This is a genomic window from Gordonia aichiensis (assembly GCF_039946255.1).
Classification (GTDB): Bacteria; Actinomycetota; Actinomycetes; order Mycobacteriales; family Mycobacteriaceae; genus Gordonia; species Gordonia aichiensis_A.
In genome coordinates this window covers 55637-252037 of the sequence record NZ_JBCDWL010000004.1, presented here as the reverse complement: position 1 = coordinate 252037, position 196401 = coordinate 55637, and the positions used below count along the sequence as shown (strand labels likewise).

174 protein-coding genes, 5 tRNA genes, 1 other RNA gene and 2 pseudogenes (1 of these 182 running past the window's edge) are annotated in these 196401 nt (G+C 69.8%); 98 read left to right on the top strand and 84 right to left on the bottom strand.

Going from position 1 to position 196401, the window contains the following annotated elements; translation table 11 throughout:
- Positions 1 to 353: 353 nt before the first annotated feature.
- From AAFO60_RS07570 to AAFO60_RS07560, 3 genes are all read right to left on the bottom strand, one after another.
- Positions 354 to 3719: an arabinosyltransferase domain-containing protein gene (locus AAFO60_RS07570; protein ID WP_432211696.1), complete on the bottom strand. Its 3366-nt coding sequence runs from the start codon at positions 3717 to 3719 to the stop codon at positions 354 to 356.
- A 58-nt stretch (positions 3720 to 3777) separates the two neighbouring features.
- Positions 3778 to 7110, bottom strand: a complete 3333-nt coding sequence (locus AAFO60_RS07565) for an arabinosyltransferase domain-containing protein (RefSeq protein ID WP_347955552.1) — start codon at positions 7108 to 7110, stop codon at positions 3778 to 3780.
- A gap of 132 nt (positions 7111 to 7242) precedes the next feature.
- On the bottom strand, positions 7243 to 10569 hold the full coding sequence (locus AAFO60_RS07560) for an arabinosyltransferase domain-containing protein (protein ID WP_347955551.1): 3327 nt from the start codon (positions 10567 to 10569) through the stop codon (positions 7243 to 7245).
- 190 nt (positions 10570 to 10759) lie between these two features.
- Between AAFO60_RS07560 and AAFO60_RS07555 the strand changes: the two genes are divergently transcribed.
- From AAFO60_RS07555 to AAFO60_RS07545, 3 genes are all read left to right on the top strand, one after another.
- Positions 10760 to 11161, top strand: coding sequence for an acyl-CoA thioesterase (locus AAFO60_RS07555; RefSeq protein ID WP_347955550.1), 402 nt, complete (start codon positions 10760 to 10762; stop codon positions 11159 to 11161).
- A gap of 10 nt (positions 11162 to 11171) precedes the next feature.
- Positions 11172 to 11618: a type II 3-dehydroquinate dehydratase gene (gene aroQ / locus AAFO60_RS07550; RefSeq protein WP_347955549.1), complete on the top strand. Its 447-nt coding sequence runs from the start codon at positions 11172 to 11174 to the stop codon at positions 11616 to 11618.
- 302 nt (positions 11619 to 11920) lie between these two features.
- Complete coding sequence (locus tag AAFO60_RS07545) at positions 11921 to 13411, top strand: DEAD/DEAH box helicase (RefSeq protein ID WP_347955548.1); 1491 nt, start codon at positions 11921 to 11923, stop codon at positions 13409 to 13411.
- 124 nt (positions 13412 to 13535) lie between these two features.
- Here the strand turns inward: AAFO60_RS07545 and AAFO60_RS07540 are convergent, their stop codons facing one another.
- Genes AAFO60_RS07540 through AAFO60_RS07525 form a run of 4 tightly spaced genes read right to left on the bottom strand, consistent with a single transcriptional unit; the run spans position 13536 to position 18475 of the window.
- Positions 13536 to 14279: an MBL fold metallo-hydrolase gene (locus tag AAFO60_RS07540; protein ID WP_347955547.1), complete on the bottom strand. Its 744-nt coding sequence runs from the start codon at positions 14277 to 14279 to the stop codon at positions 13536 to 13538.
- 4 nt (positions 14280 to 14283) lie between these two features.
- Entirely contained in the window at positions 14284 to 16239 is a 1956-nt protein-coding gene (locus AAFO60_RS07535) for an arabinofuranosyltransferase (RefSeq protein ID WP_347955546.1), read from the bottom strand.
- 6 nt (positions 16240 to 16245) lie between these two features.
- Positions 16246 to 17007 (bottom strand): decaprenylphospho-beta-D-erythro-pentofuranosid-2-ulose 2-reductase, encoded by a 762-nt coding sequence (locus AAFO60_RS07530; protein WP_347955545.1) that lies wholly within the window; start codon positions 17005 to 17007, stop codon positions 16246 to 16248.
- Positions 17008 to 17056: 49 nt separating this feature from the next.
- Positions 17057 to 18475: an FAD-binding oxidoreductase gene (locus AAFO60_RS07525; RefSeq protein WP_347955544.1), complete on the bottom strand. Its 1419-nt coding sequence runs from the start codon at positions 18473 to 18475 to the stop codon at positions 17057 to 17059.
- A gap of 163 nt (positions 18476 to 18638) precedes the next feature.
- On the opposite strand from AAFO60_RS07525, the gene AAFO60_RS07520 reads away from it, so the two are divergent.
- Complete coding sequence (locus tag AAFO60_RS07520) at positions 18639 to 19070, top strand: universal stress protein (RefSeq protein ID WP_347955543.1); 432 nt, start codon at positions 18639 to 18641, stop codon at positions 19068 to 19070.
- Positions 19071 to 19169: 99 nt separating this feature from the next.
- On the opposite strand, the gene AAFO60_RS07515 is transcribed toward AAFO60_RS07520, so the two are convergent.
- The gene (locus tag AAFO60_RS07515; protein ID WP_347955542.1) at positions 19170 to 20390 is read right to left on the bottom strand and encodes an alpha/beta hydrolase family protein; all 1221 of its coding nucleotides are present in this window, start codon (positions 20388 to 20390) and stop codon (positions 19170 to 19172) included.
- A 116-nt stretch (positions 20391 to 20506) separates the two neighbouring features.
- On the opposite strand from AAFO60_RS07515, the gene AAFO60_RS07510 reads away from it, so the two are divergent.
- Positions 20507 to 21028 carry a GtrA family protein gene (locus tag AAFO60_RS07510; RefSeq protein WP_347955541.1) on the top strand — a complete coding sequence of 174 codons (522 nt, stop codon included), beginning with the start codon at positions 20507 to 20509 and terminating at the stop codon, positions 21026 to 21028.
- Positions 21029 to 21097: 69 nt separating this feature from the next.
- Here the strand turns inward: AAFO60_RS07510 and AAFO60_RS07505 are convergent, their stop codons facing one another.
- From AAFO60_RS07505 to AAFO60_RS07480, 6 genes are all read right to left on the bottom strand, one after another.
- The gene (locus AAFO60_RS07505) at positions 21098 to 22120 is read right to left on the bottom strand and encodes a fused (3R)-hydroxyacyl-ACP dehydratase subunits HadA/HadB (RefSeq protein WP_347955540.1); all 1023 of its coding nucleotides are present in this window, start codon (positions 22118 to 22120) and stop codon (positions 21098 to 21100) included.
- 63 nt (positions 22121 to 22183) lie between these two features.
- Positions 22184 to 23062: a TIGR03619 family F420-dependent LLM class oxidoreductase gene (locus AAFO60_RS07500; RefSeq protein ID WP_347955539.1), complete on the bottom strand. Its 879-nt coding sequence runs from the start codon at positions 23060 to 23062 to the stop codon at positions 22184 to 22186.
- A 63-nt stretch (positions 23063 to 23125) separates the two neighbouring features.
- Positions 23126 to 24049, bottom strand: coding sequence for a galactofuranosyltransferase GlfT1 (gene glfT1 / locus AAFO60_RS07495; protein WP_347955538.1), 924 nt, complete (start codon positions 24047 to 24049; stop codon positions 23126 to 23128).
- Positions 24046 to 24873, bottom strand: a complete 828-nt coding sequence (gene wzt, locus AAFO60_RS07490) for a galactan export ABC transporter ATP-binding subunit Wzt/RfbE (RefSeq protein ID WP_347955537.1) — start codon at positions 24871 to 24873, stop codon at positions 24046 to 24048. The genes glfT1 and wzt overlap by 4 nt, the downstream gene beginning before the upstream one ends.
- 14 nt (positions 24874 to 24887) lie before the next feature.
- Complete coding sequence (gene wzm / locus AAFO60_RS07485; protein ID WP_347955536.1) at positions 24888 to 25751, bottom strand: galactan export ABC transporter permease subunit Wzm/RfbD; 864 nt, start codon at positions 25749 to 25751, stop codon at positions 24888 to 24890.
- Positions 25752 to 25773: 22 nt separating this feature from the next.
- The gene (locus AAFO60_RS07480; RefSeq protein ID WP_424310611.1) at positions 25774 to 26337 is read right to left on the bottom strand and encodes a bacterial proteasome activator family protein; all 564 of its coding nucleotides are present in this window, start codon (positions 26335 to 26337) and stop codon (positions 25774 to 25776) included.
- A 32-nt stretch (positions 26338 to 26369) separates the two neighbouring features.
- Here AAFO60_RS07480 and AAFO60_RS07475 point away from each other — a divergent pair, with 32 nt between their 5' ends.
- A complete protein-coding gene (locus AAFO60_RS07475; RefSeq protein ID WP_347955534.1) occupies positions 26370 to 27566 on the top strand; it encodes an aminotransferase class V-fold PLP-dependent enzyme in 1197 nt (398 codons plus the stop codon).
- A 121-nt stretch (positions 27567 to 27687) separates the two neighbouring features.
- Entirely contained in the window at positions 27688 to 28191 is a 504-nt protein-coding gene (locus tag AAFO60_RS07470; RefSeq protein WP_347955533.1) for a MarR family winged helix-turn-helix transcriptional regulator, read from the top strand.
- A 32-nt stretch (positions 28192 to 28223) separates the two neighbouring features.
- Here AAFO60_RS07470 and AAFO60_RS07465 read toward each other — a convergent pair whose 3' ends face one another.
- Positions 28224 to 29192, bottom strand: a complete 969-nt coding sequence (locus tag AAFO60_RS07465) for an NAD(P)H-quinone oxidoreductase (RefSeq protein ID WP_347955532.1) — start codon at positions 29190 to 29192, stop codon at positions 28224 to 28226.
- An 82-nt stretch (positions 29193 to 29274) separates the two neighbouring features.
- Here AAFO60_RS07465 and AAFO60_RS07460 point away from each other — a divergent pair.
- Positions 29275 to 29360: transfer RNA gene (locus tag AAFO60_RS07460), tRNA-Ser, on the top strand.
- A gap of 111 nt (positions 29361 to 29471) precedes the next feature.
- A complete protein-coding gene (locus AAFO60_RS07455) occupies positions 29472 to 30107 on the top strand; it encodes a hypothetical protein (RefSeq protein WP_347955531.1) in 636 nt (211 codons plus the stop codon).
- A gap of 292 nt (positions 30108 to 30399) precedes the next feature.
- On the opposite strand, the gene AAFO60_RS07450 is transcribed toward AAFO60_RS07455, so the two are convergent.
- Both AAFO60_RS07450 and AAFO60_RS07445 read right to left on the bottom strand, forming a co-directional pair.
- The gene (locus tag AAFO60_RS07450; protein WP_347955530.1) at positions 30400 to 30861 is read right to left on the bottom strand and encodes a prevent-host-death protein; all 462 of its coding nucleotides are present in this window, start codon (positions 30859 to 30861) and stop codon (positions 30400 to 30402) included.
- Positions 30862 to 31071: 210 nt separating this feature from the next.
- Positions 31072 to 32082, bottom strand: a complete 1011-nt coding sequence (locus tag AAFO60_RS07445) for a bile acid:sodium symporter family protein (RefSeq protein WP_347955529.1) — start codon at positions 32080 to 32082, stop codon at positions 31072 to 31074.
- A 92-nt stretch (positions 32083 to 32174) separates the two neighbouring features.
- Between AAFO60_RS07445 and AAFO60_RS07440 the strand changes: the two genes are divergently transcribed.
- The 10 genes from AAFO60_RS07440 to AAFO60_RS07395 all read left to right on the top strand — a co-directional run bounded on the left by AAFO60_RS07440 (position 32175) and on the right by AAFO60_RS07395 (position 40718).
- On the top strand, positions 32175 to 33062 hold the full coding sequence (locus AAFO60_RS07440; RefSeq protein WP_347955528.1) for a LysR family transcriptional regulator: 888 nt from the start codon (positions 32175 to 32177) through the stop codon (positions 33060 to 33062).
- 45 nt (positions 33063 to 33107) lie between these two features.
- Positions 33108 to 33785 (top strand): hypothetical protein, encoded by a 678-nt coding sequence (locus AAFO60_RS07435; RefSeq protein ID WP_347955527.1) that lies wholly within the window; start codon positions 33108 to 33110, stop codon positions 33783 to 33785.
- Between the two features lie 66 nt (positions 33786 to 33851).
- Entirely contained in the window at positions 33852 to 34187 is a 336-nt protein-coding gene (locus tag AAFO60_RS07430; protein ID WP_347955526.1) for a hypothetical protein, read from the top strand.
- Between the two features lie 174 nt (positions 34188 to 34361).
- Positions 34362 to 35264, top strand: coding sequence for a polysaccharide deacetylase family protein (locus AAFO60_RS07425; protein ID WP_347955525.1), 903 nt, complete (start codon positions 34362 to 34364; stop codon positions 35262 to 35264).
- Positions 35265 to 35289: 25 nt separating this feature from the next.
- Positions 35290 to 35598 carry a hypothetical protein gene (locus AAFO60_RS07420; protein WP_347955524.1) on the top strand — a complete coding sequence of 103 codons (309 nt, stop codon included), beginning with the start codon at positions 35290 to 35292 and terminating at the stop codon, positions 35596 to 35598.
- Positions 35595 to 36530: a CobW family GTP-binding protein gene (locus tag AAFO60_RS07415; protein WP_347955523.1), complete on the top strand. Its 936-nt coding sequence runs from the start codon at positions 35595 to 35597 to the stop codon at positions 36528 to 36530. The genes AAFO60_RS07420 and AAFO60_RS07415 overlap by 4 nt, the downstream gene beginning before the upstream one ends.
- 85 nt (positions 36531 to 36615) lie before the next feature.
- Positions 36616 to 37641 (top strand): asparaginase, encoded by a 1026-nt coding sequence (locus AAFO60_RS07410; RefSeq protein WP_347955522.1) that lies wholly within the window; start codon positions 36616 to 36618, stop codon positions 37639 to 37641.
- A gap of 113 nt (positions 37642 to 37754) precedes the next feature.
- Entirely contained in the window at positions 37755 to 39116 is a 1362-nt protein-coding gene (locus AAFO60_RS07405) for an MFS transporter (RefSeq protein WP_347955521.1), read from the top strand.
- Positions 39117 to 39150: 34 nt separating this feature from the next.
- On the top strand, positions 39151 to 39948 hold the full coding sequence (locus AAFO60_RS07400) for an SDR family NAD(P)-dependent oxidoreductase (protein ID WP_347955520.1): 798 nt from the start codon (positions 39151 to 39153) through the stop codon (positions 39946 to 39948).
- Positions 39949 to 39971: 23 nt separating this feature from the next.
- The gene (locus AAFO60_RS07395) at positions 39972 to 40718 is read left to right on the top strand and encodes an SDR family NAD(P)-dependent oxidoreductase (protein WP_347955519.1); all 747 of its coding nucleotides are present in this window, start codon (positions 39972 to 39974) and stop codon (positions 40716 to 40718) included.
- 56 nt (positions 40719 to 40774) lie between these two features.
- On the opposite strand, the gene AAFO60_RS07390 is transcribed toward AAFO60_RS07395, so the two are convergent.
- Together AAFO60_RS07390 and AAFO60_RS07385 are read right to left on the bottom strand one after the other, a co-directional pair.
- Complete coding sequence (locus AAFO60_RS07390; RefSeq protein ID WP_347955518.1) at positions 40775 to 41779, bottom strand: LacI family DNA-binding transcriptional regulator; 1005 nt, start codon at positions 41777 to 41779, stop codon at positions 40775 to 40777.
- A 32-nt stretch (positions 41780 to 41811) separates the two neighbouring features.
- Positions 41812 to 42891 carry a LacI family DNA-binding transcriptional regulator gene (locus AAFO60_RS07385; RefSeq protein ID WP_347955517.1) on the bottom strand — a complete coding sequence of 360 codons (1080 nt, stop codon included), beginning with the start codon at positions 42889 to 42891 and terminating at the stop codon, positions 41812 to 41814.
- Between the two features lie 191 nt (positions 42892 to 43082).
- Between AAFO60_RS07385 and AAFO60_RS07380 the strand changes: the two genes are divergently transcribed.
- Both AAFO60_RS07380 and AAFO60_RS07375 read left to right on the top strand, forming a co-directional pair.
- Positions 43083 to 44270 (top strand): acyl-CoA dehydrogenase family protein, encoded by a 1188-nt coding sequence (locus AAFO60_RS07380; RefSeq protein WP_347955516.1) that lies wholly within the window; start codon positions 43083 to 43085, stop codon positions 44268 to 44270.
- Complete coding sequence (locus AAFO60_RS07375; protein ID WP_347955515.1) at positions 44267 to 45385, top strand: CaiB/BaiF CoA transferase family protein; 1119 nt, start codon at positions 44267 to 44269, stop codon at positions 45383 to 45385. The genes AAFO60_RS07380 and AAFO60_RS07375 overlap by 4 nt, the downstream gene beginning before the upstream one ends.
- An 18-nt stretch (positions 45386 to 45403) precedes the next feature.
- Here AAFO60_RS07375 and AAFO60_RS07370 read toward each other — a convergent pair whose 3' ends face one another.
- Positions 45404 to 45877, bottom strand: coding sequence for a winged helix-turn-helix transcriptional regulator (locus AAFO60_RS07370; protein ID WP_347955514.1), 474 nt, complete (start codon positions 45875 to 45877; stop codon positions 45404 to 45406).
- A gap of 106 nt (positions 45878 to 45983) precedes the next feature.
- Here AAFO60_RS07370 and AAFO60_RS07365 point away from each other — a divergent pair, with 106 nt between their 5' ends.
- The 5 genes and pseudogenes from AAFO60_RS07365 to AAFO60_RS07345 all read left to right on the top strand — a co-directional run bounded on the left by AAFO60_RS07365 (position 45984) and on the right by AAFO60_RS07345 (position 49363).
- Positions 45984 to 46400 (top strand): PaaI family thioesterase, encoded by a 417-nt coding sequence (locus AAFO60_RS07365; protein WP_347955513.1) that lies wholly within the window; start codon positions 45984 to 45986, stop codon positions 46398 to 46400.
- A gap of 34 nt (positions 46401 to 46434) precedes the next feature.
- Positions 46435 to 47064 (top strand): annotated as a pseudogene (locus tag AAFO60_RS07360) (cysteine hydrolase family protein); the annotation flags it as partial.
- A gap of 6 nt (positions 47065 to 47070) precedes the next feature.
- Positions 47071 to 47619: a TIGR03086 family metal-binding protein gene (locus AAFO60_RS07355; RefSeq protein WP_432211699.1), complete on the top strand. Its 549-nt coding sequence runs from the start codon at positions 47071 to 47073 to the stop codon at positions 47617 to 47619.
- 9 nt (positions 47620 to 47628) lie between these two features.
- Positions 47629 to 48384: a LysR family substrate-binding domain-containing protein gene (locus AAFO60_RS07350; RefSeq protein WP_347955512.1), complete on the top strand. Its 756-nt coding sequence runs from the start codon at positions 47629 to 47631 to the stop codon at positions 48382 to 48384.
- Positions 48385 to 48460: 76 nt separating this feature from the next.
- Positions 48461 to 49363: a D-isomer specific 2-hydroxyacid dehydrogenase family protein gene (locus tag AAFO60_RS07345; protein ID WP_347955511.1), complete on the top strand. Its 903-nt coding sequence runs from the start codon at positions 48461 to 48463 to the stop codon at positions 49361 to 49363.
- Between the two features lie 295 nt (positions 49364 to 49658).
- Here AAFO60_RS07345 and AAFO60_RS07340 read toward each other — a convergent pair whose 3' ends face one another.
- The 4 genes from AAFO60_RS07340 to AAFO60_RS07325 all read right to left on the bottom strand — a co-directional run bounded on the left by AAFO60_RS07340 (position 49659) and on the right by AAFO60_RS07325 (position 54342).
- On the bottom strand, positions 49659 to 50816 hold the full coding sequence (locus AAFO60_RS07340) for an IS30 family transposase (protein WP_432211698.1): 1158 nt from the start codon (positions 50814 to 50816) through the stop codon (positions 49659 to 49661).
- Between the two features lie 375 nt (positions 50817 to 51191).
- The gene (locus tag AAFO60_RS07335) at positions 51192 to 52793 is read right to left on the bottom strand and encodes an FUSC family protein (RefSeq protein ID WP_347955510.1); all 1602 of its coding nucleotides are present in this window, start codon (positions 52791 to 52793) and stop codon (positions 51192 to 51194) included.
- A complete protein-coding gene (locus AAFO60_RS07330) occupies positions 52790 to 53437 on the bottom strand; it encodes a class I SAM-dependent DNA methyltransferase (RefSeq protein WP_347955509.1) in 648 nt (215 codons plus the stop codon). The genes AAFO60_RS07335 and AAFO60_RS07330 overlap by 4 nt, the downstream gene beginning before the upstream one ends.
- The gene (locus tag AAFO60_RS07325; protein ID WP_347955508.1) at positions 53434 to 54342 is read right to left on the bottom strand and encodes a LysR substrate-binding domain-containing protein; all 909 of its coding nucleotides are present in this window, start codon (positions 54340 to 54342) and stop codon (positions 53434 to 53436) included. The genes AAFO60_RS07330 and AAFO60_RS07325 overlap by 4 nt, the downstream gene beginning before the upstream one ends.
- Before the next feature lie 105 nt (positions 54343 to 54447).
- On the opposite strand from AAFO60_RS07325, the gene AAFO60_RS07320 reads away from it, so the two are divergent.
- Entirely contained in the window at positions 54448 to 55488 is a 1041-nt protein-coding gene (locus tag AAFO60_RS07320) for a YeiH family protein (RefSeq protein WP_347955507.1), read from the top strand.
- Between the two features lie 130 nt (positions 55489 to 55618).
- Here the strand turns inward: AAFO60_RS07320 and AAFO60_RS07315 are convergent, their stop codons facing one another.
- The 6 genes from AAFO60_RS07315 to AAFO60_RS07290 form a co-directional block, all read right to left on the bottom strand.
- On the bottom strand, positions 55619 to 56041 hold the full coding sequence (locus AAFO60_RS07315) for a DUF779 domain-containing protein (RefSeq protein ID WP_347955506.1): 423 nt from the start codon (positions 56039 to 56041) through the stop codon (positions 55619 to 55621).
- Between the two features lie 11 nt (positions 56042 to 56052).
- Entirely contained in the window at positions 56053 to 57576 is a 1524-nt protein-coding gene (gene exaC / locus AAFO60_RS07310; protein WP_347955505.1) for an acetaldehyde dehydrogenase ExaC, read from the bottom strand.
- A 120-nt stretch (positions 57577 to 57696) separates the two neighbouring features.
- Positions 57697 to 59853 (bottom strand): MMPL family transporter, encoded by a 2157-nt coding sequence (locus tag AAFO60_RS07305; protein ID WP_347955504.1) that lies wholly within the window; start codon positions 59851 to 59853, stop codon positions 57697 to 57699.
- Positions 59854 to 60089: 236 nt separating this feature from the next.
- Positions 60090 to 60725 (bottom strand): response regulator transcription factor, encoded by a 636-nt coding sequence (locus AAFO60_RS07300; RefSeq protein WP_347955503.1) that lies wholly within the window; start codon positions 60723 to 60725, stop codon positions 60090 to 60092.
- A complete protein-coding gene (locus AAFO60_RS07295) occupies positions 60722 to 61894 on the bottom strand; it encodes a sensor histidine kinase (RefSeq protein WP_347955502.1) in 1173 nt (390 codons plus the stop codon). The genes AAFO60_RS07300 and AAFO60_RS07295 overlap by 4 nt, the downstream gene beginning before the upstream one ends.
- 44 nt (positions 61895 to 61938) lie before the next feature.
- Complete coding sequence (locus tag AAFO60_RS07290) at positions 61939 to 63210, bottom strand: transcriptional regulator (RefSeq protein ID WP_347955501.1); 1272 nt, start codon at positions 63208 to 63210, stop codon at positions 61939 to 61941.
- 184 nt (positions 63211 to 63394) lie between these two features.
- On the opposite strand from AAFO60_RS07290, the gene AAFO60_RS07285 reads away from it, so the two are divergent.
- The 4 genes from AAFO60_RS07285 to AAFO60_RS07270 all read left to right on the top strand — a co-directional run bounded on the left by AAFO60_RS07285 (position 63395) and on the right by AAFO60_RS07270 (position 67161).
- On the top strand, positions 63395 to 64108 hold the full coding sequence (locus tag AAFO60_RS07285) for an MgtC/SapB family protein (protein ID WP_347955500.1): 714 nt from the start codon (positions 63395 to 63397) through the stop codon (positions 64106 to 64108).
- Positions 64109 to 64254: 146 nt separating this feature from the next.
- On the top strand, positions 64255 to 65226 hold the full coding sequence (locus AAFO60_RS07280) for an ABC transporter ATP-binding protein (RefSeq protein ID WP_347955499.1): 972 nt from the start codon (positions 64255 to 64257) through the stop codon (positions 65224 to 65226).
- A 23-nt stretch (positions 65227 to 65249) separates the two neighbouring features.
- Complete coding sequence (locus AAFO60_RS07275) at positions 65250 to 66020, top strand: ABC transporter permease (protein WP_347955498.1); 771 nt, start codon at positions 65250 to 65252, stop codon at positions 66018 to 66020.
- Positions 66021 to 66045: 25 nt separating this feature from the next.
- Positions 66046 to 67161 carry a sensor histidine kinase gene (locus AAFO60_RS07270; RefSeq protein ID WP_347955497.1) on the top strand — a complete coding sequence of 372 codons (1116 nt, stop codon included), beginning with the start codon at positions 66046 to 66048 and terminating at the stop codon, positions 67159 to 67161.
- A 46-nt stretch (positions 67162 to 67207) separates the two neighbouring features.
- On the opposite strand, the gene AAFO60_RS07265 is transcribed toward AAFO60_RS07270, so the two are convergent.
- Positions 67208 to 68290 (bottom strand): alkene reductase, encoded by a 1083-nt coding sequence (locus AAFO60_RS07265; RefSeq protein WP_347955496.1) that lies wholly within the window; start codon positions 68288 to 68290, stop codon positions 67208 to 67210.
- Between the two features lie 193 nt (positions 68291 to 68483).
- Between AAFO60_RS07265 and AAFO60_RS07260 the strand changes: the two genes are divergently transcribed.
- From AAFO60_RS07260 to AAFO60_RS07245, 4 genes are all read left to right on the top strand, one after another.
- Entirely contained in the window at positions 68484 to 68843 is a 360-nt protein-coding gene (locus AAFO60_RS07260) for an ArsR/SmtB family transcription factor (protein ID WP_347955495.1), read from the top strand.
- A gap of 70 nt (positions 68844 to 68913) precedes the next feature.
- Entirely contained in the window at positions 68914 to 69525 is a 612-nt protein-coding gene (locus AAFO60_RS07255; protein ID WP_347955494.1) for a response regulator transcription factor, read from the top strand.
- A 47-nt stretch (positions 69526 to 69572) separates the two neighbouring features.
- Positions 69573 to 70715, top strand: coding sequence for an acyltransferase family protein (locus AAFO60_RS07250; RefSeq protein ID WP_347955493.1), 1143 nt, complete (start codon positions 69573 to 69575; stop codon positions 70713 to 70715).
- Between the two features lie 9 nt (positions 70716 to 70724).
- Positions 70725 to 71927, top strand: a complete 1203-nt coding sequence (locus AAFO60_RS07245) for a hypothetical protein (protein ID WP_347955492.1) — start codon at positions 70725 to 70727, stop codon at positions 71925 to 71927.
- 16 nt (positions 71928 to 71943) lie between these two features.
- Here AAFO60_RS07245 and AAFO60_RS07240 read toward each other — a convergent pair whose 3' ends face one another.
- The gene (locus tag AAFO60_RS07240; protein WP_347955491.1) at positions 71944 to 72390 is read right to left on the bottom strand and encodes an acyl-CoA thioesterase; all 447 of its coding nucleotides are present in this window, start codon (positions 72388 to 72390) and stop codon (positions 71944 to 71946) included.
- A gap of 85 nt (positions 72391 to 72475) precedes the next feature.
- On the opposite strand from AAFO60_RS07240, the gene AAFO60_RS07235 reads away from it, so the two are divergent.
- On the top strand, positions 72476 to 73471 hold the full coding sequence (locus AAFO60_RS07235; protein ID WP_347955490.1) for an alpha/beta hydrolase: 996 nt from the start codon (positions 72476 to 72478) through the stop codon (positions 73469 to 73471).
- A 19-nt stretch (positions 73472 to 73490) separates the two neighbouring features.
- On the opposite strand, the gene hisC is transcribed toward AAFO60_RS07235, so the two are convergent.
- Positions 73491 to 74552, bottom strand: a complete 1062-nt coding sequence (hisC, locus tag AAFO60_RS07230) for a histidinol-phosphate transaminase (protein ID WP_347955489.1) — start codon at positions 74550 to 74552, stop codon at positions 73491 to 73493.
- Between the two features lie 112 nt (positions 74553 to 74664).
- Between hisC and AAFO60_RS07225 the strand changes: the two genes are divergently transcribed.
- From AAFO60_RS07225 to AAFO60_RS07215, 3 genes are all read left to right on the top strand, one after another.
- Positions 74665 to 74753: transfer RNA gene (locus AAFO60_RS07225), tRNA-Ser, on the top strand.
- Positions 74754 to 74810: 57 nt separating this feature from the next.
- Positions 74811 to 74883, top strand: a tRNA-Arg gene (locus tag AAFO60_RS07220).
- 105 nt (positions 74884 to 74988) lie between these two features.
- Positions 74989 to 75573: a TetR/AcrR family transcriptional regulator gene (locus AAFO60_RS07215; RefSeq protein WP_347955488.1), complete on the top strand. Its 585-nt coding sequence runs from the start codon at positions 74989 to 74991 to the stop codon at positions 75571 to 75573.
- A gap of 73 nt (positions 75574 to 75646) precedes the next feature.
- On the opposite strand, the gene AAFO60_RS07210 is transcribed toward AAFO60_RS07215, so the two are convergent.
- Positions 75647 to 76144, bottom strand: coding sequence for a nuclear transport factor 2 family protein (locus AAFO60_RS07210; RefSeq protein ID WP_347955487.1), 498 nt, complete (start codon positions 76142 to 76144; stop codon positions 75647 to 75649).
- A 155-nt stretch (positions 76145 to 76299) separates the two neighbouring features.
- Between AAFO60_RS07210 and AAFO60_RS07205 the strand changes: the two genes are divergently transcribed.
- From AAFO60_RS07205 to AAFO60_RS07180, 6 genes are all read left to right on the top strand, one after another.
- Positions 76300 to 77484, top strand: coding sequence for an acyl-CoA dehydrogenase family protein (locus AAFO60_RS07205; protein WP_347955486.1), 1185 nt, complete (start codon positions 76300 to 76302; stop codon positions 77482 to 77484).
- Positions 77485 to 77531: 47 nt separating this feature from the next.
- Entirely contained in the window at positions 77532 to 78452 is a 921-nt protein-coding gene (locus AAFO60_RS07200) for a VOC family protein (RefSeq protein WP_347955485.1), read from the top strand.
- 84 nt (positions 78453 to 78536) lie between these two features.
- Complete coding sequence (locus AAFO60_RS07195; RefSeq protein WP_347955484.1) at positions 78537 to 79361, top strand: SDR family NAD(P)-dependent oxidoreductase; 825 nt, start codon at positions 78537 to 78539, stop codon at positions 79359 to 79361.
- Between the two features lie 130 nt (positions 79362 to 79491).
- Positions 79492 to 80286: an IclR family transcriptional regulator gene (locus AAFO60_RS07190; protein WP_347955483.1), complete on the top strand. Its 795-nt coding sequence runs from the start codon at positions 79492 to 79494 to the stop codon at positions 80284 to 80286.
- Positions 80287 to 80481: 195 nt separating this feature from the next.
- On the top strand, positions 80482 to 81771 hold the full coding sequence (locus tag AAFO60_RS07185) for an NADH:flavin oxidoreductase (protein WP_347955482.1): 1290 nt from the start codon (positions 80482 to 80484) through the stop codon (positions 81769 to 81771).
- Entirely contained in the window at positions 81764 to 82534 is a 771-nt protein-coding gene (locus tag AAFO60_RS07180; RefSeq protein WP_347955481.1) for an SDR family NAD(P)-dependent oxidoreductase, read from the top strand. The genes AAFO60_RS07185 and AAFO60_RS07180 overlap by 8 nt, the downstream gene beginning before the upstream one ends.
- Before the next feature lie 1073 nt (positions 82535 to 83607).
- Here AAFO60_RS07180 and AAFO60_RS07175 read toward each other — a convergent pair.
- Both AAFO60_RS07175 and AAFO60_RS07170 read right to left on the bottom strand, forming a co-directional pair.
- Complete coding sequence (locus AAFO60_RS07175; RefSeq protein WP_347955480.1) at positions 83608 to 83916, bottom strand: hypothetical protein; 309 nt, start codon at positions 83914 to 83916, stop codon at positions 83608 to 83610.
- A gap of 33 nt (positions 83917 to 83949) precedes the next feature.
- The gene (locus tag AAFO60_RS07170) at positions 83950 to 85650 is read right to left on the bottom strand and encodes a sodium:solute symporter family protein (RefSeq protein WP_347955479.1); all 1701 of its coding nucleotides are present in this window, start codon (positions 85648 to 85650) and stop codon (positions 83950 to 83952) included.
- A gap of 121 nt (positions 85651 to 85771) precedes the next feature.
- On the opposite strand from AAFO60_RS07170, the gene AAFO60_RS07165 reads away from it, so the two are divergent.
- Genes AAFO60_RS07165 through galK form a run of 3 tightly spaced genes read left to right on the top strand, consistent with a single transcriptional unit; the run spans position 85772 to position 88802 of the window.
- A complete protein-coding gene (locus AAFO60_RS07165; protein WP_347955478.1) occupies positions 85772 to 86566 on the top strand; it encodes a DeoR/GlpR family DNA-binding transcription regulator in 795 nt (264 codons plus the stop codon).
- Entirely contained in the window at positions 86563 to 87711 is a 1149-nt protein-coding gene (gene galT, locus AAFO60_RS07160; RefSeq protein ID WP_347955477.1) for a galactose-1-phosphate uridylyltransferase, read from the top strand. The genes AAFO60_RS07165 and galT overlap by 4 nt, the downstream gene beginning before the upstream one ends.
- Positions 87708 to 88802, top strand: a complete 1095-nt coding sequence (gene galK / locus AAFO60_RS07155) for a galactokinase (protein ID WP_347955476.1) — start codon at positions 87708 to 87710, stop codon at positions 88800 to 88802. Before galT ends, galK begins: the two co-directional genes overlap by 4 nt.
- 353 nt (positions 88803 to 89155) lie before the next feature.
- Here the strand turns inward: galK and AAFO60_RS07150 are convergent, their stop codons facing one another.
- The gene (locus AAFO60_RS07150; protein ID WP_347955475.1) at positions 89156 to 89947 is read right to left on the bottom strand and encodes an aldose 1-epimerase; all 792 of its coding nucleotides are present in this window, start codon (positions 89945 to 89947) and stop codon (positions 89156 to 89158) included.
- Between the two features lie 225 nt (positions 89948 to 90172).
- Here AAFO60_RS07150 and AAFO60_RS07145 point away from each other — a divergent pair, with 225 nt between their 5' ends.
- The 4 genes from AAFO60_RS07145 to AAFO60_RS07130 are packed head-to-tail and all read left to right on the top strand — an operon-like array spanning position 90173 to position 94841.
- A complete protein-coding gene (locus tag AAFO60_RS07145; protein WP_347955474.1) occupies positions 90173 to 91321 on the top strand; it encodes a Rieske 2Fe-2S domain-containing protein in 1149 nt (382 codons plus the stop codon).
- Between the two features lie 7 nt (positions 91322 to 91328).
- Positions 91329 to 91589, top strand: coding sequence for a hypothetical protein (locus AAFO60_RS07140; RefSeq protein WP_347955473.1), 261 nt, complete (start codon positions 91329 to 91331; stop codon positions 91587 to 91589).
- Complete coding sequence (locus AAFO60_RS07135) at positions 91586 to 93292, top strand: 3-ketosteroid-delta-1-dehydrogenase (RefSeq protein WP_347955472.1); 1707 nt, start codon at positions 91586 to 91588, stop codon at positions 93290 to 93292. The genes AAFO60_RS07140 and AAFO60_RS07135 overlap by 4 nt, the downstream gene beginning before the upstream one ends.
- Before the next feature lie 52 nt (positions 93293 to 93344).
- A complete protein-coding gene (locus tag AAFO60_RS07130) occupies positions 93345 to 94841 on the top strand; it encodes an MFS transporter (RefSeq protein WP_347955471.1) in 1497 nt (498 codons plus the stop codon).
- A 105-nt stretch (positions 94842 to 94946) separates the two neighbouring features.
- On the opposite strand, the gene AAFO60_RS07125 is transcribed toward AAFO60_RS07130, so the two are convergent.
- The 6 genes from AAFO60_RS07125 to AAFO60_RS07100 form a co-directional block, all read right to left on the bottom strand.
- Positions 94947 to 96197 (bottom strand): MFS transporter, encoded by a 1251-nt coding sequence (locus tag AAFO60_RS07125; protein ID WP_347955470.1) that lies wholly within the window; start codon positions 96195 to 96197, stop codon positions 94947 to 94949.
- A complete protein-coding gene (locus AAFO60_RS07120; protein WP_347955469.1) occupies positions 96194 to 96961 on the bottom strand; it encodes an ABC transporter ATP-binding protein in 768 nt (255 codons plus the stop codon). The genes AAFO60_RS07125 and AAFO60_RS07120 overlap by 4 nt, the downstream gene beginning before the upstream one ends.
- On the bottom strand, positions 96958 to 97953 hold the full coding sequence (locus AAFO60_RS07115) for a FecCD family ABC transporter permease (protein ID WP_432211697.1): 996 nt from the start codon (positions 97951 to 97953) through the stop codon (positions 96958 to 96960). Before AAFO60_RS07115 ends, AAFO60_RS07120 begins: the two co-directional genes overlap by 4 nt.
- A 56-nt stretch (positions 97954 to 98009) precedes the next feature.
- Positions 98010 to 99056, bottom strand: a complete 1047-nt coding sequence (locus tag AAFO60_RS07110; protein WP_347955468.1) for an ABC transporter substrate-binding protein — start codon at positions 99054 to 99056, stop codon at positions 98010 to 98012.
- 264 nt (positions 99057 to 99320) lie between these two features.
- On the bottom strand, positions 99321 to 100103 hold the full coding sequence (gene pcaD, locus AAFO60_RS07105; RefSeq protein ID WP_347955467.1) for a 3-oxoadipate enol-lactonase: 783 nt from the start codon (positions 100101 to 100103) through the stop codon (positions 99321 to 99323).
- Between the two features lies 1 nt (position 100104).
- Positions 100105 to 101364, bottom strand: a complete 1260-nt coding sequence (locus AAFO60_RS07100; RefSeq protein WP_347955466.1) for an acetyl-CoA C-acetyltransferase — start codon at positions 101362 to 101364, stop codon at positions 100105 to 100107.
- A 91-nt stretch (positions 101365 to 101455) separates the two neighbouring features.
- On the opposite strand from AAFO60_RS07100, the gene AAFO60_RS07095 reads away from it, so the two are divergent.
- Positions 101456 to 102337, top strand: a complete 882-nt coding sequence (locus AAFO60_RS07095; protein ID WP_347955465.1) for a LysR substrate-binding domain-containing protein — start codon at positions 101456 to 101458, stop codon at positions 102335 to 102337.
- A gap of 74 nt (positions 102338 to 102411) precedes the next feature.
- On the opposite strand, the gene AAFO60_RS07090 is transcribed toward AAFO60_RS07095, so the two are convergent.
- The 4 genes from AAFO60_RS07090 to benA all read right to left on the bottom strand — a co-directional run bounded on the left by AAFO60_RS07090 (position 102412) and on the right by benA (position 109921).
- Positions 102412 to 104997, bottom strand: a complete 2586-nt coding sequence (locus AAFO60_RS07090; protein ID WP_347955464.1) for a helix-turn-helix transcriptional regulator — start codon at positions 104995 to 104997, stop codon at positions 102412 to 102414.
- 104 nt (positions 104998 to 105101) lie between these two features.
- Positions 105102 to 107909 carry a benzoate 1,2-dioxygenase electron transfer component BenC gene (benC, locus tag AAFO60_RS07085; RefSeq protein ID WP_347955463.1) on the bottom strand — a complete coding sequence of 936 codons (2808 nt, stop codon included), beginning with the start codon at positions 107907 to 107909 and terminating at the stop codon, positions 105102 to 105104.
- A 10-nt stretch (positions 107910 to 107919) separates the two neighbouring features.
- Positions 107920 to 108447, bottom strand: a complete 528-nt coding sequence (gene benB, locus AAFO60_RS07080) for a benzoate 1,2-dioxygenase small subunit (protein WP_347955462.1) — start codon at positions 108445 to 108447, stop codon at positions 107920 to 107922.
- Positions 108448 to 108490: 43 nt separating this feature from the next.
- Positions 108491 to 109921 (bottom strand): benzoate 1,2-dioxygenase large subunit, encoded by a 1431-nt coding sequence (gene benA / locus AAFO60_RS07075; protein WP_347955461.1) that lies wholly within the window; start codon positions 109919 to 109921, stop codon positions 108491 to 108493.
- A gap of 258 nt (positions 109922 to 110179) precedes the next feature.
- On the opposite strand from benA, the gene AAFO60_RS07070 reads away from it, so the two are divergent.
- From AAFO60_RS07070 to AAFO60_RS07045, 6 genes are all read left to right on the top strand, one after another.
- On the top strand, positions 110180 to 111157 hold the full coding sequence (locus AAFO60_RS07070) for a LysR substrate-binding domain-containing protein (protein ID WP_347955460.1): 978 nt from the start codon (positions 110180 to 110182) through the stop codon (positions 111155 to 111157).
- A complete protein-coding gene (locus AAFO60_RS07065) occupies positions 111154 to 112257 on the top strand; it encodes a mandelate racemase/muconate lactonizing enzyme family protein (RefSeq protein ID WP_347955459.1) in 1104 nt (367 codons plus the stop codon). The genes AAFO60_RS07070 and AAFO60_RS07065 overlap by 4 nt, the downstream gene beginning before the upstream one ends.
- A gap of 63 nt (positions 112258 to 112320) precedes the next feature.
- The gene (gene catA, locus AAFO60_RS07060) at positions 112321 to 113181 is read left to right on the top strand and encodes a catechol 1,2-dioxygenase (RefSeq protein ID WP_347955458.1); all 861 of its coding nucleotides are present in this window, start codon (positions 112321 to 112323) and stop codon (positions 113179 to 113181) included.
- A 6-nt stretch (positions 113182 to 113187) separates the two neighbouring features.
- The gene (catC, locus tag AAFO60_RS07055) at positions 113188 to 113469 is read left to right on the top strand and encodes a muconolactone Delta-isomerase (RefSeq protein WP_347955457.1); all 282 of its coding nucleotides are present in this window, start codon (positions 113188 to 113190) and stop codon (positions 113467 to 113469) included.
- A 108-nt stretch (positions 113470 to 113577) separates the two neighbouring features.
- Positions 113578 to 114267, top strand: a complete 690-nt coding sequence (locus tag AAFO60_RS07050; protein ID WP_347955456.1) for a hypothetical protein — start codon at positions 113578 to 113580, stop codon at positions 114265 to 114267.
- A 628-nt stretch (positions 114268 to 114895) separates the two neighbouring features.
- A complete protein-coding gene (locus AAFO60_RS07045) occupies positions 114896 to 115498 on the top strand; it encodes a putative glycolipid-binding domain-containing protein (protein ID WP_347955455.1) in 603 nt (200 codons plus the stop codon).
- A 7-nt stretch (positions 115499 to 115505) separates the two neighbouring features.
- Here AAFO60_RS07045 and AAFO60_RS07040 read toward each other — a convergent pair whose 3' ends face one another.
- Positions 115506 to 116477 carry a prephenate dehydrogenase gene (locus tag AAFO60_RS07040; protein WP_347955454.1) on the bottom strand — a complete coding sequence of 324 codons (972 nt, stop codon included), beginning with the start codon at positions 116475 to 116477 and terminating at the stop codon, positions 115506 to 115508.
- A 51-nt stretch (positions 116478 to 116528) separates the two neighbouring features.
- Here AAFO60_RS07040 and AAFO60_RS07035 point away from each other — a divergent pair, with 51 nt between their 5' ends.
- The 4 genes from AAFO60_RS07035 (at position 116529) to AAFO60_RS07020 (ending at position 118151) form a co-directional block, all read left to right on the top strand.
- Positions 116529 to 117050 (top strand): tRNA adenosine deaminase-associated protein, encoded by a 522-nt coding sequence (locus AAFO60_RS07035; RefSeq protein ID WP_347955453.1) that lies wholly within the window; start codon positions 116529 to 116531, stop codon positions 117048 to 117050.
- A gap of 7 nt (positions 117051 to 117057) precedes the next feature.
- Positions 117058 to 117543 (top strand): nucleoside deaminase, encoded by a 486-nt coding sequence (locus AAFO60_RS07030; RefSeq protein WP_347955452.1) that lies wholly within the window; start codon positions 117058 to 117060, stop codon positions 117541 to 117543.
- 106 nt (positions 117544 to 117649) lie between these two features.
- Positions 117650 to 117979: a mannosyltransferase gene (locus AAFO60_RS07025; RefSeq protein ID WP_347955451.1), complete on the top strand. Its 330-nt coding sequence runs from the start codon at positions 117650 to 117652 to the stop codon at positions 117977 to 117979.
- Positions 117980 to 118063: 84 nt separating this feature from the next.
- A tRNA-Ser gene (locus AAFO60_RS07020) sits at positions 118064 to 118151 on the top strand.
- Positions 118152 to 118208: 57 nt separating this feature from the next.
- Here the strand turns inward: AAFO60_RS07020 and AAFO60_RS07015 are convergent.
- Positions 118209 to 119351 (bottom strand): tyrosine-type recombinase/integrase, encoded by a 1143-nt coding sequence (locus AAFO60_RS07015; RefSeq protein WP_347955450.1) that lies wholly within the window; start codon positions 119349 to 119351, stop codon positions 118209 to 118211.
- Complete coding sequence (locus AAFO60_RS07010) at positions 119338 to 119835, bottom strand: helix-turn-helix domain-containing protein (RefSeq protein WP_347955449.1); 498 nt, start codon at positions 119833 to 119835, stop codon at positions 119338 to 119340. Before AAFO60_RS07010 ends, AAFO60_RS07015 begins: the two co-directional genes overlap by 14 nt.
- 124 nt (positions 119836 to 119959) lie before the next feature.
- Between AAFO60_RS07010 and AAFO60_RS07005 the strand changes: the two genes are divergently transcribed.
- The 11 genes and pseudogenes from AAFO60_RS07005 (at position 119960) to AAFO60_RS06955 (ending at position 128626) form a co-directional block, all read left to right on the top strand.
- Positions 119960 to 120196, top strand: a complete 237-nt coding sequence (locus AAFO60_RS07005; protein WP_347955448.1) for a DNA-binding protein — start codon at positions 119960 to 119962, stop codon at positions 120194 to 120196.
- Positions 120193 to 120366, top strand: a complete 174-nt coding sequence (locus AAFO60_RS07000) for a hypothetical protein (RefSeq protein WP_347955447.1) — start codon at positions 120193 to 120195, stop codon at positions 120364 to 120366. The genes AAFO60_RS07005 and AAFO60_RS07000 overlap by 4 nt, the downstream gene beginning before the upstream one ends.
- Complete coding sequence (locus tag AAFO60_RS06995) at positions 120359 to 120991, top strand: hypothetical protein (protein WP_347955446.1); 633 nt, start codon at positions 120359 to 120361, stop codon at positions 120989 to 120991. The genes AAFO60_RS07000 and AAFO60_RS06995 overlap by 8 nt, the downstream gene beginning before the upstream one ends.
- Positions 120992 to 121882: 891 nt before the next feature.
- The gene (locus tag AAFO60_RS06990; RefSeq protein WP_347955445.1) at positions 121883 to 122317 is read left to right on the top strand and encodes a hypothetical protein; all 435 of its coding nucleotides are present in this window, start codon (positions 121883 to 121885) and stop codon (positions 122315 to 122317) included.
- Positions 122314 to 123793, top strand: a pseudogene (locus AAFO60_RS06985) (terminase large subunit domain-containing protein). The gene AAFO60_RS06990 and the pseudogene AAFO60_RS06985 overlap by 4 nt, the downstream one beginning before the upstream one ends.
- 19 nt (positions 123794 to 123812) lie before the next feature.
- Positions 123813 to 125159, top strand: a complete 1347-nt coding sequence (locus AAFO60_RS06980; RefSeq protein ID WP_347955444.1) for a phage portal protein — start codon at positions 123813 to 123815, stop codon at positions 125157 to 125159.
- Positions 125156 to 125575 carry a hypothetical protein gene (locus tag AAFO60_RS06975; RefSeq protein ID WP_347955443.1) on the top strand — a complete coding sequence of 140 codons (420 nt, stop codon included), beginning with the start codon at positions 125156 to 125158 and terminating at the stop codon, positions 125573 to 125575. The genes AAFO60_RS06980 and AAFO60_RS06975 overlap by 4 nt, the downstream gene beginning before the upstream one ends.
- 182 nt (positions 125576 to 125757) lie before the next feature.
- Positions 125758 to 126591: a phage major capsid protein gene (locus tag AAFO60_RS06970; protein WP_347955442.1), complete on the top strand. Its 834-nt coding sequence runs from the start codon at positions 125758 to 125760 to the stop codon at positions 126589 to 126591.
- A gap of 2 nt (positions 126592 to 126593) precedes the next feature.
- Positions 126594 to 127172 (top strand): hypothetical protein, encoded by a 579-nt coding sequence (locus AAFO60_RS06965; RefSeq protein WP_347955441.1) that lies wholly within the window; start codon positions 126594 to 126596, stop codon positions 127170 to 127172.
- Positions 127172 to 127471, top strand: a complete 300-nt coding sequence (locus AAFO60_RS06960) for a hypothetical protein (protein ID WP_347955440.1) — start codon at positions 127172 to 127174, stop codon at positions 127469 to 127471. The genes AAFO60_RS06965 and AAFO60_RS06960 overlap by 1 nt, the downstream gene beginning before the upstream one ends.
- Positions 127472 to 127990: 519 nt before the next feature.
- Entirely contained in the window at positions 127991 to 128626 is a 636-nt protein-coding gene (locus tag AAFO60_RS06955) for a PepSY domain-containing protein (protein WP_347955439.1), read from the top strand.
- 88 nt (positions 128627 to 128714) lie between these two features.
- On the opposite strand, the gene AAFO60_RS06950 is transcribed toward AAFO60_RS06955, so the two are convergent.
- Positions 128715 to 129788 (bottom strand): D-alanine--D-alanine ligase family protein, encoded by a 1074-nt coding sequence (locus tag AAFO60_RS06950; protein WP_347955438.1) that lies wholly within the window; start codon positions 129786 to 129788, stop codon positions 128715 to 128717.
- Between the two features lie 39 nt (positions 129789 to 129827).
- Here AAFO60_RS06950 and AAFO60_RS06945 point away from each other — a divergent pair, with 39 nt between their 5' ends.
- Positions 129828 to 131144, top strand: coding sequence for a UDP-N-acetylmuramoyl-tripeptide--D-alanyl-D-alanine ligase (locus AAFO60_RS06945; RefSeq protein WP_347955437.1), 1317 nt, complete (start codon positions 129828 to 129830; stop codon positions 131142 to 131144).
- 7 nt (positions 131145 to 131151) lie between these two features.
- Here the strand turns inward: AAFO60_RS06945 and AAFO60_RS06940 are convergent, their stop codons facing one another.
- Complete coding sequence (locus tag AAFO60_RS06940; protein WP_347955436.1) at positions 131152 to 131604, bottom strand: hypothetical protein; 453 nt, start codon at positions 131602 to 131604, stop codon at positions 131152 to 131154.
- A 44-nt stretch (positions 131605 to 131648) separates the two neighbouring features.
- Here AAFO60_RS06940 and tgt point away from each other — a divergent pair, with 44 nt between their 5' ends.
- Positions 131649 to 132899 (top strand): tRNA guanosine(34) transglycosylase Tgt, encoded by a 1251-nt coding sequence (tgt, locus tag AAFO60_RS06935; RefSeq protein ID WP_432211695.1) that lies wholly within the window; start codon positions 131649 to 131651, stop codon positions 132897 to 132899.
- 821 nt (positions 132900 to 133720) lie between these two features.
- Here tgt and gluQRS read toward each other — a convergent pair.
- The 6 genes from gluQRS to AAFO60_RS06905 all read right to left on the bottom strand — a co-directional run bounded on the left by gluQRS (position 133721) and on the right by AAFO60_RS06905 (position 143041).
- Positions 133721 to 134710: a tRNA glutamyl-Q(34) synthetase GluQRS gene (gene gluQRS / locus AAFO60_RS06930; RefSeq protein WP_347955434.1), complete on the bottom strand. Its 990-nt coding sequence runs from the start codon at positions 134708 to 134710 to the stop codon at positions 133721 to 133723.
- Between the two features lie 20 nt (positions 134711 to 134730).
- Positions 134731 to 136278 (bottom strand): DHA2 family efflux MFS transporter permease subunit, encoded by a 1548-nt coding sequence (locus AAFO60_RS06925; RefSeq protein WP_347955433.1) that lies wholly within the window; start codon positions 136276 to 136278, stop codon positions 134731 to 134733.
- On the bottom strand, positions 136275 to 136937 hold the full coding sequence (locus AAFO60_RS06920; RefSeq protein WP_347955432.1) for a PadR family transcriptional regulator: 663 nt from the start codon (positions 136935 to 136937) through the stop codon (positions 136275 to 136277). The genes AAFO60_RS06925 and AAFO60_RS06920 overlap by 4 nt, the downstream gene beginning before the upstream one ends.
- Before the next feature lie 146 nt (positions 136938 to 137083).
- Positions 137084 to 137236: a hypothetical protein gene (locus AAFO60_RS06915; protein WP_347955431.1), complete on the bottom strand. Its 153-nt coding sequence runs from the start codon at positions 137234 to 137236 to the stop codon at positions 137084 to 137086.
- Entirely contained in the window at positions 137237 to 138061 is an 825-nt protein-coding gene (locus AAFO60_RS06910; protein WP_347955430.1) for a class E sortase, read from the bottom strand. It lies immediately after the preceding gene.
- A gap of 129 nt (positions 138062 to 138190) precedes the next feature.
- Positions 138191 to 143041, bottom strand: a complete 4851-nt coding sequence (locus tag AAFO60_RS06905; protein WP_347955429.1) for a DUF5979 domain-containing protein — start codon at positions 143039 to 143041, stop codon at positions 138191 to 138193.
- 404 nt (positions 143042 to 143445) lie between these two features.
- Between AAFO60_RS06905 and AAFO60_RS06900 the strand changes: the two genes are divergently transcribed.
- Positions 143446 to 144168, top strand: coding sequence for an LGFP repeat-containing protein (locus tag AAFO60_RS06900; RefSeq protein WP_347955428.1), 723 nt, complete (start codon positions 143446 to 143448; stop codon positions 144166 to 144168).
- A gap of 121 nt (positions 144169 to 144289) precedes the next feature.
- Here the strand turns inward: AAFO60_RS06900 and AAFO60_RS06895 are convergent, their stop codons facing one another.
- Together AAFO60_RS06895 and AAFO60_RS06890 are read right to left on the bottom strand one after the other, a co-directional pair.
- Positions 144290 to 145381 carry a Glu/Leu/Phe/Val family dehydrogenase gene (locus AAFO60_RS06895; RefSeq protein WP_424307096.1) on the bottom strand — a complete coding sequence of 364 codons (1092 nt, stop codon included), beginning with the start codon at positions 145379 to 145381 and terminating at the stop codon, positions 144290 to 144292.
- Positions 145382 to 145416: 35 nt separating this feature from the next.
- On the bottom strand, positions 145417 to 148905 hold the full coding sequence (locus AAFO60_RS06890) for an indolepyruvate ferredoxin oxidoreductase family protein (protein ID WP_347955427.1): 3489 nt from the start codon (positions 148903 to 148905) through the stop codon (positions 145417 to 145419).
- A gap of 157 nt (positions 148906 to 149062) precedes the next feature.
- Here AAFO60_RS06890 and AAFO60_RS06885 point away from each other — a divergent pair, with 157 nt between their 5' ends.
- From AAFO60_RS06885 to AAFO60_RS06870, 4 genes are all read left to right on the top strand, one after another.
- Positions 149063 to 149578, top strand: a complete 516-nt coding sequence (locus AAFO60_RS06885) for an Lrp/AsnC family transcriptional regulator (RefSeq protein WP_347955560.1) — start codon at positions 149063 to 149065, stop codon at positions 149576 to 149578.
- A 4-nt stretch (positions 149579 to 149582) separates the two neighbouring features.
- On the top strand, positions 149583 to 150548 hold the full coding sequence (locus AAFO60_RS06880; RefSeq protein WP_347955426.1) for an alpha/beta hydrolase: 966 nt from the start codon (positions 149583 to 149585) through the stop codon (positions 150546 to 150548).
- A 191-nt stretch (positions 150549 to 150739) separates the two neighbouring features.
- Positions 150740 to 151792 carry an ATP-dependent DNA ligase gene (locus AAFO60_RS06875; RefSeq protein WP_347955425.1) on the top strand — a complete coding sequence of 351 codons (1053 nt, stop codon included), beginning with the start codon at positions 150740 to 150742 and terminating at the stop codon, positions 151790 to 151792.
- On the top strand, positions 151792 to 152928 hold the full coding sequence (locus AAFO60_RS06870; protein ID WP_347955424.1) for a DNA polymerase domain-containing protein: 1137 nt from the start codon (positions 151792 to 151794) through the stop codon (positions 152926 to 152928). The genes AAFO60_RS06875 and AAFO60_RS06870 overlap by 1 nt, the downstream gene beginning before the upstream one ends.
- A gap of 48 nt (positions 152929 to 152976) precedes the next feature.
- On the opposite strand, the gene AAFO60_RS06865 is transcribed toward AAFO60_RS06870, so the two are convergent.
- From AAFO60_RS06865 to AAFO60_RS06855, 3 genes are all read right to left on the bottom strand, one after another.
- Entirely contained in the window at positions 152977 to 154401 is a 1425-nt protein-coding gene (locus tag AAFO60_RS06865; RefSeq protein WP_347955423.1) for a lipase family protein, read from the bottom strand.
- Between the two features lie 172 nt (positions 154402 to 154573).
- On the bottom strand, positions 154574 to 155365 hold the full coding sequence (locus AAFO60_RS06860; protein WP_347955422.1) for a helix-turn-helix domain-containing protein: 792 nt from the start codon (positions 155363 to 155365) through the stop codon (positions 154574 to 154576).
- Entirely contained in the window at positions 155338 to 155730 is a 393-nt protein-coding gene (locus tag AAFO60_RS06855; protein ID WP_347955421.1) for a VOC family protein, read from the bottom strand. The genes AAFO60_RS06860 and AAFO60_RS06855 overlap by 28 nt, the downstream gene beginning before the upstream one ends.
- Positions 155731 to 155846: 116 nt before the next feature.
- On the opposite strand from AAFO60_RS06855, the gene AAFO60_RS06850 reads away from it, so the two are divergent.
- Positions 155847 to 156935 (top strand): HtaA domain-containing protein, encoded by a 1089-nt coding sequence (locus AAFO60_RS06850; protein ID WP_347955420.1) that lies wholly within the window; start codon positions 155847 to 155849, stop codon positions 156933 to 156935.
- Positions 156936 to 156995: 60 nt separating this feature from the next.
- The gene (locus AAFO60_RS06845) at positions 156996 to 158129 is read left to right on the top strand and encodes an AI-2E family transporter (RefSeq protein ID WP_347955419.1); all 1134 of its coding nucleotides are present in this window, start codon (positions 156996 to 156998) and stop codon (positions 158127 to 158129) included.
- A gap of 376 nt (positions 158130 to 158505) precedes the next feature.
- Here AAFO60_RS06845 and AAFO60_RS06840 read toward each other — a convergent pair.
- Positions 158506 to 158594: transfer RNA gene (locus AAFO60_RS06840), tRNA-Ser, on the bottom strand.
- Between the two features lie 60 nt (positions 158595 to 158654).
- Here AAFO60_RS06840 and ffs point away from each other — a divergent pair.
- The 4 genes from ffs to AAFO60_RS06820 all read left to right on the top strand — a co-directional run bounded on the left by ffs (position 158655) and on the right by AAFO60_RS06820 (position 164029).
- An RNA gene (ffs, locus tag AAFO60_RS06835) (signal recognition particle sRNA small type) lies at positions 158655 to 158751 on the top strand.
- Positions 158752 to 158808: 57 nt separating this feature from the next.
- Positions 158809 to 160080 (top strand): aminotransferase class I/II-fold pyridoxal phosphate-dependent enzyme, encoded by a 1272-nt coding sequence (locus AAFO60_RS06830; RefSeq protein ID WP_347955418.1) that lies wholly within the window; start codon positions 158809 to 158811, stop codon positions 160078 to 160080.
- 9 nt (positions 160081 to 160089) lie between these two features.
- Positions 160090 to 161364 (top strand): glycosyltransferase 87 family protein, encoded by a 1275-nt coding sequence (locus AAFO60_RS06825; RefSeq protein WP_347955417.1) that lies wholly within the window; start codon positions 160090 to 160092, stop codon positions 161362 to 161364.
- A gap of 10 nt (positions 161365 to 161374) precedes the next feature.
- The gene (locus tag AAFO60_RS06820; protein WP_347955416.1) at positions 161375 to 164029 is read left to right on the top strand and encodes a DNA polymerase III subunit gamma and tau; all 2655 of its coding nucleotides are present in this window, start codon (positions 161375 to 161377) and stop codon (positions 164027 to 164029) included.
- 48 nt (positions 164030 to 164077) lie between these two features.
- Here the strand turns inward: AAFO60_RS06820 and AAFO60_RS06815 are convergent, their stop codons facing one another.
- Positions 164078 to 165346 (bottom strand): class I SAM-dependent methyltransferase, encoded by a 1269-nt coding sequence (locus AAFO60_RS06815; protein ID WP_347955415.1) that lies wholly within the window; start codon positions 165344 to 165346, stop codon positions 164078 to 164080.
- A complete protein-coding gene (locus tag AAFO60_RS06810; protein WP_347955559.1) occupies positions 165343 to 166767 on the bottom strand; it encodes an FAD-binding oxidoreductase in 1425 nt (474 codons plus the stop codon). Before AAFO60_RS06810 ends, AAFO60_RS06815 begins: the two co-directional genes overlap by 4 nt.
- Before the next feature lie 117 nt (positions 166768 to 166884).
- Here AAFO60_RS06810 and AAFO60_RS06805 point away from each other — a divergent pair, with 117 nt between their 5' ends.
- Positions 166885 to 167322, top strand: coding sequence for an SRPBCC family protein (locus AAFO60_RS06805; RefSeq protein ID WP_347955414.1), 438 nt, complete (start codon positions 166885 to 166887; stop codon positions 167320 to 167322).
- A 62-nt stretch (positions 167323 to 167384) separates the two neighbouring features.
- Positions 167385 to 168251: a pseudouridine synthase gene (locus AAFO60_RS06800; protein ID WP_347955413.1), complete on the top strand. Its 867-nt coding sequence runs from the start codon at positions 167385 to 167387 to the stop codon at positions 168249 to 168251.
- A 24-nt stretch (positions 168252 to 168275) separates the two neighbouring features.
- Here AAFO60_RS06800 and AAFO60_RS06795 read toward each other — a convergent pair whose 3' ends face one another.
- The gene (locus AAFO60_RS06795; protein ID WP_347955412.1) at positions 168276 to 169091 is read right to left on the bottom strand and encodes a mycofactocin-coupled SDR family oxidoreductase; all 816 of its coding nucleotides are present in this window, start codon (positions 169089 to 169091) and stop codon (positions 168276 to 168278) included.
- Positions 169092 to 169229: 138 nt separating this feature from the next.
- Between AAFO60_RS06795 and AAFO60_RS06790 the strand changes: the two genes are divergently transcribed.
- The 4 genes from AAFO60_RS06790 (at position 169230) to AAFO60_RS06775 (ending at position 171203) form a co-directional block, all read left to right on the top strand.
- Positions 169230 to 169559, top strand: a complete 330-nt coding sequence (locus AAFO60_RS06790; RefSeq protein ID WP_347955411.1) for a hypothetical protein — start codon at positions 169230 to 169232, stop codon at positions 169557 to 169559.
- Positions 169560 to 169595: 36 nt separating this feature from the next.
- Positions 169596 to 169952 (top strand): YbaB/EbfC family nucleoid-associated protein, encoded by a 357-nt coding sequence (locus AAFO60_RS06785; RefSeq protein ID WP_347955410.1) that lies wholly within the window; start codon positions 169596 to 169598, stop codon positions 169950 to 169952.
- An 11-nt stretch (positions 169953 to 169963) separates the two neighbouring features.
- Positions 169964 to 170575 (top strand): recombination mediator RecR, encoded by a 612-nt coding sequence (gene recR, locus AAFO60_RS06780; protein WP_347955409.1) that lies wholly within the window; start codon positions 169964 to 169966, stop codon positions 170573 to 170575.
- A 130-nt stretch (positions 170576 to 170705) separates the two neighbouring features.
- Positions 170706 to 171203, top strand: coding sequence for a uridine kinase family protein (locus AAFO60_RS06775; RefSeq protein ID WP_347955558.1), 498 nt, complete (start codon positions 170706 to 170708; stop codon positions 171201 to 171203).
- Positions 171204 to 171281: 78 nt separating this feature from the next.
- Here the strand turns inward: AAFO60_RS06775 and AAFO60_RS06770 are convergent, their stop codons facing one another.
- Both AAFO60_RS06770 and AAFO60_RS06765 read right to left on the bottom strand, forming a co-directional pair.
- On the bottom strand, positions 171282 to 171995 hold the full coding sequence (locus tag AAFO60_RS06770) for a type 1 glutamine amidotransferase (protein ID WP_347955408.1): 714 nt from the start codon (positions 171993 to 171995) through the stop codon (positions 171282 to 171284).
- Complete coding sequence (locus AAFO60_RS06765; RefSeq protein WP_347955407.1) at positions 171992 to 173272, bottom strand: Mur ligase family protein; 1281 nt, start codon at positions 173270 to 173272, stop codon at positions 171992 to 171994. Before AAFO60_RS06765 ends, AAFO60_RS06770 begins: the two co-directional genes overlap by 4 nt.
- 110 nt (positions 173273 to 173382) lie before the next feature.
- Here AAFO60_RS06765 and AAFO60_RS06760 point away from each other — a divergent pair, with 110 nt between their 5' ends.
- Positions 173383 to 174450 carry an alpha/beta hydrolase gene (locus AAFO60_RS06760; protein ID WP_347955406.1) on the top strand — a complete coding sequence of 356 codons (1068 nt, stop codon included), beginning with the start codon at positions 173383 to 173385 and terminating at the stop codon, positions 174448 to 174450.
- A 23-nt stretch (positions 174451 to 174473) separates the two neighbouring features.
- Here AAFO60_RS06760 and AAFO60_RS06755 read toward each other — a convergent pair whose 3' ends face one another.
- The 7 genes from AAFO60_RS06755 to AAFO60_RS06725 form a co-directional block, all read right to left on the bottom strand.
- A complete protein-coding gene (locus AAFO60_RS06755; RefSeq protein WP_347955405.1) occupies positions 174474 to 175349 on the bottom strand; it encodes a universal stress protein in 876 nt (291 codons plus the stop codon).
- A 129-nt stretch (positions 175350 to 175478) separates the two neighbouring features.
- Positions 175479 to 177116 (bottom strand): ATP-dependent acyl-CoA ligase, encoded by a 1638-nt coding sequence (locus AAFO60_RS06750; RefSeq protein ID WP_347955404.1) that lies wholly within the window; start codon positions 177114 to 177116, stop codon positions 175479 to 175481.
- Positions 177117 to 177121: 5 nt separating this feature from the next.
- On the bottom strand, positions 177122 to 177436 hold the full coding sequence (locus AAFO60_RS06745) for a zinc ribbon domain-containing protein (protein ID WP_347955403.1): 315 nt from the start codon (positions 177434 to 177436) through the stop codon (positions 177122 to 177124).
- A gap of 1 nt (position 177437) precedes the next feature.
- Positions 177438 to 178616: a thiolase family protein gene (locus AAFO60_RS06740; RefSeq protein WP_347955402.1), complete on the bottom strand. Its 1179-nt coding sequence runs from the start codon at positions 178614 to 178616 to the stop codon at positions 177438 to 177440.
- 11 nt (positions 178617 to 178627) lie between these two features.
- Entirely contained in the window at positions 178628 to 179968 is a 1341-nt protein-coding gene (locus tag AAFO60_RS06735) for an MFS transporter (protein ID WP_347955401.1), read from the bottom strand.
- A gap of 196 nt (positions 179969 to 180164) precedes the next feature.
- Entirely contained in the window at positions 180165 to 181799 is a 1635-nt protein-coding gene (locus AAFO60_RS06730) for a thiamine pyrophosphate-binding protein (protein WP_347955400.1), read from the bottom strand.
- 2 nt (positions 181800 to 181801) lie between these two features.
- Entirely contained in the window at positions 181802 to 182611 is an 810-nt protein-coding gene (locus AAFO60_RS06725) for a cyclase family protein (protein WP_347955399.1), read from the bottom strand.
- A gap of 264 nt (positions 182612 to 182875) precedes the next feature.
- Between AAFO60_RS06725 and AAFO60_RS06720 the strand changes: the two genes are divergently transcribed.
- From AAFO60_RS06720 to AAFO60_RS06710, 3 genes are all read left to right on the top strand, one after another.
- The gene (locus AAFO60_RS06720) at positions 182876 to 183829 is read left to right on the top strand and encodes a LysR family transcriptional regulator (RefSeq protein ID WP_347955398.1); all 954 of its coding nucleotides are present in this window, start codon (positions 182876 to 182878) and stop codon (positions 183827 to 183829) included.
- Between the two features lie 98 nt (positions 183830 to 183927).
- Complete coding sequence (locus tag AAFO60_RS06715; protein ID WP_347955397.1) at positions 183928 to 184926, top strand: FUSC family protein; 999 nt, start codon at positions 183928 to 183930, stop codon at positions 184924 to 184926.
- Positions 184927 to 185019: 93 nt separating this feature from the next.
- Entirely contained in the window at positions 185020 to 185991 is a 972-nt protein-coding gene (locus AAFO60_RS06710) for a helix-turn-helix transcriptional regulator (RefSeq protein WP_347955396.1), read from the top strand.
- Positions 185992 to 186066: 75 nt separating this feature from the next.
- On the opposite strand, the gene AAFO60_RS06705 is transcribed toward AAFO60_RS06710, so the two are convergent.
- A complete protein-coding gene (locus AAFO60_RS06705; RefSeq protein WP_347955395.1) occupies positions 186067 to 186381 on the bottom strand; it encodes a hypothetical protein in 315 nt (104 codons plus the stop codon).
- On the opposite strand from AAFO60_RS06705, the gene AAFO60_RS06700 reads away from it, so the two are divergent.
- Positions 186371 to 187750, top strand: coding sequence for an Ig-like domain-containing protein (locus AAFO60_RS06700; protein ID WP_347955394.1), 1380 nt, complete (start codon positions 186371 to 186373; stop codon positions 187748 to 187750). The genes AAFO60_RS06705 and AAFO60_RS06700 overlap by 11 nt on opposite strands.
- Positions 187751 to 187854: 104 nt before the next feature.
- Here the strand turns inward: AAFO60_RS06700 and AAFO60_RS06695 are convergent, their stop codons facing one another.
- From AAFO60_RS06695 to AAFO60_RS06665, 7 genes are all read right to left on the bottom strand, one after another.
- Positions 187855 to 189036, bottom strand: coding sequence for a serine hydrolase domain-containing protein (locus AAFO60_RS06695; protein WP_347955393.1), 1182 nt, complete (start codon positions 189034 to 189036; stop codon positions 187855 to 187857).
- 149 nt (positions 189037 to 189185) lie between these two features.
- The gene (locus tag AAFO60_RS06690) at positions 189186 to 190172 is read right to left on the bottom strand and encodes an AraC family transcriptional regulator (RefSeq protein WP_347955392.1); all 987 of its coding nucleotides are present in this window, start codon (positions 190170 to 190172) and stop codon (positions 189186 to 189188) included.
- Between the two features lie 96 nt (positions 190173 to 190268).
- Positions 190269 to 192116, bottom strand: coding sequence for a 2-isopropylmalate synthase (leuA, locus tag AAFO60_RS06685; RefSeq protein WP_347955391.1), 1848 nt, complete (start codon positions 192114 to 192116; stop codon positions 190269 to 190271).
- Positions 192117 to 192329: 213 nt separating this feature from the next.
- On the bottom strand, positions 192330 to 193832 hold the full coding sequence (locus AAFO60_RS06680; protein WP_347955390.1) for an MFS transporter: 1503 nt from the start codon (positions 193830 to 193832) through the stop codon (positions 192330 to 192332).
- A gap of 191 nt (positions 193833 to 194023) precedes the next feature.
- A complete protein-coding gene (locus tag AAFO60_RS06675; RefSeq protein WP_347955389.1) occupies positions 194024 to 194689 on the bottom strand; it encodes a cache domain-containing protein in 666 nt (221 codons plus the stop codon).
- A gap of 46 nt (positions 194690 to 194735) precedes the next feature.
- Positions 194736 to 195467: a FadR/GntR family transcriptional regulator gene (locus AAFO60_RS06670; protein WP_347955388.1), complete on the bottom strand. Its 732-nt coding sequence runs from the start codon at positions 195465 to 195467 to the stop codon at positions 194736 to 194738.
- 90 nt (positions 195468 to 195557) lie between these two features.
- Positions 195558 to 196401, bottom strand: partial view of a hypothetical protein gene (locus tag AAFO60_RS06665; protein WP_347955387.1) — the 3' portion only. Its footprint extends 344 nt past the window's final position; 844 of the gene's 1188 nt are visible here — the last part of the coding sequence; its start codon lies beyond the right edge, outside the window; the stop codon is at positions 195558 to 195560.

The window sequence follows — 196401 nt, the reverse complement described above, 5'->3', positions numbered from 1 at the left end:
CTGGCGCCTCGGCCTACTCGACCAGCCTGTGGGGGCTGCTCTGCAGGGTGGTCGAGTAGCGGCCGGAGCGAAGCGGAGGGTGCGTATCGAGGCCTTGTGCGGGGGTCTCGATACGTCCTCGGCTAGCGCCTCGGACTACTCGACCAACCTATGGGCCCGGCTGGCGCCTCGGCCTACTCGACCAGCCTATGGGCCCGGCTGGCGCCTCGGTCTACTCGACCAGCCTGTGGGCCCGGCTGGCGCCTCGGTCTACTCGACCAGCCTGTGGGCCCGGCTGGCGCCTCGGTCTACTCGACCAGCCTGTGGGCCCGGCTGGCGCCTCGGTCTACTCGACCAGCCTGGGGCCGGCCGACTCAGTAGCCCTTCGAGCGCATCGGCGCCGGGTTGTAGAGGCCGCTGACCCGGTGCGTGCCGTGCACCATCTCCGCGGGCTCGGCGTCGACGACCATCGTGTACCGCTCCAGGCCTCCCCAGTCCCGGCCCCAGTTGTTCCGCAGGTAGGTCGGGACCAGAGTGCCGTGCAGCAGGCCGTCGGTGATGCCGAGCGGACCGCCGTTCACACCCGCCGACCACGTCTGGCTGTTGCGCTTGGTGGCGTCGGCGTCGGGCATGATGCGCCAGTCGGGCACCTCGAGGATGCCGTAGCTGACGGCGATCGGCCGCTGGCATGGGAACACCAGGCCCGGCATCCAGTCGATGAGCACCGGCGCGGTGCGTCCGACCACGTCGTTCAGCGTCCGTAGAGACGGGACGCGCGGCGGAGTGAACGCCACCCACTCGTTGACGGCGGCGGCGTCGTCGACCACCCTGAGCCGCACGACGTCGGCGCGCGGCGGGGCGTCCTTCAACGCGAAGCGCAGGTTGCGCCAGTACTGCTGCTCCATCGCATCGACCGGCGTCAGGGCGTGGCCGAGCGGCCTCACGCGCCCATCGGCCTCGCGCCGACCGAACTCGGCGGTCAGCTTGCGGCCCGGCGTCACGGCGCCGAGACCGTTGATCGCCTCGATCGATCCGGCCGCGGCGACCGACACCAGCGGCTTGTCGGCGGGTGCGCGCCCGGCCTCGAAGCCGAGGTCGTACCAGTCGGTCGTCACCGAATTGACGCCCGCCGCACCGTAACTGCCCAGCATCGGAGTGGTGGCCGGCTTGAGGCCGAAGGGCAGCCGCACCGTGGTCGCCGGGGCGGTCAGGGCCTGGCCCGCACCGTTCGGGTTCTCGGCGGTGCCGCTGTCTGAAGTGCCGTTGTTGTCGGGCGTCGTGGCAGTGGCCGCGCCGCCGCCGGCGGTCGGCGGAGCGAGCGTCGGATCGGTGTCCTCATCGGCGCCCGACTTCTCCTCCAGCGGATCGATGTACGTGCCCGCCGGGATCCCGTCGGCGGTGAAGCCGACGTTCTGCCCGGCCAGCGCGGTGCGCGCCGACGGTGCGGGTCGGCCGTCCACCGCCGCCGGACGCAGGATCGAAGCATTGGGATCGGCCTCGACGAGGACGTCGTTGGCCAGACCGCATTCGTCGCCGAGCAGTGCCCGGACGTTCGACTTGGTCCACGACCAACTGTCGCGCTGCACCCAGGCGCCCTTCACGAACGAGCCGAGCATGAAGACCACCAGCAGGCCGGCGATCACCGGCAGCGGCGACACCTTGAGCCGCGACAGCCCGGTCCGGTGCATCTCGGTGCGGGTCGCCTCGTCGACGTAGTCGTCGCGGAAGTGGTACCAGAGGCCCAGCGCCGCCGCGAGCAGCGCGCCGAGCAGCACGATCCAGCTCAGCTTGATCCCGGCGAGGGAGACCGGACGGTCCCACCACGGCACGCCGTAGCTGCCGACGTACCACCACATGTTGGTGCCCGCCGCCGACACGGCCGTCACTAGCAGCACCGCGGAGGCGAAGAACGCCCGGTTGCGTCGCGACCGCAGCAGTGCGGGCGACATCATCGCGACGACGGCCGCGCACAGGGCGGCGCCGATGCCCGCGTAGATGCCGAAGTGGTGGGTCCACTTGGTGGGGGTGAACGAGGTGAAGAACATGGTGCCGATCGTCACCGCGATGAGGCGCCACATCGGGCCGCGGGCGATGCCGTTCGGCGAATGACGCGAGGCCAGCCGGAAGATGCCGATCACCAACGCGAGGATCATCATCAGGATGCCGAAGCGGCGCGGGAAGGTGCCGTCGCCGGTCTGCAGGATCAGGTAGTAGTAGCGCACCGGCTCCTGCCACCACTGCTCGGTCGGCCCGACCTCGGTCGCGACGCGGTTGCCCTCCAACAGCGGCCCCAGCGCCTGCGCGTAGAAGATCATGTAGAGCACGGCGGTGCCCGCGGCCAGCAGCGGCGCGATCATCGGGACCAGCCCGTCGCGTCCGCGACGGTCGACGATGCCCTTGACGACGCCGCGCAGACCGGCGACGAGGGCGGCGGCGGCCATCAGACCGCCCGGCGCCAACGCCAGGGTGAGGGCGGCCGCGATGGCGGCGATCGCATACGGCAGCAGGCGGCGGGTGGCGATGGCGCGCTCGACGCAGCACCACGTCAGCAGGGCGCCGACGGCCTCGGCGGGCTCCGGCCGGATGCCGTTGTTGTACGGCATCCAGATGGCCAGGAAGACCATCGCGCCGGTCCAGACGGCGGCCGGACTGTTGCGGACCGCCCGGCCCAGACGAGGCAGCACTTCACGGCTGATCAACCACCAGCCGAGCAGGCCGAGCAGCAGGCTCGGCAACCGCAGCCACGGTGTCGCCACTGAGAGCTGCGTCATCCACGACAGCACCTGGAAGTGCCAGCCGAACGGATCCTGCGGAACGCCGAAGTAGCGGAAGTAATTGTCTGCGTATCCGGCTTCCTCGGTGATGCGGGCGACGGTGATGTTGTAGCCGTCGTCGGAGGTGTTGCCGCCGATCAGCCACCAGACCAGGAGTACGCCGATGACGGCCACGTCCGGGCCGCGGATGGTGAACCAGCCCGCGGGCAGGAAACGCTTGTGGCCGCGGCCGTCGCGCGCGTCGAGCAGCCCCAGTGCGAGCAGCGACAGCAGCGTCGCGATGAGGCCGACGATGATCGCGGCCAGCTTCAGCGGGGTGGGGGAGTTGATGAATCGCGTGTCGACGGTGGCGTTCAGCGACAGTCCCTCGCGCGGGACGTCGGCGGCCAGATCGGTGAAGACACCGATGATCTGCGGCCGCATGTCGGGGTCGGCGGTGCGGTACGAGGTGGTCTCGCCGGCGGGCACGCCCTCGATGGAGGCGGTGACGCCGTCACCGTCGCCGCTCATCACGAACCGGCAGCTCGGGTTGTTCTGCGCCGACGCGCGGTCGGTCGAGACCAGCACCACGTCGCGGACGATCATGGCCAGGGTGGTGTCGGTGGCCCGGACGAACAGCCCGCGCGCGGTGGCCTGTCTGCCCTGCCGGGGCACCGTGGACAGCAGCACGCCGCCGGTTTCGGGCAGGTCGCGGGCCAGCGAACACGGCACCGAGGCGTTCATCGACGTCGGCACGAACGACACCATCGGCGCGGTGACGTTCGCGACCGCGTCGTTCTGCGGCCAGTGCAGCTCCGAGGTCTTCTGGTTGATCGGCAGGATCGGCGTCAGCGCCGCCAGCACGAAACCGAGCAGACCGGCGATCGCCGCGACGAGCTTCGCGTTGCGGTAGTCGTTCCTCGTCAACAGCCGCAGGCGGCCGGTGGACGACGCGTCCTCGGGGCGAGGGGATGGGTTCACGGTCACCGTCTCTTCGTTCACGTCGCGTCTTCGATCAATGCGCCGGTGCGGCGGCTCGGAGTGCTCATCTGCTCGGCTCCACCCGGATCGCGCCTGGCCGCGACCAGCCCCAGGTCCGCACCGGCTCGGTGCGGACGGTGGCCGCCGTGGCGCCCGGGCTCAGCTGGGTCAGCTTCTCCAGCGAACCCCAGTCCTGGTGCCAGTCGTCGCGCAGATAGGTCGGCACCGTCACCTGCGAGGTGGTGGCCTCGCTGACGGCGAGCAGACCGCCCGAGCTCGCGGCCATCCACGTCTTGGACTGCGAGTTCGCGGTCACGAAGTCGGGCAGGATCCGCCAGTCGGGGACCTCGGCGACGCCGTGCCGGATCGCCAGCGGACGCTGGCATGGGAAGTGCGCCGCCACCGGGAAGTCGATCAGCACCGGATCGGTCGATCCGACCAGCTCCTGCAGGGTCTGCAGCTTGGGTGCGCGCGGCGGGGTGATCGCGATGAACTGCATGGGGCCGAGGTTGGTGTCGGCGAGCACCAGGCGCATCACATCGGCCTTCGTCGGCACCGCCGTCATCGGCACCCGCAGGTTGCGCCACGGACGGTTCGGGATCACCGGTCCGGGATCGATCGGGATCACCTCCGGCCCGACCCGGGTGAACGCACCGTCGGCGCCGCGGGTGCCGAACTGGACCACGAGCTTCTGGCCGAAGGTCGGGATTCCGTCGGCGTCGATCGTCGACACCGCACCCGCCGTGGCGAACGCCAACAGCGGCGACGACTCGCGGGCGGGAAGTCGGTACCACCCCGTCGTGAGGTAGGCGTTGGCGTTGTAGCCGTAGCTGCCCAGCACCGGTGTGGTCTTCGGGTTCAGGCCGAAGGGCAGCAGCGCGGTGGAGCCGTTGACGGTCTCCGGACCCGTGCCGCCGGTGGTCCCGGCGCCGAGTCCGCCGATGATCGCGAACGGCTTGGAAGTGGAGCCTCCCACGTGCATCTGCCCGGCCCGGGCACTGCGGGCGTCGGGCGTCAGGTCGTCGGGGACGCCGTTCGGGGTGAAACCGACCGACCCGGTTCCGGCCAGCGCGGCGGAGGCGGATTCGCCGCCGGCGGGCACCAGCAGGTTCGCATTGGGGTCGGCTTCGGCCAGCACCTGGTCGGCCATCGCGCACGGGTGGCCGGTCAGCGCGTCGACGTTGTTGCTCGCGACGGTCATCGCCGGCTGGCGGATCACCGCGGCGCGACCGAAGGCGAGGAGGGTCGCGAGCACCATGAGGGCGGCGATCACCATCAGCGGGGTCGACGCGAACGCGATCCGACGGCGGTCGGCGGCCGAGTCCGGCGCGCCCTCGGGATGGTGGGCCAGGCCCTTGTTGACGACGTAATCGGTGCGCAGGTGCAGCCACAGGGTGATCGCGACCGCGACGACGGCGAGCGCCAGCAGGATCGTCGAGACCTCGACGCCCGCGACCACCGGCGCGATGTTGAACCACGGAATGCCCAGGTTGTAGGCGTACGGCCAGGCATTGGTGCCCGCCGACGCCGCGGCGAGCGCGAACAGCAGCCCCGCGGTCAGGGCCGACAGGTTGCGCAGCGACCGCGCGCTGCTCTGCGCGATGGTGATCGCCGCCAGTGCGGCGAGGGCGGCGCCCAACCCGGTGAGGACGCCGAACTGGATGGTCCATTTGGTCGGCGTGGCGAACAGCATCAGCAGGGTGACGCCGAAGGCGCCGATCAGACGCCACGCGGGGGCGGTCGCGACACCCTTGATGGCTCCGCGTCGGAGCAGGACCGCGGCCACCACGAAGGCGGCGACGAAGGTCAGCAGCACCGGGATGCGACGAGCCAGCGCGCCGTCCGGGGTGCCGACCGACAGGAAGTAGTACCGCAGGAACTCCTGGTGCCACGGCACGATGGGACCGGTCTGGTAGCGGACCTTCATCGACTCCAGGACCGTCATGACGGTCTGGTCGCGGAAGACCACGACGGCCACGACGGTCGTGGCGGCGAGGATCGGCGCCAGCAGCGCCGTCAACGAGGCCTCCCGGCGACGGTCGACGAGCACGTGCAGCATCGGCCGCGCGGCCACCAGCAGGATCGCCACGGCGACCACGCCCTGCGGTGCGAGGGCCAGCGTCATCCCGGCGGTGGTCGCGGCCAGCGCGGCGGGCAGCATGCGTCTGCCGGTGATGGCCAGTTCGGTGGCCCACCAGGTCAGCAGCGACCCGAGGACGATGATCGGCTCACCGCGCAGACCGGAGTCCAGCGGCAGCCAGAACGCCAGGAACACGGCCGCCGCGGTCCACGTCGCCCACGGGTTGGCGGCGACGGCCCGGCCCAGGTGGGGCAGCACGACGCGCGAGAGCAGCAGCCACGACGCGATGCCCGCCACCAGCTGCGGCACGTGCATCCACACGATGGTGGGGGAGACCTTGGCCCACAGGGCTAGGAAGCTGTAATACCAGTCGAAGGGCGCCTCGGCGATGCCGTAGAAGCGGTAGTAGTTCGACATGTAGCCGGCCTCGCCCGCGGTCCGGCCCATGTTGAGGATGTAGCCGTCGTCCGGAGCGCCGGCCCCGAGGACGGTCCAGCCGAGCAGCACCGCGGCGACCACCGCGTCACTGACGCGCAACCGCAGGCGAGCAGACCACGCGCCGGTCCGAGCTGCGAGCGTGCCGCTGTACCCGCCGAGACGGTCCAGACACCACAGGGCGAACAGGGCAGCCAGCGTCGCCAGCACCGCGATCACCATCGCGATCACCTTGATGATCGACGCGTGGCTCTCGAACCGGTTGTCGACGGTGATCTGCGCGCGGATGCCGTCGCCGGCCGCAGCGACCTGCTCGGCGGTCAGCGACGTGAACAGGCCGTCGACCTGCGGGCGCTTATCCGGTTCGAGGAGACCGGCCGGGGCCAGTCCGACGAACTCGGCGCCGGTGGCGGCGGGCGAGGAGAAGATGTGCAGCGAGGTGCACTTGCCCGCGGCCAGGTCGGCGCGCGAGGCGGTCGCCGCCAGATTGCTGCGGAACAGGACCGACACCGCGCTGTCGGTGGCCGAGACCACCAGCGCCTTGCCTGCGGCGCGCTGGGCGCCCGGCGGCATCGTCGACAGGATCGTGCCCCTGGCCGGCGACTGCGCGAGCACCCGGCAGTCGACGGTGATGTCGATGCCCTGCGCCGTCTGCGCGATCAGCGGGGCCATCACCGACGGATTGTCGGGGTTCAGCTTCTGCCCCTGCGGCCACGAGATCGTCGCCGCGGTGGTCGTGACCGGCAGCAGCGGAGTCGCCACCGCGGCCAAGACCGCGAGCAACCCGGCGACCGCGGCGACCAGCTTCGCGGTTCGAGCCGTCAGCGGGCTCGATCGACGGTCGGGTACGGCCTCGGCGGAAGTGGGTGTCGGGTCTGGCACGCCCTCTGACGTTAGTCGACTCGGCGTGGCTGGACCCAACCGTCACGCGTGCGACCGTCACGTTTCCAGGCCGCCGCCGGTGCGCAGGCGCTGCCGGATCGTCGCCGGTGCCGAAACCGCGTCAGCACCGAGTCAGTACCGAATCGGCGCCGGGGTCCACAGCCCGCTGCGGGTCTGCCGGCTGTAGTCGATCTTCGCCGGGACGGCCGCGTCGTACGGGGTGTAGCGCTCCAGTGCGCCCCAGTCGCGGCCGATGTCGCCGCTGAGATAGGTGGCGACGGTGTCGGCGCGCTGGGAGACCTCCAGCCAACCGAGCGGACCGCCGCCGAGGGCGCCCTGCCAGGCGCTCACGGCCGCGAGGTCGGCGCCGGGACGGACTCGCCACTTCGGGATCTCGGCGACTCCGGCGTGGAAGTTGAACGGCCGCTGGCACGGGACCACCAGCCCCGAGGTCCAGTCCACATGGGTCGGGTCGGTGCTGCCGACCGTCTCCTGCAGGGTGGTCAGCTTCGGCAGCCGCGGCGGGGTGACGACGATGAAGTGATCGACCGCCAGGTCGTAGTCGGTGGCCGCGATCCGGACGGCGGTCAGGTGGTCGGGCAGCGAAGCGGTGTCGATGCGGACATTGCGCCACGATGGTCGCGGCCCCGGATCGATCAACCGGATCGACCCGGTCGAGGTGATCGCGTCGTCCTTGATCCCCGGTGTCAATGCCTGATCGGTGTACTCCAACTGCAGGTTCTGCTGCGGGAAGATGCCTGCCGCCGACAGCGTGATGAGCGGGTACCGCTTGTAGTCCGTCGGCAGTCGGTACCAGCCGGAGGTCAGCGTGGACGGCATCTGTTCGTCGGCGTTGTAGCTGCCCAGGACGGGGGTGCGGGCCGGGTCGAGGTCGAAGGGCAGTTTGGCGTGGCTGCCGTTGCGGCCGGGCTGGGCGATCGTTCCGCCACCGGTGCCGCCGCTGTTGGCGATCAGCAGGTCGGGGTCGAAGGCGGCGTCGCGGGCCAGCACTCCGAGGGAACCGGAGGACGCCTTGGTCGGCACTTCGTCGGGGATCCCGTTCGGGGTGAAACCGGTGGTCGGACCGCGGTCGGAGTCCGAGCGCGGACGGGTCGGGGAGCCGGCCAGCGGGTCGTCGAGCGTGCCGTCGACGGGCGTGAGCAGGAAGCGGCTCGGATCGGTTTCGACGAGCACCTTGTCGGCCATGGCGCACGGCTTGCCTGCGAGCGCGGCGAGGTTCGATCGCGGGACCGAGAAGGAGTCGCTCTGGTGGACGCCGGCCATCGCCGCCGTCCCGACCAGGAAGATCACCAGCGCCCCGGCCACCAGTCCGAGCGGTGCCGCGGAGACGAACCGAGCCGTGCCGACCACGCCCCGCCGCAGGCGCGACGGACGCGCCGACGGCGTCGGATGCGGGTCGGCCCCGGTGAACGGTTCGCGGAAGTGATACCAGAGCGCCAGCGCCAGCAGGGCCAGCGAGGCGTACAGGAGGATGTCGCCGACCGGCGTCGAACCGATCGACACCTGGTACACGCCCCACGGCATGCCCCAGGCGGACGCGTAGTAGTACGAGTTCGGCGCGGTCATGGCGAGCGCGGCGACGAACAGGACCAGCGCACCGAAGATCGTGCGGTTGCGCCGCGAATGCGTCGACTGCGCGCTCGCGGCGATGGTCGCCAGCGCGGCCAGGGCGGCCGCGAGTCCGGCGAAGACGCCGAAGTGGTGGGTCCACTTGGTCGGTGTGAACATCAGGAACAACAGCGAACCGAAGGTGATCCCGACGATCCGCCGCGCCGGACCCAGCGCCGTGCCGGGGATGCGGGACTTGCGGATCAGGACGGCCCCGGCGATCGTCATGCCGAGCATCATCGCCAGCACCGCGAACCGGCGGGCGATGGAGCCGTCGGCGGAGAATGCGAACAGCGACGAGTAGCGGTCGATCTCGTTGTACCAGTTCAGCGACGGTCCGAGCGCGGCCTTCATGGCCGAGGCGTCCATGAAGGCGCGCAGCGTCAGCTTGGAGAAGACGACGAAGATCACGAAGGTGCCCGCCGCCGCGATCGGCGCCAGCAGTGCCAGGTAGGCGAGCGTCCGGCCGCGCCCGGTGAGGCGGTCGACCTCGATCGCGCGCCGGCGCAGCGCCAGGAACATCGGCCGCGCTCCGGCGACCAGCGCGGCCACGGCCAGCACCCCGGTGGGGCCGGCGGCGATGCTGAAGGCGCCTGCGGTGCAGGCGACCGCCGCCGGCAGCAATCGGCCGGTCGCGATCGCCCGTTCCACCGAGCACCAGGTCAGCAGGGCGCCCAGGCAGATGATCGGCTCGGGTCGCAGCCCGTTGTTGAACGGGAACCAGGCGACCAGGAAGACGGCTGCGGCCGTCCAGGGCACGGCGGCGCGGGTGCGGGCGGCGCGCCCGATCCGGGGCAGCACCTCGTGGCTGATGATCAGCCAGCTGATGATCCCGCACGCCAGCGCGGGCAGCCGCATCCACGGGCTGGCGACACTGACGTGACTGAGCAGCCCGAAGACCTCGTAGTACCAGCCGAACGGCGACTCCGGCGCACCGAACCACCGGAAGTAGTTGGCGGTGTAGTCGCTGTTCTGCGCCACCCGCGACATTGTCATCAGGTAGCCGTCGTCGGAGGTGTTGGGGCCGATCATGTGCCAGATCAGCAGCAGTCCGATGACGGTGTAGTCGCGCGGATTCAGCCGCCACCAGCGGGCCGGGAAGATCCGGCGGTGGCCGCGTCGGTCGGTCGCGTCGAGCCGGGCCAGCGCGAGCAGCGCGATCAGCGTGCACAGGATGCCGACGACGATCGCCAGCCACTTCGTGACGGTCGGCGCGGTGGTGTACCGCGAATCGATCATCAGGTGGGCGTTGATGCCCGGCAACGCCGACGCCGGGCCGCTGAGCTGGGTGAACAGTCCGGTGACCTGCGGTCGCTGGTCGCCGCCGGGGACGTTGGCCGCGCCGGTGGCAGCGGTCAGCGGGTCGCCCGAGGAGTCGGTGAGACCGACGAACTCGGCGCGGACCTCGTCCGCGGTGGCCTGGACCCGGATCTGCCGGCAGTCGGCCGACCGCACCTGTGCCAGCGGCGCCGACAGGATCGGGATGTTGCGGGTGACGACCTCCACGCTGGGCTGCTGGGAGCCGGTCACCCGGATGAACAGTCCGCGGTCGGGGGCCTTCGGCGCGGACGGCGAGGTCGTCGACAACAGCACCGACTTGCCCGCGGGCAGCGCGTCGACCGCCTGGCACGGGAGGTCGACGGACAGGTCGACCGGAACGTAGGAGAACAGGGGGACCGACACCGACTCGACGACGCCGTTCTGCGGCCATTCGACCTGCGCGACGGTCTGCTTCACCGGCAGCAACGGAGTCGCCAGCGCAAGCACGACGCCCAGGATGCCGGTGACGATCGCGATCAGCTGGGCGCGTCGGACGGTGAATGCTGGCACAGCAGGTCATCCTAAGCCATGTCGGGTATCTCCCTTTGTGGCGGCGAGGGTGTGCTCGCGGCCCGGCGCCCGGACGGCAGGGTGAGGGGTGTGCCACGAGTCGGACTGAAGGTGTCGTCGGGCACAATCTCTTCTCGGAGGCGAGAAACCCATCGCCGACGACCCGATCGCTGACTGTGAGGAGGCCGGGGTGAAGGTCTACCAGCACCGCATCCGCTACCACGAGACCGATACGCAGGCGTATCTGTTCAATGCCCGCTACCTGGAGCTCGCCGACGTGGCGATGACCGAGTACTTCCGGGCCATCGGGCATCCGTATCCGACGCTCCTGACCGACGGCCTCGACCCGTCGGTGGTCAAGGCAGAGATCACCTTCTCTCGGCCGGCCAAGTTCGACGACCTCGTCGACGTCGACGTCACCTGCGTCGAGGTGGGCCGCACCAGCTTCCGGCTGCGGTTCGCGATGAGCCGCGAGGGCGAGCCCGTCGCCGAGGTGATCCTGGTGTACGTGAACGTCGATGCGATCGCCGAGAAGTCGCGGCCGCTGCCGGAGTCGATCGCGCAGGTCCTGCGCGGACTGGTCGGGAAGTAGGATTGCCGGCATGTCTGTCGCCCTCCCGATCCTGCTCCTCAACGGTCCCAACCTGAACACGCTCGGGATCCGGCAGCCGGAGGTCTACGGCGCAGACACCCTCGACGACGTGGTGGTGCTGGCCGAGCGGACCGCGGCCGAGGCCGGGCTGACGGTGCGATCGCTGCAGACCAACCACGAGGGCGTGATGATCGACGCGATCCATGCCGCTCGCGGGGAGGTGAGCGGCATCGTCATCAATCCCGGCGGCTGGACGCACACGTCGGTGGCGCTCCGCGACGCCCTGGTGATTCCGGAGGTGCCGATCATCGAGGTGCACATCAGCAACGTGCACGCCCGCGAGGAGTTCCGGCACCACTCCTTCATCTCGCCGATCGCGGCCGCGGTGATCGCCGGCTGCGGGATCGCGGGATACGAGTTCGCGGTGCGCAGGCTGGCCGCCCTCCTCGACCGCTGATCGGCCGGCGGCGGGCGCCGTCACCGTCGCAGGCGAACGTGACGGTCGTCTCTGGATCTGGTTTTACGCGGTCGATGCCGTAGACTGGCCTAGTCGGAGCGCGCCGTGAGGCGTGTTCGTCCATTCGGCGCAACCGCGCCGTGCGTCGTAGAACGCCTCCACGCAGACCCCGGAACGATCGCGGGTGCGTCGAACTTTCATACGGCGAACCGGCACGCGAAACCGCGCGTGTTCGCCATCTGGTCCGCCCCGCGGCATGTTTTGCCGTGCGCGGACACCTGCACGTAAGGCTGCATCTCATCATGACCTCCTTCGCCGATCTCGGCGTGCCCGCACCCATCGCCGACGCCCTCGCCGCCGACGGCAAGGCCGCCCCCTTCCCCATCCAGGAGCGCACGCTCCCCGACACCCTCGCCGGCCGCGACGTCCTCGGCCGCGGTAAGACCGGTTCGGGCAAGACCCTCGCCTTCTCGGTGCCGCTGGTCACGCGGTTGGCCGAGGCCGGCGTGCGCCGCAAGCCGGGCCGTCCCACCGGACTGGTCCTGTCGCCGACGCGTGAGCTCGCCACCCAGATCGCCACCGCGATGGAACCCCTGGCCGCCGCCGTCGGACTGCGCGTGACCACCGTCTTCGGCGGCGTCAAGCAGAGCCGTCAGGAATCGGCGATGCGCGCGGGCGCCGACATCGTCGTCGCCTGCCCGGGCCGTCTGGAGGACCTGATGCGGCAGCGCATCGTCAGCCTCGACGACGTCCAGATCACCGTCCTCGACGAGGCCGATCACATGGCCGACCTGGGCTTCCTCCCGGTCGTCACCCGCATCCTGGCCGCCACCCCGACCGGCGGCCAGCGGATGCTGTTCTCGGCCACCCTCGACAACGGGGTCGACAAGCTGGTCAAGCGCTTCCTGACCACGCCCGTCACCCATTCGCTCGAGGACGCCACCTCGCCGGTCGCGCAGATGACCCACCACGTCTTCCGGGTGCCGTCGACCACCGAGAAGACCGCGCTGGTCCACGAGCTGGCGTCGGGCACCGGCCGTCGCATCCTGTTCACCCGCACCAAGCATCAGGCCAAGAAGCTCGCCAAGAAGCTGACCGCCGACGGCGTCCCCGCCGTCGACCTGCACGGCAACCTGTCGCAGGCGCAGCGTGACCGCAACCTGGCCGCGTTCGCCGCCCCCGACGGCGCCAAGGTCCTCGTCGCGACCGACGTCGCGGCACGCGGCGTCCACGTCGACGGCGTGGAGCTGGTCGTTCACGTGGATCCGCCGGCCGAGCACAAGGCCTACCTGCACCGGTCGGGCCGCACTGCGCGCGCCGGCTCGGCGGGCGACGTCGTCACCATCTGCCTGCCCGAGCAGTGGGGCGATCTGCGCAAGCTGCTGCAGAAGGCCGCCATCAAGGCGCCGGGCCAGCAGGTGACCGCAAAGTCCGACGTCGTCGACGAGCTCGTCGGAGAACGTGCCCCGTACCGCGAGGCGCCGGTGGTCGCGGCGCCGCAGCAGCAGCCCAAGAAGCAGGGCGGCCAGGGCCAGGGACGTCGTCGTTCCGGCCAGGGCGGTGCCCGCTCGGGTGCACCGCGGGCCGGCGGCAGTGGCCGTCGCGGCGGTTCCGCCGCGGGGCGCGGCCGTTCCGGCGGCGGTGCCGCGTCGGGCCAGAGCGAGCACGCCAAGGGTTCGCGTCCGGCCGCCAAGCCGGTCTACTCGTCCTCCAGCTCGGCGTCGGACGCCGGCTCGGGTGCTCCGCGCCGCCGTCGTCGGGCCGCCCGCCCGGCGGGCGCACCGCGCAGCTGACCGCATCGCATCACGACAGACCCCGCACCCTCGGTGCGGGGTCTGTCGTCGTCAGGGGATGTCGGCCACTCGGAAGGCAGGGGAGGGCACGGAACTGCCTGGAGGGCAGGATTTGCGAACTGAGTCAGGTGAGCGCTTGATCGACGAAGGTCGACAGGCGCCCGCAGAGCATCGGGCCGTGCCCGGGCATCAGGATCACCGCGTCCAGGTCCCGCAGCGCCGCGACCGACTCGGCGTTCGCGGCCTCGTCGTGGGTGAAGACGTGTCCCAGACACTGCGGGCCGCGACGCTTGACGGTCGGATGCCCGCTGATCAGGGCGTCGCCGGAGATCAGGGCCTCGCCGTCGCCGACGAGGAAGGCGCTGTGCCCGCGGGTGTGGCCGGGGGTCGGGACCGCGACCGGCCGGCCGGGCAGCACCGACGGATCGACCAGCGGTTGGGCGTCGCCGATGCCGGTCTTGTCCAGGGCACCGAGCCGGACCACCCCGGCCAGCCACCGCATCACCCGGGGACGATGGGCGATCGGGGCGATGGTCGACGCGTCGGCCTGCTCCAGATACTCGCGGCGTGCATGCGCGACCTCCGCCGGGTCGGCGTAGATCGGAAACGAGCGCGTCCGGCCGATGCGGGCCAGCCCGCCCAGATGGTCGACGTGCGCGTGCGTCAGCAGCGCCGCCTGCACCTCCGACAGGTCGCTGACCACCCGGCGCAACGACTCGGCGACCGCGTCGGCCTGCCCCGGGTAGCCGCCGTCGATCAGGGTGACGCCGTCGTCGTCCTGCAGGATCACCCAGTTGACGTAGTCGGTGTGCACCAGGTGCGTCCTGGCCGAACCGTGGTCGATCGTGGTGATGTCCAGTCGTGCCATCAGCTCATCCCTTCTTCACAACGAGGACGAACGGCCCGACCTCGGTCACGGTGAACGCCGGATCGTCGAAGGCCGCGGGATTGAAGGTGACGGTGTACCGCTTCACGTTGGGGTCGTTCGGGTAGACGTCCTCGGCGAGCCGCAGCGTGTAGCCGTCGGGGCTGTAGCGGAACAGGAAGACGTCGGGGGCCCGCCAGGGCGAGTCCTGCAGATTCTGCTTCATCTGCGCGGGCGTCGTCGCCTCCGCCCAGCGGGCGATGGTGGCGGCGCGCTCGTCGAACTCGGCGAGCGGATTCGCATAGTGCGAGGTCAGGCCCTGGAAACCCCAGTAAGGGTACAGCGAGAGGAAGCCGAAGTCGGCGGTCAGGACCACATGGTCGGTGGCCGGGCGCCCGGTCTGCTCGGCGATCAGCCGGTGGATCTGTGGATAGTACGACTCGGCGCCGGGCGCGTGCTGGTCGGCACGCACGCCCCGACCGTCGGTGTCGGTGTAGGCGGTGGTGATCTCCGCCGACAGCGCGGCGGGCACGTGCTGAGCGACGGCCAGCGCGGCCGCCGCGGCGGCGACGCCGACCAGCAGCCGGATGTCGCCGAAGCGGTCGACGGCCACCCGCGCGAGGGCGATGACGCCGAAGGCGCCCGCGGCCGCCAGCACCGCGGTGGAGACCGCCTCGAGCCGGAACGAGAGCAGGGTGGTGCCGGTGGCGGTCAAGGCCAGCGACAGCAGGGTGAGTGCGACGACGACGACCAGCGCGCACGCCAACGACATGGCGACGGTCCGCTGCCGCAGCCGCACCAGGATCCAGCCGAAGCCGATGAGACACACCAGCCCGATCAAGCTGAGCTGGAACATCGGCAGCGCCAACAGCGCCCCCGCCTCGGGGAGATAGTGTTCGGCGCTGCCGCTGACCGCCGCGTCGGTGGTCAGCCGCTTCGCCAGGTAGGGACCCCACGCCACCAGCGCGAGCGCGCCCGCCACGGCGCCCATCACGACCAGCCGCACCGCGACGGCCAGCATCCGCGGCCGTCGGTCGGCGGACACGGCGTCGTCCGGGACCGCGGCGTTACGCGGCAGCCACCACGCCTGCACCAGATAGACCAGCGCCATCAGCACCGCGGTGCCGGCGAAGACGGCGGTGTACAGGGTGTAGACGGTGGCCGAGACGCCGAGGAAGACGCCGCCGGCGACGACGGCGGGCCAACTGGTCCGGTTCAGCGGGGTGGGGCCGTCGGCCAGTCGCGACCGGCCGCGCAGCGCATACGCGCACACCACGAGCATCGGGACGCCGACGGCGATCAGCGTCGCCGAGTACGGCTCTGGCCCGGCGTACTGCACGGTCACCAGCGTGACGGCGATCGACGCCGCAGTGCCCGCGGTGACGCCGACCATCCGATTCCACAGGGCCGCGCCGAGGGCGGCGGCGACCGCGATCGAGATGATCGCCCACGGCTTGTACGCCTCCCAGCCGGGCAGGCCCAGTGCATTCGCGTATCGGCCGCCCAACCAGAACCAGGTCGCCGGATAGTACGGCGGCAGGTCGGGGTAGGTCATGTCGGCCAGGTGCGGGCTCGAGGTGAGACGGGTGAGGTACTCGGTCCGGAACTGCTGGTCCACCGACAGCCCGAACAGGTACAGCTTGGTGGCGCCCAGGGGCATGCCGAGCGTCACCGTGACCAGCCCCGCCGAGACCAGCGACGACAGCAGCGACGGCAGGGTGCGGGCCGGGCGATGGCGGGACCAGAGCACCGCGATCACCGCGACCACCACCAGGCCGGTCTGGCCGAGCGTGGTCAGGGCCCGCGTCACATTGGAGGTGTTGAACGCCGGCCAGCCGACCGCCCCGATGATCGCGAGTCCGACGAAGGCGAGGACCGCCGCACCGACCACCGCGCCGCCGAGTTCGACGACGTCGCGGGTACGGCCGGACAGGCGGCGCGGCGCGGCTGCGGAGGCTTGCAACGTGGATCAGATGGGGAGCTTGCGGAACACCGGCCGCGGGATGTGGCGCAGCACCATCATGATGTAGCGGAACGGGCCCGGGACCCAGACGATCTCCTTGCCCTTGGCGACGGCGGCGACGGCCATCCGCGCCACGTCCTCCTTGTTCACCGTCAGCGGTGCCTCGGCGACGTGCGCCGACAGGCGGGTGCGGACCTGCCCGGGGCGGATCACCAGCACGCGGACGCCTTCGGGGCGCAGGGCGTCGCCCAGGCCCAGGTAGAAGCCGTCGAGACCGGCCTTGGTGGAGCCGTAGACGAAGTTGGAGCGGCGCACGCGCTCACCGGCGACCGAACTCATCGCGATGATCTGGCCGTGGCCCTGCGCGCGCATCCTCTCGCCCAGCAGCACACCCACCGAGACGGCGGCGGTGTAGTTGATGTTTGCCTCCAGGACGGCGAGCTTCTGGTCCTGCCAGGCCTGCTCGTCGTCGCCCTGGATGCCGAAGGCGACGATCGCCACGTCGATGTCGCCGGCGGCGAAGGCCTGGTCGATCACCGCGCGGTGGGTGTCGGTGGCGAGCGCGTCGAAGTCGATCTGCTCGACCGACGACGCGCCGGCCGCCTCCATCTGTGCGACGGCGGCCGCGGCGGCCGGATCGTTCGGGACGGTGGCGAGCACCACGCGCATGGCGCCCTTGGTGAGGTACTCCGAGGCGATGGCCAGGCCGATCTCAGAGCTGCCGCCGAGGATCAGGATGGACTGCGGAACGCCGACGGCGTTGAACATGGGTGAGTCTCTTTCGTCGTGAGGCTTGAAGTCGAGGCCGGGGCTCGGGCTAGACGAGCTCGAGGCGGCGGCCCATGTCGGACATGAAGACCTGGTTCGGGTCGACCCGGCGGCGGACGGCGATCCACTCGTCGATCCGCGGGTACATGGTGTGGAAGGTCTCGGCGCTGGTCCGCGAGTCCTTCGCGGTGTACAGCCGCCCGCCGATCGACATGACCCGCTGGTCGAGCTCGCGGACGAACTCGTGCAGGCCACGCTTGATCGGGAAGTCGACGCAGATGTTCCAGCCCGGCATCGGGAAGCTCAGCGGCGCCTGATTGCCCTCGCCGAACAGTTTGAAGACGTTCAGGAAGCTGACGTGGCCGGATGCCTGGATGTCGTAGATGATGCCCTTGAAGTCCTCGACGGCCTCCGGCGGCACGATGAACTGGTACTGCAGGAAGCCCTTCGAGCCGTAGGCGCGGTTCCAGTTCCCGAACAGGTCGAGCGGGTGATAGAACTGCGTCAGATTCTGGATCTTGCCGGTGTAGTTCCCGCCCATCCGGTAATAGGCCTCGCCGACCATCGAGAAGTTCAGCTTGTTGGCCAGGCCGTTCGGGAAGATGTCCGGGAAGTTGACCAGGGTGGGGGCGTCGAACTTCAGCGGGTCCTTCGCCAGCTTGTCGGGCAGCTGGTCGAGGGTGGCGAGGCTGCCGCGCGAGAAGGTGCCGCGGCCCAGGCGCGGCGGCTTGCTGATGGCGTCGAACCAGCCCGAGGAGTAGGTGTAGTTCTCCTCCGAGCCGTCCATGTGCAGCGCGATCGTCTCGTCGAGGCTGCGGGTGACGGCGCCGTCGGCGATGAAGTAGGCGGTCTCGGTCCGCGTCATCTGGATCTTGGCGCGCAGAATGATGCCGGTCAGGCCGATGCCGCCGACGGTCGCCCAGAAGATCGAGGCGTCGGGGTCGTCGGAGCTGCCCTCCGGGGTCAGGATCAGGATCTCGCCGGAGGCGACGAGCAGTTGGATCTCGACGACGTGGTTGCCGAAGCTGCCCGCACTGTGATGGTTCTTGCCGTGGATGTCGCAGCCGATGGCGCCGCCGACGGTCACCTGGCGGGTGCCCGGCAGCACCGGGACCCACAGGCCGTGCGGCAGCGCGATGCGCATCAGGGTGTCGAGGTCGACGCCGGCGTCCAGGTCGATGGTGCCGGTCTCGTCGTCGATCTCGTGGATGCGCGTCAGCGGGGTCATGTCGACGGTGAGGCCGCCGGAGTTCTGCGCGTTCTCGCCGTACGAGCGGCCCAGTCCGCGCGCGATGACTCCGCGGCGCAGGTAGCTGGGCTTGTCGGCGTTGTCGTCGGCCACGCGGGCCACCGCTTCGGCGATCAGCTCCGGGTACGGGGTCGACAGGACGTGGCCTTCGATCGGCATGGTCCGGCCCCAGCCCATGAGCTTGCGGGTCTCGATCGGGAGTACGGCGTTGTTCGTCATCGGTGTAGAGACTACTCGGCGGTCACCTGGTTCCGGAGCCTGACGATCGCGCTGTGTCTGTCCGCACCGTGCCGACCGGGCAGTGCCGCGCGTCGCACAGTGGGTCGATCGGATGAGGGTCGACTACATTTCATGGCGGGGAGATCGGGGAGAGGAGCGGGTCGTGATCGTCGTCGGATACTCGAGCGGATCGTTCGGTAGGGCGTGCCTGGAACAGGGCATCGTCGAGGCCGAGTTGCGGGAGACCGACCTGCTGGTCATCAACGCGATCTCCGAGACGCGCGGGCAGCGGTACGCCGACGCCGACGAGATGCTCGACGCCGAGCGGCGCCTGACCGAGGCCGGAGTCAGGTTTCGCATCTGGCAGCCGATCGGTGTGACGCCCGCCGAGGAATTGCTGACGGCGATGGACGATCCGGCCGCCGAACTGCTGATCATCGGGATGCGGCGCCGCACCCAGGTCGGCAAGCTGCTGCTCGGCAGCACCTCGCAGTACCTGCTGATCGAATGCCGCAAGCCGGTGCTGGTGGTGAAGCCGACCGACGAGCACCGCCGACTCGAACCGGACCTCGCGCCGGCACCGGCGGCCGACTGATCGCCTCACCGACGCGCGACCGGGTCCAGACAGGGCCGAGGGCCCGCGAGCGTCTCGCTCGCGGGCCCTCGGACTGTCTGCCGCTGAGGCGGCCGATGGTCAGCGCATGATGCGCGCGAGGAAGGGCGTGGAGTCCTTCATCGACGCGAGCACCGTCCCCGAGTGGTCCTCGGTGGGGTACACGTGCAGTTCCACCGGCTGCCCGGCGGCCTTCATCTGCGCGTACAGCGACAGCGCCGACGGCGCGGGCACGTCCATGTCCTTGAGCCCCTGGCCCAGGAAGATCGGTCGGTCGTAGCCCTGGTACGGGGTGCTCATGTACTGGACCAGCGCGGCCTGCACGCCCGGGATCGAGGTCACCGGCTTGGCGAACCAGTCGCTGATCTTGGCGCCCTGGACCACGGTTCGCATCTCCGCGTAGCACTTGACGCGCGCCTGCGCGACGATCCGCCTGCCCTCGGCGGTCAGGATCGACATCGGCTTCAAGTCGGGCCGCGCGTCGGCGAAGCCCGCCCAGATGTACGAGGCGTACACGTTGAGCCCGGTCGGCAGGGCGACCGGCGGGAAGTTCGGTCCGGCCTGCCACACGATGTGCTCGATGTTGGCCGGGGTGCCGGTGGCGACCACGCCGCGGTAGTCCAGGCCGCTGCCCTTCGAGTAGGCAGTGGCCCAGCGCGCGCCGCTCAGTGCGGCGCTGGCGCCCTGCGACTGTCCGACGATCGCCCACGTCTTCGACAGGGGCAGGCCCATGTGCGAGGCCGCCTTCACCGAGTCGACGATCGAGTGCGACTGCACCTTGCCGCTCAGATAGTTCATCAGCCCCGGTGTGCCGAGCCCGGCGTAGTCGGTGGCGACGATCGCGTACCCCTGGTCGAGCCAGTGATCCAGGTACTGCGCGTCGCGGTCGCTGCGCGGGAGCGCCGACGGCGTGCAGTCGTCGCCCAGTCCGGTGGTCCCGTGCGCCCAGGCGACGACCTTGTAGCCGCCCTTCGGCGCCGGCGTCTTCGGCAGGAAGACCGCGGCGGTGCTGACCGCCGGACGGTCGTGGACGTCGGTGGTCGCGTAGAGGATGCGGTAGGCGCTGCCCGCCGACGGCAGGCTGAGCGAGGGCGCCAGCGAGGTCTTCGCCAGCAGGGTGCCCGGCGCGCCGATGGGGCCGCCGTAGTCGCGGGCGTCCAGGCCCGACCACACCGGCGCGGGGGTGGCGGGTTCGTCGGCGTGGACGGTCGGCGCGCCGACGACCAACCCGGCCGCGGTGGTCGCCGCGACGACGACCGCCATCAGCGAGCGCTTGACGTTCAGGAGGGAGATGCTGGTCATAACCGTCGACGTTAGGCCAAACGGGCCACAGTCCGACAGTCGGCCGGGGAATTGGGCACACGATGTTCTCAGTCTTCGGCAGCGGTCGCTCAGCGGCCAGCGGTTAGGCTGACGGGGTGCCAGATCCCAGTTCCGACGAAGAAGTGCGCGGCTCGTTCCCGGTGACCCACCCGTCGCACGACGACTTCAAGACCCGTCATGCGCCGCTGCCGATCGAACTGCCGCTCGACGACGACGAGGGCTCGACCAGCGTCGACGTCAAGACGCAGATCGTCCGCTTCATCGCGACCGGCGCCCTCTCGGCCGTCTTCGACTTCGGGCTCACCCTGCTGCTGCAGACGGTGGTCGGGGCGCCCTTCTGGCTCGCGAAGGCCGCGGGCTTCATCCTCGGCACCACCATCGCGTACCTGATCAACCGGCGCTGGACCTTCCGGGCCGAGCCGTCGAAGGCGCGCTTCCTGGCGGTCGTCGCGCTGTACGCGGTGACCTTCTTCGTCAACGTCGGCCTGTACAACTGGCTGATGCACGAGTGGGGAACCGCGTTCGGTTACGTCGCGCTGGCCTTCTGCATCGCCCAGGGCGTCGCGACGGTGATCAACTTCGTCGTCCAGCGCGCGGTGATCTTCAAGATCCGGTAGTCGGACGCTGACTGCCGCCGCCGGCGACCGCGGCGCGGTTTCACCAGTGACGGCAGTGAGCCGTCCGAGCTAAGCGAACTGGACCGTCGCCGTGCAGCGGCCGAAGACGCGCTTGCCGTTGAGGGTGGCGCCGAAGACGATCAGGCCGCGCCGGGTCTCGGGATCGAGCGACTTGATCTTGGCGGTGTATTCGACGACCGCCGGCTCGTGCGCCGGCACGTACACCGGGCTGGTGAAGCGGGCGCTCATGTCACGGAACGCTGCCGGGTCGCCGATGATCGAGGTCAGGTAACCGGCGGCGGTGCCGAGGGTCAGCATCGCCTGCGCGACGACGGTGTCGAGCCCGGCGGCCTCGGCCACGCGCGCACTGTGGTGGATCGGGTTCGGGTCGCCGGAGACGCCGATGTAGTTGATGACGTCGCCGCGGGTGAACTGCTGCGACCGCGACGGCAGGTCCATCCCCTCGGTGAGCGAGTCGAAGTCGATGGTCGACCACCGCACGTCGGAGTCGCCGGGAATCTGCTCGGGTTCGGTGGGGGACAGCGGCTGCACATGCGAATCGCCGCCGCTGAACATGACCCCGTTGACGATGTCCTCGAAATCGTCGGGCAGCCGGTCGGCGTCTTCGCCGGGTCCGGCCAGCGACGTCCACGACTCCTGCAGGACGCCCTTGGCGACGTCGCGCACCAGGGTCTTGACCGTGAACAGGTCCGCGCCCGCCACGCAGCGGTAGGCCTCGAGCGAGACGTCGCAGTACAGGCGGTCGCCGGCCTCGATCGGGCGGTGGAAGGCGAACCGCTGATCGACCTGCAGCACGCCCGACTTGAGCAGGTCGCCGGGGACGGCCTTCGCGAGCAGCTGGGCCTGCGCCTTCGCGCCCATGATCGCGACGACCGTCAGCGGCGCGACGAGCGTCGCATGCCCGGCCGCCTGCGCCTGCGCGTCATCCCAGTGCAGCGGGTTGTCGTCGTGCAGGGCGCGGGCGAACTCGCGAATCTTCTCGCGACCCACCTCGTAATAATCGGCTGTCGTGTAGACCTTTCCGATCGCCTGATCGATGGCCTCAGCACGCGTCAGTTCACCGCTGGTCATTCAGTAAACGTACCTGACATGCGGTGAAGCCGAAAAATGGGCGTCATCCGCGCGCGAAGGTCTTCATCGGTTGACCTTGGCGATGACGGACTCGCCGAATCGGTTGATGTTGGCGATCTTGGTCTCCAGCGGCTCGGTGTCGTCGCCGAGGATGTACGGCACGCGGAAGCCGACGATGACGTCGGTGACGCCCTTGTCCTCGAGCCGCTTGCAGCCGTCGACGGTGTAGGCGTCCAGTGAGATCACGTGGATCTCGAACGGATCGTTCTCCTTGCCCTCGGCCTTGCGGATCGCGGTCAGCTTGTCGAGCAGGGCGTCGAGCTCCTCGCCGGGACCGCCGCCGTGCATCCAGCCGTCGCCGCGGCGGACGGCGCGTTTGAGGGCGATGTCGGCGTGGCCGCCCACCAGCAGCGGGATGGGCTCGGACGGCACCGGGCTCATCTTGACCTTGGGGATGTCGTAGAACTCGCCGTGGAACTCGAAGTAGCCGCCTGCGGTGAGGCCGCGGATGATGTCCATGCACTCGTCCATCCGCTTGCCGCGGCGCGCGTAGTCGACGCCCATCACCTCGTAGTCCTCGCGCCACGGGCTGGTGCCGACGCCCAGTGACAGCCGGTTGCCGGTCAGGCACGCCACCGACGCCGCCTGCTTGGCGACCAGCACGGGCGGTCGGACCGGCAGCTTCAACACGAAGGGCAGGAAGCGGATGGTGCTCGTCGCGGCGCCCATCGCCGTGGCCTGGATGAACGGCTCGATGAAGTCCTTGTCCTCCAGGAATTCGCGGCGGCCGTCGGGGGTGTACGGGTACACCGAGTCGGACGTCTCCGGGTAGGCCAGGGAGTCCGCGATCGTGATGCCGGAGAACCCGGCGTCCTCGGCGGCCTTGGCCAGCGGCGCGTAGTAGGTGTAGTCGGTCATCGCCTCGGCGAACGTGAAACGCATGCGCCCCAGATTAGAACACGTTCTAGGTCGATGGGGCGGGACGGCCTACTGGGTGGGACGTTCTCAGTCCGGCCGGGTGAACCGTTCGTCGCGACCCAGCCCCCGCAGCCGCATCCACTCCCGGAATCCGGCGACGTCGCGCTGCTGCACCAGGAAGTACCAGCCGAATCGGGCGTACTCCTGGGGCAGCAGCTTGCGCATCCCGGGTTGGCTCATCAGGTAGCCGCGATTGCGGTAGGTGAAGAAGCGCTTCACCTCGTTGTCCGGGTACTGCGTGTGCATGCGGCCGCCCAGAATGGGACGGAACTCGTCGCTGCCGTCCGGATGCAGGTACGCCGTGGTGAGGCAGGTGCCGAAGGCGATGCCCGATCGGGCCAGCCGGCGATGCATCTCCACCTCGTCGCCGCGGAAGAACAGCCGCAGGTCGGGCACGCCGACCGCGTCGAGGGTGTCGGCCGAGAACAGCGCGCCGTTCATCAGCGATGCGATGCCGGGCAGCAGGTCGTCGTCGGGGCCCGCGGTCTCACCGTCGGCGAACAGCTCCGACCGCTTCCGCCGCCACACCAGGCCGCGGCGCAGCGGGAAGGCCAGCGCGTCGGGGTCGTCGATGTTCACCACCACCGGGGAGACCTGGCCCAACCGGTGCCGGTCGGCGCAGTCGAGCAGCGTCGAGAGCACCCGCGGCCCCTCCGGCCGACCGTCGTCGTCGGCGCACCAGACCCAGTCCGCGCCCAGGGCCAAGGCGTGCAGCATGCCGAGTGCGAAACCGCCCGCCCCGCCCAGATTGTGCCGGGAGGGCAGATAGGTGGTGGGGATCGGTTGGCTCGCGACCAGCTCGCCGACCTCGGGTTCGGCGGCGTTGTCGACCACGATCAGATGATCGAGCGGTCGGTCCTGCGCCGACAGCACCTTGAGCGACTCGGCGAGCAGGTCGCGCCGGCGATGGGTGACGACCACGCCGACGATCGTGCCGGTAGTCGCGGTCACGAGGCGTCCTCGACGCCGGTCGCGTTCTCTTCCAGGCCGGCGAGGACCTTGCGGACGCTCTTGGCCGCCTCGGGACCCTCGTAGGCGTGGACGACCTCCTCGATGCCGCCGTCCATGCGGATCTGCCCGTGGTCGATCCACAGCGCGCGGTCGCACAGCTGGGCCAGGAACTCGTTGGAGTGGCTGGCGAAGACGAGGATGCCGGAGCGTTCCACCAGCGCCTGCAGGCGGACCCGGGCCTTCTTCATGAACTCGGCGTCCACCGCGCCGATGCCCTCGTCGAGGATCAGGATCTCCGGGTCGATCGAGGTCACCACGCCCAACGCCAGGCGCACCCGCATGCCGGTGGAGTAGGTGCGCAGCGGCATGTTCAGGTAGTCGCCCAGCTCGGAGAACTCCGCGATCTCGTCGGTCTTCTTCAGCATCTCCTTGCGGCTCATGCCCAGGAACATGCCGCGGATCAGGATGTTCTCGTACCCGGAGATCTCCGGATCCATCCCGACGCCGAGGTCGAAGACCGGCGCCACCCGGCCCCGGACCCGGCAGGAACCGCGGGTCGGCTCGTAGATGCCCGACAGCAGTCGCAGCAGCGTGGACTTGCCTGCACCGTTGTGCCCGACCAGGCCCACACGGGCGCCGTGCTCCAGGTGCAGGTTGATGTCGCGCAGGGCTTCGACGACGACGGTCTTGGAGTTGTTGGCGCCGATGACGCCGCCGGCCGCGCCGATCACGGCCTTCTTCAGCGAGCGGGTCTTCGCGTCGAAGATCGGGAAGTCGACGCCGGCGTCCCACGTGTCGACGCGGATGTCGGTTGATTTAGCCATGTCTGTGTTTCCCCTCAGACCCAGTACGGCACGCGCGAGCGGAAGTTGCGCATCACGAGCATCGCGGCGATCCAGCCCAGCAGTGTGCAGGCGATGACGATGATCCAGTGGTGCAGCGCCACCGGCTGGCCGAGTAATGGTGCGCGCGCGATCTCCAGGTAGTGGTACATCGGGTTCAGCTGCGCGAGCTTGGCGCGTTCGGACAGACCCGCGGAGGCGTCGTCGAGCGACTTGGCCGACCAGATGATCGGCGTCATGAAGAAGACCAGCCGGATCATGGTGCTGAGCAGCTGGCCGATGTCGCGGAAGCGGGTCGACAGGATGCCGAAGACGATCGTCACCCACACCGCGTTGAGGATGTACAGAGCCATCGCCGGGACGACGAGCAGGGCCGTCCAGTTCAGCGGCTGCGGGAAGACGAACAGCAGGATCAGGTAGATGACCACGTTGTGGGCGAAGATGATCAGGCTGCGCCACACGATCCGGTACACGTGAATGCTCACCGGTGCGGGCAACTGCTTGATCAGGCCCTCGTTGGTCGAGAACACGACCGAGCCGTCGAGGATCGTCGTCTCGATGAAGCCCCAGAAGATGAACCCGAGGGTCACGTACGGCAGGAAGTACTTGATGTCCTGGTGGAACAGGGCGCCGTACAGGATTCCCATCGCGACCGCGGTGACGCCGGTGGCGATGGTGATCCACAGCGGCCCGAGCACCGATCGCTTGTAGCGCTGCTTGATGTCGGTCCACCCGAGGTGCAACCACAGCTCGCGATTGCCGAACCCGTCGGCGAGGTCTTTGAAGCCGCGGGCGAAGGTCTTCGAGTCCGAGGCTGGAGGTGCGGGCGGGATTCCGCCGTCACTGACTACGGCTGACACAACGCCACAGCATACAAGTGCCTCAGAGGTATTGGCCCGTGCTGTGCCCGTCGTGCGACGCCGCGCCGGGCGGCAGGACGCCCTGGCGCATCTGCTCCAATTGGCTGCGAGCGGCCATCTGCTGCGCGAACAGCGCCGTCTGAATCCCGTGGAACAGGCCCTCGAGCCACCCCACCAGCTGGGCTTGGGCAATCCGGAGTTCGGCGTCCGACGGGGTCGCGTCGTCGGAGAAGGGCAGGGCCAGCCGGTCGAGCTCCTCGCGCAGTTCCGGCGCCAGTCCGTCCTCGAGCTCGGCGATCGACGTGCGATGGATGTCGGCGAGGCGGTTGCGGCTCGCGTCGTCGAGGGGCGCGGCCCGCACCTCTTCGAGCAGCTGCTTGATCATGGTGCCGATGCGCATCACCTTGGCGGGCTGCTCCACCATGCCCGCGACGCCGTTCGCGTGGTCCTCGTCGCCCTCCGGCGCCGGGATCGCTCCCGGAACGATGACCGTGCCGTCGCCCGGCTGCGGGTAGTCGGAGTCGGACGGGCTGCCTGGGCCGCCCGGTGTCGCTGAGCCGAACATAGCGGGGTGCATGGGGACCATTGTGCCCTTTCGGTGCCAGTATCGTAATGCGCATGCCGTTCGACATCGCCTCCGTCCGGGGACTGTTCCCCACCCTGGGGGACGGTTGGATCTACCTCGATCCGCAGGCAGGCATGCAGATTCCCGACTCGGTGGCCGCCGCGATCGGGGCCGGTTTCCGTACGCTCCCCGGGCGCGCCGGGACCCGCAGTCCGCAGGCGCGCGCCGCCGCCGAGACCACGGCGCGGGCGCGCGAAGCGGTCGCCGATCTGCTCGGCGCCGACCCCGCCGGCGTCGTGCTGGGGCCCTCGCGCGCGGCGCTGGTGGCGGCGCTGGCCGACGCGCTGCCCCTGCGCGCCTGGATGGGCTGCAACATCGTGCTCTCCCGGTCCGACGACGAGGAGGTGCTGGTGCCGGCGCTCGCCGGGGCCGCCCGACACGGGACGCAGGTGCGGTGGGCAGAGATCAACGTCGAGGACGGGACGCTGCCGGCCTGGCAGTTCGCCGACATCGTCGACGATCGGACGTCGTTGGTCGCGGTGACCCTGGCGTCATCGGTCACCGGCGCCATCACCGACATCGGCCCCATCGCCGGGCATGCGCGCGCCGCCGGCGCCCACCTGCTGGTGGACGCGTCCACCGCGGCGCCCTACGTCCCGCTGTCGATCGGCGAACTCGGCGCCGACGCGGTTCTGGTGAGCGCCGAGCGGTGGGGCGGACCGCCCATGGCGGCCCTCGTCTTCGCCGAGCCCCGGCGGTTCGACTCGCTGACGCGGGTCGCGCTGGACCCGAAGGCGGTCGGCGCGGCGCGGTTGGAGTCCGAGCCGATGCCGGGCGCGCTCCTGGCGGGGCTGGCGGCGTCGGTGGAGTATCTCGCGGGGCTCGACGCCGCGGCCGGCGGGTCGCGGCGCGAGCGGCTCGTCGTCTCGATGGACGCCACCTACGAATATGTGCACCGACTGCTGTTCTATCTGGTCAACTCGCTGTCGCATCTGTCGAACATCAGGATCGTCGGCCCCGAGGCGCACCGGGTGCCGGTGGTCAGCTTCGTGGTCGACGGTGTGGCCGCATCGGAGGTCTGCGTTCGATTGAGCGACAACGGGATCGCCGCGATCAGCGGCTTGCCGAGCCGGGCCCTCGCCGCGATCGGCGTCGACGACATCGGTGGCGCCGTGACGGTCGGGCTGGCGCCGTATTCGACGCCGTACGAGGTGGACCAGCTGGTCCGCGTGCTCGGTTCGTTCGGCTGACCTCGAGCGGTGCCGGTCGCCCATTCGGTGGACACTGAGTTTCCGATGCAAGTACTCCTCGGTAGGGTCAGGGGAATTCTGCAGTTTCCGAGCGTGGATTCTCGACTCGGTGAGGGGGAGCGTGGCAGCGGTGGAGCGAGAGCGCGAGGGCGGTTCCGAGCGCGACGGTGACGGGGCGGCTCTGACGCCGGAACAGCAGGAGCTGTGGCGGCAGTTCGTCGGCGGCGGTTGGGTGCTGTATCGAGCGTTCTTCCGCGAGATCGATCGGTCCTCGGCGCTCTCGTCTGCGGACTGGCGGCTGCTCGAGGTGCTGGCCGCGGTTCCGCAGCTGCGGATCAGTGATCTCGCCGAGGCCACCCAGATCGGACTGAGCACCGTCTCCCGACAGGTCACGCGCTTCCTGCGCGACGGATATGTGATCCGGGTCGAGGGCGATGGCTTCGATCAGCGCCAGAAGTGGGTGCAGATCACCGAGGACGGCCTGGCCGCGGTGGCGCCGATTCTTCAGGCCCGGGATCGAGCGGTTCGCAGTCTGATCATCGATCGTCTCACCGCCGAGCAGTTCGAGCAGTTGTGCACCATGTTCGGCGACATCGGGGCCCGCATCGCCGCCGACGAGGCCTGACGCGGCTGTCGGTGCGGCGGTCGGGCTGTCGGTCAGTCGAGGGTCAGGAGCACCTTGCCGACCGCGTCCCCCGAATTCAGTCGGGCGTGCGCGGCGTCGGCCTCGGCGAGGGGGAAGACCGAGTCGACCACCGGGCTGACGTCGCCCGAGGCGATCAGCGGCCAGGTCCGCGCGACGGTCTCGGTCACCACCGCGGCCTTCGAATCGGGGCCGCCGGTGCTGGGCCGCGACCGCAGCGTCGTCCCGGTCACCGAGGCACGTTTGGCCATCAGTGCGCCGATGTTCAGTTCGGCCTTCGCCCCGCCCTGCATGCCGATGATCACCAGGCGGCCATTGGTGGCCAGCGCCGCGATGTTCCGGTCCAAGTACTTGGCGCCGATGATGTCGAGGATGACGTCGGCTCCGCCCTCGGCCGCGAGCCGTTCGGCGAAGTCGTCGGTCGCGTAGTTGATCAAGATGTCGGCGCCGAGGTCGCGGGCCCGGGCGAGCTTGTCCTCGGTTCGGGCGGTGGTGGCGACCCGCGCACCGAGCGCGTGCGCGAGTTGGATGGCATGCGTGCCGATTCCGCTGCTCCCGCCGTGCACCAGCAGCAGTTCGCCCGGTGCCAGGCGCCCGGTCATCACGACGTTCGACATCACCGTGCACGCCACCTCCGGCAGGGCGGCGGCCGACACCAGATCCACCCCGCGCGGCACCGGCATCACCTGCACCGACGGCACCGCGACCCGTTCGGCGTAACCGCCGCCGGCCAGCAGCGCGCAGACCTCCTCGCCGATGCTCCACCCGGTGACGCCCGCGCCCAGTGCGCTGATCCGCCCCGACACCTCCAGGCCGAGGACGTCCGACGCGCCGGGTGGCGGCGGATAGTGCCCGGCCCGCTGCAGCAGGTCGGCACGGTTGACGCCGGCGGCGACCACGTCGATGACGACCTCGCCCGCGCCGGGCTCGGGCTGGGGGACATCGCTGACGACGATCGGCTCGGATCCCACAATGGCGCGCATGTCGTCCAGTCTTCCAGGATTCCGGAGGCGCCGGGGCGCGGGCGTGGGGGGATCCACCGGATGCGCTAATCTGGGTCGCCAGGGAGACGTGGCAGAGCGGCCGAATGCACTCGCCTTGAAAGCGAGCGTGGGTAAATACCACCGGGGGTTCAAATCCCTCCGTCTCCGCAGCGGGTCAGGGGTAGTTGTCTGATCGGACTACCCCTGGCTGAAGGGGTTGGCCCGAGCGCGTACGTGACTGTCCGGCCACGACGCGCGCTCAATCGAGACCGAGCCCCAATGCTGCTGAATCTCGGGAAGTCCGACGACCTGCGCCGGGTAATTCTGCAGCGTCTGGCGATCGCCGCGGTGCTCGAGGAGGCCGGGTTCGTCGCCGATCCGGCAGCCGCTACGGCGGCGCGGCTCGACCGCCAGTTCCGCATGCAGAGCTTGGTTCAGCGCTCCCTCTCGGTCACCGACGCCGCCGGGCGGCTCGGAGTCAGCACCGCTCGGATCCGTCAGCGACTGGGCGACGGCACCCTGTGGGCTTTCGATTCCGGCCGGAGCCGGCTACTGCCGCCCGCCCAGTTCACCGAGTCCGGCGGCGTGCCTCACCTCGAGAAGGTGCTGCCGCTGATCGCGAAGGACCTGCACCCGCTGACTGTGCAAGCACTGCTCACGGTGCCGCAGCCGTCGCTGACTGTGGAGGGGCGCCCGGTGTCGATCGTGGCGTGGCTGATCGGCAGTGCCGGCAGTACCCAGGACATCGAGCAGGCCGCCGACGTGATTCCACCGCGCACCCCGAAGAACCCGCACTCTGCCGTCATAGCAGGTGCTGGTTCTTGCTTTTCGCTGCCGGTGTCGAGGGCTCGGGCCAGGAACTACTTGGTCTCGTTCGGATGGTTGGTGTGCACCTGCTCCAGGAACACCGTGTGATCCTGCACGTAGAATCCAGATGCGGGCATCGCCCTTGGACGTCGGCTTGTGCTGCCAGCGGTCGTGAGTCTGTCCGTTCCTCGTGACTCGTGCGAGATCGCCGCGGAGCGGGTAATTCGTCGGAGTTTCTCGAGTCGGTGTGCGGGTGAGGAAGTCCCAGGCGTCGGCAAGTGGGCCGCGAATCGTCGCCGCAAGGTCCCGCCATCCCTTCTTGGCGCCAGCCGATGCGAATTTGATCGTGTACTCAGACTTCTTCGTTGGCCGAGGACGGTCTCGTCTTGCTTCCCCACGACTACGGACGCCCGACCGTGGCAGCGTCGTCGTCATCGAGCCATTCGACATCGGCCTGGCCGAGGCCGGCGGCGAGTGCGGTCGCCGTCTCGCGCCAAGATGTCAGCTCGGCGAGTACGCGATGTGGCTGGTCGGTGAAGAACGAGGCCCGCGCGGCGTCGACGAGATCCTGTGCGCAGGTCTCCCGATCCTTCACCGATAGCGCGAGCATCCAGGGGAATGCATTCGCCATCCGGTCGGCGAGGGGGCCGTTGTCGTCGACTGCCACGCCAATCAGCTGTGCTGCGAACTCCAGCATGCGGTTCCGGCTCTCGACGTGACGCCGGGACATCAGCACGAGGTCCTCGCCGTCGCGCCGAGTCACCGTCACCGGGTGATCCTCCGCCTCGGCGAACACCTCGGCGGAGTGCTTGCTCAAGTCCGAGGATCGACGCGTGGTGGTGCGGAACGGTGCGGTGGCCATGCGTGAATCGTATTCGGAACGTGTTCGGAAGTCCATGGTGAAGTCAGATGCCGAGGGCCTGGATCGGCCGGTGATGTGGAACCCGGACGTGCCGCCGCTCGGCAGCCTTGTCATACCCGACAGGCACAATCAGCCGCGCAGCCATCAATCCGAAACCGCACAGAGCAGGACATCGGTCGTCTTGAAACACCGTGCGCTCCCGCGCGCACGTCACGCCTTCGCGGGCACCGCGCGCACGTCCTCGGCCGCGACATCGTCGTCGGGCACCTGCTGAGCGAATCGGTTCGCCAACACCGCACACACCATCAGCTGGATGATGTGGAAGATCATCAGCGGCAGCACGTACATGCCGACCTGGGCGGCGGGGAACAGCAGGGTGGCCATCGGCAGCCCCGAAACCTGGCTCTTCTTGGAGCCGCAGAACAGCAGCACGATCGCGTCCTCGCGGGCCAGTCGCATGACGCGGCCGAGGCCGAAGAACAGGTCGAGGACCACCGCGAGCAAGACGATCGACACGGCGATCACGACCAGCAGCTCGGTCGGCGGGACCGCGGTCCACAGCCCCTGGGTGACGCCGATGCTGAACGCCGCGTACACCACCAGCAGCACCGAGCCCTGATCGACGAACGACACCAGCCGCCGGTGCCGGGACAGGAAACCGCGCAGCCGCCGGTGCAACAGTTGGCCGGCCACGAACGGGACCACCAGCTCGCCGACGATTCCCAGCAGCGATCGCGGGGTGATCTGCACCGACGATCCCAGCAGCATCCCGGCCAGCAGCGGGGTCAGGACCACGCCGAGGACGTTCGAGATCGACGCCGAACTGACGGCGAGCGCCACGTTGCCGCGGGCGATGGAGGTGAACGCGATCGACGACTGCACCGTCGACGGCAGCACCGCCAGAAACAGGAAGCCGGTCGCCATCATCGGGCTCAGGACCGACGTCGGCAACAGTGTGATCGCGATGCCGAGCAACGGGAAGACGACGAAGGTGCACGCCAGCACGACCAGTTGGAACTGCCAGCGGGTGAAGCCCGCGCGGGCGTCCGACGGCGTCAGCTTGGCGCCGTGCAGGAAGAACAGCAGGCACACCGCCACGATGGTGAGGTGGTCGAGGGCGTCGGCGGCGCCGCCGCGTGCCGGCAGGACGGTCGCCACCAGCGGCAGCGCGATCAACAACAGCAGGAAGGGACTCAGGAAGCTCGGCAGTCGAAAGCGCATGGATCGATGCTCACAGGGTCACGGTGATTCGGAAACAGTGATTCAGTAGTCACTGAATGCACGATTCGGCATAACCGGTCTATCGTCGGGGCATGGCGGATCTGGACGCGGTGCACCTGCGGACCTTCGTCGCCGTGGCCGGGCAACTGGGGTTCTCGACGGCGGCGCGTCGTCTGGGACTGAGCCAGTCGGCGGTCAGCAGGCATGTGCGGGCGCTGGAGGCGCAGGTCGGCCGGCCGCTGCTGGAGCGCGATACGCACACGGTCCGGCTCACGGCGGCGGGCGAGGTCTTCGTCGGCTACGCCCGGCGGATCCTCGATCTGGCCGACGAGGCCGTCGAGGTGCTCGGCGAGACCGGACCGCGCGGTCGCGTCCGCTTCGGCGTCTCGGAGGACTTCGCGATGACCCGGCTACCCGACTTCCTGCGCCGATTCACCGCCGTGCATCCGCACATCGACCTCGAGTTCACCGTCGAGCTGAGCGTCGTCCTTCATCGACTGCTGCGCACCGGGGAGCTCGACGCCGTCCTCGCCATGCGCATCGACGACACCAGCGGCGGCGACCCCTTCCGGTCCTGGCCGCTGTTCCGCGACCGCCAGGTGTGGATCGGGGAACCGGACTTCGCGCTGACCGCCGGCGCCCCGGTGCCGCTGGTGCTGTACCCGCGGCCGAGTCTGACGCGCGACGCGGCGCTCGACGCGCTGACCTCGGTGGGGCGGGCGCATCGGACGGTCGCGACCTCCGGCAGTCTCAGCGGACTGCGGGCCGCGGCGCTCGGCGGCCTCGGCATCCTGCCCTTCGCCGCGTCGTTGATCCCCGACGGACTGGCCGAACTCGACACGGATCTGCCGGCCCTGCCGCCCATCACCTTCGTGCTGATGACGCGGAGCAATCACGTCCCGGCTGCCACCGGCGCGCTGATCGACGCGCTGCGCGCCGACCATCCACCCTTCGCCGGCTCTCCAGGAGCGAGTCTGTGACCTGAGGAATTCGACTATCTGCGCGCGGGGTCGTAGCGTTTTCGGGTGCAGTCTGATGAGAAGAGCATCCCCGCGTGGCGGGAAGCCGACGAACTCCCGGTCCCTTTCGATGAAGCCCTCGAAGCGTGGGCGGCCGCCGCCCGCACGATTCTGATCCAGACGGCACGCTCGTACGGAGCGTTCCTCACCCAGGCCGAACTCGCCTTCCAGGTGCAGCGCGACACCGGGATCACCGCGGGCAGTCCGGTCCGACTGTGGATCGACGAGCTGCTGACGGCCGTCACCCGCGCTCGCGCCGTCGACGAACCGCTGCTGGCCGCACTGTGCGTCCGACTCGACCAGAGCGTCGGCGATGCGTACCTGCGGGTGCTCGAGTCGGTGGGTCGAGCAGAACCCGACGACGTCGAGATGGACGCGGCCACGGCGCGCTTCCAGTGCTACCAGTTCTTCGGCGCCGCGGTCCCCGCCGGTGCCCGTCCGACGCTGGCTCCCCGCGTCGCCGAGAAGCGCTCCACGCGTCGCCCGGCTCCCCGCAAGACGGCGAAGACGCCCGCGTCGACCAAGTCGAAGGCCGCGTCGCCGGCCAAGGCCGACGGACCGGCGAAGCCGAAGGCGGCCGCCAAGCCGAAGTCGAAGCCCAAGGCCGAGGAGCCCAAGCCCAAGCTGTGCCCGAACTGTTTCACGGTGCTGTCGACGTCGGGGGAATGCGGGTTCTGCTACTGAGTCGTGGCGGCGGTCGTTGGAACCTGAGCTCGGTCAGCCTGCGGTATGCCGATCATCGGTGAACGCATGCGCAACCTTCCCGCACCGCCGCCCGCGGTGTTCGACGATCTCGTGGATCCTGGACGCCAACCCGTTCGGCCTTGGCTGGACTTGCTCGCTGACGAGGTGCCGCCGACGGTGCTCGTCGCGGTTCCGCCTGCCCGCGTGATGTGGGCGACGCTGTGGCCGCGTCGCCCGGACGCGCGGATCGAGTTCTTCCTGACCCCGGCCAGGGGTGGGACCGACCTGCGCTGGCGGCTGACCGCTGATGAACCATTGCCTGACGACTCGTTGACCGGGCATCTCCGCAGGCGCGTCAACGAGCTGATCTTCGCTCGGCTCCGGTACACGTACGGGCAGTGACTGCTGCCCGGAGAGGGCATCGCCGCTTCGACGCGGCGATCGAGTGATCTGCAAATCGCCACTTGACCGATGTAACTGCCATCACATACAGTCGAGAAAGAACGTTTGCACAAACGTTCTTTCTCACTCGTAGTCGCACCCTTTCGGTGGGCTCCAGATCTGTGCGAGGTAAACATGGCCAAGGAAATCATCGTCAGCTTCGGCGTCGACATCGATGCCGTCGCCGGGTGGATCGGCTCATACGGCGGCGGCGACTCCCCGTCGGACATCCAACGCGGCGTCTGGGCCGGCCAGGTCGGGGTTCCGCGCCTCCTGAAGATGTTCAAGCGCCACGGGATCGACGCCAGCTGGTTCATTCCCGGGCACAGCATCGAGACCTTCCCCGACGAGTGCGCGATGATCGTGGCCGACGGTCATGAGATCGGCGCCCACGGCTACCTCCACGAGAACCCCGTCGCGATGACCGCGGCGCAGGAGGAGGACGTGCTCGCGCGGTCGGTCGAGCTGGTCACCGAGCTGAGCGGCAAGGCTCCGCGCGGCTACGTCGCGCCGTGGTGGGAACTGTCGGCGAACACCCCCGACCTGCTGCTCAAGTACGGCTTCCAGTACGACCACAGCCAGAGCTACAAGGACTTCGTCCCGTGCTATGCCCGCTCGGGTGACTCGTGGACGACCATCGACTACTCCAAGAGCGCCGCGGAATGGATGAAGCCGATGGTGCACGGAAACGAGATCGACCTCGTCGAGATCAGCGCCAACTGGTACGTCGACGACCTGCCGCCCATGATGTTCATGAAGGCCTCGCCCAATTCGCATGGGTTCGTGAGCCCGCGCGACATCGAAGTCCTCTGGCGCGACCAGTTCGACTGGGTCTACCGCGAGCTCGACTACGCAGTCTTCCCGATCACCATCCACCCGGACGTCTCGGGTCGTCCGCAGGTCCTTCTCATGCTCGAACGCCTCATCGAGCACATCAACAGCCACGAGGGCGTTCGCTGGGCGACGATGGAGGAGATGGCGACGGACTTCCGAAACCGCTTCCCGTTCGCCGGTGCCGAGCGCCCGATCGACTACTGAGCGACCCGGAGACGACATGTGCGGGATGTGCGGGACACCGGTGCCGCCGCCGGAATGGTGCGCCGCCGGAATCGTGGACGATCCCGGCGCTCGGCGGCGTGCGCGGGCCGCATCGGTCCGAGTCCTGTCGGAGCAGTTGGCAGGCACGGGCGTCCGCGTCGACGCCGACCTGGCGGGAACCGGATACACGGTGCGGGCCGCGGACGGTCGCAGCAGGGTCGTCGCCGACCTCGCGGCCGTCTGGCCCGCCGTCGCCCTGTTGCGGGGCCGTCCGTTCGATCCGTTGGACGAGGCCCTGCTCGCACGGCTTCTCGGTGAGGCGGCGCCGTCGTGACCTCGGTGCCCGACCGCGGCGACTCCCGGCTTCCGTTGACGATTCTCGGCGGCTTCCTCGGCTCCGGAAAGACGACGCTGCTGGAACGGACGTACCTCGATCCGAATGCGGCGATCATCGTCAACGACACCGGAGACAGATCTCCGGACCTGGTCGCCGGTGTGCACGCACTGTTGGGCGGATGCGCCTGTTGCGATCGACTCGACGCGCTGGTCGGCCTCCTCCGGAGACTCTGCGAGGACCGACACCTGGGAACGGGGCCGCATCGCGTTGTGCTCGAGACCAGCGGCCTGGCCGACCCGGCCCGCATTCTGGAAGCCGTCGAACATGACCCGATCCTGGTATCGAACGTGGTGATCGGCGACGTCGTGATCACCGTCGACGCCGAACGCGGCGTGTCCGACCTGGTTCACGAGCCGCTCGCGCGAGCTCAGGTGGAGCAGGCCGACACCGTCGTCGTGACGAAGGCCGACCTCGCCGGACCCGAAGCTCTCGGAACCGCGCTGGCGACCGTCGCCTCGGTGAACCCAGGAGCTCGCTTCCAGGTCACGGCGTTCGGCGAGGCTCGGACGGTGCCGCCGATCGACCTCGACTCGGCGGTGGAGCTGCCCGCCGTGACGACCCTGGCGCCGCCGAGGTTGGGGTGGATCCCGGTGCCGGGAACCGTCGACTGGACCGTGCTCTCGCTGTGGCTCGGAGCGCTGACTGTGGCCTACCCGCAGCAGATCCTGCGAGTGAAGGGCCTCCTACAGACCGCGCGCGGGGCACTGATCCTGCACGCTGCGCGCGGCACCGTCGGAGTGCCGACACGACTGGCCGGCCGCGTGGACGAGGGGGAGCTCGGGCTGCTCTTCGTCACCCGTGGGCTCGACCCCGACACGGTGGCGAGGTCCTGGGACGCGCACCGGCGGGCGCTTTCGGCCGACCTCTGAAACATCTCGCCGGCACGTGTCGGCGCCACCGTTCTCCAACCACTACCCCGAGGGCTCAGCCCCGGGCGTCAACAGAAAGATCATCGTGACTGCACAGCGGCCCACCGCGCCCCGTATCGACTACTTCGCGCTCGGCGGCACCATCGCGAGTGTCCGCGGCGACGGCGCCGGTGCGATACCAACGCTGACGGCAGCCGACATCGCCGACTCGGTCGACGGGCTCGACGCCGTCGCCGATGTGCGGGCACATCAGTTCCTGCTCAAACCCTCACCCGAGATCACGGTGGGCGACGTGCTGCGTCTGCGCGAGGCGATCGCCGACGTGGTGGCGGCGGGCACGACCGGCGTGGTCGTCACCCAGGGCACGGACACGATCGAAGAGACCGCCTTCGTCATGGATCTGCTTTGGGAGGGCGATCGACCGATCGTGTTCACCGGCGCCATGCGCAATCCGTCACTGCCCGGTTCGGACGGACCCGCGAACCTCCTGGCGGCGGTGCAACTGGCGGCTTCGGAGCAGGCGGTGGGCGTCGGCGTCACCGTCTGCCTGGGCGATGAGATCCATGCCGCCCGCTACGTCCACAAATCGCACACCTCCAGCCCCGCGACCTTCGTGTCGCCGGGACTCGGGCCGATCGGCTGGATCGCCGAGGGCCGCCCCGTCGTCGCCCTGCGTCCGACCTTTCGGCATCTGATCCGACATCCGGAATCGGCTGAACAGCCGCCCGTCGCCCTCGTCCGGATGGGACTGGGCGACGACGGGCGCATCCTCGGTGCGCTCGCCGGTCTCGGTTACCGCGGCGTGGTGATCGAAGCCTTCGGCGGCGGTCACCTCCCGGAGTCCGCATTGCCTGCGATCGCATCGCTGGCAGCCGACATGCCCGTCATCCTGGCATCACGAACCGGGGCGGGCGAGGTGCTCAGCGACACTTACCGCTTCCGCGGATCGGAGATCGAACTCCTCGACATGGGCTTGATCAGGGCAGGCGCACTCGACGGACTCAAATCCCGGCTGCTGCTGTCGCTCTGCCTCGCCACCGAACAGGACCGCGATGCGATAGCCGCGAGCTTTGCCGTCGTCGGCTCCACCACAGGTCCCGTCCGCGGCTGACCTGACGCTCTCCGAACCACCGAACCTCAGAACCTCCCCGTCCGGTCGATCCTCCCGATCGACCGCACGCCCGCCACGCCCGAACAACCGGGCCCGCCCAGAAGGAACCCCCGATGCCCGCTGCTGAACCACTCACCCCGACACCCCCCGACATCGACCGCGTCTGGTCGCGTCACGGGCGCCCGTCCGACGAGCTCCTGTTCCAGGGGCCGCCGAACATCAGCCCCCGGGTCATCCGCACCACGTCGATCGTCTGCTTCCTGGCCTGGGTCTTCTCGGTGTACGACTTCGTCCTCTTCGGCACCCTGCTGCCGAAGATCGCCGACGAGTTCGGCTGGTCGGCGTCGTACTCGACGGCCATCGCGACCTGGGTCACGGCGGGCACCTTCGTCGTCTCCCTGGCCGTGGGCCCCTTGCTCGACAGGTACGGGCGCAAGCCGGCCCTGATCGTCACCACCGCGGGCGCCGCGTTGGCCTCCGGCCTCACCGCAGGCGTGGTCGGTGCGCTCTCCCTGATCGGTGTTCGGTCGCTGTCGGGTCTGGGCTACTCGGAAGAGGTGGTCAACGGCGTCTACCTCAATGAGATGTACGGCAAGGGCAAGCAGCGCGGCTTCAAGTACAGCCTCGTGCAGAGCGGTTGGCCGGTGGGCGCATTGCTGGCCTCGGCCTTCGCCGCGGTCCTCCTCCCGATCGTCAGTTGGCGATTCGTGTTCCTGATCGCCACCTTCCCGGCCATCGCCATCGTGTTCCTGGGGCGTCGCCTGTTCGAGTCGCCGTCGTTCACCGCACTGCGTCGCAGTCGGGAACTGCGCGCCGACGGACGGAACGAGGAAGCCAATGAGCTCGCCGACCTCTACGACCTCGACGTCAGTCGCGACCACGAGTCCGGATTCCGCCAGCTGTTCGAGCCGGACCTGCGTCGCCACACCTTCTGCCTGTCGGGCGCCTGGCTCCTGAACTGGATGGGCATCCAGGTGTTCTCGGTGCTGGGCACCACCATCCTCACCGACGGCAAGGGCGTCTCCTTCTCCAACGCCCTCGTCATCCTGATCCTGGCGAACGTGGCCGGCTTCCTCGGCTACCTGTTCCACGGCTGGCTCGGCGACCGGATCGGGCGCCGCAACACCATCGTCATCGGCTGGACCCTGGGCGGACTCGCAATGACCGCCATGCTGTTCGGTCCGTCGTCGGCCGGCTACGTGATCACCATGTACGCGATCGGCCTGTTCTTCCTGCTGGGACCCTACGCGGCGATGGTCTTCTACATGGGCGAGTCGTTCCCCGCCCGCGTTCGCGGCGTGGGCTCCAACACCGCCCACGTCATGGGGCCGTTGGGCGCCATCGCAGGCAGCGCCGTTCTGACCGCCGTGATGAGCGCAGGCCTGCATGCCACCGCCGCCGCATTCGTCGCCGGCGCATTGGGCATCTTCATCTCCGGACTGCTCATGCTGGGCGCCCGGACCACAGCGCAGTGACCGCTCGGCAACGACCATCGATAGGAGCCTTCAGATGACCGACCTGCACCAACCGACCCGAGACGACGGACTCGTCGGGAGAGTCGCCGTGATCACCGGTGGCGCCAGCGGCATCGGTCGTGCCCTGGCCGTCGCCTACGCCAGGGCGGGCGCCGACACCGTGGTCGGTTACTACCCGGGCGATCCGCACGATGTCACCGAGACCGTCGACGCGGTCGCCGAACAGGGACGCCGGTGCGTTCCGGTGGCCGTCGACGTCCGCAGCACCGAGCAGGTCGATGCGTTGGCCCAGACGGCGCTCGAGGAGTTCGGTCGACTCGACATCGCGGTCGCCGCGGCCGGAATCCTGCGGCGCAATCCGTTGCCGGAGATGAACGACGAGGCATGGGCCGACATGCTCGACGTCGATCTGACCGGCGTCGTGCGCTTGTTCCGCGCCGCAGCGGCCCGGATGGCCGACGGCGGCGCCATGGTCGCGATCTCCTCGATCGCCGGCGGCGTCTACGGCTGGGACGAGCACGCGCACTACGCAGCAGCCAAATCGGGTCAGGCCGGCCTGTGCAGGTCGCTTGCGACCGAGCTCGCGCCGCGCGGCATCCGCGTCAACGCCGTCATCCCGGGACTGATCGAGACTCCGCAGTCGCTCGACGCGGTGAACTCACTCGGCCCGGACGGGCTCGCGGCCGCCGCCGCCGGGATTCCCGCCGGTCGCGTCGGTCGGGCCGACGATGTGGCCCGGGTGATCCGATTCCTCACCTCAGACGATTCGGTGTACCTCACCGGGCAGCAGGTGATCGTCGATGGCGGGCTCACCGTCCGCTGGCCCGACTAGACGGCAGTTGTGAAGGAGTAGAGATGGTATTGAAAGGCAAGGTCGCACTCGTCACCGGCGCGGGCGGCGGGATCGGCGCAGGTATTGCCGAGGCCTACGCGGAGGCCGGAGCCGACCTGGTGCTGGCCGACCTCAACGGCGATTCGATGGAGCCGGTCCGGGAGCGTTGCGAGGCGCACGGCGTGCGTGTCAAGACCGTCGCCGTCGACGTCACCGACCCGCACGGCACCAAGGAGATGATCGACGGTTGCGTCGCGGACTTCGGGCGCATCGACGTCCTGGTCAACGGCGCAGGTCTGCTGACCGAGGCTCCGCTGGTGGAGATGGATCCGGCACTCTGGGATCAGATGATCTCGGTGGATCTGACCAGTGTCTTCCTGTGCTGCCGCTGGGCGGCCCCGTACATGGTGGCGCAGAACTCGGGTCGGATCATCAACATCGCGAGCCAATTGGGGATCAAGGGCGGGGAGGGCCTGGTCCACTACAGCGCCGCGAAGGCGGGCGTCATCGGCCTCACGAAGGCACTGGCGCGCGAACTCGCGCCGAACGGCGTCCTCGTCAACGCCATCGCACCCGGTCCGATCGAGACCCCGCTTCTCGCCGGCATCACCGAGCAGTGGCGTGATGCCAAGCAGGCCGAGCTGCCGCTCGGCCGGTTCGGCACGGTGCGGGAGGTCGCACCCACGGCGGTGCTGCTCGCCTCCGATCCGGGCGGCAACCTCTATGTCGGGCAGGTGCTGGGGCCCAACTCCGGCGATGTGATGCCGTGAGTCGTCTCGCGATCGTCGACCGGCCCGGGACAGCGGGACCGGTCGACGATCTGCGCTCACCCGGCGGCTGAGCGGGCGGTGGTCGAGCCGCGGGCCCGGAGCTCGACCGGCAGCACGATGTCGTCCGGGATCGCGTCGGGCTTCTCGATGCGGCGGAGCAGGAGTCTGACGCCGGCGGCGCCGATCGCGTGGGCCGGCGTCACCACGGTCGTCAGCGGCACCGGCAGTTGGGACGCGAAGGGGATGTCGTTGTAGCCGACCACGCCCAGCTCCTCGGGAATCGACAGCCCGAGATCGCGGGCGACGCCGAGCACCCCGATGGCGATGGAGTCGCTGACCGCAAAGATCGCGTCGGGCCGGTCGGGGCCGTCCAGGAGAAGGCGGGCCGCAGCAACTCCGCCGGGGACGTCGAAGGCTGCGTGCGTCACATGGTGAGCGGGCAGGGTCACGCCCGCTTCGGTCATCGCCTCGAGGAATCCCGCCAGTCGATCGTGTCCGGTGGTGGCATGCCGCGGTCCACCGATGACGGCTGGTCGACGATAGCCGCATGCGAGCAGATGCCGCCCGGCCAGCAGTCCGCCGCGATGGTCGTCCCCGGCCGCGAAGGGCAGACCGGAGTCGGCGTGCCTGTTGACCGCGACCATGGGAACCGACAGTCCGAGGTCCGAGACGAAGTCGGCGGCAGGACTGTGCAGGCTGCTGAGCAGGATGCCGTCCACCTGTCGACCGGCCAGCAGTTCGATTGCGGCACGCTGTTCATCGGGTTCGTCCGGCGGGCTGCTGAGCAGCAGCGAGTAGCCGGATTCGCGGGCCTCCTGCTCGACCCCCTGATAGATGGTCGCAACCACCCCGTCGGTCAGGCGCGGCATCACCGCGCCGAGCGTGGTGGTGCGCCGGGTCCGCAGGCTCGCAGCCCACAGGTTGGGGCGATAACCGAGTTCGTCGGCCACTGCGCGAACCCGCAGGGCGGTCTGTGACCACCCGTCGACCGGTTCGCTCTGACGCAGCACCCTCGAGACCGTCGACATGTGCACGCCGGCACGCTCGGCGATCTCCTTCATCGTCGGCGGTCGATGGTTTCGCCGGGCCTCTGTCACGGCCGGTGCTCCACTGCAGGTGAGGCGTGCGCGGCGGATCTCGGCGCGGCGGTCGAGTCCCGAACTACCAGCTCGACGGGCAACTTCTCGGACACGACGGCCTTGCCGTCGATGAGCTCGATCAGGCGGCGCACCGCGGTGCTCCCGACCTCTCGCGAGGGGCTGCGGACCGTCGTCAGGGCGACGGGCAGCTGAGCGACGACGGGGATGTCATTGTACCCGACCAGCGAGACGTCGTCGGGGACTCGAAGCCCCAGATCGCGAGCGACGCCGAGCACCCCGATGGCGGCCGTGTCGTTCACGGAGAAGATCGCCGTGACACGGTTCGGACCGTCGAGCAGCGCATGCGCTGCGGTCAGCCCCCCGTCCACTTCGAAACCGGATTCTACGATCCGCTCGCTCGGAATCGGCACGCCCGCCTCTTCGAGGACTTCCATGAACCCGGCCACCCGATCCGCGCCGGTGGTGGCGTGGGCGGGGCCGGCGATGACGCCGATCCGGCGGTGTCCGAGGCCCACCAGATGCTCGGCCGCCAGTCGTCCACCCGAGTGGTCGTCACCGGTGATCGCGGGGATCCGGCTGTCAGCGTGGCGGTTCAGAAGCAGGACGTGCGTGTTCTGCAGCCGCAACGGGTCGAGGAACTCGTCGGCGTCTCGGTGCAGACTGGTCAACAACAGGCCGTCGACCTGCCTGCTGCGCAAGAACTCGATGGACCGTTTCTGAGCTTCCAACGTGTCCGGCGGACTCGCCAGCAGAACCGAGTACCCCGCTTGCGTGGCTGCGTCCTCGATGCCCTCGAACATCGTGGCGATGACGGTGTCGGTCAGTCGGGGCATCACCACCCCGATCGTGTCGGTGCGTCGAGTACGCAGGCTCGCCGCCCAGGGGTTGGGGGCGTAACCGAGCTCGTCGGCCACCTCCCGCACGCGCAACGCCGTCGGCGACCAGCCATCGGGGGGTTCGGCTTCGCGGAGGACCCGGGAGACGGTGGAGATGTGCACGCCGGCACGATCGGCGACCTCGCGCAGGGTGGGGGCGCGACGACGTGAAGTGCGGCGCGGATCTGCTCCGGGCACGGTCGAACTCCTTCTGCGGTCGGATATGGGTGTCTTCGATGCCACCTTATCGTCGCGATCACGAGGATCAGGCAGGGGATTGACTCGCTCCGGTGATCGTGTCTACTCTCACTTCATCACGATGCAATCGATTGCGCAATGCATTGCATGCATCGGTGAGAACGTGACCCCCGAGACAGACAAGGACTCCCATGGCCGACACCCGCACCGTCACCGAACTCTTCGCCCTCGACTCGCTCCTGTCCGACGAGGAGCGACAGATCCGCGACACCGTCCGCAAGTTCGGTGAGGACAAGATCCGCCCCCACGTCGCCGGCTGGTTCGAGGAGGCCCGCATCCCGGCGCGCGAGCTGGCCAAGGAGCTGGGCGGACTCGGCGTCCTCGGCATGCACCTGGACGGCTACGGCTGTGCCGGGATGAGCGCCGTGACCTACGGTCTGGCCTGCCTGGAACTGGAGGCGATCGACTCGGGCATCCGCTCGCTGGTGTCGGTCCAGGGGTCGCTGGCGATGTTCGCCATCCACCACTGGGGCAGCGAGGAGCAGAAGCAGGAGTGGCTGCCGCGGATGGCCGCGGGCGATGCGATCGGCTGCTTCGGCCTCACCGAGCCCGACTTCGGCTCCGACCCGGGCGGCATGCGCACCCGCGCCGTCCGCGACGGCGGCGACTGGGTCCTCAACGGCGCCAAGATGTGGATCACCAACGGCTCGGTGGCCGACGTCGCCGTCGTCTGGGCCAACACCGATCTGGAAGAGGGCTCGCGCGGCATCCGCGGCTTCGTCGTCCCCACCGACACCCCCGGATTCTCGGCGCCGGAGATCAAGAACAAGATGTCGCTGCGCGCCTCGGTCACCTCCGAGCTGGTCCTGCAGGACGTGCGTCTGCCCGAATCGGCGATGCTGCCGAAGGCCGCCGGGCTGCGCGGCCCGCTGAGCTGCCTCAACGAGGCCCGCTTCGGCATCATCTTCGGTGCCATCGGCGCCGCCCGCGACTGCTTGGAGACCGCTGTCGACTACGCGTCGAGCCGCCTGGTCTTCGACAAGCCGCTGGCCGCCTACCAGCTCACCCAGGCCAAGCTCGCCGACATGGCGCTCGAGGTCGGCAAGGGACATCTGCTGGCCTACCAGCTCGGCCGACTCAAGGACGCCGGCGAGGTGGAGCCCGCGCAGGTGAGCCTGGGCAAGCTCAACAACTGCCGCGAGGCCATCAAGATCGCGCGCGAATGCCGCACCATCCTGGCCGCGAACGGCATCACCCTGGAGTACCCGGTCATCCGGCACGCCAACAACCTCGAATCGGTCCTCACTTACGAGGGCACCTCCGAGGTCCACCAGCTGCAGATCGGACGTGCCCTGACCGGCGCGTCGGCTTTCCGGTGACCGACGCTCCCGGTGCGCTCGACGGCCTCGTGATCGCCGACTTCGGTCGAGTGCTCGCGGGGCCGTACGCCACCATGCTGCTGGCCGATCTGGGTGCCGAGGTCGTCAAGATCGAACGGCCCGGCGCCGGCGACGACACCCGTTCGTGGGGCCCGCCGTACGCCGACGGTCAGGCCACGTATTTCCAGTCCGCCAACCGAAACAAGAAGTCGGTGGCGTTGGACCTGCGCGACGCCGACGATCTGGCGGCCGCGCGCGATCTCGCCGCCCGCGCCGACGTGGTGGTCGAGAACTTCCTGCCCGGCGCGATGGACCGCCTGGGTCTGGGCTACGACGCCGTCGCCGCGACCAACCCCGGCGTCGTCTACTGCTCGATCACCGGCTTCGGCGGCCACAACGACCTGCCCGGTTACGACCTCCTCGTGCAGGCCGTCGGCGGCCTGATGAGCATCACCGGGTCGTCGCCGCAGGAGCCGACGAAGGTCGGCGTCGCGCTGGTCGACGTCATCACCGGCCTGCACGCGGCGGTCGGGATCCTGTCGGCGCTGCGGCACCGCGACCGGACCGGACAGGGGCAGCGCGTCGAGGTGAACCTGCTGTCGTCGCTGCTGTCGGCGCTGGTCAACCAGGCCTCGGGGTACGTGGGCGCCGGCGTGGTGCCGCACGCCATGGGCAACGCCCACCCGAGCATTGCGCCGTATCAGCCGTTCCCGACCGCCGACCGGCCGATGATCCTCGCCGTCGGCAACGACCGCCAGTTCGGTTCGCTGGCCCGCGCGCTCGGTGCGGCGCAGCTGGCCGACGACGCGCGCTTCGCCACCAACGCCGACCGCGTCGCGCACCGCGGCGAGCTGATCGACGAACTGACCGCCCTGCTGGCCGCCGACACCGCCGACGGCTGGTTCAAGCGGCTCACCGCCGTCGGCGTCCCGTGCGGGCCGATCAACGACATCGGCGAGGCCTTCGCCCTGGCCGACCGGCTGGGACTGGCACCGATCGCCGAGATCGACGATCCGCGCCGCGAGCAGGCGGTGCGCACGGTCGCGAACCCGATCCGGCTCTCGGCCACGCCGGCCGCCTACCGGACCGCGCCGCCGGAGCTGGGGGAGGAGTAGCCGCGGGGCCGTCCAGCCTTATCCGGTTGGGGGCCGCTTCACCGCGCCGACTCCCGGTACGGCGCGGACGTCGCGCTGAGGCACCTCGTGGCCTTCCGCGCAGACGACGGCGGCCCGCACCGGGGCGCCGCAGCCGCGGTGGACGACGTCGACGAGCGGCCCGGAGCCGTCGTCGCCGTGCTTGTCGCCCCAGCGGAGCATCGCGATGAAGACGGGCTGCAGGTCGAGTCCGGCTGCGGTCAGTCGGTACTCCTTTCGCCGACGTCGACCGGGCTCTTGATATTCGCGGGCCTCGATCACGCCCTTGTCGACGAGCCTGCGCAGTCGGTCGGACAGCACGGAGTCGGAGACGCCGGTGTGGTCCTTGATCTGGTCGAACCGGCGGACGCCGTTGAAGACCTCGCGGAGCACCAGGGCGCTCCACCGGTCGCCGATGACGTCGAGGGTGCGCTGCACCGAGCAGTTGTCGGTGTCGTAGGCGAGCCAGTCCATGCCTCGATCCTATCTGGCTTCGGTATTGACAGTCAGCATCGATTCGATCTAGCTTTCTTATTAGAAGTCAGCGTCCGGCCGGGCGCTGCGGAACCAGGAGGCCGTCATGACCGAAACCGCCGCAATCCCCGACACCACCAGTGAGTTCATGCAGGCCTCCGGCCTGGTCGTGACGGAGGCCTCGGGCAGTCGCGTCGAGGGATACGTCGATCTCGACCAGCGCCATCACACCCCGTTCGGTGTGGTGCACGGCGGCGTCTACGCGACGCTGGTGGAGAGCGCGGGCAGCATCGGCGGGAGCCTGGCCGTCGCCGACCGCGGCCAGTTCGCCGTCGGCCTCAACAACTCCACCGACTTCCTGCGCGCGTCCACCGGATGTCGGGCCGCGGTGACCGCCGAACCGATCATCCAGGGTCGCACCCAACAGCTCTGGCTCATCCAGATCACCGACGAGGCCACCGGAAAGGACCTCGCCCGCGGCCAACTGCGGCTGCAGAACCTTCCGCTGCCGTCGCGGGACTGACCCGCCGGGCCCTCCCTGTGCGACCATCGATGGCGTGGTCGACTACCTGGTGCCCGACTGGGCCAACGCCGCGTTGGTGATCATCGACGTCCAGCACGACTTCGTCGGCGGGCCGACGGCCGTCCCCGGCACCCGGGAGGTGCTGCCCTCGATCGCCGCGGTCGCCGCGGAGTTCCGCAGGCTCGGTCGTCCCATCGTGCACGTGGTCCGCTCGTACAAGCCCGGCGAGAGCGACGTCGATCTGGTCCGCCGCGGCGCCGTCGAGGCGGGCGACGCCGCCGTCGCGCCCGGAACGCCGGGTGCCCGGATCCCCGACGAGCTGCTGCCCGGGCCGGTCGAGCTGGACTGGGAATCGCTGCGTTTCGGCGCCGTTCAGCAGGTCGGCGACGCCGAGTTCGTCCTCTACAAGCCGCGCTGGTCGGCGTTCTTCCGCACCCCGCTCGACTCGCTGCTCGGCGACCACGACGTGACCACGGTGATCGTGGCGGGGACCAATCTGCCGAACTGTCCGCGAGCGACCCTGTTCGACGCGACCGAGCTCGACTACCGCACCGTCGTGATCACCGACGGCACCTCGCAGACCACTCCCGAACGTCTGGCCGATCTGGAGTTGATCGGGGTCCGGCTCCGCACCGCGGGAGAGGTCGTCGAGGCGCTCGCCGGCGAGGAACTGCTCGGCGCCGCCGAGACGCTGTGGGCCGATGCGCTCGACGAGGTGTCCGACGACGACTTGGAGCGCCCCAGCGGATGCGGCGACTGGACCGTGCGCCAGCTCGTCGACCACGTCGCCGGCGGCGCCGCGCGGTACACGATCCTGCTCGAGGGCGGCTCCGCGGCCGAAACGGCCGCCACCCGCGACCTCGACTACATCGGCGCCGACCCGACCCGCAGCTTCTGGGATCGGGAGCATCGACTGCGCGAGGTCGCCGAACGGTCCGACCTCACCGTCCTCGTCGATCACCGGGCAGGCAAGCGCACCGGCGAAGCGCTGATGCAACTGCGCCTGCTGGAGCTGACGCTGCACAGCAAGGACCTCGCCGACGCTCTCGGGCTGCCGTGGGATCCGCCTGTCGAACTCCTCGATCACCTGTTGGCCGTCGGTACCCCGATCATCGAGGACCTGCGCCGACTCGGGTTCTTCGGGCCCGCGCTGCCGACCGGCCCCGAGTCCGACGCCGCCGCTCGGCTGCTCGCGCTCGCGGGCCGCCCGGCCGGATAACCTGAACCGGTGACCACACCGCCGGCCGAGCCGATCGTCGATCAACGCCGCTTCCGGCTCGCCTACGTGCCCGGTGCGACCCCCGGCAAGTGGGTCCGCAGATGGCGGCAGCGGTTTCCGGACGTGCCGCTCGACCCCGTCCCGTGCGAGGTCGCCGACAGTGCCCGGCTGCTGGCTGAGGGGACCGTCGACGCCGCCGTCACCCGGATCCCGCGTGCCCTGGACCTGGCCGATCCCGGCCCGCACCACGTGATCGACCTGTACGAGGAGACCACGGTCGTCGTCGTGCCGAAGGACCACTACCTCACCGCCGCCGAGGAACTGCACCCCGACGACGTCGCCGAGGAGAACTTCCTGGTCCCGCTCGACGATGCGCTGAACTGGGCCTGTCCGCCCGGGATCGTCCTGCAGCACCGGCCGGAGACGACGTCGGATGCGATCGAACTCGTCGCCGCAGGCATGGGCCTGCTGGCGGTCCCGCAGTCGCTGGCGCGGCTGCATCACCGCCGAGACCTGGTCTATCGGCCGCTGGTCGGCGCCCCGACCAGCCGCGTGGGACTCGTGTGGCGCGCTCCGACCTCAGATCTGGCCGACGAGTTCGCCGGTCTGGTCCGAGGCCGCAGCGCCAACTCCTCGCGCGGGCAGGAGCCGCAACCCAAACGGACTGCCAAGGAGAAGGCCGCGGCCAAGCGCGCCAACCGGGAGGCCGCGGGCAAGGTCCCCGGGCGGAACTACGGGAAGTCGGCGCGGCGCGGTCGGCGGTAGGGGGCGTCCGCGGGTCCGCAATCCGCTGTCGCAGGCTCGGTCTACGGTGGAGTGCGGTGACCCGAAGGAGGCAGTGGTGAAGATCGCGATCGAACCGATCCAAGACGAGCATCTGGCCGACGCGGTGCGTCGTGCGGGCAGTGAAGTGGTGGCGCTCGACGATGCCGACACCCTGGTCTGGATCGGTGGCCCGGACGGGTTTCCCGAGCTCACCGACACGATCCGCTGGGTCGCGCTCGCGACGGCCGGCATCGAGAAGTTCGTCGCCGCCGACGTGATCGACGATCGCCGGCTCTGGACCAATGCGTCCGGCTTCTACGCCGCGGGGGTCGCCGAACACGCACTGGCACTGCTGCTGGCCGGCCTGCGGCAGATCAACACCGCGGTCCTCGACCACTGGGCCAAGGACCGGATCGATCCGGCGGTGCGAACCCTGCGCGGATCCACCGTGGCGATCATCGGTGCGGGCGGGATCGGGGTGGAGCTGACCCCGCTGCTCGTCGCGTGCGGTGCCCGGGTGATCGCCGTCAACCGCAGCGGCCGCGAGGTGCCCGGCGCCGAGGTGACGCTGCCGTCGAGCCGAATCGATGAGGTGTGGGCGCAGACCGACCACGTCGTGCTCGCGGCGCCCGACACCCCGCAGACCCGGCACCTGATCAACGACGACACGTTGAGCCGACTGCATCGGCACACCTGGATCGTCAACATCGCGCGCGGACCGCTGATCGACCAGGCCGCACTGCATCGGGCACTCTCCGACGGTGTGATCGCCGGCGCGGCGCTCGACGTGACCGACCCGGAACCGCCCAGCCTCGACGATCCGTTGTGGTCGCTGCCGAACGTGATCATCACCCCGCACGTGGCGAACCCGGCGTCCGGCCTCACCCGCGAGATGGCGCCCTTCCTCGCCGAGAACATCCGCCGGTTCGAAGCCGGCGAGGAGTTGCTGGCCGCGGTGACGCCCGGCGTCGGATACTGACGCGTCGGGGGTTCGTCTCGATACGCTCGCTCACTTCGTTCGCGGGTTACTCGACAAGCCTGGGGCGGTTATCAGGGTGGTCGAGTAGCGGGACCTGGGGGTGGTTCCCAGGGTGGTCGAGTAGCGGGACCTGGGGGTGGTTCCCAGGGTGGTCGAGTAGCGGGACCTGGGGCGGTTATCAGGGTGGTCGAGTAGCGACCGGAGCGTAGCGGAGGGCGCGTATCGAGACCTGGGCGGTGTCTCGATACGCTTGCGCACTCGGCGTTCTCAAGTGGTGGTTGCAACACGTGCTGTGTTAGCTGGCTGATTTCGATAGTAGTTCGTTGAACATTTCTGCAGGTGTTGCGAAGTCGAGTGTCGCGCGGGGGCGTCGGTTGAGTAGGTCCGCGACGCGGGCGAGTTCGTTGACGTCGTGGACATTGAGGTCGGTGCCTTTGGGGAAGAACTGACGCAGCAGGCCGTTGGTGTTCTCGTTGCTTCCTCGTTGCCAGGGGCTGGCGGGATCGCAGAAGTAGACCTGCACGGTTTCGGAGATCTCCGCGTGCCGTGCCATCTCCGAGCCTTGGTCCCAGGTCAGAGATCGTGCCAGATGCTCGGGCAGGTGCCCGAGAGCGGCGATGATCGCATCGCGGACCCTGTCGGCGGTGTGCCCGTCGGGCAAGTGCAGCAGCATCACGAAACGAGTACTACGTTCGACGAGGGTCCCGATGGCTGATCGGTTGCCGGTCCCACAGATCAGGTCACCTTCCCAGTGCCCCGGGATCGCCCGATCAGCGACCTCGGCCGGGCGATCAGCGATCATCACCATCGGGTTGGTGAAACGGTCCTGCTTGTGCCGCTGGCCCGGGATCTGGCGATGCGCACGCCCGGTCCGTAGTGCCTGCTTGACCTCGACTTTCAGGTTCCCGCGGCCCTGGATGAACAGGGACTGATAGATCGCCTCGTGACTGATGTGCATGCTCTCATCATCGGGGAACTCCCGCAGCAGCCGCCCGGCGATCTGCTGCGGCGAGAACCGATCCGCGAGCATCGCGGTCACGAAATCATGCAACCGCTGATTGACCTGCGAATGCAGCTTCCCCAGCCGAGGGCGACGACGTTTGCGAGCTGCCAACTCATCGGCCACGTGCGGCAGGTACTCCCCGTCGACGCAGTTGTTGCTGAGCTCGCGGCTCACGGTCGACTTGTTCTTCCCGATCGCCGTGGCGATATCAGCCATCGACCAGCCACGACCGCGGAGATCGCTGATTCGGAGACGATCAGACAAGGTCAGGAACCGGCTTCCCGCCGGCAGAGTGCATGAGCTCACCTGCTTACTCATAGTCGCCTTGATCGCCGAAATCTGCTGTGACACAGCACTATCTACCGCCGGGACCCCGGCCTGGTTCCGGCCCCACGGTGCCCGGACCAACCGCCGAGCCCGCCGATACCGGCGCGGCGCCGCCGACACCAGACCAGCCGCAACGAGGATCTTGCGAGCCTTCTCCTGCGAGATCCCGACCGCGGCCGCGGCCTGCTTGATCGTGCCGTGCGCCCCGAACGCTGCGATCACCACCGCATCATCGACCCTCGGCCGCGGCCCGTACCGCACGCCCGCGGCATGCCCAGCCTCACCGAGAATCTCGTACACCCGCACCGCACTCACGAGCCCGACCATCTCCGCGATCTCCGGCACCGGGACCCCCACCCCATACAACCGAACGACCTCACACCGCCGATCTTCTCGACCCATCTCGATACACCTTCCCTGGTGAAGGTGTTGCAACGACCGATTGAGACCGCCTCTTCGTTCGCGGGCTACTCGACCAGCCTGGGGCGGTGCCTCGGGCTACTCGACGAGCCTGGCGGCGCGCGCGGCCAACTCCTCGCGCACCGAGGCCGGGATCAGTTCCTCGGCCGGAGTCTGCCAGCACGCCGACAGCGTGGCGTAGCCGACCGCGCGGACCGCGGCGTGCGATGGCCAGTACTCGCGCGACCAGGACGGTTCGTCGTTGGCGCTGTCGGTGGCGGCCATCTCCGACTCGAGCAGCTGCCACTGCAGGTCGCGGCGGGCGATCCGCATGAGTGGGGACATCGGCGGATTCGCGGCCGCCAGGTTCAGCAGGCCGGAGCAGGCGGATCGGGCGGCCTCGTCGGCCGACCGCAGGGTGCGGCGATGCACATGCGGAAACAGCAGCCATGCCGCGGCGATCGCCAGGCCGACGCCCAGCAGGGTCTCCAGCGTCCGCGACAGCATCTGATCGGCCAAGGGCTGCGACGGCGCCCCCATCAGCAGCGCGAGCGGCGTGATGAAGGTGACGGCGAGCGCATAGTTGGTGGTCACCGTCAGCTCGATCATCACGTTCAACACGGCGAGGCAGACGATCAGCGCGGCCGTGTGCAGGTCCAGGGTGTGGAGGACGGCGAAGATCGCCAACCCGATCAGGGTGCCGAGCACCCGGTGGAGGCCGCGGACCGAACCCCGCACCCGGTCGGGCCCCAGCTGCAGGATCAGCACCGCGCCCATGATCGCCCAATCCGGCCGACCCAACCCCGCGAACACCGAGATCGCTCCGGCGATCAGCGCTGTGGTGGCCGCGCGCGCGGCGGTCACGGTGGCGTGCGAGTCCGGTCGCGCCGCCGACCGCAGGCGGTAGGCGACGGCCGGCCGGGGCAGCGGTGCGGTCATCGTCGGCCCGGTCTCCACCCCGTGGACGCGATGGTGCGTCTGCCACAGCCTGTGCGCCAGTTCGCCGTCGGTCTGCGCGGCGTCGTGCAGCACCGACCACGCGTTGAGCGTCGACGACGCGACGCCGTGCCTGCGCGAGGGTTCCCGGTTGGCTGCCAGGAACCGTTCGCTCTCGGCCAGGGCGGCCTCGGTGGCCGCCATCTCCGGGCCGTGCGGGCGCCAGAGCGCCGGAGCCATGCTGACCAGCAGCGACGACACCGCACCCGCCGCGGTGGCCAGAACCAGCAGGCCGATCGACGTGCCGTGCCGGGCGGCGATCACCGCGACCCCGCCCACCATGATCAGGAAGAACGGTCCCGGCGGGCCCAGCCGCAGCGCGTTGACGCCGAAGACTGAGACCGCGGTCAGCGCGGCGAGCGCGAGCACGGTCACCGACTCGCGGGGGATCGAGTCGGCCGGTCCGGCCCAGGCGCCGAGCGCGCCGAACGACGCCGAGGTGGCGACGAGAAGGAGCCCGGCCGTCACGATCGCCTTCCAGCGGATCCGGTACGGCCTGCGCTCGCCGAACAGGACGGCGAACGAACCCAACGCCACCAGGATGGCGTTCCGTTCCAGGCCGCAGCCGAGCAGGATCATCGCGGGAAGCATGAACGCCAGGCCGGCTCGAGTCGCCGGCGCCCACCGTCCGCGGACCGACGGTCGCGTCCACAGCAGGGCGCGCACGGACGGACGTCCCGGCGGCACGAGCGGATCCGAGTTCATGCGCGCCGGGCCGCGAGGTGGACGTCGGGGAACCGATGATCGGCGTCCGGGCGGCTGACCGTCCGCCACAGCTCGATGAAACCGGCGGCCGCGGCCGCGTCGGCGAGGGCGTCGGGATGCCAGCGCCACGCCCGGGCGACGGCGTGGTCGAACTCGTGAACGCCGCTCTCGTCGGACGACTGCGCCGAAACGAGCAGCACCGCGCCGACCGGCAGCCGACGTGCCCAGTCGTCCAGGACCTCGCGCACCCGCGTCGGTGCCAGATGAATGAGACTGTGTCGGGCGACGACGCCGTCGACGCTCGCGAGATCGACTCCGTCCAGACGGGCGTCGCCGACCGTCAGGTTGAGATCGGGGTGGGCGGTCTGCGCGATCGCCAGCATGCGGGCACTGGGGTCCACGCCCCGCACGGTGAGCCCGCGTTCGGCCAGATGGGCGGCGACGCCACCGGTTCCGCAGCCCACGTCCACCACCGTCGGCGCGAGCGTCGAACCACGCACGAGATCGATGAAGGCGTCGATCGCTCGGCGTTCCAAGCCGGTCAGGAAGGGGGAGGGGAACCGCCGCGCGTACTCGTCGGCGAGTGCGTCGTAGCCGGGCTGTTCGGGGACAGCGGTCGGTCCGGTCACGGTTTCTCCTGTCATCCCATCGATTGTGTCGACCGGCGCGCGATCCGCACCAGTTCTGCGGCGGGTCCGTGGAGGGTTCGTGGGGGACGCCACACCGCGCGCAGTTCCCGCGACAGGTCGAGGCCGTCGACCTCGACCACGCGGACCTCGCCCCGCCGCGTGGACTCGTGCACGGCCAGGGTGCTCAGCACGGCCGGTCCGACGCCGCCGGCCACCGCGGTCCGGATGGCGGCGCTGCTGCCCAGCTCCAGGATCGGCGCGGCCACCCGGTACTCCGACAGCGCCAACTCCAGTGTGGTGCGGGTGCCGGAGCCGGGTTCGCGGACCAACAGCGGCGTCGCCGCGAGATCGCCGCTGGTGAGGGGGCTGCGGCGCCGGGCCCACTTGTGGTCCGGCGGGACGATCACCACCAGCCGGTCGCGGGCGACGACGGTGCTGTGCAGGCCCCGCGGGACCGCAGGCGTCTCGACGAAGCCGACGTCGCAGGCCCCCGACGACACCGCGTCGAACACGGCGGTCGAGTTGCGGACCCGCAGATGCACGGTCGTCTCGGGGTGTGCGGCGCGGAAGGCTCCCAGCCACAGCGGCATCAGGTGTTCGGCGACGGTCATCGAGGCGTCGACGGTCACCTCGGCCGCCGTCTCGCCGTGCAGTCCGGCGGCGACGTCGAGCAGGGCGCGAGCGTCCTCGAGGGTGCGGCGCGCCCAGTGCACGAGGACGGTGCCGTCGGTGGTCAGACGCGAGCCGGTGACCACGCGGTCGAGCAGCCGCACGCCGAGTTGGCGTTCGAGTCTGCTGATGGACCGCGAGGCGTTCGGCTGAGCGATGCCGAGCGCGCGCGCCGCCGCGCTGAGGCTGCCGTGGTCGTCGACGCCGACGAGCAGTTCCAACGCTCCCAGGTCGAGTGATCGCAGGTCCACGGCTGAACGGTACCGCACCCCGACGCATCGGCATATCGATTTGATATGCATCCATGTCGAGACTCCGGGTTCCGGTGGCATCCGAAGTCGCCGAGGGTGGATGACATGACACAGACGCTGAATCGAGAGTCCCACAAGACCGAGAAGACCCTCGCCTCCCGTCTCGGTGCCTCGCGGGTCGTGGCGCTGCTGCCCGGGTTGGCGATCTGCGGCGCAGTGGCGCTGGCCGCCACCGGAGTCACCATGCTCGTGCCCGCGGTCAGTCCGCTGCTGCTCGCGATCGTGATCGGTGCCGTCGTGGCCAACACGGTCCCCTTGCCCGCGGCCGGCGCGCCGGGGCTGGCGTTCGCGGCCAAGACGTTGCTGCGGATCGGCGTTGCGCTCCTGGGCCTGCAACTGGTCCTGGGCGACGTCCTCGGGCTCGGCGCCGGGATGATCCTGGTGGTCGTCGCGATCGTCGGCGGCGGCATCGCCGGGGGACTGCTCATCGGCGCCGCACTCGGGATCCCGGTGGCGCGACGACTGCTCATCGCCTGCGGCATGTCGATCTGCGGCGCGGCCGCGGTGGCCGCCGTCGACGGGGTCATCGATGCCGACGACGAGGACACCGCCACCGCGGTCGGCACCGTCGTCATCTTCGGGACCCTGATGATCCCGGTGATCCCCCTCGCGGCGCACGGGATGGGACTGTCCGACGAGGTCGCGGGCCTGTGGGCGGGCGGCTCCATTCACGAGGTCGCGCAGGTGGTCGCGGCCGGCGGCATGATCGGCGGCGGTGCGCTCACGCTCGCGGTGATCGTCAAGCTCGCCCGCGTGATGATGCTGGCCCCGGTGGTGACCGTGCTGAGCATCCGGCAGCGGCGACTGACCGGCGACGCGGGCAAGCGCCCGCCCATCGTCCCGCTGTTCGTCGTCGGGTTCATCGGCTGCGCCGTGCTCCGCTCGACGGGCGTGCTTCCGGAGGTCGCGGTGTCGATCGGCCACGAGGCCCAAGTGGTGCTGCTGACCGTCGCGATGGCCGCCCTCGGGCTGGGAGTGCGGATGAGCGTGATGCGCAAGGTTGGGTGGCGCCCGTTCGTGCAGGCCGCCGCGACGACGGTCCTGGTCGCGGGCATCGCGCTGGGCGGCGTCCTGCTGGTGCGATGACGCGGGCCGGACACTGCCCGGCGGCGTCTCGAGCCGACAGGGCGACGCCCACCGCCGCAGACTCGCCAGAACCGGGCTGTCGGGGGGATAAAGCCCGGGCGAGATGCGGTGGTGGGCGCCGCGGTATGGGTCAGACGTCGAGGTCGGCGCCGGTCAGCGGGGGGAAGCCGGCCAGCTGCTCGTTCTCCTCATCGGTGAAGACCCGGGATCGGGAGAGAAAACGGAGTCCTTCGGGTGCCTCGAGCGAGAAGCCCGCTCCGCGCCCGGGGACGACATCGAGGATCAACTGCGTGTGCTTCCACACTTCGAACTGGTCGCCGTTGATCCAGACGCGCACCGTCGGCAGGGGTTCGGGCAGCGATACCTCGCCGACGAGGACGTCGCGCTGCCCGATCCGGTATTCGCCGACCGGGTAGCACATGGGGGCGGAGCCGTCGCAGCATCCGCCGGACTGATGGATCATGAGCCCGCCGTGAAGCTCCGACAGCTTGGTCAGGAGCTCCACGGCGGAGTCGGTGGCAACCACGCGAGCGACGGTTGCGGAGTCAGTCATCTCACGCCGGCTTAGAAGAAGCCCTTGGCGCTCTGGGCGTAGCCCACGAGCAGGTTCTTGGTCTGCTGGTAGTGACTGAGCATCATCAGGTGGTTCTCGCGGCCGACGCCCGACTGCTTGTAGCCGCCGAAGGCCGCGTGCGCCGGGTAGTCGTGGTAGGTGTTGGTCCACACGCGGCCGGCCTGGATGTCGCGCCCGGCGCGGTAGGCGACGGCGCCGTTACGGCTCCACACGCCGGCGCCGAGGCCGTACAGGGTGTCGTTGGCGATCTGCAGGGCGTCGTCGTAGTCGGTGAACGAGGTGACCGCCAGCACCGGACCGAAGATCTCCTCCTGGAAGATCCGCATGTCGTTCTTGCCGCCGAAGACGGTGGGCTGGATGTAGAAGCCGCCCGACAGGTCGCCGCCCAGGTCGGCGGGCTCGCCGCCGGTGAGGACCTTGGCGCCCTCCTGCTTGCCGATCTCCAGGTACGACTTGATCTTCTCCCACTGGTCGTTGGAGGCCTGGGCGCCCATCATGGTCTCGGTGTCGAGCGGGTTGCCCTGCTTGATCGCGGCGACACGGGCGACGGCGCGCTCGAGGAACTCGTCGTAGATGCTGCCCTGGACCAGTGCGCGGGACGGGCAGGTGCACACCTCGCCCTGGTTGAGGGCGAACATCGAGAAGCCCTCCAGCGCGCGGTCGAGGAAGCCGTCGTCGGCCGACATGACGTCCTCGAAGAAGACGTTGGGGCTCTTGCCGCCCAGCTCCAGGGTGACCGGGATCAGGTTCTCGGAGGCGTACTGCATGATCAGTCGGCCGGTGGTGGTCTCACCGGTGAAGGCGATCTTGCGGATGCGGTTGCTCGAGGCCAGCGGCTTGCCCGCCTCGACGCCGAAGCCGTTGACGATGTTGAGGACGCCGTCGGGCAGCAGGTCGCCGATCAGGCTCATCAGGTACAGGATCGACGCGGGCGTCTGCTCGGCGGGCTTCATCACGATCGCGTTGCCCGCGGCTAGTGCCGGCGCCAGCTTCCAGGTGGCCATCAGGATCGGGAAGTTCCACGGGATGATCTGGCCGACGACGCCGAGCGGCTCATGGAAGTGGTAGGCGACGGTGTCCTTGTCGATCTCCGAGATCCCGCCCTCCTGGGCGCGGATGGCGCCGGCGAAGTAGCGGAAGTGGTCGATCGCGAGGGGGATGTCGGCGGCGAGGGTCTCGCGGACGGCCTTGCCGTTCTCCCAACATTCGGCGACGGCGATCTTCTCGAGGTTGGCCTCCATGCGGTCGGCGATCTTGTTGAGGATCGCGGCGCGCTCGGCGACCGAGGTCTTGCCCCACGCCGGAGCGGCGGCGTGTGCGGCGTCCAGGGCCAGGTCGATGTCCTCGGCGGTCGAGCGGGCGACCTCGCAGAAGGTCTTGCCGTCGACAGGCGACGGGTTCTCGAAGTACTGTCCCTTCACAGGCGGGACCCACTTGCCGCCGATCCAGTTGTCGTAGCGGGACTCGTAGCTCATGATCGAGCCGTCGGTACCGGGCTTTGCGTAGACGGTCATGGTGGGAACTCCTTCGAGAAGAATCACAGTCGTCGGTGAGGTAGATCTCACAGTACGGCCGATGTGGTTGCAGTCACGTTGCATGACGATGCAACGACGTTGCAGCGGGTGAGAGAGGCCTCAGCGGTTCGCCGGTTCCCGGGTCTGCTCGGGCTCGGGCTCGACCGACCACCGGGGCGCGGCCGGCCACAGCGCCCTGTCGCCGAGCAGCCGCATGATGGCCGGGACCAGCAGCGGGCGCACGACGAAGGTGTCGAGCAGGATGCCGATCGCCATCGCCAGCCCGAACTGGAACAGTTCGCGGATCGGCTGGGTGGTGAGCACCGAGAAGGTCGCCGCGAGGATCAGACCCGCGGACGAGATCACCCCGCCCGACCTGGTCAGGGCCACTCGCAGCGCGGCCGGCGGAGCGTGCGTGGCCAGCTCCTGCCGGTATCTGCTCATCAGGAAGATCGTGTAGTCGACGCCTAGCGCCACCAGGAAGACGAACACGTACACCGCGACCCGGTTGCCGATGCCGTCGTCGCCGAGCAGCGTCACCGTCAGGAAGGTGGTCGCCCCCAGGGTCGCGGTGACCGAGAGCACCAGCGTCGCGATCAGGTACAGCGGCGCCAGCACTGACCGCAGCAGCAACGCCAGCACCGCGGCGACGATCAGCAGCACCAGGACCATCACCACCCGGGCGTCGCGATCGAGGGCGCCTCGGATGTCGGCGGCGCGCGCCGTCTCACCGCCGACCAGCACTCGCGGTCCGACGATTCCGGCGGCCGACGCGGCCCGCTGGGCCGTCGCGGTCAGCGGACCCACCCGATCCAGCGCCGCGGCGCCGTACGGATTGTCGGTGAACACGACGTCGAAGGCGGCGGTGGACCCGTCGACGCTGATCGTCGGGCGGTCGACGACTCGTGCCACTCCGGCGGCGGTCGACAACTGATCGGCCACCGCGGTCCACTCGGCCGGCGAGATCGGATCGTCGCCGGTGATGTACACCGTCGACGGGGCGATCTCGCCGGGACCGAAGGAGTCGGCGATCAGGTCGCGGCCGACCTCGGACTGGGTGTCGACGCGGAAGCCGCTGATGAAATCGAAGCTCTCTCGGTAGCCGGCCATCCCCGCGCTCATCACCAGCAGGGCGGCGAGCGCCGAGACCAGCACCGTCTTGGGAGAGCGTTCGACGAGGTCGGCGACTCGCCCCCAGATCCTGCTGTCGGTGCGCGTGGTCGCCGAGTCGATGGTCATCGGCCAGAACACCTTGCCGCCGAAGACCAGCATCAGCGCGGGGGTGAAGGTGAAGGCGACGAGCCCCATCGATGCGACACCCAGCGCCAGGTACGGGCCGAAACCGCGTAGCGCCGGCGAGACAGCGGCGAGCAGCGCCAGCATCGCGAGCACGATCGTGGACACACTCGACAGGATCGACTCGGCCACCCCGCGCATGGCGATGATCATGGCGGCGGGCCGGTCGGCGGCGGTGGCGAGCGCCTCCCGGTACCGGGAGGTGACTATCAGTGCGTAGTCGGTGCCCACGCCGAACAGCAGGACGGTCATGATCGACGCGGTCTGCGAGCTGATGTCGAACCATCCGGCGTCGGCCATCAGGGCCCCGACGGTCTCGGCCAACCGCATCGCCACGCCCACGCCGGCCAGCGCGACGACGACCAGGATCAGCGACCGGTAGATCGCCAGCAGCACGAGCACGACGAGCGCGATCGTGCCCAGCAGGAGAACGACGCTGCCGCTGCGGAACACCTCGACGGTGTCGGTGATGATCCCCGCCGGGCCGGTCACCGCGACGGTGGTGTCGCCTGCCGCTGCACTCACGGTGTCGCGCAGTGCACCGACGGTGTCCTGGAACGATTCGTCGGTCGGGTCGCCGATGACCGGCACGATCATCAGCTCGGTGGCGCCGTTCTCGGTGCGCAGTGTCGGGTCGTGCGAACTGTCAGCGGTCACGACCGCGCCGATCGCCGGGTCGTCTCCGGCGTGGATGCGCGCGGCGATCCGTTCGACCGCCGCGCGGGTCTGCGCGCGGTCGTCGCTGTGGACCACGACGATCGCGGGAGTGCCGGTGCTCTGCGGGAACTCACGTGCCGCCAGCTCTGCGGCCTGCATCGACGCCGCGCTGATCGGCGGATCGTTGGCCGCGGCGTTGTTCTCGACCTCGGCGGTCTTCGGTGCGATGCCGGCCAGGGCCCCGACGAGCAGCAGCCACATGACCACGACGATGGCGGCGCGTTTGCGGGAGCCGAAGAGCGCCTTCATGATTCGCGTGCTCACTGGACGTCGCCCGTTCGTCGGGCGAGTCGGCGGTCGGCGACGGTCGACGACAATGTCGACCGCGGCGCGGCGTCGCTGGGCGCGGTTGATCGAGTGGAGTGCGAGTCGGGAAGGGGATGGTGAGAAGAGCACATGCCTCTATCCGACCAATTCGATCGAGCGCCGACATCGGACGAAGATCCGGGCCGACCTGTCACTTTCGTTGGAGGTGCGCGCCTTCGTCGTCGCCTACGCGGTCAGGCGTCGTCGCGCAGGACGCCCCGGGCGCGCGCCGCAGCGACGGCTGCGGTCCGCGATCGCACCCCGAGCTTGCCGAAGACGTTCGTCAGGTGGGTCTTCACCGTCCCCTCACTCAAGAACAGCAGCCGGGCGATGTCTCGGTTGGAGCGGCCGTCGGCCACCGCCTCCAGAATCTGCTGCTCGCGCGGGGTCAACGACACCGTCGGATGTCGCATCCGGCTCATCAGCTTCGACGCCACCGCCGGCGACAGGGCACTCGCGCCGCGCGCGGCTGCCAGCACCGCGGCCAACAGTTCTGCCGGATTGCTGTCCTTGAGCAGATAGCCGCTGGCACCGGCCTCGATGGCGTTGAGGATGTCGGCGTCGGTGTCGTAGTTCGTCACGACCAGCACGGACGGAGCGGCGGGCAACGATCGGATCCGCCGGGTGGCCTCGACCCCGGACAGCCCGTCGCCGAACCGCAGGTCCATGAGCACCAGGTCGATGCCGGAGCCGTCGCCGCAGACCGCCAGGGCCTCCTCGCCGGACGCGGCTTCGGCGACGATCTCGACCTGGTCGGGATGGCGTTCGAGCAGCGCGCGCAGCCCCGCGCGCACGATCGGGTGATCGTCGGCCAACATCAGCCGGATCACCGGTCGGCCGCCATCGCGGACAACGGGAACCGCACCGACATCGCGGTGCGGCCGGCTGCCGACTCGATCGACCAGTCGCCGCCCAGTTGCCCGACGCGCGCCCGCATGGTGTTCAGGCCGAAACCGTGAGCGGCGGGATCGTCGAGGACAGCGACGTCGAATCCGCGGCCGTCGTCGACGACGTCGAGGCACACGACGTCGTCCGCATAGGTCAAGGTGACCACGGTCTGGTTCGCCGCGGCGTGTCGGACGACGTTCGACGTGGCTCCCTGCACCAGCCGGACCAGTGCCGATTCGACGGCCATCGGCAGCGGGTACGACGTCCCGTCGACGATCAGCCGGATGTCGTCGCCCGCCGAGCCCGCCCGCCCGCATACGCGGCGCAGCGCCTCGGCGAGGGAACGGCCGGTGAGGTCGGCCGGGGCCAGCGCGGCGATGAGCCTGCGGGTGTCGGCCAGTCCGGCGGCGGCGGTACGACGAGCCATCGCAACATTCGTTGCGGCGCTCGGCGGCAAGGGCTCGGCCTCGGCCGCATGCAGCAGCATCTGGATGCTGCTCAGCCCCTGTGCGACGGTGTCGTGGATCTCCTGCGCCAGCCGTTGGCGTTCGGCGAGTTCGCCGGCCGTCCGCTCCTGCACGGCGAGCTCGGCGCGGGTGCGTCGCAGGTCTTCGATCAACAGCTGGCGGCGTTCGGTCTCGTCGAACAGCACCCGGAAGCCGAGACCGATGACGATCCCGACCACCGCGCCCAGCAGCGAACCGATGACGGTGCCGCCCCACTCCGGCACCCGAGTCACGCCGATGCCGATGTTGACCGCGGTCACCGCCGTCACGGCGACGAGGGCCGTGGCCGGCGGCAGCTCCGTCATGAACAGCAGGATCAGGCCGAAGGAGATGTATGCGGCGTCGGCGCCGAGCACGGCCAGGACCAGCCAGATCGCCGACAGCGAGGCCAACGACGACCACCGCGCGGTCCGCGTGCGGGCGGCCGCGACACCGATAACCTGGACGCCGATGAACAGGACGGTCAGTGTGCTGATCCACCCGGCGTGCGGCTCCGACAGCAACGCGGCCCGCAGCAGCACGATCAGCGCCAGCACCGCGACCAGGACATGCAGCCCGAGCCGGAGTCTGGCCACGCCCTGGAACACGGACCGATCGATCTTCACCGCGCCCATTATCCCGGCTGCGGTCCCGAGACGGCGCCGCAGATCTACCGGCGCACCCCGAACCGGCGGTCGAGCAGCCGGACGCGACCTTCGGCGACCGCGCGCTGCGGGTGGCTGGCGGGCAGACGCTGGGCGAGCGCGTTCCACGCGGTGATGTCGTCGCGGCCGTGCGGGGAGGCCACCCAGGCGTTCAGGGCGGTCACATCGCCGGTGCCGAACATGCGTGAGCGGAGGTCCTCGCGGACCTCGTCGAAGATCTCGATCACGCCGGGTGCCATCGACTCGGCCAGCAGGCCGCCACGGCCGAGCGTGCGGATGGCGGCGATGAGTTCGCCGGTCGCGATGTGCCGACGCAGCTCGTCGATGTCGGATTCGAGGTCGACGATCAGTCGGTAGGGGCGCGAGGTGAGCACATCGCCCAGATCGCGGCGCAGGCGCGAGATCTCGGCGCGGACCGTCACCGCACCCAGCCCCGCGTCCGACAGCAGGGTCGCGAGCTGTTCGGTGCCCAGCCCCTCCGAATAGGTCTGCAGGAGGAGCAGGATCTCGGCGTGGCGCGGCGACAGCGATCGGGCGGCGGCGCCGTCGTGCCACTGGGCGGGACCGTCGGCCAGGACCGTGAGCCTGCGGGTGGCAGGGGCCGGCGCGAAGGTCTCGGGCGCACCCAGGTCGACGGCGCGCGACTGCAGTTCGCGTTCGACGGCGGCCACCACCGACCGCACCGCGGCCAGCGCGAACGGGGCCGCGGCGGCGGGGCCGCCGGTCACGTCGATGACGCCGAGCAACTCGCCCGAGACGGGATCGTGCACGGGCGCGGCCGCGCAGTTCCACTTCTGGATGGGGCCGGAGAAGTGCTCGGGTCCGATGATCTGGACGCCGCGGTTGACGGTGAGCGCCAGCCCGGGCGCATTGGTGCCGACGGTCTCCTCGCTCCACACCGAGTTCTCGACGAAGTTGATGCGTGCGGCGGCGTCCCGGGCGCTGCTGTCGCCCTCCACCCACAGCAGTCGGCCCTGCTTGTCGGTGAGGGCCACGACGACCCCCGACCCGGCGATGTCGTCGAGCATCAGCGACTGGACCAGCGGTCGGACCGCGGCCAGACGGTGGGTGGCGCGGTAGGCCTCGAAGTCGGCGTCCGACAGCGGTCCCGAGTCGTGTCCGGGGTCGGCCTCGTCCGGGTCGATGCCGCTGTTGCGGGACCGTTCCCACGACTCGCGGACCAGCGACCGGACAGTGTCGTCGGCGGGCGTCTGGCCGGCGAGGAACTGTTCGTAGGCACGCCGAACATGAGTCGACACGGATGTGCCTTCTCTCATCGCGCGCCTCTCCAGACCGTTGTCGTAGGGACTTAGTACTCCGATTGTGCCTGGCCGCTGTGACCTGGGCAACGTCGAGTCGCAGATGGTGTCCGACTCACGCCTTTCCCGCCAGCGGTTGCGAGGTCCCCGCGCGCGTGGGACCTTCCGGCGGAAGATCCCTCGACCAGAAGGCGACCGACGAATGCACCTCACGCTCGACATGGCCCTCCGCGTTCTCGCCGGCGCGGGCTTCGGCACGCTCATCGGGCTCGAACGCCAGTACCGGGCGCGGATGGCGGGCCTGCGGACCAACGCGCTGGTCGCGGTGGGTTCGGCGTTGTTCGTGGTGCTGTCGGCCGAGGGATTCGGGGGCGGCGATCCGACGCGCGTCGCGGCGCAGATCGTCTCCGGGATCGGCTTCCTGGGCGCGGGCGTGATCCTGCGCGACGGCCTCACCGTCCGCGGCCTCAACACGGCCGCCACCCTGTGGTGTTCGGCGGCGGTCGGTGCGCTCGCCGGCTCCGGGCTTTATCTGATCGCCGGCTTCGGCACCGTCGTGGTGATCGCGGTCAACACCGTGCTCCGCTCGGTCGGGCACGTGGTCGACCGCGTCCCCGACGCGGGGACCGGCGAGAGCCCGAGCAAGTACGAGTTCGTGGCGGTCACCAGCGACGAGATGGAGCCGACCGTCCGGGTGATGCTGGTCGACGCGCTGACCCGCTCGCACCTTCACCTGCAGTCGGTCGGGAGCCGCAATGCGGCCGACTGCGCCGTCGAGGTGCGGGCCACGATGGTCTCCGACGAGGGCCGCGACGACAAGGCGATGGAAGCGGCCGTCAGCAGGCTGTCGTTGGAGCCCGCGGTCACCTCGGTGAGCTGGCGGTCGGTGCCGGAGGAGCCGCGTCGCGCCGACTGACGCGGTCGGCGGGGGGAGCGGGGCGGGGGAGCGCTGCGCCGTCGGGAAGGGTGCCACCGCCAGCGGCGCAGCCATGACAAACGTCATGGACAGAAGGTGACATCTGCTCCGGGTACGCGCACCGGATCGAGACGACAGTGAATGTCATGACCCAGCGACACCTCACCCCCGCGCACCTCACCCCGACACCTCCGAGCCCGGAGCGAATCCCGTTGGAGCACGCTCCGGCGATCGTGCTGACCGGCCTCCGCAAACAGTTCCGCGGCGCGCACGGCGAGCCCGTCCGGGCCGTCGACGGCCTCGACCTGACCGTCGAGCCCGGCGAAGTCGTGGCCTTCCTCGGTCCCAACGGGGCGGGCAAGACCACCACCATCGACATGATCCTCGGCCTCACCGCACCCGACGCGGGCACCGCCCGGGTGTTCGGCCGCGATCCGCGGCGGGCCGCGCGCGACGGGCGCATCGCCGCGGTCATGCAGACCGGCGGACTGCTCGACGACTTCACCGTCGCCGAGACCGTCTCCACCGTCGCCGCCTTGCACGGCCGCACCGCCGACATCGACGCGGTGATGGCGCGTGCGGAGATCGCCGACCTCGGCGGCCGCAAGGTGTCGCGCTGCTCGGGCGGCGAACAGCAGCGGCTCAAGTTCGCTCTCGCGCTGCTGCCCGATCCGGACCTGATCGTGCTCGACGAGCCGACCGCCGGCATGGACGTCGAGTCGCGCCGGGCCTTCTGGGCCGCCATGCGCGCCGACGCCCGCCGTGGCCGGACCGTCCTGTTCGCCACCCACTACCTCGAGGAGGCCGACTCGTTCGCCGACCGGATTGTGATGATCGCTCACGGCCGCGTGGTCGCCGACGGCTCCACCGCCGACATCCGCGCCCGCTCCAGCCGCCGCGTCGTCTCCGCGGTGCTCGACGACGACGCCCTCCCCGGACTGCAGCGCGTCTTCCCGTCCCTGCAGGTGATCGAGCGGCGCGGCGGACGCCTCCATCTGTCCTTGGCGGATTCGGACACGCTGGCCCGGCACCTTCTCACCAGCACCCGGGCCAAGGACGTCGAGATCGCCGCCCACAACCTCGAAGACGCGTTCGTCGCCCTCACCGCCGACGCCTGACCCGCACTCCCGAAAGGCACGCCATGACCACCGCACTCGTCGCCCACCGCCCCTCCGCCGTCTATCTCCGCAACGACATCCGGCGCGTGCTGCGCAACCGCCGCGCGCTGATCTTCACCGTCGCCATGCCCGCCCTGCTGTACCTGGTCTTCGGGGCCGCCCAGTCCGGGTCGACGAAGGTCGGCGACGGCGACGTCGCGTTCTACGTCCTGATCGGGATGGCGCTGTACGGCGCGGTGCTCGCCGCCGCGTCGAACTCGGCGGCGGTCTCCCTCGAACAGCAGGCCGGCTGGACCCGGACGCTGATGATGACGCCGCTGAGTCCGGCCGGGTACGTCGCCACCAAGGTCGCGCTGGCGCTCGCCATGAGCGCCCTGCCGGTGGCGGTGCTGACCGCGGTCGGGGCGGCGTCGGGCGCACACGCCCCGGTCGGGACCTGGGTGGCGTGTCTGCTACTCGCCTGGCTCGGCTCCGGCGTGTTCGCCGCCCTGGGGTTGGCGCTGGGCAGCGTCTTGAAGTCCGACGGCGCCATGCAGGTCCTCGGCGGTGTCCTCGCGCTGCTGGCCTTCGCCGGGAACGTCTTCGTCCCGCTCAACGGCGCCCTGCTGCGGGTCGCCGAGTTCACCCCGATGTTTGGCATCGTCTCGCTGGCGCGCTATCCGCTCGACCACGGCGTCACCGCGTACGGTGTGCACGTGTCCCTCGCGGTGATCATCGCCAACACCGTCTTCTGGGCCGTGGCGTTCGCGGTTGCGGCAAGCTACTTCTACACGCGCAGCACGCGCCGACAGTGATCGATCCACACTTCAGGGAGACACCGTGACCGCACCGCCCGCTCCGCCCGCGTCGCCGTGGCGGAGCGGGCGGTGGATGTTCGGCGCCGTCTGGCTGCTGTTCACCGGCTACCCGATCGTCGGCGTGCTGACCTCCGACGCGGGGTGGGTGGTCAAGACGGTCGTCCTGGCGATGCTCGCCGCGTTCATCGTGGTCTACCTGCTGCTGTGCGTGTACGCGATGTTCGACGACGACGCCTCACCGGTCTGGCGCACCGTCGCGATCGCGACACTCGTCGCGTTGATGATCGCGATGATGCCGTTCATCGACACCTCGGCGTTCTCGGTGGCGCCCTTCGTGATGGCGGCCTTCGCCTTCGCCGCGCCGTGGAAGGCGTGGCAGTCGTTGCTCGGGGTCGGCATCGTGCTCGCGTCCGCGATCATCGTGCCCGAGGTCTTCGGGTGGGCCCTCGACACCGGCTTCCTGGTGGTGATGGTGGTCGTCGGCATCACGATGGGTTTCACGCGCATCCTGCGCGACGGCCAGCGTGCCGAGGAGTGCGCCGCGCAGCGTCAGCGTGAACTGAACGCGCAGTTGGCCGTGGTCGCCGAACGCGAACGCGTCGCCCGCGACGTGCACGACGTCCTCGGCCATTCACTGACGGTGATCAGCGTGAAGTCGGAGCTGGCGGGGCGGCTGCTCGACGTCGATCCCGCGCGGGCCAGGGCCGAGCTGACCGAGGTGAACGCGCTGGCCCGCAACGCGCTGGCCGAAGTCCGCGCGACCGTCGGCAACCTGCGTGCTCCCGAACTGCGGAGCGTCGTCGCCGGCGCCGAGAGTGCGCTGCGTGCCGCCGGGATCGCCGCGACGCTGCCCGACGTCGCCGAGTGCGACGGTCCGCACGCTCCGCTGTTCGCCTGGGTGCTGCGCGAGGCCGTCACCAACGTGGTCCGGCACAGCGGCGCCGCTCGCTGCGAGGTCACGCTCAGCGATGACTCCATCACGATCACTGACGACGGCCGGGGCTCGCCGCTGCTGCAGTACGGCAACGGTCTGCGCGGGCTGGCCGAGCGAGTGGAGGCCGCCGGCGGCCGGCTGACCGTCGATTCGGACGAGGCGGGGACGACGGTGTCGGCGGCCGTCGGGGGAGCGACGCAGTGAGGGACGCGGCGGTGGTGTGGAACGCGCCGCGGCCCTCACCGGAGGTTCAGCCGTGTGCTCCCGACAGCGTCGGGTAGTCGAGGTAGCCCTCGGTTCCGCCGCCGTAGAAGGTCGCGGGGTCGGGCGCCTGCAGTTCGGCCCCGTGTCGAATGCGTTCGGGCAGATCGGGGTTGGCGATGAAGGGGCGCCCGAACGAGACCAGATCCGCTGCGCCGGTCGTCAGTGCCGTCTCGGCCGACTCCGGGGTGTGGCCGCCGTTGGTGATGATCGAACCGAGGTAGTGGCGGCGGACCAGGGCGGTGGCGCCGCCGGCCAGGTCGAGGGCGTCCGGAGTGGGCGCCGGCTGCCTCTCGACGACGTGCACGTACGCCAGGTCGAGGGCGTTGAGGGATTCGGCGGCGTAGCCGAAGGTCTCGACGGGGTCGTCGTCGCCGATGCCGTTGAGCGTGCCGCCGGGGGAGAGGCGGATGCCGACCCGGCCGGGTCCCCATTGCGCCACCACCGCCGCGCCGACTTCCAGAAGCAGTCGCGCGCGGGCGGCCGCGGAGCCGCCGTATCGATCCGTGCGCCGGTTGCTGCCGCTCTGCAGGAACTGGTCGATCAGGTAGCCGTTGGCGCCGTGGATCTCCACGCCGTCGAAGCCGGCCTCGCGAGCCAGTCGGGCCGCTCTGGCGAAGTCCTCGACCGTCTCGGCGATCTCGTGGTCGGTCAGCTGGTGCGGCGTGGGCACCGGCTGCGCTCCGGCGGGGGTGAAGATGTCCACGCCGGGCCGCAGTGCCGACGGCGCGACCGGGGTGCGGCCGTGGATGTCGGGGTGGCCCATCCGTCCGACGTGCCACAATTGCAGGACGATTCGGCCGCCCGCGTCGTGCACGGCGTCGGTCACCTGCCGCCAGCCGTCGCGCTGGGCCGGCGTGTGGATGCCGGGGGTGAACGGATACCCCTGGCCGACTGTGCTGACCTGCGATCCCTCGGTGACGATCAGGCCCGCACCCGCGCGTTGGCGGTAGTACTCGGCCTGCTGCGGGGTGGCGTCGGTCTGCGGCGAGCGGCTGCGCGTCATCGGTGCCATCACGATGCGGTTCGGGAGTTCGAGGGCGCCGAGTCGGGTGGGGCTGAGCAGTTCCATCGGGGAGTCCAATCGTGGGAGACTTTGTTAGTACGACAGGTGCCGTACTAACAAGCTAGACCTTAGTACGACGTTTGTCGAACTAACGAGACGGGTGGTCTCACGGTCCGCCCGTCGCCGGGCTAGTACGATTGCTTACGTACTAGTCGAGGTGAGTCGGTCACGTCGACGTCTCCGGAAGAGAGCGATGGGCGTGGCAACGGCGAGTCGGACGATCGAGCACCCGGCGATCGAGGATGTCACGCTCGAATCGGTGCTTCACGCCCTCTCGGATCCGGTGCGACTGCAGGTCGTGACCACGCTCGCCGACAACTCGACGGCGATGGCGTGCAGTGCCATCCCGCTGACCGTCTCCAAGTCGACGTCGACGCACCACTTCAAGGTGCTCCGTGAAGCCGGCATCGTGCGGCAGACGTACGTCGGCACCGCGCGCATGAGCGAACTGCGTCGCGCCGATCTCGCCCGGCGTTTCCCCGGCCTCCTCGACACCGTCCTGGCGCTCGCCGACGAGACGAGCCAGGACGCCGGCGTGCCGGCACCGACTGCGCGGTAGGTTTGGTTCACGAGCCGGGAGCGCACGGACGGCGACGGTTCGATCGGTCGACGAGAAGGGGCGGGGATCGGTGCAGACCATCAGACTGCTGATCGCCGACGACCAAGCCCTGGTCCGAGGCGCCCTCGCCGCACTCCTGGACCTGGAGCCCGATCTCGAAGTGGTCGCGCAGGTGGGGCGGGGCGACGAGGTGGTCGACGCGGCTCGCCGCAGCGGAGCGCAGGTGTGCCTGCTCGACATCGAGATGCCCGGCGCCGACGGGATCGCCGCGGCCGCCGCGCTCGCCCGGACGCTGCCCGGCGTCCGATCGCTGATCGTCACCACCTTCGGCCGTCCCGGCTACCTGCGCCGCGCGATCGACGCCGGCGCGTCCGGATTCGTCGTCAAGGACACCCCGGCCGCCGAACTGGCCGACGCCGTCCGGCGCGTGCACGCCGGTCTGCGCGTGATCGACCCGACGCTGGCCACCGAGAGCCTGACCAGCGGCGACAATCCGCTGACCCCGCGCGAGTGCGAGGTCCTCGCGACCGCCCTGTCGGGTGCGACCGTCGCGACCATCGCCGGCCAGGTGCACCTGTCGGCCGGCACGGTGCGCAACCACCTGTCGTCGGCGATCGGGAAGACGGGGGCGTCGACCCGCGCCGAAGCGGCGCGCATCGCCCGGGACAGGGGCTGGATCTGAACCCCGCACGCACCGGCGCCGCCGTCGTCGACCCCACGCGGCGCCGGGTGCCCGCCCTCACCGGAATCCGGACCGTCGCCGCGCTCGCCGTCTGCCTGACCCACGCCGCCTACTGGACCGGCCACTACGCCGACGACTACCTCGGGCGACTGCTGTCGCGTTTCGAGATCGGCGTGGCGCTCTTCTTCGTCCTCTCCGGCTACCTGCTGTTCTCGCCGTGGGTGCGCGCGCTGCACGACGCCCGCCCCGACCGCGCGCCGCGCTACCCGGCGCCCGGCCGGTACGCGTGGCATCGGGCGCGGCGCATCCTTCCCGCGTATTGGCTCACCGTCGTCGCCGTCTACCTCGTCTACCTGGTCCGCGACGACCCCTCCGACTTCGGGCAGGGATGGTCGGGCCTGTGGCGGAACCTGACATTCACGCAGGTCTACGGGCTGGGGCATCTGCACACCGGTCTCACCCAGATGTGGAGCATGACCGCGGAAGTGGCGTACTACGTCGTGCTGCCGCTGGTGGCGTGGCCCCTCGCCCGGCTGGTCTGCCGCGATCGTTGGCGTCCCGACCTGCTGTTGGTGTGCCTGGGCGGACTGCTGCTGATCTCACCGCTGTGGACGGTGATCGTGCACGGGTCCGACGGCGCCGACCCGACCGCGCGCATGTGGCCGCCGGCGTTCGCGAGCTGGTTCGTCGGCGGCATGATGCTGGCCGTCGCGGGGCGGCTGCTGAGCCGGTGGCCCGCGCTGCCGAGCGTGGCCGTCGCGGCGGCCGCCTTCCTGGTGACCGGTTCCGCGGTGGCCGGGGAGCCGACCATCGTCCCGTCCGACGCCGGTGCGGCGCTGGTCAAGCACACCCTGTACCTGGTGGTCGCGCTGGCGCTGATCGGCCCGCTCGCCGTCGGCGGGGGCGAGGACCGGTGGTCACGGCTGTGCGGTAGCCGGCCGATGGTGTGGTTCGGTGAGATCTCGTACGAGTTCTTCCTGGTGCACGTAATGGTCCTGGAGCTCGTCATGGACCTGCTGGGTTACTCGGTGTTCACCGGATCGACCGCGGCGGCGTTCGCGGTCACCACGGTGATCGCGCTGCCGGTCGCGTGGGCACTGCATCGGGTCACCTCGCCGCTGTGGCGCGACCGGGGCGTCGAGGCCGCGCGCGGCGCTTCTCACCCCGACGTTGTCACCGGCCGCGGGTAGCATCGAGCCATGACTTCACCGCAGCGACCAGTGTCGACTGCCGATCTCCGGCAGTGGACGACGGACGCGCGCGTGCCGGGGCAGCCGGCCGAACTGTCCGACACAGCGTGCATCCTGATCGCGGCCGGCTACCTCGCGCCCACGGCGCGGGCCACCGTCGTCCGCCGGATCTCGCAGGGCCTGCCGATGCCGGTACCGTCCACCGGGTTCAGCGAACTGCGGCGCGTGCAGCGCGGCATCCTGCACGCCGAGCGCAAACTCACCTCCACCATGCTTCCCGGGTTCGTGGTGCCGATCATCCGGTCGCGACTGACCGGCCTGACCCGGCGCCGCGACGAGGCTCACCGCGCGGTGGTGACGGGCAAGGGCGTCTTCGCGTCCGGCATGCGCGCCATCCGCCGGGAGCGGCGCGAGAACGTGTACCTGGAGATCGAGGAGCGCGAGCAGCTCTTCGCCGGTCTGCTGTGCACACCGGTGGCGAACCTGTCCTCGTCCGGCGCGCGCTGGGCCGGGACCGATGCGCTCGACAAGGTCGCGGGCGTCGTCGACAAGCTCGCCGGCCGGGCGGGCCGCCGCCAGGTGGAGCAGTGGGCCGACGAGGTCTTCGGCACCGCGCCCACCACACAGGACTCCTCGCGCGGCTGCGCGTTCGCCGACGGCTACGAGGCCCTGCTCTTCATCGCCGGGCACTACTTCGACCGGATTCGCGTCAACCCCGCGTGGTTGTCCGACCACTTCGAGATGCAGCGGGTGCAGGTGAACCTGAACGCCGAACTCGCCGAGATCGCCTCCGACGTCGTGGCCCTGCGCGCTCTGCGCGTCGACCTCGACCGGGCCCGCGCGAACGGCGGCTTCGACGACGGCTTCGCCCATCACATCGCCGAGCGCGAGGCCGCGCTGCGGCCGGTGTGGAGCGAGTTGATCGACCGCGTTCACGCCCTCATCGAAGTCTGCGCGACCGTCGAGTCGGCGGCCGTCGAACTGCGACTGCTCAACGAGTTCGACCGCGCCACCACCATCGACGCCCGGATCGACCATCTGCTTTCGCGGTCGGGCGATCGCGAACTGTCGGCCGACCACACGCGCCGACTGTCGCAGCAGGTGCGCAGCGGCGAGGAGCAGTTGCGGATCTACCGCGACGTGCTGCAGGGCAACATCGCCCAGCTGGGGTCGGCTGCGCCGATCGAGTTGCCGGAGCGGTACGAGCCCTGACCGATCGGTCCGACCGTCAGGACCGGCTCCACGCCTTCAGGTAGCCCTTCTCCTGGTCGGTGAATCGGCGCAGCCGGTGCTCGACGACGTCGACCACCGCCATCTGCGTGCTCGCCACGCAGGCCGGCCGGGATCCCGGCGGCGCGGCGGCCCCCGCGATCTCGTAGCCGATGGTGAAGTCGACCGACCGGAACCTCTTGATCCACATGCCCACCCGCAGCGGCGAGTCCTCGTGCCGCAACTGCGCCTGATATCGGATGTCGACGTGAACGATCATCGCGCTCTTGATCAGCGGCGCGTACTCCTCGCCCGCGCTGAGGAGCCACTCGATCCGCGCCTCCTCCATCAGGGTGACCATCCGCGCGTGGTTCACGTGCCCGAAGGCGTCCATGTCGGACCATCGGACCGGCACTGTCGCGACGAAGGCGTGATCGGCGGCCGGTTCTCCGGTGACTGCGGGCATGGCGCGATCCTATCGCCGGGCACGAAATCGGCGCTTGTCGCAGCGTTCACCCGAGCCTCAGGTCGGGGCGGTACCCTGGGCGACCATGTGGACTGAACGACTGTCGCTGAAACTGGTGTCCGCGCTGTCCGTGGCCTGTGCGGCGGGCATGGTGGCGACGGCGGTCGCGGCGCCCGTTCAGGCGGCGCCGAAGGAGCCGAGGATCGTCGCGGAGCAGGTGCGCAGCATCCACCGCGTCGACCTCACGGTCCGGTCCGAGGCGATGCACGCGTCGATGCCGGTGACCGTGCTGTCGCCGGGCGGCACGAGTCCGCGTCCGACGGTGTATCTGCTCGACGGCGCCGACGCCGGCGCGGAGGTCAGCGACTGGATCACCAAGGGCGGAGCCGAGCAGTTCTTCGCGGGCCGCGACGTCAACGTGGTCCTGCCCGCGGGCGGCGCCGGCAGCTTCTACACGAACTGGGTGCGCAACGACCCGAAGCTGGGCAAGCCGCAGTGGGAGACCTTCCTGACCGAGGAACTGCCCGGTCTGATCGACAGTCGATTCCACGGCTCGGGCAACAACGCCGTGATGGGGCTGTCGATGGGCGGGCAGGCGGCCTTCGCGCTCGCGGTCCGGCACCCCGAACTGTACCGAGGCGTCGCCTCGATGAGCGGGTGCCCGCGCGTCTCGGGTCAGGCCAACGAGGCGTATGTGCGCGCCACCGTCGCCAAGAGCGGAGCCAATCCCGACAACATGTGGGGCGCGCCGGGATCGAAGAACTGGCTCGCGCACGATCCGTCGCGCGACGTGCAGGCGCTGCGCGGCAAGGCCCTGTTCCTGTCCTCGGGGACCGGCGCGATCGGTCCGATGGACCTGACGGCCAAGCGTGATCCGAAGGACGGTCCGGTCGACGCGCAGATCGCGGCGGGGTCGGCGCTGGAGATGGGCGCCAACCGCTGTTCGCTGGAGTTCGCGACCCTGCTGCGCGCCAAGGACATCCCGTTCACGGCCGGTTTCCGGCTCATCGGCACCCACGGCTGGGACTACTGGAAGCAGGATCTGCCGCGCGCCTGGGAGGCCATCGGCCCCGCGCTGTAGCGCGGGGCGGGTGTGCCGCTCAGCGGCGCGCCCACTCCTGTGCGAACGACAGGAAGACCTCGGTCTCGGCCGGGTGGGTGATCGTCACGCGAACGCCGTCGCCGGCGAAGGGGCGCAGGATGACCCCGGCGTCGGCCGCGGCGACGGCGAACGGCACCGACTGCTCGCCCAGTGTCAGCCACACGAAGTTGGCCTGCGAGTCCGGGACGCGATAGCCGAGTTCGCGCAGCCGAGCGGTGACCCGTTTGCGCTCGGCGACGACCGCGTCGGTCCGCGCCAGCAGTTCGTCCTGCGCCCGCAGGGACGCGACCGCGGCCGCCTGCGCGACGCTGCTGACAGTGAACGGCACGTGCACCTTGTTCAGTGCGGTGATGATCTCCGGGTCGCCCACCGCGTAGCCCACGCGCAGCCCGGCCAGGCCGTAGGCCTTCGAGAAGGTGCGCAGCAGGACCAGGTTCGGGAACTCCCGGCGCAGCTCGAGGGAGTCGTAGTCGGCGTCCTGCGGCGCGCGGACGTACTCGATGTACGCCTCGTCGAGGGCGACGATGATGTCGGACGGCACGGCCTGCAGGAAGGCGCGCAGGGCCTGTTCCGACACGACGGTGCCGGTCGGGTTGTTCGGGTTGCAGACGAAGATCAAGCGTGTGCGGTCGGTGACGGCCGCGGCCATCGCCGCCAGGTCGTGGACCGAGTCGTCGGTCAGCGGCACCTGCACCGGCGTCGCGCCGACGATGCGGGTGGCGACCGGATACATCTCGAATGAGCGCCAGGCGAAGACCACCTCGTCGCCCGGTCGCGCGGTGATGGTGATCAGGTTCTGGCACAGGATCACCGAGCCGCAGCCCACCTGGACTTCGGCCGGGGTCACGCCGAGGTTCTTGGCGAGTTCTTCGGTGAGCTCCACCATGCCGTTGTCGGGATAGCGGTTGGTGGTGGCCGCGGCGGCGGCGATGGCCGTCGCCACGCTCGGCAGCGGCGGGTCGGTCACCTCGTTGCTCGCCAGCTTGATCGCACCCGGGAAGGTCTTGCCGGGGACGTACACGGGCAGGGTGTCCAGGTCGGGCCGGATTCGCATGCTCACCCCTCGAATATACGTCTGACCTGCACCTCTGTCGCCATCGGACAGGCGATTTGCATCCTGGCGGCACCTCTGTGTAATGTTTTGCCCCGGCGGTCGAAAAGGACTCCACCAGGGAGACGTGCCAGAGCGGCCGAATGGGACTCACTGCTAATGAGTTGTTCTACGAAAGTGGAACCGGAGGTTCAAATCCTCTCGTCTCCGCCGACTGGGACACGTGCCCGGTATAATTGAAGAAGTGCGGATCGTAAGATCCACCACGCGCCCGTAGCTCAACGGATAGAGCATCTGACTACGGATCAGAAGGTTTGGGGTTCGAATCCCTACGGGCGCACTCAGACAAGAGGCCCAGGACATCGTCCTGGGCCTCTTGTCGTTGGGTGTTTTGGCCTTACCCACGAAGTAGTACCAGAGGACCCTGCCGAGTACCATCACTGTCATGGAGAAGCCTCAGCCGACCGAGTTCGCGACGCGTCGTCGGCTCGAGCTCTTCGACGAGATCGTCGCGCTCTTCCTCGCCGAAGGATTCGGGCGACTGACCCTCGATGAGCTGGCGGCGCGCCTGCACTGCTCCAAGTCGACCCTGTACACGCTCGCGGGCAGCAAGGACCAGCTGGTGCGTGCGGCGACCGTCCACTTCTTCCGGCGGGCCGCCGACGAGGTGGAGGCCCAGATCGCCGACATCGCGGGCGCGCGCGAACGGATCGTCGGCTACCTCTCCGCGGTGGGCACAGCCCTGGCGCCCGCCTCCGACCGCTTCATGGCCGACCTCGACGACTTCGGTCCGGCCCGCGAGGTCTACGAGCAGAACACCGCGATCGCGGCCGGCCGCGTCCGCGAACTGATCGACGAGGGCGTCGCGGCGGGGGAGTTCCGCGCGGTGCACGCGGCCTTCGCGGCCGACCTCGCGGCCACCATGATGGTGCGGATCCAGCAGCGCGGAGTGCGCGAGAGCACCGGCCTCGACGACGCGCACGCGTACGCGGAACTGGCGACGATCCTCACGGCGGGAATCAGCAAGTAGCCGCCGGTTCACTCCCGTCGAGCCCGGCAGCGCGGGCGGCGCGGCTCGACGGAAGCGGGGGTCGGCGCTCGATCTACTCCGCGGCCAATGCGAGCAGCTCGCGGGCCTCGGGCCGACTGTCGAGCACGCGGCCGACGCGACGGGTGCACTTCCAGCCCTCGTCGGTGCGGATCAGCTCCCAGCGGTTGGCGGTCGCCCGGGCGACGGTGAAGCCGTCGTCGTCGTGCAGGATCAGCATCGACTTGCCGGTCGCGACGGCGGTGTCGCCGTCGATGCGGACCTGGCCGGGCTCCAGGATGTGCGCGCAGCCCTGAGCGATGAAGCCCTGGTGCATGCGGCCGCGGACCATCGCGGTGATCTGCTCGTGCCCGCGCATGACGCCGGTGTCGACGTCGTAGACGCCGTCGGCGGTCCAGACGCGGGCGTCGGCGTCGGCGCAGCCGGCGTCGATGGCCGGGCCGTACGAGGTCATCAGGTCGACGATGGCCTGCTTGTCTTCGAGATAGGCCACTCGGGCGGCGAGGTCGGCGATCAGTCGAGCGGTGTCGGGGACGGCGTTTTCGGTGTTCATGGCTCCAGGTTGGCGGTCGGGCACGTCGTCGACCGGTGAGTTTCCCGGTGACCGGGATTCGGTGGAACACGTTCTCGCAACGATGTGAGCATGGCCTCAAGCAATACAGGCAATCAACCGCACGGCGCATCGACGCCGGGACGATCGGAGCAGGGATGCCGAACACGGTTCTCGACTACATCAACGACCACGCTGACGAGTTCTTCGCACAGGGTGCGGAGGCCGAGCGCATCGGCAAGCTCACCGACAAGACGGTGCAGCTGCTGAAGGAGGCCGGCGCGATGCGGATGCTGCAGCCGGCCGACTACGGCGGCTACGAGTTCCATCCCCGGGACTTCGCCGAGACCGTGATGCGCCTGGCCTCGCTCGACCCGGCCGCCGGATGGGTGCTGGGCGTCTGCGGCGTGCACCCGTGGCAGCTGGCCTACAACGACCGCCGCGTCCAGGACGAGGTCTGGGGCGAGGACAGCAGCATCTGGATGGCCTCCCCCTACATGCCCGGCGGCATCCTGGTCCCGCAGCCCGACGGCGGCTACCAGTTCAGCGGCAAGTGGCAGTTCTCCTCGGGCACCGACCACTGCGACTGGGTCTTCCTCGGCGCCATGATGGGCAACCCCGACGGCAGCATGGCGCAGCCGCCGCAGATGGTCCACGTGATCATTCCGCGCAAGGACTACACCATCGTCGAAGACTCGTGGAACGTCGTCGGCCTGCGCGGCACCGGCAGCAAGGACCTCATCATCGAGAGCTGCTTCGTCCCCGACTACCGGGCCATGACCTGGGAAGACGTCTCCAGCGGCGACGGCCAGCGCGCGTCGGGCCGCGAGCAGACCCTGTACCAGATGCCGTGGTCGAACATGTTCCCGCTCGGCATCACCTCGGCCACCATCGGCATCTGCGAAGGCCTGCTGCGGCTGGCCTCCGAGTACCAGGCGGGCCGGATCGACGCCAACGGCGCCAGCGTCAAGGACGATCCGTACACGATGTTCGAGTTCGGCGAGTACATGGCCGACCTGCGCGCCGCGCGGACCGAGCTCATCGCCAACGCCGAGTACTTCTGGGACCTCACCGAACGCGGCGAGACCGCGACCTTCGCCGAGCGTGCCGCCGGCCGCGCGACCCAGGTGCGGGCCGCCTGGCGGGCAGCGCGCGCCGCCAACGAGATCTACGCGCGTTGCGGCGGCAACGCACTGCGCATGGATCAGCCGATGCAGCGCTTCTGGCGCGACAGCCAGGCCTGCATCCATCACGCGATCCACGCCGCCAACACCGTCTACCACGCGGCGACGCTGTCCTCGCTGGGCGCCGAGCCCGCCGGCCCGCTGCGCAAGCTGATCTGACCCGCCGAGCCCCTGACGAACCCGCACGCACAGCAAAGGACCCCTTGATGAGTGACAACCCCTACGGCGACATCAAAGCGCTCGGCTACGTGGAGGTGGTGACCAACGACATGCCCCGCTGGCGCAAGCTGGCGCTGGAGATCCTCGGCTTCGCCGAAGGCTCGGGCCCCGACACCGAGGCGCTCTACCTGCGGGTCGACGAGCGCGCCGCCCGCATCATCGTCCGGCCCGGCGACACCGACAAGGTGAGCGTGGTGGGCTGGGAGGTCCGTGACCGGCAGGGACTGGAGCGGGTGCGCGCCACCGTCGAGGCCGCCGGCATCACCGTCCGGGACCTGACCGACGCCGAGGCCGACGCCCGCCGGGTCGAGGCCGCCATCGCCTTCGAGGACCCCGCGGGCATTCCCCTGGAGGTCTTCTGCGGGGCCGTGCTCGACCACAGTCCGGTCGTCACCCCGTTCGGCGCGCGTTTCGTCACCGGCGCCCAGGGACTCGGCCACGTCGTGATCCCCGTGCCCGACGACCTCGCCGCCTCCGACTTCTACGTCAAGACCCTCGGCTTCCTGCCGCGCGGGGCCTTCCGGCTCGACACCCCGCCCGAGGTCGGTCCCATGCGGATCCGGTTCTTCGGCGTCAACCAGCGTCATCACAGCCTGGCGATGATGCCCGCACCCAAGCAGGGGCCGGGCCTGATCCACATCATGGTGGAGGTCGACGACCTCGACACCGTCGGTCGGGCGCAGGACCGCGTCGTCGCCGAGGGCGCCTCGCTGTCGTCGACGCTGGGCCGTCACACCAACGACAAGATGCTCTCGTTCTACGTCCGCGCCCCCGGCGGCTGGGACCTCGAGTTCGGCACCGACGGCATGCTCGTCGACGAGACCCACTACACCGCCGAAGAGATCACTGCCGACAGCTACTGGGGCCACGACTGGTCCGGCGGCGAGCCGCTGGCCGTCGTCTCCTGACACCTTCGACCTCCTCTGCGACCCCGCTCGCCACACCCGGACGCGGCACCGCCCGCGTCCTCGACACACACGACAGGGAATCTCATGACTGATACATCGACCACCGAACTCGACCAGGTCGCGATCGACCCGGCCAAATACGGCCCCTGGGCCGTCATCGCCGGCGGCTCCGAGGGCGTCGGCGCCGAGTTCGCCGTCCAACTGGCCCAGTCCGGACTGAACCTGGTGCTGATCGCCCGCAAGCCCGAGGCACTGGAGGAGACCGCTGAGCGCGTCCGCGCCCACGGCGTGGAGGTCCGCACGCTGGCCCAGGATCTGCTCGCCGCCGACGCCGTCGCGAACATCACCGCGGCCACCGCAGACGTCGAGGTCGGTCTGCTGATCTTCAACGCCGGCGCCAACACCTACGGCAACGAGTTCGTCTTCGGCGACATGGACCGCTTCCGCGACGTGATGACCCTGAACATCGACCGCCAGCTGGAGCTGGTGCAGGTGTTCGGCAAGCCGATGGCCGAGCGCGGTCACGGCGGCATCATCCTGCTGGGGTCGGTCACCGGCTTCGTCGGCTCGGGCCACCAGAGCATCTACGCCGCCGCCAAGTCGTTCACCCGGATCTTCGCCGAAGGCCTGTGGTGGGAGATGCGCGAGCGAGGCGTCGAGGTCCTCGAGCTGATCCTCGGCGTCACCCGTACCCCGGCGATGGCGCGCGCCGGCCTGGACTTCGATCTGCCGGGACTGCGCGTCTCCGAGCCGGTCGACGTCGTTCGCGAAGGGCTCGCGCACCTCGCGGACGGCCCCGTGTGGGTGGTCGAGGCCGAACAGTCCGGTGCCGAGGCTCGCTCGCAGTTCCCGCGCCGCGACCGCGTCCTCAAGGAGGCCGCCGCCGTCGCCGCCATGATGGGGCGCTGACCGTCGCCGACCGATGACCACGCGCCGCCGACCGTTCGCTGCAATCGCCCGACCACTTACCGGAAGGGCGTGCGGGGGACGGTCGGCGGCCGCTATTTTCACCTGAAGACGCGACCGACGGGAGGGTGTCATGGATGACGACGCCGAACCCAATACGCCACCGTCGATGCTCGACCGCATCGACCTCATCCTCGACGCCGTCGAAGAGGCGGGCTTCCTCACCCTGTCCGGGGTGATGGAGCGGACCGGGCTGGCGCGCTCGACCGCGCACCGGCTCCTGACCCAGATGGAACGACGCAAGTGGCTCTTCCGCGTCGGCACCAACTATGAGCTGGGGGTGCGGCTGTTCGGATTGGGGACCACCGGGTTGCGGACGCACTGGTTCTATCAGCGCGCCATGCCGACGCTGAGCTGGCTCCAGCTGCAGACCGGCTACATCGTGCACCTGACCTACCTCGACGGAGCCGACGCGGTGTGCTGGGAGAAGCTCGGCTCGGGCCGATTCCAGTGGGAGGTGCCCACCCGGATCGGCACGCACCGGCCCGCACACACCACCGCGGGCGGCAAGGCGCTGCTGGCGCTGCAGCCCGACGACTATCTGCGCGGCCTCGAGCCGCTCGAGTCGCTGACCCCCGACACCGTCACGTCCACGACCGCGCTGCGCGCCGAACTCGACGAGGTCCGCAAGCGGGGCTACGCCGTCGACCGCGGCGAGAGTCTGCCCGGCGTCGGCTGCTTCGGCACCACCGTCAGCGCGGCCAGCGACGACTCGTCGACCGCGCGCCGCACGTCGGCGGCCATCTCGGTGTGCGTTCCGCTGCCCGAACTCGACACCCGGCTCATCCCGATCCTGCTGGCGGCCAAGAAGCGGATCGCGCAGCACATGCGGGTGAATCCGATGATCGAGACTGCAGACGACGCCTAGCGTCCTTCCGTTCGCGGCGCGTCGATGTGAGCGAACTTCCCACCAGCCGGGAAATCGGCCCCTATCGCGCGCTGCGACTGGGATTGTGAGGGAAACCACTTCAGTTGATCGCTGTGAGGAGCTTGTTGTGAGAAGCGTTTGGATGAAGGACCGGGCCGCCCGGTCGGGCGCGACGATGCGATCGGCGGTCGTGCGATGACCGAGAAGACCGCCGATCCGTTCGCCCCCGGCCGGCTGGGGCCGGTGAAGCTGTCGAACCGCATCATCAAGTCGGCGACCTCCGAGGGTCGCTCGCCGAAGGGCAAGGTCACCGACAGTCTCATCGACTTCCACCTCGACTACATCCGCGGCGGCGTCGGCCTGACCACCGTCGCCTACTGCTGTGTGAGCCGCGAGGGCACCACCGCGCCCGGCCAGATCCTCATGTCGGAGAAGTCCGCGCCCGGGCTGTCGAAGCTGACCTCCGCGATCCACGCCGAGGGCGGCGCCGTGTCGGCCCAGCTCGGACACGGCGGGCCGGTGTCGTCGAAGAAGATCACCGGCGTCAACGCGATGGCGCCCAGCCGGATGCTGAACCCGACCTCGCTGGAGTACTGCCGCGAGATCACCCGGCTCGAGATCTCGGGCATCATCGAGAACTTCGCCAAGTCGGCGCGGCTGGCCGCCGACTGCGGATTCGACGCCGTCGAACTGCACTTCGGGCACAACTACCTGCCGAGCTCGTTCCTGAGCCCGCTGTTCAACCGGCGCAAGGACGAGTACGGCGGCAACATCGACAACCGGAGCCGGCTGGTCCGGGAGATCGCCCGCGAGGTGCGCTCGGCGGTCGGCGACTCGATCGCCGTGACCGCCAAGATCAGCATGGAGGACGGGATCCCCGGCGGCATCAACCTCGCCGAGTCGATCCGGACCGCCGAACTGCTCGACATCGACGGCAACCTCGATGCGCTCGAGCTGACGCAGGGCTCGTCGGTGATGCGTCAGATGTACCTGTTCCGCGGCGACGTGCCGGTGCGCGACTTCGCCTCGGTGATGCCGCAGCCCTTCAAGACCGGCGTCTACGCGTTCGGCCGCAAGATGCTCGGCGAGTTCCCCTACTACGACCTGTACATGCTGGAGTCGGCCCGCCAGTTCGTGCGTGCGGTCAAGAACACCCAGCTCATCCTGCTCGGCGGCATCACCAACTACGACCACATGGTCACCGGCCTGTCCGAGGGATTCGACTTCGTCGCGATGGGGCGTGCCCTGCTGCGCGAACCCGATCTGGTGAACTCGATCCGCGCCGACCGAGCCAAGCAGACCCTCTGCACGCACTGCAACCGCTGCATGTACACCGTGTACGGCCGCACGCACTGCGTGCTCGACCCCGACTCGGCATTCGGGCGGCCCGACGAGGCCGAGTCCGCCAAGTTCCTCGGGGTGCCGCGCTCGGTGCGCCGGGCCGTCGCCGCGGAGTCGTCGAACGGAGTGGCCGGCGGTGTCTGAGGTGACCGGACGCGAACTGGCCGGCGCCACCGCGCTGGTCACCGGGGCGGGCCAGGGCGTCGGCCGCGGCATAGCGGGCGCGCTGGCGGCGCGGGGCGCGAGCGTCGCGGTGGTCGGACGGACGCTGTCGAAGGTCGAGGACGTGGCGCAGGAACTGCGAGCGCGAGGCGGCCGGGTGCAGGCGTTCAGCTGCGATGTGACCGACCTCGACGATTCGGCGCGGATGGTCGACGAGGTGGTCGGCGTGCTGGGCGGACTGTCGATCCTGGTCAACAACGCGCAGACCACCTACAACCGGACGCTGCTCGAACACACCGAGGACGAGTACCGGCAGATCATGGACTCCGGACCCCTCGCCACCTGGCGGATGATGCGCCTGTGCCATCCGCATCTGAAGGGCGACGGCGCCATCGTCAACCTCGGGTCGGCGGCGGGCGTGCGCTGGGATCCCTCCGGCTACGGGCTCTACGCCGCGGCGAAGGAGGCGATCCGGTCGTTGACGCGCGCGGCCGCATGCGAGTGGGCCGACGACGGGATCCGCGTCAACGCGATCCTGCCGCTGGCCGACTCACCGGCCCTGCAGGAGTGGTCGAAGGCCCGCCCCGACGAGGCCGAACAGTACCTGCAGACCGTCCCGCTGCACCGCTTCGGCGATCCCGAGGACGACATCGGCTCCGCCGTCGCCTTCCTGTGCAGCAGCCAGTCCCGCTACATCACCGGCCATTCGATGCCGGTCGACGGCGGCCAGGTCCTGATGCGCTGATCAGGTGGGGCGACGGGCTGGTCCCAGGTTGATCGAGTAAGCCTCCGGACGGGCTCGTCCCAGGTTGATCGAGTAAGCCTCCGGAGCGTAGCGGAGGAAGCGCATCGAGATCGCGCGCGTGTGCGGGGGTCTCGATACGCTCGCTCACTTCGTTCGCGGGCTACTCGACCAGCCTCGGTTGGGCTGCTTTTCGACGTGCCTGGGGCTGCTGCCCCGTCTGACGGCTCCTCGACCAGCCTGGGGCCGCTTCCCCACCTGACGGCCCCTCGACCAACTCGGCGGCGGAGCTTCCCCAGGCTGGTCGAGTAGGCCGAGGCGCTAGCCGAGGCCGTATCGAGACCCGGAGCGAAGTTTGCGTCGGCAGTTGTCTTCCTGGAGTAAAAGATCCGACGCAGATCCGCGGCGACGGGGTCTCGATACGCTCGCTCACTTCGTTCGCGGGCTACTCGACCAGCCTGGGTTGGGCTGCTTTTCGACCAGCCTGGGGTCGCTGCCCCGTCTCACGGCCCCTCGGCCGGCCTGGGTTGGGCTGTTTTCTAGGTTGATCGAGTAAGCCTCCGGAGCGTAGCGGAGGAAGCGCATCGAGATCGCGCGCGTGTGCGGGGGTCTCGATACGCTCGCTCACTTCGTTCGCGGGCTACTCGACCAGCCTCGGTTGGGCTGCTTTTCGACGTGCCTGGGGCTGCTGCCCCGTCTGACGGCTCCTCGACCAGCCTGGGGCCGCTTCCCCACCTGACGGCCCCTCGACCAACTCGGCGGCGGAGCTTCCCCAGGCTGGTCGAGTAGGCCGAGGCGCTAGCCGAGGCCGCATCGAGACCCGGAGCGAAGTTTGCGTCGGCAGTTGTCTTCCTGGAGTAAAGATCCGACGCAGATCCGCGGCGACGGGGTCTCGATACGCTCGCTCACTTCGTTCGCGGGCTACTCGACCAGCCTGGGTTGGGCTGCTTTTCGACCAGCCTGGGGTCGCTGCCCCGTCTCACGGCCCCTCGGCCGGCCTGGGTTGGGCTGTTTTCTAGGTTGATCGAGTAAGCCTCCGGAGCGCAGCGGAGGAAGCGCATCGAGATCCGGCGCACCTACTTGTTCGTCGGGCGCATCGCGGCCCAACCCAGGAAGAGCACGCCGAAGAGGGCCAGGATCAAGCCCACCCAGATGTTGGCGCTCGTGCCGACCGACATGTCGATCGGGTTGCTCGACGGCGCGCGATCGGCGGCGCCTGCCTCGGCGGTGGCGGGCAGCAGTCCGCCGATCAGCAGGATGACCCCGTAGACGACCAGCAGGGCGCCGACGATGTTGCGGATGTCGAACATCCGCTGCAGGATTCGCGCCTTGCGGTCGTCGAGCGGGGCGTCGGTCGACGCTTCGTTCTTCGTCGGTTCACTCATGACGGTTGCTCCTCGATGAGGGGGACGGGCGGGTCAGTGGAAGATCACGTTCAGGACGACCACGAGGGTCATCACCACGATGGCCAGCGGCACCGGGCGGGCGTACCAGGCGGCGCCGCTGTCGTCGCCGAGCAGCTTGGTCTTGTCGGTCAGCGACCAGACGAAGCCGTCGAGCTCGGCGACCGGCTTCGGTGAGGTGACGAGCGAGACGATCACCGAGACCACGATGTCGACGACGAAGGCCGCGATGGCCGCGACGAACGCCATGCCCTGACCGGGCAGGTTGGTGACGCCGGTCTCCTGCAGGACGAACACAGTGACGGCGGACGCGGTGCCGGCGACGAGACCGACCCAACCGGCGGTCGCCGTCATCCGCTTCCAGAACATGCCGAGGATGAACGTGGCGAACAGCGGCGCATTGAAGAAGCCGAACAGGGTCTGCAGGTAGTCCATCAGGTTCGAGTACCCGGCGGCGATGGTCGCCGTGCCGATCGCCAGGAGCACCGCGCCGACCGTCGCCACGCGGCCGACGGTGATGTAGTACTTGTCGGGCCGATCCTTGACCACGTACTGCTGCCACAGGTCGTAGCTGAAGACGGTGTTGAACGCCGAGACATTGGCGGCCATGCCTGCCATGAACGAGGCGAGCAGGCCGGCGACCGCGACACCCAGCAGGCCGTTGGGCAGGATGTCGCGCATCATCAGCAGCATCGCGTCGTTGTAGGTGACCTCGCCTGCGCCGGTGTTCTTCAGGTGGATCATGTCGCCGATCGCCGCCGCGCAGATCATGCCGGGGACGACGACGACGAACGGGATGAACATCTTCGGGATGGCGCCGATGATCGGCGCCCGCCGGGCCGCCGACGTCGAATCGGACGCCATCGCGCGCTGGACCTCGACGAAGTTGGTGGTCCAGTAGCCGAACGAGAGCACGAAGCCCAAGCCGAAGACGATGCCGACGACCGACCAGACGGGGGAGGAGAATCCGCTGAGAGCCTGACCGGGCCAGGAGTTGAGCTGGTCGCTCACCGTGGCACTGACGGCGCCGGAGGAGTTGTGCGTGTCGATCATCTTGTCGCGCAGACCGCTCCAGCCGCCGATCTTGATCAGGCCGATGACGGTCAGCGGGACCAGCGCCGCGAGGATGACGAAGAACTGCAGGACCTCGTTGTAGATGGCCGCCGACAGGCCGCCGAGCGCGGTATAGGTCAGGACCACCGCGGCGGCGACGATCAGCGACACCCACTGGGGCCACCCCAGGACCGCGTTGACGACCGTGGCCAGCAGGAACAGGTTGACGCCCGCGATCAGGACCTGGGCGATCGCGAAGCTCAGCGCGTTCACCAGGTGGGCACCGGTGCCGAACCGTCGTCGCATGAACTCGGGGACCGACCGCACCCTGGAGCCGTAGTAGAAGGGCATCATCACGATGCCGAGGAAGACCATCGCCGGGACGGCGCCGATCCAGTAGTAGTGCATCGTCGAGAGTCCGAGCTGCGCGCCGTTGGCCGACATGCCCATGATCTCGACGGCGCCGAGATTCGCCGAGACGAAGGCGATGCCGGTGACCCAGGCGGGCAGGCTGCGGCCGGACAGGAAGAAGTCGATGCTGCTCGCGACCTTGCCTCGCGCGAGGTAGCCGATCCCCAGCACGAACACGAAGTACACGGCCACGAGGATGTAGTCCATGACTCCGGTGTTCAGCCGGAGGACCGTGTCGGATGCCAGGTTCATGGCGGCTCCTTGGTTGGCTCAACCGATCAATGTGTGTCAAAAACTAACAGATACCTACATGAAGGTGTGAGTTATCTGAAGATTTGTGTGCGTTTTCGTGTGTTATTGATACAGTCTGCACATGTTGGTGGCGGAACGACGAGCGTTGATACTCGCGGCGGTGATCGATCGCGGGGCCGTCCGGGCCGCCGATCTCGCCGAGGAGCTCGGAGTTTCGGTGATGACCATTCGCCGGGACCTCGACCAGTTGGAGATCGCGGGCGAGCTGAGCAAGGTTCACGGCGGTGCGATCAGCACCGCGCACCTGGACAGCGTGCGCGGCCTCGAGCCGCTGCCGTCGTTGAAGGCCGAGCGGCAGCCCGAGGCCAAGCGGGCGATCGCGGCCGCCGCCGTCGAGTTCATCGAGGACGGCATGACGGTGGCGATCGGGGCGGGCACCACCACGCTCGAACTGGCGAAGCTGCTCCGGGGCCGTCAGGTCTCCGTGGTGACCAATTCGATGGCGATCTTCGCGCTGCTCACCGACCCCGGTGAGACGATCCTCAACCCGGCCGCGGTGCAGCTCACCGGCGGTCAGCGGACGCCGTCCGACGCCCTCGTCGGACCGCTCGCCAACGCCGCCCTCGAGCGGTACCGCACCGACCTCGCCTTTCTCGGCGTCCACGGCATCGATCCGGCCGCGGGCATGACGACCCCGAATCTGGGTGAAGCCGAGACCAACCGGAAGCTCCTGGACACCGCGCGCACCACGGTCGTCCTGGCCGATCACACCAAGTACGCCGAGATCGGCGCCCACCTGTACGCGACCTTCGCCCGTGTCGATCGAGTCGTCACCGACGCGGCGATCCGGCCCGACCACCGTCGCGCCCTGGCCGCCGTCGTAGACCTGACCGTCGCTGAAGGAATGAATCGATGACCCAGCCCCTCGCCCGGCGCCTGCCCGAACCGCAGCGCAGTGAGCTCGCGGACGGCCGCGAGATCCTGTTCTTCTCGAATTCGGCGACCCCGCCCGCGCCGCTCGCCGACCATCGGGATCTGCCGCCGCGGCCGACGTCGACCCCCACCGAACTGCGCCGCGATCCGCGCACCGGGGACTGGGTGATCATCGCGCCGGCCAGACAGGAACGCACGTACAAGCCGCCGCGCCAGATGTGCCCGCTGTGCCCGGATCCGAGCGGGCAGTCCAGCGAAGTGCCCGCGGAGGACTACGACGTGGTGGTCTTCGAGAACCGCTTCCCGTCGCTGTCGACGGCCCACGCGGGATCGTCGTTCGCCCTCCCGGAGGCGTCCACCGAGCTCGAGGTCGTCGCGCCGGGGTACGGCCGCTGCGAGGTCGTCTGCTTCACCAGCGAGCACGACGGGTCGTTCGCGCAGTTGTCGCCCGCGCAGGCCCGCCTGGTCATCGACACCTGGGCGCACCGGGCGGCGGACCTGCTGGCTCGCGACGGTGTGGAGGAGGTCTTCTGCTTCGAGAACCGCGGCGAGGAGATCGGGGTGACGCTCGCGCATCCGCACGGGCAGATCTACGCCTACCCGTTCCGCACCGACCGCACCTCGGCGCTGCTGGCCGAGGCCGGCCGATATCGCGCGGAGGCGGGCGCCGACCTGTTCGAGGCGATTCTGGCCGCCGAGGTGTCCGACGGTCGTCGTATCCTCGTCCGTACCGAGCACACGACGGCGTTCGTTCCGTTCGCCGCTCGCTGGCCGGCCGAGGTGCACATCTATCCGAACCGACACGTCCGACAGCTCGGTGACCTGACCGACGCGGAAGCCGACGACCTGGCCCGCGTCTACCTGACCGTGCTGCGTGCCTTCGACGCCCTGTACGACGCGCCGCTGCCGTACATCGCCTCCTGGCACCAGTACTCCGGCCGGGAGACTGCGGTGGCGGGTTCCGGCGCCGGGTATCTGCACGCCGAGCTGTTCTCGATCCGACGCAGCCGCGACAAGCTCAAGTATCTGGCCGGTTCGGAGTCCGGGCGCGGCGCCTTCGTCACCGACAAGACGCCGGAGGCGATCGCCGCCGAACTGCGCGCGGTGCTGACCGAGGTCCCGGCATGACCGGCCGACCCGCGTTCCGCGCGTTCGCGCCCGGCCGCGTCAACCTGATCGGCGAACACACCGACTACAACCTCGGCTACTCGCTGCCCATCGCCCTGCGACTGGGAACCACTGCCGTGTTCACCCCGGACGAGTCGGCGACCGTGATCGGTGCCGTCTCGGCCACCGAGCCCGACGAGTGCGAAATCGCGTTGTCGACGGTGCCGGGCGAGGTGACCGGCTGGGGCGCGTACGTCGCCGGGTGCGTGTGGGCGTTGCGGGAGGCCGGGGTGCCGGTGCCCGGCGGCCGGTTGCAGATCTCGTCCGACGTGCCCGTCGGGGCGGGACTGTCGTCGTCGGCGGCCCTCGAGTGCGCCGTACTGCTCGCGCTCGCAGAGGCTTCGGGGGCGCCGGTCGGCGATCGGACCGCGGTGGCGAAGCTGGCGCAGAAGGCCGAGAACCATTACGTCGGCGCACCGACCGGCCTGCTCGACCAACTCGCCAGCCTCTACGGGGAGCCGGACCGCGCGCTCCTCATCGACTTCCGATCGGTGCAGGTCGAGACGGTCCCGGCCGCGCTCGGCGAGGCCTATCGGCTGCTGGTGATCGACTCGCACGCGCCCCACCGGCATTCGGCCGGTGAATACCGGGAACGACGCGACTCCTGCGCCGCAGCCGCCGCGAGTCTGGGCGTGGCGTCGCTGCGCGAGGCGGGGCCCGACGACTGGGGCCGGCTCACCGACCCGGTGCACGCGCGCCGCGCCCGTCACGTGCTCACCGAGAACGCCCGCGTGCTCGCGGCCGCCGACGCTCTGCGCGACGGTGACTACCCGGTGTTCGGGGAGTTGATGAACGCCTCGCACGAGTCCATGCGCGACGACTTCGAGATCACCACCGACCACATCGACCACCTCGCAGCCCTCGCTCGCCGGATGGGTGCGCTCGGCGCCCGCATGACCGGCGGCGGCTTCGGCGGATCGGTGATCGCCCTGGCCGACGTCGACGCGGCCGACCGCATCATCGCGGAGCTGCCCGACGCAGCGGTCGCCGCAGGGCACCCGGCCCCGACCGTCCGCGCGGTGCGCCCGGGACCGGGCGCGCACCTGCGGTAGGCGGCGGGGTTGTGGTGCGGGGTCTCGATACGCGTCCTGCGCTTCGCTTCGGTCGCTACTCGACCGGCCTGGGGGCGGGTCTTTGGGTCGTTACTCGGGGTGGGTTGCAGGGTGGTCGAGTAGCCACCGACCGCAGCGAGGCGGAGTATCGAGGCCTGGTGCGGGGGTCTCGATACGCGTCCTGCGCTTCGCTTCGGTCGCTACTCGACCAGCCTGGGGATGGTCCTGCGCTTCGCTCCGGTCGCTACTCGACCGGCCTGAGGGGTGCGTCGGGGTGGTTATTGACTTGTTTGCTCGTCCTCAGGGTGGTCGAGTAGCCACCGAGCGCAGCGAGGCGGCGTATCGAGACCCGCTCACCACGTCCACGTCGTCGTCGCGACCAGATCGTGGCCCGGGGACACCAGGTGCGGGGTCGTGTTCAAGCCGTTGGGCGGACCGGTCTGCGGCTCCACGCAGATGGAGTCTTCGGGGTGGTCGAAGACCACCACCCAGCGGGCGTCGCTGCGCATTCGCATCCGCAGGCGGTCGGGCCAGTCCAGCAGGACGTCGACGCCGTCGGGCATCCCGAAACAGTCGTCCCACGGGGGCGACGTCGGCGCGATCCGCTCGCCGGTGGGCAGATAGTCCTCGCCGCGCTTCTCCTGCCAGGCGGGGGAGAAGTCGACCCGGAGCGCACGGTCGGCGCCGTCGTCCCCGAGCCGCCGGCGGAACCACGGATGCCAGCCCACCTGCGCGGGGAACGCGGGACCGTCGGACCGCACCCTCATCTGCAGGGTGAGCTCCCCGGGCCGCACCGACACCTCCTGCATCACCTCGCCGGGGAACGGCCAGCGCGGCTCGAGCCGCTGCGTCAGCCGCGCCCGGTCCGGCGCGCACTGGTCGACGAACCACGGGTGATCGCGTACGGTGCCGTGCAGTGCATGGGGCGGATCGTTGCGTTCGAACCGATGCACCTGCCCGTCGACGGTCAGCTCGCCGTCGCCGAGCCGCCCGCACCACGGCGCCATCGGGAACGACCCGAACCGCGCCCCGCCGGTCAGCAGTTCGTGACCGGCGACGACCAGCGAGGTCAGCCGCCCGGTGGCCGGACTCAGCCACACGGTCACGTCGTCGGAGATCAGGCGGATGTCGTCGGAGCGGGTCATGCGCTTCACCTTAGGCCGGATCGCCCGGCCGGTGGGCGCCCCGAGCGATCGTCGCCGCCGTTGCGGCAGCGTCGGCGATCCGCGGGTCTGCGACGCCCGGAACGCGCCGTTCGCGCAGGCCGCCGCAGGTTTGATCCCATTGGATGGGAACGAATTATCTCCGCTCACAAAACGCTGCGAATGTGATCGTCAGCACGTTGAACACCGAGTGAGGGAGTCGCGGAGATGACGATCGCAGAGCAGGCAGTGGACACCGACGAGGTCCGGGAGATCGAGAACGGCACCAACCCCGAGCGTTTCGCTCGCGGCTGGCACTGCCTGGGATTGGCCGATTCGTTCCGGGACGGCAAGCCGCACGGCATCCACGTGTTCGGCGGCAAGCTGGTGATCTGGGCCGACTCGGCCGGAAAGCTGAACGTTCTGGACTCGTACTGCCGCCACATGGGCGGCGACCTGTCGCAGGGCTCGGTCGAAGGCGACGAGGTGGCCTGCCCGTTCCACGACTGGCGCTGGGGCGGCAACGGTCGCTGCAAGGCGGTTCCGTACGCCAAGCGCGTCCCGCCGCTGGCCAAGACGCAGTCGTGGAAGACGATGGAGCGCAACGGGCAGCTCTTCGTCTGGAACGACCCCGAAGGCGGCGCCCCCGAGGACTACATCCCCGCCATCGAAGGCTTCGAAGAGGGCGAGTGGACCGCGTGGAACTGGAACTCGGTCAAGATCGAGAACACCCACTGCCGCGAACTGGTCGACAACGTGGTCGACATGGCGCACTTCTTCTACGTGCACCTGAACCAGCCGCTGCACTTCCGCAACATCTTCGAAGACCAGGTCGCCACCCAGGAGATGTCGTTCAAGCCGCGTGCCGACATGGCGGGCAAGGACTTCGTCAACTTCGGTGAGGACAGCGTCACCCAGTCGTACGCCTCGTACTACGGTCCGGCGTACATGATCAACCGGCTCGAAGGACAGGACGGCCTCGACGTCGTGCTGATCAACTGCCACTACCCGGTCAGCTCCGACTCCTTCGTCCTGCTGTACGGCGTCATGGTCAAGCGCACGCCCGGCATGAGCCTGGAGGAGGCCGACGCGCTGGCGGCCCAGTTCGGCGAGGGCACCCTGAAGACCTTCGAGCAGGACATCGAGATCTGGAAGACCAAGGCCCGCATCGACAACCCCCTGCTGTGCGAGGACGACGGCCCCGTCTACCAGCTGCGCCGCTGGTACGAGCAGTTCTACGTCGACCGCGCCGACATCCGCGACGACATGATCCGCCGCTTCGAGTTCGACGTCGACGTCACCAAGGCAAACGAGTACTGGGACGCCGAAGTGGCCCGAAACGTGGAACTGGCCGCCGCGGCGGCCGCACAGAGCTGAGGCTCCGGTGTTTCAGATCTCGTGTGAACGGTGCGGCACCGCCGTGCTGGTGGAGAAGTACAGCCAGCGGCACACCAGCGTGCAGTGGCTCGACGACGCCGCCGCCCAGTGCCCGTACGCGGCGGCCGAGACCGGCCACACGGCCGGCCACGGCGTGAGCCGCAAGCAGCTGTGCCCGGCCCTGCACGCCACGATCGACACCGCGGCCCGCGACGGGCTGCTGCCGCTGACCACTCGTAGCGAACCGACCCCGGGAGTCCTGGCATGAGCGAACAGTCCGCCCAACAGATCACCGTCGACCTGCTGGTCGTCGGCTCCGGCACCGGCATGGCCGCCGCGCTGGCCGGCCACGAGGCCGGTCTGAACGTGCTGATCGTGGAGAAGACCGACAAGGTCGGCGGCTCCACCGCGCTCTCGGGCGGCGCCTTCTGGATCCCGGGCAACCCGGTGATCGACGCCGACGGCGGCAGCGACTCCGTCGAGCGGGCAGGGGAGTACCTGGCCGACATCGTCGGCGACACCGCCGCCGCCGAGCGCAGCCAGAACTACCTGCGTTTCGGCCCGGCGACGGTCCGACTGCTGCAGCGCCTCACCCGCCTCGACTTCATGTGGTCCAAGGGCTACTCCGACTACCACGCGGAACGTCCCGGCGGGTCGGCGGTCGGCCGCACCTGCGAATCGAAGCCCTTCGACATCGGGCTCCTGGGCGAGCACCGCGACGACCTGCGGTCGGGCAGCATGGCCGCCCCGATCCCGATGCCGATCACCGGCGTCGACTATCGCCTGATCAACCTGATGGTGACCCTGCCGCGGCGCGGTCTGGGGCGGGCGGTCCGCCGCCTGTCGCAGGGCCTGGGCGGCAAGGCGCTGGGACGCGAATACGTGGCGGGCGGGCAGGCGCTGGCCGCAGGCCTCTACGAAGGCGTGCTCCGCGCGGGCATCCCGGTCTGGCGCAGCACTGCGCTCGAGCGCCTGATCGTCGACGACGGCCGGGTCACCGGTGCCGTCGTCGACCGCGACGGCACCCCGGTCACCATCGTCGCCGAACGGGGCGTCGTCCTGGCGGCCGGCGGCTTCGATCACAATGCCGAACTGCGCAGGGAGCATCAGCTCGGCGACCTGCCCGAACTCTCGCTCGGCTCGCCCGGCAACACCGGTGACGGCCTCGCCGCGGGCACCGATGCCGGGGCCGGCCTCGATCTGCTGGATCAGGCCTGGTGGTTCCCGGCCGTCGCACCGCTGCCGGGCGGCAGCCCCAAGGTGATGCTCGCCGAGCGCTCGCTGCCCGGTTCGCTGATGGTCGACGAGGCGGGCGAGCGGTTCATCGACGAGGCGACCGACTACATGAGCTTCGGTCAGGAGGTGCTGGCACGTCGGCGCTCCGCCGATCCGATCGGGCAGATGTGGATCGTGTTCGACCAGAAGTACCGCAACAGCTATGTCTTCGCCGGCGAGCTGTTCCCCCGCGCCCCGATCCCGCAGAGTTGGTACGACGCCGGAACCGCGTTCACCGCCGACAGCATCGACGAGCTCGCCGACGCGACCGGGCTGGCGAAGCTGCCGGGCACCGTCGCCCGGTTCAACGAGTTCGCCGAGGCCGGCGTCGACGACGACTTCCGTCGCGGCTCCGGCGCCTACGACCGCTACTACGGCGACCCCAGCCACGGGCCCAACCCGTGCCTGCGGCCGCTGCAGCGCGGCCCCTTCCATGCCGTCAAGGTGGTCCTGTCCGATCTGGGCACCTGTGGCGGACTGCGCACGGACGGATACGGCCGCGTGACCTCCGATTCCGGTGAGGTCATCGACGGATTGTACGCCGTCGGCAACAATGCCGCCAACGCATTCGGGAACCGCTATCCCGGCGCCGGCGCGACCATCGGCCAAGGCCTGGTCTATGGCTACATTGCCGCCCGACACGCCGCCGGTCTCCTGGCCGCCGACACCCCCGCAGCAAGGGCTCAGCACTCCTGACCCCGCTGCACTCCTGATCAGCCCCCGGGGAATCCCCGAAAGGAAACCGAACATGACCGAGTTCTCCGACCTCGGCGCCACTACGACGGCGAAAGACGACGCCGGCTGGACACCGCGCCTGGCCCTATCCCTGCTGTCGCTGGTGCTCGTCCTCGAGTTGCTGAGCGTCAGCTACGTGATGGTCTCAATGGCCATCCTGCCCATCTCCGCGGAGTACCAGACCGGTCAGGGGGCGTGGCTCATCACGGCGTTCCTGCTGGTCGGTGCCGTGTTGTCGCCGCTGCTGGGTAAGCTTGCCGACATCATCGGCAAACGCAAGGTGATCATCGCCTGCGTCGTGGTCGGCGCCGTCGGATCGGTGATCTCGGCCGTCGCGACCAGCTACGCGGTGATGATCTTCGGACGCGCGCTGTCGGGCATCCTGGTGCCGACGCTGTTCCTGAGCTACTCGCTGATTCGCGACGTCTTCCCCCGCAAGACCGTCCCGATGGCCGTGAGCATCTGCACCGCAGGCTGCGGTCTGATCACCGTCGCCGCACCCTTCCTGACCGGCTGGCTCATCGACGGCTTCGGCTGGCGCAGCCTGTTCTGGTTCTTCGCCGCCGTGCTGGTGGTGTGCCTGGTGATGATCCTGCTGACGACCCCGGAGTCGACCGTCCGTCTGCGCGCCTCGCTCGACGTCCTCGGTGCGGTCCTGCTCGGTGCAGGCCTGGCCGGCCTGCTGGTCGCGGTCAGCTTCGGTCCGCAGTGGGGCTGGACCGACACCACCACGCTGGCCTTCCTGGTCGGCGGCCTGGTCCTGACCGCCGCCTGGTACGCCAGCGCCAAGCGGGTGTCCGATCCGCTGATCCGCCTCGATCTGCTGCGTCGTCCGAGCATCGCCTGGACGGTCACCGCCGCCGGCGGCATCTACGGCCTGGGCGCGGTCTTCACCATGCTGCTGCCGATCATGGCGATGACGCCGGAGACCTTCGGCCTGGGCTACGGGTGGGGTCTGAGCGCCGAGCAGTACGCGGTGTTCCAGGTTCCGCTGGGCGGCATGACGATGGTCGGCGGCCTCGTCGTCGGCGCGCTGTGCGGCCGCGGCCTGCATCCGCGCGTGCTGCTGATGGCCTCGGGCGTCCTGACCGGTCTCGCCGGTGCGGCCACCGCCTTCATGCACGACAGCAAGCCGCTGCTGTTCCTGCTGGCCGCGCTGTTCGGCGCCGGTCTCGGCATGGGCTACGCGTCGATCCCGAACATGCTGATCAAGGCGGCGCCGCCGGAGTTGCAGGCGTCCACCGCCAGCATCGCCGGAGTGGTGCAGAGCCTGTGCTCGGCGGTCCTGCCGGTGATCGCCTTCGCGATCATGAACAACTCGTTCGTCGCGCAGCTGCCCGCCGATCAGACCGGCGGCGCGGTATTCTACACCGACGGCGGTTTCACCGCGGCCTTCCTGCTGGTCGCAGCCGCGGCGGTGATCGCCCTGGTCGCGGCGCTCGCGCTGCCGAAGGTCACCCAGCAGTTCCGGACCGAACAGTCGGAGGTGCCGGAGGCAGCGACCGTCTGATCGCTCAGGCATCGGTCGGGTCAGTCGGAATCGGCGGCCGTCGAGGGCAACTGTGCCCCCGACGGCCGCCGATTCCTGTTGCGAGACGGCGTCGACGCGGGCCGGTCACCGGCCGCCGACGCGCCCCGACCGCGCGGTCGCCATCGTCGCCGCGGCCACGCCCATCGCCGCGGCCAGGGCCAGCCACGGGGCGGCCCGCCCCAGCGGTCCGTCGCCTGCGAGGTCGACCAGCACGCCCAGCAGCGACGATGCGGGCAGCACCAGCAGCCCGCCGACCGAGGCGTACACCCCGTAGTACGAGCCCAGATACTGTTCGCCGGCCAGCGTCGGGATCACCGCGCGGGCGGTGGGGGAGACGATCATCTGTCCCAGCGCCAGAAGCATGACGAAGCAGGCGGTGCCGCCGATCACCGCGGCCGCGCCGCCGATCGCGGCGCCGACGGCCGCCCCGGACAGGCCCACCGCGGTGAGCGCCAGACCGATCGCCAGGGTGGTTCGCGAGGGGTGACGCGCGGCCCAGGCGGCCACCCGCAGCTGGCCCAGCACCACCGCCAACGACGACGCGGCCAGCAGCACCCCGAGCGGCGCCTGACTGCCCCATCCCCGTTCCAGCTCCAAGGGCAGCAGCAGATACAGCTGGTTGTAGGCCACCAACTGCATCCCCATCACCCCGGCGAAGCCGAGGAAGACGCGGTTGCGCAGGATCTGCGCCAGCCCGGCCACCAGCGGGCCGCCGGAATGCGGGGCCGCCTCCGCGGGCAGCCAGCGCGCGTGCGCCAGCCCGATGATCACGAAGATCACCGCGCCGGTCACCGACACCACCGCGAAGTCGGTGCGCAGCAGGACCGCGCCGATCAGCGGGCCGGTGAACGCGCCGATTTGCCCGAAGGCGTTGAACAGTGCGAACGCGTCGAGTCGACTCGTCGTCGACGAGCCGTCGGCGGAGCCCGTCGAGCGGGCCAGTGCGGCCTCGACGGCGGGTGAGAAGAGGGCGCCGGCGAACCCGGTCGCCACCGCGCCGGCGCCGACACCGAGCAGCGACGGACTCAACCCCAGCAACAGCAGGCCGACCACTCGCACCGCGCATCCGGCCAGGACGGTCGGCTTGGTGCCGATCCGGTCGGCCACCGCGCCGCCGACGAAGAACAACCCCTGCTGGGACACGGTGCGCAGGCCCAGCACCGCCCCGACGACGGCCGTCGCCTGCCCGAGATCGGTGCTCAGATGCACCGACAGATAGGGCAGGACCATGAAGAAGCCGACGTTGAACGCCAACTGCGTCACCACGAGCAGCCGCACCACGGGCGACGCCGCGGTGAAACCGGCGATCAGGCCGCTTCGCGCGCGGGCCCTCACTCCGGGCGACCGGGCAGGAACCGGATGTGCAGCCCCGACTCGGTGTCGGACACATCGGCGCGCACCCGGTACACGTCGGCGATCAACGGTGCGGTGAGGACCTCGCGCGGGGTGCCCGCCGCGACCACCCGCCCCTGCCGCAGCACCATCACCTGATCGCAGAAGGTGGCCGCCAGGTTGAGGTCGTGGATGGCGATGATCGATGTCACCGGCAGCGCGGTGACCAGCGTCATCAGCTCCAACTGATGGTGGATGTCGAGGTGATTGGTCGGCTCGTCGAGCAGCAGTTCGCGTGGCTGCTGGGCCAGGGCCCGAGCGATCTGGACCCGCTGCTTCTCGCCGCCGGACAGCTGATGCCACAGCCGGTGCGCCTTGTCGGTGAGCCCGGTGTGCGCCAGGGCGTCGGCGACCGCCCGATCGTCGGCGGTGCGATCGGCGCCGAAGGTGCCGCGGTGCGGGATCCGGCCCAGGCGCACCACCTCGCCGACGCTGACGTCCACATCGGTGTCGGCGTGCTGAGCGACCACCGCCACCGCGCGAGCCACCTCCCGACGGCGCATCGACGACAGCTCCCGACCGTCCAGACCCACCGTGCCCGACGTCGGCCGGGCGAACCCGGCCAGCAGCTTCAGCAGCGACGACTTCCCGGATCCGTTCGGGCCCAGGAGTCCGACGGTCTGACCGGGTTCGGGGTGAACGCTCACCTCGTCGACGGCGAGGCGACCGCCCCGGTCCCAGCTGACCTTCTCGGCGTGCAGGGTCATGCCCGCCCCCTTCGGGAGAACATGATCGCCACGAACGCCGGGACGCCGACCAGCGCGGTCCCCACGCCCAGCGGCAGCGGCGTGGGATGGAAGGCCACGCGCGAGAGCGCGTCGACCCAGACCAGGAAGATCGCACCCAGCAGGGCCGCCACCGGCACCAGCCGGGTGTGTCCGGGGCCGACGAGGAAGCGCGCGGCGTGGGGGAGCACCAGCCCGACGAAGCCGACCGCACCGGCCACGCTCACCAGTGCGGCGGTGATCAGCGCGGTGAGCACCAGCAGGGCGCCGCGCACCCGAGCCACCGGGATGCCCAGCGAGGCGGCGACCTCGTCGCCGAAGGTGAAGGCGTCGAGCGCTCGGGCTGCGGCCCAGCAGCAGGCCAGCCCGGCGATCGCGACCACCGCGGCCAGCCGGGCGTCGTTCCACCGGACGCCCTCGAGCGAGCCGAGCAGCCAGAACATGATGCCGCGGGTCTCGTCGGAGTCGGCGAAGGCGAAGATGACGAACGAGGTGAGCGCCGAGAACAGCTGGGTCATCGCGACCCCGGCCAGGATCACCCGGTCGGTGCTGCCGCCGGCGAACCGAGCCAGCAGGAGCACGGCCCCGAAGGCGACCAGGGCGCCGAGGAAGGCGCCGCCGGAGAGACCGAGGACGGCGTTCCCGAGCCCGAGCACGCCGATGATCACCGCGCCGGTCGAGGCGCCGGAGGAGATGCCGAGCAGGTACGGGTCGGCGAGCGGGTTGCGCAGCAGCGACTGCAGCAGCACGCCGCAGACCGCGAGCCCGGCGCCGACCGCGGCTGCGACCACCGACCGCGGCATCCGGTCCTGCCAGACGATGACGTCCTTGTAGGCGAAGACGTCGACGTCGGTCAGGTGCAGGTGGTTGGTGAGGATGTCGCGGACGTTGACCAGCGAGATCGATTCGCCGCCGAGCGCGGTCGCGGCGAGGATCGAGGCGAACAGCGCGATCACCCCGGCGCCCAGGAGCAACGCAGTCCGGCCCCGCGACGTGGTCGCGGGGCCGGAGACGGCGTCGAGCGTGACGGTCACGCCGGATTCTGGTCGAGCCAGTCGGCGAGCTTCTCGATGCCGTCGACGGTCCGGATGGACGGGTTCATCTCGGCGCCGTGCAGCGCCACGTACTTCTGTCCGGCGACGGCGGGCATCACCTTGGTGACCGGGTCGGCCGCCAGGAACTCCTTCTTGTCGGCGAGCTTGTCGCCGGGGAATCGGTTGCGCGCCAGGTCGCCCAGGACCAGGACCTGCGGATTGCGTTCGACGACGGCGGTCCAGGTGGTGGCCGGCCAGTCGTCGGCGACGTCGGCGAAGACGTTGCGGGTTCCGACGGTGGAGGCGATCAGCTGCGCCGAGCTGAATCCGCCGGCGAAGTACGGGGTCTTGGTGTCGGCGAACCAGAAGGCGATGCTGCGGCCGTCATGCTTGATCTTCTCGGTGGCCGCCGCGGTGCGGGAGGTGAGCTCGTCGACCAGCGCGGCACCGCGATCGGGCACGTCGAAGACCGCGGCGAGCTCGGTGATCTCCTGATAGAGCGAGTCGATGGTCAGCGGGCGGGTGCGGGTGCCGCCGCCGTTGATGCTGCGACCGTCCTCGCAGTCGGTGGGCGAGAGGTAGGTCGGGATGCCGGTCTCGGCGAAGCGGTCGCGCGTGGCGACGCCGCCCTCCTTCTTGAAGTGCCGACCGAACGACGCGGTGACGAAGTCGGGGTTCGTGCCCATCACCGATTCGTAGCTGGGGGCGTTGTCGGACAGGCGCGGGACCTTCGCATTGGCGTCGGCGAGGTTGTCGCGGATCGGGTCGGTCCAGGACGCGGTTCCGACGATCCGGTCGCCCAGGCCGAGCGACAGCAGGATCTCGGTGGATCCCTGATCCAGGGAGACGACGCGCGCGGGCGCCTTCTCGAAGGTCTGCGTGGTGCCGCAGTTCTCGACGGTCAGCGGGTAGGCGGTCTTGCCCTCCCCGGCCGCCGAGACGGCGGCGTCGTCGACCTTCTCTGACTCGCCGCAGCCGGCCAGGAGTCCGACGGAGACGGCGGCGACGGCCAAGGAGCCGGCCAGGCGGGTGCGCAGCGACATGAAGGTCCTTCTGTGTCCAAGGAGAAGCGGACGCCGACGGCGTCCGCTATTAGTGGAGGCTTACCTGGGTAATGAAAGCACCTCGCCGCCGACAATCCAAGCTGATCCTCTGGTTCTGAGGGATTTGTTTCAGACGTCCGTTTCCCGGTCGATCCAAGCGGCTCGTCGCCGTCGTTCGCTCGGGCGTGCCGGGTCGGTCGGGTCGGTTCTGTCGGGTCGGGCCGACTGGCGCGGCACGACCCGACAGGACCGGTGGCAGGCGGCTCAGCGCGAGGCCGTCAGATGCTCCACGAGCGCCGGATTCACGATCTCCGGGTGCTGCGCGCTGGCCAGATGCGCGGCGTCGGGGACCACCACCAGCCGACCGTCCTGGACACCGTCGGCGATGGCACGCAGGACGTCCGGGCCGGTCGAGGGGTCGTCGGCGCCGGCGATCGCCAGGGTCGGCGCGCTGATCGAGGCCAGGTCGGCGCGCTGGTCCATCGGAGCGATCGCCTCGCAGCATGCCGCGTACCCCTCGGCGGAACTGGAGGCGACCATCGTCTCGTAGTACGTCTTCTCGTGCGGGTGCGTCGCCAGGAACTCCGGGGTGAACCAGCGTCCGACGACGGCTTCGGCGATGGCGGCGACGCCGTCGGCCCGCACGGCGGCGGCGCGGTCGTGCCAACCCTGCTCAGGCCCCAGAACGGCGGCGGTGCACAGGACCGCCAGGCGGTCGACGCGCTCCGGATCGCGCACGGCCACGCGCATGGCCGTCATGCCGCCCAACGACAGGCCGACCAGGTGGGCGCGGTCGACGCCGCGGCGATCGAGCAGACCGATCAGATCATCGGCCAGATCGTCGATCGAGTAGGGGCCGGTCGGGGCCGGGCTGAGGCCGTGGCCGCGGGCGTCGTAACGGATCACCCGGAAGTGCTCCTCCAGCGCCGCCATCTGCGGATCCCACATGCGGTGCGTCGATCCCAGCGAGCCGGCCAGCACGACGACCGGCCCGTCGCTGCGGCCGCTCTCCACGGCGTGTACGGCAACGGCTTCCACGGTGCTCATGTCAGACCGCCTCGAAGATTCCGGCGAGGCCCTGACCACCGCCGATGCACATGGTGACCAGGACGTTCTTCGCCCGGCGGCGTCGTGCCTCGTGGGCGGCGGTCACCACCAGGCGGGCGCCCGTGGCGCCGATCGGATGGCCCAGCGAGATGCCCGAGCCGTTCGGGTTGAGCCGCTCGTCGTCGGCGGCGACGCCCCACTCGGCGAGCACCGCCAGGACCTGCGCGGCGAACGCCTCGTTGAGCTCGATCAGGTCGAGGTCGTCGAGGGTCAGGCCGGCGCGGCGCAGGGCGGCGGCGGTCGCGCCGACCGGACCGATGCCCATCTGCGAGGGCTCGCAACCGGCCACCGCCCACGAGCGCAGCGCCAGCATCGGCTCCAGGCCGCGGCGCTCCGCCTCGCCGAGCGTGGTCACCACGACCATCGCGGCACCGTCGTTCTGGCCCGACGCATTGCCCGCGGTGACCGTCGACTCGGGATCGAGCTTGAGCCGCACCGGCCGCAGCTTCCCGAGCGATTCGACGGTCGTGCCGGGCCGCGGATGCTCGTCGCGGTCGACGACGACGTCGGGGCTGCGGCGCCCGCCCGGCACGGTCACCGGGACGATCTCGGCGGCGAAGCGGCCGGTCTCGGCGGCCTCGATCGCGCGGTGATGCGACCGCGCCGACAGCTCGTCCTGCGCCAGGCGGGTGAGGCCGTAGCGGGCGCGCAGGTTCTCGGCGGTCTCGATCATGCCGCCGTCGACCGGGTGCGAGACGCCGCCGGCCGTCAGCCGGGCGCGGTCGAGGCGGTCGCGCAGTTCCACGCCGCCCTGCCGGACGCCGGTCCGCAGGCCCAGCGCATAGTGCTCGACGTTCGACATCGACTCCGCGCCGCCGGCGATCACCAGCTCGGCTCCGCCGCTGGCGATCTGTGCTGCGCCGGACAGGATGGCCTGCAGGCCCGAGCCGCACCGGCGGTCGAGCTGCATTCCGGGCACCCCGACACCCAGCCCGGCGTCGAGTGCGGCGATGCGGCCGAGCGCAGGCGATTCGCCGCTCGGGTACCCGTGTCCGAGGATGACGTCGTCGACGCTGTTCTCGCCCAGACCCGCCCGCGTGGCGAGTTCGCCGAGCAGGGTCGTCGCGAGCTCGTTGACACTCAGTGCTGCCAGGGCTCCGCCCATCCGCCCCACAGCGGTGCGCAGCGGGTTGCAGATCACCACGTCGTCACTGGTCAGGCCGCGTCGAGGCGCCGCCGAAGTCGATTCACCGTTTGTCATGCATCCAGGCTAGGTTCAGATATAGATACTGTGAAGTACAGGTCTGACCTCGACTGAAACTGCACGAATATCAATCGCGGAGGCATCGCTCATGGAACTGCGTCACCTCCGGTACTTCCGCGTCGTCGCAGAGGAACTCCACTTCCGCCGTGCGGCCCAGCGTCTGCACATCGCGCAGCCGCCGCTGTCGGCGCAGATCCGGCAGCTCGAGGACGAACTCGGCGTGCAACTGTTCATCCGCTCCACCCGCCGCGTGGAGCTGACCCCGGCCGGCCGGGTGTACCTGGAGCGCGTCCGCGAGATCCTCGACGCCGTCGACGCGGCGGGCGATCAGGCGCAGCGGGTCGCCGAGGGGCTGCAGGGCAGTCTGGCGATCGGCTGCGTCGGCTCGGCCACCTACTCCTTGTTCCCGCGACTGGTGCGGGCTCTGCGCGATGAACTGCCCGGCGTCGACGTGAGCGTGCGGGGTGAGATGCTCGCACCCGATCAGGTGTCTGCGCTCGAGGCCGGGCAGATCGACCTGGCGTTGCTGCGGCCGCCGGTCGCCGGCTCTCGGATCGTGGTGGAGCCGGTTCGGCGTGACCGCCTGATCGCCGTGCTCCCCGACAGTCACCCGCTGGCCGCGGAGACCGAGCTCGACGTCGCGGAGCTGCGCCACGACGACTTCATCGTCCACGCCGGCCACGGGCGATCGGTGATGAGCGGGCTGGTCACCGCGATGTGCACCGATGCCGGGTTCGTGCCGCGGGTGCGGCACGAGGTGGCGGAGACCTCGACGCTGGTGACCCTGGTCGCCGCCGGGCTCGGGGTGGCGGTGGTCCCGGAGCCGACCTCGGCCCTCGACCTGGCTGGAGTCTGCTACCGGCCGCTGCGGCCCGAGACCGGCATCGACCTGGCCGCCGCCTGGATTCCCGGCGTCTCACCCCTCGTCGATCGTGCGGTCGCGGTGGTCCGGCGGATCGCCGCGGACTGATTCGACTGCGTGAATCGTCCCCCTCAGCTCGGCTGTCGGACCATGTGTCCGTGAGCGGTGGTGAGGGGGACGTTTCAGTCGGGGCCGCCGGCCCGCAGCGCCGCCAGCTCCGACCGCGACCGGACGCCGAGCTTGGCGAAGACGCGGGTCAGGTGGTACTGCACGGTCTTCGGCGAGATGTAGAGCTGTGCGGCGACCTCGCGGTTGGTGAGGCCGGATGCGACCAGGGCGGTCACCGACTCCTCCTGCGGCGTCAACTGCACCGAGCCGCGCTCGGTGCGCGGCGTGTGGAGTCCGCCCGCCTTGAGCTCGCGGTCGCATCGCTGCACGTAGGTGGTGGCGCCGAGCGACTGATAGATGTCGCGGGCGGTGCTGATGACGGTGTCGGCGGCGCGGCGCTTCCCGGCCCGGCGCAGGGTCTGACCGTAGGCGAAGTTGACCCGCGCCTCATCGTGACGCAACGACAACCCGTCGAGGAGTTCCAGGGCCTCCTCGAAGTGCCTGCGGGCCGCGGGGATGTCGCCGATCGCGCCCAGGTACCTGCCGCGCGCGTACCGCACCCGGGCCCCGGACGACCGGTGTCCGCGAGCGGCCACCCGTTCCTCGTACGGGGTCAGGAGTGTGTCGGCGGCCTCCAACTGGCCGTCGAGCACGAGGGCGTTGGCGAGCACGTCGATCCACGGCCACCAGCCCGGTTCGGTGAGCGCGGGCGTGGTGCGGGCCAGCAGCCGCAGCGGCGACAGGATGCGCGTCACCTTGTTGTAGTCGGCAGCCGCCTCGGCGATCTGCGCACGGGCCAGCAGCAACGGGATCTGCATGATCTCGTAATCGCCCGCCAGCCGCGCCGAATGCGTGACGGCCGCTTCGGCTGCCGCGTGATCGCCGCGCAGGCAGTGGATCTGGGTGGCGGTCCAATCGGCCAGCGGGGTGGCCAGGGCGATGCCGCTCGACTCGGCGAGTCGCCGCGACTGCCCGATGGTGGTCAGGGCGGCGTCCCATTCGCCGGTCACGAACTGCAGCCGCGCCAGCCAGCCCAGCCCCCACAGGGTGATCCGCTTGGACCCGCCGAGGTCGGCCAGCGCGACCGCCGTCTCCAGACTGGTGCGGGCGGTGTCGACGTCGTCGAGCCCCAGGTGCAGCCACCCGTGTCCGACGGCGACGCGCTGGGCGTAGGTGCCGAACTGGACGTCGCTGCGGAGCTGCTCGTACGCGGCGACGGCCTCGTCGGGACGACCCGACCACGCCAGCCCGAGGCCGCGGATCGCGGCCGCCTCCACCCCGGCGGGGGATGCGGGACCGGCCATGGCGCCGGCGCGGTCGGCCCATTCGACCAGCCCGTCGCCTTGGCATCGGACGAGACAGTGCAGCACATAGCGCTGCGCGATGAGGGCGGCGGTGTTCGGTTCGCGCTCGAAGTTGACGATGTCCCAGGCCCGGTCGAGTCGCACGCGGGCCTCGGCCGAGCGCCCGTGGAGGATCGCGAGGTAGGCCAGCGTCGCGTTGCGCAGCGGCGTCTCACGCAGGCTCTCGACCGCCGAGACCATCGACGAGGCGGTGTGGCAGTCGCCGTCGGCCAGCAGCGCGTCGACCGACAGCGTGACCCGCTCGGCGTGCCGCAGCGGGTCGTCGGTGAGCCGACCGGCCTCCCGGTAGAGGGAGGCGGCCTGCGCCCACTCGCCGGCGGCGCCGTAGTCGGCGGCGAGGGCGGCCACCTCGTCGGCCAGGGCCGGGTCGGCGACCGGCGACGCCGCGAGCCGGAAGCGGATCCGCTGCACCGGGTCCGAGACCAGGTCGGCGGCCCGCAGATTCAGCAGGCCGGTGCGGTGCAGACCCGTCGCTTGCAGGATCGCGGCGCGCACCGCCGGGCTCGCGATCCGGGGCCGGATCGACGCCGGATCGACCGCGGCCGGTGCCGCCACCAGACCGGTGCCGACGGCGTCGTCCAGGGCCCGCAGCACGTCGTCGATCTCGGCGACCTGCGCCGCGACGTCGAGCGAGCCCGGGTCGTCGACGACGGCGAGCGCCTCGATGAGCCTGCGGGTCTCCGGTCGGCACCGGTCGAGCAGATCGTGAACGCGGGCGCTCTCGGCGGCGGGGGCGGGCAGTCGCGCGTCGGCCCGGAGCCAGAAGTCGTCGGGAAGCTCCTCGAGCAGCGCGACCACCTCGCGCGGCGAGCCCGCGGTGTGTCGGGTCAGCTCGTCGAGCAGCGACGGATGCACCGACCGCCGCCGCGCGACGGCGAGTTCGGCGACGGCCGCCCGGTCGAGTCCGGCCAGCCTCAGCGTGTCGGGCAGCAGCGAGGCGATCGCCGGGGTGAGATGTTCGGCGGCCAGCACGACGGTCGTCGGCGCCTCGGGGTGCGCGGCGGCGGCCGCCCGCAGGGTGGCCAGCATTTCGGCGGCGACCGTGTCCGCGTCGTCGACGAGCACGACGGCGGTCCGGTCGCCGAACGCCGCGCTCGGGTCGGGGAGCGACGCGGGCGCCGACACCCGGGCGCCGCGCGCCGCCAGCGTCTGCCGCAATTCGCGCAGCAGCGTGGACTTCCCGATGCCTGCGGGCCCGGTGACGAGCACGAAGGAGGGGCCGGCGGCGCCGAATGCGCGGGCGGTGAGCTCGCCGAGCTCTCGCTCCCGACCGACGCATCCGGCCTCGATGATCATGGTCCGACCCTACGTCCGCGTCGGAGCCGGCGACCTGTCGATCAGCCCATCGGTGCTGCGGCGTCCGGCCGGTCGGTGACCGGCCGGACGCGGGGGTCCCGAGCTCATCCCTGATCGCCGCCGGCCACGGGCAGCACCGTTCCGGTGATGTACGAGGCCTCGTCGGAGGCGAGGAAGCAGATCGCCGCGGCCTGCTCGTCGAGGGTGCCGTAGCGGTCCATCAGGCTCGAGTCGACGGTCTGGTCGATGTGCGCCTGGAACCAGGCGCGCTCGACGTCGCTGGTCGGTGTCGGTGTTCCCCGTGAAACACGGCGCGGGGGAGCCTCGGTGCCGCCGGGCGCGGTCGCGACCACCCGGACCCCGTGCGGGGCGTACTCCATCGCGAGCGACGCGGTGATCGCGTTGACCCCGCCCTTGGCCGCCGAATACGGGATCCGGTTGATCCCGCGGGTCGCCGCCGACGAGACGTTCACGATCACGCCCCGGCCGGCCTCGACCATCGACGGCAGCACTGCCCGGCAGGCGTACAGCGTGGTCATCAGCGAGCGGTCGATCTCGGCCCGGATCTGCTCATCGGTGAACTCGGTGAACGGTTTGAAGTTGATCGCGCCGCCCACGTTGTTGATCAGCACGTCCACCCGACCGTAGGCGGCGACCGCGCGCGTCACCACCTCCGTGGCCCCCGCGTAGGTCTCCAGGTCGGCGGCGACCGCGATGGCGCCCGGACCGTCGGCCGACATCTCGGCGGCCACCGTCTGCGCGTGCTCGGCCCGGTCGGCGATCACCACCCGGCCGCCCTCGGCGCCGATCCGCCGCGCGGCGGCCTCCCCGATGCCCTGCCCGGCGCCGGTCACCACGACCACCTTGCCCGCGAACCGGCCCGGTGTGACGAACCGGGGACGACGGCCCGCCAGCCGGTCGGCCATCGCCCGGCGCATGGTCTGCTTGGACCGCTCGGCGTGCGCGGTGATCAGGGCGCGGGCCGTCTCCCGCTCGCCGGCCTCGAAGGCGGCGACGATGTCGAGATGATCCTGGGAGCACAGCGGATGGCACCAGGTCGCTCCGCGCAAGACCTCGCTCATCCGGCCCTTCACCCCGAGCGCGTTGTACGCCTCGAGCAGGTGGGTGTTGCCGGTGACGTGGAACAGGTAGTCGTGGAAGGCCGCATTGGTGGTGGTGTACTCGTCCGGGTCGACGAACCGGTCGCCGTCCACGTACGGCAGGGTGGCCTCGGCGAGCAGCCGATAGCCCGCGATCTGCTGCGAGCTCATCCGGCCGATCATCAGCTCGAGCGCACCCAGTTCGAGCGCCGCGCGGGCCTCGAACAGCGCGTCGGACTCGTGGATCTCCGGGTGCTCCTCGCCGATCTGGTACCCCTGCGATCCGACGGTCGGCTCGCCGGCGGTCGGCGCCGCGGCGACCACGGTGTCGGCCGGCTGCTCCACCTCGGTCACGGGTGCCGGGTACATCTCCTGCCCGCCGATGCGGCGGCCGCCCGACGGCTGCAGGACGCCCGAGTCGGGATCGAGCAGAGGGCCGGAGCCGATCGCCGACGGCCACAGCCGCTGGCCGCCGATGCGGGTCAGCGAGTCGTCGTCGGCGTCGACGGCCACCGGGCCCGACCACGCGGTGAGGTCGTGCTCGGGCAGCAGCTGCTGTCCGCCGATGCTGCGACCCTCGCCGGTCGGTGCCGCGGGCACCTCGTCGACGGTCGTCTCCGGCGCTCGCGGCTGCTCGACCGGAGCGGCGGCGGGGTCGGCGGTCGACGGCGCCGCCGCCAGCGCGAACTTCTCGTAGTAGAAGCCGGTCGGCTCGATGCCGGTGTCGGTGAAGTGCTTGCGGACGGCCTCGACCATCGGCGGCGGACCGCACAGGTAGGTCGCGACGTCGCCGCCGTACAGGTGCGTCGGCTCGATCAGGGTGGTGACGTATCCCTTGTTGACGGCCGCGCTGTTCGGGTCCGACACGCAGTGGTCCCAGGTGAAGCCGGCGACCGAGGACTGCAGCTCGTCGAGGACGGCCAGTTCCACCAGATCCTCGTCGGTGGAGACGCCGTAGATCAGGTGGATGCGGCGCGAGCTGCCGTCGTTGCGGAGCTTGCGCAGGATGGCGAGGATCGGTGCGAGCCCGGTGCCGCCGGCCAGCAGCAGCACGGGTCGGATCGATTCGCGCAGGAAGAACGAGCCGTGCGGGCCGGTGAACGCGATCGGGTCGCCCACCTGCGCACGGTCGGTCAGGTAGGTCGTCATCGCGCCGCCGGGCGTCAGCTTGATGAGGAACTCCAGCTGGTCTTCGTGTGGACCGTTGGCGAACGAGTACGACCGGTGCACCGGCGTCCCGTCGCCGCTGTCGGTGTCGGGGACGTCGATGTTGACGTACTGGCCGGGCAGGAAGGCGAGGTCGGCGCGGTTCGGGATCTGCACCTGCAGTCGGACCGTCGTCTTCGACAGTCGGTCGAGTGCGACGACGGTGCCGCTGAACTCGCCCGCCTGCGTCTTGGCGATGTCGGAGGTGGCCGGGATCTGCAGCACCAGGTCCGACCGCGGCTTCATGCAGCAGGGCAGGGCATAACCGTCGGCCGCCTCCGATTCCGACAGCGCGTCGTCGATGTACGTGCCGCCGTCGTAGTCGCCGGACTCGCACAGTGACTTGCAGGTGCCGCAGGCGCCGTCGCGGCAGTCGAGCGGAATGTTGATCCGCTGCCGGTACGACGCGTCGGCGACCGTCTGGTCCTCCCGGCAGGTGATGAACCGGGTGACGCCGTCCTCGAAGGCCAGGGCGACGCGGTGCGACGGGGCCTCGCCGGCCGCGCTCGGAGCCGCGGATGTGCCCGCGGTTCCGCGTTCGGGAGCTGTGCCCGCGGTTCCGCGTTCTGATGTGCCCGCGGTTCCGCGTTCTGATGTGACAGTCATGCCCGCCTCCTCAGATGTGGTAGATGTCCACCACGTGGTGGATGTAGTCGTTCTTGAGCACCACGGTCTTGCGGCGGATCAGCGGGGCGTCGCCGGAGAAGTCGATCGTGTAGAACGACGTGCCGTAATACGGGTCGACGGTGTTGTACCGGAAGTACATGGTGTGCCAGTTGAACCGCACGTCCACCAGGTCGCCGCGACGGTCGATGACCTCGACGTTGGTGATGTTGTGGCTGGTGCGCGGCTCGGGCAGCGACGTGGCCGACGACCGCTCGGTCCGGATGCGGAACACCCGGTCCTCCAGGCCGCCCTTGTTGCCGTAGTAGATCAGCGAGATCTCCCGGCGCGGATTCTCGGTGAGGCGATCGTCGTCGCCCCACGACGGCATCCAGTAGACGACGTCGTCGGCGTAGCACTCGAGCCAGCGTTCGAACTCGCGGTCGTCGAGGTAGCGGGCTTCGCGGTACAGGAACTGCTCGATCGCGTTCTGGGTGATGAGCTTGTGGCCGGCGTCGGCGGGGGCTTGCTGTGTGGTCATGGTCGGGGGTCCTTGTCTGCGAGGTGGTCGGGAGGCGCGGCCGTCAGTGAGCGGTCTCGGCCTCTTCGGCGGCGACGGCGCTGCGCATCGTCTCCAGCCAGTAGCCGTGCTGCGCGGGGTAGAGCCCCTCGTCCTCGTTCTTGACGCCGGCCGAGATCACGTTCGGCATGCCGAGGGTCGTGGCGACCTCGTCGGGGCCGGTGATCCAGTGCTCGGAGCCGCGGCTCATGTCGTTCCACGGCGCGGCGGTCGCGCGGAAGGTGAGCTGGCACGACCGGAACTCCTCCAGGTCGTCGGGGGTGGCCATGCCGGAGGCGTTGAAGAAGTCCTCGTACTGGCGGATCCGCTGGGCGCGGGCCTCGTCGCTCTCGCCCTTGGGCGCGATGCAGTAGATGGTGACCTCGGTCTTGTCCGGGGCGATGGGACGGAAGTGCCGGATCTGCGTGGAGAACTGGTCCATCAGGTAGACGTTCGGGTACAGGCACAGGTTGCGCGAGCCCTTGACCATGAAGTCGGCCTTGGCCTCGCCGTGCTCGGCCTTGAGGTCGTCGAGGCGGTCCCACAGCGGTCGGTCCTGCGGGTTGGCGGCCCAGGTCCACAGGCACAGGTGACCGTGCGGGAACGACCAGTAGCCGCCGCCGGACTTGCCCCAGCCGCCGGCGTCGAGGACCTTGGCCTCGTTCTTCGACTCGCCGGTGGTGCGGCGGGAGGTGGTGGCCGCGTAGTTCCAGTGGGTCGCGGTCACGTGGTAGCCGTCGGCGCCGTTCTCGGCCTGCACCTTCCAGTTGCCGTCGTAGGTGTAGGTGGACGAGCCGCGCAGCACCTCCAGTCCCTCGGGCGACTGGTCGACGAGCATGTCGATGACCTTGCGCGTGTCGCCCAGGTGCTCCTCGAGCGGGAGGACGTCGGCGTTGACGCTGCCGAACAGGAAGCCGCGGTAGCTGTCGAAGCGGGCCACCTTGGTGAGGTTGTGGGAGCCTTCGCAGTCGAAGCTGTCGGGGTAGCCCGCGCCCTCGGGGTCCTTGACCTTGAGGAGGGTGCCGTCGTTGCGGAAGGTCCAGCCGTGGAACGGGCAGGTCAGGGTCATCCGATTGTCGGTCTTGCGGCGGCACAGCATGGCGCCGCGGTGCGCGCACGCGTTGATCAGGCAGTGCAGCTGGCCGTCCTTGCCGCGGGTGATGACGACGGGCTGGCGGCCGATGTAGGTGGTGAAGTAGTCGCCGGGGTTCTCCACCTGGCTCTCGTGGGCGAGGTAGATCCAGTTGCCCTCGAAGATGTGCCGCATCTCCAGTTCGAAGATGTCCTCGTCGGTGAAGATCCGACGGTTGGCGCGGTAGACGCCGGCTTCGCGGTCGTCGATGACGGCGTCGTCGAGCACCGACCGCACGTGTTCGTCGGTGTCGGCGATGACCGCCGATCCGGGGACCGATGAGCCCGTGTGAGTGTTGGACCGGGCGGAGCTGATGGCCGTCATTGGGATACCTCCTGTTTGTGCGACGTTCTACCGACGGTCCCATTGCGTGGTGACAATCACACCGGGTGAAGCCCTAGTGCTGACCCGGGGGTCGATTGATAAAGAGCATGTATGAACCGATGGAAAACAAGTCCTGGTCTTGTATGTATCCGGCTCCTACCGTTGAGGCAGATGATCCCGGTCACAGTCGGTCGCCCAGCCGCCTCGGGTCGCATCCGCCAGTCGCGCCGCCGAGCCACGAAGGGAGCGTGAACGAACATGGAACTGCGTCATCTCCGGTACTTCGCCGCAGTCGCCGACACCTGCCACTTCGGGCAGGCCGCCGCGCGACTGCACATCGCGCAGCCCGCGCTCTCGTACGCGATCCGGCAGCTCGAAGCCGAACTCGGCGTCTCCCTGTTCGCCCGCACCACGCGGCAGGTGTCGCTGACCGCGGCGGGGGAGTATCTCAAAGGCGACGTCGACCGAATCCTCACCGCCCTCGACGTCGCCGTCGACGGCGTGCAGCGAGTCGCCGCCGGCCGCAGCGGAGTGGTCCGGCTGGGGCTGACCGGCATCGCGGTCTTCTCGCACCTGCCCCGCATCGTCCGCGCGGTGCGCAATGAGCTGCCGCACGTGGAACTGCGGATCGTCTCCGACCTGCTGACCCCCGACCAGTGCGACCGCCTGCGCGACGGCGTCATCGACCTCGGCGTGCTCCGGCCGCCGGTGGTCGGGGAGGGCATCGACGCGCAGACCATCGACATCGAACCGCTGGTGCTGGCGGTCGCCGCCGATCACCGGCTGGCCGCCGAACCGGTGATCGCCGTCGACGACCTCCGCAGTGAGTCCTTCATCATGTACGACAGCCGCGACTCCGCGGTCAACGAGGCCGTCGTCCGCACCTGCCGGACCGCGGGCTTCGTCCCGCACCGCGCGCACGAGGCGTCCGGCACCCCGGTGCTGCTGGCGCTGGTCGCGGCCGGTCTGGGCGTCGCACTCCTGCCGGCCTCGGTCCGGGCCCTGCCCCTGCCGAACCTCGTCATCCGCGACCTGCCCGACACCGTCACCATGCCCGTCGCACTGGCCCGCCGGGCCGACGGCGACAACCCGGTGGTCGACGCCGTCGCGGCCGTCGCCGCGGCCGCCTTCGCCGCGGCCTCGGCGCAGGCCCTGCGCGGTCCGCACCACGTTCCAGAACTCGACGGCCCGGACTCGACCGGCCACACCGAACCCATGAGGGGAGACAGACGTTGAAGATCACCCGGGTGGAGTCGATTCCGTTCTCGATTCCGTACCGCAAACCACTGCACTTCGCCTCGGGCGAGGTCCACGCCGCCGAGCACGTGCTCGTGCGCGTGCACACCGACGACGGTGTGGTCGGGGTCGCCGAGGCCCCGCCGCGCCCCTACACGTACGGCGAGACCCAGCGCGGCATCGTCGCCGTCATCGACGACGTCTTCGCCGACCAGCTGCAGGGCCTCACCCTGCTCGAGCGTGAGCAGATCGGCGACCGACTGGCCCGCACCATCGGCAATCCGACGGCGAAGTCGGCCATCGACATGGCGGTCTGGGACGCCCTCGGCAAGACCCTCGATCTGCCCGTCACCGATCTGCTCGGCGGCTACACCGACCGGATGCGCGTGAGCCACATGCTGGGCTTCGACGATCCGGCGACGATGGTCGCCGAGGCCGAGCGGATGCGCGAGCAGTACGGCATCACCACCTTCAAGGTGAAGGTCGGACGCCGTCCCGCCTCGCTCGACGTGGCCGTCGTCCGGGCCCTGCGCGAGCACTTCGGCGAGACCGTCGACCTCTACATCGACGGCAACCGCGGTTGGACCGCCGCCGAGTCGGCGCGCGCGATGGCCCAGATGGCCGATCTGGGTCTGCTGTTCGCCGAAGAGCTCTGCCCGGCCGACGACGTCCTCGGGCGCCGCTGGCTGGTCGGACAGACGACCATCCCGTTCATCGCCGACGAATCGGTGCCGACCCCGGCCGACGTGACCCGCGAGATCCTCGCCGGCTCGGCGACCGCGATCAACATCAAGACCGCGCGCACCGGCTTCACCCAGTCGCGGCGCGTCCACCACCTCGCCGAGGGACTCGGCGTCGAGATGGTGATGGGCAATCAGATCGACGGGCAGATCGGCACCGCCTGCGCACTGGCCTTCGGCACCGCCTTCCGGGCGACGTCGCAGAACGCGGGCGAGATGTCGAACTTCCTCGACATGAGCGACGACCTGCTCGTCGAACCACTGCAGATCCGGGACGGAATCCTCCAGCGGTCGTCGCGCCCCGGCATCGGGATCGACCTCGATCCGGACAAGCTCGAGCACTACCGCACCGACAACTGAAAACCACCCGTTCACCCGGCAGCCCCCGGGGAGCGTCGAAATCTCACCGCAAGGAGTAAGAAGATGAGCATCACCACTGAGCACAGCCCGTCGGCCGCCGCCTCCGGCGCCTCGGCCACCGAGCGCTTCCAGCAGGACAAGTCCCCGTACGCGGCCGTCAAGGACGTCTCGCCCGAGCGGGTGAACAAGCTGGCCCGGCAGGTCCTCGAAGGCGTCTACCAGACCATCCGCGACAACCAGGTCACCTACGACGAGTACAACGCCCTCAAGGCATGGCTGATCCAGGTCGGCCAGGACGGCGAATGGCCGCTGTTCCTCGACGTGTGGGTCGAGCACGTCGTCGAGGACGTCGCGACCTCGCACCGCCACGGCAACAAGGGGTCCATCGAGGGCCCGTACTACGTGCCGAACGCTCCGGAGCTCGGCGCCGAGGCGACCATCCCGATGCGCGACGGCGAGGCCGGCGACCCGCTGGTGTGGGAGGCGCAGATCACCTCGACCGACGGCACCCCGCTGCAGGGCAAGGTGGAACTCTGGCACGCCGACAACGACGGCTACTACTCCCAGTTCGCCCCCGACATCCCCGAGTGGAATCTGCGCGGCAGCTTCTCGACCGGCGCCGACGGCAAGTTCAAGATCACCACGATCCGGCCGGCCCCCTACCAGATCCCGACCGACGGCTCCTGCGGCAAGCTGATCGCCGCCGCGGGCTGGCACGCCTGGCGCCCCGCTCACCTGCACGTCAAGGTCTCCGCACCGGGCCACGAACTGCTCACCGCGCAGCTCTACTTCCCGGGCGACCCGCACAACAACGACGACATCGCGACCGCGGTGAAGCCGGAGCTGATGCTCGACCCGCAGTCCGACGGCAAGGGCGGCTACACCATCGACTACGGCTTCGTGCTCGATCCGGTCGCGAGCTGACCGGACATGCTGTTCCACGTCCGGATGGACGTCCGCATCCCCCAGGACCTCGACCCCGCCGTCCGCGACGAGACCGTCGCGCGGGAGAAGGCGTACTCGCAGGAACTGCAGAGGTCGGGCAAGTGGCCTCAGATCTGGCGGATCGTCGGTGAGTACTCCAACTTCTCGATCTTCGACGTCGAGTCGAACGACGAACTGCATCAGATCCTGTCGGGACTGCCGCTGTTCCCGTACATGGACATCAAGGTGACGCCGCTGGCCACGCACCCGTCCGACGTCAAGGCCTGATCGAGAGCGGACCGCCCGGCCCGGCTCCCCGCGAGGGAGCCGGGCCGTCGGCGTGCGCCGGGATTCTGGCACCATCGGAAGGCGAGAAGTCGTTCGGGAGGAGCCGTCGTGGACCGGTCATCGCAGCCGTCGCCGGGATACCGGCCGCCGCTGGCACCGGGGCAGTCGTACCCGCCGCTCGGCTACAGCGACCGCGGAGCGCCGCTGTTCACCTACGACGACCGCGAACGGGAACTGGCCGGGCCGGCGCCGGTGGTCGCGCCCGAGCCGCCGATGGTCGAACCCGCGCCGCCCGAGCCGTCTCCGAACCCGCCGCGCCACCTCGCGCTCGGCCTGGCAGCGGTGGTGATCGGCGTGCTGTGCCTGGCGCTCGGATTCAAGGTGCTCGGCACGAGCGGCGACGAGCCGAGCACGCGCGCCGATCCGCCGGCCGTCCAGCCCACCGATGATCCGTACCTGCAGGGGCTCCCGGAGGAGCCCCAGCCGACGGTCCCGCGCGACCCGGGCGCCGGACCGCCCGTCCGGTCCGGCGGGGCCACCGTCGTGTACGAGGTGGAGTCGGGGCCGGCGACGATCCTGTACGTCGACGACACCTCGGTGAAGATCGGTCGGACCGCCGGCGGGGCCTGGAAGCAGACCGTGCAGGGCAGTCAGAATGCGCTGCTGCGGGTCAGCGTCATCCTGTCCAGCGCCGAACCCGCCTCGTGTTCGATCAGCGTCGACGGCAAGGTCGTCGACCAGAAGTCATCGGCCGATTCGCACACCTCCGGAATGCTCACCTGCCGGTACGAGGGATAGCGCCGCGCCCTAGGCCGGTCGAGTAGTGAAGCGCAGGACTCACCCCAGGCCGCACGGGGAGCGGCCGCAGGACTCGCCCCCCACAGGCTGGTCGAGTAGCGACCGGAGCGAAGCGCAGGACGCGTATCGAGACCCCGTGCGCCGGGTCTCGATACGCCGCCTCGCTGCGCTCGGTGGCTACTCGACCACCCTGTTTCCCGCTCCGAGGGCCACCCGAGTGGCGGCCGCAGGACTCACCCCCAGGCCGCCCGAGTATTGACGGCAGGCCTCCCCTCAGGCTGGTCGAGTAGCGACCGGAGCGAAGCGTAGGACGCGTATCGAGACCCCGTGCGCCGGGTCTCGATACGCCGCCTCGCTGCGCTCGGTGGCTACTCGACCACCCTGTTTCCCGCTCCGAGGGCCACCCGAGTGGCGGCCGCAGGACTCACCCCCAGGCCACCCGAGTATGGACCGCAGGCCGTCCCCCAGGCTGGTCGAGTAGCGACCGGAGCGAAGCGTAGGACGCGTATCGAGACCCTGTGCGCGAGGTCTCGATACGCCGCCTCGCTGCGCTCGGTCGCTACTCGACCACCCCGCTGCTCCCGGCAGCCTGCCCGCGCGGGCGCGGCCCGGGGGCTACCGTGAGGGGGTGACTTCCTTTGATGCCTCGCCGTCTGAGTCCGGCGTGAAAGCGATGCTCACCTGGCGCGGCGCGCACGGCGACCGGTTGGAGCAGGTGCGGCTCAATCTCAGCGGCTCGCGCGTGCGGGCCTACGGGCGGATCGTCGCGGCGGCGACCGACAGCTGCGAGGCGTATTCGGCGTCGTATGAACTGGTGACCAACGACTCGGGTGTCACCCGACGGCTGTCGGTGCGACTGCTGCGCGCCGGCGGCGACAGCTCCCTCGACATCAGCCGCGACATGGACGGACGGTGGATGGTGCAGACCGCAGCCAGCACCGTCCGCAGCGATTTCGACGGGGCCGAGGTGATCGACCTCGAACTGTCGCCGTTCTTCAAGGGGCTGCCGGTCCGTCGGTTCGGCATCGCACCCGGCGTACGGCGCGACGACGTCCCCGTCGTCACACTTCGCCTGCCGAACTGCGAGATCGATTCGGTCCCGATGAGCTATGCCGGACTGCCGGACGGCCGCGTGCAGGTCACCGGCCCGTCGGGCGCGGCCGAGCTGAGCGTGAACGACTCCGGCATCGTCGTCGACTATCCGGGGATCGCGTCGCTGATCGGCGCATAGGGCCGCGTCAGCCGACCCACACCTTCGCCTGGTGCGCCTGCTTGCGCAGCTGCTCCTGCCACCCGTCAGAACCGATCTGCACCTCGGTGATCGCCTGGGGCGCCGCCCCGGCGATCTGCTCGTACTTGCGGCGCGCACGGTGTCCGTCCTCGACCAGCACCGACACGCTGCCGTGGTCGCGCAGCGCGTCGCGGGCGGCGGTCAATCGGTCGATGGTCTCGCTGAGGGTGTTGAGCAGGGCGATGGAGTTCGCTTCGAGCATGGCCCGCTGCAGGTCGGGGGCGGTGCCCGCTACGCGGGTGCCGTCGCGGAAGCTGCCGGCCGCCAGGCGGAGCGCGAGGTCGCTCTCCCCGGCGCCGACGGTCGCGGTGACCGCGGCGGTCAGATGGGGATTGTGCGAGATGGCCGCGGCCGCGCGGTCGTGGGCGTCGTTGGCGGCGGGCACCACGTAGGCGCCTGCCGCGCGAGCCAGGTGCGCGACGGTGAGCCAGTCGGCCGCGTCGGTGTCGTCGTGCGTGGTGACCATCCACATCGCGCCGTCGAAGAGGGCGGGGTCGGTGGCCGCCCACCCGGACTGCGCGGTGCCCGCCATCGGATGCCCGCCGACGTAGCGGCCCGCCGGATGGCGTTCGGCGATCAAGTCGGCCACCTGTTCCTTGACGCTCACCACGTCGGTCAGCAGACAACCGGCAGCCTCGGCCCGTACGGCGTCGACGATCGCTGCCAGCGCGGTGAACGGGGTGGCCAGGACGATGAGGGCGTCGTCGTCGGCAGCCCGGCCCAGGACCGTCGCGAGGTCGCCGGACGCGTCGTATCCGTCGGCGACGGCGGCGTCGACGGTCGCGGCCGATCGGTTGTAGCCGAACGCCGGGATCGCGGCGTCGGCGAGGCGGCGGAGCAGGGATCCGCCGATCAGCCCGAGGCCGAGGATGCAGACGGGACGAGACAGTGCAGCAGACACGAATCCAGCGTGGCACATGCGCGCGGATTCGACTTGGGAGAGTCCCGAAAAGCGGCTACCGTGGCGGACATGGCGAAGCCTGGTGCGCAGAGCGACTACGACGACATCGACGGTTTCGCGGTGGCGGTGATCCGCGAGGAGACCGGGTGGAAGGTGACCCCGCTCGCGCCGTCCGCCCTCGACAGCATCGACGATGCCGAACTCCAACTCCGTGAACTGCGCGCGACCGGCGCGTTGTTCGGCCTGCTGAACGTCGACGACGAGTTCTTCATCGTGGTCCGGCCCGCGCCTGCGGGCGCCCAACTGCTGCTGTCGGATGCGACGGCGGCCGTCGACTACGACGTCGCCGCCGACGTCCTGGACGCGCTGCACATCGACATCCCCGACATCGACCCCGACGACCTCGACGACGTCGATCCGTGGGAGGAGGGCGACCTCGCCATCCTCACCGACCTCGGGCTGCCCGACGACATGCTGAGCATCATCGTCGGCGACACCGACCTGTACGTCGACGAGCAGATCGGCATGATCGCCGCCCGACTCGGCTTCGCCGACGAACTGTCGAAGGTGCTCGACAAGCTCGGTCGCTGACCGGCCCATGCGACCCGACCGGGGCGCGGTCGACCGGGCCGCCGAGACGATGATGTCGGTGGCGCTGGCCGCGGCCCGCGACGCCGACCCCGCCGACGTCCCGATCGGCGCGGTGGTCTTCGGGCCCGACGGCGCGGAGTTGGCGCGCGCCGCCAATCGCCGCGAGGCCGACGCCGATCCCACCGCCCACGCGGAGATCCTCGCACTGCGTGCCGCGGCGGCCGTCCACGGTGACGGCTGGCGGCTGTCCGGGTGCACGCTCGTCGTCACCGTGGAGCCCTGCACGATGTGCGCCGGGGCGATCGGCCTGGCGCGCGTGGCGAAGCTCGTCTTCGGCGCCTGGGAGCCGAAGACGGGGGCGGTCGGCTCGCTGTGGGACGTGCTGCGCGACGAACGTCAGCTCCACCGCCCCGAGGTCCTCGCCGGCGTCCGCGAGCACGAATGCGGGGCCCTGGTCCGCGACTTCTTCGCCGGCCGTCGGGGACAACCCTGAACTACCCCTGAATCCTGCCCTTCGGCCCTCGCCGGGACCGTGCTGCTGTGGCAGATTGGGGAGTGCGGGCATCGTCGCGCGCAGACTTCGCCGGAAGGGAATCGAAATGTCGGATCCGATGGACAAGATCAGCGAGGTCATCCAGACCGCCGCGGGCAAGATCGACGAGTTCGCCAACAGCGAGCAGGTGACCCACGCGGTCGAGACCGCCAAGGGCAAGCTGACGGAGATCGCGAACAACGAGCAGGTCGCCGGGGCCGTGGAGACGGCCAAGGAGAAGTTCAGCGAGTTGTCGCACAACGAACACGTCACCGGCGCCGTCGAGACGGCGAAGGACAAGCTCACCGAGATCGCGAGCAACGAGCAGGTCGCCGGCGCGGTGGAGACCGCCAAGAGCAAGCTCGGTGAGATCGCGAACAAGCTGTCCGGGCACTGACCGTCGATCCTCGGGCAATCGCGGGGAAATAGCCGCTGACCTGCCGATTTCGTGCTGGTGACGCACTGCGGTACAGTTTTCCGCGGTGGCGTGTCCGAGCGGCCGAAGGTGCAGCACTCGAAATGCTGTGTACGGTGACCCCGTACCGAGGGTTCAAATCCCTCCGCCACCGCCGAAGGCCCCTGACTTGCATTGCAGGTCAGGGGCCTTTTCCATGCGATCGTTCTCGTCAGCTCGACTTGTTTGCCCACATTTTGCCCACACCTGCCGATGATCGGGCGTGATCTAGAGCGATGCCGACGGCATCGAGATCGTCGTCGAACAGATCCGCGTAGGTGTCCAGCGTCATCGCCGCAGACGCATGTCCGAGCATCCGCTGTAGGGCCTTCACGTTGACGCCGGCACTGATAGCCAACGACGCCGCGGTATGGCGAAGATCGTGGATCGTCACCCTCGGAACACCTGCCCGATCAACCGCGCGCTCGAACCACCCCCGAGCGTGGCGCGATCGTTTCAGGTATCGGCCGTGCTCGTCTGCGAATACGAGATCGTCCGGCTGCTTTCCGGCGATCTGTCCGCGCAGCTCGAACACCAGGAACTCGGCGATCGCGATCTGCCGCGAGTCGTCGCTCTTCGGCGTCCCGACGATCACCGCCTGATCGACCTGGACCGCGTTCTCAACGACCGTGATGCGCTTACGTGGCAGATCGAGATCCTTCACTCGAAGCGCGATCGCCTCACCCCACCGCAGGCCGGTGTAGGCGAGCAGTCGGACCAGCGTCGGGTATTTCGCCTCAGCGGCCAGTAGCTCGACCTGATCGTGTGTCAGGTACGTTCTCGGCTTCGGCTTCTTCCTCGGCAGATTCTCCGGCGTGCGAGCCGGATTCACCCGCAGGCGCCGCGCCTTCACCGCGTCGTCGAGGATGCCGGCCAGGACGCCGTATGCACGCAGGACGACCGTGGCGCCCGAGCCCTTCTTCGTCACCTTGCCGTCGGCCTCGGTGACTGTTCGACCCATCTCGGCGATCCACTGCTCGACGCTGTACAGGTCGACGTCGACAACCTGCTTGCGGCCCCAGACCGGTTGGACGTGGTTGTGCCACGCACGCTCGACCGGCTTGTACGACGACGGCTTCAGATCGGACTCCTTACGCGCCAACCAATCTGACGCGATCTCGTCGACGGTGATCCTGCCGAGTGCCGGCGGAATGTAGTCACCGGTGAGTTTCTGCACCTCGACCGTCGCCGCGAACGCCTCCGCGTCCCGCTTCGTCCTGAACCCGCGCTTGTCGGTCTGCCGGTGGTCGGGTGTCCGATACCTCACCCGGTACCGACGGCCCGACTTCGTCGAGTACGCGTCAATCGTCGCCATCTTGGCCCCGTTGGAGTATCTCGTTGATTCTGTGACTGCCATCTGAGATGTCGTCGAGGATGCCTCTCTCGACCGCTGATACCGCGAACTGCGGCCTCGCCGAGAGCCAGGCGATCGTTTCTCGCGAGGATTCACCAGTCTTCATCGGCCTTTGATCCGCGCGCAGCCAGGCCCAAGCCTCGCGTGCCTGAACTCGGCCGAGGCCGGTGGTGTCGACGTCGGCGTCGCTGGTGCCCGCGTCAGGCATGAGGAGTGCGATAGGCGGGATGTTCAGCACGACCGCGAGGGCGAGGAGGTCGTCGGCGTCAACCTTCCGTGCGCCCTCTTCGATGCGTCTCAGCCCAAGTGTCGGAATTGGTCGATCTAGCGCAGCGAGTCGCCTCGATACCTCTGCGTATGTCAGATTCTGCCGTTCTCGATGCGATCGGACGTTCACCCGGACGGCTTCGCCGGTTGGTCCGAGCTCGGTTCTCTTACCTGCCATTCCACCATCCTGCCATATCAAACATGAAGTAGATCGTATCCACTTGACAGGAAAGACGAACAATGATTACTTTGATGCCACTACCGATCAAAGATGAAGGTAATCAGATCAAAAGGGGGTATCTATGTCCACGAAAACGACCTCGGCACCGCTGCCCGAAGCGAAGTCGCATCCTGGCGAGTTCGCTACACCGAAGTCCCTCTCTGAGTTCCTGCACACGACACCCCAGGCACTCAGTCAAGACCGCTACCTCGGCCGTGGGATCCCCTACGTGAAGTTTGGTCGCAAGGTGCTCTACCGCTGGTCAGACGTCTACGCCTACCTCGACGCCCACACCGTTCGGCCCGGTGGCGCCGCATGAACACCCGCTACAGCCGGTTCGACGGTTACGCAGACCTGGGCGAAGGCGCCGACGAGTTCGAGGGCCCGCGCCGCTTCACCCGACTGACCGAGAAGGCCGCGGTGCATCCCACCAAGAACGCCACCGCGACCAACCACCCGAACACCCACAAGGAGAACGAGCATGTCTGAGAATAACGTCCGACTCGCTGGCGCACTGCTCACCGAAGTCGTAGAGATCCAACGGCTGCATGGCCTCGCCGCCGAACGCCTTCACCAGGCCGTCCAGGACACCGTGACCGGCGACGCGCTCACCGCGTACAGCGACGACATGCGGACCGTCAAGGCACGCGAGGACCGGATCCGCGACCGCTACTTCCCCGCCGCGACCTCAGTCATGGTCGACACCCTCGCCGACACCCCCGGTCTCACCGTGTGGTTCGTCGACCGCGACCCGGTCCACCTCGAAGCAGACGCTCACCTCGTCGAAGCGCTCGCCGAGACCCGCGTCCTGCTCGCCGCCGAGGACGCCGCCGAAGCCGCACTGTTCGGCCCACCACCTGCCGAGTTGTGCGGCCTGTCGCCGCTGCTCGAAGGCAACGAACGCTGGTGGAGCATCTACGCTGGCCTCGCCGTCGAGGCGTTCATCGTCGAGCAGCGCGACGGCAGTCTCACCGTCGCAGTCTCCCCGGACCTCGAAGCGCTGGACAGCTGCACGACGGCGCACGCCGCCCGCGCCGCTGCCCGCGAGTTCGCCGAAGCGTCCGACGCCGTCGACCACTGGACCGCCCGCCTCGGCCTCGAAGGCCGTCCCTGAGCAGATGGCAACCGATCCGCTGCCTGCCGGGCATACGAGGGTGCCGAACTGGCTCTACGAGCCAGACAAGGCAGATCTCGACCTGTACGAGCTCGCGGTGATCCAAGTGCTGCTCCGGCACGTCGACGACCGAGGTGAGTGCTGGCCCAGTTACGTCCGCGTCGCCCGGTGCGCGCGGATCTCGCGCCGCAAGGCTGTCGACGTCATCGGACGCCTCGACGATCGCGGCATCGTAAGTGTGAGACGTGGCGGGCCGAATCGTCCGAACGTGTACCGGCTCCACCTCGACGCCGCGCGGGTTACCGCCGCTGAAGGTGGTGCACCAGATGCACCACCTAGTGCACACCGTGCACCACCACCTAGTGCACCAGATGCACCACCTAGTGCACACCATGCACCGCAGGTAGTGCACACCATGCACCCCGGTGGTGCACGCGGTGCACCCGAACAAGACCCAAGAACAAGACCCATTGAAAAAGAGGGGAGTACCAGCGCAAGTCACGGTGCGCGCGAGGACGTCATCGCCCCCACCCCAAACGCCGCCGACGACACCCGAAGCAACATAGCGCCGCTCCGACGCTGCCCCGCACACGAACACGTCCCGAACCCACCGCGGTGCGGACCCTGCGCCGACGCCAGACGAGCACACGAAGCATGGGAACGCGCCAACGCCGAGCAAGCCGCAGAACACGCAGCCGAAGCCCGCGAACGAGCCGAAGCGGCCCGCGCCGACGCCGCCTTCGCCCGACAGGCCGAGATCGACGACTGCCACCTGTGCGACGACCGCGGCTACGCCGGACACACCGTCTGCAACCACGACCCCACCACCGCCGAACGCGCCGCCCGCGGCATCGCAGCCGCACGCGCAGCCATCGCCAGAAAGGCCTCAGCGTGATCCCCAAGCCCTGCCTCACCTGTGGCGAACCCACCAACGCCGGCCGCTGCCCCGACTGCCACCTCAACGACCGCCGCACCCGCGACAACCAACGCACCCGCGACAACACCACCACCCGCGGATACGACACCACCTGGCGCAAACTCTCCGAACGAGCACGACGCCTCCAACCCTGGTGCACCGACTGCGGCGCCGTCGACGACCTCACCGCCGACCACAGCCCCGAAGCCTGGCACCGCAAACACAACGGCAAACCCATCCGCCTCCAAGACATCGACGTCGTCTGCCGACGCTGCAACGCCCGCCGAGGCCGCGCCAAACCCGCAGCCGACCAGCCAGACACCCAGGGGAGGCACCCCAAGCGACACCCATCCCGACTCCGGCCGATAGGCGTGGAGGCGAATGAAGATGAACGAGAGGCGATCCCGTGAGATCCGGCGTCAAGGCGAAGCTGGCGAACGCCGACGAGCCGCTGCCGTTCCGTCCTCGCTCGAAGGTGGAGTCTGAACGGTTCGCCGCGTTCTGCCGCAAGTTCGTTCTGGTGCCGAAGGGCACCGGTGCCCGGTCGGCGTTCAAGCCGCGAGCGTGGCAAATGGACATCGTTCGTGACGTCCTGGACTCCGGCGCACGGACTGTCGGCCTGATGCTGCCGAGAGGGCAGGGAAAGACGACGCTGAATGCCGCTGTCGCGCTCTATCGGTTCTTCACCGGGGGAGAGGGCCGCAAACGTCGTCGTTGTCGCCGTAGACGAGCGTCAGGCCGGTCTAGCGTTCAACGCTGCTCGCCGCATGGTCGAACTGAACGACGATCTGTCGTCGCGCTGCTACATCTACAGCGACCGGCTGGTGATCCCGCGCACCGACTCGACATTCCGTGTCCTGCCCGCGACACCGGCCGCCCTCGAAGGCCTCGACTACGTCCTCGCCATCGTCGACGAGGCCGGCGTCGTGAACCGTGACGTGTTCGAGGTCGTTCAGCTCGCGCAGGGCAAACGCGAACGATCCGCGCTCGTCGCCATCGGCACGCCCGGCCCCGACCCGCACAACAACGTGCTCGCCGACCTCAGGCGGTACGGCACCGACAACCCCGACGACGAGACGTTCCGCTGGCGCGAGTACTCAGCCGACGCGTTCCAGCATCACGCCGTCGACTGCCGCCACTGCTGGGAGCTCGCCAACCCCGCGCTCGGCGACTTCCTCCACGAGGACGCGATCCGCGCACTCCTGCCGCCGAAGACCCGCGAGTCGACGTTCCGCCGAGCTCGGCTCTGCCAGTTCTCGACCGACACCGAGGGCGTGTTCCTGCCGCCCGGCGTGTGGGACGGCCTCGGCACCGGGAAGTCGATCCCCGACGGCGCCGAGGTGGTGATCGCGTTCGACGGTTCATTCTCGGACGACACGACCGCGATCCTGGTCGGGACCGTCTCGGCAACACCGCATTTCGACGCCGTCGCCGTGTGGGAGAAGCCGGTCGGCGACGACGGTTGGCGCGTGCCGATCGCCGACGTCGAGCAGGCCATCCGCGACGCCTGCCGCCGGTGGACCGTCGTCGAGATCATCGCCGACCCGTTCCGGTGGACGCGCAGCCTACAGGCCCTCGCCGCCGAGGATCTGCCGATTGTCGAGTTCCCGCACTCACCGTCCCGACTGACCGCAGCCACCACGGACCTGTACGCCGCGGCCACCAACGGCCGCCTCACCCACTCCGGCGACACCCGCCTCGCCGCCCATGTCGCTGCCGCGATCGTCTCCGAAGACGCCCGCGGTATGCGCCTGGCGAAGGCCTCACGCTCGAAGACCGCCCGCAAGATCGACCTCGCCGCCTGCCTCGTCATGGCCCACAGCCGCGCCACCTGGCGCGCGACCCACAAGAAGAAGACCCGCAAAGCCCGCAGTTTCGCGGCCTGAACAGATTGGAAGAAACGATATGCCCAACCTCGGACATCGCGCGATGGACTGGCCCGACTCCGATTGGCCCGGCCGCGCCGAACTCGAACGTGCCCTCGACGTGCGAGCGGCCACCCTGCATCGCCTGAGCCAGTACTACGAGGGCACGCAGCCGCTCGCGTTCCTGTCGCCCGAGTCGAAGAAGAACCTCGGCCAGCGCCTGGACCGCATCGCCGTCAACCTGCCCCGACTCGCCGTCTCCGCGATCGCCGAACGCCTGCGCATCACCGGATTCACCGACCCCGACGGCCAGCAGATCCCCGGACTCTGGCGCGCATGGATCCGCGCGAACCTCGACCAGACGAGCGCCACCGCGCACCGCGAGGCCCTGGCCCTCGGCGAGGCTGCCGTCATAGTCTGGGCCGCCGCCGACGGACGCCCGACCGCATCCATCGAATCCGGCCAGCAGGTCGCCGTATACCGCGACGCCGGCACACGCGAAACACTCGCCGCGATCAAACGATGGCACGACCTTGCGCCCGACGGCACCGCGAAACAGACACGTTGGGTGATCTTCCGCCCCGACCGGATCGAGCACCTGATCGGCGACGGCGCCTCGATCACCGCGGCCAGCATCGTCGAGACCGTCGACAACCCGATCGAGGAAGTGCCAGTAGTCGCGCTGGCCAACGCCGACCGGCCGCTCGACGCGTTCGGCGTCAGTGAGTTCGCCGACCTGGTCCCCATCGTCGACGGACTGAACAAACTCACCTCTGACATGCTCACCGCCTCCGAGTTCGGCGCCCGGCCGCGACGTTGGGCGACCGGCCTCGAACTGGAGGAGCGCGACGTCATCGACGCCGACGGCCGCCCGGTCCTCGACTCGGCCGGCGACCCCGTCGTCGAGACCGTCAACCCGATCGCCGACGATCACCGCCTGATGATCAACGAGGCCCCCGAGGGCAAGTTCGGGCAACTGCCCGGTGCCGACCTCGCCGGATACGACACCGCCGTCGGCCTGCTGCTACAGCAGGCGTCGGCCGTCTCAGGCCTGCCCGGCCACTACCTCGGCATCAACTCGTCAGTGCCCGCATCGGCCGACGCGATCCGCGCCGCCGAGGCCGCGCTCACGGCTCGCGCCGAGGCCCGGCAGGCCGCGTTCGGACCGGCATGGGAGCGCGTCGCGCAACTCCTCCTCGCCGTCGAGGACAAGGCGCCCGTCGACGACTGGGAGCCGATGGTCCGATGGGCCGATCCTGCCACGCGCAGCGCAGCGCAGGAAGCCGACGCCATAGTGAAACTCCATGCCGCAGAGATCATTTCGACCGAAGAGGCCAGACAACGACTCGGCCTCGACGACACCACCAACACCAAGGAGCCCGCGTGACCGCCAACGACAACCAGCCCGACGACACCGAGCTCGACGAGCCGCAGCCCGATCCGGTCGAGCATCACGACGACACCAGCCAGGATCCCGCCGACGCCGACGCCGACGCGTTCCCGCGCGACTACGTCGAGGAACTCCGCAAGCAGTCCGCGAGCTACCGGACCCAACTCCGCCAGACCCAGGAACAGCTTCACCGGACGATGGTCGAGAAGACCGGCCGCCTCGCCGACCCGTCCGACCTGCCGTTCGACCCGGCCTACGTCGGCGACGCCGACGCGTTGAACGCCGCAATCGACGAACTGCTCGCCGCCCGACCGCACCTGCGCAGTCGCCGCCCGACCGGCGACGCCGGACAAGGCAACCGCGGCCGCCCGCCCGCAGGCGTGAACCTCGTCGAACTGCTCCGCGGCCGGTAACCCACATGACGAGGCCCCGACGTCCGAAAGGACGCCGGGGCCTCTGGCCATGTCGCACGGCCACTGTTCCACGAACCAGGGTAGCCTAGTCATCAGGCCAGGTGCCCTGATCGACCATCAACACCGCAACCGAGCCAGGCGCTCCACGCGAGAACACGACACTTCTCACGAACGGAGCCCCCGTGGCCACCCAGAACACCACCACCTTCCCGACCTTGCAGGCCGACCAGATCGCGTCGCTGCTGGTCCAGCCCCTCGAAGCCGAAAGCGTATTCCTCGCCGCCGGCCCGAAGATCATCGACACCAACGGCCCGATCCGCATCCCGCGCATCGCCTCCGGCCTCGACGTCGGGTTCGTCGGCGAAGGCGAGCAGATCCCCGAGTCCGGCGTCGGCCTCGACGAAGTCCAGATGCTCCCGTCATCGCTCAAGTCCCTCAAAGTCCTCAGCCGCGTGACCGCCGAAGTCCTCCGGTCGAGCGCCGTCGCCCTCGACGCGATCCTGAAACAGCGCCTGACCATCGACACCGCCGCCGCCCTCGACACCGCCCTGTTCAGCGGTGACGGCACCGACGACACCATCAAGGGCATCCTGAGCCAGGCCGGCGTGGCGACCGGCACCCTCGACGCCGAGAGCCCCGACACCCTGCTCGACGGCATCGGCATCGCCCGCGCCAACGAGGTCAAGCCGAACCGTTGGTTCCTGTCGCCCACCGACTACCTCGCCATCCGCAAGGCCAAGGACAACGAAGGCCGCTACGTCCTCCAGCCCGACATCACCCAGACCGGCGCCGAGGTACTGTTCGGCGTTCCGGTCACCGTCACCAGCCGAATCCCGGCCGGCAAGGCGATCCTCGCCGACATGGCTCTCGTCGTCGTCGCCCGCGACCTGTCGCCGACCGTCACCGTCGACCAGTCCCGCTACTTCGACACCGACGAGGTCGCGCTCCGCGTCGTCACCCGCTACGACCTCGCGCTGCTCCAGCCGAAGGCCGTCACCGTCCTCACCGCGATCTGACCATGCCAGCGCCCGAGGGCCAGTGGTGGCCCGAGAACTGGGTCGAACCCCCGTGGGAGTGTGGGCCGCTATCGCGGCCGGACTACTACACGCTGCTGAACAGCAACGGCATCGGTGACGACGGCATCGACTACAGCGGCCAGGAAGTCTGGCTCCGCTCAGTCAAGGCCGCGCACGGCAGCGGATCCGCATGGACCCCCGACCCCGTCCTGATCCCCGGCGCACCCGACCCCGACCCCGACCCAGATCCGGGGCCGGGGCCGGCCGACCGGCATCCGCTCGCCGACCGCGTCGCCGAGTTCCTCGGCCTACCCGGCGACCCCGACGTCGTCGCGATGGCCTCACAGCAGGCCACCGTCATCACCGAAATGGCGCGCGCCTACACGCGCGACGCAGGGTTCAACGGTCCCGACCCGAACAGTCAGATCGCCGCGGTGATCGTCGCCGCGACGGCCCGCCTCGTCGGAAACCCCGAGCAGATCGCGCACGGCATCGGCGACGTCCAATACCGAGGCGGATTCTCCGGCTGGTCCCTCGCTGAGACCACGGTCCTCAACCGGTACCGCAAGCGAGCACGCTGATGCTGCTCCGAGACAAAGTCACTCTGACCCACCCGGCAACCGGCGACCGGACCGTCCGCGCAGACGTCCAACCGGTCAAGATGAACGAGCCGGTCGTCGTCCAGAAAGAAGGCGTTCTCGTCGGCACCGAGTGGGTCCGCGACTACCGCGTGATCGTCGCCCCGTCGGTCAGTTTCAACGGCGTCACCGAGATCCGTTGGAATGGCGAGGGTCACGAGGTCGTCGCCGCGCCGCTCACACACTCCGCAGGAGGTCGGCCGCACCACCAAGAAGTGATCATGCGCTCAAAGACCTGGTGACACCCGAGGGAACCATTTCCCGGAGCCGGGAAGAGGGGCGAAGACGTCGACCACCTTTTCGGTGGCGTCACCGAAAAGTCCGGCGGCCGTCCGCGCGCGTGGTCGTTGGCCGCTAGCTGTGACTTTGGCGGAGGCGACAAAGTTCGGCGCCCCGTGCGCGTGGTCGTTGGTCGACCACCATTTCCCCCGATCGGTGCAGAAGGGGCGGCGCCCCGTGCCCACATTTTGCCCACACGCGATAGCGAAACTGGGTGATCTAGAGTGATGCCGACGGACCGAAAAGACCAGGCCAGAGGCTGGATTCGAGCCTGACCAGCGTCACTGACTAGGGTTCAAATCCCTCCGCCACCGCCGAAGGCCCCTGACTTGCATTGCAGGTCAGGGGCCTTCTCCATGCGATCGGTCCGTCAACCCCCTGCGATCTCGTGCTCGCGCGGTCGGGCGGCTCCGGGCAGGTGCGGACACCGTCGACGAGCGAGAACCCGTTCCGCCGGCGACCGTGTCGGCTTACGGTGGGGTATGCAGACCCGCAAGCACGTCCTCACCGTTGTCGCCGTCGCGGCGGTCGGCGCCGTCCCACTGCTCAGCGCCTGCTCGAACGACGGCTCGGATGCCGGGAAGACGTCGGCGCCCGTCACCGTCACCGTGACCGAGTCGGGGCACACCGGGCCTCCCGCTTCGCCCACCACGACGCCGAACGGCTCGAAGGTCGATCTGGCCACCGCCGGGGTGGCGGTCGACTGGCGCAGAGCGCTCGACATCGCCGGCCGACAGTTCGGCGGCAAGCCGGTCGCGGTGAAGCTCGAAGTGAAGCCGGCCGCGGCGCCGCAGTACGAGGTCACCCTCGTCTCCGACACTCAGGAGGCCGAGATCGACATCGACGCGAACATCGGCGAGGTCGTGGGCAAGAACATCGATCCCATCGAGCACGATGTCCTGCCGGGGAAGGGGGAGCCGCTGGTCCTCGACGGACTGATTGAGCCCGACGCGGCGATAGCGGCGGCCGTCAAGGCGCTGCCGGGCCCGGTCTCCGAGTGGAAGTTGAAGCGGCAGGGGGCGCAGATCGTCTACGTCGTCGACGTCGACAACCCGCAGGACGACGGCGACGTGACGGTCGACGCGAAGACGGGCGCGGTCCTGAGCGTCGACCACTGAAGCAATCGCACCGCTTCCGTTTTCCGCACCCGGTCGCGACCAGGTGCGGAAAACGAAAGCGGTGCGATACCGCGGAAAGCGGTGCGACTCAGTGCTCGGTGGAGAAGGAGCTCCGACGACGGTGCACCTCGAGCGCCAGCGTCACCAGGCGGTCGATGAGGTCGGGGTAGGAGATGCCGGTGGCCTCCCACATCTTCGGGTACATCGAGGCGGGGGTGAAGCCTGGGATCGTGTTGACCTCGTTGAGGAGCCAGCCGCGGCCGCCCTCCTCGTAGAAGAAGTCGACGCGGGCCAGGCCGGCGCAGCGCAGCGCGACGAACGTCTCGGCGGCCAGCTCGCGGACACCGGCGATCGCCTCGTCCGACAGCGGTGCCGGGATCATCAGTTCGGCCGAGCCGGTGACGTACTTGTCCTCGTAGTCGTAGAAGTCGCTGCCTGGCTTCACCTCCCCGGGAAGCGAGGTGTCGGGGGCGGAGTTCCCGAGCACCGCGACCTCGATCTCACGCCCGACGATCGCCTCCTCGATGATCACGGTGTCGTCGTAGCGCAGCGCGTGGTTGATGGCGGCATCGAGCTCTTCGCGGGTGGCGGCGCAACTCACGCCGACCGACGAGCCCATGTTGGCGGGCTTGACGAACATCGGCCACCCGAGCTGCTCGGCGGCGTCGGACAGGATCTGGCGGGCATCGTCGACGCCGTCGCGGAAGGTGAGCCAGCGGCACTGCGGGATGCCGGCGCGCGAGGCGACCTCCTTGGTCATCGCCTTGTCCATGCACAGCGACGACGACAGCACCCCGCAACCGACGTAGGGGAGTTTGAACAGTTCGAGCATGCCCTGCACGGTGCCGTCCTCGCCGTGCGGTCCGTGCAGCAGCGGGAAGACGACCGTCAGATCCTCGGGGTCGCCGGCGAGCACGTGGAGCGGGTTGACCTCCGGGCCCTCGATGTCGAGGCGGCCGGGCAGTTCGGCGCCGGCGGCGAGGGCCTCGGCGGCGGCGTCGTTGCGATGCCACACGCCGCGCTTGTCGATGCCGACCGGCACCAGCCGGTACTTGGTGCGGTCCGCGGCGGCCAGCACGTGGGCGGCGCTCACACGGGACACGTCGTGTTCTGCAGAAACCCCGCCGTAGAGGACGACGAGCCGGATGAGGGGGGTGCTCATGGGTGCAACGATACGTGCTTGCTTGTAGCGTTGTTTGTCGTGCGTCTCCTAGCCAGTCAGATCGCCGCCGCAACGGGCGGAACCCTCCACGGACCGGATGTCGCGGTCGATTCGGCGAGCATCGACTCGCGGTCGGCGCGCCCCGGACAGCTGTTCGTGCCGATCGTCGCCGCGCGCGACGGACACGACTTCATTCCGTCGGCGGTCGCGGCCGGGGCGCCGGTGTATCTGACCGATCGGGCGCCCGATCCGGCCGTCGCGGCGACCGCCGTGCAGGTCGCCGACACCGCCGAAGCCCTCGCCGACCTCGGACGGTTCGTGCGGGCGGGGCTGACCGGCGCGGTCGTCGGCGTCACCGGCTCGGTCGGCAAGACCTCCACCAAAGACCTGCTGGCCGGGGTGCTGGAGACCACCTTCCGGACCGCGGCCAGCGCGAAGAGCTTCAACAACGAGCTCGGTCTGCCGCTGACCCTGCTCGGCGCCCCCGACGACACCGAGGCCGTCGTCCTGGAGATGGGGGCGCGTGGTGTGGGGCACATCGCGAAGCTGTGCTCCATCGCGTCCCCGACCGTCGGCGTGCTCACCCGGGTGGAGGCGGTGCACCTGGAGATGTTCGGCACCCTCGCCGACGTCGCGCAGGCCAAGGGCGAACTCGTCGAGGCGCTGCCCGCCGACGGGCTCGCGGTCCTCAACGCCGACCATCCGATCGTCGCGGCGATGGCCCCGCGCACCGCGGCGCGCGTCCTGACCTACGGCGTCGACCCGGCCGCCGACGTCCGCGCCACCGACATCACCCTCGACGACCAGCTGCGTGCGAGCTTCACCCTCCACACCCCGTGGGGCCGGACCGACGTCCGGCTCGGCGCCCGCGGCGAACACCAGGTCGGCAACGCCCTGGCGGCGGCCGCCGCCGGCGGCGGGGTCGGGGTGTCGATCGAGAAGATCGCCGAGGGACTGCTGGGTGCGAACCTGTCGGGGCTGCGGATGGAACTGACCACCACGGCGGCCGGCGTCACCGTCATCAACGACGCCTACAACGCCAACCCGACCTCGATGGCGGCCGGACTGTCGGCGCTCGCCCGACTCGACGCGGGGCGCCGTTTCGCCGTGCTGGGGACGATGGCCGAACTCGGCGACGACAGCGCCGCCGCTCACCGCGACGTCGCCCGGCAGGCGTCGGACCTCGGCATCACGGTCATCGCCGTCGACGAATCCGCCTACGGCGACGGCGTCACGCATGTGAGCGGCGTCGACGGCGCCGTCGACGCCCTCGGGACGCTGAACCGCGGCGACGCGGTCCTGGTCAAGGGCAGCCGGGTGGCCGCGCTGGAGCGGGTCGCCGAGGCGCTGGCCTGATCGGCGACTACGGCGTCAGCGCGAAGGCCTGACTTCCGCGACTGCAGCGCGACAGTTCGCCGACCACGGTCGAGGGGCGGCAGTCCCATCCCGACACGGTCTGCGGTGCGCCGGTCGCGATCAGCGGGCCGTACTCGCGGGCGATCGTCTGAGCGGTGTCGCACGGCAGGTCGCCGGCGACGATGTGGATCTGCAGCGCGCCGTCGGGTCCCTTGGTGGCGCCGCAGGTCGGTGCGCCCGACGGCGAGGTGCTCTCCGGGGCGGAGTGGTTCGGGGCCTGGGGCTTGGGCTTCGGGCCGCCGACCACGGGGATCGAACTGTTCGCCGGTGCGGTGACGCCGGCGGAGGCCGCGGCGTCGGAGCTGGACGAGGCGTTGTTCTCGGAACCGCAGGCGGTGGCGGCCAGGGCGATCGAGCAGCCGAGGAGGGCGGTCGCGGCCAGTTTCATCGTGCGAGTCATGGGCACAACGCTAACGAATTTGAGCGGGTGCGCGCAGGGCTGGGATGATGGCAGCCGTGACCAGCAGCCATTTCGCCCCCCGCACCGCCCTCGACGGCACCGCGGGTCGCACCGGAACCATCACCACCCCGCACGGCCGGATCCAGACGCCGGCCTTCGTTCCGGTCGGCACCAAGGCGACGGTCAAGACGGTGCTGCCCGAAGCGGTCGCGGCGCTCGGCGCGCAGGCGGTGCTCGCCAACGCCTATCACCTGTACCTGCAGCCGGGCCCGGAGATCGTCGACCAGGCCGGGGGTCTCGGCTCGTTCATGAACTGGCCCGGTCCCACCTACACCGACAGCGGCGGCTTCCAGGTCATGTCGCTGGGTGCCGGATTCAAGAAGGTCATCTCCATGGACGTCGTCGGTGAGCGCGACGACCACAAGATCGCCGAAGGGAAGGAACGTCTCGCCAACGTCGACGCCGAGGGCGTCACCTTCAAGTCGCACCTGGACGGTTCCCTGCACCGGTTCACTCCCGAGGTGTCGATGCAGATTCAGCATCAGCTCGGCGCCGACATCATCTTTGCCTTCGACGAGCTCACCACGCTGATGAACACCCGCGGCTACCAGGAGACCTCGCTGGAACGCACCCGGCAGTGGGCGATCCGCTGCCTGGCCGAGCACAATCGACTCTCGACCGAACGCGCCCATCGGCCGCAGCAGGCGCTGTGGGGCGTCGTCCAGGGCGCACAGTACGAGGACCTGCGCCGCAAGGCGACCCGCGACCTCGTCGAACTGAGCCGGATCGACCGCGAGAACGGCGGAAAGGGCTTCGGCGGCTACGGCATCGGCGGTGCGCTCGAGAAGGACAACCTCGGCACCATCGTCGGCTGGGTCACCGACGAACTGCCCGACGACGCGCCCCGGCATCTGCTCGGCATCAGCGAACCCGACGACATCTTCACCGCCATCGAGAACGGCGCCGACACCTTCGACTGCGTCTCGCCGACCCGCGTGGCCCGCAACGGCGCCATCTACTCGTTCGACGGTCGCTACAACATCACCAACGCGAAGTACAAGAACGACTTCTCGCCGCTCGACGCCGAGCTCGACAACTACTCCACGCAGTACAGCCGCGCCTACCTGCACCATCTGTTCAAGGCGAAGGAGGGCCTCGCGTCCACCTTGGCGACCCTGCACAACCTGTCGTTCACCATCACCCTCGTCGACCGTGCCCGCCAGGCGATCGAGGACGGCACCTACTTCGAGTACCGCGACGCCTTCCTGGCCCGCTACTACGCCCGAGCGGTGTAGCCCATCTCGATACGCTCGCTCACTTCGTTCGCGGGCTACTCGATGAGCCTAGAGTGCTTGGGCGGTCGTGTGGCCGGTGCGCCTGGCCTTTCAGGGGGCCGGGTGACCGGTGCGCCTGGCCTTCAAGGGTGGTCGAGTAGTCACCGAGCGCAGCGAGGCGACGTATCGAGACCTGGCCGGCATCTCGATACGCTCGCTCACTTCGTTCGCGGGCTACTCGATGAGCCTGGGGCGCTTGGGCGGGGCCGGGTCTGCCGGCCGGGTGGCCGGTACGCGTGGTCTTTTCAGGGTGGTCGTGTGGCCGGTGCGCGTGGCCTTTCAGGGTGGTCGAGTAGTCACCGAGCGTAGCGAGGCGGCGTATCGAGACCTGGCCTGCATCTCGATACGCTCGCTCACTTCGTTCGCGGGCTACTCGATGAGCCTGGGGTGCTCCGGCGGGGCTGGGTTTGCCGGCAGGCGGCCGATGAGCCTGGGGCGCTTTGGCGGCGCTGGGTTTGGCCCGGGTTTGGCCTGGCCTTTCAGGGTGGTCGTGTGGCCGGTGCGCGTGGCCTTTCAGGGTGGTCGAGTAGTCACCGAGCGCAGCGAGGCGACGTATCGAGACCTGGCCGGCATCTCGATACGCTCGCTCACTTCGTTCGCGGGCTACTCGATGAGCCTGGGGCGCTTGGGCGGGGCCGGGTCTGCCGGCCGGGTGGCCGGTACGCGTGGTCTTTTCAGGGTGGTCGTGTGGCCGGTGCGCGTGGCCTTTCAGGGTGGTCGAGTAGTCACCGAGCGTAGCGAGGCGACGTATCGAGACCTGGCCTGCATCTCGATACGCTCGCTCACTTCGTTCGCGGGCTACTCGATGAGCCTGCCTGGGGTGCTTCGGTGGGCCTGGGTTTGCCGGCCGGGCCGCCGATGAGCCTGGGATGCTCCGGCGGGACGAAGATCCAGGGGTCGCGCGGCAGGGCGGCGGGGTCGAACCGCGCGGCGAGGAGGTCGAGCGTCACCGCCTCGCCCGGCGCCGACAGTCCCAGCGACTGTCCGATCATCGCCAGGACCCCGGCCGCGTCGACGCCGTGAGCCGCCAGGTCGGCCATGGTCACGGCACCGTCGCGTTTGGCCAGCCGCGCGCCGTCGCGATTGCACACCAGCGGGACGTGCGCGTACTCGGGCGGTCGATGCCCGAGTAGGGTCGCGAGATAGGCCTGTCGGGGCGCGGAGCTGAGCAGGTCGTCGCCCCGGACCACCTGGTCGATGCCGGAGGCGGCGTCGTCGACCACCACCGCCAGGTTGTAGGCGGGGATGCCGTCGCCGCGGATCAGGACGAAATCGTCGACGTCGCCGATGAACTCACCGCGGCACACATCGTGTACACGGAACGACGAGACGTCGGCGCGCAGCCGGATCGCGGCGGGCCGTTCGGCACGCCGACGCTCCCGCTGCGCGGCGGTCAGATCTCGGCAGGTCCCCGGGTACGCCCCCTGCGGCGCGTGCGGCGCGCTCGGCGCCTCGAGGATCTCGCGACGGGTGCAGAAGCACTCGAAAGTCCTTCGTGCAGCGACCAACTCGTCGACGACGGCGCGGTAGACCGCAGTCCGCGACGATTGGTACAGCACGGGCTCGTCCCACGTCAGTCCGAGAGCGCGCAGATCGTCGAGCTGACGGACGTCGGCGCCCGGACGCACCCGGTCGAGGTCCTCCATCCGGAGCACGAAACCGCGGTCCGTGGCGCGGGCGAAGAGCCACGCCAGGACCGCGGTCCGCAGGTTCCCGATGTGCAGGTCGCCCGACGGCGACGGCGCGAAACGGCCGGAGGGCGTTGACGACATGGCCTCCACGGTAGTTTCTCCTATGCGGTCGTCTCAGAGGCCTTCGGTACGGCGGCCTTCTGCGCCACGGACTGCTTCAGCGCCTCCCGGAACTCGGGCTTGGTGCTCTCGGGCCGCACCATGAACAGCACGGCGCCGACGCCGACGACCATGATCGCGGCCGGCAGCAGCATCGACTGCGCCATCGCCGTCGAGAACGGTCCGACCAGGAATCCCGGCAGATGTCCGGTGCCGATGGCGTCGGCGCTGGAGGCACCCGGAATGTTGGCCTCCAGCCGCGCCTGCATGGCCGCGGCGATGGCGGCCGAACCGATGACCGAACCGATCTGGCGGGTGGTGTTGTAGATGCCCGCTCCGGCGCCCGCCTGCCGCGGCGGCAGATTGCGGGTGGCGGTGGTGGCCAGCGGTCCCCACATGCCGGCGTTGGCGACGCCCATCACCGCGGCGGGCAGCAGGAACATCGCGATCGGGGTGTCGGCGTTCATCATCGACGCGTACCAGAACATCGACAGGCTGTAGAGGCCGAGCCCCGGGACCAGCAGGAACCGCGGGTCGGTCCGGTCGAGAAGCTTGCCGGCCAGCGGCGCGAGCACACCGGCCAGCACCGCCATCGGGATCAGCAGCAGGGCCGAGTCGGTCGGGGTGAGCCCGCGGGCCACCTGAATGAAGAACATCATCGGCAGCGTCATGCTGGTGACGGCGAAACCGACCACCGAGATGCCGAGGTTGGAGAGGGAGAAGTTCCGGTCGCGGAACAACTCCAGCGGCACCAGCGGCTCGCTGCGCGTGCGTGACTGCTGAAACAGAAACAGCGCCATCAACGCGATGCCGCCGATCACCATCGCCCACACCCAGCCGGCCCAGTCGTACTTCTGGCCCTCCTGCAGACCGAAGACGATCAGGAACAGCGCGACGGTGCTGATCGCGACACCGACCATGTCGAAGCGGTGCGGGTGCGTCGCCAGGCGCGGCACCAGCCGCCACGCGGCGACGAAGCCGATGACGCCGACCGGGACGTTGATGAAGAAGATCCACTCCCAACCCGCGTGGTCGACGAGCAGGCCGCCGGCCAGCGGCCCGACCAGCATCGCCACGCCGGCGACCGAACCCCACAGGCCCATCGCGGCGCCGCGCTGATGCGGCGGGAAGGTGCGGGTGATGACCGCCATCGTCTGCGGGGTGATCAGTGCGGCGCCCAGGCCTTGAACGGCGCGGAAGGCCACCAGCATGCCCAACGACGACGACAGTCCGCAGCCCAGCGAGGCGAGCGTGAAGACGGTGATGCCGATCAGGTACATGCTGCGCGGCCCGAACCGGTCGCCGAGGCGGCCGGTGATCAGCAGCGGGACGGCGTAGGCGAGCAGGTAGGCGCTGGTGACCCAGACGACGTTGTCGAGGTTGCCGGTGTCGGGGTCGAGCGCGGCCTTGATGGCGGGATTGGCCACCGAGACGATCGTGGTGTCGACCAGGACCATGAAGAAGCCGATGACCAGGGCCCACAGGGCTGGCCACGGGCTGCGCGCGGTGTCGTCGGCGACGCTGCCGGGCGGTGCGGCGGGTGAGGTCATGCGGTGGTGTCCTTCGGGTCGGTGTCCGCCGGGGCGGCGTGCTGATCGGGGGCGTGCTGGTCGGTGACGTGTTGATCGGGGGTGCAGGCGTCGACGCCCCAGCGGTAGGCGGGGTCGGCCAGACGCGCGAGGAATCCGTCGGTCCAGGTCAGGTCGGCGTGCAGGAGGTGGGACTGGCGGTCGACTTCGACGAGGAACTGCTCCTGGACGTGGCGGGTGGCCGCGTCGGTCAGTCCCGCACGGTGGGCGGCGAGGTCGGCGGTCAGTGCTTCGCGCCGCCGGGTGAGCAGGTCGATCACCTCATCGCGTCCCAGGTTGTGCGCTTCGGCGAGCGCGACGCGGAAGCGGGCCGGACGGTCGATGTCGGGCAGTTCGGTTCGCACCCAGTCGACGACGGCGTCGCGGCCGGCGCCGGTGAGGGTGTACGTGGTGCGTTCGGGCCGGTTGCCCTCGCGGTCGACGCCGACCTCTGCGAGCAGTTCTTGCTGGTGGAGGCGGTCGACGGTGTGGTAGAGCGTGCCGTTGGTGACCGAGACCATGCGGTCGTCGCGGCGCTGTTTGAGGAGCCGGACCATCTCGTACGGGTGCATGTCGCCCTCGCGGAGCAAGGCCAGGACCATCACCCCGAGCGGGGTGAGCTTCACCGGCTTAGTCGACATCGATTACTCCAATCAAATTAGTCGATGTGGACTATATGGCGAGGGGTGGGCCCCGGTCAATGTCGGACACCCGTCGGCGCCCGGGGAGACTCGGTCTCCGCACGCCCGTCGACGCGCGGAGACCGGGTGTCTCAGGCGGTGATCTCTCAGACGGTGACGTCGGAGTAGGGCATCAGGCTCGACAGCCAGGGAAACACGTACTCCATGAGCAAGAGCACCGCCGCTGCGGCGAGAACGATCGCGATCAGCGCCTTGAGCACACGAGGGCCGGGGAGGGCGCGCCAGAGATAGCCGTACATTCATCGCTCCTGTAGTGCCGCGGGCCGACCGCCCGAGGACTTGGGAATGGTCTCGACGAGCATCGCATGCACGATCATGCGTTCGGTGTTCGAGAACAGGGGGTGGCAGGTGGTCAGCGTCGCCACGCTCTCCAGATCGTCGCCGGGTGCGGTCCACGGCGCGCTGGGCAGCGGGTTGATCACGTCGACGTCGCCGGGCAGGGTGATCCGCCGCCCCTGCAGGTGCGCGTAATCGCCGTCGGTGACACGCGCGGTCTGCGCGGGGCTCAGACAGTTGCGCGCAGCGGCGGCGCGGGCGGCCGGATCGGTGGCGAGCGGCAGCACCCGGTAGGTCAGCCACTGGTACTCGGTCTCGACGACGACGGCGTCGCACGCCTCGAGCCCGTCCAGGTGCTGAAAGGCGGCGCCGGACCCGATGCGGTGCGCGGCGAGCGCGAAGTTGCCCGGCTCGCCGGGAAGCTGCGAGGCGGGATAGTGGCCGGGGCCGGCCCGCAGGTTCTCGCCGTCGACGCCTTCGACGACGGCGTACTTGATGTCGATGGCGGGCATGTGGATGCGCGCGAAGCCCTCGCCGGGCACCGGCGTCAAGGGCGGAATCGGTTGTCCGGCGACGACTCCGGACCCGTCGGACCACGCCTGCTCGAGCCGGGATTCGACGCCGGCCTGCAGCCGACCGGAGGCGATGTTGGTCCAGAACGCCTCATAGACCACGAACAGCAGGACCAGGACTCCGGCCGTGAGGAGCAGCTCACCCAGAATCTGGCCTGCGCCTGGGCGGGGCCGACTCGGTGCGACGCTCGGTGCGGCGGCGTGGTGATCACTCACGGGCCGGAGTTCCTTTCAAAAGAAGAAGAGGGGCATGACCTATCGTGTCCGCCCCCGACGGAGAACGGGGCGGGTCCGACCCAGGAGGGCCGAACCCGCCCCGCTCACCGCGTGCCGGTAAGCAGGCGACTATCCGTCGCTGCCTGCTCGCCTGCGGTTGCGCAGGACGAGCCAGCCGCCGCCGGCGATCAGCACCAGCGCGCCGAGTCCGAGCCAGATCACGTTCGCGCCGGTGACCGGCAACGACTGCGACTGATCGGGCTGCTGCGGAGCAGGCTGGCCGGGGGCGCCGTTATGGCCGGTGCGGCCGTTGGAGCCGGGACCGTCGGAGCCGGGACCGTTCGAGTCGGGACCGTTGGAACCCGGGCCGTTCGAGCCGGGACCGTTGGAACCGGGACCGTTGGAACCGGGGCCGTTCGGGCCGACGGGCTTGTTCGGGCCGGGGTTCACACCCGGACCGTTCGGGCCGCCGGGCCAGCCGGGCCAACCGGGACCGCCGGGCCAACCGGGCAGCGGAATCGGCAGCGGCAGGATGATCAGACCGTCACGGCTGGTCTTGTTCTCCAGCTTGAGCTCGACCTTCTTGTTCGCCTCGCCCGTCAGGGTGACCACGACGCCGTTGGGCTCGCTGTCGGACTGGACCATGGTGGCGCTGCCGCTCTTGACGCTCCACACCACATCGCCCCACTTGACGTTGCTCACGCCGGTGCGTGCGCCCGTCTCGGTGAAGGTGATCTCGGTGTCGAGCGGGAACTGCGGACGACCGTCGACGACGGCTGCCTCACACTTCGCGGTCGGGGTCGCCGACGCGCCCGGCTTGACGTTGAGCACGCAGGAGCGTGCCTCACCGTCGGAGTCGGTCCACGTCGCCGTCACCTGGAACAGCGCGGACGGGTCCTTGGTGACCTGGCGGCCCTTGGGTCCGGTCACCACCTTCTCGATGTCGACCTCCGCGGTCGGGGTCGGCCGGTTGTGGATCTGCACCACAGCCTTCTGACCCGGCACGATCTGCACCGTGTTGCGGTAGCCCTCGTCGCCGCCGTCCTTCGTCACGAAGTAGTACGGACGTGCCCAGTCCTTGCCGGGCAGCGGATCGGGGTCGACCTCGGAGAAGGTGACCACGGTGCCGCGCGGCAGGACGTCACCGGATGTGAAGGTCCAGTTGTTCGCGGCGTTCAGGGTGATGGTCTCGCCCACGGCCGGGAACACGGTGCCCTTCGGCAGCGCCGGATCGACGCCCTCGATGCGGACCTCGAACTCGGTGTCCTTCGGCAGACCGGCCTCGCCCGCGGGGACGGGGTCGTCACCGTCGAGGACGAACTTCGTGAACTCGACCGAACCGAACTGCCACAGTGCCTCATTCGACAGCGTGATCAGACGGCCTTCCTTCGGGTCGTCCGAGACGATGCCCGTCGCGGTGCCGTCGGCGCCGACGGTGAGCCACGATGCTCCGCTGGGCTCGGTGCCCCAGCTGATCTGGCCCCACTCGACGCCCTCGACCTGCGGACGGTCGATCTCGGAGAAGGTCACCTCGGTACCGATCGGGAGATCGACGCCGAGCGGCGTGGACACGCCCTGCTTGACCGTCAGCTCCTTGGAGCGGTAGTCGGCGCCGTCCTTCCAGCGAGCCAGGACCTTGAACTCGACGCCGTCGCCGACCTTGTCGGCGGCTTCACCGGTGACCTGCTTGACGATCTGCAGGGTGCCGTCGTTCTTGTCGACGAAGTTCGTGACCGTGACCTTGCCGGGCTCCTTGCCGATGGTCACCACGCCCGAATCGTCGGCTCCGACGGTGACGTCACCGCTGAATGCGGGAACGCCCCAGGCCAGACCGTTGCCGTTCGCAGGCACCTTCTCGGTCAGCGTGACCTGAGTGCCGCCGGGCAGGTTCTGCCCGAACGGGACCGAGGTGCCGTCGGCGGGCAGGGTCAGGGTCTTGCTCTGCTTCTTGCCTGCGGCATCGGTCCAGGTGGCGAGCACCTCGAAGCCGGTCGGCACGTTCTTGTTGGACGACTCCGGTCCGGTGAGCTTCTTGCTGAGCGAGAAGGTACCCCGGGTGAGCTTGGCCTCATTGGTGACCGAGACCGCGTTGGCAGCCGCATCGGTGCCGATGACCAGCGGGTTCTTCGAGACGACCGGCGTCGACCAGCTCACGCGGTCGGTGTCGACCGGCTGAACCTCGGTGATGGTGACCTTGGCGCCGATGGGCAGGTCCTTCAGGTTGTAGAACTGACCGTCCTTCAGGGTGAAGGTACGCAGCTCATTGCCTGCGTCCTTGTCGCCGTACTCGATCTCGGCGTTGAAGACGAAGTTCTCCATGCCGGTCAGCGCGCCCGCGTCCTTGGCCTCGCCGGTGACGGTCTTGGTGACCTTCGCCGATCCGTGGGCGGCCTTGTTCACCAGGGCGACCTCGACGTTGCTCTTCGGCGTGATCGAGACGAGCGCCTGCGTGCGTTCGGCGTTGAGCACGACCCCGGGGGCCGGGAGGAACTTGCCCGGCTCGAAGTAGGCTCCGTCGACCTTGGGCAGGTCGATCTCGGTCAGCCGGATCTGCCAGCCGTTGCCGCGGGGATTGAGTCCGTTGACCGGGGTGCCGTCGGCCTTCACCTTGATGTTGTAGGTGCTCGCCGCGGGGCCCTTCGGGAAGGTCCCCGGAGCGAACTCCTCGACCTTGACGGTGAACTGGGTGTCCTCCGGGACGTCGACCGAGGCGCGGTCGATCGTCTTGGTCAGCGAGAACGAGCCGCGCGAGGCGCCCTCGCCGGTGCCGCCGCCGCCCCACTCCTGGGTGACCTTGCTCGAGAACTTCTTGTCGGCGTAGTCGATGGAGTTCGAGTACACGGTGCCGCGCTGGTCGAGCCCGCCGCTGCTGGTGCAGAGCGTGTACTCGATGGTGTAGACCGTCTCGCGGCTGTAGTCGCCCGCGTCCTTCGGCAGGGTCAGGTCGATTCCGTTCGCGGTCCGGGTCACGCCGGTCGTCGCCGTGAGGTCCCGCGTCGCGTTCTGCGACTCGTCGCCGATGATGTCCTTCGCGGTGACCTTGAGGTTGAGGTCCTTGCGGAGGTCACCGGTCACCTCGCACACGGTCAGCGTGTCCGAGAAGGTGTCCGAGATGACGGCCGGGGCCGTGAGGCCTTCGAGGTGGTGTCCGGGGACCGTCACCGTCCAGTCGACGGTGGTGCCTGCCGGCTGCGTCTGCCCGGCGACGTCCTTGCTCTCGTTGTTCAGGGCGCCGTTCTTCCGGCCGTTGTAGGGCGGGCCCTTCACCGAGGCGGTCAGGTCCTTGCCGTTGACCGTCGCCTTGTTGACGAAGACGTCCGTGGTGTCCGGCATCTTGTCCGTGGTGACGCAGGTCTGGTAGGTGAGGTAGTAGTACTGCTTCTCGTCGAACGACGCGGTGTCCTTCACCTTCATCGTCGAGGTGAAGGACTTGGAGCCTGCCGTGTCGCCGGCGGAGGTGATGTCGAACTGGCCGGTGACGTCGGTGCGCGCCGGGTTCTTGCCGTCGGCGCCGGGCAGGTAGTCCGCCTTCGCGATCTTCAGTCCCAGACCGGCGCTGCACACGGCGTGCGGGCCTTCGAGGGTCTCCTTCAGGGAGATCCCGAAGCCGTTCGCCTTGATGTCGGTGCCCGGAACGAGAATCGTCCAGTCGATGGTCCGGAAGCGGTCCCGGTTCGTCAGCGAGCCGCTCTTGGACGGGTTCGACTGAGGCTTCCAGTCCTGTCCGACGACGGCGCCGACCTCGTCGTCGCCGATGGTGACCGCGTTGGTGTACTCGGTGCCCGCGGGGTCCACGACGCCGCTGGTCGAGCAGGTGGTGTATTCGATGCGGTAGAGCTGGTCGGCCTTGATCGCCTGGTCACCGTTGGTGATTCCGATGCTCACGGGCGTGCCCGCGCCACCCGGCTGGGTGACGGTGACGCCGCCTGAGACCGGCTTGAGGCTGTTCGGGCGACCGGCGGAGAGCTTGGCGTCGAGTCGGGGCTCGGCGCACAGCTCCATCTCCTTGCCGAGCTCGTCGGTGAGCGTGACGTGACCGGAGCCCCGAGGGCTCTCCAGCGCGAGGAGGTCCGATCCGGGAATGTCGATGGTCCAGCGCACGGCCTGCTTGTCCGAGGTCAGCTTGCCCGACTTCTTGGCCTTGCCGAGCTGCTGGCCGTCGGTGATCCCGCCGGTGGCGGGCAGATCGACCGCGGTGGTCTTGCCGTTGAGATTGAAATCGACCGTCTCGGACGTGGTGCGCTCGGTGGCCTTCGCGTAGACCTCGAACTTGCCCTTGACCTCTTCGGGACGATCGGTCACTGCGTCGGAGAGCTTGCAGTTCATGACGTTGGTCGCGGAGCTGACGGTGCACGTGCCCCAGACGGTGCCATCGTCGCCGACCAGGTTGAAGGTGGAGTTCCCGATCAGGTTCAACTGCTTGGGGAAACCGACCGTGAAGGTGTCGCCGGGCTGAGGATCCGCGTCGCTCGCATCCCAGGTGCCTGCCACCAGGACGGAGTCGCCGACGGTGGCCTGCTGGCCGGGCTTGCCTTCGACCTCGATCTTGGTGACGTCGACCTTGATGCCGGGATTGGCGCCGCCGGCGCGTGCCTGGCGCTTCGGCGTCGACGACGTGGGAGCGGAGCTCTCGGTGGTGGGCGCGGGGTCCGTCGTGCTGGGCGCGGGCGCTTCCGTGGTGGCCGAGGGAGCCTCGGTCGGGGGCTCCGGGGCCTCTGTCGTGCCCGTGGGCGACTGGGTCGGGGGAGCCTGGGTGGTGGGCGCGGGCGGCACGACGCTGTCGTCGGCTGCTGCCGGAGGATCTTCGGCAGGCGCGGCCGGGGCGGTGGTGGTGAGAGTCTCGCCGGGCTCGGCCGACGCCGTCGGCGCGAACGAGACGGTCGTCAGCACGAGTGCGAGGATCGCGAAGATCATCCCCACCGCCTTCAACCGAGACACCACCTCCTTTCCGCCGGGACGCCGGTAGACAGACTTGCGCATGGAGAACCTTTCGTTCCTTCGTGGGGACGTGTCCCTGGTCGGCGAAGACGAACCAGAACCCCCGACCGTCCCAAAATTGGAGAAATCCCTACAAGATAGGGCCGAAGGACTTCTATCACGCGGTCTGAGAGTCGGACAAAGTGTCGTATCAGGGTCGTGATGGCAGGGTGGAATTCGACTCTGATTTTGCGTGTGTCAGATGCATTTCCCGTGGTGGGCGGCCTCTCGGGCAGGTATAAGAAGGGTTTCTGATACGTCCATCACGCCGAAATTTGAAATGTCCCCCGAATAGGTGAATAATTTCGTCCTTTCGCACTGCGGGACGATCGCCGGTCCGCTACGGTCGGGCGAGTCGATGCGCCGCCGCAGAGGCGGACGGTCGCCACTGCTGCCGAGAGGAATTCATGAAATCCATCGCGTACGGACGGTTGTCGGGAACGGTCGTCGCACTGGCCGCCCTCACGTTGGCCGGCACGGCCTGCGGCGACGACGGCGCGGCCGAGTCGGTCACGGCGACCTCATCCTCGGCCGCGTCATCGTCGGCCACGTCATCCTCGACGACGACTCAGCCGTCGGCGGCGCCGAAGACCCGGAGCACCTCCGCCTCCTCACCCGCAGCGGACTCGTCCGAGCCGGTGATCACTCGTCCCGCCGAGTCCGCCGCGCGCGCCGCACCGAAGAGCGTGACGGTGACGGGGGAGCGCGGGGTCGAGGTCACGATGGTCGGCCCGATCGCACAGCGGTACGCGTCGGCCACGCCCGCGGAGAAGAAGCTGCTCGGTCTGCCGCTGACCGGCGACCACAACGCGGGCACCCGGGACAGCGGTGTCGTCTTCCAGCAGTTCCAAGGCGGCGTCATCACCGCGCGGAACGCCGAACCGGGGACGCCGGCGTTCATCACCTCGGGCCGGATCCGCGACGCCTGGAATGTGGTCCGCGACGAGAGCGGGGTGCCCAGCCGGACGGGCGCCAACGGCTCGGCCGGACCGCTCGGGGCCGTCACCAGCGACGAGATCGTGCGTGGCGACGTCCACGAGACGACCTTCGAGAACGGCACGGTGTCCTACAACGCCGCCACCGGCGCGGTGACGGTGAAGGTCGGCGGGAAGGTCGTGCCCGCGGCGTAGGCGAGCGGGCCCGGCGGGCTCCCGTCCCATCGAGAACATCGAGCGGGCCGAACACGGCGCCGGCGCCCGCATCACCTCGGAGGTGACACGGGCGCCGGCGCCGCGTGCGTTCGGGACGGGGTCAGCGCGCCGCCGACAGCCGCTCGGCGACGACGAGGCGGGCCGCGTCGCCGCTGGTGATGCCGCGTGCGGCGGCGGTCGCCAGGACGTGCGCGGTGCGCTCGCGCAGGGCCTCCACCTTGGCGCGCATCTGCTCGGCGGTCCAGTCCTGCTGTTCGCTGAACGCCTGGATGACGCCGCCGGCGTTCGCGATGTAGTCCGGCGCCCAGACGATGCCGCGCCCGCCGAGGACCTGCTCCACCTCTGGGGCGACGAGCTGGTTGTTGGCGGCGCCGCAGATCACGGTGGCGGTGGTGTCCGCGGCCAGCTCGGCGGTGACGGTGCCGCCCATCGCGCACGGCGCGTACACGTCGACCTGCGCGCTGCGGACGTCGTCGACGATGCGAGCCTGCGGGAAGCGGGCGGCGAAGGCCTCGCGGGCCGGGGCGTACGGGTCGGTCGCCAGGACCGTGGCGCCCGCGGTCAGCAGCAGATCGGTGAGCTGGGTGCCGACCTTGCCGACGCCCTCGACGCCCACGGTGCGCCCGGTGAGATCGGCTGAACCCCAGGCCTGTTCGGCGGCGGCGAGCAGTGCGCTGAACACGCCGAGCGCGGTCATCGGGGCGGTGTCGCCCGCACCGCCCTTGGCGACGGTCTTGGAGGCGACGTACCCGGTGCTCTCGCCGATGACGTCCATGTCCTGCGAGGTGGTGCCGACATCACCCGCGGTGATGTAGCGGCCGCCGAGGGTGTCGACGAAGCGGCCGTAGGCGCGCAGCAGTTCGGGGGTCTTGTCGACGGCCGGGTCGCCGATGATGACGGCCTTGCCGCCGCCGAGATCGAGTCCGGCCGCGGCCGACTTGTTGGTCATGCCGCGCGAGAGGCGCAGCACGTCGCCGAGCGCGTCGGCCTCGCAGGCGTACGGGTACATGCGGGTGCCGCCGAGCGCCGGGCCGAGTGCGGTGTTGTGGATCGCGATGATCGCGCGCAGGCCGGTGGCGGCGTCGCGGCAGAACACCACCTGCTCGTGCGGCGGGTCGATGGTCATGTCGGGATGCGAGAAGACGCTGGTGGGATCGACGGTGCGGGCGGCCTGCGAATCGGTGACGGTCATGGTTCCTCCGGGACTTGTCGGGTGGGTGGTGTTTCTCAACGGATGGGGGTGGTGTCGACGCCGAGCTCGGACAGTCGTGCGCGATAGCGGTCGACGTTGCGGAGCTTGACGTCCTCGTAGCCGACCACCAGTTCGGGGGCGCGGGCCACGTCGACGGCGGCGCGATAGCCGTCGGCGGTCAGGGTGGCCGTCCGGTCGGCGATGAGGTCGCGGTAGTGCGCCAGCAGGGCGCGTTCCACCTTACGGACGCCTGCCCGGCCGAACGGGTCGAAAGCGGTGCCGCGCAGGAACTTTCCCTTCGCCAAGACGCGGAGCGCGACGTGCGAGCGCGGACCGAAGCCGATCTTCTTCTCCCGCCCCAGTGCGCGCAGCACCGGCGGGTGCAGCTTGTAGGTGAGGTTCGACGCACCCGGGACCTCGGCGGCCACCGACTCCAGGAAGGCGGTGTCGGTGAGCATGCGGGCCACCTCGTACTCGTCCTTGTACGCGGTCAGCCGGTGCAGGTTCGCGGCGACGGCGGCCGACAGCTCGGTGTCGTCGGTGACGACGCGCTCGCGGCGCCACACGGTCTCGACCTCTCGCACGTACTCGGCGGCCACGCGCAGGTTCGAGTGCGCCACCAGCTGCGCGGCACGTCGCTCGACGAGCTCGCGGACCTCGCCGGTCAGCGGCGAGCCGACGAACAGTTCGGTCGGGACCACGGTGTCGCTGCGGGAGACGACGGCGCCGGTGGTGGTGACCGCGGCGAATGCCGCCGGATCGGCGACGGCCACCCGGCCCCAGCGGAAGGCCTGCTGGTTCGCCTTGACCGCGACCCCGTTGATCGCGATCGCCTCTTCGATCGAGGCGGCCGGGATCGGCAGCGCGCCGGCCTGGAAGGCCGCGCCGACCAGCAGGAAGTTCGCGGCGGCGGTGTGGCCGAACAGGGCCTCGGCGGCGTCGAGCGCGTCGAACGAGATCACCCGGGCCGCACGCGCGGCCACGCGGTCGAGCAGTGCCTGGTCCTGCGGGTAGGCGACGTTGCGGTCGTAGACCATCTCACCGGTCGCCACCGCGCTGGTGGAGGCCACGGTCACCGTCCGCTCCGGGTCGCCCACGCCGACGTGCTTGGCGTCGGCCGCGGTCAGCAGGTCGAAGGCCAGGACGCAGTCGGCGGCCGACGGGCTGATCCGGTTGGAGCCGGCGGATCGGGTCGAGCCGGCGTCTCCGGCGACGTCGGCGGCCAGGCGCAGGTGCGAGGTGACCGGGCCGGCCTTCTGGCTCAGACCCGTCTGATCCAAGCCCTCCACGTGCAGCCCGGCGCGCAGGGCGGCGGTGCCGAGCACCTGGTTGACGGTGACGATGCCGGTGCCGCCGATGCCCGCGAGGAAGACGTTGTGGGTGCCGACCAGGGCGGCGCCGTCGGGGTCGGCGACGACCGGCGCGACGGGCGCCTCCTTGCGCGGGAGCTTGGCGCCGTCCTCGGGTAGTTCGACGGTGACGAACGACGGGCAGTCGCCGTCCATGCAGGTGTAGTCGGTGTTGCAGCTGGTCTGATCGATGCGGGTCTTGCGGCCGAATTCGGTCTCGACCGGCTGCACGGACAGGCAGTTCGACTTCACACCGCAGTCGCCGCAGCCCTCGCAGGCGGCCTCGTTGATGATCACCCGGGTGCGGCGGGTCGGCAGGGTGCCGCGCTTGCGCTTGCGGCGTGCCTCGGCGGCGCACTGCTGGTCGTAGATCAGGACGGTGACGCCCTTGACCTCGCGCAGCAGACGCTGCGCCTCGTCGAGCCGGTCGCGGTCCCACAGCAGCACGCCGTCGGCCAGCGAGCCCTTCGGGTGCCGCTTGGGGTCCTCGGCGCAGACGATGATCTTCGTGACGCCCTCGGCGGTCAGCTTGTGCGTCAGCTGCGGAACGGTCAGCCCGCCCTCGGCGTCCTGCGCGCCGGTCATGGCGACGGCGGCGTTGAACAGGATCTTGTAGGTGATGTTGACCCCGGCGGCCACGCAGGCCTGCACGGCCAGCTGTCCGGAGTGGAAGTAGGTGCCGTCGCCGACGTTCTGGAAGATGTGCTCGACGTCGGTGTAGGGCGCCTGACCGATCCACTGGGCGCCCTCGCCGCCCATCTGGGTCAGGCCGGTGACCTGCGAGTCGGTGCGCGAGGACATGGTGACCAGGGTGTGGCAGCCGATGCCGCCGCCGGCGAGGGAGCCGTCGGGGACCGCGGTGGAGCGGTTGTGCGGGCAGCCCGAGCAGAAGTACGCGGTGCGGTTGGTGTCGAGCAGGGTCAGCTTCGGCGGGGCGGGCTTCGGGACGGTGATCGGCACGCGGCCGTCGAGCACCCGGCGCAGCGGGGCCAGCAGACGGGCGGCGGTCAGCTCGCCGTCGGACGGGACCAGCGGTCGGCGGTCGGCGTCGAGCTTGCCGAGGATGCGCGGGGCGTCGGGCAGCCCGTAGAGCACGTCGGTGACCTGCGACTGGACGAAGGACATCTTGTCCTCGACCACCAGGACTGTCTCGACGCCTTCGGCCAGGCGGCGGACCTTCTCCGAGCCGAGGGGGTAGGGCATGCCGACGCGCAGGATGCGGATGCCGGCGTGAACCAGGTCCTCCTCGGACAGGCCGAGCTCGGTCAGGCCCTGACGGACCGAGTCGTAGGCGGTGCCGACGGCGACGATGCCGAGCCAGGCGTGTGCCGGATCGACCTCGATGGCGTCGATCGCGTTGGCAGCCGTCATCTTCTCGACCATCGCCCAGCGGGGACCGTAGAGGTCGGCTTCGGCGAGCACGCTGTCGGGCGGGGCGGCCATGACGCGCTGGCGGTAGGTCCAGGGGCGGCCCTCCCAGTCCAGGTCGGGGACTGTGATGTGCAGGTCGGCGAAGTCGCGGTCGAGCGTCCACAGACCGTCGCAGACGTCGGCGACCAGCTTCATCGCCGGCCAGCAGCCCGAGGCGCGCGACAGCTCGATTCCGAACATGCCGAAGGCGATGACCTCCTCGGCGTTGCGCGGGAACAGGACCGGCATCGACAGCGCGGCGAGGGACCGTTCGCTGGCGGCGGGGACGGTCGACGACTTGGCGGCGGGGTCGTCGCCGACCAGCGCGAGCGCGCCGCCGCGCGGGTGGGCGCCGTACATGGCGGCGTGCCGGAAGGCGTCGCTGGCACGGTCGAGGCCCGGGCCCTTGCCGTACCAGACGCCGACGACGCCGTCGTGCGTCCGCGCGCCCTTGGGCAGCTCCTGCTGGCTGCCCCACACGGAGGTGGCGCCGAGTTCTTCGTTGAGGCCGGGGACGAAGCTGATGGCGTGCGCGTCGAGGTCGGGGACCTCGCCGAAGACCTTGTCGACGGCGGCGAGGGGGCTGCCCTGGTAGCCGGAGACGAAGGCGGCGACGTTGCGGCCGAGGCGGCGTTCGCGCTCGCGGTTCTCGATCAGCATCCGGGCGGTCGCCTGCACTCCGGTCAGGAGCACGGGGCCCGAATTCGGGCGGTACTTGTCGGTCAGGTCGAACTTCTGCGCCTGCGGCTGCGCGACGGAGGTCATGTGGCCCACCAATCTGCTTGGACCGCCCTTGTGAGGCGGATCACCAGTCGTTGATGTTTAAATGGTGGCCGCGGCGTGCAAGGTGGTCAATTGAGGCGCTCGCAACTGATCATTCTGATCAGATGGTGACGTAGGTCTCCGATGAGAGGTGATGGAAGTGCTCAGCATCGACGAACTCGACGTCGAACTTCTGCGGTTGCTCGACAGCGATGCGCGTCAGGGGGTGGCGGCGTTGGCGACCACGCTCGGCATCTCCCGCAACACCGTCGCCTCCCGGCTGAAGCGGCTCGAAGAGGGCGGGCTGATCGCCGGCTACCGGCTGCAGGTCGACCTCGCGCAGGCCGGTCTGGTGGTGCAGGCGTTCCTGGCGCTGGAGACCGAGCAGGGGAGCCTGACCACGATCGCCGAGGCGGTCACCCACATCCCGCAGGTGCTGGAGGTGCACACCGTCACCGGGCGGGAGGATCTGCTGGTGCGGGTCGCCACCGCCACCCAGCCCGAGCTGCTGGCGCTGATCGAGCGGATCGTCGGCTTCGCCGGGGTCATCCACTCCACCACGTGGCTGACGCTGACCTCGCCGTTGCCGCACCGGACGGTTCCGGCGCTCGCGGAGAAGGCGAAGGGGACCGGGTGGGGGCGGTCGACGGCGCCGCATCCGGGTCGGCGAGGATGAGCGCATGTCGGTGATCGCCCACAACCAGCGAGACCTCCGTTCCCTCGTGGTGTTCTGGCTCTTCTTCCTGCTGGTGAAGCCCCTGTTGGCGCTGGCGCCGGTGTCGGAGGGGCTGCTGCGCCGGATGTCGGTCCTCGAGGAACGGGCCGCGAAGGATCCGCGGGTGCTGCGCGGGGTACGGATCGGGCGGGAGGTGATCGCCGATGCGCCGGTCGAACGGATCACGCCGGACCGCCCGGGCCGCGACCGCGCCGCCGTTCTCTACCTGCACGGCGGAGGCTTCATCGCCTGCGGCATCGGCACGCATCGCGCCGTCGCCTCCCTGCTGTCGCGCGAACTGGGCGTGCCGGTGATCAACACGCAGTACCGTCAGTGCCCCGAGGCGGGCGTCGGGACATCGGTCGCCGACGCCTACCGGGTGTATCGGGAACTGCGCGGGTGCGGCGACTACGACGAGATCGTCGTGGCCGGCGACTCGGCGGGCGGCTACCTGGCGGCCAAGGTGATCGAGCGGGCGGCGCACGACGGGATCGCCGGCCCGGACGCCTACCTGGGCTTCTCTCCGCTGCTGAACCTGGCGCCCGGTGCTCGGCGGTCCGGCCGGCGCGATGCGATGCTGCCGATCGGAAAGATCGAGAAGCTGCGGCCGTTCTATGTGCGCGGGCCCGAGCCCTTCACCGGGGAACTGGACATGACGGCCGACGCGGTCGTCGCCGAGTTCCCGCCCGCGGTGGTGGTGTGTGCGCGTCACGAGGCGCTGGAGAAGGACGCTCGCGACCTGTACGCCGCTCTCGACCGGGCCGGCGTGCCCGCGCAGCTGCACGTCTACGCCGGGCAGGTGCACGCCTTCCCCGCCGCGGTTCCGACTCTGCGGCAATCGCGCGATGCGATTCGGGTCGGCGCCGACTTCGTGCGCCGGGCGCTCGACGAGGCCGCGGAGCGGGCCGCCGTGGAGTCCGACACCGCGTAGTCGGCGCCGTCGCGGCGGCGGTGTTCGCGCCGATGCCGCCGTAAACAGTGATGCCGCCGTAAACAGTACGGACATCGCCCGCCGCCGGAAGATTGCCGGAGCCGGCCGCTGAGCGTACTGCTTGCGGCGGTATCTGGTGGGTCTGTGAGATCCGTTGCCAAGGCCGTCGGTTGTCGGGAACGATGGAGCGCGTGGACCTCCCGGTGAACCCGCCCGTGCAACCGATGCTCGCGAAGGCGGTCACCGGTGTGCCCGACCAGCCCGCAGACGGCCCGGTGTGGTCGTACGAACCGAAGTGGGACGGCTTCCGCGCGTTGATCTTCCGCGACGGTGACGAAGTGGTGATGTCCTCGCGCGGCGGCAAGGACCTGGCGCGCTACTTCCCGGAACTGGTCGAGGCGGCTCGCGCGTCGTTGCCGCCGCGGGTGGTGCTCGACGGCGAGGTGGCGGTCGCGCGGCCGATCGGATCGGTGAACCGGCTCGACTGGGACGCGCTGTCGCAGCGCATCCATCCGGCGGCCTCGCGCGTGGAGAAGCTCGCGCAGGAGACGCCCGCCGTGTTCATCGGTTTCGACGCGCTCGCCACCGGTTCGGCGGACCTCACCGGAGAGGTCTTCGACGTCCGCCGCGCCGCGTTGTTGGAGGCCGCCGCCGACGCGGGTGACGATCGGATCCGGGTCAGCCGCGTCACCCGCGACGCCGGCGAGGCGCTCGCGTGGTTCACCGAGTTCGAGGGCGCGGGTCTGGACGGGGTGGTCGGCAAGCGGCTCGACGGCGGTTACGTCCCCGGCAAACGCGAGATGGTCAAGGTCAAGCACAAGCGGACGGCGGACTGCGTCGTCATGGGCTACCGCGTCCACAAGTCCGGGACCGGTCTCGGGTCGATGCTGCTGGGCCTGTACGACGACGGCGAGCTGCGGATGGTCGGCGGGTCCAGCGCGTTCTCCGATGCGAGACGTCGTGAACTCCAGGACCTGTTCGAGCCGATGCGCACCGACCCGGACACCGTCGCGCAGGGAGAGGTGAGTCGGTGGCGCACGGCGGGCAGCGCCGAGTGGATTCCGATCCGGCCGGAGCTGGTGGCCGAGTTCGCCTACGACCAGATGGAGAACCGCCGCTTCCGGCACACGGTGAAGTTTCTGCGGTGGCGACCCGACCGCGAGCCCGGCAGCTGCGGGTACGACCAGCTCGAGGTCCCACTGACCTACGACGTCTTCGACGTCCTCGAAGGAGGCACGCCCTGATGCCCGGCAAACCCCAACCGGTCATGCTCGACGTCGACGGCGTCGAGGTGAAGCTCAGCAACCCGGACAAGATCTACTTCCCCGAACTGGGCGCCGACGGGGGCCGCAAGGGCGACCTCGTGGACTACTACCGCGTGATGTCGATCGCCGGCCCGTCCGGTCCCGGGCCGGCACTGGCCGCGGTCGCGGGCCGCCCGACCTTTCTGCAGCGCTTCCCCGACGGGGTCGACGGCGAGCAGATCTACCAGAAGCACCTGCCGAAGCATCACCCCGACCATGTGCAGGCGACGCGGATCGTGTTCCCGTCCAAGCGATCCGGGCACGCGTTCTGCCCGCGGATCCCCGCCGACCTGGTGTGGGCCGCCAATCTCGGGACCGTCACCTTCCACACGTGGCCGACCCTGGCGCCGGAAGGGGAGGATCGGGCGGGAGCTTCGCCCGGGTCCGCCGCCGACAACGATCACCCCGACCAGCTGCGGATCGATCTGGATCCGCCCGACCCGACGTCGGGCGAGCCGCGCCGAGGCTTCGACGACGTCCGCCGGGTGGCGCTCGAGCTGGTCCGGCCCCTGTTGGACGAGCTGGGGATGACCGGTTTCGTCAAGACGTCGGGCAGTCGCGGGGTGCACGTCTTCGTGCCGATCCGGCCCGAGTGGGACTTCATCGCCACGCGCCGCGCGGTCATCGCGCTGGGCCGTGAACTGGGGCGCCGGGCACCCGATCTGATCACCACGTCGTGGTGGAAGGAGGAGCGGGGCGATCGGATCTTCATCGACTACAACCAGAACGCCCGCGATCGGTCGATGGCGGCGCCGTACTCGGTGCGCAAGTCGCCGCGAGCGCGTGTCTCCACCCCCGTGACCTGGGCCGAACTCGTCGACGTCGACCCGGAGGACCTCACCATCGCGACCGTGCCCGCGCTCGTCGCGCAGCGGGGAGACCCGTGGGCCGACATCGACGAGCATCGAGCGGGACTCGAGGCGCTGCTGGAGATGGTGGAGCGCGACGAGGCCGACGGACTCGGCGACATGGTGTATCCCCCGAACTATCCCAAAATGCCGGGCGAGCCGCCGCGGGTGCCGCCGAGCAAGAAGGTCGCCGAGCACTGGGACGCCGAGGGCAACCGGATCGGGTGAGCCGGGTCGAGTTCCGTCGACGCCGGGCTCGTCGGTGAGGCCCGCTCGTCAGGCGTGCGGGGTCGCCGGGCACTCGCTCCGCGCGGGGACCCCGCGCAGACGCGCGTCGAGCCAGCGCATCGCCTCCGGATAGCCGATCAGCGCCGCGGACAGGTGCTCGCCGGGCACCTCCCGGTAGACGGCGTTGGCGCCCAGTCGGCACTGCTGCGCGTACAGGTCTCGGGCCCCTTGCACGGGCACCCAGAGCTCGTGCGCGCCGTGGTAGATGTACAGCGGCAGCACGGCCTTGGTGTCGGGCATCTGGGTGAGCTCGTAGACGCGCCGTGCGATCGGGGAATCGAAGGGGTCGGCGTCGCTGGAGAGGATCTGCGCGGGCAGGAGCAGCGGGGCCGCCATGCCGTAGTCGGACCCGCAGGAGTTCTTGAGGGGCGAGGTCGCCAGCCAGCGGCCGAGGTTGTTCGCCAGGCCGAGGATCTCGGGTCGTTCGCGGGCGATGCCGAGGGTGGCGGCCAGCATCACACCGGTCGCGACATTGGCGTTCATCGCCTGGGCGAGGAGGCGGAAGTCGGCGGGGACGCCGCCGATGGCTGCGCCGACCATCCGGCCGACCAGCTCGGGCGCGTACTCGCCGAGCACTTTGGCGGTGCCGTTGGTGGCGATCGCTCCGCCCGAGTACCCGGTGACGGCGACCCGGCTGTCCGCGTACTTCGTCGGCGCCCACTTGGCTGCCGCTCGGACGGCGTCCAGGACGATCCGGCCGGCCAGCTCGGGTTCGGCGTAGGCCTGCCGCGGACCCTCGTGGTCGGGGACGATCACGGTGTAGCCGCGCGAGAGCGCCAACTGGGTGGTCGGCGGGAACAGGTCGGTCTGGTTGGTCTTGTCGGAGAAGCCGTTGGTCAGGGTGTACCCGGCGGTGCACTCGGTGCCGAGCCCGTTGATCGGGACGTTGTTGACCAGGATCGGCCGGGGGCCTCGCCCGGTCCACGGCGCGCGCGGTTCGATGACGGTCGCGGTGCCGAAGACGGGCTGGTCGTGGACGTCGGTGGAACGGAACTTGAGCATGCGGGCGCTGCGGATGGGGACCGTGACGAGGAATCCGGCGACGCCGGTCACGTCGCGCGTCGCCAGGACGTCGCCCGGCGCGCGCTCGGCCAGGCCCGCGGGCCAGCGGTCGAACATCGGATCGCCGAGCCGGTCGGGCATGATCGCCTCGCGCAGTTCCAGGGTCGCGTGGTCGTAGCCGGGGGAGGCCGAGCGCTGCGGGATCCGTTTCAGATGCCGGAGGGGCGGCGGCGGGACGAGGCGGTCGACGCCGTCGACCACCCAGCCGGGCAGCGGACGGAGGTTCGGCGGTGTGGTCCGGTCGGTCGAGGTGGTCGGTGCGGGGGCGGCGTCGGCGGCCTGCGGGACGGCGGCGAGCAGCGTCGCCGCGGCAAGGGCTGCGGTGACGGCACGAATCACACCCGGTCTCATGGACCAGAAGACTAGTGTCGAGGCCTCGGCCACCGATGACCGGTATGCACTGTTAGTACATTCGGGTGACGTGCAATCGGATGACGCTCAAGGCCGGTCCGGCCTGGTCGGAACGGGCGGGCGCGGGCGCCGTCCCCGGGTGGTCGCGCGAGGGCGGGCACCGCTCGGTCCGCTACGCGACGCGATGTTCGGAATCCGGCACGAATTCGGACGCGCGGTGGCGGATCAGCGACCCCGGCGCATGGCCGGTCAACTCCGCGAACTCGCGCGACATGTGCGGTTGGTCCGCGTACCCGCACGCCGCGGCGACCTCGCCCGCGGCGCGACCGGCCTCGAGTCCGCGGCGGGCGGCGTCGAAGCGCATCAGCCGCGCGGCCTGCTTGGGGCCGATCCCGAACTCTGCGACGAACAGGGCGGTCAGGCGCCGCGGCGACCAGCCGGAACGGTCGACGAGCTCGGCGATGCGCATCCGCCCCCGGCTGCGAGCGAGCAGCCGCCACGCCTCGTGTGCGTCGACCGGGGCGTCGGAGGGATCTGCGGCGCGGGCGAGCACGTCGGCGGCGACCCGCGCCCGAGCGGACGGGGCCGCGTCGGCCAGCCGGTGATACAGCTCGTCGGCGACCGCGTGATCGACCTGGGACAGCTCGACCGAGTCGTTCGCGAGTTCGGCGGCGGGCACCCCGAACAGGGTGCGGACCGTGCGCGGGTCGAGGTCGAGTTGGACACCGCGCTGGGTTCCGTCGTGATGGATCGTCACCGGCCGCAGGTGCATGCCCGCCAGGCAGCAGCGGAAGGTCTCGGTCGTCGGACGGGACTGCGAGCCGAGGACCAGGCCGTCGGCCAGATCGATGACGAGCGTCGCCGACGGCGACGGCAGCCCCAGATGTCGACCGGGTAGGCAGCCGGTGATGTCGTAGACCGTGACGTCGGCGCCGGTCAGCCCGCGTATGTTCCGAAGCTCCACGAGTTGCCCTCCGGGTCGGCGATGGAGAAGCCTCGCGACCCATAATCCTCTTCGGCCATGTCGCGGACAAGGCGTGCCCCGAGGGCGGTCGCTCGCGCGTAGACGGCGTCGGGGTCCAGGACGACGACGTACACGTTGCCCGCGCCGGTCGGCGTGACGAAGGTCTTGTCGGCCCTGCTCGCCGAACTGATCATCACCCGACCGCCGTCGGGCCAGAGCATCTCGGAGTGGATCACCTCCCCGTCGGCGTCGCCTTCGACGAGGATGCCCTCGGTGAAGCCGAGACTCGCGAGCCACGCTCGCTGGGCGAGCGGGTCGTGATAGGTGAGTCCGGGCCAGATGTTGGTGTCTGTTCTCTCGTTCATGACTTCAGTCTCGCCGCTCTCCAGCGGTGCTTCTTGAACAAATCGGCACCGATTGCGGACCGAGTGGGGTCTTTGGTCCCGTTCGGGCGAAATCAACCCTAGGTTAGGCTCGGCTTATGAAACGACTTCTTCGGTTTGCAGTGGTGATCGCGGCGACGCTGACGGCCGTGGCGTTGACGGCGATCGGCGTCGCGCCCGCAGAAGCGAAGACCTTCCGTCCCGCCATCGAGGTCTTTCTGGCCGACGGCGTCACGCCGGTCGGAGCCACGGTCCTGCACCCCGGTGATCGAGTGGTCGTCAAGGGAACCGGCTTCGACCCGCATGCCAACACCTCCGGTCTCCCGGTGCCCGTGCCGCCGGGCGTTCCGCACGGCACCTTCGTGACCTTCGGCGCCTTCGCGCCTGACTGGCGTCCGTCGACCGGGGCGCCGGAATCCGCGCGCACCACCGTCCGCGCGCAGACCAAATGGGTGCTCTCCCGCGACGCGCTGGGACGCGTGCCCGCCGTGCCCTTCGACATGCGACGCACCGTCCGCCAGCAGTGGGTGCCGCTGAGTCGTTCCGGCGAGTTCACGGCGACGATCGTCCTCGCCACCCCGAAGAAGACGCCCGCCGACGGCCGGTGGGGCATCTACACCTTCGGCGCCGCCGACTCGGTGAACGCCGCGCAAGAGCTGTCGGTGCCGCTTGACTACTCGACGGAGGCCGGCCCGAACACGCCGACACCGGCGCCGAAGAACCTGATCTGGAAGTACTCGCCGACCTTCGCCGACACCGTCCGGCAGACGACGGCCGGAGCGCTGTCGGGCAGCGGCGGCGCCGCGGTCGACGACGCGGGCCGCATGTCGTTCAAGCTGGTCGACAACACCGTCCGCAACGGCAGGGGCCAGCTCCGCTACGCGGGCACCGTCGTCGCGTCGACCAAGTTCCACCTGCTGGAGATCGCGATGGCGGACCCGATCATCCGTCTCGACGGCACTCGCGCCGTGCTCAGCATGCGCACCTCCACCACCGACATGAACGGCGACGACGCGCTGCGCCGCGTCGACATCGCCGACCTGACCCTCACCCGCACCCAGGCCGCCCGCCTGGCACGCGGCGAGAACGTCCAGGCCGTGGCCGCGTCCTTCCGCCCGGGCATCACCCCCACCTCGCTGGCCGCGCTGTCGCTCGGAGACGCCGCACCCGTGACGATCGAGTTCTGACCTGTGCCCCGCGCGGCGAGAGCCCGCGTCGCGCGGGAGGCGCCGGGTAGTCTCACGCCTGTGAAGCCCACACCGGACCGTCTTGAACCGACCGATGCCGGGTGGGCTGCCGCGCAGGTCCCGCCCGGGATTCGCGTCACCGCCGCCTGGACCTGGCGCCTGCTGATCATCGGCGCCGGCCTGTACGTGCTCGGGAAGCTCTTCCTGCGATTCGAGGAACTGGTGGTTCCCGTCGCGATCGCCATCCTGCTGTCGGCGTTGCTGGTACCGGTCGTCGGCTGGCTCGAACGGCATCGGATCCATCGGTCGGTCGGCGTGCTCTCGGCAGTCGTCCTGACCTTCGCCGTGATCGTCGCCGCCCTCGGCTTCGTGGTTCAACAGCTGATCACCGGCATCCCGCGGATGTCAGGCGACGTCGCCGACTCCATCGCGCAGGCCCGCGGCTGGCTCGAGAACGGTCCGCTGAAAGTCGAATCGGAGACCCTGCGCAACAGCAGCAACGACATCATCGGGTGGCTGCGGGCGCACGAGGCGACCATCGCGACCGGCGCCATCGACACCGCCACGATCGCAACCAAACTGGTGACCGCGGCGCTGCTGACCGTCTTCCTGCTCATCTTCTTCCTCTACGACGGCCGCCAGATCTGGAACTTCGTCACCCGGGTCGTACCGGTGCCGCACCGCGACCACGTGCGCGCCGCCGGCGGCGCGGGCTTCCGGACCCTGCAGTCCTATGTGCACGCCACCGTCCTGGTCGCCCTGATCGACGCGGTCTGCATCGGCATCGGGCTGGCGATCCTGCGGGTGCCCCTCGTGCTGCCGCTGGTGGCGCTGATCTTCCTCGGCGCCTTCATCCCGATCGTCGGTTCGGTCGCCGCGGGTTCGCTGGCCGTCGTCGTCGCCCTCGCGACCCGCGGCTGGCTCACCGCGGTGCTCGTGCTCGTCGTGCTGATCGTGGTGATGCAGCTGGAGGGCCACGTGCTCCAGCCCTTCCTGCTCGGACGGTCGGTGCGACTGCACCCGGTCGCCGTCATCGTCGTGATCGCAGGCGGAATCATGATCGCCGGCATCGTCGGCGGCCTGCTCGCGGTGCCGATCCTCGCCTTCCTCAACACCGCCGTCGGCTATCGGCCGGACACCCCCGAGACGGGGCTGGTCGAGGACCCGGTCGAACTGCCCGACGGCCCCGACTGACGCCGCTGGGCGGGGAGCGCCGCCACGCGGGGAGATGCGTTGGAGTTACGCGTGCGGGTTTTGTCCACTGGGTGGGCAAAAGTCGCACGCGTGATTTTTTGGGGGGGAGGGGAGTGTGGGCGAGTGGGAGTGGTGGGATGGGGTGGGGAAGCGGGGTGGCGGGCGGAGGATAGGGGACTCCGTCGCTTCGCGCCTCCTCGAATCGCCGTGCCCGAATGCAAAGGGAAAAGTCCCCCGCCGTCGAGGAACTCGACGGCGGGGGACTTTTCCCTTTGCGGAGGATAGGGGACTCCGTCGCTACGCTCCTCCTCGAATCGCCGTGCCCAAGACGGCAGTAGACCCCGACCTTCGTTCCTCAGGTCGGGGTCTACTGCCGTGGCGGAGGATAGGGGATTCGAACCCCTGAGGGCTGTTAACCCAACCCGCGTTCCAGGCGAGCGCCATAGGCCACTAGGCGAATCCTCCAGGCAGAAATGATGGTAGCGGGTGGGGTGCGCGTAACCCAAAACGACCCGCTACACTGTTCTACGGATCCCGCGCGGCGTGCATCCTGTGAACTCCCCCAGGGCCGGAAGGCAGCAAGGGTCAACGGGCTCTCACGGGTGCGCGGGGTCCGCCTACTTTTTCAAGCGTTACATCTGCAGCCACCGCGCGGTGCGTCTGTGGGAGAGGTGCTCCGTTGAACTTCCACTCCATGAGTGTCGACCAACTCCGCACCACCCAAGACGATCTTCGAAAGCGCTACGAAACACTCAAGGCGGCCGGGCTCAAGCTCGACCTCACGCGCGGCAAGCCCGCCCCCGACCAGCTCGACCTCTCCAACGAGATGCTGTCGCTGCCGGGCGAGACCTACACCAGCCCCGACGGCACCGACTGCCGCAACTACGGAGGCGTCACCGGGCTGCCCGCCCTGCGCGAGATCTTCGGCGAACTCCTCGGCACCGGCGCCGACCGCACCCTCGCCCTCGGCAACGCGAGCCTGCAGATCATGCACGACATCACCGTGCACGCCCTGCTGTCGGGCACCGTCGACTCCGACCGTCCGTGGTCGGCGCAGCCCATCAAGTTCCTCTGCCCGGCTCCCGGCTACGACCGTCACTTCGGCATCACCGAGCGCTACGGCATCGAGATGATCACCGTCCCGATGAACCCCGACGGCCCCGACGTCGACGCCTGCGCCGCACTGACCGCCGCCGACCCGAGCATCAAGGGCATGTGGCTGGTCCCCACCTACTCCAACCCCACCGGCTACTCGGTGTCCGACGAGGTCGCGCGCAAGCTCGCAGCCATGCCCGCCGCCGACGACTTCCGCATCTACTGGGACAACGCCTACGCCGTGCACACGCTCGTCGACCGCGAACCCGAGCCGCTGCCGATCCTCGACTACGCCGCCGACGCCGGAAACCCGAACCGCGTCTACGTCTTCGCTTCCACCAGCAAGATCACCTTCGCCGGTGCCGGAGTCGCCTTCTTCGCGTCCTCGCAGGCCAACCTCGACTGGTTCACCAAGACCCTCGGCGTCTCGACCATCGGCCCCGACAAGCTCAACCAGCTGCGTCACCTGATGTTCCTGCGCGACGCCGACGGCGTCCGCGAGCACATGGCCCGCCACCGCGCGCTCATCGCCCCCAAGTTCGCCAAAGTCCTCGAGATCCTCGAAGACCGCCTCGCCGACAGCAAGATCGCGTCGTGGACCGACCCCGACGGAGGCTACTTCATCAGCCTCGACGTCATCGACGGCGCGGCGGCGCGCACCATCGCGCTCGCCAAGGACGCGGGCATCGCGCTGACCGCGGCGGGATCGACGTTCCCGTACAAGAAGGATCCGCGCGACCAGAACATCCGACTCGCCCCGACCTTCCCGTCGATCGACGAGCTCGCCACCGCCATGGACGGTGTCGCCACCTGCGCGCTGCTGGCCGCGACCGAGGTGTTGCTGGACTCCGAGTAAGCGCGCGTCGTGAAGCTTGAACGGTCGACGCCGCTGCTCGTCGGATTCGGAATTGTCGGACTCCTGGCGATCTGGCTGCAGAACTTCGTCGTCCCGTACACCGAGCCCTACTGGGGGCTGTTCCAGAACTTCCTCGACCTCGACGTCTACCGGGCCGGTGCACAGGTCGTCCTCGACGGCGGCGATCTCTACGACGCCAAGCTCCTCGGCCAGATGGACTTCACCTACGCACCCGTCTCCGTGGTGTTGTTCGCGCCGTTCGCGTGGCTGGGCGCGGGGCCGGCGCACCTGGTCTGGACACTGGCGATCTTCGCCGCCCTCTACCTGGTCATCGTGCTCGGCTTCCGCAGCCTCGGGCACGAGCCGACGTGGCGGCTGCGACTCGTCGCCGCCGCCCTCGTCGCCCTGTCGGCGCTGCTGGAACCGGTGCGCTCGACCATCTGGTTCGGGCAGATCAACGTCTTCCTCATGCTCGTGATCGTCGCCGACCTGCTCCGTCCGGAGGGCAGTCGCCTGCGCGGGGCCGCGGCCGGACTCGCCGCAGGCATCAAACTGACACCGCTCGTCTTCGGCGCGTACCTGGTGGTGACCAGGCAGTGGCGGGCCGCGGTGACGATGGCCTGCGGCTTCGGCGGATCGGTGCTGTTGGGTGCCGTGCTGCTGCCGTCGGCGTCCAAAGACTTCTGGCTCAACGCCATGTTCGACTCCGACCGCGTCTCCTCACCGCAGACCGTCGGCAACCAGTCGATCCGCGGTGCCATCGCCGTCTTCGGTCGGACCGACCACCCCAGCACGCTGCTGTGGCTGATCCTGTCGGCGGCGCTGGTCGTGCTCGCCGGGACCGCGGCCGTCTACGCGCACCGGCACGGCCAGGAACTGCTGGCCCTGTCGATCGTCGGCATGACCTCGTGCGCGGTGTCACCGGTCGCCTGGTCGCACCACTGGGTGTGGGTGGTGCCGCTGCTGGTGGTCGCCATCCACCAGGTCGTCGAACGGCTGTCGGGGTGGCGGCAGGCGGCGGTGGCGGCGCTCGCCGCGGGCGGCTTCCTGGCCGCCGTCGCCTGGCCCACCTACTTCGGGTTCCCGATGTGGTACGCCAACCGCAGCGTCGAGTACGCCTACTTCACCGGGCTGTTCTTCAAGCATCCGCCGGCGTTCGACTGGTTCACCACGCAGCCGTTCACCCTGCTCCTGGTGCTGACGGCGGTGATCACCATCGTCGTGTACCGTCGGCCGGCCCGGCTCGAGGCGCGCACCGGCACGACTGTCTCCGGCCGCCGGTAGTCTTGCCTGCGTGGCTCTCTATCGCACTTACCGCCCGGCAACCTTCGCCGAAGTCGTCGGCCAGGAGCACGTCACCGCGCCCCTGAGTCGGGCGCTCGATACCGGCCGCATCAATCACGCCTACCTGTTCTCCGGGCCGCGCGGCTGCGGCAAGACGTCCTCGGCACGGATTCTGGCGCGTTCGCTCAACTGCGAGCACGGGCCGACCTCCACCCCGTGCGGGACGTGCGCGTCGTGCGTGGCGCTCGGTCCGGGCGGCCCCGGCAACCTCGACGTCGTCGAACTCGACGCCGCCAGCCACGGCGGTGTCGACGACACGCGCGACCTGCGCGACCGCGCCTTCTTCGCCCCGGCCGAATCCCGCTACCGCGTCTTCATCATCGACGAGGCGCACATGGTGTCGTCGGCCGGTTTCAATGCGCTGCTCAAGATCGTCGAAGAGCCGCCCGAGCACCTCATCTTCATCTTCGCGACCACCGAGCCGGAGAAGGTGCTGACGACCATCAAGTCGCGCACCCACCACTACCCGTTCCGGCTCCTGGCTCCGCCGGTGATGCGCGGACTGCTGGAGAACATCTGCGCCAAGGAGGGCGTGAGGGTCGCGCCCGAGGTGTATCCGCTGGTCATTCGGGCCGGCGGCGGTTCCCCGCGCGACAGCCTCAGCATCCTCGACCAGCTCCTCGCCGGCGCAGGTGAAGAGGGGGTCACCTACGACCGCGCACTGTCGCTGCTCGGCGTCACCGACTCGGCGCTCATCGACGCCGCCGTCGACGCGCTCGCCGCCGGCGACGGCTCGGCGCTGTTCGGCGTCGTCGAGAGCGTGGTGGACGCCGGACACGATCCGCGACGGTTCGCGATCGACCTGCTCGACCGGTTCCGCGACCTCATCCTCATTCAGGCGGTGCCCGACGCCGCCGAGCGCGGACTGGTGGAGGCGCCCGACGATCAGCTCGCGAGCATGCAGGACGCGGTGACGAGGATCGGCCCGGCCACCCTGACCCGGTACGCGGAGGTGGCGCACGGCGCGCTCGGCGAGATGCGCGGCACCACCTCGCCCCGGCTGCTGCTTGAGGTGATGTGTGCGCGACTGCTGCTTCCGGCGGCGACCGCCGACGACGCGGCACTCCTGCAGCGCATCGAGACCCTGGAGCGACGCCCGGCGGCGCCCGCCGGGACGGTGGCCGGGGGGACGGTGGCAGGGGGGACGGTGGCCGACGTCGTCGTGCCCGCCGTCCCCGGAGCGCCCGCGCCCGACGAACCCGCACCTCGGTTCGTCCGACCGTCCCAGCGCAAGGCGGCCGAACAGGCCCGTCAGTCGGCGGCCGAGGTCCCAGCGCCGGAGCAGCCCGCTCCGACCGACGCGCGAGTCGTCGCTGAACCGTCGGCGCCTGCACAGGCAGCACCCGCACCCGCGCCTGCACAGGCAGCACCCGCGCCCGCACAGGCCGCACCTGAGCCTGCCGAGGTTGCGCCCGCCGCACCGGCACCCGCCGAGGCTGCGCGCGAGCCGATCGAGCAGAATCCCCCGGCGCCCGAACCCGTGGTGCCCGCCGCTGCCGCACCGGAGCCGACCGCACCGGAGCCGACCGCACCGGAGCCGACCGCACCGGAAACGGTTGCACGGGAAGCGGTTGCGCCGGTGAACCCCGAGCTCGCGGCGACCGAGCCCGTGACGCCGGTGGCTGCCGAGCCCGCCGCGATGGCACCGCCCGCGCCGCATCCGCCCGCGGTGTCGGATCCGCGCGCGCCCGAGTCACCGGCTCGGCCGGTGCGGGATGCGGCCCATGCCTACGATGACGACATTCCGCTGCCGCCCGAGCCCGCGCTGGAATCGGAGTACCGCCCCGAATCCGACCGGCGGTCGGTTCCGCAGCCGCCTGCGGCCGAGCCGGAGCCGGAGCCGGTCGCGCCCACCGGGCTGAGCGTCGCCGACGTCTCGGCACGCTGGCCCGACCTTCGCGCCGCGGTCCGCAGCCGCAGCTCGGTCCTCGAAGCGATGCTGTCGGCGGCATTCGTGCACCAGGTCGACGGCGCGCACGTGGTGCTCGGCCATCCGCACACCGCGCTGGTCGGGCGACTGTCGGACGACCGTGGGCTGCGCGCGCTGACCGAGGCCCTCGGTGAGGTGTTCGGGCCCGGCTTCACCGTCGGCGTCGTGCACGCCCAGCCCGGCTCGGCTCCCGCCCAGAACGATCGAACCCAGAACGGCCAAGCCCAGAACGGTCAGACCCAGAACGATCGGACTCAGCAGGGGTCGACCCCGGCGGCCAGACGTGCTGCGGACGGTGCGCGGGGGCAGGCGAATCCGGGGTCCGAGGGGAGCGCGAGGGAGCAAGCTCAGACCGCGGCCGGGCAGGCTCCCGCCCAGCAGCCCCGGTCGTCCGGTGCCGCGGAGGCACCTGGGCAGCAGCCTGCGCGTCGGCCGGTCTACACCCGGCCGAGTCGGGCGCACGGCGCCCCGCCGCCGGACGACGGCTACGACGCACCGCCGCCGCCCGAGCCCGACGAGCCGGCGCCGCCCGTCCCGGACGAGGAACTGACCGACGCCGAGCGCGACGAGATGATCGCGCAGGCGCAGAACGGGACCCCCGACCACCGGTTGGATCCCGACCAGGTGGCACTGGAACTGCTCAAGTCGGAGCTCGGCGCCCGCCCCATCGAATAGCGTCGCCGAGGCCGCCCACCTGGAACGGGAGCGGGCGGAGTCGGCCGCCTACGGCTCCCACCACGGGCGCAGCGGCAGCGTGGTGGTCGAGTCGAGCTGCAGCTTCGTCGCCAGCACATGGTGCAGCTGAGTGATGTTGCGTTCGAACCCGATCCGGCAGCCGGCCATGTACAGGCCCCAGAGTCGGGCCGTGCCCTCGCCGACCTCGGCGACGGCCTCGTCCCAGTTCGCGACCAGGTTGGCGTTCCAGTCGCGCAGGGTCAGCGCGTAGTGGTGCCGGAAGTTCTCCTCGTGCAGCACTTCCAGACGCCCGACGTCCTGCATCTTCGAGATGATGGTGCCCGAACCGGTCAGCTCCCCGTCGGGGAAGACGTACCGGTCGATGAACGGTCCGGCCTTGCTGCGGGTCCGGTTCTCCGGTCGGGTGATGCAGTGGTTGAGGACGAGCCCGCCGGCGCGGAGCTTGTCGCGCATGAAGCCGAAGTACTTGGGATAGTTCGACACCCCGATGTGCTCGGTGAGTCCGATGGACGAGATGGCGTCGAAGTTCGACTCGGTGACGTCGCGGTAGTCGCTGAACCGGACCTCCGCGAACTCCGACAGGCCCTCGTCCTCGATCGCCTGCTGTGCCCAGCGCGCCTGCTCGCTCGACAGGGTCACGCCGAGCGCGTGGACACCGTGGCGGGCGGCGTAGCGGACCATGCCGCCCCAGCCGCAGCCCATGTCGAGCAGTCGGTCGCCGGGCTGCAGGCGCAGCTTCTCGAAGATGAGGCGATACTTGTTCTCCTGGGCCTCCTCGAGCGTCGCGTCCGGCGTCGGGTAGACGGCGCACGTGTAGGTCATCGACTCACCGAGGACCAGCTCGTAGAAGCGGTTCGACACGTCGTAGTGGTAGTGGATCACCTCGGCGTCGCGCTCGCGGCTGTGCCGCAGGCCCTCGGCCATCCGACGCCAGCGGGGCAGGCTCTCCTGCGGCGGCGGCGGAATCAGCTTGAAGTGTTCGAGTCCGATGGCGCGGGCGACCTGCGCCATCTCGAAGGCGCTCGGCTTGGTGAACTTCAGGTCGCCGGCCAACGCCTGCAGGGCGCCGTACGGGTCGCCGGGGTGGGCGCCGATCAGTTCCAGGTCGCCGGCCACGTAGGCCCGCGCCAGCCCGAGATCGCCGGGGGCGGTGACGAGATAGGTGGTGCCTCGCGGCGTCTTGAGGTTCAGGCCGTATGTGGCGTTCTCGGGGCCCGCGCTGCTCCCGTCGTACGCTGTGATCCGGATGGCCAGGTCGTGCCCGACGAGGGTCTCGAAGATCTGGGCCAATTTCATGCGCGCTTCACCGCTTTCTCGTAGAGGCTGAGCAGTCGGCCGCGGGGGTCGTACCGCCGCTTCAGCGCACGGTACCCGTCGCCGCCGTAAAGTTGGTCGAATTCTTCTGGGCTGTAGAAGGATTCGGAGTACAGGGACTTGTGTCCACCCAACTCGCTGACGCGTTGCTCGATGAGCCGATTGGTGTGTCCGGGCTTGCCCGGCGTGACCGGCACGCCCGACCAGAACCCGATGTTGACGTAGAACTTCCCGCGCTGCAGCGGGTACAGCGACCACGGTCGACCGATCGCCGCGGTCTCGCCGGGCCGATCGACGGGCGACGGCTCGGCCAGCTTGAGCGGACAGAGCCAGATCGGTTCGATCGGGATCTCGGCGAGGAACCAGTCGACGAACTCGGCGGTCCGCTCGATCGGCACCTCGATGTCCTGGACGACCCGTTCGGTGGGCGGCAGGCCCTTCCGGGCGTTCAACCGGTCGCCGATGTCCCACCGCTGGTCGTATCCGATGAGTTTCCAGTAGAAGCTGCTGCGCAGGTATCTGGCGGGCCAGAAGCGGCGGATCCGCGGATTCTGGGCCCCGAAGGCGCGCGAGCACCAGAACCAGTCGGTGTCCCAGCGCCACAGGTAGTCGTGAACGGTCAGCCGATCCCGCTTCGGCTCGACGTCGTCGTGCTGGATCGACCGGTAGAAGATGTGCGTGTCGGTGTAGTCGCTCACCGGGCCCGGCTCGTCGGTCTGCCTGCCCAGCACCAGGTAGCCCTCGTCGGCGGTGAAGACGACGCCGTCGAGGTAGTCGACGCGTTCGCCCAGGTACTCGCCGTCGGCGGCGATCTCGGCCATCAGCTCCTGCAGTTCCCGGGTGCCGTGCACCCGGACGTGCCGCAGTTCGACGTACGGCGCCACCTTCTCCAGGCGGATGGTGAGGCGGACCGAGTAGCCGAGCGTGCCGTAGGAGTTGGGGAACCCGAAGAACAAGTCGCGGTGTTCGTTGTCCGGTCGGGCGATCACCAGTTCGCCTGTGCCGGTGAGGATCTCCATCTCGATGACGGATTCGTGGGGGAGCCCGTTGCGAAACGAGCTGCTCTCGATGCCCAGCCCGGTGACCGCGCCGCCGAGGGTGATGGTCTTCAGCTGCGGCACCACCAGCGGGGCGAGCCCGTAGGGGAGGGTCGCAGCCACCAGGTCCTCGTAGGTGCACATCCCGGCCACCTCGGCGGTCTGCGCCTCCGGATCCACCGAGATCACCCGGTGCAGGCCGGACACGTCGAGCCCGGGCGCCGACGTCGCTGCACGCTTGCGGAACAGGTTCGACGTCTTCTTGGCGAGCCGGACGTTCGCCCCGTCGGGGATGGCGTGATAACTGTCCAGGAGTTTGCGCTTGCCACGCCGGAATGCGAGTTCCCCGTACTCGGATGCGTTCAAAGCCACATTCCCACCGTAGCCTGATCGCCAGTACGGTGGATGGAGTCTTTCCGCCCACCCGGAATCTTGCGCCGCGACGCGGTCTGCATGCCGACTCGTTCAAAGGAGCCACGACAAGTGGGACAGGTAACCGCCACGACCAGCCTCTCGATCAATGCCGCACCGGAGGCGGTCAGCGCCGCGCTCGCCGACTACGCGACCGTCCGCGAGTCCCTCCTGCCCGCCAACTTCCGTGATTACCGGGTCGACGCGGGCGGGCAGGGTGCGGGCACCGTGGTGCACTGGATTCTGCAGGCCACCGAGAGCCGTCAGCGCGATGTGCTCGCCGATGTGACGGTGTCCGGCGACACCATCACCGAGACCGACCGCAACTCGACCATGGTCACCACCTACCGCGTCACCGCGGCCGGGGCCGGCTCGCAGGTCGAGACCACCACCACCTGGAAGGGTGCGGGCGGCATCGGCGGCTTCTTCGAGCGCACCTTCGCGCCCAAGGGACTCAACCGCATCCAGACCGAGCTGCTGACCAACCTCAAGAACCGACTCGAGAACTGAGTCGTCGGGGACGCCGCCGCGTCAAACCGCTGCCCGCCCGGGATGGCATCGACGCCACCCGGGTGGTTCTGCGTGTGGGGCCGGCCTCGGTGCTGGAGGCGCTGCTGGCGGCGCCGTCGCTGAGCGGCCTGTCCGAGCGCGACCTGCGCGAGCGCGCGGCCGCGGGCGAGATCGTCGATCTGGACGGCCGCCCGGTCGAGCTGGGCGCCGCGGTCCCTCGCCCGGTGTCGGCGTACCTGTATCGCGATGTGCCGCAGGAGTTTCCGGTGCCCTTCCCGATGCCGATCCTGCACGTCGACGACGATCTGGTCGTCGTCGACAAACCGCACTTCCTGGCCACCATGCCGCGGGGCGCGCACGTGCGAGAGACCGCGCTGGTCCGATTGCGGCGTGACCTGGGATCCGACGAGGTCGCGCCCGCGCACCGGTTGGACCGGCTGACCGCAGGCGTGCTGCTGTTCACCCGCCGCCGCGAGGTCCGCGCGGCCTATCAGGAGTTGTTCGCCGAGCGTCGGGTGCACAAGGAGTACCGGGCCCTGGCGCCGGCCGACGACTCGCTGTCGGGCGGGGCCCGCGTGGTGAACCGGATCGTCAAGACCGCCGGCGACCTGCGAGCCCGGACTGCGCCGGGGGAACCGAACGCGATCAGCGACATCGCGCTGCTGCGCCGCCGCGACGACGGGCTCGCCGAGTACCGGCTGCTGCCCCACACCGGCCGCACCCACCAGCTCCGCATGCACATGGCTGCGCTGGGGGTCCCGATCCTCGGCGACCCGCTCTACCCCGAGGTCGATCCGGTCCTCGCCACCGCCGGCGATCGGGGCGACTTCTCGACGCCGCTGCACCTGGTCGCTCAGCGCCTGTCGTTCATCGACCCGCTGAGCGGCAGCCGGCGCACCTTCGAATCGGCCCGCTCCTTCGACGGCTGACGGTGCCCAGCGGGTCGGGTTCGGTCAGCGGTTCAGGTTCCCGATGTCGATCGGCATCTGCACGCCGGTCAGGTACTTCGCCTCGCTCGAGCACAACCATGCGACGACCGCGGCGATCTCGTCGGGCGCGATGATCTGGTCGGGCAGGGCGTTCATGTAGATCGGCCCCAGGGTGCTCGCGTGATCGGCCAGCAGCGACTGGAAGCTGCTCATGTCCATACCGGTCGCGACGCCCGCCGGGTGCACGGTGTTGACGCGGATCCGATCCTGCCCGAGCTCGTTCGCCATCACCTTCGCCAAGCCGGTGATGCCGTGTTTGGCGGCCGCGTAGGCGGCGAAGAAGGGGGTGCCCTTGAGACCGGCAACCGAACTGGTGAACACCATCGACCCGCCTTCGCCCTGCTTCAGCAGGATCGGGACGGCGGCCTTGGCGGTGTGGAAGACGCCGGTCAGGTTCACGTCGAGCATCTCCTGCCACGCCTGCGCGGTGATCTCCCACGACCGGCCCGTCGAGCAGATGCCCGCGTTGGCGATGACGAAGTCGAGGCGCCCCAGTTCGGCGACGCCGGCCGTCAGGGCGGACTGCAGTCCGTCGAAGTCGCGGACGTCGGTCTTGGTGGCGAGGATGCGGCGTCCGGTGGCCTCGACCAGGCGCACGGTCTCGGCGAGGTCGGCGTCGGTGGCGCCCGGATAGGGCGTGGAGTCGAACTCGGTGCACGCGTCGAGCGCGATGATGTCGGCGCCTTCGGAGGCGAACCTGAGCGCCTCGGCGCGGCCCTGTCCGCGAGCGGCGCCGGTGATGAAGGCGACCTTGTCGGTGAAGCGAGCGGGGGAGGTCATGGTGTGCTCCTTGTGGATCGACGGGCGACGGTGCTCCCCGCACCGTAGGACGCCGGCCGGTCGGATGTCGGATTTCCTCCCGCTCAGCGGCACGGCGGGGCGGGCGCGAGTCCGTCCGCGCCACGTACTCTCGCGTCCATGGCGATCATCGCGTCCTATGAGCGGCACCCGGATCTCGGTTGCGAGGCCGTGGTCTTCCTCGACGAGGACTCCGACGGTTGCTTCCAACTCCAGCGCGACCTGCCGGGCGGCCCGCGAGCCGGTCGGTGCTGCCTCACGACGGGGGCGGGCGCGCCGGTCTACGACGCGGTGATCCAGTGGCGGCGGGTCGGTGATCGGTTCGAGTTCGCCCTGACCCCGCGCGCGGCGCGGCTGTTCGGCGACGAGGTGCTGTCGTTCGAGGTGATCGCCGGTGACGGGGTGAGCGTGGATGAGGTCGCCGACCACATCGCCCGGCTGCTGGGGTGACGCGATCGGGCGGCGCGACCGACTATCCTGAGGGGCGTGACTGACGCATTCGATCCCAGTGCATTGTTCGGCGGCGGAGCCGGCGGCGACAACCCGATGGCGGGGCTGCTCGCCCAGGTGCAGCAGATGCAGAGCCAGGTGGAGTCGGCGCAGCAGGAGATGGCGGCAGCCGAGGTGACCGGCAGCGCCGGAAACGGCCTGGTCACGGTCACCGGCAACGGAACCGGTGAAGTGACCGCGGTGAAGATCTCGCCGGAGGTCGTCGACCCGCAGGACGTGGAGACGCTGCAGGACCTCGTCATCGGTGCGCTCGCCGATCTCGCTGATCGTCGCGACGCCCTGGTGGCCGAGAAGATGGGGCCGCTCGCGGGCGGGCTGCCCGGGCTGGGCTGACCGAGTCCGCCATGTACGAAGGACCGATTCAGGATCTGATCGACCAGCTCGCGAAACTGCCGGGACTGGGCCCGAAGGGCGCCCAGCGCATCGCCTTTCACCTGCTGGCCGGTGAGAACGTCGAGATCGATCGGCTGATCGGTGCGCTCGAGCACGTTCGCGACGACGTCACGTTCTGCGCCGAATGCGGAAACGTGGCGGCCGAGCGGCTGTGCCGGATCTGCGGCGACGGTCGCCGGGACGCCACCAAGATCTGCGTGGTGGAGGAGCCCAAGGACATCTACGCGATCGAGCGGACCCGGGAGTTCAACGGCCGCTACCACGTGCTCGGCGGGGCCCTGGACCCGTTGTCGGGGATCGGTCCCGATCAGCTTCGGATCCGCGAACTCCTGCGCCGCCTCGGCGATCAGCCAGACGGCCGGGAGGTCTCCGAGATCATCGTCGCGACCGACCCGAACACCGAGGGGGAGGCCACCGCGACCTATCTGCTGCGGATGCTCAAGGACTTCCCGGGACTGTCGGTCACGCGACTGGCGTCGGGCCTGCCGATGGGCGGCGACCTGGAGTTCGCCGACGAACTGACCCTCGGTCGCGCGCTGTCGGGTCGGCGCATCCTGGTCTGAACGCGTGTCCGACCTGCCTGCGGCCGGCCGCCCCCAGAGCCCGCCCGACCAGACCCCGCGCGATCCGTCCCCGCGCGACTGGGCGTGGTTGGCCGACGACGTCGCCGTCCGCGGCGGCCTGACCGACGGGATGGTCGCGATCGACGGCCCCTCGGGCGCGGGCAAGAGCACGTTCGCCGCCGAACTGGTGCGGGCACTGGCCGACCGGGGACGGCAGGCGGTGCTGATCAGCACCGACGACTACGCGACGTGGGACGATCCGGCGGCGTGGTGGGACGAGATGGAACGCGATGTGATTAGCGCTTACGAGCGACACCACGATTACACCTACCGTCCGCGGGTGTGGGTCGACGGCGTGCCCGCGGCGGGACCGGAGGTGTGGGTCCGGTGGCAGCCGATCCTCGTGGTCGAGGGCGTGACCTCGGCGCGCCGGCGCAGCGCGCACCGCTTCACCAAGCGGTTCTGGATCGACGGTCCGACCGCCGCCGAGCGGCTGGCGCGAACCGTCGCCCGCGACGGGGAGGCCGAACGCGACCACCTGCAGCGATGGCAGGACTTCGAGGAGGGCTGGTTCGCCGTCGACGACACCCGCGCGCGCTGCGAGGTCCTGGGGCCGTCCCGCCGCTGACACCGTCGGTCGCGTAGCGGAGACATGAAGCCGGCCGACCCGGCACGATCTCGTCGGCGGCCCGGCCCCGGGCGCTTCTCACCGTGCAGCGGCCAGCCGCTCCCTGCGCAGGCGTTCCACCTGCGGCAGCTCGAGCGGTGCCAGTTCGGTGCCGGTGGCCTTGCCGAGCAGGTAGTCGGCCAGTTCGGGATTGCGTGCCAGCACCGGTCCGTGCATGTAGGTGCTGACGACGCTGCCCTGCACCGCGCCTTCGACGGCCTCGCCCGCACCGTTGCCGACACCGTGGCGGACGCGGCCGAGCGGGCGGGCGGCCGGGCCCAGCGAGGTGGCTCCGCGGTGGTTCTCGAAGCCCGACAGCGGCTGCGACAGCCCGTCGATCGCCGGGACGGTGACCAGTTCGCCGATGGCGCGGGCCTCGCGCGGGGAGGTGGTGAGGTCGAGCATGCTGATGCCCGAGACCCGCTCGCCCGCGGCCGTCTCGTACCAGTGGCCGAGCACCTGGATCGCCGCGCAGATCGCGAGCACCGGGCGCCCGGCGTCGGCCGCGCGCTGCAGACCCGGGTAGCGCTGCAGGTGCCGGGTAGCCAGCCGCTGCGCATAGTCCTCGGCGCCGCCCAGGGTGTACACGTCCAGCGAGTCGGGGACCTCGTCGTCGAGGGTGATGGAGACGATCTCGGCGTCGATGCCGCGCATCCGCGCGCGCTGGCGCAGGATCAGGGCGTTGCCGCCGTCGCCGTAGGTGCCCATGACGTCGGGCAGCACGAGCCCGATCCGCAGTGTCGATTCGCTCATCGGAGGCTCCCCTCGGTGGAGACCGGCGTGGCGCCCGCGCGTTCGAGCGCCACCCCGAGGTCGCGGAACGCGGTGTAGTTGGCGAGCACTTCGACCCGGCCGGGCGGGCAGGCGGCGATGGCGTCGAACGGGTCGTCGATCACCGTGTGCTCGGATCCGGCGTACAGCAGGCGCACCGACAGGTCGGCGGCCCGCTCGCCTGCCGCGATCACCTTGGTCTGCTCGAAGGCTTCGAATCGCACATCCCACAGCCACGACAGGTCCTCGCCGTCGGGCACCTGGCCGTTGACCGCGATGACCAGGCTGTCGGCGGTCTCGTCGATCATCGACAGCGCCTCCTGCCAGCCGGCGGGATTCTTCGCCAGGAGGGTCCGGATGCGGTGACCGCCCAGGTCGACGGTGCCGTACCGGCCGGCGACCTCGCCGACGGTGCCGACCGCGCGGACCGCGGCGGCCGGGTCGGCGCCCATCGCTACCGCGGTCGCGATCGCCTGGGTGGCATTGCCGCGGTTGGCTCGGCCGGGCACCTTCAGGGTCATCGGCGCGACGAAACCGTCGGGGCCGTAGACGTTCTCGTCGTCGAACCACCACTGGGGCGCCGGGCGGGCGAAGGCCTCGTCGCCGGTCGACCGCCAGTGATCACCGGTGCGGACGATCGGCTCACCCGACCGCGGGCAGCTCACCGAGTCGCCGACCCAACTGGCGCCCGCCGCCACCCACACCACGTGCGGGGCGTCGAAGGCCGCCGAGGTGACCAGCACGTCGTCGCAGTTGGCGACGATGACGGCGCCGGGGTGCCGGGCGATCCCTCCGCGCAGGCTCTGCTCGATGACGTTGATCTCGCCGACCCGGTCGAGCTGATCACGCGAGAGGTTCAGCAGGGTGATGACGGCGGGGGAGGTGTTGTCGGCGACGTGCGCGACGTGCAGCTCGTCCACCTCGAGCGCCGCGACGGGAGCGCTGCGGTGCAGGCTGAGGGTGGCGATGATGCCCGCATCCATGTTGGCGCCGTCGGCCTGGGTGGCGACCTCGCCGAGCCCGGCCAGGGCGGCCGCAGTCATCCGGGTGGTCGTCGACTTGCCGTTGGTGCCGGTGATCAGCGCCGTCGACTTGCCCGCCGCCAGCCGCGCCATGATCTGCGGATCGATCTTCTCGGCCACCAGCCCGCCGATCATCGAGCCCTTGCCGCGCCCGGCGGTTCGGGACGCCCAGCGGGCTGCTGCTGCGGCGGCGAGCGCCGCACGAGTGCGGATGGGTACGCGGGGTGCTTCCGGCATTACTCGAGTTTCCCACATCCGCGGGAGTGTCCGGCCCCACCGGTGACCGGACGCGTCGTCGCCCGGCGCACCGGGTGACTATTACAACGCTCGGTGATAAGTTCGCCCGTGTGAGTCGCGCAACAGCAGTCAAGCTGCCCCTCCCGTTCCGCATCCAACGGTCGCTGCTCAAAGCGACGAGCAGGACGCCCGCGCCCATCCGGTCGGTGATGGGTCGCTTCACCAGCGTCAACGCGGACGGCGACCGCCTGGATCCCAGCCTGGCACTGGTCGCGACGGCGTCGGCGCACATCCCGAGCCTGGCGTTGGTCGGCGACCGAGTCGACACCTCGCGGCGGTCGATCGAACTCAACAGCGCGATGATGGCGCCGGACTTCGAGCCCTTCGCCGTCGAAGAGGACCTGGTCATCGAGACCGGCGCGGTCGCGGTCCCCGCCACCCGCTACAGCGTGACCGGCCGTGGGCGCGGCCTGATCGTCTTCTTCCACGGCGGCGGCTTCGTGCTCGGCAGCCGGGCCAGTCACGACTCCGCGGCGCGCGCGTTGGCGGTCGCCTCCGGCGCCGACGTGCTGTCGGTCGACTACCGGCTCGCGCCCGAGCACCAGTTTCCGGCGGCGGTCGACGACTCCGTCGCCGCGTGGCGCTTCGCCGTCGACAAGGCCCCGGACTGGGGCATCGATCCGCGCCGGATCGCGGTGGCCGGCGACTCGGCGGGCGGCAACCTCGCCGCCGTCGTGGCCCAGCAGGTGCGGGGCGACGACGTGACGCCGTGCCTGCAGCTGCTCATCTACCCGGTCGTCGACATGTCGCGTAAGCGCGACTCGATCCGCGAGTTCTCGACCGGCTACTTCCTCACCGAGGCGCAGATCGACTACTTCTGCGACACGTACCTGGCCTCACGGGATCAGCTCGCCGATCCGCGGGTCTCGCCGCTGCTCGCCGCCGACCTGTCCGGACTCGCTCCCGCGCACGTCGTCGTGGCGGGTTTCGACCCGCTGCGCGACGAAGGGCTGGAGTACGCCGATGCGCTGTCGAAGGCCGGGGTCGCGGTGACCGTGGAGCGCGCCGGGGCGATGATCCACGGTTTCATCAACATGGCCCTGTTGAGTCCGGCGGCGCAGGCGAGCGTGACCCGGATGGGACGTGCGGTGGCCGAGGCGATGGACGCGATCGGCTGAGCACGGCCCGTCCGGGCGGGCCGTCAGGACCCGTGCACCACCATCACCGGGCAGGCCGCGGTCTGCAGCACCGCCTGGCTGGTGGAGCCGAGGACCAGTCCGCGGAAGCCGCCGCGGCCGCGGCTGCCGAGCACCACCAGTTGCGCTGTTTCGGCCAGGTCTGCGATCGCCTCTGCGGGCGGGCCCTCGCGGACCACCGGTTCGACGGTCACATCGGGATGGTTCTCGCGGTAGCCGGCGAGCTGGGAGCCGAGCGCCTCGGCGGCCTCCTCGCGCAGCTGGCGGACCAGGCGCTCGAACTCGTCGGGATAGAAGGCGGCGCCGGTCGTGCCGCCGTAGGTGTGGACCGCGGTCAGCGGTGACCGAAGCCAGTCGGCCCACTCGAAGGCGGCACCGATGGCCGCCGTCGACACGGGGGAGCCGTCGACACCGACGACCACCGGGCCGGACTCGGGCGTCGCGCCGCTGATCACCACCACCGGGCAGTTCGCGTGGGCGACGGCGTCGGTGCTCACCGATCCCATCAGCAGACCGCGTACGCCGCCGAGTCCGCGCCGGCCGAGCACGAGCAGTCGCGCCCGATGCGAGACATCGCGCAGGGTGAGCGCCGGCGCGCCCTCGATGATCTCGGTGGTCACCGCGACCTTCGGCGCCGCGGCGGCCGCCTCTTCCGCGGCCGTCGCGACGGCGGCCTCGGCGAAGTTGCGTGCGGCGTTGACGAAGGTGTCCGCGGCGTACGCCGAGGTCAGGCTGAACTGCATCACGTACGGAGGGGTGACGCTGATCACCTGCAGCGGCGCGTCGACGAGGGCGGCGGTCCGCGCCGCCCACCGGACTGCGTTGAGCGCGTGTTCGGAACCGTCGACCGCGACCACGACCGGCAACTGACCAGACATCATCACCACATCCTTCGGGGAGGTTTCGCTATCAGCCTGCCAGAGGTTGCGCCGCGAACACGCCCAACGGGACGAAAGACTCCGCCGGATCGGGACGCTCGGCCTCCGGTCGGCACCGCGTCGGCGTCGCGGTCACCTCGTCGTCGCCTGCGCCGGTGCGCGCGAACCCGACCCGTTCGCCTCCCGGTCCCAGGTGGTGGCGGTTCGTCCCCGCTCGCGCAGCAGGGCCTTCTTGATCTTTCCGTTCTCGGTCGCGGGCAGGGTCTCGACGATGTCGACGAAGCGGGGTACGGCGAACTTCGCCAACCGACCGTCGCAGTGGTCGATGACGGCCTGGGGCGTGAGCAGGCTGCTCTGCTTCGGGACGATCGAGACCATGACCTCGTCTTCGGCCATCTCCGAGGGCACCGGGTAGGCGGCCACGGTCTCGACCGCCGGGTGCAGCCCGATGATCTGCTCCACCTCGAACGACGAGATGTTCTCACCGCGGCGGCGGATGACGTCCTTCATCCGGTCGACGAATCGGAACCACCCGTCCGGCTCGCGGACGACTCGGTCGCCGGTGTGGAACCACAGGTTGCGCCACGTCTCGACGGTCATGTCCGGCAGCCCGAAGTAGCCGGTCGCGAACGCGTACGGCATGCGCGAGCGGACCAGGAGCTCCCCGGGCGTCCCGTCGGGAACCGGAGAGTCGTTCTCGTCCACCACGATCGCCTCGAAATCGGGTTGGACCTGGCCGATGTACCCCGGCCGGGGGAGATCGGGGGCGGAGGTCAGCACGGAGTTGGTCTCGGTGGAGCCGAAACCGTCGATGAGGCGGATGCCGAAGCGGTCCAGGAACGGGTCGGCGAGCGCTGCCGGGGTGGCCGGCGACAGGGCGCGGCGCACGCGGTGATCCCGTTCGAGCGGGTCCGCGTCGCGCGACCAGAGGATGTTGATCATCGCGCCGAGCAGGTACGTGACCGTCGCCTGCGACTCCGCCAGCTGCCCCCAGAACCGGCTCGCGGAGAACCGTCGGCCCACCACCATCGTCGATCCGGCGACGAGGGCCTGCACGAACGCGTTGAGGGCGTTCGTGTGAAACAGCGGCAGGACGGTGAACAGGGTGTCCTCTTCGGTGATCCCCAGCTGTTCGGAGACGTTGACTCCCCACCAGTAGAACTGGGCGTGCGGGCAGCAGACGCCCTTCGAGACGCCGGTCGTTCCCGAGGTGTACAGCAGCGCCGCCGTCTCGCCCGGCGACACCGGGCACGCGGGCATCGGTTCGGCGAGAGCCGGGAAGGTCGTCGTCGCGATGCCGGGCACCGTCGGTGCGTCCGATCCCAGCACCCACACCTGCCGCAGCTCCGGTGGGGTCGGGATCGACTCCAGGCGCGAGACGAGTTCGGGCTCGACCACCAGGATCCGGGATCGCGAGTCGGCCAGCGCGTGGTGGAGTTGGGTGCCCTGCAGTGCGGCGTTCAGCGGGACTGCGACCGCGCCCATCCAGGCGCAGCCCAGAATGGTCTGCAGCAGTTCGAGGCGATTCTCCGACAGGGTCGCCACCGTGTCGCCGCGGCGGACTCCGTGGTCGTGGAGGGTCTGCGCCGTCGCCGCGGCGAGATCGCGGACTTCGGTGTAGGTCAGCTCCGATGCCCCGATCTTGAGCAGTACCTTGTCGCGGTACCGGTCGGCCTGGCGGATCAACAGGGCCGGGATGGTGCACTCGCTCAGGGGCAGGCCCCGAAGCGGCGCGGCGACGGCAGTGACGGCGGTGCCGACGTTCTGCATGTTCTTCACTCCTTGGTGGTGGGCTGCGGGATCAGCGCGACGAGCCCGTCTGTTCGATGGGTGGTGGCCGGTGCCAGTTCGACCTCCGTGCCCGGTACGCCGCCGTCGCCGAGAATCCGTGCGATGACGATCGGTCCGAGGTCGGTGCGGATGGACGCGTACAGGGTGCCGGGCGTGCCCCGTTGAAGGGAGGTCTCTTCGATGACGCCGCGGTAGGCGGTCACCGGCACGAAGGCGCTGCCGTGGCAGTGGGGGCACAGACTGCGCGGCGGGAACGCCGACTTCGCACACTTGACGCAGCACTGCATGGTGATTCCCATGTCAGATCCTTTCCAAGACGGCCAGATTCGCGCACGCCCCGTAGCGGTAGGCGACCATGCCGTAACCGCTGACCGCAGCGGTACGCGCGTCGGGGATCTGACGGTCGCCCGCTCGGCCGAGCAGTTGGACGACCGCCTCGACGAGCCCGTGCATGCCCGCTGCGGAGCCGGCCTGCCCCGCGGACAACTGGCCGCCGGAGGTGTTCACCGCCCACTGCTCGTGGAGGAGGCGGTCGGCGAGCTCGTGCACGTTCCCAGACGGGGCGAATCCCAGGTCCGCGAGCTGAATCAGCACCATGACCGGGTAGTCGTCGTAGACGCTGATCACGTCGGCGTCGGAGGGATCGAGTCCGGCCCGGTTCCACAGCTCCGGCGCGATGTCGGCCAAGCCGGTACGAAGGCCGTCGCCCTCGTGCCGATCCCAGTTCACCGATCCGCCGATGGCGCTGACGCGGACCGCGGGGCTGCCCGCGGGAACCAGGTCCCGGCGGGTGACGACGACGGCGTTCGCCCCCGAGACCGGTGGCACGCAGTCGAAGCGGCGCAGCGGCGAGGCGATGACCGGTGCCGACAGGTAGTCGTCCATCGTCAGCTCGGACCGGTACACGGCGCCCGGATTCAGTGCGGCCCAACGTCGTTGGGCGACGGCGACGGCGCCGTACACCTTCTCGTCGAGCCCGTGCCTGCGCATGTGGCGGCGGGTGAGCATCGCGAACATCGCATTCGGTCCACCCAGCCCCATCGGGGTCAGGTAGTCGCGGGTGATGACGTTGTACTCGCCGGCGACGGCCTCGAAGTCGGCGGCGGTCATGCGGTCGCCCGCCACCAGGACGATCGCGCGGGCGTCTCCGGCTTCGACGGCTCGGACGGCGTGCTGGAGCATGTTGACCCCGCTGGCCCCGCCGTTGGTGTCCTCCATGATCCAGCGCAACGACAGTCCGCTGCGCAACGCGAGATCGACGGCGTGGTCGGGCTTCAGCGTGAAGCTGGACACCCCCAGCCCGTCGATGTCGGACAGGTCGAGGCCGGCCTGCGCGACGGCGTGCTGGATCGCCGTGGTCAACAGCGACTCGGTGGTCGCGTCCGCGCTCGGATGGCGGGTGTACGGGATCTCCACCGCGCTGACGATGGCTGCGCTGTGACCGTTAGTACCGGGGTCGTTCGGACGGGGGTCGGTCATGCCGGGGTCGGTCATGCGGGCTCACCGACCTTCTGCACCGGGTGGGGCGGGTCGAGGACCGTGTCGACGCCGGACACCGGGTCGACGCCCCTGGTCTCGGGAGCCTTGATCACCGCAATGGTGCTGAGGACGCCGAAGCAGGCCAGGTACAGGGCGATGGGCCAGTAGGTGCCCGACCACGCGAGCAGTGCGGTCGCGATGAGCGGGGCGACGCCGCCGGCGAAGATGGCGGCGACCTCGTGCCCGATGGACAGGCCGCTGTAGCGGACCTTCCCGGTGAACAGTTCGCTGAAGAAGCTGGGCTGCGTGCCGATCATCGCACCGTGGCAGCCGGCGATGGCCACGACCAGCGCGAGCCAGATCATCGGGGTGCTCTTCGTGTTGAGCAACAGGAAGAAGGGCAGCGCCCAGACGATCACGCCGACGGCGCCGATGAGGTAGACCGGACGTCGTCCGATGCGATCGGACAAGGCCGCGAAGCCGACCATCGTGAACGTCTCCAGAATGTTGGCGCCGATGATCGCGGTCAGGATCACGCCGCTGCTGATCCCGATGTGGACGCCGTAGGCGAGGGAGAAGACGGCGAAGATGTACGAGCCGCCGTTCTCGGCCATGCGCGCGCCGACGGCGATCAGGATCGACTTGCGCTGCGTCTTGATCGCTTCGAGTGCCGGGTACCGGACCTGGGCGTCCTCAGACTGCAGTTCCTCGAACACCGGGGTCTCCTGGACCTTCATCCGAATGACGAGGCCGGCGATCATGAGCAGGAGGCCGAGCAGGAAGGGAATGCGCCAGCCCCACGAGAGGAAGTCGTCCTTGGGGAGGAGACTGACGAGCGCGAACACCGAGGACGAGAGGATGAAGCCGAGCGTGACGCCGACCTGGCTGAACGCGGAGAAGAAGCCGCGGCGACTCGGCGGCGCGTTCTCACTGATCAGCAGGACCGCCCCGCCCCATTCGCCGCCGACGGCGATGCCCTGGACGACGCGCAGGGCGACCAGGAGGACCGGCGCCCAGATGCCGATCTGGGCGTGTGTGGGGAGCAGACCGATCAGGGCCGTGCACACGCCCATCATCATCAGGGTGATGACGAGCATCGACTTTCGCCCGAGGCGGTCGCCGAAGTGTCCGAAGATCACGCCGCCGAAGGGCCTCGCGATGAATCCGATGGCGAAGGTTCCGAAGGCCGCGATCGTGCCGATGAGCGAGTCGTCACCGGTGAAGAAGAGGGGCCCGAACACCAGGGCCGCGGCCGTTCCGTAGAGGAAGAAGTCGTACCACTCGAGTGCGCTGCCGATGAGGCTCGCGGTGGCCGCTCTTCGTGTTCGACTCACTACTTCGTGATTGGACATGGCAGGGGTATCCGTTCGTCTGTTCAGAGTGCCCGGGTGGGCCGCGCGTGGCGGGTCACCGGGCCTGGGGAGGGATCGAGGGGAGGGGAGGGTGCAGAGGGAGGAGGGGAGGTGTCGAGAGGGTGGGGAGGGTGGGGGAGGGTGGGAGTCGGATCAGGCGGGGATCAGTGGTCGGGGGTTCCGTGCGAGGAGCGGCTCAGTGGCCGAACGCCTCCACCAGCCACCACGCCGCGTCCTCGGAGACGACCTTGGCGTCCAGGACCATCGGCCCGTCGGGCCGATCGAGCCAGGCGGTGAGTGGATGCAGGTCGTCGAGGCGGTTGACGGTGAGTGCGGCGCAGCCGAATCCGCGGGCGATGGCGGCGATGTCGGTGTCCGGGAAGGTCACGGTGTCGAGGTCGGCGCCTGGACCGAAGTGGTGGACCTCGGCCCCGTACTGTGCGTCGTTGTAGACGATCACCAGCAGCGGGAGCTTCAGCCGGACCGCCGTCTCGAGCTCGTTGACGCCCATCAGGAAGCCGCCGTCGCCGCACGCCGCGATCGGCAGGCGATCGGGTTGAGCGATCGCGGCACCGATGGCGGTGGCCAGGCCCAGGCCCACCGACTGGAAGGCCTGGGTGAAGCAGAAGCCGTACTCGTCGGGGACGTCCAGGTACATGCTCGGATAGCCGAGGAAGTTGCCCGAGTCCACCGACAGGACCCGTTCGCGCGGGAGCAGGTCGTTGAGCCGTGCACTCAGGAGGCGAGGATCGATGAGGCCATCGGTGCTCTGGTCGTCGAACGGGACCCGGTGCCACCGGCCGTCAGTGCCGATCCGCTCGCCGACCTCGCTCGTCCGATAGCCCACCTTCGTGGAATCGCGGCCGGTGAGCCGGGCGGAGGCGTCCGCCGCGGTCTCGGCGACGCCCGCCCAGATGCCCAGATCGACGGGCCGGTGCCGGCCGAGGGCGTCTGGATCGAGGTCGACTTGGACGACCTTGGCGTCGTCCCCGATCAGGCGACCGTGACGCATGGTCCACATGTTCAGCGCGCAGCCCCAGCCGACGATGAGGTCCGCGTCGGAGATCAGCTCGGCGGCCAGGGGCGTCGAGAAGCCGCCGGCGACGTCGATCGCCCACGGGTGGCCCTCGAACATCCCGCGCGAGACCGCCGAGGTCGCCAGGAGCGCGCCGCAGCGGTCGGCGAGTTCGGCGAGCGCCTGTTTCGCGGCGCCGCCGCGCGCGCCTCGGCCCGCGACGAAGACGGGACGTTCGGCCGCCTCGAGCAGTTCGACGAACTCGTCGAGGTCGCCGTGCGGGGGGCGCGGGGCGCCGGGAGCGGTCACCGGCGCCACCGCGACCGTCTCGGGCACGAGGCAGTCTTGGACGTCGATGGGAATGTTCAGGACGACGGTCCGCTTCTGCGTGGCACAGATCTCGTAGGCGCCGGCGAGGTCGGCGACGGCGGTGGCGGCTGAGCGCACCCGGCGGGTGACGGCCCCGCAGCCCTGGCCGATCGCCTGCTGGTCGATGAAGAAGTTGGACTTCGGGTCGGGCGCCTCGGCGGTGAGCACCAGCAGGGAGGTGTGGCTCTTCGCCGCCTCGACGATGCCGGTCAGCGCGTTGGTGTATCCGCAGCCCTGGTGCAGTGACAGGACGGCCACCTCGTCGCTCATCCGCGCGTAGGCGTCGGCCATGACGGCTGCGCCGCCCTCGTGGCGCGCGGCGATGAACCGGCCACCGGCCTCGACGTGGGCGTTGGTGTAGTGGAAGTTCCCGCTGCCGACGACGCCGAACGCGGTTCGGGCGCCGAGGTCGAACAGGGCTCGGCCGATGGCTTCGCGAACATACATGATCAGTGGTCCTTCTCTGTGTCGGTCGAGGTGCTCACCAGTGCCATCACGCGGGCCGGACTGCCCGATCCGCCGACGATCTTCAAAGGGGCGACGACGAGGACGCCGCCCGTGGTCGGCAGCGAGGCCAGGTTCTGCAGTTGGGTGATGCCGTACTTGCCTGCGCCGAGCAGGAAGTGATGGCAGGGGAAGGGCGGATCGAAGGCGAACGCCTGACCGGCGTCGATGCCGACGGTCTCCACTCCGATGCCCCGGATCGGGGTCTGTTCCGCCAGCCACCGGGCGCACTCCACGGAGACACCGGGAGTGTGCGGCCCGTCGGCTCCGGCGTTGATGAACTGCTGTTCATCGGTGGAGCGTCGGTCCCACCCGGTGCGGTACAGCAGCCATCCGCCGTCGGGCAGCGGGCCGTGAGCGGCCATCCACTCCTCGACGTGCTCGACCTCGAGCAGGAAGTCGGGGTCCGCGGCGACCTCGTCGGCCTTGTCGATGATGACGAAGGAGCTCACCAGATCGGTGACCGGGACGCCGGCGACATCGGCGAGCTCACGACCGGTGATCCAGTGGCAGGGCGCATCGAAGTGGGTGCCGACGTGCTCGCCGGTGTGGATGCCGTTCTGATACGAGGTCTCTCCCCGCGCATCGAAGTGTGCGAGCTCCTCGAGGGAGAAGCGCGGGATCGGCGCCATCTCGTCGGGCAGCGGCAGGACGGGAGTGGCGGCCGACAGCGGGGCGGTGAGATCGACGACGGTGAGAGTCTTGTCGGTCAGCGCCTCTGCCAGGGCGAATGGCGAATGGGGATGCTCAGGCATGTGTTAGATACTTCACGATGTGGTTTGCCCCACATAATGCTCTTCCTGCTCGGTCCATGCCTGAACGGTTATGTCGAGCGTTAACGGTATGTCCTGAGTGGGGGGTTCGGGGAGTGCTGTGCCCGGCCCGGTCACCCCGCTCGGCGCGGCTGCGCGGCCGCTGGCGCCGGTGCCCGGACGGCCGCGGCGATCCGGGTGGGTCGCGTACGGCGTCCGGTGGTCGACGCGCGGCTCCGGGTTCGGTGAGGGGATAGGCTCACCGGGGTGGAGCAACAGCTACAGCGGCGTCTTCTCGACGGCGGATTCAAATTGCGGCACCTGCAGATCATTGCTGCGATAGCCGAGAACGGCACGATCGGCGGTGCTGCCCAGGACCTTTATGTCACTCAGCCGGTCGTCACTCGAGCGTTGCGTGAGGCCGAAGACATTCTCGGAGTGGAACTGTTCATTCGGGGGCCCCGCGGGGTGACGCCCACTCGGTACGGCACCTTGTTTCTGGAACACGCCGGAATCATCCTCACCAGTATCGAACGTCTCGCCGACAACATCGATCACCTGCAGAAGGACGACATCCTCCCGATTCGCGTCGGTACGAACATGACCGGATCGTATGCATTGCTGCCGCGCACCCTGATCTCGCTCAAAGAGGTCTATCCGGGACTGAAGGTGTCCGTGATCGAGGGGACCGATGAGGACCTGGTCGAACTGCTCACGCATCGCCAGGTGGATGTCCTGATCGGACGAATGATGAATCAGCATCCTAAAGACCTGAAGCAGTTGCATCTCTATGACGAGCCCATCGGAATCATGGGACGGATCGGGCATCCGATATTCGATATCGCCGACCCCACGGTTGCCGATTTCGCGTCGTTCCCATGGGTTCTTCCGCCGTCGAGTGCGGCCGGCAGCCGGTTGAGTTCGGTTTTCGGCGAAGCCGGGGCATGGGCGCCGTCGAACGTGATCGAATGCACCTCCATTCTGACGATTCGCGCGATTCTGCAGGCGACGGATTCACTGGCGCCCCTGCCGATGCTGGTCGGGACGAGCGACGCGCATCTGAGAATGGTGCCGATGGACCTCGACACCGTGCCGCGCACACTGGGCCTGACCTATCTGGCCGAGCCGGAGCCCAATCAGAGTACGAAGGTGTTCATCGAGCACCTCCTCGGTGTCGCCGCCGAGATCGATCTGGAGTTGGCGAACCGGCAGGAAGACTGAGGTGGCCAGGGGGCGGCCGGGGTGGGGCGGCCCGAGCGGGTCGGTGCGACGGTGTCGTCGTCGCCGGTCGTCCGGGTGGCGATCGCTACAGTGACCCCATGCAGGGGTCCGCGCGCACTCGCTCCGATACGCCGTCGTTCTGGTGGCTGGTGGCCTTGTCCACGCTCACCGTGCTCGTCGCGGGCGCCGTCCTCGTCGGCCTGTCCCGGTGGTGGGGCGGCCCGGTGGTCGCGGCCGGCTACATCGCGCTGATGTTCTTGGCGCCCGCGGTCCGGACCCTCGGATTGGTCGACATGATCAAGGCGACCGCGTGGGCGCTGTTGGTCTGTGCGGGCGGAGTGCTGATCGGAGCGCACGGCCCGTGGGTGCTCCTGGTCGGCGTCGCCGTCACCGCGCTGGTGCAGGGACTATTCGTGGTCGGCGGCTCGGCCGGCCTCAACCGCTCATCGGCGAGCCTGGTGGGCTTCGCAGCGTTCGCCGAGACCAGCTCCGTCGACGAACTGTGGCAGCCGCTGGTCGGGGTGCTGGTGGGTGCGACGGCGGTGACGGTGCTGGGCATCGTGGCGTTCGGCAGTTCGACGAAGCACAACGTGCCCGCGCCCTTGACCGAACGGCTCTACTACGGCGTGGGCCTGGCGGCGGGCTCGGCGGTGCTGACCGTCTTGTGGACGGTCTTCGGCTGGGGCGGTCTGGGCTACGCGCTGCTGGTGTTCTGCCTGATCTACGCCTTCGACTCGGGCAAGGTGCTCCACAACTCGGCCATCCGCGTGGCGGGGGCGGCACTCGGCGTCGGCGTGTCGGTGCTGGCCGCGCTGATCCTCCCGACCCCGCTGATGATCGCGGCCTTCGTGGTCTGCGGCATCCTCACCCTGGCGAATCTGCTCAGCCACCACGAGTTCTGGTACGTCGTCTTCATGGTGGCGGCCGTGGTCCACCTGGCCGAGGTGCGGCCGGGCGGTTCCGCGATCGACTCGGGCACCGAGCACATCGTCGGCGTGATCGTGGCGGCGATCGTCGCCGTCGCGCTGCACGCGGTCACGGTTCCGCTGCACCGACTGGTCATCGGTGCTATGGACGGTCCGGTGGCCGCGCGGTGACCTCGACTGCGACCGAGTGGTCGGCGGTCCGGGTGGCGCCGGCTTCCGCGGATCCGGACCGGATCGGTCCGGATCTTCCGGCATGATGCAGTCATGGCCGACCCGACCGCCCGCACGCTGAAACTGCTCGCGCTGCTGCAGGCGCATCGGCTGTGGCCCGCGCTGGAGCTGGCCGAGCGGCTGGGGACCACCGAGCGGACGGTCCGCCGCGACGTCGATCGGCTGCGTGAGCTGGGCTATCCGGTGCAGTCCGTGCGCGGCAACGGCGGCGGTTACCAACTCGCCCCCGGCGGTTCCCTCCCGCCCTTGGTGGTCGACGAGGAGGAAGCGGTCGCGATCGTCGCCGCGTTGCGCACCGCCGCCCACGGATCGGCCGCCGGGCTCGCCGAGGCCTCGGTGCGGGCACTGGCGAAGGTGACCCAGGTGCTGCCCGCGCGGCTGCGCCGACGCGCCGACGCGCTCACGACGATGAGCGTCCCGCTGCCCGGCCGGCGCGCGCCCGCAGTGGACGCCCAGACCCTGACCACGGTGGCGCTGGCCTGCCGCGACGCAGTCGAACTCGAATTCCACTACGCGCCGGGCGGGCGGTCGGCCGGCGTTCCCGGAAACCGGCGGACCGAACCGCTCCGGCTGGTCCCGGTCGGCCAACGCTGGTATCTGCTGGCCTACGACCTGGACCGGAACGACTGGCGCACCTTCCGGCTCGATCGCCTCCGCTCGCCGGCGCCGGGCAAGCGTCGTTTCGCGCCGCGCTCGGTGCCCGGCGGTGATCCGGCCGCCTATGTGCGCGAGAGTCTGCGCGGCGGACGCGACCACGACGTGCGCATCGTCGTCCACGCCGAACCGGACACGGTGCGAGAGCGCATCGGCCGATGGTCGGAGGTCGCCGAGCACGTCGACGGTTCCCTCGTGTCCATGCCGGCCGACGATCCCGGATGGATCGCGCTCGCCCTGGGGATCCTGGACGTCGACTACGAGTTCCTCGACGTGCCGGCCGAGGTGTTGCACGCGCTGCGTCGGCGACATGCGCGGGAGGCACGGGCGCTGCGCCTGTCCGACCGGTGACGCCGCCGGCTCAGCGTCTGCATACGCGTGTCTGCACGGTGCGCGTCCACGCACGACTTTGCGCACATTTATCCGTCAATCGAACGACGACTCGCCGGTATTGACCGATTCTGTGCCGAGGATCACACGCCGTCGAGTTCGCGGGGCCGGGTTCTGGGATACCTGGATTGCGAACTTTGCCATCCAACGAGTGAAGGAATCCCGTATGAGAAAGTCCACCGGCCGGGTGCTCGCTGTCGCGAGCTGCTCGGCGCTCATAGCCGGGGCGATGGTGGTCGCCGCCGCGCCTGCGTCGGCGGCGACGACCACCACCGACTTCACGGCGACATGCGTTGCCGGGTCGACAATCGGTGACCAGGTCGAGAACACGTCCAATTCGATGTCGGTCACCGCGCCCACGTCGGTGTCCGCGGGTGAGACGTTCACCTATCGAATCCAGCCCGGCCCCGGCTCGTATCCGGACAAGCAGCAGGCGGCGGGAGTCACGGCGACCCTGCAGAACCTGTCTCGACTGAAGTACGACTACGAGATCCCGGACAACGCCACCTTCGTGTCGGCGACCGTGGTGCCGGCTACGGCGGTCAACCTGGGCGGTGTCACGCCGAACGTGCTGCGGATCGACGACTCCGGCAACGTGAACAGCGCGGGCGAGTTCCTTCGCCTGTCCGGGAACAACGAGGTGATCGGCAACAGCCCGACGTCGAGCGAGAAGGCCGAGGGCGGCATCGTCGTCCCGAAGACGAAGAACGATCTCGACGGAAGCCCGTCGGCGAACGGCGCGACGTGGTTCCGGATGCCCGCGGTCGACGTCACGCTGAAGGCCGGCGCGTCGGGCACCGTCGAGCCTCGCGTGCGCGTCAGCGGCGACGCCGCGAACTCCAAGAACGCCAAGAACTTCAGTACTCAGCTGGGTAAGGCGACCGCGAAGATCATCGTCAACACGACGCAGTGGGCTCCGACCTACTGCAGTCCGCGCGATTCGAACGGAGCCGCCCTCAACGCCGGTGGCGGTCCGCTCGCGACGATCCAGATCGAATCGGCTCCGGTGGATGTGGAGACGGTGACGTCGTTGTCGGTGCCGGGGTCGGCGGTGAAGGGTGATGAGGTGACGTTGTCGGCGTCGGTGTCGCCGAATCCGGGTGGCGGTACGGTGCAGTTCAAGGCTGATGGCGTGAACTTGGGTGCTGCGGTGGCGGTGTCGAATGGTGTTGCGGAGTTGCAGCATTCGTTTGGTTCGTCGGGTGATCGGGTGATCACGGCGGTGTTCTCGGGTGTGGCTGGTTTTGCTGGTTCGACGTCGGCGGCGAAGACGATCGAGATCTCCGATCCGGCTCCCGGCGAGACGTCGACGACAGTGAAGGTGGTCGCGCCTGCGACCGTCAAGACCGGCTCGACCGTCGACCTCAAGGCCGAGCTGACGCCGTCGAACCTGTCCGGTGGCACCGTGCAGTTCAAGATCAACGGTGATGACGTCGGCGCGCCCGTCGCCGTCACCGACGGTGAGGCCAAGCTGCCGCACACGTTCGCCGCGGCCGGCGACTTCACCGTCACCGCGATCTACAGCGGCACGACGGGGCATTCCGGCTCCATCTCCGGCCCGGCCCTCGTCGCGGTGAGCGATGACGCCGGACCGGGTGAGCCCGGCACCCCGGGCACGCCGGGCGGCAATGGGAGTCTCGGCAGCAGCAGCGGCAGCCTCGAAGGTCTGGGCAGCCTCGGCGGCAGCCTGGTCTCCGGTCTGAGCCGCGGCGTGTTCTGACGCCCCCGCGTCGACAGACGCAGCAGGTCTCCAGACGGTGAGATCTGAATGCAGAAGGATCCCGCGAGCACTGCGCTCGCGGGATCCTTTTGACTCGCAGGCGGTCAGAGCGACCGGTACACCGCCGTTTCGAAGTCGAGGTACGCGTTGACCGACGCGGGATCGACGAAGGGCAGGATCTGAGTGCCCCACATGCCCGCTACATCGGCGTCGCGGTCGATCCAGTAGTAGAGGTTGGCCAGACCCGCCCAGGCCAGCGACCCCGCGGTCCGGCCGGTGGGCGCGGTCTCGTCGTTCACCATGAACGAGTAGGCCCACGACTTGCGCTGCCCGGGAAAGAACTCGGCGTCGTGAGAGAGCGCGGGCGCCGTCGTCTCGAGCATCCCGACCTCGAGATCGCCGAGACCGTTGGCCGCCGCGGCACGCACGGTCTCGGGCGCCAGGACCCGCCCGTGCTCGCCCTCGCCGTCGCGCAGCCACATCCGCAGGAACTTCGTGTAGTCGGGAATCGTCGAATAGAGTCCGTGGCCGCCCATCTGCACCTCCGGGTCCTGCGGCAGCACCAGACCGCTGGGAACCAGGCCGCCGTCGTCGACGCGCTGATGCACCTGCGCGAGACGCACGCTCATCGACGGCGTCATCGTGAACGCCGTGTCCGACATCCCCAGCGGAGTGAAGACGCGCTCGGCCATCACCTCGCCGAGGCGGGCGCCGCGCACCGATTCGACGACGAGGCCGGCCCAGTCGATGTTGGTGCCGTAGTTCCACCGGGTGCCGGGATCGAACAGCAGGGGCGTCTGCAGCGAGGCGCGCGTGGCGCCGATGATGTCGGGCTGGCCCGTCTCGGCCAGCAGCCGCCCGTACTCCTCGGAGAAGAAGCTGTACCCCAGGCCCGCGGTGTGCAGCAGCAGCATTCGCGTCGTGATCGGCCGGGCGGGCGGCCGCAGCCGCGGTGAGCCGTCGGCGGCGATCCCGTCGAGGACCTGCAACTCGCCGATCTCCGGCACGTACTCGGAGGTCGGGGCGTCCAGATCGACGAGCCCGTCTTCGACGCACTGCAGCACGGTGGTGGCGGTGACGGCCTTGGTGGTGGAGAACATCGCGAAGACGGTGTCGGCCGTCATCGCCTCGGGCGACCCGACCGACCGGACTCCGGCGCTTCCCTCGTAGGCGTCGCCGCCGCTGCGCGTCACCGTGGCGACGACGCCGGGCACCCGCGCGGCGGCGTCGGCGGCGTCGACGACTCCGTTCGTGATCGCGTCCAGGGCAGCTGAATCGATGGGCATGAACTCTCCTTCAACACGGTGATGGCGCATCGGTGATGCGCGGCACAGTGCAGTCTGGCGCGGTTCGCGTCGCCGGGACGTCTCCGATCGGCGGCCGTCGTCTGTGATCGGCAGTCGGGTTGCGGCCTCGGACGATTCAGGCGATCGATTCAGCAGTGGCGAGCCAGCGTCTGGGACGGATTCTCACCGAACCGGCGCCGGTACGCGGCCGCGAACACGCCCATGTTGACGTAGCCCCACGATCGTGCGGCCTGCGCCACCGACGGCGCACCCGCGGACAGGTCGCGGTAGACGCGCTGCAGGCGCTGCTCGATGATCCAGGCCCGCGGCGAGACGCCGAGATAGCGGGTGAACGACGCGCTCAGGGTGCGGGCGCTGACACCGACGGCGGCGGCCGTATCGGCGACCGTCGGCAGGTCGGACAGATGCTCGTCGATGTAGCCGACGGCACGCCGCACATAGCCCGGCGCCGCGATCGCCGGTTCGCCCGCGAGGTCGACCCCGGCCCGCTGCGACCAGTCCTCGAGCAACTGCGCGACGATCATCTCCTGCAGATTGATCCCGACCCGGCCCGACGCCGCCAGTTCCGGGGCCGCCGCGGCGGTCCGCGAGGCGTACTCCAGGAGCGAGAGCCACGGGCTGTCGGGCCCGCCGACCGGGGACAGATGCGCCCACAGCTCGTCGCCGGGGACTCGTCCGTACCACCGCAGCGCCAGATCGGCGAGCACCCGGTGCGGGATCGTCAGATTGAGCTGCAGGTGATCGGGATCGGCGCTGAGCCGGTACGCGGTGCGACTGCAATCGGCGACGAACGACTGACCCGCGGTCAGTTCGATGCTCCGCCGGGTGCTGACGCCGTGGCTGGTCCACCCCCGGATCGTCGTCAGCACCAGGACGTTTCCCGCGTCGGCGTCGAAGTCCCGCAGATCTACGCCGACGCCGTAGCTGAAGTGGGTCATCACGATCGCGCCGATCCGCGTGGAGAACAACGACGCCGCCGGCGTGAGGCCGCGGCCGACCGGACGCACGTCGAACTGCATGTACTTGTCGTCGGTCCACGCCCGAATCGCGTCCCAGTCCGACTCCGGCCGGCTTGACTGCTCGGCCGGCGGTCGCGGGTCCAGCGCCGTCTCCATGACAGCAGCGTAGGGGGCGCCCGCCTCAGACGGCGCAGAAGCACCGAACCCCGTGCCGGCGGCACGGGGTTCGGTGACGATCGGGTCCGATCGCTGCTACGGCGCCCAGGTGCGGGCGCCCTCGGCGGCCTCCTCGACCGGCGTCACCGCGCGGAAGGCGCGGTTGATGGCCGACACCACGGCGCGCAGGCTGGCGACGGTGATCGACGGCGCGATGCCGACACCCCACACGGTCTCGCCGTTGACCTCGGCCTCCACGTAGCTGGCGGCGCTCGCATCGTCGCCGGCGGTCATGGCGTGCTCGGCGTAACCCAGCACGCGGATGTCGTAGCCGATCGTCGACAAGGCGTGGACGAATGCGGCGAGGGGACCGTTTCCGCTGCCGGTGATCTCCTTCTCGACACCGTCGACGAGCAGGGTCGCGGTGACCGTGTCCTCGCCGTCGTCGGTCTCGGCGGCGTCGACGCGCTGACGGATGCGCTCCAGCGGCGTGATCGGATCCAGGTACTCGCGAGCGAAGACGTCCCACATCTCCTTCGGATTCACCTCGCCGCCCTCACCGTCGGTGAGCTTCTGGATCTCGCGGCTGAACTCGACCTGCAGGCGACGCGGCAGATTCAGGCCGTGGTCGGACTTCATGATGTAGGCGACGCCGCCCTTGCCCGACTGGCTGTTGACGCGGATCACGGCCTCGTAGGAGCGGCCCACGTCCTTCGGGTCGATCGGCAGGTACGGGACCTGCCACAGGATGTCGTCGACGTCCTGATCGGCCTCGTCGGCGTCGATCTTCATCTGGTCCAGGCCCTTGTTGATCGCGTCCTGGTGGCTGCCGGAGAAGGCGGTGTAGACCAGGTCGCCGCCGTACGGGTGACGCTCGGGGACCTTCAGCTGGTTGCAGTACTCGACGGTCCGGCGGATCTCGTCGATGTCGGCGAAGTTGATCTGCGGGTCGACGCCGCGGCTGAACATGTTCATGCCCAGCGTCACCAGGCAGACGTTGCCGGTGCGCTCACCGTTGCCGAACAGGCAGCCCTCGATGCGGTCGGCGCCGGCCATGTAGCCCAGCTCGGCCGCCGCGACGCCCTCGCCGCGGTCGTTGTGCGGGTGCAGGCTCAGAATGATCGAGTCGCGGCGCGCCAGGTTGCGGTGCATCCACTCGATCGAGTCCGCGTACACGTTCGGCGTCGCCATCTCGACGGTCGCGGGCAGGTTGATGATCAGCGGCTTCTCGGGGGTCGGTGCGATCACCGCGGACACCGCGTCGCAGACCTCCTTGGCGTAGCTCAGCTCGGTGCCGGTGTAGCTCTCGGGCGAGTACTCGTAGCGCCAGTCGGTGTCCGGGTACTTCTGCTCCTCGGCCAGACACAGCTTCGCGGCGTCGGTGGCGATCTTGGTGATCGCCTCCTTGTCGGCGCGGAAGACGACGCGGCGCTGCAGGATCGACGTGGAGTTGTAGAAGTGCACGATCACGTTCTGCGCGCCGGCGCAGGCCTCGTACGTGCGCTTGATCAATTCGGGGCGCGACTGCGTCAGCACCTGGATGGTGACGTCGTCGGGGATGGCGCCGTCCTCGATGATCTCGCGGACGAAGTCGAAGTCGGTCTGGCTCGCCGACGGGAAGCCGACCTCGATCTCCTTGTAGCCCATGCGGACCAGCAGATCGAACATGCGACGCTTGCGGGCCGGGCTCATCGGATCGATCAGCGCCTGGTTGCCGTCACGCAGGTCCACCGCACACCACATGGGGGCTCGGTCGATCACCTTGTCGGGCCAGGTGCGGTCGGGCAGCGAGATCTTCTCGACCTCGGCTTCGAAACTGCGGTAGCGGTGCGCGGGCATCGCCGAATTGCGCTGCGGATTCCACCCGGGCTGTCCGTCGGGAATGGGGCCGTTGGGCTCGACGATGCGGCTGGGGCTGGAACTGAAGGCGTCTGCTGGTGCCATGATCGGTCAATCTCCTACTTGAAAAGGATCCGCGGTTCGCCGAACGCATCACGTCCGGGGACCGGAGGGGCTGGGGTTGACCGGCGCGTGAAGAGGCCCCGCGACGGAGGGCCGGTCGGATCAGACCCCGCCGCGGCAACCGAGAAGGAGCGCGCGCTGCATGCATTCCAGGGTAGCACCGGCGCGCCCGAGGTCGGAACCGCGCCGCGAGCGTCATCTGTTCGCCGGAACGCGCATGACGCGGTACACGACGGCCGCGAGAATCAGCAGCGCGACACCGCCGACCACCGCCGCCACGTGCATGCCGTCGATGAACGCCAGCCGTGCGCTGTCGGCCAAGGAGTCGCCCGCCGGTCCGAGTCCGCTTGCCCGGGAGAGGGTCTCACCGAGCGAGTCGGCGAAGCCGAGGTCGGTGCCACGGGCGAGGAAGACGGCCGTGGCGATCGAGCCGAGCACCGCCAGGCCGAGCGCGGTGCCCAGCTCGAAGCAGGTCTCCGAGATGCCCGAAGCCGCGCCGGACTGCTCGGGCGGAGCGGCGCCGACCACGACGTCGGTCACCAGCGAGAACTGGATGCCGTAGCCGATGCCGGTGATCGCGGTCAGCGCCATGAACATCCAGATGGGAGACGAGGCGCCCAGCAGCAGGAAGCCGATGTTGCCGACCGCTGCCAGGAGCACCGAACCCGCCAACGCCGTTCTGGTCCCGAACCGGCGCGAGACCCGGTGCGCCAGAACGGAGAAGGTGGCGATCGTGACCGCCATCGGGAGCCCGGCCAGGGCTGCGGCCAGGACGTCATGGCCCAGCACCGACTGCAGGTACACGTTCGCGAGGTAGGCGATCCCGCCCTCGGCCATCATGCCGACCATGGCGATCGCCAGCGAGGCGCTGAAGGTGGGGTTCTTGAACAGCTTCAGATTCAACAGCGGTGCGGGCGTTCGCTTCTCGTGTCGGATGAAGGCGATGAACATGACGATGCCGATCGTCGCGGCCGCGACCGACTGTGGGGTCAGGCCCGCGGTCGCGACCGCCTTGACCGCATAGACGGCGGGCAGGATCGCGCCGAGCGAGAGCACCACGCCGACGACGTCGAAGCGAGCGGTGGCGGCGGCCCGGTACTCGGGCAGCAGGAACGGCCCCACGGTCAGCAGCACGGCCAGCACCGGCACGTTGATCAGGAACACCACACCCCACCAGTAGTGGTGCAGCAGGACGCCGCCGATCACCGGTCCCAGGGCGGCGCCGCCGGCGAACGCCGAGGTCCAGATGCCGATGGCGCGGGCGCGGTCACGACCGTGCGGGAACATGTTCGCGATCAAGGCGAGGCTGGCGGGCATCAGGGTGGCGCCGCCCAGCCCCATCAGCGCGCGGGCCGCGATGAGGGCTTCGGCGTTCGGTGCGAACGCCGCCAGCACGGAGGCCGCACCGAACACGGTCGCGCCGCCGAGCAGGATCCGGCGCCTGCCGATGCGGTCGCCGACGTTTCCCATCGTGATCAGCAGCCCGGCGATCAGGAAGCCGTAGATGTCGAGGATCCAGAGCTGCTGAGTCGCCGTCGGATTCAGTGAGTCGATGATCGTCGGCATCGCCAGGTACAGGACCGAGAAGTCCATCGACACCAGCAGCACGGGCAGCATCAGGACCACGAGGCCGAACCAGGTGCGACGGTCGCTCGTACCCGCGGCGGCGGGGTCGGCGGTGACGGCGGGAGCGGACATGCGTGCAGGAACTCCGAACGGGGATGGGGGAGGGGAACCAGCTCAGGTTACGCGTGTCTGCCGTGGTCAGCGACGTGGCGTGAGCAAGATCGCTTCACCGGTGCGGGGGCGTCGGCGGCCGCCGCGCCGTCGATGACCGATGCCGATCACAGGTATTGGAGAGTCGGCCCCGCCACAGTGCGGGTGCGGTCTCAGCCGACCACCGACAGTCCGTGCCCGATCGGCCAGCTCGGCGACTGCCCGTCGAGCAGATCGCCCGGCGCGACCAGCGGCGACGAGGTGACGATCGTGCGGTTCTCGGCGTTGACCAAGGCGGCGTCTGCGGAGACGGCCTTGAGGAGGCGGGCGATCCGTCGTTCCAGGGCGGCCGCGGTCACGTCGATGCCGACCACCCCGGCGGGACCGGCCGGGCGGTTCGGGCCGACCGGCGCTGTGTAGGTGAGGGCGAACTCGTCGGTGCAGAGGAAGTCGACGTACGGGCCGGTGATGGTGAGCAGACCGGTGCGGATCGGATCGCGGTACCAGTCGGCCGCCAGGTAACGCTCCGGCGCCGACTCCGACAGGTTGGCGACCGGATCGACGCGCTCGGCCGGCCGGCCCTGCCACCACGCCATGAAGTAGCGGTCGTTCCCCAGCCGCCCGGGGGCGGCCACGAACCCGGCACCCGCGATGTCGGAGGTCGGGTCGGCGATCATCGCATCCACCGCGGGCTTCACGATGCGCTCGACGGCGACCGCGGTGAGGACACCGCGATGAGCGGCCAGTTCGTGCTCGAGCCGGATCGCCCAGCGTTGCAGACCGTGGGAGAAGGCCGCGAGTGAGTGCGCCACCTCCGAGACCGCGGGCGGAGTCGTCACGGGAGGAGTCCTTTCGGGGCGGGGCGAGGCCGTCGCATCGGCCCGGTCAGACGAGTTCGTCACGCCGGACCAGCAGCCACGCCACCTGATCGCCGACCAGGCGGCGGACGGTCTCCTCGGCGTCCGTCTCGCTGCGGGAGGCGACGGCGGCGACGGTCGCGCGGCGATGCCGGGCGGATGCGTCGCGGTAGACGGGGTCGGTGTGCGGAAGGAAGGTCAGCACGCCGAACTCGGACTGCGCGCGCATCAGGGCACGGGCCAGCCGGGCGATCCGGCCGGTGGCGGCCACCTCCACCAGGAACTCGGTCTCGGACTGTCGCGAGCGGACCGGATCGTCGTCGACATCGTCGGCGAAGGCCCGCAGCAGGTCGAGGTCCTTGGCGCCGGCACGACGTGCGGCCGCCCGCGCGCAGGCGACGGCCAGCGCCTCGTAGTGCGCGCCGATCTCGAAGATGTCGATGCGGCTGGTGTCGCGCAGGCGGGTTTCGGCGCGATCAGTCGACGGTTCCAGGTCGGCGGAGATGAAGCTGCCGCCGTTGCGGCCCCGCGTGGTCACCACGATGTCGGCGTCGCGCAGGCGAGCCAGCGCCTCCCGGACGGTCAGCGGAGAGACTCCCAGCGACGCCGCGAACTCGACCTCGTTCGGCAGGCGCTGACCGGGCGGCAACAGCCCCGACTCGGCGGACTCGGCGATCCGATCGCTGATCTGATCCACCAGCGATCCCGAGCGCAGCGGGGTGAACACGGCCGACGTGCTTCGGGTCGGCGCAGAGGTCATGACGACGGTGTCCTCTCGTGGCGGTCGGGTAGGGCCAACATACTCGCCGCCGCCGCGGGACGACATCCGCCGCAGTCGGCACGCACGCGGTCAGACCGCATACGGGAACACCGTCAGCATGTGCGCGCCGAACCATCCCGACAGCAGCGCGACGACGGCGCCGAACGCGACGACCTCGCGCCGGGGTCGTCGGGCGATCCGCACGGCCACCGGTAGAAGCAGGACGAACGCGGGCAGCAGCAGCCGGGCCCGACTCATCATCAGCCCGTCCGAGAGCAGGACGGAGGCCATCACGATCGCGGCGTAGAGGACCACCGGCCACGGCACCCGGTCGACCACCGACCAGATCAGCAGCACGATCGAGGACACGATGACCAGCGCGGTGACCGTGGGGGCGAAGGCGGGTTCGAAACCGAGCGTGTGCGTCACGAACCGCCAGGTGGCCAGGCCGCCGTCGAACGAGGTGTTCCAGCCGTCCGACTGGATGCGGAACCAGCCGGTGAACGACCCGGTCTGCCGGCCGACGAAGGCGAGGTAGGCCAGATAGCCGAGCGGGGCCATCGCCACCGCCGACCATCGGCGCGGACCGTCCTCGCGCGCGAGCGCCGCAGCCAGCATCACCACCGCGATCACCGCGATCCCGGTGGGCCGCACCAGACCCGCGCACAGGGCGCCGGCGCCGGCGAGCAGCCACCGATGCTCCAGGACGCCGACCAGCGCCCACGCCGCGAGCGCGCAGAAGAGCGCCTCGGTGTAAGCGGTGTTGAGGACCACCGACATCGGCGTCGCCGCGAAGAGCGCCACCAGCACCAGGCCGACGGTGCGCTCGCCCGCCCCGGTCGGCGCGACCGCGGGACGGACCCGCTGGGCGCAGAACCGGCCGAGTCGGCCGATGGCCACCGCCGCCGCGATGCCCGCGACGACGTTCACGATC

Bases quoted from the DNA above. Each gene is read 5' to 3' on its own strand.
- aroQ (WP_347955549.1), top strand. From the start codon at position 11,172: ATGTCTGTCGCCCTCCCGATCCTGCTCCTCAACGGTCCCAACCTGAAC.
- AAFO60_RS07545 (WP_347955548.1), top strand. From the start codon at position 11,921: ATGACCTCCTTCGCCGATCTCGGCGTGCCCGCACCCATCGCCGACGCC.
- AAFO60_RS07540 (WP_347955547.1), bottom strand. From the start codon at position 14,279: ATGGCACGACTGGACATCACCACGATCGACCACGGTTCGGCCAGGACG.
- AAFO60_RS07530 (WP_347955545.1), bottom strand. From the start codon at position 17,007: ATGTTCAACGCCGTCGGCGTTCCGCAGTCCATCCTGATCCTCGGCGGC.
- AAFO60_RS07525 (WP_347955544.1), bottom strand. From the start codon at position 18,475: ATGACGAACAACGCCGTACTCCCGATCGAGACCCGCAAGCTCATGGGC.
- AAFO60_RS07515 (WP_347955542.1), bottom strand. From the start codon at position 20,390: ATGACCAGCATCTCCCTCCTGAACGTCAAGCGCTCGCTGATGGCGGTC.
- AAFO60_RS07505 (WP_347955540.1), bottom strand. From the start codon at position 22,120: ATGACCAGCGGTGAACTGACGCGTGCTGAGGCCATCGATCAGGCGATC.
- AAFO60_RS07500 (WP_347955539.1), bottom strand. From the start codon at position 23,062: ATGCGTTTCACGTTCGCCGAGGCGATGACCGACTACACCTACTACGCG.
- wzt (WP_347955537.1), bottom strand. From the start codon at position 24,873: ATGGCTAAATCAACCGACATCCGCGTCGACACGTGGGACGCCGGCGTC.
- AAFO60_RS07480 (WP_424310611.1), bottom strand. From the start codon at position 26,337: ATGGTCCCCATGCACCCCGCTATGTTCGGCTCAGCGACACCGGGCGGC.
- AAFO60_RS07475 (WP_347955534.1), top strand. From the start codon at position 26,370: ATGCCGTTCGACATCGCCTCCGTCCGGGGACTGTTCCCCACCCTGGGG.
- AAFO60_RS07465 (WP_347955532.1), bottom strand. From the start codon at position 29,192: ATGCGCGCCATTGTGGGATCCGAGCCGATCGTCGTCAGCGATGTCCCC.
- AAFO60_RS07455 (WP_347955531.1), top strand. From the start codon at position 29,472: ATGCTGCTGAATCTCGGGAAGTCCGACGACCTGCGCCGGGTAATTCTG.
- AAFO60_RS07450 (WP_347955530.1), bottom strand. From the start codon at position 30,861: ATGGCCACCGCACCGTTCCGCACCACCACGCGTCGATCCTCGGACTTG.
- AAFO60_RS07445 (WP_347955529.1), bottom strand. From the start codon at position 32,082: ATGCGCTTTCGACTGCCGAGCTTCCTGAGTCCCTTCCTGCTGTTGTTG.
- AAFO60_RS07440 (WP_347955528.1), top strand. From the start codon at position 32,175: ATGGCGGATCTGGACGCGGTGCACCTGCGGACCTTCGTCGCCGTGGCC.
- AAFO60_RS07430 (WP_347955526.1), top strand. From the start codon at position 33,852: ATGCGCAACCTTCCCGCACCGCCGCCCGCGGTGTTCGACGATCTCGTG.
- AAFO60_RS07425 (WP_347955525.1), top strand. From the start codon at position 34,362: ATGGCCAAGGAAATCATCGTCAGCTTCGGCGTCGACATCGATGCCGTC.
- AAFO60_RS07420 (WP_347955524.1), top strand. From the start codon at position 35,290: ATGTGCGGGACACCGGTGCCGCCGCCGGAATGGTGCGCCGCCGGAATC.
- AAFO60_RS07405 (WP_347955521.1), top strand. From the start codon at position 37,755: ATGCCCGCTGCTGAACCACTCACCCCGACACCCCCCGACATCGACCGC.
- AAFO60_RS07400 (WP_347955520.1), top strand. From the start codon at position 39,151: ATGACCGACCTGCACCAACCGACCCGAGACGACGGACTCGTCGGGAGA.
- AAFO60_RS07395 (WP_347955519.1), top strand. From the start codon at position 39,972: ATGGTATTGAAAGGCAAGGTCGCACTCGTCACCGGCGCGGGCGGCGGG.
- AAFO60_RS07390 (WP_347955518.1), bottom strand. From the start codon at position 41,779: ATGAAGGAGATCGCCGAGCGTGCCGGCGTGCACATGTCGACGGTCTCG.
- AAFO60_RS07380 (WP_347955516.1), top strand. From the start codon at position 43,083: ATGGCCGACACCCGCACCGTCACCGAACTCTTCGCCCTCGACTCGCTC.
- AAFO60_RS07370 (WP_347955514.1), bottom strand. From the start codon at position 45,877: ATGGACTGGCTCGCCTACGACACCGACAACTGCTCGGTGCAGCGCACC.
- AAFO60_RS07365 (WP_347955513.1), top strand. From the start codon at position 45,984: ATGACCGAAACCGCCGCAATCCCCGACACCACCAGTGAGTTCATGCAG.
- AAFO60_RS07335 (WP_347955510.1), bottom strand. From the start codon at position 52,793: ATGAACTCGGATCCGCTCGTGCCGCCGGGACGTCCGTCCGTGCGCGCC.
- AAFO60_RS07330 (WP_347955509.1), bottom strand. From the start codon at position 53,437: ATGACAGGAGAAACCGTGACCGGACCGACCGCTGTCCCCGAACAGCCC.
- AAFO60_RS07320 (WP_347955507.1), top strand. From the start codon at position 54,448: ATGACACAGACGCTGAATCGAGAGTCCCACAAGACCGAGAAGACCCTC.
- AAFO60_RS07315 (WP_347955506.1), bottom strand. From the start codon at position 56,041: ATGACTGACTCCGCAACCGTCGCTCGCGTGGTTGCCACCGACTCCGCC.
- exaC (WP_347955505.1), bottom strand. From the start codon at position 57,576: ATGACCGTCTACGCAAAGCCCGGTACCGACGGCTCGATCATGAGCTAC.
- AAFO60_RS07290 (WP_347955501.1), bottom strand. From the start codon at position 63,210: ATGAGAGAAGGCACATCCGTGTCGACTCATGTTCGGCGTGCCTACGAA.
- AAFO60_RS07285 (WP_347955500.1), top strand. From the start codon at position 63,395: ATGCACCTCACGCTCGACATGGCCCTCCGCGTTCTCGCCGGCGCGGGC.
- AAFO60_RS07280 (WP_347955499.1), top strand. From the start codon at position 64,255: ATGACCCAGCGACACCTCACCCCCGCGCACCTCACCCCGACACCTCCG.
- AAFO60_RS07275 (WP_347955498.1), top strand. From the start codon at position 65,250: ATGACCACCGCACTCGTCGCCCACCGCCCCTCCGCCGTCTATCTCCGC.
- AAFO60_RS07265 (WP_347955496.1), bottom strand. From the start codon at position 68,290: ATGGAACTGCTCAGCCCCACCCGACTCGGCGCCCTCGAACTCCCGAAC.
- AAFO60_RS07245 (WP_347955492.1), top strand. From the start codon at position 70,725: ATGACTTCACCGCAGCGACCAGTGTCGACTGCCGATCTCCGGCAGTGG.
- AAFO60_RS07240 (WP_347955491.1), bottom strand. From the start codon at position 72,390: ATGCCCGCAGTCACCGGAGAACCGGCCGCCGATCACGCCTTCGTCGCG.
- AAFO60_RS07235 (WP_347955490.1), top strand. From the start codon at position 72,476: ATGTGGACTGAACGACTGTCGCTGAAACTGGTGTCCGCGCTGTCCGTG.
- AAFO60_RS07215 (WP_347955488.1), top strand. From the start codon at position 74,989: ATGGAGAAGCCTCAGCCGACCGAGTTCGCGACGCGTCGTCGGCTCGAG.
- AAFO60_RS07210 (WP_347955487.1), bottom strand. From the start codon at position 76,144: ATGAACACCGAAAACGCCGTCCCCGACACCGCTCGACTGATCGCCGAC.
- AAFO60_RS07205 (WP_347955486.1), top strand. From the start codon at position 76,300: ATGCCGAACACGGTTCTCGACTACATCAACGACCACGCTGACGAGTTC.
- AAFO60_RS07200 (WP_347955485.1), top strand. From the start codon at position 77,532: ATGAGTGACAACCCCTACGGCGACATCAAAGCGCTCGGCTACGTGGAG.
- AAFO60_RS07195 (WP_347955484.1), top strand. From the start codon at position 78,537: ATGACTGATACATCGACCACCGAACTCGACCAGGTCGCGATCGACCCG.
- AAFO60_RS07190 (WP_347955483.1), top strand. From the start codon at position 79,492: ATGGATGACGACGCCGAACCCAATACGCCACCGTCGATGCTCGACCGC.
- AAFO60_RS07185 (WP_347955482.1), top strand. From the start codon at position 80,482: ATGACCGAGAAGACCGCCGATCCGTTCGCCCCCGGCCGGCTGGGGCCG.
- AAFO60_RS07175 (WP_347955480.1), bottom strand. From the start codon at position 83,916: ATGAGTGAACCGACGAAGAACGAAGCGTCGACCGACGCCCCGCTCGAC.
- AAFO60_RS07170 (WP_347955479.1), bottom strand. From the start codon at position 85,650: ATGAACCTGGCATCCGACACGGTCCTCCGGCTGAACACCGGAGTCATG.
- AAFO60_RS07165 (WP_347955478.1), top strand. From the start codon at position 85,772: ATGTTGGTGGCGGAACGACGAGCGTTGATACTCGCGGCGGTGATCGAT.
- galT (WP_347955477.1), top strand. From the start codon at position 86,563: ATGACCCAGCCCCTCGCCCGGCGCCTGCCCGAACCGCAGCGCAGTGAG.
- galK (WP_347955476.1), top strand. From the start codon at position 87,708: ATGACCGGCCGACCCGCGTTCCGCGCGTTCGCGCCCGGCCGCGTCAAC.
- AAFO60_RS07150 (WP_347955475.1), bottom strand. From the start codon at position 89,947: ATGACCCGCTCCGACGACATCCGCCTGATCTCCGACGACGTGACCGTG.
- AAFO60_RS07145 (WP_347955474.1), top strand. From the start codon at position 90,173: ATGACGATCGCAGAGCAGGCAGTGGACACCGACGAGGTCCGGGAGATC.
- AAFO60_RS07135 (WP_347955472.1), top strand. From the start codon at position 91,586: ATGAGCGAACAGTCCGCCCAACAGATCACCGTCGACCTGCTGGTCGTC.
- AAFO60_RS07130 (WP_347955471.1), top strand. From the start codon at position 93,345: ATGACCGAGTTCTCCGACCTCGGCGCCACTACGACGGCGAAAGACGAC.
- AAFO60_RS07120 (WP_347955469.1), bottom strand. From the start codon at position 96,961: ATGACCCTGCACGCCGAGAAGGTCAGCTGGGACCGGGGCGGTCGCCTC.
- AAFO60_RS07110 (WP_347955468.1), bottom strand. From the start codon at position 99,056: ATGTCGCTGCGCACCCGCCTGGCCGGCTCCTTGGCCGTCGCCGCCGTC.
- pcaD (WP_347955467.1), bottom strand. From the start codon at position 100,103: ATGAGCACCGTGGAAGCCGTTGCCGTACACGCCGTGGAGAGCGGCCGC.
- AAFO60_RS07100 (WP_347955466.1), bottom strand. From the start codon at position 101,364: ATGACAAACGGTGAATCGACTTCGGCGGCGCCTCGACGCGGCCTGACC.
- AAFO60_RS07095 (WP_347955465.1), top strand. From the start codon at position 101,456: ATGGAACTGCGTCACCTCCGGTACTTCCGCGTCGTCGCAGAGGAACTC.
- AAFO60_RS07090 (WP_347955464.1), bottom strand. From the start codon at position 104,997: ATGATCATCGAGGCCGGATGCGTCGGTCGGGAGCGAGAGCTCGGCGAG.
- benC (WP_347955463.1), bottom strand. From the start codon at position 107,909: ATGACTGTCACATCAGAACGCGGAACCGCGGGCACATCAGAACGCGGA.
- benB (WP_347955462.1), bottom strand. From the start codon at position 108,447: ATGACCACACAGCAAGCCCCCGCCGACGCCGGCCACAAGCTCATCACC.
- benA (WP_347955461.1), bottom strand. From the start codon at position 109,921: ATGACGGCCATCAGCTCCGCCCGGTCCAACACTCACACGGGCTCATCG.
- AAFO60_RS07070 (WP_347955460.1), top strand. From the start codon at position 110,180: ATGGAACTGCGTCATCTCCGGTACTTCGCCGCAGTCGCCGACACCTGC.
- catA (WP_347955458.1), top strand. From the start codon at position 112,321: ATGAGCATCACCACTGAGCACAGCCCGTCGGCCGCCGCCTCCGGCGCC.
- catC (WP_347955457.1), top strand. From the start codon at position 113,188: ATGCTGTTCCACGTCCGGATGGACGTCCGCATCCCCCAGGACCTCGAC.
- AAFO60_RS07040 (WP_347955454.1), bottom strand. From the start codon at position 116,477: ATGTGCCACGCTGGATTCGTGTCTGCTGCACTGTCTCGTCCCGTCTGC.
- AAFO60_RS07035 (WP_347955453.1), top strand. From the start codon at position 116,529: ATGGCGAAGCCTGGTGCGCAGAGCGACTACGACGACATCGACGGTTTC.
- AAFO60_RS07030 (WP_347955452.1), top strand. From the start codon at position 117,058: ATGCGACCCGACCGGGGCGCGGTCGACCGGGCCGCCGAGACGATGATG.
- AAFO60_RS07025 (WP_347955451.1), top strand. From the start codon at position 117,650: ATGTCGGATCCGATGGACAAGATCAGCGAGGTCATCCAGACCGCCGCG.
- AAFO60_RS07015 (WP_347955450.1), bottom strand. From the start codon at position 119,351: ATGGCGACGATTGACGCGTACTCGACGAAGTCGGGCCGTCGGTACCGG.
- AAFO60_RS07010 (WP_347955449.1), bottom strand. From the start codon at position 119,835: ATGGCAGGTAAGAGAACCGAGCTCGGACCAACCGGCGAAGCCGTCCGG.
- AAFO60_RS07005 (WP_347955448.1), top strand. From the start codon at position 119,960: ATGTCCACGAAAACGACCTCGGCACCGCTGCCCGAAGCGAAGTCGCAT.
- AAFO60_RS07000 (WP_347955447.1), top strand. From the start codon at position 120,193: ATGAACACCCGCTACAGCCGGTTCGACGGTTACGCAGACCTGGGCGAA.
- AAFO60_RS06995 (WP_347955446.1), top strand. From the start codon at position 120,359: ATGTCTGAGAATAACGTCCGACTCGCTGGCGCACTGCTCACCGAAGTC.
- AAFO60_RS06980 (WP_347955444.1), top strand. From the start codon at position 123,813: ATGCCCAACCTCGGACATCGCGCGATGGACTGGCCCGACTCCGATTGG.
- AAFO60_RS06965 (WP_347955441.1), top strand. From the start codon at position 126,594: ATGCCAGCGCCCGAGGGCCAGTGGTGGCCCGAGAACTGGGTCGAACCC.
- AAFO60_RS06960 (WP_347955440.1), top strand. From the start codon at position 127,172: ATGCTGCTCCGAGACAAAGTCACTCTGACCCACCCGGCAACCGGCGAC.
- AAFO60_RS06955 (WP_347955439.1), top strand. From the start codon at position 127,991: ATGCAGACCCGCAAGCACGTCCTCACCGTTGTCGCCGTCGCGGCGGTC.
- AAFO60_RS06950 (WP_347955438.1), bottom strand. From the start codon at position 129,788: ATGAGCACCCCCCTCATCCGGCTCGTCGTCCTCTACGGCGGGGTTTCT.
- AAFO60_RS06940 (WP_347955436.1), bottom strand. From the start codon at position 131,604: ATGACTCGCACGATGAAACTGGCCGCGACCGCCCTCCTCGGCTGCTCG.
- tgt (WP_432211695.1), top strand. From the start codon at position 131,649: ATGATGGCAGCCGTGACCAGCAGCCATTTCGCCCCCCGCACCGCCCTC.
- gluQRS (WP_347955434.1), bottom strand. From the start codon at position 134,710: ATGTCGTCAACGCCCTCCGGCCGTTTCGCGCCGTCGCCGTCGGGCGAC.
- AAFO60_RS06925 (WP_347955433.1), bottom strand. From the start codon at position 136,278: ATGACCTCACCCGCCGCACCGCCCGGCAGCGTCGCCGACGACACCGCG.
- AAFO60_RS06920 (WP_347955432.1), bottom strand. From the start codon at position 136,937: ATGTCGACTAAGCCGGTGAAGCTCACCCCGCTCGGGGTGATGGTCCTG.
- AAFO60_RS06915 (WP_347955431.1), bottom strand. From the start codon at position 137,236: ATGTACGGCTATCTCTGGCGCGCCCTCCCCGGCCCTCGTGTGCTCAAG.
- AAFO60_RS06905 (WP_347955429.1), bottom strand. From the start codon at position 143,041: ATGCGCAAGTCTGTCTACCGGCGTCCCGGCGGAAAGGAGGTGGTGTCT.
- AAFO60_RS06900 (WP_347955428.1), top strand. From the start codon at position 143,446: ATGAAATCCATCGCGTACGGACGGTTGTCGGGAACGGTCGTCGCACTG.
- AAFO60_RS06895 (WP_424307096.1), bottom strand. From the start codon at position 145,381: ATGACCGTCACCGATTCGCAGGCCGCCCGCACCGTCGATCCCACCAGC.
- AAFO60_RS06890 (WP_347955427.1), bottom strand. From the start codon at position 148,905: ATGACCTCCGTCGCGCAGCCGCAGGCGCAGAAGTTCGACCTGACCGAC.
- AAFO60_RS06880 (WP_347955426.1), top strand. From the start codon at position 149,583: ATGTCGGTGATCGCCCACAACCAGCGAGACCTCCGTTCCCTCGTGGTG.
- AAFO60_RS06870 (WP_347955424.1), top strand. From the start codon at position 151,792: ATGCCCGGCAAACCCCAACCGGTCATGCTCGACGTCGACGGCGTCGAG.
- AAFO60_RS06865 (WP_347955423.1), bottom strand. From the start codon at position 154,401: ATGAGACCGGGTGTGATTCGTGCCGTCACCGCAGCCCTTGCCGCGGCG.
- AAFO60_RS06855 (WP_347955421.1), bottom strand. From the start codon at position 155,730: ATGAACGAGAGAACAGACACCAACATCTGGCCCGGACTCACCTATCAC.
- AAFO60_RS06850 (WP_347955420.1), top strand. From the start codon at position 155,847: ATGAAACGACTTCTTCGGTTTGCAGTGGTGATCGCGGCGACGCTGACG.
- AAFO60_RS06815 (WP_347955415.1), bottom strand. From the start codon at position 165,346: ATGAAATTGGCCCAGATCTTCGAGACCCTCGTCGGGCACGACCTGGCC.
- AAFO60_RS06795 (WP_347955412.1), bottom strand. From the start codon at position 169,091: ATGACCTCCCCCGCTCGCTTCACCGACAAGGTCGCCTTCATCACCGGC.
- AAFO60_RS06790 (WP_347955411.1), top strand. From the start codon at position 169,230: ATGGCGATCATCGCGTCCTATGAGCGGCACCCGGATCTCGGTTGCGAG.
- recR (WP_347955409.1), top strand. From the start codon at position 169,964: ATGTACGAAGGACCGATTCAGGATCTGATCGACCAGCTCGCGAAACTG.
- AAFO60_RS06775 (WP_347955558.1), top strand. From the start codon at position 170,706: ATGGTCGCGATCGACGGCCCCTCGGGCGCGGGCAAGAGCACGTTCGCC.
- AAFO60_RS06770 (WP_347955408.1), bottom strand. From the start codon at position 171,995: ATGAGCGAATCGACACTGCGGATCGGGCTCGTGCTGCCCGACGTCATG.
- AAFO60_RS06765 (WP_347955407.1), bottom strand. From the start codon at position 173,272: ATGCCGGAAGCACCCCGCGTACCCATCCGCACTCGTGCGGCGCTCGCC.
- AAFO60_RS06755 (WP_347955405.1), bottom strand. From the start codon at position 175,349: ATGATGTCTGGTCAGTTGCCGGTCGTGGTCGCGGTCGACGGTTCCGAA.
- AAFO60_RS06750 (WP_347955404.1), bottom strand. From the start codon at position 177,116: ATGCAGAACGTCGGCACCGCCGTCACTGCCGTCGCCGCGCCGCTTCGG.
- AAFO60_RS06745 (WP_347955403.1), bottom strand. From the start codon at position 177,436: ATGGGAATCACCATGCAGTGCTGCGTCAAGTGTGCGAAGTCGGCGTTC.
- AAFO60_RS06740 (WP_347955402.1), bottom strand. From the start codon at position 178,616: ATGACCGACCCCCGTCCGAACGACCCCGGTACTAACGGTCACAGCGCA.
- AAFO60_RS06735 (WP_347955401.1), bottom strand. From the start codon at position 179,968: ATGTCCAATCACGAAGTAGTGAGTCGAACACGAAGAGCGGCCACCGCG.
- AAFO60_RS06730 (WP_347955400.1), bottom strand. From the start codon at position 181,799: ATGTATGTTCGCGAAGCCATCGGCCGAGCCCTGTTCGACCTCGGCGCC.
- AAFO60_RS06725 (WP_347955399.1), bottom strand. From the start codon at position 182,611: ATGCCTGAGCATCCCCATTCGCCATTCGCCCTGGCAGAGGCGCTGACC.
- AAFO60_RS06715 (WP_347955397.1), top strand. From the start codon at position 183,928: ATGCAGGGGTCCGCGCGCACTCGCTCCGATACGCCGTCGTTCTGGTGG.
- AAFO60_RS06710 (WP_347955396.1), top strand. From the start codon at position 185,020: ATGGCCGACCCGACCGCCCGCACGCTGAAACTGCTCGCGCTGCTGCAG.
- AAFO60_RS06700 (WP_347955394.1), top strand. From the start codon at position 186,371: ATGTCGGTCACCGCGCCCACGTCGGTGTCCGCGGGTGAGACGTTCACC.
- AAFO60_RS06695 (WP_347955393.1), bottom strand. From the start codon at position 189,036: ATGCCCATCGATTCAGCTGCCCTGGACGCGATCACGAACGGAGTCGTC.
- AAFO60_RS06690 (WP_347955392.1), bottom strand. From the start codon at position 190,172: ATGGAGACGGCGCTGGACCCGCGACCGCCGGCCGAGCAGTCAAGCCGG.
- leuA (WP_347955391.1), bottom strand. From the start codon at position 192,116: ATGGCACCAGCAGACGCCTTCAGTTCCAGCCCCAGCCGCATCGTCGAG.
- AAFO60_RS06680 (WP_347955390.1), bottom strand. From the start codon at position 193,832: ATGTCCGCTCCCGCCGTCACCGCCGACCCCGCCGCCGCGGGTACGAGC.
- AAFO60_RS06670 (WP_347955388.1), bottom strand. From the start codon at position 195,467: ATGACCTCTGCGCCGACCCGAAGCACGTCGGCCGTGTTCACCCCGCTG.